Source organism: Halosolutus amylolyticus (assembly GCF_023566055.1).
Lineage (GTDB): Archaea > Halobacteriota > Halobacteria > Halobacteriales > Natrialbaceae > Halosolutus > Halosolutus amylolyticus.
Map to the genome: position 1 here is coordinate 1 of NZ_JALIQP010000003.1, position 225159 is coordinate 225159.

At 66.8% G+C, this 225159-nt stretch carries 213 protein-coding genes and 1 pseudogene (1 of these 214 only partly in view); 107 read left to right on the forward strand and 107 right to left on the reverse strand.

Annotated elements, in window-relative coordinates; genetic code table 11:
- Positions 1-144: 144 nt before the first annotated feature.
- Positions 145-558: a helix-turn-helix domain-containing protein gene (locus MUN73_RS12545; protein ID WP_250140832.1), complete on the reverse strand. Its 414-nt coding sequence runs from the start codon at positions 556-558 to the stop codon at positions 145-147.
- Positions 559-685: 127 nt separating this feature from the next.
- On the opposite strand from MUN73_RS12545, the gene MUN73_RS12550 reads away from it, so the two are divergent.
- Positions 686-1306 carry a hypothetical protein gene (locus MUN73_RS12550; protein ID WP_250140833.1) on the forward strand — a complete coding sequence of 207 codons (621 nt, stop codon included), beginning with the start codon at positions 686-688 and terminating at the stop codon, positions 1304-1306.
- 28 nt (positions 1307-1334) lie between these two features.
- Here MUN73_RS12550 and MUN73_RS12555 read toward each other — a convergent pair whose 3' ends face one another.
- Entirely contained in the window at positions 1335-1748 is a 414-nt protein-coding gene (locus MUN73_RS12555; protein WP_250140834.1) for an Lrp/AsnC family transcriptional regulator, read from the reverse strand.
- 102 nt (positions 1749-1850) lie between these two features.
- On the opposite strand from MUN73_RS12555, the gene carA reads away from it, so the two are divergent.
- Complete coding sequence (gene carA / locus MUN73_RS12560; protein ID WP_250140835.1) at positions 1851-2927, forward strand: glutamine-hydrolyzing carbamoyl-phosphate synthase small subunit; 1077 nt, start codon at positions 1851-1853, stop codon at positions 2925-2927.
- 636 nt (positions 2928-3563) lie between these two features.
- Here carA and MUN73_RS12565 read toward each other — a convergent pair.
- The gene (locus tag MUN73_RS12565) at positions 3564-4328 is read right to left on the reverse strand and encodes an IclR family transcriptional regulator (protein WP_250140836.1); all 765 of its coding nucleotides are present in this window, start codon (positions 4326-4328) and stop codon (positions 3564-3566) included.
- Positions 4329-4669: 341 nt separating this feature from the next.
- Between MUN73_RS12565 and MUN73_RS12570 the strand changes: the two genes are divergently transcribed.
- The 7 genes from MUN73_RS12570 to MUN73_RS12600 all read left to right on the forward strand — a co-directional run bounded on the left by MUN73_RS12570 (position 4670) and on the right by MUN73_RS12600 (position 12378).
- On the forward strand, positions 4670-6109 hold the full coding sequence (locus tag MUN73_RS12570) for an FAD-dependent oxidoreductase (RefSeq protein WP_250140837.1): 1440 nt from the start codon (positions 4670-4672) through the stop codon (positions 6107-6109).
- Positions 6110-6253: 144 nt separating this feature from the next.
- Entirely contained in the window at positions 6254-6925 is a 672-nt protein-coding gene (locus MUN73_RS12575) for an isochorismatase family protein (RefSeq protein ID WP_250140838.1), read from the forward strand.
- Complete coding sequence (locus tag MUN73_RS12580; RefSeq protein ID WP_250140839.1) at positions 6922-8313, forward strand: dihydroorotase; 1392 nt, start codon at positions 6922-6924, stop codon at positions 8311-8313. The genes MUN73_RS12575 and MUN73_RS12580 overlap by 4 nt, the downstream gene beginning before the upstream one ends.
- Positions 8314-8381: 68 nt before the next feature.
- Positions 8382-9587: a CaiB/BaiF CoA transferase family protein gene (locus MUN73_RS12585; protein ID WP_265339231.1), complete on the forward strand. Its 1206-nt coding sequence runs from the start codon at positions 8382-8384 to the stop codon at positions 9585-9587.
- A complete protein-coding gene (locus MUN73_RS12590; RefSeq protein ID WP_250140841.1) occupies positions 9587-10528 on the forward strand; it encodes a hydroxymethylglutaryl-CoA lyase in 942 nt (313 codons plus the stop codon). Before MUN73_RS12585 ends, MUN73_RS12590 begins: the two co-directional genes overlap by 1 nt.
- 30 nt (positions 10529-10558) lie before the next feature.
- Entirely contained in the window at positions 10559-11878 is a 1320-nt protein-coding gene (locus MUN73_RS12595) for a 3-isopropylmalate dehydratase large subunit (RefSeq protein WP_250140842.1), read from the forward strand.
- A complete protein-coding gene (locus tag MUN73_RS12600; protein ID WP_250140843.1) occupies positions 11875-12378 on the forward strand; it encodes a 3-isopropylmalate dehydratase small subunit in 504 nt (167 codons plus the stop codon). The genes MUN73_RS12595 and MUN73_RS12600 overlap by 4 nt, the downstream gene beginning before the upstream one ends.
- Positions 12379-12420: 42 nt before the next feature.
- Here MUN73_RS12600 and MUN73_RS12605 read toward each other — a convergent pair whose 3' ends face one another.
- Positions 12421-13287 carry an isocitrate lyase/PEP mutase family protein gene (locus MUN73_RS12605; RefSeq protein WP_250140844.1) on the reverse strand — a complete coding sequence of 289 codons (867 nt, stop codon included), beginning with the start codon at positions 13285-13287 and terminating at the stop codon, positions 12421-12423.
- A gap of 50 nt (positions 13288-13337) precedes the next feature.
- Positions 13338-14726 carry an MmgE/PrpD family protein gene (locus MUN73_RS12610; protein ID WP_250140845.1) on the reverse strand — a complete coding sequence of 463 codons (1389 nt, stop codon included), beginning with the start codon at positions 14724-14726 and terminating at the stop codon, positions 13338-13340.
- A 208-nt stretch (positions 14727-14934) separates the two neighbouring features.
- Between MUN73_RS12610 and ddfA the strand changes: the two genes are divergently transcribed.
- The 3 genes from ddfA to MUN73_RS12625 all read left to right on the forward strand — a co-directional run bounded on the left by ddfA (position 14935) and on the right by MUN73_RS12625 (position 16680).
- Positions 14935-15222 carry a DdfA family disk-determining factor gene (ddfA, locus tag MUN73_RS12615; protein ID WP_250140846.1) on the forward strand — a complete coding sequence of 96 codons (288 nt, stop codon included), beginning with the start codon at positions 14935-14937 and terminating at the stop codon, positions 15220-15222.
- A gap of 106 nt (positions 15223-15328) precedes the next feature.
- Positions 15329-15703 (forward strand): nuclear transport factor 2 family protein, encoded by a 375-nt coding sequence (locus tag MUN73_RS12620; RefSeq protein ID WP_250140847.1) that lies wholly within the window; start codon positions 15329-15331, stop codon positions 15701-15703.
- Positions 15700-16680, forward strand: a complete 981-nt coding sequence (locus MUN73_RS12625; protein ID WP_250140848.1) for an LLM class flavin-dependent oxidoreductase — start codon at positions 15700-15702, stop codon at positions 16678-16680. Before MUN73_RS12620 ends, MUN73_RS12625 begins: the two co-directional genes overlap by 4 nt.
- A gap of 16 nt (positions 16681-16696) precedes the next feature.
- On the opposite strand, the gene MUN73_RS12630 is transcribed toward MUN73_RS12625, so the two are convergent.
- The gene (locus tag MUN73_RS12630) at positions 16697-17437 is read right to left on the reverse strand and encodes an SDR family NAD(P)-dependent oxidoreductase (RefSeq protein WP_250140849.1); all 741 of its coding nucleotides are present in this window, start codon (positions 17435-17437) and stop codon (positions 16697-16699) included.
- Positions 17438-17634: 197 nt separating this feature from the next.
- On the opposite strand from MUN73_RS12630, the gene MUN73_RS12635 reads away from it, so the two are divergent.
- From MUN73_RS12635 to MUN73_RS12655, 5 genes are all read left to right on the forward strand, one after another.
- Positions 17635-19254: an ATP-binding cassette domain-containing protein gene (locus MUN73_RS12635; RefSeq protein WP_250140850.1), complete on the forward strand. Its 1620-nt coding sequence runs from the start codon at positions 17635-17637 to the stop codon at positions 19252-19254.
- 186 nt (positions 19255-19440) lie between these two features.
- The gene (locus tag MUN73_RS12640) at positions 19441-20682 is read left to right on the forward strand and encodes an ABC transporter substrate-binding protein (protein ID WP_250140851.1); all 1242 of its coding nucleotides are present in this window, start codon (positions 19441-19443) and stop codon (positions 20680-20682) included.
- A gap of 87 nt (positions 20683-20769) precedes the next feature.
- Entirely contained in the window at positions 20770-21645 is an 876-nt protein-coding gene (locus MUN73_RS12645; RefSeq protein ID WP_382182727.1) for a branched-chain amino acid ABC transporter permease, read from the forward strand.
- Positions 21638-22747, forward strand: a complete 1110-nt coding sequence (locus tag MUN73_RS12650; protein WP_250140853.1) for a branched-chain amino acid ABC transporter permease — start codon at positions 21638-21640, stop codon at positions 22745-22747. The genes MUN73_RS12645 and MUN73_RS12650 overlap by 8 nt, the downstream gene beginning before the upstream one ends.
- Positions 22744-24084 (forward strand): MmgE/PrpD family protein, encoded by a 1341-nt coding sequence (locus MUN73_RS12655; protein ID WP_250140854.1) that lies wholly within the window; start codon positions 22744-22746, stop codon positions 24082-24084. The genes MUN73_RS12650 and MUN73_RS12655 overlap by 4 nt, the downstream gene beginning before the upstream one ends.
- 504 nt (positions 24085-24588) lie before the next feature.
- On the opposite strand, the gene MUN73_RS12660 is transcribed toward MUN73_RS12655, so the two are convergent.
- Positions 24589-25335 carry an SIMPL domain-containing protein gene (locus MUN73_RS12660; RefSeq protein ID WP_250140855.1) on the reverse strand — a complete coding sequence of 249 codons (747 nt, stop codon included), beginning with the start codon at positions 25333-25335 and terminating at the stop codon, positions 24589-24591.
- A 217-nt stretch (positions 25336-25552) separates the two neighbouring features.
- Between MUN73_RS12660 and MUN73_RS12665 the strand changes: the two genes are divergently transcribed.
- Positions 25553-26416: a universal stress protein gene (locus MUN73_RS12665; protein ID WP_250140856.1), complete on the forward strand. Its 864-nt coding sequence runs from the start codon at positions 25553-25555 to the stop codon at positions 26414-26416.
- 51 nt (positions 26417-26467) lie between these two features.
- Here MUN73_RS12665 and MUN73_RS12670 read toward each other — a convergent pair whose 3' ends face one another.
- Entirely contained in the window at positions 26468-27280 is an 813-nt protein-coding gene (locus MUN73_RS12670) for a glycerophosphodiester phosphodiesterase (RefSeq protein ID WP_250140857.1), read from the reverse strand.
- Between the two features lie 178 nt (positions 27281-27458).
- Here MUN73_RS12670 and MUN73_RS12675 point away from each other — a divergent pair, with 178 nt between their 5' ends.
- A complete protein-coding gene (locus tag MUN73_RS12675) occupies positions 27459-27815 on the forward strand; it encodes a hypothetical protein (protein WP_250140858.1) in 357 nt (118 codons plus the stop codon).
- Between the two features lie 10 nt (positions 27816-27825).
- Here MUN73_RS12675 and MUN73_RS12680 read toward each other — a convergent pair whose 3' ends face one another.
- Both MUN73_RS12680 and purH read right to left on the reverse strand, forming a co-directional pair.
- Positions 27826-28254, reverse strand: a complete 429-nt coding sequence (locus tag MUN73_RS12680) for a DUF6069 family protein (protein ID WP_250140859.1) — start codon at positions 28252-28254, stop codon at positions 27826-27828.
- Between the two features lie 85 nt (positions 28255-28339).
- Positions 28340-29971, reverse strand: a complete 1632-nt coding sequence (gene purH, locus MUN73_RS12685; protein ID WP_250140860.1) for a bifunctional phosphoribosylaminoimidazolecarboxamide formyltransferase/IMP cyclohydrolase — start codon at positions 29969-29971, stop codon at positions 28340-28342.
- Positions 29972-30138: 167 nt separating this feature from the next.
- Here purH and purB point away from each other — a divergent pair, with 167 nt between their 5' ends.
- From purB to MUN73_RS12705, 4 genes are all read left to right on the forward strand, one after another.
- Complete coding sequence (gene purB / locus MUN73_RS12690; RefSeq protein WP_250140861.1) at positions 30139-31527, forward strand: adenylosuccinate lyase; 1389 nt, start codon at positions 30139-30141, stop codon at positions 31525-31527.
- 68 nt (positions 31528-31595) lie between these two features.
- The gene (locus MUN73_RS12695; protein ID WP_250140862.1) at positions 31596-32483 is read left to right on the forward strand and encodes a DMT family transporter; all 888 of its coding nucleotides are present in this window, start codon (positions 31596-31598) and stop codon (positions 32481-32483) included.
- A 147-nt stretch (positions 32484-32630) separates the two neighbouring features.
- Complete coding sequence (locus tag MUN73_RS12700; RefSeq protein WP_250140863.1) at positions 32631-34283, forward strand: class I adenylate-forming enzyme family protein; 1653 nt, start codon at positions 32631-32633, stop codon at positions 34281-34283.
- 224 nt (positions 34284-34507) lie between these two features.
- On the forward strand, positions 34508-35815 hold the full coding sequence (locus MUN73_RS12705) for an aryl-sulfate sulfotransferase (protein WP_250140864.1): 1308 nt from the start codon (positions 34508-34510) through the stop codon (positions 35813-35815).
- A 70-nt stretch (positions 35816-35885) separates the two neighbouring features.
- On the opposite strand, the gene MUN73_RS12710 is transcribed toward MUN73_RS12705, so the two are convergent.
- Genes MUN73_RS12710 through MUN73_RS12720 form a run of 3 tightly spaced genes read right to left on the reverse strand, consistent with a single transcriptional unit; the run spans position 35886 to position 38480 of the window.
- A complete protein-coding gene (locus tag MUN73_RS12710; protein WP_250140865.1) occupies positions 35886-36851 on the reverse strand; it encodes a lysylphosphatidylglycerol synthase transmembrane domain-containing protein in 966 nt (321 codons plus the stop codon).
- Positions 36848-37534, reverse strand: a complete 687-nt coding sequence (locus MUN73_RS12715; protein ID WP_250140866.1) for a PHP domain-containing protein — start codon at positions 37532-37534, stop codon at positions 36848-36850. Before MUN73_RS12715 ends, MUN73_RS12710 begins: the two co-directional genes overlap by 4 nt.
- Positions 37535-37565: 31 nt before the next feature.
- Positions 37566-38480 (reverse strand): decaprenyl-phosphate phosphoribosyltransferase, encoded by a 915-nt coding sequence (locus MUN73_RS12720; RefSeq protein ID WP_265339232.1) that lies wholly within the window; start codon positions 38478-38480, stop codon positions 37566-37568.
- Between the two features lie 483 nt (positions 38481-38963).
- Between MUN73_RS12720 and MUN73_RS12725 the strand changes: the two genes are divergently transcribed.
- Both MUN73_RS12725 and MUN73_RS12730 read left to right on the forward strand, forming a co-directional pair.
- Entirely contained in the window at positions 38964-40055 is a 1092-nt protein-coding gene (locus MUN73_RS12725; RefSeq protein WP_250140868.1) for an NAD-dependent epimerase/dehydratase family protein, read from the forward strand.
- A 1-nt stretch (position 40056) separates the two neighbouring features.
- Positions 40057-41424: a DolP-mannose mannosyltransferase gene (locus MUN73_RS12730; RefSeq protein WP_250140869.1), complete on the forward strand. Its 1368-nt coding sequence runs from the start codon at positions 40057-40059 to the stop codon at positions 41422-41424.
- A gap of 40 nt (positions 41425-41464) precedes the next feature.
- Here MUN73_RS12730 and MUN73_RS12735 read toward each other — a convergent pair whose 3' ends face one another.
- From MUN73_RS12735 to MUN73_RS12755, 4 genes are all read right to left on the reverse strand, one after another.
- Positions 41465-43084, reverse strand: coding sequence for a glycosyltransferase family 39 protein (locus MUN73_RS12735; RefSeq protein ID WP_250140870.1), 1620 nt, complete (start codon positions 43082-43084; stop codon positions 41465-41467).
- Positions 43085-43871: 787 nt separating this feature from the next.
- Positions 43872-44210, reverse strand: coding sequence for a DUF7130 family rubredoxin-like protein (locus tag MUN73_RS12740; RefSeq protein WP_250141349.1), 339 nt, complete (start codon positions 44208-44210; stop codon positions 43872-43874).
- A gap of 889 nt (positions 44211-45099) precedes the next feature.
- The gene (locus tag MUN73_RS12750) at positions 45100-45501 is read right to left on the reverse strand and encodes a PPOX class F420-dependent oxidoreductase (protein ID WP_250140872.1); all 402 of its coding nucleotides are present in this window, start codon (positions 45499-45501) and stop codon (positions 45100-45102) included.
- A gap of 216 nt (positions 45502-45717) precedes the next feature.
- A complete protein-coding gene (locus tag MUN73_RS12755) occupies positions 45718-46884 on the reverse strand; it encodes an acyl-CoA dehydrogenase family protein (RefSeq protein ID WP_250140873.1) in 1167 nt (388 codons plus the stop codon).
- A 185-nt stretch (positions 46885-47069) separates the two neighbouring features.
- Between MUN73_RS12755 and MUN73_RS12760 the strand changes: the two genes are divergently transcribed.
- Together MUN73_RS12760 and MUN73_RS12765 are read left to right on the forward strand one after the other, a co-directional pair.
- Positions 47070-48770: an acyl-CoA carboxylase subunit beta gene (locus tag MUN73_RS12760; RefSeq protein ID WP_250140874.1), complete on the forward strand. Its 1701-nt coding sequence runs from the start codon at positions 47070-47072 to the stop codon at positions 48768-48770.
- A gap of 75 nt (positions 48771-48845) precedes the next feature.
- Positions 48846-50123 (forward strand): 5'-nucleotidase C-terminal domain-containing protein, encoded by a 1278-nt coding sequence (locus tag MUN73_RS12765; RefSeq protein WP_250140875.1) that lies wholly within the window; start codon positions 48846-48848, stop codon positions 50121-50123.
- A gap of 32 nt (positions 50124-50155) precedes the next feature.
- Here the strand turns inward: MUN73_RS12765 and MUN73_RS12770 are convergent, their stop codons facing one another.
- The 4 genes from MUN73_RS12770 to MUN73_RS12785 are packed head-to-tail and all read right to left on the reverse strand — an operon-like array spanning position 50156 to position 52787.
- Positions 50156-50962: an SDR family oxidoreductase gene (locus MUN73_RS12770; RefSeq protein ID WP_250140876.1), complete on the reverse strand. Its 807-nt coding sequence runs from the start codon at positions 50960-50962 to the stop codon at positions 50156-50158.
- The gene (locus MUN73_RS12775) at positions 50959-51861 is read right to left on the reverse strand and encodes a beta-keto acid cleavage family enzyme (RefSeq protein WP_250140877.1); all 903 of its coding nucleotides are present in this window, start codon (positions 51859-51861) and stop codon (positions 50959-50961) included. The genes MUN73_RS12770 and MUN73_RS12775 overlap by 4 nt, the downstream gene beginning before the upstream one ends.
- Position 51862: 1 nt before the next feature.
- Positions 51863-52663 carry an enoyl-CoA hydratase/isomerase family protein gene (locus tag MUN73_RS12780; RefSeq protein WP_250140878.1) on the reverse strand — a complete coding sequence of 267 codons (801 nt, stop codon included), beginning with the start codon at positions 52661-52663 and terminating at the stop codon, positions 51863-51865.
- Positions 52650-52787 carry a hypothetical protein gene (locus MUN73_RS12785; RefSeq protein ID WP_250140879.1) on the reverse strand — a complete coding sequence of 46 codons (138 nt, stop codon included), beginning with the start codon at positions 52785-52787 and terminating at the stop codon, positions 52650-52652. The genes MUN73_RS12780 and MUN73_RS12785 overlap by 14 nt, the downstream gene beginning before the upstream one ends.
- 388 nt (positions 52788-53175) lie before the next feature.
- On the opposite strand from MUN73_RS12785, the gene MUN73_RS12790 reads away from it, so the two are divergent.
- Positions 53176-54888, forward strand: a complete 1713-nt coding sequence (locus MUN73_RS12790; RefSeq protein ID WP_250140880.1) for a histidine kinase N-terminal 7TM domain-containing protein — start codon at positions 53176-53178, stop codon at positions 54886-54888.
- Positions 54889-55036: 148 nt separating this feature from the next.
- On the opposite strand, the gene MUN73_RS12795 is transcribed toward MUN73_RS12790, so the two are convergent.
- Genes MUN73_RS12795 through dapA form a run of 6 tightly spaced genes read right to left on the reverse strand, consistent with a single transcriptional unit; the run spans position 55037 to position 60926 of the window.
- Positions 55037-56185: a M20 family metallopeptidase gene (locus MUN73_RS12795; RefSeq protein WP_250140881.1), complete on the reverse strand. Its 1149-nt coding sequence runs from the start codon at positions 56183-56185 to the stop codon at positions 55037-55039.
- Positions 56182-57015, reverse strand: a complete 834-nt coding sequence (dapF, locus tag MUN73_RS12800) for a diaminopimelate epimerase (protein WP_250140882.1) — start codon at positions 57013-57015, stop codon at positions 56182-56184. Before dapF ends, MUN73_RS12795 begins: the two co-directional genes overlap by 4 nt.
- A complete protein-coding gene (lysA, locus tag MUN73_RS12805) occupies positions 57012-58358 on the reverse strand; it encodes a diaminopimelate decarboxylase (protein ID WP_250140883.1) in 1347 nt (448 codons plus the stop codon). The genes dapF and lysA overlap by 4 nt, the downstream gene beginning before the upstream one ends.
- A gap of 44 nt (positions 58359-58402) precedes the next feature.
- On the reverse strand, positions 58403-59239 hold the full coding sequence (locus MUN73_RS12810; protein ID WP_250140884.1) for a 2,3,4,5-tetrahydropyridine-2,6-dicarboxylate N-succinyltransferase: 837 nt from the start codon (positions 59237-59239) through the stop codon (positions 58403-58405).
- Positions 59236-60003, reverse strand: coding sequence for a 4-hydroxy-tetrahydrodipicolinate reductase (gene dapB, locus MUN73_RS12815; protein WP_250140885.1), 768 nt, complete (start codon positions 60001-60003; stop codon positions 59236-59238). Before dapB ends, MUN73_RS12810 begins: the two co-directional genes overlap by 4 nt.
- On the reverse strand, positions 60000-60926 hold the full coding sequence (gene dapA, locus MUN73_RS12820) for a 4-hydroxy-tetrahydrodipicolinate synthase (RefSeq protein ID WP_250140886.1): 927 nt from the start codon (positions 60924-60926) through the stop codon (positions 60000-60002). The genes dapB and dapA overlap by 4 nt, the downstream gene beginning before the upstream one ends.
- Positions 60927-61320: 394 nt before the next feature.
- Here dapA and MUN73_RS12825 point away from each other — a divergent pair, with 394 nt between their 5' ends.
- Together MUN73_RS12825 and MUN73_RS12830 are read left to right on the forward strand one after the other, a co-directional pair.
- Positions 61321-62145, forward strand: coding sequence for a M48 family metallopeptidase (locus MUN73_RS12825; protein ID WP_250140887.1), 825 nt, complete (start codon positions 61321-61323; stop codon positions 62143-62145).
- A gap of 209 nt (positions 62146-62354) precedes the next feature.
- Positions 62355-62852 (forward strand): LabA-like NYN domain-containing protein, encoded by a 498-nt coding sequence (locus MUN73_RS12830; RefSeq protein ID WP_250140888.1) that lies wholly within the window; start codon positions 62355-62357, stop codon positions 62850-62852.
- An 89-nt stretch (positions 62853-62941) separates the two neighbouring features.
- Here the strand turns inward: MUN73_RS12830 and MUN73_RS12835 are convergent, their stop codons facing one another.
- A complete protein-coding gene (locus MUN73_RS12835; protein ID WP_250140889.1) occupies positions 62942-63124 on the reverse strand; it encodes a hypothetical protein in 183 nt (60 codons plus the stop codon).
- A 184-nt stretch (positions 63125-63308) separates the two neighbouring features.
- Between MUN73_RS12835 and MUN73_RS12840 the strand changes: the two genes are divergently transcribed.
- The 3 genes from MUN73_RS12840 (at position 63309) to MUN73_RS12850 (ending at position 65039) form a co-directional block, all read left to right on the forward strand.
- The gene (locus MUN73_RS12840; RefSeq protein WP_250140890.1) at positions 63309-63797 is read left to right on the forward strand and encodes a PUA domain-containing protein; all 489 of its coding nucleotides are present in this window, start codon (positions 63309-63311) and stop codon (positions 63795-63797) included.
- 122 nt (positions 63798-63919) lie between these two features.
- Positions 63920-64297 (forward strand): nascent polypeptide-associated complex protein, encoded by a 378-nt coding sequence (locus MUN73_RS12845; RefSeq protein ID WP_250140891.1) that lies wholly within the window; start codon positions 63920-63922, stop codon positions 64295-64297.
- A 7-nt stretch (positions 64298-64304) separates the two neighbouring features.
- Positions 64305-65039 (forward strand): methyltransferase domain-containing protein, encoded by a 735-nt coding sequence (locus MUN73_RS12850; protein WP_250140892.1) that lies wholly within the window; start codon positions 64305-64307, stop codon positions 65037-65039.
- 500 nt (positions 65040-65539) lie between these two features.
- Here MUN73_RS12850 and MUN73_RS12855 read toward each other — a convergent pair whose 3' ends face one another.
- The 3 genes from MUN73_RS12855 to MUN73_RS12865 all read right to left on the reverse strand — a co-directional run bounded on the left by MUN73_RS12855 (position 65540) and on the right by MUN73_RS12865 (position 67530).
- Complete coding sequence (locus tag MUN73_RS12855; RefSeq protein WP_250140893.1) at positions 65540-65848, reverse strand: transcription factor S; 309 nt, start codon at positions 65846-65848, stop codon at positions 65540-65542.
- Between the two features lie 78 nt (positions 65849-65926).
- Positions 65927-67141, reverse strand: coding sequence for an AI-2E family transporter (locus tag MUN73_RS12860; RefSeq protein ID WP_250140894.1), 1215 nt, complete (start codon positions 67139-67141; stop codon positions 65927-65929).
- 131 nt (positions 67142-67272) lie between these two features.
- Entirely contained in the window at positions 67273-67530 is a 258-nt protein-coding gene (locus MUN73_RS12865; protein WP_250140895.1) for a DUF5789 family protein, read from the reverse strand.
- A 116-nt stretch (positions 67531-67646) separates the two neighbouring features.
- On the opposite strand from MUN73_RS12865, the gene MUN73_RS12870 reads away from it, so the two are divergent.
- Both MUN73_RS12870 and MUN73_RS12875 read left to right on the forward strand, forming a co-directional pair.
- Complete coding sequence (locus MUN73_RS12870) at positions 67647-68933, forward strand: MFS transporter (RefSeq protein WP_250140896.1); 1287 nt, start codon at positions 67647-67649, stop codon at positions 68931-68933.
- Positions 68934-69017: 84 nt separating this feature from the next.
- The gene (locus MUN73_RS12875) at positions 69018-69521 is read left to right on the forward strand and encodes a DUF5797 family protein (RefSeq protein WP_250140897.1); all 504 of its coding nucleotides are present in this window, start codon (positions 69018-69020) and stop codon (positions 69519-69521) included.
- Between the two features lie 44 nt (positions 69522-69565).
- On the opposite strand, the gene MUN73_RS12880 is transcribed toward MUN73_RS12875, so the two are convergent.
- The 3 genes from MUN73_RS12880 to MUN73_RS12890 form a co-directional block, all read right to left on the reverse strand.
- Positions 69566-70624, reverse strand: a complete 1059-nt coding sequence (locus MUN73_RS12880) for a DUF5787 family protein (protein ID WP_250140898.1) — start codon at positions 70622-70624, stop codon at positions 69566-69568.
- A 105-nt stretch (positions 70625-70729) separates the two neighbouring features.
- Positions 70730-71419 (reverse strand): DUF4013 domain-containing protein, encoded by a 690-nt coding sequence (locus tag MUN73_RS12885; RefSeq protein WP_250140899.1) that lies wholly within the window; start codon positions 71417-71419, stop codon positions 70730-70732.
- Positions 71420-71647: 228 nt separating this feature from the next.
- Positions 71648-72085 (reverse strand): bis(5'-nucleosyl)-tetraphosphatase, encoded by a 438-nt coding sequence (locus MUN73_RS12890; RefSeq protein WP_250140900.1) that lies wholly within the window; start codon positions 72083-72085, stop codon positions 71648-71650.
- A 111-nt stretch (positions 72086-72196) separates the two neighbouring features.
- On the opposite strand from MUN73_RS12890, the gene MUN73_RS12895 reads away from it, so the two are divergent.
- Both MUN73_RS12895 and MUN73_RS12900 read left to right on the forward strand, forming a co-directional pair.
- Positions 72197-72532 carry an uS10/mL48 family ribosomal protein gene (locus MUN73_RS12895; RefSeq protein ID WP_250140901.1) on the forward strand — a complete coding sequence of 112 codons (336 nt, stop codon included), beginning with the start codon at positions 72197-72199 and terminating at the stop codon, positions 72530-72532.
- Between the two features lie 64 nt (positions 72533-72596).
- Positions 72597-73922, forward strand: a complete 1326-nt coding sequence (locus tag MUN73_RS12900) for an amidohydrolase (protein ID WP_250140902.1) — start codon at positions 72597-72599, stop codon at positions 73920-73922.
- 97 nt (positions 73923-74019) lie between these two features.
- Here MUN73_RS12900 and MUN73_RS12905 read toward each other — a convergent pair whose 3' ends face one another.
- Both MUN73_RS12905 and MUN73_RS12910 read right to left on the reverse strand, forming a co-directional pair.
- The gene (locus MUN73_RS12905) at positions 74020-74844 is read right to left on the reverse strand and encodes a DUF4397 domain-containing protein (protein WP_250140903.1); all 825 of its coding nucleotides are present in this window, start codon (positions 74842-74844) and stop codon (positions 74020-74022) included.
- 173 nt (positions 74845-75017) lie between these two features.
- Complete coding sequence (locus tag MUN73_RS12910; RefSeq protein ID WP_250140904.1) at positions 75018-76421, reverse strand: geranylgeranyl reductase family protein; 1404 nt, start codon at positions 76419-76421, stop codon at positions 75018-75020.
- Between the two features lie 247 nt (positions 76422-76668).
- Between MUN73_RS12910 and MUN73_RS12915 the strand changes: the two genes are divergently transcribed.
- Positions 76669-77004 (forward strand): 2Fe-2S iron-sulfur cluster-binding protein, encoded by a 336-nt coding sequence (locus MUN73_RS12915; protein WP_250140905.1) that lies wholly within the window; start codon positions 76669-76671, stop codon positions 77002-77004.
- Between the two features lie 100 nt (positions 77005-77104).
- Here the strand turns inward: MUN73_RS12915 and MUN73_RS12920 are convergent, their stop codons facing one another.
- Positions 77105-78280 (reverse strand): MBL fold metallo-hydrolase, encoded by a 1176-nt coding sequence (locus MUN73_RS12920; RefSeq protein ID WP_250140906.1) that lies wholly within the window; start codon positions 78278-78280, stop codon positions 77105-77107.
- A gap of 97 nt (positions 78281-78377) precedes the next feature.
- Between MUN73_RS12920 and MUN73_RS12925 the strand changes: the two genes are divergently transcribed.
- Positions 78378-79019: a rubrerythrin family protein gene (locus MUN73_RS12925; RefSeq protein WP_250140907.1), complete on the forward strand. Its 642-nt coding sequence runs from the start codon at positions 78378-78380 to the stop codon at positions 79017-79019.
- A gap of 112 nt (positions 79020-79131) precedes the next feature.
- On the opposite strand, the gene ftsZ is transcribed toward MUN73_RS12925, so the two are convergent.
- Together ftsZ and MUN73_RS12935 are read right to left on the reverse strand one after the other, a co-directional pair.
- Positions 79132-80295, reverse strand: coding sequence for a cell division protein FtsZ (gene ftsZ, locus MUN73_RS12930; protein WP_250140908.1), 1164 nt, complete (start codon positions 80293-80295; stop codon positions 79132-79134).
- Positions 80296-80453: 158 nt separating this feature from the next.
- Positions 80454-81776 (reverse strand): D-aminoacyl-tRNA deacylase, encoded by a 1323-nt coding sequence (locus MUN73_RS12935; RefSeq protein ID WP_250140909.1) that lies wholly within the window; start codon positions 81774-81776, stop codon positions 80454-80456.
- 152 nt (positions 81777-81928) lie between these two features.
- Between MUN73_RS12935 and MUN73_RS12940 the strand changes: the two genes are divergently transcribed.
- Positions 81929-84289, forward strand: a complete 2361-nt coding sequence (locus MUN73_RS12940) for a PAS domain S-box protein (RefSeq protein ID WP_250140910.1) — start codon at positions 81929-81931, stop codon at positions 84287-84289.
- Positions 84290-84411: 122 nt separating this feature from the next.
- Entirely contained in the window at positions 84412-85707 is a 1296-nt protein-coding gene (locus MUN73_RS12945) for a DUF7344 domain-containing protein (protein WP_250140911.1), read from the forward strand.
- 314 nt (positions 85708-86021) lie between these two features.
- Here MUN73_RS12945 and MUN73_RS12950 read toward each other — a convergent pair whose 3' ends face one another.
- Both MUN73_RS12950 and MUN73_RS12955 read right to left on the reverse strand, forming a co-directional pair.
- A complete protein-coding gene (locus MUN73_RS12950) occupies positions 86022-86966 on the reverse strand; it encodes a calcium/sodium antiporter (RefSeq protein ID WP_250140912.1) in 945 nt (314 codons plus the stop codon).
- Between the two features lie 102 nt (positions 86967-87068).
- Positions 87069-87947, reverse strand: coding sequence for a DUF726 domain-containing protein (locus tag MUN73_RS12955; RefSeq protein ID WP_250140913.1), 879 nt, complete (start codon positions 87945-87947; stop codon positions 87069-87071).
- Between the two features lie 181 nt (positions 87948-88128).
- On the opposite strand from MUN73_RS12955, the gene MUN73_RS12960 reads away from it, so the two are divergent.
- From MUN73_RS12960 to MUN73_RS12990, 7 genes are all read left to right on the forward strand, one after another.
- Complete coding sequence (locus tag MUN73_RS12960; RefSeq protein ID WP_250141350.1) at positions 88129-88932, forward strand: shikimate dehydrogenase; 804 nt, start codon at positions 88129-88131, stop codon at positions 88930-88932.
- Between the two features lie 79 nt (positions 88933-89011).
- Positions 89012-89719: a helix-hairpin-helix domain-containing protein gene (locus MUN73_RS12965; protein WP_250140914.1), complete on the forward strand. Its 708-nt coding sequence runs from the start codon at positions 89012-89014 to the stop codon at positions 89717-89719.
- A gap of 102 nt (positions 89720-89821) precedes the next feature.
- A complete protein-coding gene (locus MUN73_RS12970) occupies positions 89822-91492 on the forward strand; it encodes an anthranilate synthase component I family protein (RefSeq protein ID WP_250140915.1) in 1671 nt (556 codons plus the stop codon).
- On the forward strand, positions 91485-92192 hold the full coding sequence (locus tag MUN73_RS12975) for an anthranilate synthase component II (RefSeq protein WP_250140916.1): 708 nt from the start codon (positions 91485-91487) through the stop codon (positions 92190-92192). The genes MUN73_RS12970 and MUN73_RS12975 overlap by 8 nt, the downstream gene beginning before the upstream one ends.
- Positions 92189-93070, forward strand: coding sequence for an aminotransferase class IV (locus MUN73_RS12980; protein ID WP_250140917.1), 882 nt, complete (start codon positions 92189-92191; stop codon positions 93068-93070). The genes MUN73_RS12975 and MUN73_RS12980 overlap by 4 nt, the downstream gene beginning before the upstream one ends.
- Before the next feature lie 89 nt (positions 93071-93159).
- Positions 93160-93354: a hypothetical protein gene (locus MUN73_RS12985; RefSeq protein WP_250140918.1), complete on the forward strand. Its 195-nt coding sequence runs from the start codon at positions 93160-93162 to the stop codon at positions 93352-93354.
- Between the two features lie 175 nt (positions 93355-93529).
- Complete coding sequence (locus MUN73_RS12990; RefSeq protein ID WP_265339245.1) at positions 93530-94843, forward strand: MATE family efflux transporter; 1314 nt, start codon at positions 93530-93532, stop codon at positions 94841-94843.
- A gap of 38 nt (positions 94844-94881) precedes the next feature.
- On the opposite strand, the gene MUN73_RS12995 is transcribed toward MUN73_RS12990, so the two are convergent.
- The 4 genes from MUN73_RS12995 to MUN73_RS13010 form a co-directional block, all read right to left on the reverse strand.
- Positions 94882-95985 carry a saccharopine dehydrogenase family protein gene (locus MUN73_RS12995; RefSeq protein ID WP_250140920.1) on the reverse strand — a complete coding sequence of 368 codons (1104 nt, stop codon included), beginning with the start codon at positions 95983-95985 and terminating at the stop codon, positions 94882-94884.
- A 109-nt stretch (positions 95986-96094) separates the two neighbouring features.
- Complete coding sequence (locus MUN73_RS13000) at positions 96095-97081, reverse strand: hypothetical protein (RefSeq protein WP_250140921.1); 987 nt, start codon at positions 97079-97081, stop codon at positions 96095-96097.
- On the reverse strand, positions 97078-97860 hold the full coding sequence (locus MUN73_RS13005; protein WP_250140922.1) for a DUF8168 family protein: 783 nt from the start codon (positions 97858-97860) through the stop codon (positions 97078-97080). Before MUN73_RS13005 ends, MUN73_RS13000 begins: the two co-directional genes overlap by 4 nt.
- Positions 97861-98724, reverse strand: a complete 864-nt coding sequence (locus MUN73_RS13010; protein ID WP_250140923.1) for a hypothetical protein — start codon at positions 98722-98724, stop codon at positions 97861-97863.
- 1 nt (position 98725) lies between these two features.
- On the opposite strand from MUN73_RS13010, the gene MUN73_RS13015 reads away from it, so the two are divergent.
- Complete coding sequence (locus MUN73_RS13015) at positions 98726-99157, forward strand: transposase (protein WP_250140924.1); 432 nt, start codon at positions 98726-98728, stop codon at positions 99155-99157.
- Between the two features lie 147 nt (positions 99158-99304).
- Positions 99305-99724: a Rieske (2Fe-2S) protein gene (locus tag MUN73_RS13020; RefSeq protein WP_250140925.1), complete on the forward strand. Its 420-nt coding sequence runs from the start codon at positions 99305-99307 to the stop codon at positions 99722-99724.
- Between the two features lie 3 nt (positions 99725-99727).
- Here the strand turns inward: MUN73_RS13020 and MUN73_RS13025 are convergent, their stop codons facing one another.
- The gene (locus MUN73_RS13025) at positions 99728-100090 is read right to left on the reverse strand and encodes a DUF7344 domain-containing protein (protein ID WP_250140926.1); all 363 of its coding nucleotides are present in this window, start codon (positions 100088-100090) and stop codon (positions 99728-99730) included.
- Between the two features lie 212 nt (positions 100091-100302).
- Positions 100303-100593 (reverse strand): transcriptional regulator, encoded by a 291-nt coding sequence (locus MUN73_RS13030; RefSeq protein ID WP_250140927.1) that lies wholly within the window; start codon positions 100591-100593, stop codon positions 100303-100305.
- Between the two features lie 224 nt (positions 100594-100817).
- Here MUN73_RS13030 and MUN73_RS13035 point away from each other — a divergent pair, with 224 nt between their 5' ends.
- The gene (locus MUN73_RS13035) at positions 100818-101792 is read left to right on the forward strand and encodes a nucleotidyltransferase family protein (RefSeq protein WP_250140928.1); all 975 of its coding nucleotides are present in this window, start codon (positions 100818-100820) and stop codon (positions 101790-101792) included.
- Between the two features lie 106 nt (positions 101793-101898).
- On the forward strand, positions 101899-102621 hold the full coding sequence (locus MUN73_RS13040; RefSeq protein WP_250140929.1) for a hypothetical protein: 723 nt from the start codon (positions 101899-101901) through the stop codon (positions 102619-102621).
- 65 nt (positions 102622-102686) lie between these two features.
- Here MUN73_RS13040 and MUN73_RS13045 read toward each other — a convergent pair whose 3' ends face one another.
- The 9 genes and pseudogenes from MUN73_RS13045 to MUN73_RS13085 all read right to left on the reverse strand — a co-directional run bounded on the left by MUN73_RS13045 (position 102687) and on the right by MUN73_RS13085 (position 112375).
- The gene (locus tag MUN73_RS13045) at positions 102687-102917 is read right to left on the reverse strand and encodes a hypothetical protein (protein ID WP_250140930.1); all 231 of its coding nucleotides are present in this window, start codon (positions 102915-102917) and stop codon (positions 102687-102689) included.
- A pseudogene (locus MUN73_RS13050) lies at positions 102918-103040 on the reverse strand (diphthine--ammonia ligase); the annotation flags it as partial.
- A 125-nt stretch (positions 103041-103165) separates the two neighbouring features.
- Positions 103166-103891, reverse strand: a complete 726-nt coding sequence (locus MUN73_RS13055) for a diphthine--ammonia ligase (protein WP_250140931.1) — start codon at positions 103889-103891, stop codon at positions 103166-103168.
- A 51-nt stretch (positions 103892-103942) separates the two neighbouring features.
- The gene (locus MUN73_RS13060) at positions 103943-105241 is read right to left on the reverse strand and encodes a DUF373 family protein (protein ID WP_250140932.1); all 1299 of its coding nucleotides are present in this window, start codon (positions 105239-105241) and stop codon (positions 103943-103945) included.
- 108 nt (positions 105242-105349) lie between these two features.
- Entirely contained in the window at positions 105350-106357 is a 1008-nt protein-coding gene (sppA, locus tag MUN73_RS13065; RefSeq protein WP_250140933.1) for a signal peptide peptidase SppA, read from the reverse strand.
- 89 nt (positions 106358-106446) lie between these two features.
- Positions 106447-107745 (reverse strand): carboxylate--amine ligase, encoded by a 1299-nt coding sequence (locus tag MUN73_RS13070; protein WP_250140934.1) that lies wholly within the window; start codon positions 107743-107745, stop codon positions 106447-106449.
- Between the two features lie 351 nt (positions 107746-108096).
- Positions 108097-108978, reverse strand: coding sequence for a coiled-coil protein (locus MUN73_RS13075; protein WP_250140935.1), 882 nt, complete (start codon positions 108976-108978; stop codon positions 108097-108099).
- A 313-nt stretch (positions 108979-109291) separates the two neighbouring features.
- On the reverse strand, positions 109292-111154 hold the full coding sequence (locus MUN73_RS13080) for a glycoside hydrolase family 2 protein (protein ID WP_250140936.1): 1863 nt from the start codon (positions 111152-111154) through the stop codon (positions 109292-109294).
- A 138-nt stretch (positions 111155-111292) separates the two neighbouring features.
- The gene (locus tag MUN73_RS13085; RefSeq protein WP_250140937.1) at positions 111293-112375 is read right to left on the reverse strand and encodes a tubulin/FtsZ family protein; all 1083 of its coding nucleotides are present in this window, start codon (positions 112373-112375) and stop codon (positions 111293-111295) included.
- Between the two features lie 157 nt (positions 112376-112532).
- Between MUN73_RS13085 and MUN73_RS13090 the strand changes: the two genes are divergently transcribed.
- A complete protein-coding gene (locus MUN73_RS13090) occupies positions 112533-112958 on the forward strand; it encodes a DUF5791 family protein (protein ID WP_250140938.1) in 426 nt (141 codons plus the stop codon).
- Between the two features lie 37 nt (positions 112959-112995).
- On the opposite strand, the gene MUN73_RS13095 is transcribed toward MUN73_RS13090, so the two are convergent.
- The gene (locus MUN73_RS13095) at positions 112996-113217 is read right to left on the reverse strand and encodes a hypothetical protein (RefSeq protein ID WP_250140939.1); all 222 of its coding nucleotides are present in this window, start codon (positions 113215-113217) and stop codon (positions 112996-112998) included.
- A 134-nt stretch (positions 113218-113351) separates the two neighbouring features.
- Here MUN73_RS13095 and MUN73_RS13100 point away from each other — a divergent pair, with 134 nt between their 5' ends.
- Positions 113352-114290 (forward strand): SDR family oxidoreductase, encoded by a 939-nt coding sequence (locus MUN73_RS13100; protein WP_250140940.1) that lies wholly within the window; start codon positions 113352-113354, stop codon positions 114288-114290.
- Between the two features lie 118 nt (positions 114291-114408).
- On the forward strand, positions 114409-115596 hold the full coding sequence (locus MUN73_RS13105; RefSeq protein ID WP_250140941.1) for a DHH family phosphoesterase: 1188 nt from the start codon (positions 114409-114411) through the stop codon (positions 115594-115596).
- A 9-nt stretch (positions 115597-115605) separates the two neighbouring features.
- On the opposite strand, the gene MUN73_RS13110 is transcribed toward MUN73_RS13105, so the two are convergent.
- Positions 115606-116622 (reverse strand): carbohydrate kinase family protein, encoded by a 1017-nt coding sequence (locus MUN73_RS13110; RefSeq protein ID WP_250140942.1) that lies wholly within the window; start codon positions 116620-116622, stop codon positions 115606-115608.
- A gap of 117 nt (positions 116623-116739) precedes the next feature.
- Positions 116740-116910, reverse strand: coding sequence for an HVO_0758 family zinc finger protein (locus tag MUN73_RS13115; RefSeq protein WP_250140943.1), 171 nt, complete (start codon positions 116908-116910; stop codon positions 116740-116742).
- 158 nt (positions 116911-117068) lie between these two features.
- Here MUN73_RS13115 and MUN73_RS13120 point away from each other — a divergent pair, with 158 nt between their 5' ends.
- The 3 genes from MUN73_RS13120 to MUN73_RS13130 all read left to right on the forward strand — a co-directional run bounded on the left by MUN73_RS13120 (position 117069) and on the right by MUN73_RS13130 (position 119388).
- The gene (locus MUN73_RS13120) at positions 117069-118202 is read left to right on the forward strand and encodes a glycosyltransferase family protein (protein ID WP_250140944.1); all 1134 of its coding nucleotides are present in this window, start codon (positions 117069-117071) and stop codon (positions 118200-118202) included.
- Between the two features lie 75 nt (positions 118203-118277).
- Positions 118278-118790, forward strand: coding sequence for a DUF7109 family protein (locus tag MUN73_RS13125; protein ID WP_250140945.1), 513 nt, complete (start codon positions 118278-118280; stop codon positions 118788-118790).
- 4 nt (positions 118791-118794) lie between these two features.
- A complete protein-coding gene (locus MUN73_RS13130) occupies positions 118795-119388 on the forward strand; it encodes an NUDIX hydrolase (RefSeq protein WP_250140946.1) in 594 nt (197 codons plus the stop codon).
- Positions 119389-119453: 65 nt separating this feature from the next.
- Here the strand turns inward: MUN73_RS13130 and MUN73_RS13135 are convergent, their stop codons facing one another.
- Positions 119454-119906 carry a hypothetical protein gene (locus MUN73_RS13135; RefSeq protein WP_250140947.1) on the reverse strand — a complete coding sequence of 151 codons (453 nt, stop codon included), beginning with the start codon at positions 119904-119906 and terminating at the stop codon, positions 119454-119456.
- Positions 119907-120284: 378 nt separating this feature from the next.
- On the opposite strand from MUN73_RS13135, the gene MUN73_RS13140 reads away from it, so the two are divergent.
- From MUN73_RS13140 to MUN73_RS13150, 3 genes are all read left to right on the forward strand, one after another.
- Entirely contained in the window at positions 120285-121064 is a 780-nt protein-coding gene (locus tag MUN73_RS13140) for a DUF7388 family protein (RefSeq protein ID WP_382182730.1), read from the forward strand.
- 66 nt (positions 121065-121130) lie between these two features.
- A complete protein-coding gene (locus MUN73_RS13145; RefSeq protein WP_250140949.1) occupies positions 121131-121895 on the forward strand; it encodes a creatininase family protein in 765 nt (254 codons plus the stop codon).
- Positions 121892-123073: an NAD(P)/FAD-dependent oxidoreductase gene (locus tag MUN73_RS13150; RefSeq protein WP_250140950.1), complete on the forward strand. Its 1182-nt coding sequence runs from the start codon at positions 121892-121894 to the stop codon at positions 123071-123073. The genes MUN73_RS13145 and MUN73_RS13150 overlap by 4 nt, the downstream gene beginning before the upstream one ends.
- Positions 123074-123105: 32 nt before the next feature.
- On the opposite strand, the gene MUN73_RS13155 is transcribed toward MUN73_RS13150, so the two are convergent.
- Both MUN73_RS13155 and MUN73_RS13160 read right to left on the reverse strand, forming a co-directional pair.
- Complete coding sequence (locus tag MUN73_RS13155; RefSeq protein ID WP_250140951.1) at positions 123106-123567, reverse strand: Hsp20/alpha crystallin family protein; 462 nt, start codon at positions 123565-123567, stop codon at positions 123106-123108.
- 171 nt (positions 123568-123738) lie between these two features.
- Positions 123739-123897 carry a DUF7559 family protein gene (locus tag MUN73_RS13160; protein WP_250140952.1) on the reverse strand — a complete coding sequence of 53 codons (159 nt, stop codon included), beginning with the start codon at positions 123895-123897 and terminating at the stop codon, positions 123739-123741.
- A 177-nt stretch (positions 123898-124074) separates the two neighbouring features.
- On the opposite strand from MUN73_RS13160, the gene MUN73_RS13165 reads away from it, so the two are divergent.
- Both MUN73_RS13165 and MUN73_RS13170 read left to right on the forward strand, forming a co-directional pair.
- Positions 124075-125808 (forward strand): radical SAM protein, encoded by a 1734-nt coding sequence (locus tag MUN73_RS13165; protein WP_250140953.1) that lies wholly within the window; start codon positions 124075-124077, stop codon positions 125806-125808.
- A gap of 253 nt (positions 125809-126061) precedes the next feature.
- Positions 126062-126466: a TRAM domain-containing protein gene (locus MUN73_RS13170; protein WP_250140954.1), complete on the forward strand. Its 405-nt coding sequence runs from the start codon at positions 126062-126064 to the stop codon at positions 126464-126466.
- Positions 126467-126645: 179 nt separating this feature from the next.
- Here MUN73_RS13170 and MUN73_RS13175 read toward each other — a convergent pair whose 3' ends face one another.
- Positions 126646-127317 carry a YkgJ family cysteine cluster protein gene (locus MUN73_RS13175; protein WP_250140955.1) on the reverse strand — a complete coding sequence of 224 codons (672 nt, stop codon included), beginning with the start codon at positions 127315-127317 and terminating at the stop codon, positions 126646-126648.
- Positions 127318-127428: 111 nt separating this feature from the next.
- Between MUN73_RS13175 and MUN73_RS13180 the strand changes: the two genes are divergently transcribed.
- A complete protein-coding gene (locus tag MUN73_RS13180) occupies positions 127429-127701 on the forward strand; it encodes a hypothetical protein (protein WP_250140956.1) in 273 nt (90 codons plus the stop codon).
- A 25-nt stretch (positions 127702-127726) separates the two neighbouring features.
- Here the strand turns inward: MUN73_RS13180 and MUN73_RS13185 are convergent, their stop codons facing one another.
- Both MUN73_RS13185 and MUN73_RS13190 read right to left on the reverse strand, forming a co-directional pair.
- Complete coding sequence (locus MUN73_RS13185; RefSeq protein WP_250140957.1) at positions 127727-128515, reverse strand: MBL fold metallo-hydrolase; 789 nt, start codon at positions 128513-128515, stop codon at positions 127727-127729.
- A 152-nt stretch (positions 128516-128667) separates the two neighbouring features.
- Positions 128668-128949: a helix-turn-helix domain-containing protein gene (locus MUN73_RS13190; RefSeq protein ID WP_250140958.1), complete on the reverse strand. Its 282-nt coding sequence runs from the start codon at positions 128947-128949 to the stop codon at positions 128668-128670.
- Positions 128950-129328: 379 nt separating this feature from the next.
- Here MUN73_RS13190 and MUN73_RS13195 point away from each other — a divergent pair, with 379 nt between their 5' ends.
- Together MUN73_RS13195 and MUN73_RS13200 are read left to right on the forward strand one after the other, a co-directional pair.
- Complete coding sequence (locus MUN73_RS13195) at positions 129329-130051, forward strand: class I SAM-dependent methyltransferase (RefSeq protein ID WP_250140959.1); 723 nt, start codon at positions 129329-129331, stop codon at positions 130049-130051.
- A 109-nt stretch (positions 130052-130160) separates the two neighbouring features.
- Positions 130161-131057: a glycosyltransferase family 2 protein gene (locus MUN73_RS13200; RefSeq protein WP_250140960.1), complete on the forward strand. Its 897-nt coding sequence runs from the start codon at positions 130161-130163 to the stop codon at positions 131055-131057.
- A gap of 27 nt (positions 131058-131084) precedes the next feature.
- Here MUN73_RS13200 and MUN73_RS13205 read toward each other — a convergent pair whose 3' ends face one another.
- Positions 131085-131873, reverse strand: coding sequence for an enoyl-CoA hydratase/isomerase family protein (locus tag MUN73_RS13205; RefSeq protein WP_250140961.1), 789 nt, complete (start codon positions 131871-131873; stop codon positions 131085-131087).
- Positions 131874-131974: 101 nt separating this feature from the next.
- A complete protein-coding gene (locus MUN73_RS13210; protein WP_250141351.1) occupies positions 131975-132799 on the reverse strand; it encodes an amidohydrolase family protein in 825 nt (274 codons plus the stop codon).
- Between the two features lie 197 nt (positions 132800-132996).
- On the opposite strand from MUN73_RS13210, the gene thsA reads away from it, so the two are divergent.
- On the forward strand, positions 132997-134541 hold the full coding sequence (thsA, locus tag MUN73_RS13215) for a thermosome subunit alpha (protein ID WP_250141352.1): 1545 nt from the start codon (positions 132997-132999) through the stop codon (positions 134539-134541).
- Between the two features lie 88 nt (positions 134542-134629).
- On the opposite strand, the gene MUN73_RS13220 is transcribed toward thsA, so the two are convergent.
- Together MUN73_RS13220 and MUN73_RS13225 are read right to left on the reverse strand one after the other, a co-directional pair.
- Entirely contained in the window at positions 134630-135487 is an 858-nt protein-coding gene (locus MUN73_RS13220) for an SAM hydrolase/SAM-dependent halogenase family protein (protein WP_250140962.1), read from the reverse strand.
- A gap of 79 nt (positions 135488-135566) precedes the next feature.
- Entirely contained in the window at positions 135567-136085 is a 519-nt protein-coding gene (locus MUN73_RS13225) for a nicotinamide-nucleotide adenylyltransferase (protein ID WP_250140963.1), read from the reverse strand.
- Between the two features lie 308 nt (positions 136086-136393).
- Between MUN73_RS13225 and lonB the strand changes: the two genes are divergently transcribed.
- The 3 genes from lonB to MUN73_RS13240 are packed head-to-tail and all read left to right on the forward strand — an operon-like array spanning position 136394 to position 139969.
- Positions 136394-138565, forward strand: coding sequence for an ATP-dependent protease LonB (gene lonB, locus MUN73_RS13230; protein ID WP_250140964.1), 2172 nt, complete (start codon positions 136394-136396; stop codon positions 138563-138565).
- The gene (locus MUN73_RS13235) at positions 138565-139584 is read left to right on the forward strand and encodes a CPBP family glutamic-type intramembrane protease (RefSeq protein ID WP_250140965.1); all 1020 of its coding nucleotides are present in this window, start codon (positions 138565-138567) and stop codon (positions 139582-139584) included. Before lonB ends, MUN73_RS13235 begins: the two co-directional genes overlap by 1 nt.
- A 25-nt stretch (positions 139585-139609) precedes the next feature.
- Positions 139610-139969 carry a hypothetical protein gene (locus MUN73_RS13240; RefSeq protein ID WP_250140966.1) on the forward strand — a complete coding sequence of 120 codons (360 nt, stop codon included), beginning with the start codon at positions 139610-139612 and terminating at the stop codon, positions 139967-139969.
- A 45-nt stretch (positions 139970-140014) separates the two neighbouring features.
- Here the strand turns inward: MUN73_RS13240 and MUN73_RS13245 are convergent, their stop codons facing one another.
- A complete protein-coding gene (locus MUN73_RS13245) occupies positions 140015-140485 on the reverse strand; it encodes an MGMT family protein (RefSeq protein WP_250140967.1) in 471 nt (156 codons plus the stop codon).
- Positions 140486-140614: 129 nt separating this feature from the next.
- On the opposite strand from MUN73_RS13245, the gene trpC reads away from it, so the two are divergent.
- Genes trpC through MUN73_RS13265 form a run of 4 tightly spaced genes read left to right on the forward strand, consistent with a single transcriptional unit; the run spans position 140615 to position 144515 of the window.
- The gene (gene trpC / locus MUN73_RS13250; RefSeq protein ID WP_250140968.1) at positions 140615-141418 is read left to right on the forward strand and encodes an indole-3-glycerol phosphate synthase; all 804 of its coding nucleotides are present in this window, start codon (positions 140615-140617) and stop codon (positions 141416-141418) included.
- Positions 141415-142773 carry a tryptophan synthase subunit beta gene (gene trpB / locus MUN73_RS13255; protein ID WP_250140969.1) on the forward strand — a complete coding sequence of 453 codons (1359 nt, stop codon included), beginning with the start codon at positions 141415-141417 and terminating at the stop codon, positions 142771-142773. Before trpC ends, trpB begins: the two co-directional genes overlap by 4 nt.
- Positions 142770-143690 (forward strand): tryptophan synthase subunit alpha, encoded by a 921-nt coding sequence (trpA, locus tag MUN73_RS13260; RefSeq protein WP_250140970.1) that lies wholly within the window; start codon positions 142770-142772, stop codon positions 143688-143690. Before trpB ends, trpA begins: the two co-directional genes overlap by 4 nt.
- 24 nt (positions 143691-143714) lie before the next feature.
- A complete protein-coding gene (locus tag MUN73_RS13265) occupies positions 143715-144515 on the forward strand; it encodes a 2-amino-3,7-dideoxy-D-threo-hept-6-ulosonate synthase (protein ID WP_250140971.1) in 801 nt (266 codons plus the stop codon).
- A 145-nt stretch (positions 144516-144660) separates the two neighbouring features.
- Here the strand turns inward: MUN73_RS13265 and MUN73_RS13270 are convergent, their stop codons facing one another.
- Positions 144661-146118 (reverse strand): amidase, encoded by a 1458-nt coding sequence (locus MUN73_RS13270; RefSeq protein WP_250140972.1) that lies wholly within the window; start codon positions 146116-146118, stop codon positions 144661-144663.
- A gap of 102 nt (positions 146119-146220) precedes the next feature.
- Here MUN73_RS13270 and MUN73_RS13275 point away from each other — a divergent pair, with 102 nt between their 5' ends.
- The gene (locus tag MUN73_RS13275) at positions 146221-146829 is read left to right on the forward strand and encodes a poly-gamma-glutamate hydrolase family protein (protein ID WP_250140973.1); all 609 of its coding nucleotides are present in this window, start codon (positions 146221-146223) and stop codon (positions 146827-146829) included.
- A gap of 70 nt (positions 146830-146899) precedes the next feature.
- Here the strand turns inward: MUN73_RS13275 and MUN73_RS13280 are convergent, their stop codons facing one another.
- Entirely contained in the window at positions 146900-147871 is a 972-nt protein-coding gene (locus MUN73_RS13280) for a purine nucleoside permease (protein WP_250140974.1), read from the reverse strand.
- Positions 147872-147966: 95 nt separating this feature from the next.
- Between MUN73_RS13280 and MUN73_RS13285 the strand changes: the two genes are divergently transcribed.
- On the forward strand, positions 147967-148536 hold the full coding sequence (locus MUN73_RS13285; RefSeq protein WP_250140975.1) for a SprT family zinc-dependent metalloprotease: 570 nt from the start codon (positions 147967-147969) through the stop codon (positions 148534-148536).
- Positions 148537-148597: 61 nt separating this feature from the next.
- Positions 148598-149140, forward strand: a complete 543-nt coding sequence (locus MUN73_RS13290) for a hypothetical protein (RefSeq protein ID WP_250140976.1) — start codon at positions 148598-148600, stop codon at positions 149138-149140.
- Between the two features lie 59 nt (positions 149141-149199).
- On the opposite strand, the gene MUN73_RS13295 is transcribed toward MUN73_RS13290, so the two are convergent.
- Positions 149200-149871 (reverse strand): HAD family hydrolase, encoded by a 672-nt coding sequence (locus MUN73_RS13295; protein WP_250140977.1) that lies wholly within the window; start codon positions 149869-149871, stop codon positions 149200-149202.
- Between the two features lie 134 nt (positions 149872-150005).
- Between MUN73_RS13295 and MUN73_RS13300 the strand changes: the two genes are divergently transcribed.
- Positions 150006-150872 carry an HFX_2341 family transcriptional regulator domain-containing protein gene (locus MUN73_RS13300; RefSeq protein WP_250140978.1) on the forward strand — a complete coding sequence of 289 codons (867 nt, stop codon included), beginning with the start codon at positions 150006-150008 and terminating at the stop codon, positions 150870-150872.
- A 31-nt stretch (positions 150873-150903) separates the two neighbouring features.
- Here the strand turns inward: MUN73_RS13300 and MUN73_RS13305 are convergent, their stop codons facing one another.
- On the reverse strand, positions 150904-151488 hold the full coding sequence (locus tag MUN73_RS13305; protein ID WP_250140979.1) for a hypothetical protein: 585 nt from the start codon (positions 151486-151488) through the stop codon (positions 150904-150906).
- A 220-nt stretch (positions 151489-151708) separates the two neighbouring features.
- On the opposite strand from MUN73_RS13305, the gene MUN73_RS13310 reads away from it, so the two are divergent.
- Together MUN73_RS13310 and MUN73_RS13315 are read left to right on the forward strand one after the other, a co-directional pair.
- Complete coding sequence (locus tag MUN73_RS13310; RefSeq protein ID WP_250140980.1) at positions 151709-152899, forward strand: 3-dehydroquinate synthase II; 1191 nt, start codon at positions 151709-151711, stop codon at positions 152897-152899.
- A gap of 215 nt (positions 152900-153114) precedes the next feature.
- Positions 153115-154344 (forward strand): NADH dehydrogenase subunit, encoded by a 1230-nt coding sequence (locus MUN73_RS13315; protein WP_250140981.1) that lies wholly within the window; start codon positions 153115-153117, stop codon positions 154342-154344.
- A 102-nt stretch (positions 154345-154446) separates the two neighbouring features.
- On the opposite strand, the gene MUN73_RS13320 is transcribed toward MUN73_RS13315, so the two are convergent.
- The 4 genes from MUN73_RS13320 to MUN73_RS13335 all read right to left on the reverse strand — a co-directional run bounded on the left by MUN73_RS13320 (position 154447) and on the right by MUN73_RS13335 (position 157032).
- On the reverse strand, positions 154447-154608 hold the full coding sequence (locus tag MUN73_RS13320; protein ID WP_250140982.1) for a DUF7331 family protein: 162 nt from the start codon (positions 154606-154608) through the stop codon (positions 154447-154449).
- A 135-nt stretch (positions 154609-154743) separates the two neighbouring features.
- Entirely contained in the window at positions 154744-155172 is a 429-nt protein-coding gene (locus MUN73_RS13325; RefSeq protein ID WP_250141353.1) for a zinc ribbon domain-containing protein, read from the reverse strand.
- Between the two features lie 113 nt (positions 155173-155285).
- Positions 155286-155972, reverse strand: a complete 687-nt coding sequence (locus tag MUN73_RS13330; RefSeq protein WP_250140983.1) for a type I 3-dehydroquinate dehydratase — start codon at positions 155970-155972, stop codon at positions 155286-155288.
- A 79-nt stretch (positions 155973-156051) separates the two neighbouring features.
- The gene (locus MUN73_RS13335; RefSeq protein WP_250140984.1) at positions 156052-157032 is read right to left on the reverse strand and encodes a transcription initiation factor IIB; all 981 of its coding nucleotides are present in this window, start codon (positions 157030-157032) and stop codon (positions 156052-156054) included.
- A 219-nt stretch (positions 157033-157251) separates the two neighbouring features.
- Here MUN73_RS13335 and yjjX point away from each other — a divergent pair, with 219 nt between their 5' ends.
- From yjjX to MUN73_RS13350, 3 genes are all read left to right on the forward strand, one after another.
- Complete coding sequence (gene yjjX / locus MUN73_RS13340; RefSeq protein WP_250140985.1) at positions 157252-157770, forward strand: inosine/xanthosine triphosphatase; 519 nt, start codon at positions 157252-157254, stop codon at positions 157768-157770.
- A 204-nt stretch (positions 157771-157974) separates the two neighbouring features.
- Positions 157975-158196: a DUF7123 family protein gene (locus tag MUN73_RS13345; RefSeq protein ID WP_250141354.1), complete on the forward strand. Its 222-nt coding sequence runs from the start codon at positions 157975-157977 to the stop codon at positions 158194-158196.
- A gap of 160 nt (positions 158197-158356) precedes the next feature.
- Complete coding sequence (locus MUN73_RS13350; protein ID WP_250140986.1) at positions 158357-159022, forward strand: HAD family hydrolase; 666 nt, start codon at positions 158357-158359, stop codon at positions 159020-159022.
- A gap of 29 nt (positions 159023-159051) precedes the next feature.
- On the opposite strand, the gene MUN73_RS13355 is transcribed toward MUN73_RS13350, so the two are convergent.
- The 6 genes from MUN73_RS13355 to pyk form a co-directional block, all read right to left on the reverse strand.
- Complete coding sequence (locus tag MUN73_RS13355; RefSeq protein ID WP_250140987.1) at positions 159052-159669, reverse strand: winged helix-turn-helix transcriptional regulator; 618 nt, start codon at positions 159667-159669, stop codon at positions 159052-159054.
- A 7-nt stretch (positions 159670-159676) separates the two neighbouring features.
- Positions 159677-159925 (reverse strand): hypothetical protein, encoded by a 249-nt coding sequence (locus MUN73_RS13360; protein ID WP_250140988.1) that lies wholly within the window; start codon positions 159923-159925, stop codon positions 159677-159679.
- Between the two features lie 108 nt (positions 159926-160033).
- Positions 160034-161206: an SPFH domain-containing protein gene (locus MUN73_RS13365; protein ID WP_250140989.1), complete on the reverse strand. Its 1173-nt coding sequence runs from the start codon at positions 161204-161206 to the stop codon at positions 160034-160036.
- An 89-nt stretch (positions 161207-161295) separates the two neighbouring features.
- Positions 161296-161910 (reverse strand): NfeD family protein, encoded by a 615-nt coding sequence (locus tag MUN73_RS13370; protein ID WP_250140990.1) that lies wholly within the window; start codon positions 161908-161910, stop codon positions 161296-161298.
- Between the two features lie 56 nt (positions 161911-161966).
- Positions 161967-162386 carry a DUF7312 domain-containing protein gene (locus MUN73_RS13375; RefSeq protein ID WP_250140991.1) on the reverse strand — a complete coding sequence of 140 codons (420 nt, stop codon included), beginning with the start codon at positions 162384-162386 and terminating at the stop codon, positions 161967-161969.
- A gap of 106 nt (positions 162387-162492) precedes the next feature.
- On the reverse strand, positions 162493-164250 hold the full coding sequence (gene pyk / locus MUN73_RS13380) for a pyruvate kinase (protein ID WP_250140992.1): 1758 nt from the start codon (positions 164248-164250) through the stop codon (positions 162493-162495).
- Between the two features lie 133 nt (positions 164251-164383).
- On the opposite strand from pyk, the gene MUN73_RS13385 reads away from it, so the two are divergent.
- A complete protein-coding gene (locus MUN73_RS13385; RefSeq protein ID WP_250140993.1) occupies positions 164384-164671 on the forward strand; it encodes a GYD domain-containing protein in 288 nt (95 codons plus the stop codon).
- 24 nt (positions 164672-164695) lie between these two features.
- On the opposite strand, the gene MUN73_RS13390 is transcribed toward MUN73_RS13385, so the two are convergent.
- Positions 164696-165436, reverse strand: coding sequence for a potassium channel family protein (locus MUN73_RS13390; RefSeq protein WP_250141355.1), 741 nt, complete (start codon positions 165434-165436; stop codon positions 164696-164698).
- 175 nt (positions 165437-165611) lie between these two features.
- Here MUN73_RS13390 and MUN73_RS13395 point away from each other — a divergent pair, with 175 nt between their 5' ends.
- Entirely contained in the window at positions 165612-167330 is a 1719-nt protein-coding gene (locus MUN73_RS13395) for a formate--tetrahydrofolate ligase (RefSeq protein ID WP_250140994.1), read from the forward strand.
- 4 nt (positions 167331-167334) lie between these two features.
- Here the strand turns inward: MUN73_RS13395 and metG are convergent, their stop codons facing one another.
- On the reverse strand, positions 167335-169425 hold the full coding sequence (gene metG, locus MUN73_RS13400; RefSeq protein WP_250140995.1) for a methionine--tRNA ligase: 2091 nt from the start codon (positions 169423-169425) through the stop codon (positions 167335-167337).
- A 417-nt stretch (positions 169426-169842) separates the two neighbouring features.
- Here metG and MUN73_RS13405 point away from each other — a divergent pair, with 417 nt between their 5' ends.
- The gene (locus MUN73_RS13405; RefSeq protein ID WP_250140996.1) at positions 169843-171189 is read left to right on the forward strand and encodes a sodium-dependent transporter; all 1347 of its coding nucleotides are present in this window, start codon (positions 169843-169845) and stop codon (positions 171187-171189) included.
- A 4-nt stretch (positions 171190-171193) separates the two neighbouring features.
- Here MUN73_RS13405 and MUN73_RS13410 read toward each other — a convergent pair whose 3' ends face one another.
- The 5 genes from MUN73_RS13410 to thiC all read right to left on the reverse strand — a co-directional run bounded on the left by MUN73_RS13410 (position 171194) and on the right by thiC (position 178094).
- Complete coding sequence (locus MUN73_RS13410; protein WP_250140997.1) at positions 171194-171532, reverse strand: hypothetical protein; 339 nt, start codon at positions 171530-171532, stop codon at positions 171194-171196.
- 140 nt (positions 171533-171672) lie between these two features.
- On the reverse strand, positions 171673-172758 hold the full coding sequence (gene mfnA / locus MUN73_RS13415; protein ID WP_250140998.1) for a tyrosine decarboxylase MfnA: 1086 nt from the start codon (positions 172756-172758) through the stop codon (positions 171673-171675).
- A 157-nt stretch (positions 172759-172915) separates the two neighbouring features.
- Positions 172916-175249 carry a phosphoenolpyruvate synthase gene (gene ppsA, locus MUN73_RS13420; RefSeq protein ID WP_250140999.1) on the reverse strand — a complete coding sequence of 778 codons (2334 nt, stop codon included), beginning with the start codon at positions 175247-175249 and terminating at the stop codon, positions 172916-172918.
- Positions 175250-175649: 400 nt separating this feature from the next.
- Positions 175650-176549: a PhzF family phenazine biosynthesis protein gene (locus tag MUN73_RS13425; RefSeq protein ID WP_250141000.1), complete on the reverse strand. Its 900-nt coding sequence runs from the start codon at positions 176547-176549 to the stop codon at positions 175650-175652.
- A gap of 108 nt (positions 176550-176657) precedes the next feature.
- Entirely contained in the window at positions 176658-178094 is a 1437-nt protein-coding gene (gene thiC, locus MUN73_RS13430; protein ID WP_250141001.1) for a phosphomethylpyrimidine synthase ThiC, read from the reverse strand.
- 249 nt (positions 178095-178343) lie between these two features.
- Here thiC and MUN73_RS13435 point away from each other — a divergent pair, with 249 nt between their 5' ends.
- On the forward strand, positions 178344-179042 hold the full coding sequence (locus MUN73_RS13435; RefSeq protein WP_250141002.1) for a phosphoribosyltransferase: 699 nt from the start codon (positions 178344-178346) through the stop codon (positions 179040-179042).
- Positions 179043-179202: 160 nt separating this feature from the next.
- Here the strand turns inward: MUN73_RS13435 and MUN73_RS13440 are convergent, their stop codons facing one another.
- From MUN73_RS13440 to MUN73_RS13460, 5 genes are all read right to left on the reverse strand, one after another.
- Positions 179203-180639 carry an MATE family efflux transporter gene (locus MUN73_RS13440; RefSeq protein ID WP_250141003.1) on the reverse strand — a complete coding sequence of 479 codons (1437 nt, stop codon included), beginning with the start codon at positions 180637-180639 and terminating at the stop codon, positions 179203-179205.
- Positions 180640-180801: 162 nt separating this feature from the next.
- Positions 180802-181836 carry a segregation/condensation protein A gene (locus tag MUN73_RS13445; RefSeq protein ID WP_250141004.1) on the reverse strand — a complete coding sequence of 345 codons (1035 nt, stop codon included), beginning with the start codon at positions 181834-181836 and terminating at the stop codon, positions 180802-180804.
- Positions 181829-185401 carry a chromosome segregation protein SMC gene (gene smc, locus MUN73_RS13450; protein ID WP_250141005.1) on the reverse strand — a complete coding sequence of 1191 codons (3573 nt, stop codon included), beginning with the start codon at positions 185399-185401 and terminating at the stop codon, positions 181829-181831. Before smc ends, MUN73_RS13445 begins: the two co-directional genes overlap by 8 nt.
- Positions 185402-185485: 84 nt before the next feature.
- The gene (locus MUN73_RS13455) at positions 185486-185791 is read right to left on the reverse strand and encodes a DUF7518 family protein (RefSeq protein ID WP_250141006.1); all 306 of its coding nucleotides are present in this window, start codon (positions 185789-185791) and stop codon (positions 185486-185488) included.
- A gap of 142 nt (positions 185792-185933) precedes the next feature.
- Positions 185934-186650 (reverse strand): helix-turn-helix domain-containing protein, encoded by a 717-nt coding sequence (locus MUN73_RS13460; RefSeq protein ID WP_250141007.1) that lies wholly within the window; start codon positions 186648-186650, stop codon positions 185934-185936.
- A gap of 166 nt (positions 186651-186816) precedes the next feature.
- On the opposite strand from MUN73_RS13460, the gene MUN73_RS13465 reads away from it, so the two are divergent.
- Together MUN73_RS13465 and MUN73_RS13470 are read left to right on the forward strand one after the other, a co-directional pair.
- On the forward strand, positions 186817-187674 hold the full coding sequence (locus tag MUN73_RS13465; RefSeq protein WP_250141008.1) for an SDR family NAD(P)-dependent oxidoreductase: 858 nt from the start codon (positions 186817-186819) through the stop codon (positions 187672-187674).
- 5 nt (positions 187675-187679) lie between these two features.
- A complete protein-coding gene (locus tag MUN73_RS13470) occupies positions 187680-189698 on the forward strand; it encodes an AMP-binding protein (RefSeq protein ID WP_250141009.1) in 2019 nt (672 codons plus the stop codon).
- A gap of 76 nt (positions 189699-189774) precedes the next feature.
- Here MUN73_RS13470 and MUN73_RS13475 read toward each other — a convergent pair whose 3' ends face one another.
- Together MUN73_RS13475 and MUN73_RS13480 are read right to left on the reverse strand one after the other, a co-directional pair.
- Positions 189775-190518 (reverse strand): DUF4897 domain-containing protein, encoded by a 744-nt coding sequence (locus MUN73_RS13475; protein ID WP_250141010.1) that lies wholly within the window; start codon positions 190516-190518, stop codon positions 189775-189777.
- The gene (locus tag MUN73_RS13480) at positions 190515-192185 is read right to left on the reverse strand and encodes a DUF4198 domain-containing protein (RefSeq protein ID WP_250141011.1); all 1671 of its coding nucleotides are present in this window, start codon (positions 192183-192185) and stop codon (positions 190515-190517) included. Before MUN73_RS13480 ends, MUN73_RS13475 begins: the two co-directional genes overlap by 4 nt.
- A gap of 171 nt (positions 192186-192356) precedes the next feature.
- On the opposite strand from MUN73_RS13480, the gene MUN73_RS13485 reads away from it, so the two are divergent.
- Positions 192357-193505: a helix-turn-helix transcriptional regulator gene (locus tag MUN73_RS13485; protein ID WP_250141012.1), complete on the forward strand. Its 1149-nt coding sequence runs from the start codon at positions 192357-192359 to the stop codon at positions 193503-193505.
- 819 nt (positions 193506-194324) lie between these two features.
- Here the strand turns inward: MUN73_RS13485 and MUN73_RS13490 are convergent.
- Both MUN73_RS13490 and MUN73_RS13495 read right to left on the reverse strand, forming a co-directional pair.
- Entirely contained in the window at positions 194325-196550 is a 2226-nt protein-coding gene (locus MUN73_RS13490) for an LUD domain-containing protein (RefSeq protein ID WP_250141013.1), read from the reverse strand.
- Entirely contained in the window at positions 196543-197070 is a 528-nt protein-coding gene (locus MUN73_RS13495) for an LUD domain-containing protein (protein WP_250141014.1), read from the reverse strand. The genes MUN73_RS13490 and MUN73_RS13495 overlap by 8 nt, the downstream gene beginning before the upstream one ends.
- 680 nt (positions 197071-197750) lie before the next feature.
- Here MUN73_RS13495 and MUN73_RS13500 point away from each other — a divergent pair.
- Both MUN73_RS13500 and MUN73_RS13505 read left to right on the forward strand, forming a co-directional pair.
- On the forward strand, positions 197751-199487 hold the full coding sequence (locus MUN73_RS13500; RefSeq protein WP_250141015.1) for an L-lactate permease: 1737 nt from the start codon (positions 197751-197753) through the stop codon (positions 199485-199487).
- Positions 199488-199544: 57 nt separating this feature from the next.
- Positions 199545-199817 carry a HalOD1 output domain-containing protein gene (locus MUN73_RS13505; RefSeq protein WP_250141016.1) on the forward strand — a complete coding sequence of 91 codons (273 nt, stop codon included), beginning with the start codon at positions 199545-199547 and terminating at the stop codon, positions 199815-199817.
- 103 nt (positions 199818-199920) lie between these two features.
- On the opposite strand, the gene MUN73_RS13510 is transcribed toward MUN73_RS13505, so the two are convergent.
- Positions 199921-200520 (reverse strand): helix-turn-helix domain-containing protein, encoded by a 600-nt coding sequence (locus tag MUN73_RS13510; RefSeq protein WP_250141017.1) that lies wholly within the window; start codon positions 200518-200520, stop codon positions 199921-199923.
- 352 nt (positions 200521-200872) lie between these two features.
- Between MUN73_RS13510 and MUN73_RS13515 the strand changes: the two genes are divergently transcribed.
- Positions 200873-202654 (forward strand): L-lactate permease, encoded by a 1782-nt coding sequence (locus MUN73_RS13515; RefSeq protein WP_250141018.1) that lies wholly within the window; start codon positions 200873-200875, stop codon positions 202652-202654.
- 111 nt (positions 202655-202765) lie between these two features.
- Positions 202766-205912, forward strand: a complete 3147-nt coding sequence (locus tag MUN73_RS13520) for an FAD-binding and (Fe-S)-binding domain-containing protein (protein ID WP_250141019.1) — start codon at positions 202766-202768, stop codon at positions 205910-205912.
- Positions 205913-205999: 87 nt separating this feature from the next.
- On the opposite strand, the gene MUN73_RS13525 is transcribed toward MUN73_RS13520, so the two are convergent.
- Positions 206000-206395 carry a Zn-ribbon domain-containing OB-fold protein gene (locus tag MUN73_RS13525; protein ID WP_250141020.1) on the reverse strand — a complete coding sequence of 132 codons (396 nt, stop codon included), beginning with the start codon at positions 206393-206395 and terminating at the stop codon, positions 206000-206002.
- Positions 206392-207558, reverse strand: coding sequence for a thiolase C-terminal domain-containing protein (locus MUN73_RS13530; RefSeq protein ID WP_250141021.1), 1167 nt, complete (start codon positions 207556-207558; stop codon positions 206392-206394). Before MUN73_RS13530 ends, MUN73_RS13525 begins: the two co-directional genes overlap by 4 nt.
- Before the next feature lie 191 nt (positions 207559-207749).
- Here MUN73_RS13530 and MUN73_RS13535 point away from each other — a divergent pair, with 191 nt between their 5' ends.
- Positions 207750-208817, forward strand: coding sequence for a M42 family metallopeptidase (locus MUN73_RS13535; RefSeq protein ID WP_250141022.1), 1068 nt, complete (start codon positions 207750-207752; stop codon positions 208815-208817).
- Between the two features lie 30 nt (positions 208818-208847).
- Here MUN73_RS13535 and trkA read toward each other — a convergent pair whose 3' ends face one another.
- Both trkA and MUN73_RS13545 read right to left on the reverse strand, forming a co-directional pair.
- Entirely contained in the window at positions 208848-210185 is a 1338-nt protein-coding gene (trkA, locus tag MUN73_RS13540; protein ID WP_250141023.1) for a Trk system potassium transporter TrkA, read from the reverse strand.
- Positions 210186-210315: 130 nt separating this feature from the next.
- Entirely contained in the window at positions 210316-210837 is a 522-nt protein-coding gene (locus MUN73_RS13545; RefSeq protein WP_250141024.1) for an SRPBCC family protein, read from the reverse strand.
- Positions 210838-210962: 125 nt separating this feature from the next.
- On the opposite strand from MUN73_RS13545, the gene MUN73_RS13550 reads away from it, so the two are divergent.
- The 12 genes from MUN73_RS13550 (at position 210963) to MUN73_RS13605 (ending at position 223848) form a co-directional block, all read left to right on the forward strand.
- Positions 210963-211706, forward strand: coding sequence for an NAD(P)/FAD-dependent oxidoreductase (locus MUN73_RS13550; protein ID WP_250141025.1), 744 nt, complete (start codon positions 210963-210965; stop codon positions 211704-211706).
- Positions 211707-211794: 88 nt separating this feature from the next.
- Positions 211795-212358: a GNAT family N-acetyltransferase gene (locus MUN73_RS13555; protein ID WP_250141026.1), complete on the forward strand. Its 564-nt coding sequence runs from the start codon at positions 211795-211797 to the stop codon at positions 212356-212358.
- Between the two features lie 51 nt (positions 212359-212409).
- A complete protein-coding gene (gene coaBC, locus MUN73_RS13560; protein WP_250141027.1) occupies positions 212410-213624 on the forward strand; it encodes a bifunctional phosphopantothenoylcysteine decarboxylase/phosphopantothenate--cysteine ligase CoaBC in 1215 nt (404 codons plus the stop codon).
- Between the two features lie 111 nt (positions 213625-213735).
- Positions 213736-214314, forward strand: coding sequence for a DUF7344 domain-containing protein (locus MUN73_RS13565; RefSeq protein ID WP_250141028.1), 579 nt, complete (start codon positions 213736-213738; stop codon positions 214312-214314).
- Between the two features lie 78 nt (positions 214315-214392).
- Positions 214393-214962: a hypoxanthine/guanine phosphoribosyltransferase gene (gene hpt, locus MUN73_RS13570; RefSeq protein WP_250141029.1), complete on the forward strand. Its 570-nt coding sequence runs from the start codon at positions 214393-214395 to the stop codon at positions 214960-214962.
- Between the two features lie 431 nt (positions 214963-215393).
- Positions 215394-217175 carry an ABC transporter substrate-binding protein gene (locus MUN73_RS13575; protein ID WP_250141356.1) on the forward strand — a complete coding sequence of 594 codons (1782 nt, stop codon included), beginning with the start codon at positions 215394-215396 and terminating at the stop codon, positions 217173-217175.
- Positions 217176-217309: 134 nt separating this feature from the next.
- Entirely contained in the window at positions 217310-218386 is a 1077-nt protein-coding gene (locus MUN73_RS13580) for an ABC transporter permease (RefSeq protein WP_250141030.1), read from the forward strand.
- Entirely contained in the window at positions 218383-220113 is a 1731-nt protein-coding gene (locus tag MUN73_RS13585) for an ABC transporter permease (RefSeq protein ID WP_250141031.1), read from the forward strand. Before MUN73_RS13580 ends, MUN73_RS13585 begins: the two co-directional genes overlap by 4 nt.
- Positions 220113-221471 (forward strand): ABC transporter ATP-binding protein, encoded by a 1359-nt coding sequence (locus MUN73_RS13590; protein WP_250141032.1) that lies wholly within the window; start codon positions 220113-220115, stop codon positions 221469-221471. Before MUN73_RS13585 ends, MUN73_RS13590 begins: the two co-directional genes overlap by 1 nt.
- Positions 221468-222820, forward strand: coding sequence for an ABC transporter ATP-binding protein (locus tag MUN73_RS13595; RefSeq protein WP_250141033.1), 1353 nt, complete (start codon positions 221468-221470; stop codon positions 222818-222820). The genes MUN73_RS13590 and MUN73_RS13595 overlap by 4 nt, the downstream gene beginning before the upstream one ends.
- A gap of 20 nt (positions 222821-222840) precedes the next feature.
- Positions 222841-223266 carry a DUF7555 family protein gene (locus MUN73_RS13600; protein WP_250141034.1) on the forward strand — a complete coding sequence of 142 codons (426 nt, stop codon included), beginning with the start codon at positions 222841-222843 and terminating at the stop codon, positions 223264-223266.
- A gap of 60 nt (positions 223267-223326) precedes the next feature.
- Positions 223327-223848 (forward strand): DUF7529 family protein, encoded by a 522-nt coding sequence (locus tag MUN73_RS13605; protein WP_250141035.1) that lies wholly within the window; start codon positions 223327-223329, stop codon positions 223846-223848.
- A 75-nt stretch (positions 223849-223923) separates the two neighbouring features.
- Here the strand turns inward: MUN73_RS13605 and MUN73_RS13610 are convergent, their stop codons facing one another.
- The gene (locus tag MUN73_RS13610; RefSeq protein WP_250141036.1) at positions 223924-224184 is read right to left on the reverse strand and encodes a hypothetical protein; all 261 of its coding nucleotides are present in this window, start codon (positions 224182-224184) and stop codon (positions 223924-223926) included.
- Between the two features lie 72 nt (positions 224185-224256).
- Positions 224257-225159: the 3' portion of an ABC transporter ATP-binding protein gene (locus MUN73_RS13615; protein ID WP_250141037.1), read on the reverse strand. 435 nt of this gene lie beyond the right edge of the window; only the last 903 of its 1338 coding nucleotides appear in the window; the start codon falls outside the window, past its right edge; its stop codon occupies positions 224257-224259.

Here is a 225159-nt window from a genome sequence, read left to right on the forward strand (position 1 = left end):
CGCCGATGAGCGGCGCTCCTTCGCTCTCTCAACTGCACCTCCACTCACTGGATCAATTACTCCGTCACTTTCGGTGACGAAGCAATCTGTTTCAGCTTGTTCTACATCTTGGTTCGGCAACGACTGTTCAGGGCGGGGAGGATGTCAAGGGCGGGGCATCTCTTCGATCTCTCGAATTCGCGGCGTCTTTTCGACTGCCAGGTACTGGCGCTTCCACGCCTCTTCGGGGAACAGGCCGTTGCGATCGAACAGGTCGCGCGCGTCCTCGGTGAGTTCGTAGAACTTGTAGGGGTAGTCCCGGAGCCGTTCGCCCGTCTCGAACTCACGTTCGCGGACGACGCCGACGCTTTCCAGCGTTCGGAGGTGCCGGCGGATGGCGTCGTCGCTCAGGGGCGGGTTCATGTAGTCCAGTTCCTCGACGCTGGGCATCCCCTTCGGGTGACCGACGACGTCCGCGAGGATGTCGGCCCGTTTCTTGTCGGTCGCCTTCTGGAGGGCCCGCCACGCATCGAACCCCGTCGATCCCTCCTGACCCGGGTCGGCCGTCTCGGGTATCATACGTCTCCATAGGGGCGCCAGCATCATAAACACTCGCATCGAAATGAGGCTAGATGCACAAATGAATCTACAACTAATTCGACGGAAAACGAACAATTAATGTGACTACCGAAACCTCGATCGAACGATGAACACGGACGGCGGGCCCGACTTCGGGAGGCGAGACGAGTCCGAGGGGCGCGAGGGCGCCGAGATACCGACTGAGGAGGAGATTCTGTCCGAGATCGAGTCAGTCACGCTCACGCCGAGCGAGCACCAGCGGATCAAGGACGTCGTTACCGGCGAGGCGATGGACCGCATCAAGGGCCACGATCGGCGGTACCTGATCGCGGGAGCGGGCGGGGAGACTGGGGCCGCGACGCGACGGACGATGGTTCGCGACCTGCTCGACGCGCGGACCGATCCGCCGGCGGTCGCCCTTCGACTGGAGGATTTCGACCTCACGCCCGAAGACATCAGGCTCTGGCACCGCGTCTTCGACATCCTCTGCGGACGGGCGACGCACATCGTCACCGTGCTCGAAGACTTCGACGGCGGCTACGTCTGGGAACTGGGGCTGTTGTTCGCCCCCTCGTACCGCGACCACGTGTGGGTGTTGAAGCGCCGCTACCCGGACGAAGGGATCGAACGCGAGCGGTACGACAACGGGATGGCGGCCTCGCACGTCAAACTCCTCCTCACCGGTGATCGCTGTCACGAGTGGGTCGACGTCGACGAACTGCGGGACGTCGTCGACGAGATTCCCTGAGGAGATTCGCGCGATCGTCGTTCCCTCGTCACCCCAACTCCTCGTCCAGAATCAGCCGCGTCTTGGTGCTCACGACTTCCTCCTGGTCCCGCGCTTTCGTGATCAGATCGTTGACCCCGCGCGTGTCCGCGGCGTCGACCACGAGAACGATGTCCTGTTCGCCCGAAACCATCCAGACGAAGTCGACCTCGTCCCACTCGGCCATCCGCTCGGAGACGGCTTTGGTGTCGACGTCGACCGCGACGCTGATCTCGAGCATCGCCTGTACGTTCCCGGTCCGGGTCGAGATGGTAAAGCGTTCGATGACGTCGTCGTCCATCATCCGCTCGACGCGATTGCGGACGGTGCCTTCGCTCGTCCCGACCTCGTCTGCGATCTCCGTGTACGGCGTTCGGGCGTCACGCCGGAGAATATCGAGGATCTGTCGGTCCAGGTCGTCCATGGAGATGCGTGACTACGCGTGTCCCGCACTTACCGATTACGAATTTCGTAACTCAGCTTCGAAGACAACACTTATGCCGGTAGGATCAATACGTAGTTCGTAATGACACCAGCCTACGTTGCACTGGAGGGCGGCCACGTAATCGAGGGGCGTGGTCGTGCTCCGGGAACGGCTCGTGGCGAACTGGTTTTCACGACGGCCTACACCGGTTACGAGGAGAGCCTGACCGATCCGTCCTACGAGGAACAGGTCCTGACGTTCTCGTACCCGCTGATCGGCAACTACGGCGTCCGGGAAGAACGGTTCGAGTCCGACCGCGTCCACCCGCGTGCGGTCCTCGCCCGCGAACTCACCGAGGACGTCGCCGAGTGGCTCGAGAGCGAAGGCGTCCCCGCGATCGATCACCTCGACACGCGAGAGGTCGTCACCGACATCCGCGACGGCGGCGCCATGAAGTGCGGGATCGCCGTCGGCGAGGACGTCACCGAGGCGGACGCCCTCGCGGAACTCGAGGAGTGCAAGGCGATGAGCGACCACACCGAGATCGGCGCGCAGGTCAGCGTCGACGAGACGGTCGTCCACGGCGCGGACAACGACGGCGAGACCGTCGCGCTGGTCGACTGCGGCGCGAAGGGGTCGATCGTCGACTCGCTGCTCGAGCGCGACGCGACCGTCCACGTCTTCCCGCACGACGCGACGCCCGCGGACGTCGAGGCCGTCGACCCCGACGTCCTGTTCATCTCGAACGGACCCGGCGACCCCGCGAACTACGAGGAAGCGATCGCGCTCGTCGAGGCGTTCGTCGAGGACACGCCCGTCGCCGGCATCTGTCTCGGCCAGCAGATCGTCGCCGAGGCGCTCGGCGGCACCACCGAGAAGATGACCTTCGGCCACCGCGGCGTCAACCAGCCGGTCCTCGACCTCGAGTCGGGCCGGGTCGTCATGACGACCCAGAATCACGGCTACACCGTCGCCGACCCTGGTGAGCACCTCGAGGTCACGCAGATCAACGTCAACGACGACACCCCCGAAGGAATCGACGGCATCGAGTACGACGTCATCACCCGCCAGTACCACCCCGAGGCCAACCCCGGACCGGAGGACACCCTCGACTTCTTCGACGACGTCCTCGCGATGGCGGACGGGCAGAGCCAGCGAGCCGTTCCCGCCGACGACTGATTCTCTCGTCGCCAGTTGATTCCGCCGCTGGACGTTTCATCACGGTTCGATCGGCGAGTGGCCACGCTGTCGTTCGGCGCTCTGCCCGGAGTGTCTGGACAGATAGCTATTCCGAGAGATTCCGTTTAGTATCGGACTATATATGAAAATGGGGCCCTCGAATCTGCGTTCAGAGATTCGACGATAGAGCCATATTAGTTGCAATTAACTGCATATTTCCAGTTTCGTTCGTCCGCTCCACCATCTACTATCGATTCTCGCTTGTACTGCGTTTGTAGGTGTTCTGGTTCGTTATACTACCGACTGGCACCTCCATTCCAGAAGTGATTGATATACAATATATCTAGATCTATTTTGTAATACCAATCTGTCACATATGGTCGTCGATACGAGAGCTCGGTTGGAGAACTGAACTCCACTCCCGGTATTTTACAGAGGTACGGACGTAATTGGATGGTCGTTCGAACGGGACCGCTGTGGAGGTACTCCGTCGACCGATCGCGTTCCGCACAGCCGAACACCGGGTCACGAGCGGCGTCGTTCTTGCGACGAACTGGCGATTTCGGCTCTCGACCGATCGACAGTCGGGCGAGTTGCGCGTTGTCGTGGTCCGTGTTCTGTGATACCAGACACGGCTTAGCTGTACGTCGTTCTGATCGTGATGACGCGGGCGCTTCGCTGGACCTGCTCGGGGAGGTCGCTCTCGTGGACGGTGTCGTCGATGCGCGTCGTCGGAACCGAGACGCTGATCGAACCCAGCACGTCGCCGTCGTCGGTGAGAATCGGCGCTCCCACTGCGCGCATCCCCTCGATTCGCTCTTCGTGATTCAACGCGTACCCGCGCTCGCGGACCGCCTCGAGTTCGGCCAGGAACTCCGACCGGTCGGTGATCGTGTGTTCGGTTCGTTCCTGGAGACCGACGGTCTCGAGGTACGTCTCGAGGTCGTCGTCGGGAACGTGGGCGAGATAGGATTTCCCGACGGCGGTACAGTGGAGATCGACGGTGCTCCCGATGTGCGAGTCGGTCTGGACGGCCTGTTCACCCGCCGTCTGGTAGATGTAGACCCCACGAAGGTTCTCGGCGACCATCACCTGACACCGTTCGCCCGTCGACTGTGCGAGCTGGTCGGCTTCCGACTTGGCCGCCTCGTAGAGGTTGTACCTGGATCGGGCCTGGTGTCCGAGTTCGAGAAACTTGAGGCCAAGTCGATACGTCCCGCCCACTTTGACGACGTAGCCGAGCGATTCGAGGGTCGTCAGGTGGCCGTGCGCGGTGCTCTTCGAGACTGATAGGGCAGTCGCGATGTCGGTGATGCCGGCGCCGTCGTTGTCGCGAACGTACTCGAGAACGTCGAACGCGGTTTTCACCGATCGAATCCCGTCCGATGTGCCGTCTTCCATGGTTTCCGTTCGGGGCGGACGCCCAAAGTTCTTTCTAGCCGAACTGCCGTTCGCCACCCCGGAACGACGACGCCGTCGGCCGGCCGGTCGATCGCTCGAACCGGTCCCGTTCCAGAAACTCGAGCGGTCGTGTGCAGTGTTTTCACGCGCCTCGTGCGGCGATCGCAGCCGTCCGGTTACGCGCCGGAGACGCCCGACTCGACCGCTCACCGCCGGGCCGTTCCGCTCTGCCGAATCCGAGAGGGTTCGGTCGCCACCGATCGCGTCGAGAATCCGGTTGCGTCCGGCGGTTCGCTGGGTGAGATAAGTTTACATAGTGGTAGGACCACCATCGGGGTGTAATGCCTGCGGAGCTAGGGAACCGGACGATCGACGACTCGACACCGGAAGTACTCGACGTCGCGGACGTGACGTTCGACGTCGAAACCGACGTTCTCGTCGCCGGGGGTGGCGGAACGGGACTGGTCGCGGCGCTCGCGGCCGCGGAACGAACGGGCGGCACGGTGACCGTCCTCGAGAAGTCACACCGACTGGGGGGAAATACGTCGCTTTCGACCGGCATGATCCCGGCCGCTGGAACCCGGTTCCAGCGCGACGCGGGGATCGACGAGACGCCCGCGGACATGGCCCGGGACATCCTCGAGAAGAACGACTACGAGGCCGACGAGGAGATGGTTCGCCACCTCTGTACCGAGAGCACGAACCTGATCCACTGGCTGGTCGACGACTGGGACATCACGCTGCAGTTCGTCGACGACTTCACCTACCCGCAACACTCGACCTATCGGATGCACGCCCCGCCGGGCCGGAACGGCGAGAACCTGGTCGCGGAACTGGCCGATCGGATCGAGGCGACGGACAACGTCGAACTCCTCAAACACACGCCCGTCAGGAAACTCGTCGCCGACGGGGACGCAGTGGTCGGGGCCGTCGCCGGCGAGACCCACGAGGAGGTGATCGGCGCGCGGAAGGTGATCCTCGCGACCGACGGGTTCGCCGGGAACCGGCGGATGGTCGACCGAAACTGCGGGCAGATCGCCGACGCGCTCTACTTCGGGTCGGACGGGAACACCGGCGACGGCATCCGCTGGGGGGCCGCACTCGACGCCGAACTCGCCTGCATGGACTCCTACCAGGGCCACGCGACCGTCGTCCAGGGGACGGGTGCGCTCTCGACGTACGCCGTCATCATGAACGGCGGCTTTCTCGTCAACGAGGACGGCGATCGGTTCGGTAACGAGGCCAAGGGGTACTCCGCGCTGGCGATCGACGTCGTCGAACAGCCGGACAACGTCGCTTACGAGATCTTCGACGAGCGAATCTTCGAGAAACTCGAGGGCGAGTTCGACGACTTCGACGAGGCGGTCGAACTCGGCTCGTACGTCAGCGCGCCCGACGTCGAGTCGCTCGCAGAACGGCTCGGCTGCGACCCCGACTCGACCGCCGAGGCGCTCGAGACGTACAACGAGGCCGTCCGCAACGACGAACCCGACTCGGTCGGCCGGGTCGACGGTCGATCGGTTCTCGAACCGCCGTTCTACGGAGCGACCGTCACCGGATCGCTGTTTCACACACAGGGCGGACTCGTCGTCGACGAGCACGCCAGGGTACAGACGACGGACGGCGGCGTCGTGGGGAACCTCTACGCGGGCGGCGGGACGGCCGTCGGCATCAGCGGGCACGGGCCCGGCGGCTACCTGAGCGGCAACGGACTCACCACGGCGCTCGGCCTCGGACGGCTCGCCGGGATGCACGCGGGGGCGACGATCGATGCCGAGTAACCGGGACCGTGGATCGACGTCGGGGTCGCCTCGCCGATTGCAGCACGCGAGCGCCCGTGCCCGAGAGCGCGATCGATCGACGAACCGTCAGATTTTGGAGCGGAGTACGCAAGTTTATAACCATCGACTCACACGATTTCTACTATGACGGAACGTATCTGGGAGGACCTGCTCTCGGAGCAGGACCAGCGCGTCATCGAGAAGGCAGGGTACGACAAGGAAGGCGCCTCGTCGTGGGAATCCCGCGGCGCGGGGGAGAACCCGATGGTGCTGGTGATCGACGTCCAGCAGTTGATCGTCGGTGACGACGTGCCGATCCTCGAGGCCGTCGAGGAGCATCGGACCGCGATGGGCGAGATCGCCTGGGACGCCGTCGATCGGATCGAGGACTTCCTCGCGTTCGCCCGCGAGAACGACGTTCCGGTCGGCTACACGCGGGTGATCCCGAGTTCGTACGACGACCCGGACCACGAGGACCTCCGGATCGTCGATCCCGTCGCGCCGGAACCGGACGACACCGTCATCGACAAGAGTTACGCGAGCGCGTTCTACGGGACGGACCTGCTGGCGCGGCTGAATCGCAACGATATCGACACGCTCGTCATCGTCGGCAACTCCACCAGCGGCTGCGTGCGGGCGACGACGGTCGACGCCCAGCAACACGGCTTCGACGTCGTGCTCCCCCAGGAGTGTATCTTCGATCGGATCGAGGCTTCCCACAAGATCGGCCTCCTCGACATGTGGATGAAGTACGCGGAAGTGCTCGAGACCGACGAGGTCGAGACGTACCTGCGGAACATGGGTGAGACGGCGTGAGCTACGAACTGGTCGTCACTGGCGGCACGCTCGTCACCGAGAACGGGCTTCTCGAGGCCGACGTCGCCGCCGAGGACGGGCGGATCGCCGCGATCGGGAATCCCGGCTCGCTCGAGGGTGAGGAGGTCGTCGACGCCGACGGCAACCACGTCCTCCCCGGCGCGATCGATCCGCACACCCACCACGGGATCTACAACTCGCTGGCCGAGGACGCGAACACCGAGAGCCGATCGGACCTCGTCGGCGGCGTGACGACGACCGGGAACTTCTTCCGCCGGCCGGGCGCCTACGCGGAGATCATGGACGACTACGTCGCGGCCGCCGAGGAGAACTACCGCCACGATTACTTCTTCTCGCTCGGCCTGCTCTCCTTCGACCATATCGAGGAGATCCCGACGATCGTCGACGACCTCGGGATCACGACGTTCAAGTGGTACATGAACTACAAGTACGCCGCCAGCGAGAAGTTCGGCGTCGACTGCGAGATGCGCGACGACTTCGGGAGCCAGTTCATCGAGACCCTGGCCGAGCAGGACGTGGAGACGACGCTCGGCTACCACTCCGAGAACGTCGAGATCACGAACGCGCTAGCGGGCGGAAACCCCTACGTCGAGACCGAAGCGAACGGCGACCCCGAGGAGGGGGACTACGGGGTCTTCGTCGAGGAGTTCCCGGACTACGCGGAGGCCCAGAGCCTCGTCTCGGGGGCGAGTCTCGCCCGCCAGCACGATTACGACGACAGCTTCTACGCCGTCCACGTCAGCGCGGGCCGGACGGCCGACGAACTCGCGACGCTCCAGGAGGCGGGCTACGACGTGACGGGGGAAACGTGCACGCACTACCTGACGCTGACGACCGAGGAGTGCGACGATCGGATGAAGGTCAACCCGCCGGTCCGTAGCGCCGAGGACCAGGAGACGCTCTGGGAACGCCTCGCGGACGGAACCATCTCCTGTATCGGCACCGACCACTGCGCGAACACGACCGACGAGAAGATCGGCGACACGATCCGCGAGAGCAAACTCGGATTCCCCTCGAGCGCGACCATGCTCCCGCTGATCCTCTCGGAAGGGGTCGATGAGGGCCGGATCAGTCTCGAGCGCGCCGTCGAGGTGACCAGTACGAACACGGCGAAGGCGTGGAACCTCTACCCGAAGAAGGGGACCATTCGCGTCGGCAGCGACGCGGACCTCGTCGTCGTCGACCTGGACGAGACGAAGACGGTGACGCCCGACCTCCTCCAGAGCGTCGCGGACTACTCGATCTACGAGGGGCGGGACGTGACCGGCTGGCCGACGCACACGATCGTCGGCGGCGAGGTCGCCTACGAGGACGGCGAGGTGCTCGCCGAGCCCGGATCGGGAACCCACGTCGACCGGCCGATTTAACACCCCGAACGCACTACCCACCGACACTCGCCACGACCACAGGACTCAGCAGATATCCACTAGCTACTATGACAACAGATCAACCGGGTCCGCTGGACGGACTCACCGTAGTCGAAGCAGGATCGATGATCTCCGGACCGACCGTCGGTCGGTTCCTCGCCGATTTCGGCGCGGACGTGATCAAGATTGAACACCCCGAACACGGCGACCACATCCGTAACTTCGGGACCCAGAAGGACGGGATCGGGATGTGGCACAAATACCTCAGCCGGAACAAACGATCGGTCACGCTAGACGTCTCGTCCGAGCGGGGCGGGACGGTCTTCCGGGACCTCGTCTCCGAGGCGGACGTGCTGATCGAGAACTTCCGTCCCGGGACGCTCGAACGCTGGAACCTCGGCTGGGAGACGCTCTCCGAGGAGAATCCGGGGCTCGTCATGCTCCGGATGTCCGGCTACGGACAGACGGGCCCGTACGCGGAGAAACCCGGCTTCGGGACGCTCGCGGAGGCGATGAGCGGCTTCGCCTACGTCAACGGCTTCGAGGATCGCGAACCCCTGCTCCCGCCGACCGGCCTCGCGGACAACATCGCCGCGCTCTACGCGACCTTCTCGGTGATGTTCGCGCTCTATCACCGCGACGTCAACGGCGGCAGCGGCCAGGTCGTCGACGTCAGCCTCATCGAACCGATCTTCAACCTCATCGGGCCGTTCCCGCTTTCCTACGACCAGACGGGAGAGATCGCCCGTCGCTCGGGGAACCGATCGACCTCGTCCGCGCCGCGCAACGTCTACCGGACGAAAGACGATCGCTGGGTCGCGCTGGCCGCGAGTGCCCAGCCCCTGGCGATGCGAACCTTCGACGCGATCGGGCGGCCGGACCTGAAGGACGACCCGCGCTTCGAGGACAACGAGAGCCGCCTCGAGAACGTCGAGGAACTCGACGCGATCATCCAGGACTGGATGGCAGACCACACCCGCGAGGAGATCCTCGAGACCTTCGAGGAGCACGACGCGACGATCGCGCCGGTCTACAACGTCGCCGACATCATGGCGGACGAACACTACCGGGCCCGGGAGGCCGTCGTCACCGTCGAGGACGACGACCTCGGCGAGGCGGCCGTCCAGAACGCGATTCCGAAGTTCAGCGAGACGCCGGGCGACGTCGAGTACCTCGGGCCGGACCTCGGCGAGCACAACGAGGAGGTGCTGGGCGGGGACCTCGCGTACGACGACGAGGTGCTCGCGGAACTCGAGGCCGAGGGGGTGATCTGATGGACCTGCCCGAGTCGGCGACGATCGTCGAGATGCTCCCGCGGGACGGCTTCCAGCGCTATCCCGACTTCGTCCCGACCGACGAGAAGGTCGCCCTGATCGACGCGCTCTCGACGACGGGCGTCGACGAGATCGAGTTTACCTCCTTCACTCATCCGAAGGCGGTGCCGGGGCTGCGCGACGCCGACGAGGTCGCGGCCCGGATCGATCGCCACGACGACGTCTGCTACCGGGCGCTCGTGCCGAATACCGTCGGGATGGAACGCGCGATCGAGGCCGACGTGGACAAGGTCAACGCCCTGGTCGTCATCAGCGACGCCTACCGCCAGAAGAACCAGGGGATGACCCTGGAAGAGAACCTGGCGCAGATCGAGGCGATCGTCGACCTCGCGGACGGCACCGATATCGAGGTCGAGGCCGGCCTCGGGACGAGTTTCTTCTGCCCGTACGAGGGCGAGATCCCGAAGGAGCGGACCCTCTCGGTGGTCGATCGAGTCCTCGAGGCGGGCGTCGACGAGGTGACGCTCGCGACGACGATGGGGATGGCCGATCCGCGACAGGTGACGGCGATGCTCGAGGCCCTGTACGACGACCACCCCGACGCGGACGTCGGCCTGCACCTGCACGATACGAACGGGATGAGTCTCGCGAACACGCTCGCGGCGATGCAGTGTGGCGTCTCCCGGTTCGACGCCTCCGTCTGCGGGCTCGGCGGCGGGACCATCCTGCCCGGCGGCCTCGGGGACGTCGGCAACACGCCGACCGAAGACCTCGTCAACATGCTGCGGGACATGGCGATCGAGACCCGGACCGAGTTCGATCGACTGCTCGAGGTGGCCGACGACGTCGCGGATCGGCTCGATCTCGGAACGCCGAGCCACGCCCTGATGGGCGGCACGCGCGAGCAGGTGCTCGCGACGACGGACGACGAACCGAACTGACGACCACCCACACCAGCGACAGACACCACTATGACAGGACAAACGATAACGGAACAGATACTCTCGGAGAAGGCCGGACGGGACGTCACCGCGGGCGACTACGTCGAGGCTGCCGTCGACGAAATGATCGCCCACGACGTGACCGGCCCGCTGGCGATCGACGCGTTCGAGGACGTGACGGGCGAGGACGGCGACCTCGCCGCGCCCGACGACGTCGTCTTCACGCTCGACCACCACGCGCCGGCCGACGGCGTCGAAGCGGCGAACAACCACAACATCGTCAGGGAGTTCGCCCGAGCGTACGGCACGCACCAGTACGAGATCAACGACGGCATCTGCCACCAGGTGATGATCGAGGAGGGGTTCGTCGAACCCGGCGACCTCGTGATCGGCGCGGACTCGCACTCGACGACCTACGGCGGGCTTGGTGCGTTCGGCACCGGCGTCGGCTCGACGGACCTCGGCACCGCCTTCGCCACGGGCGAACTGTGGTTCCGCGTCCCCGAGACGCTCCGGTTCGAGGTCCACGGCGACCTGCCCGAGGGCGTCTACGCGAAGGACCTCATCCTGACGTTCATCGGCGACGTCGGCTTCGCCGGCGCGACGTACATGACCGCCGAGTACGCCGGGAGCGCGATCCAGGACCTGCCGATCCACCAGCGACTCGTCCTCGCGAACATGGCGATCGAGATGGGCGGCAAGGCCGGCATCGTCGAACCCGACGACCGCGTCGCGACCTACCTCGAGGAGCAGGCCGGACTCGACGTGTCGATCGATCCGGACCTCGCGTCGGACGACGACGCGACCTACGAGGCGGTCCACACCTACGAGGGGAGCGACCTCGCGCCGCAGGTGTCGAAGCCGTCGAACCCGGAGAACGCCGTCGACGTCGACGAGGTCGTGGGGACGCCGGTCGACCAGGTCTTCGTCGGGACCTGCACGAACGGCCGGTACGAGGACATCCGCACCGTCGCGGACGTGCTCGCCGGCGAGCGGGTCGCCCCCGGGACCCGGCTGATCGTCGTCCCGGCGTCGAAGGCCGTCTACGAGAAGTGCCTCGAGACGGGCGTCCTCGAGACGCTGGTCGACGCGGGCGCGACGTTCCAGAGCGCGGGCTGTGGCGCCTGTGCGGGCTACCACCAGGGCGTCCTCGGCGACGACGACGTCTGCCTGGCGACGGCGAACCGCAACTTCCCCGGGCGCGAGGGGTCGATGGAGAGTCGCGTCTACCTCGGGAGCCCCGCGACCGCGGGCGCGACGGCGCTGTACGGCGAGATCACCGATCCGCGGGAGGTCGAGACGCCGCGGTACGACGATCACGCGGTCGCCGACGCGGGGGTGGTCCGATGAGCGTCGAGGGCCCCGGCCGCGCGTGGGTGTTCGGCGACGACGTCGACACCGACCAGATCACGCCCTCGCGGTTCATCGTCTCGACCGACCCCGAGGAACTCGCCGACCACGCGTTCAACGACCTCCGGCCGGAGTTCTCGGCGAACGTCGCGGACGGCGAGTTCGTCGTCGCCGGCGAGAACTTCGGGAGCGGGTCCTCGCGTGAGCACGCGCCGCTGTCGCTGCTCGGCGCCGGCGTCGACGGCGTCGTCGCCCAGTCGTTCGCCCGGATCTTCTTCCGGAACGCGATCAACCTCGGACTGCCCGTCCTGATCTGTCCCGACGCCGATCGGATCGACGACGGCGACGAGATTTCGATCGATCTCGACGCGGGAACCGTGACGAATCACGAGACCGGCAAGGAGTACGACGCCGAACCGTTGCCGCCGTTCCTGCAGGACCTCGTCGACGGGGGCGGGCTGAAACCGTACACGAAACGAAAGCTCGGGACGGCCGAGTAACGCGGACACTCGGGACGGTCGAGTCGCGGTTTCGGCGACCGACTAACCGTACCGTTGCTCGAGGTCGCGCCAGCGATCGAGTCCGGTGACCTCGTCGCGGGTCTCCCACGTCGCGACCCTGTCGGTCAGGTCGCGCTCGTCGCCGGTCTCGACGAGGTGTTCGTAGACGTCCGCGAGCAGTTCGATCTTCGCCTTCTGGGCCGTCGTCGCGAACAGCATGCAGTCGTAGCCGAGTTCCGCGAGTCGGTCCGCCGGGAGCATCGGCGTCTTCCCACCGTAGGGAACGTTGACGACGAGGGGCACGTCCGCGAGTTCGTCGCCGATCCGTTCGAGGTGGGCTTCGGTTTCCGGCGCGTCGACGAACACCGCGTCGGCCCCGGCATCGACGTAGGCGCGGGAGCGATCGATCGCCGCGTCGATCCCTTCGACGGCGACGGCGTCGGTGCGGGCGACGACGACGAACGCGTCGTTCGCGCGGGCGTCACACGCCGCGCGGAGTTTCCCGCACATCTCCTCGATCGGGACGAGGGATTTGTCGTCGAAGTGGCCGCACTGCTTCGGCGCGTCCTGGTCCTCGACGTGAACGCCGGCGGCGCCCGCCCGTTCGAACTCCTGGACCGTCCGACGGACGGAGAGCGCGTTGCCGTAGCCGTCGTCGGCGTCCGCGAGCACCGGCCGGTCGACCGCGCCGGCGATCTGTCGAACCCGATCGACCGTCTCGGTCATCGTCGTGAGTCCGAGGTCCGGGCCGCCGTGGACCGACGAGGCGACGGCGTTGCCGCTGACGTAGAGGATCTCCGCACCCGCGCGTTCGGCGAGGACGCCCTCGAGCGCGTCCGAGACGCCCGGGGCGAGAACGATCTCGTCGTCGGTGAGACGTCGGCGCAGAACGGTAGCGTTCGAGTCCATATCGTCGGTCAGCGTCGGCGGTCGCAAATGTCTGTTGATCGTCTCGGTGACTACCGATCGCCTCGACGTTCCGGGCGAAGCGCGGCCCCGATCGCCCGCGCGTCGTACTCCCTGGGCGATCGGACGACCGCGGTCGCCCGCTCGCGATCGGCGGCCGGGAGCCCGTGCGCGAGGAGCGTCTCGAGCCGGGCCGCGAACTCGTCGCCGGGGATCGGATCACGGTAGTCGCCGCGCGGGTACGCGCGCTCGGCGCTGACCGCGTCGCCGTCGCGACGCTCGACGGTGACGCGGGCCCCCCAGTCGTCCGGGAACGCGGCCTCGAACTCGTCGTCGGCCCGGACCTCGACCCGGTCCGCGAGCCGCTGGACTGCGTCCTCGGCGATCGCGTCGGGGGTGAAGTGCTCGAGCGCGACGTCGCCGCTGTGGAGCTGTCGGGCGAGGACGTACGGGATCGAGAACTTCGCGCCCGTCAGCGTCTCCGGCGAGGTGTGGGCCATGTCCGCCGCGTTCGCGTACGTCTCGACGACGACCCGATCGATCTGGGCGGGTTCGATATCGCGATCGACGGCGCGCAACGCGTCGAGCGGGGCGTGCGTGTACCGGCAGGACGGATACGGCTTGAAGTAGTTCTCCGTGATCGCCCAGCGCTCGCCGAGGTCGGCGAACAGCGACGCGAACCCCTCGGGGAGCAGGTCCTCGAAGGGATCGTACACTGACTCCATCACCGTCGCCGACCCGGGCATCCCGGCTCGTGCGAGCTGGGCCATCGTGACGCCAGCGCTCGCGGACGCACCCGCGGTCACGTTCCGCGACGGCGGGCCCGCTTCGTAGGGGTCGTCCATCGAGACGACGGCGCGGTTCGCCGCGAGTCGGAACGTCTCGCGGACCGTCGACCGATCGGGATCGGTACAGAGCACGCCCGCGACGGCCGGGCCGACGGTCGTCCACGTCGAGTGTGGGTCCCTGACGAGCCACGGGACGGCGTCGTTGAGCCGATCTTTCATCGCGAAGATGGCGTACTCGAGCCTGGCACAGATCTCGTAGGCGCGCACGCAGCTCTCGACCAGCGTCTCGCCGTCGGCGTCCGCCCGTTCCGCCATCGCGAGCGCCCCGGTGACGATTCCGGCACCGACGTGTCCGCCCGTGTTGTGCCCCTCCTCGATCTCCTGGACGATCGCCGCGGTCCCGTTCAGCGTCGCCGCCTGGACCGGTGCCGTCGTCCGGTCCGTGCCGACGACCGTCGCGTCGCCCGGCGGCAGGTCGACGCGCTCCCAGACGTCGTCGTACGGCTCGGCCGCGCTACCGGCGACCGTCGCCGCCAGCACGTCCGCGACCGTCTTCGCACCGCGATCGAGCACCGGATCGGGAACCGGCGACTCGAGACCGTCGAAGATCGACGCCTCCCACTCGCTCGTCGGGTCCGGTTCGTCGTCGCTCATCGATTCCACCTCGTCGCGAACTCGCGGACTGGGGTCGTCGCGTCGGGTTCCCGCCCGTAGCCGTGGCACTCGCGTCTCCTCGGGTAGCTGTCACACGATCGCATACCGCCCCGTTTCGCCGGGAGCGACCTAAAGCTATCTCACCGGTACGGCGAGGCGACCGGTGGGAGAAATACTTTTGAGGTGGGGCGGTGCATCACGTGATAGCATGACCAGTGACGAGGGGGGACACCGTGATTACGCCGACGGCGACGAGCGGCTCTGGGACAGGGCGACGACCGGTCCCCCGTCGCACACCGTGATAACGGCAGTTGCACGGCTCGAAGGCTGCAATCCGATGGATCTACCGCCGCTGTACGACGCGATCGATCCGGAGGCGATCGACGCGCTGTTTCCGGACGAGCCGAACTGCGGGGCCGATCGCGTCTCGTTTCGGTACTGCGGCTACGAGATCGACGTTCGACCGTCGGTCGTTCGCATCCGGGATGGCGACTGAGTTGGACAGCGATCCGCAGGAGCGCGGCGTCGGGGGGATAGCCGGCGAACTGACAGGCGAACTGCGGGTAGAACTATGGGTCTCGCACGACAACCGCCGATCGCGCATGAGTCAGACACCACGCGCTGTCGTCGAGGAGTTCTTCGATCGGATGGCGGACGACGACGAGCGCGACACCGTCGACGAACTGTTCACCGCGGACGCGGTCGTCACGCTCCCCGGAACGCGCTTCGAGGGTGCGGACGCCGCGACGGAACTGCTCGAGTGGCTCGCGCCGCGATACGAGTGGGCCGAGAAAGAATTCGACCGCTGGATCGAGGCGGGATCGCACGTCGTGAGTCAGGGGACGCTCTACGGCGTCGACGCCGACGGGGAGCGGTTCGAGGACGTCCGGTACGTCGACGTCTACCGGGTCGAAGACGGCCGCATCGCCCGGCTGGACATCTACAACGACCTCGCTGCGGAGGGGGTCGTCTCGTGACGGGGCGGACGGGCGTGCTGTTCGCGACGCGAGACGACCCCGACCTCGTCTGCGAGGCTGAACGCCTCGGCTTCGAGAGCGTCTGGGCGGCGGAGGGACAGGGGAAAACGGCGTTCGGGAAACTCGAGCGCTGGGCGGTCGCGACCGAGGAGATCGGGCTGGCGACCGGGATCGTCAACGTCTTCTCGCGCACGCCGGCGGCGACGGCGCAGGCGATCGCGACCCTCGACGCCCACTCCGGCGGGCGCGCGATCCTCGGGCTCGGCGTCGCCCACCCCGGCGTCGTCGAAGCGTTCCACGGCACCGAGTTCGAGCGACCGATCGCCCGGCTGGCGGAGTACATCCGTCTCGTCAGGCGGTACCTCGCCGGCGACCCGTCCGGGTTCGACGGGGAGTTCTTCAGCCCCGATCGAACGGCGTTCTGGGAGGCGTTCGATCCGGTTCGTTCCGAGATTCCCATCTACAACGCGGCGCTCGGGCCGACGAACGTCCGATTGACCGGCGAGCTGGCCGACGGGTGGCTCCCCAACCTCTACCCGCGACCGGCGTTCGAGCGCGCCCAGGAGTGGCTCGACGCGGGTCTCGAGCGGGGCGATCGGGAGCGATCGGACGTCGACGTAGCGATGTACGTGCTCGTCTCGGTCGACGACGATCGATCGGTCGCTCGCGACGCCGCGGCCGCTCACGTGGCGCGGTACTTCAGGGACGTTCCGGGCTATTACGACCGCGTCGCCGCCGAGGCCGGCTTCGACGAGATGATCGACCGCGTCGAAACGGCACCGACCCCGGCCGCGGCCGCCGACGCGGTGGACGACGCGTTCCTCGATCGGGTCGCCGTCGTCGGCGACGAGTCGAGCGTCAGGGCACAGCTGTCGGACCTGCGCGAGGCGGGCGTCGACCTGCCGATCGTCCGCGCGCCGAGCGGGGTCGACAGGGCGGCCGTCGAGGCCGTGCTCCGCGCGACGCGGCCGCGATGACGGTCGACCGGCGGGCCTACCCGAGCGCCGCCTGCCCGCCGTCGACCAGGATCGTCTCGCCGCTGACGAACGCGGCGCGATCGCTCGCCAGAAACGCGACGACCGCGGCGACGTCCTCGGGGTCGCCGAGCCGATCGATCGCCGTCTTCTCCCGGAACGCGTCTTCCCGTCCCTCGTCGAGATGCGTTCGGGTCATCTCGGTCCGGATGAAGTCGGGGTTGACCGCGTTGACACGGACGCCGTCGGGCCCCAGTTCCGCGGCGAGTGCCCGCGTCATCGCGTCGAGTCCGCCTTTGGACGCGCTGTAGGCGGCCCGGTCACGGTACCCCACGTGGCTGAGGAGGGACGAGATCGTGACGATCGCACCGCTCGACGCGCGGAGCGCGGGCGTCGCTGCGCTGATCGCGTTGTAGGCCCCGGTGAGGTTCGTCTCGATCACCTCGTCCCACTGCTCCGGCGCGAGGTCGTCGATCGGTTCGCGGGCGATCACGCCCGCGTTGTTGACCAGTACGTCGAGGCTTCCGTCACCCCGTTCGGTCGCCTCGGCGACGAGTCGATCGAGATCGGCGGGTTCCCTGACGTCCGCGTCGATCGCGCGGATCGTTCCGGGCAGGTCGGTGGCGTCGGCGACTACTGCGTCACAGTCGGCCACGTCGCCGGCGACGACCGTCGCCCCGCGTTCGGCCAGCGATCGCGCACACGCGCGCCGATCCCGCGGGCTGCGCCGGTGACGATCGCCGTCCGTCCCTCGAACCACTGGTCCGTCATTCGTCCCTCCGCGAGACTGCCCTGGTTGTGAATGGTCTCCGGTGCATCGGATAGCACCTGAATTCGACCCGTGTTATACGTTGCGGGCTCCGCGATCGTTCGGCTCCGGAATCCGCGAATCGATCGCGGGGAGCGCCGCCGGACGGCCTGGGAAACCCTTATACTGGACTGGTCTGATATACGGCTGTGAGCGACTACATACTCGAGACTGCGGACCTAACCAAGACGTTCGGCGAGTTGATCGCCAACGACGGCATCTCGCTGGGCGTGGAACGGGGTGAGGTACACGGGATCATCGGGCCGAACGGGAGCGGCAAGTCGACGTTTTTCAATACGGTGACCGGCTTCTACGACGCCGACGGGGGGCAGGTGTTCTTCGACGGCGCGGAGATCACGGGGATGGGACCGGACGAAATCGCCCGGAACGGGCTCGGGCGCACGTTCCAGATCGCCTCGCCGTTTACCGACCTCACCGTCCGCGAGAACCTCCTCAGCGTCTACACGGAGGGGCTGGGGTCCGGGCTCCGAATCACCGACGAGAAGCGCGATCGCGCCCAGGAGATCCTCGAGCGCCTCGAGATCGAACACATCGCCGAGCACGAGGCGAGCGATATCAGCGGCGGCCAGCAGCAGCTCCTCGAACTCGGCCGGATCCTGATGCTCGATCCGCAGTGTATCATGCTCGACGAACCGACCGCCGGCGTCAATCCGGCCCTGCAGAACCGCATCCTGGAGCACCTTCGGGACCTGAACGAGGACGGCAAGACGTTCGTGATCATCGAACACGACATGAGCGTCATCTCGGGGCTGACCGATTGCGTCAGCGTGCTGAACCAGGGGCAGGTCGTGATGCAGGGCGACTTCGAGACCGTCACGAGCGACGATCGCGTCAGGGAGGCCTATCTCGGCGAGGAGACCGACCCCGACGCGGGACTCGGCGAGACGCTCGATCGCAATACACGGTCGAGCACGGAGATCACGGCGGACGACGCCGGCGAAGGGGGCACCGTGACTGCATCCGGCGGTGCGTCCGCCGCGAGCAACGGCGGGTCGACGGCGGGCCTCTCGGAGGTGTCGCCCGACGTGACGTCGACGGCCAAGCGCCTGGTCGCCGAGGACATCGTCACCGGCTACGGGAACCACACGGTCATCGACGGCGTGTCGGTCGAGAGCCACGACGGCGTGACGTGCATCTTCGGCCCGAACGGGAGCGGGAAGTCGACGCTACTCAAGTCGCTCGTCGGTGCCGTCCCGGTCTGGTCGGGGTCGATCAGCTACGGGGAGACCGACATCACCGAGACGAACGCGTACCAGAACCTCGATCACGGGATGGTGATGCTCCCCCAGGACGGCGGGATCTTCGGCAACCTGACCGTCCGCGAGAACCTGCTCCTGGGCGGCTACCGGGTCGACGACCGATCGGTCCGACGGGAGCGACTCGACACCGTGCTCGACGCGTTCCCCGCCCTCGAAGACAAACTCGACGCCGACGGGCGGTCCCTCTCGGGCGGCCAGCAGATGATGCTGAGTTTCGGCCGGGCGATGATGACCGGTTCCGACCTCTTCTTGCTCGACGAACCGAGCGCCGGCCTCTCGCCGTCGCTCGTCGACGACGTCTTCGACATGACCGAGACGCTCGTCGAGCAGGGCGTGCAGGTCGTTCTCGTCGAACAGAACGTCAGGGAGGCGCTCAAGATCGCGGACCACGTCTACATCCTCGCTCAGGGAGAGTTACAGTTCGGCGGGGAGGCACACGAACTGCGCGACGAAGACGACCTCGTCGAACTGTACCTCGGACTCGAGTAATCGGTCTCGACCGCTCAGTCGTCCGTCTCGCCGATCGCTCTCTCGCGGTGACGGTTGGCCCAGCGATCGCTCTCTCGCGGTGACGGTTGGCCCAGCGATCGCTCTCTCGCAGTGACTGGTTGCCGAGATGACTATCAGGAATGAAAAGTACAAACCTATATGTAGTTCGATTCCAGATGGCAGTACATGGGGACGCATAGCAATCGGAATCCCAGGCGCAAGTTTCTCAAGTACGTCGGTGCAGCGGGGGCTGCTGGACTCGCGGGGTGCGTCGGACAGGACCCGGGCGAGGACGACGGCGGTGATGGCGGCGACGATACGGTCGTGATCGGATCGAACCATCCGCTGAGCGGCAGTCTCGGCGGGACGGGCGAGCGGATGGACAACGCCGTCAAGCTCGCTGCGATGATGAAGAACGAGAACGGCGGGATCGAGTCGATGGACGGCGCCGAACTCGAGGTCGTAAGCGGCGACAACCAGGGGGAACAGGAACTCGGCGGTGAGATCACGGACGAACTCATCGGCGAGGGCGCGGACGTTCTCACGGGGTGTTTCTCGTCGCCGGTCACCAACGCCGCGACCCGCGCCGCGGAACGCGATGGGACTCCGTTCGTCATCTCGGTCTCGGTCGCCGACGACATCCTGCAAGAGTCCGAGATGAACTACGTCTACCGACCACAGCCGCGGGCGAGGCAGATGGCCGTAGACCACGCGGACCTGATGCCGGCCGCGATCCGGGACGCCGGCCACGAGGTCGAAACCGCGGGCATCTACTACATCGACATCGACTTCGGTCAGTCCGTCCGCGACGCCCTCGAGGAGGAGCTTCCGGAACAGGGGATCGAAGTCGTCGAAGACGTCGGGATCGGATTCGGCGAAACGGCGGACACGCAAGTGACGCAGCTGCAGTCGGCCGATCCGGACGTCGTGATCGCGATTTCCTACGAGGGTGAGACCGTCGAACTGCTCCGTGCGATGGACGATCAGGACTACCGTCCGCCGTTCCTGGCTGGCTGTGCGAACGAGGCGCTCAACGACCGCAGCGCACTGGAGGAGATGGGCGACACGGCAGAGGACGCGCTCGCGACGAACTTCGCGCTCAATCCAGTCGACGATCGCGCCGCGGATGTCCGCGACCGCTTCGAAGAGGAGTTCGATCAGTCCTTCGACGCGAACGTCGCGATGACGTACGTGGCGACGGAGGTCATCATCGCCGCGATCGAGGACGCCGGCTCCGGCGACCCGGAGGACATCAACGACGCGCTGGCGGAGATCGAGGTGTCCGAGCACGTGGCCGCCATGCCGCCGATCACGTTCGACGAGTACGGCGAGAACGAGAACGCACTGGCACCGCTGTTCCAGGTGCAGGATCTCGAAGACCGGGTCGTTGCACCCGAAGAGTTCGCCGAAATCGACGTTGACCTCTAGACTCACTAAATGTTATCTACGGTTCCCATCGGACAGCACGTTCTCGACCAGGGACTCGGCGGTACCGCTGCGGCGATCGGGACGCCGATGTTCGTCGATCCCTCGATCGCGCTGCAACTGGTCGCGTTCGCGATCCTGCTCGGCGGCATCTACGGGCTCGTCGCGCTCGGTCTGACGATGATCTTCGGGGTCATGGACGTCATCAACTTCGCACACGGCGCGTTGATGGTCGCCGGGATGTACACCGTCTGGTGGCTCACCAACGAAGGTGGCCTCAACCCGTTCCTGACGATCCCGATCGCTATCGTCGTGTTATTCGTGCTGGGACTCGCCATCCATCACGTGACGATCGCTCCGATCATCGAGGCACCCCAGGAGAATCAGTTGATCGTCACGTTCGGCGTCCTCTTGATCCTCGTCAGCGCGATCGAGATCGCGTTTTCGGCGGATCCACAGAGTCTCGACATCGATCTCGGGTCGATCGGTGTCGCCGGCATCTACCTTCCCGAGGGACAACTGTACGCGCTCGTGTTCGCCGTCGTGGCCGTCGTCGCCTCGTGGGGATTCCTCCAGTACACGCAACTCGGACGGGCGATCAGGGGGACGGCGGACAACAGGGACGCGGCCCAGTACGTCGGCATCAACGTGCCGCGGATCGATTACCTGACGTTCGGGCTCGGAGCGGCGCTTGCCGGTCTCGCCGGCGCGGTGATCCCGCTGTTCCAGCAGATCAACCCCCATCTCGGGGACGCCTACCTGATCAACGCGTTCGTGATCGTCGTGCTCGGCGGACTGGGATCGTTCCCCGGCGCGTTGCTCGGCGGGATGATCATCGGCTTCGTCCACGTGTTCGGGCAGTTCTTCCTGCCAGGGTCGGGCTACCAGATCGCGATCTTCCTGATCTTCATCCTGGTGCTCCTGCTGAAGCCCGAGGGACTGCTCGGAGGTGAGACTCATGAGTGAGACCCAGTACGGTCGTCTCGATCGCGCTCGATTGCGGTATCGCCGGTTCCGCCAGCAGTGGTATTCCACGCCGATCGTACTGACGGCGATCTTCGGCGCCCTGCTCGTCTTGCCGTTGACGCTGAACCTGTACGCGTTCGGCTTCAGTCTCGGGACCTGGATCAGCGTCCACATGCTGATCATCACGCTAGTCTGGGCGACGACCGGCCAGGCGTGGAACATGATGTCCGGCTACACCGGCCAGTTCTCGTTCGGGCACGCCGCGTTCTTCGGCCTCGGCGCCTACGGGACGATCCTGTTGCTGAACGTCGTCGGGCTGAACCCGTGGCTCGGGATGCTGGTCGGCGCAGTCGCCGCCGGGCTCTACGGACTGGTGATCGGCGTGCTCTGTTTCCGCTACGATCTCCGCGGGCACTACTTCGCGCTGGCCACGCTCGCGTTCGCGGAACTGATCCGGTATACGTTCAACACGGTTCCGCAGCTGGGCGGGGCGAGCGGCTTCTACAAGCCGCTCCCGCGAACGTACGCGGACGGGTTCGGGCTCGCCGCGTTCCAGTTCGAGGGCGTGCTCCCGTACTACTACGTCATCCTGGCGTTCCTGATCGTCGTGACCGTCGTCTCGCTCGTCATCAAACAGTCCCGACTCGGACTGTACCTGTTCGCCATCCGCGAGAACGAGAACGCCGCCGCTGCCGTCGGCATCCCGACGTACCGGTACAAGCTGCTGGGAACCACGGTGAGTGCCTTTTTCACCGCCTGGGCCGGCGCGTTCTGGGCCATGTACTTCGATACGATCCGGCCGGAGACCGTCTACGACATCCTCGTCAACGTCGAGGTCCTGTTGCCGGCGATCGTCGGCGGTATCGGCACCGTCATCGGGCCGATCGTCGGCGCGTTCATCGTCATCCCGCTGAGCGAGGTCGCCCGCATCCTCGTCGACCTCTCCGGGTTCGACCGCATCATCTACGGCGTATTGCTGATCGGGATCGTCCTCTACAGTCCGAAAGGTGCGGTCTCCTGGCCGGGACGGTTCTTCGAGGTGCTCGAACGAAACGGGCTGTACGAGAACGCAATCGACGACGGGGCCGAAACCGACGAATGACCCGGGCCGACGCGCTCTCGTCGTTCGTCGCCACGCTGTCGTTCGAGGACCTTCCAGCCCCCGTTCGCGACCGCGTCGGACTCGTCGTCGCCGACACCGTCGGCGCGATCGTCGGGGGCGCACCGACCGACCCGGTTCGGACGCTTCGGGAGCAGTACGTCGATCGCGATTCGGGACCCGCGTCCGTCCTCGGAACGACGGCGACGCTCCCGCGGTCCCAGGCCGCGATGCTCAACGGGATCGCCGGGACGGTCCTCGAACTCGACGAGGGGCACAAGCGGGCCGCCGGTCATCCGGCGATCCACGTCCTGCCGGCGGTCCTCGCCGTCGCCGAAGCCGACGATGGCTCCGTCGCGGACCTGACGACGGCGTTCGTCGCCGGCTACGAAACCGCCGTTCGCGTCGCGCGGGCGTGCCAGCCCCTGGCCGACGGCTACCACCCGCACGGAGTCTGGGGCGTCGTCGGTGCGACCGCGGCGATCGCGAACTACGAGGGTCTCGACGACGAGACGGTCGCGAACGCGCTCGCCATCGCGGCCAACCACGCCCAGCAGACGCGCTTCGAGGCCGCGCTCGAGGGTGCGACGGTCAGGGACACGTACGCCGGAATGGTCGCGCCCGACGCGATGCGGGCCGTCGACCAGGCGCGAGCCGGATTCACCGGAATCGAAAACGGGGTTCGGACGCACCTCGAGCACGTCGCGGCCGAGCCGATCGACGACGTTCCGACCGACGCACTCGGCGACCGGTGGGAAGTCCTCGACGGCTACTTCAAGGTTCACGCGGCGTGTCGGTACACGCACCCGGCACTGGACGCGATCGACGACCTCTCGATCGAGAGTTCGATCGACGCCGACGACGTGGACCGGGTGACCGTCGAAACCTATCCCGCCGCGGCCACGCTTTCGGATCCGGAACCGACGTCGCGACTCGCCGCGAAGTTCTCGATCCCGTTCGCGGTCGCGTCGCGAATCGTCCACGGTCACGCGAGGAAAGCGGCGTTCGAACCCGCGGCGTTCGAGGAGTCGGTGTACGATCTCGCGGGACGCGTCGCCGTCGAATCGACGCCGGAATTCGCCGACGCCGTCCCGGAGAGTCGGGGCGCGCGCGTGACGATCGATCTCGACGACGCGACGCGATCCGCGACGGTTCGTCACGCCCGCGGCGGCGCACAGCGCCCGTTCGACGAGGCGCGCCTCCGCGAGAAGTTCCACGCGCTCGTCGACCCCGTCCTTGGCCGATCGGACGCCGAGGAGGCGTGGACGACGCTCCGGACGCTGTCTCCGACCGACGTGCGATCGCTCTGTCTCTCGACGCGACCGGACGGGGCGGAGTGAGTCGCCCCGACGACGATCGTCCCGTTCGATCGAGAAGCGGTGTCACCGTCGGGACGTTCGGTCGATGCCGATCGGTCCGCGATCGGTCGCGACACCCCGTCGGTTCGCGGGACGTTCGTGCTCATTCGAGCGGCCCATCCGATTATAGTAAACATTCATATATAATATCCTAATTGGTATATACTGATACGGCCCGATCGTGCGAAACAGGTGGCTTCTGCTCCACAAGTACGGTACAGAAGCTCTATGTGTGAGATATTGGGGCGATACGAAAACCCAACTCCGTCTCGATTCAGATGATGGGGTTGCTACCAGGTCTACCGTGGTAATCGGCTTACTAGAGGCTCTGTAATCCTCGTCTGTATCGACCCCCATCGAGAAGTACAGATCATCGGCAAAATCCATTTGAATTCTTATGAATGCCTTATTATATCGTTTTTAACTCATTTTTCGGGTGGGCTGTGGCCAACCGGACCGAACCCTGGTCACCGCTCCACCGATCGATCAGGGCTCGAACTCGTACACTACCGTCACGCTCGCGCTCACGGTCACCGGATCGGCGTCGAACGACGTCTCGGGCGCGGCGCCGTCCGCGCTTTCCGCGACGTCGTCCGCCGCGTATCGGACCGAGCCGATCCGCACGTCGCTCGTCGTGACCGATTTCGTACCGGTAATCTCGACCTCGCGATTGGCAGCGACGTGTTCGGCCTCGCTATCGGCGTTGTCGAGCGCGTCGTCGAGTGCATCGTTGCGCAGGTCGTCGCGCGTCTCCTCCTGCAGAGTGAAATTCACGCGGCCGACGTCGTCCGCACCGGCCTCGATCGCCGCGTCGACGACCTCGCCGACGCGGTCCACGTCGTCGATCGTGAGGTGGAACGATCGCGACCCGCGGAAGCCGTCCCCGGTGCCCTCCCGGTCCCGATCGGGGTGGACGCGATACCGGCCTTCCTCGACGTTCTCGTCGGGAAGGCCGAGGTCGTCGAACGCCTCCCGGAGCGGTTCTGATCGCGTGGCCAGTTCGTCACGGACCGCCTCGGCCGTGTCGCCGCGTGCTTCGATGCCGACACTGACCGTCGCCCTGTCCGGATCGGTTTCGACCTGGCCGTCGGCGCTGACGGCAATCTCGTACTCGGTCTCGTCAGTGGTCGTCGTACCCTGGTTCTCGTCGCTACTGAGGGCGCTTCCGGCACAGCCTGCCATCGCCGTTGCGACACCGACGCTCGATGCCGCGAGGAACTGTCGTCGATCCATATCCGATCGCTCTCGTGCCAGTGAAAAAACACCTCGTCAAGCTCAAATGAATCTTTGAGTGATGCTATAGTAGCAACTGAAACGATTTACACACTGATCGCAAAGCCGTCCTGCGATCAGGTGTGCATTGACTTTCAGTTGCTACTATATTCCCGTCGGACGGGTCAGGTACTTGTCGCGACACGTTGTCACTGACGGTACGGCGACGCTTCACCCCATGCCACCCGATCGCCTCTTGCTCCCCGTCGCGAACCCGGACACCGCCGATCGACTGCTCGACACGGCGATCGACGTCGCTCGCGATCGCGCGCTGGAGATCCTCGTGCTGTCGGTCGTCACCGTCCCGGTCCAGCTCTCGCTCGAACAGGCGCGCCGCGAACTCGAGATCGACGATCGCGAGGCGCTCGTCGACGACGTGGTCGGGCAGGCCCGGGCGAACGGCGTCGACGCGACGGGACGGATCAGGTTCGCCCGCAACGCGGCGACCGCGATCTGTGGCGTCGCCGAGGACGACCCCGTGTCGACGATCCTGCTCGGCTGGCGCGGCCGGCCGCGCCGACAGGACGTCATTCTCGGGAGCACGATCGACGCGGTGCTGACCGACGCGCCGTGTGACGTGCTCGTCGAGCGACTCGACGAGGGGCCGGCCGGGGTCTCGTCGATCCTCGCCCCCGTCGCCGGCGGGCCGAACACCGATCTCGCCGCCGAGACCGCTGGGTCGCTCGCGCGGGAACGCGAGGCTCACGTCGAACTGGTCACGATCGTCACGGACCGCGACGACGACACCGTCGCCGACGCACGGGACCTGCTCGCCAGCACGGAGTCGGCGCTGGGTGCCGTCCCGTCCGTCGAACGGACCGTTCTCTCGGGGCCGGTCGTCGAGACGATCGTCGATCGGACGGCGCGCCACGACGTGACCGTCGTCGGTGCCGCCGAGGGCGGCTTCCTCCGGCGCGTGCTCGTGGGTAGCGTCCCGGAAGCCGTCGCGCGCGGGGCCGACAGTACGGTCATCATGGCCAGGCGCAACGAACCCGTTTCCCGGGCGCTCTGGCGGCGGGCACGCGATCGGATCCGGTGGTGACCGGCCGCTCGACGAGTACCGGGATCGCGATCGCACTGACAGTCCCGTCGATCAGGCGTCCTGGAGCACGTCGAAGGCGAAATCCGGCCGGTTCGTGACGAGGACGTCGAGATCGTGTTCGAGCACGTCGCGGATAGTCTCTTTCGTGTCGACGAGTTTCCAGACGCCGGCGGTGAGCCCCCGCTCCCGCGTCTCGTCGACGAAGGTCGGCACGCCGTGAGGGGCGTAGTGCGTGAACGCCGCGTCCGCACCGGCGGCCGCCGCGTCCTCTGCGAGCCACGGCGTCGGCACCGAGCCGACCAGTCCGGTCGAAACGCCGGCCCCCTGTGCCGGGTCGAGCACCGGCGCGTCGAACGCGATGATCGTGGTCCGATCGGTGAGGCCGTGCTCCGCGACGGTCTCGAGGACCGCATCGGTGTAGCCGCCGTCTTTCAGTTCCAGGTAGATCGACGCGTCCGAGGGCGCGATCGTTTCGAGCGCCCGATCGAGCGTGACGAGCGGTTCGCCGTCGACCTGGGCACCCTCGATCTCGTCCCAGGGCGTGTTCCGGATCCAGCCGTGTCCCGTCGAGTCCCAGTCGAGGACGGGGTCGTGGAACAACAGCAGTTCGCCGTCGCTGGTCCGTCGCACGTCGAGTTCGACGCCGTCGACGCCGACCTCGAGTGCGCGCCGGATCGCGGCCTCCGTGTTCGGCGGTGCGAGGCCCTCCGCCCCGCGGTGGCCGACGATCTGCGGTCGATCGGACGTCACCGATCCGGACCCGATCAGCGGCGACAGTCCCCAGACTGCGACGCCCGAGACTCCCGCACCCATCCCGGCGAGCAGGCGTCGCCGCGAGACGTCGGGCCGGGAGGAAAATGACATATTCGACGTCTCTCAGTGCATCCATATCAATGTTCTTCCGACGAAACGACGGTCCGTGTGATACACGTTGTCGGGTTTTCGGCCGATCCGGGCTCGCCGATCGGCCGTCGATCCCGGTTCGAACTGCGCCCGCTCCGAATCCGGAACAGCTTTGCTGTCAACTCTCCAAGGTAGCGGCGTGAGTCGTCTCGAGCGCGTCACCGCCTGGCTACGTGCCCGTCCAGTCCTCACGGTCTTCCTGTCGCTCGCAGCCGTACCGACCTGCCTCGCGGCCCTCTCCTTTCGCCAGCCAATCGGGCTCCCCAACACCGTCCTCTCCGGGCTCGAACTGCTCTTCTCGCTGCTGGTCTACGCACCGGTCGCCGGCATCCGGTCGTGGCTGCTCGAACCGATCGGGCTCGACGCCCTCTTTGCCGTCCCCGGTCTCCAGCAGACCCTCGTGTTCGTTCTCCTGCTCGGGTTCTACTACGTCCTCAGCCTCTCGATCGTTCGGATCGGCACGGCGATCCGGACCCACTACCGGACCCGGACGTGACGACCGACGGTCAGAGACGCACCGCGCCGATCAGGACGGCGACGAGAGGCACGGCGACGGCGGCGTGAACGATCACCAGCACCGCCTGTCCGACCGTCGAGACCCCCATCGAGGGGGCAACGACGAGCACCGGGGCCAGCATGGCAACGAAGACGACGGCGGCGAGTGCGACGAAGTTCCGGGTTGGGCGGGCAGTCACGCGAGCCAGTACCGCGTAGGCGACCGCGGCCCCGGCGCCAGCGAAGACGATACTGGCGATCGTCGGCCCGGCGGTGAACGGGCTGTCCGGCCCGGAAACGCCGAGGTCGATGCCGAGAAGGGTGACGATCCCGAGAACGAGCAGGCTCGCGGCGATGGCGACAACGACGCCGATCGTCGTCCGACGGACGAGGTTGCTCGCACTCGTTGCTACCGGGTATCTCGTGTCAGTAATTCTCATGAGAGTGGTAGGCAGGGGTCGGATATAAACTACGCACTCGCCGATCGGCCGGAACTCGGTTGTGGGAAATACTCTTGCGCGTTGCTCAGTCGTGTCGAAAGCTCCGCTGACCCGTAAACGCCATCGCCATGCCGTGTTCGTCCGCGGCTTCGATCACGTCGTCGTCGTTGACCGACCCGCCGGGCTGGACGACCGCCTCGATGCCCGCCTTCGCGGCTTCCTCGATGCCGTCCGGGAACGGGAAGAACGCGTCGGAGGCCATGACCGCCCCGTCGCCGTCCTTGCCCTCGGCGTGTTCGTCGGCCTTCATCGCCGCGAGCCGAACCGCGTCGACGCGGGAGACCTGCCCCATGCCGATCCCGACCGTCTCGGTGCCGTCCGCGAAGAGGATCCCGTTCGATTTGACGTGCTTGAGCGTCTGCCACGCGAACACCATCGACTCGAGTTCCTCGTCCGTCGGTTCGCGCTCGGTCACGACCTCGAGGTCGTCGACGGCGATCGACTGCAAGTCGCGTTCCTGGACGAGTCGGCCGCCGACGATCGGCTTCTCGGTGAAGCGTTCCGTCACCTCACCCAACTCATCCACGTCGAGGACGCGCAGGTTCTCCTTCTCGAAGAGCACGTCCAGCGCGTCCTCGGTGTAGCCCGGCGCGACGACGACCTCCTTGAAGGAGTCGACGATCTGCTCGGCGGTCTCTGCGTCACACTCCCGGTTGAGCGCGACGATGCCGCCGAAGGCGCTCATCGGGTCCGTCGAGAGCGCCTTCTCGTAGGCCTCGGCCAGCGAGTCGGCGGTCGCACAGCCCGCCGGGTTGGTGTGTTTGATGACCGCCGCCGCGGGCGCGTCGAACTCCTTGATGAGGTTCAGCGCGCCGTCGGCGTCGTTGTAGTTGTTGTACGACAGCGCCTTTGCGCCCTCGTTCAGTTGATCCGCGTGGACGACGCTCGCTTCGTCGCAGGTGTAGTCAGCGTAGACCGCGGCGTCCTGGTGGGGGTTCTCCCCGTAGCGGAGGGTGTCGGCGCGATCGCTCGAGACGAGTCGGCGAGCGGGTAGCCCCTCGGCATCGGGTGCGTTCGGGGTGTCGGCGTCCACCGTCACCTCGCTCGCCTCCGTATCCACGTCGACGGCACCCTCGGCGAACCACTTCACCGCACGCGGATAGGCGCGGAACTCACCCTCGTAGAGGACGCGCTCTTTCAGCGTCTCCTCGTCGTCGCCCTCGTAGACCGGGATCGGCTCCTGGGTGACGATCGGGCCGCCGTCGACCTCGCCCTCGACGATATTCCCCTCCTCGTCGGTCGCGTCGGTGACGACGTGGACCGTACAGCCGGTGACCGAGACGCCGGCGTCGAGCGCGTCGCCCCACGCGTCCATCCCGGGGAACGACGGCAGCAGCGCGGGGTGGACGTTCAGCGTCGTCGGCTGGGCGTCGAGGAACGTGTCCGAGAGGATCCGCATGTAGCCGTCCAGGCAGACGAGGTCGAACTCGTGGCCCGAAAGCGCCTCGTTGACCGCCTGCTCGTGCTCACGGCGGCTCATGTCGTCCTCGAGCGGGACGACCTCGGTCGGAATCCCACGCTCGGCGGCGGCCTCGAGCACCGGCGCTTCCTCGCTGTTCGTCAGCACGACGGCGAGTTCGGCCCCGCCCGGGGCTCGATCGGCGATGTTCAACAGGTTGCGCCCTCGGTTGCCGGCCATCCCGGCGATTCGCGTCATGGTCGGAACCCCACCCGCGAAGGCCAAAGTGGTTGCGGTCTCGATCGGCGAATTATACACGATCGTGGTTATATTTGCGCCAATACTCGATCGCATGCGTCGAAATATGCACACTCGTGGCTCCGACTTTCGATACCCTTTTGCGCGACGCTGGAAAGAATCGGACGATGACCGACACCGACGCCCTGTACGCCGTCTCGCCGCTGGACGGCCGCTACGGTAGCCGGACCGCACCGCTGTCACCGTACGCCAGCGAGGCCGCGCTCATGCGGGCCCGCGTCCGCGTCGAGGTCGAGTACCTGATCGCCCTCGCGGACCTGGACGTGACGCCGCTCGAACTCGACATCGACGACCGCGAACACCTCCGGGGACTGTACAGGCACTTCGCGGAGGAGGACGCCCAGTTGATCAAGAAACTCGAGACGGAGGGCCACGCCGGCTTCGAGGCGACGAACCACGACGTCAAGGCAGTCGAGTACTTCGTCCGCCACCGACTCCCGGAAGACAGCGATGCCTCGTCGTGGATCCATTTCGGGCTGACCAGCGAGGACGTGAACAACCTCGCCCACCGACTGCTCGTCCGCGACGCGGTCGACGAGGTCCTCCTGCCGGAACTGTACACGGTCCAGGACGCACTCGCGGAAATGGCCCGCGACTACCGCGACCTGCCGATGCTCGCGCGCACTCACGGCCAGCCCGCGACCCCGACGACCTTCGGCAAGGAGATGGCCGTCTACGCCGCCCGCCTCGGGCGCGCGACGGGCCGCATCCGCGAGGCGACCGACGCCCTCGCCGGCAAACTCGGCGGCGCCTCCGGGACCTACGCCGCGCACGTGGCGGCCTACCCCGACGTGGACTGGCAGGCCGTCGCCGAGGAGTTCGTCACCGGCCTCGGCCTCGAATTCGAACCGCTCACCACGCAGGTCAACCCCTGCGACGACCTCGCGGCACTGTTCGACGCGTTCCGCGGCGCGAACGACGTCCTGCTGGATCTCGACCTCGACATGTGGCTCTACGTCTCGGATCGCTACCTCGGCCAGGAGGCCGTCGCGGGCGAGACCGGGTCGTCGACGATGCCCCACAAGGTCAACCCGATCGACTTCGAGAACAGCGAGGGGAACCTCTCGAAGGCGAACTCCGACCTCGGATTCCTCGCCGACTACGTGACGACGTCGCGGCTCCAGCGCGACCTCTCGGACTCGACGGTCAAGCGCAACATCGGTGCCGCGTTCGCCCACTGCCTGATCGGCTACGGCAAGACCGCGGCCGGCCTCTCGAAGGTCGTCCCGAACGAGCAGGTCATGCGCGAGGCCCTCGAGTCGACCCCCGAGATCATCGGCGAAGCGGTCCAGACGATCCTGCGCCGCGAAGGCCAGGAAGACGCTTACGAGCGCGTCAAGGCCGTCACCCGGGGGAAGGACGTCACGATCGAGGACTTCCGCGAACTGTTCGACGACTTAGACGTCGACGAGGACATCCGCGAGGAACTGCACGCGCTTACGCCGGCGGGGTACACCGGCGTCGCGAGCGACCTGGTCGACGACGTCGAGCGGTAACCGGTCGCGACGGGCGCCGATCGGAGTCTTTGTAAGCCGATATGCGGAACCGAGGGTACGAACCCGAGATGAGTGACAGTCCCACGTCCCGGTCCCTCGACGCCGAATACGTCGGCATCGCGCTGGTCCTCGTCTCGGCGATCGGGTTCGGGACGCTCGGCATCTTCGGGACGTACGCCCAGCGGGCGAACCTCTCGATCCCGACGGTGCTCGTCTTTCGCTTCCTGCTCGCCGGCCTCCTCGTCTGGCTCTTCCTCGCGTGGCGGGGCGAGGCGACGATTCTCCGCGGTCGGCCGCTGTGGATCGCCCTCGCACTCGGGGCGATCGGCTACACGGCCCAGAGCGGGCTCTACTTCCTCGGACTGGAGTTCATGACCGCCGGCCTGGTCGCGATCGTCCTCTACACGTATCCCGCGTTCGTCGTCGTTCTCGCGGTCGCGACGATCGGCGAGCGGCCGAGTCGGCCCATGCTGGTCGCGCTCTGTCTGGCCTTCGCGGGCATCGTCCTCGTCACCGGTGCGAACCCGGCCGGTGCGTCGCTCGTCGGCGTGATCGTCGTGCTCGGCGGCGCGCTCGCGTACGCCTTCTACATCACCGGCTCGAGGGCGGTACTCGACGCGGTCGATCCGATGGTCCTGACCGCGTACGTACTGCCCGCCGCCGGGGCGTCGTACGTCGTCATCGGCACCGCGTCGGGGCAACTCGCGGTTCCGACGGCCCCGTCCGCGTGGGCGATTCTGCTCTCTATCGCCGTCTTCGCGACCGCGGTCCCGGTCGTGACGTTCTTCGCGGGTCTGCAGTACGTCGGCGCCAGCCGGGCGAGCATCGTCAGCACCGCGGAACCGCCCGTGACGGTCGCCCTCGGTGCGATACTGTTCGCCGAACCGGTCACGGCGACGACCGTCGTCGGCGGCGTCCTGATCCTGACCGGCGTGATCGTGCTCGAACGGGAGTGACGAGGCGCGGACGAGGTCGATCGGATCCCCGTTCGGTTTCGATAGTCTCTGGAAATGGTTGTGACCGATCGGTCCATCACTCGCGTCGAAACTGACGTATCGACGACTATCTTTTATTACCTGTCATGTGGTATGATGGTTCGTACCATGGAATACCACCACGGGGATCGGCTCACACACGCGGGTGCACTTCCGACGATGGCGGCCGATCGGTACGGGGAGAAGACGGCGTTCTCGTTCATGGGGAGCGAGCAGAGCTACGAGGAGTTCGAGTCACAGGCGAACAGCGTCGCGAACGTCCTGGTCGACCACGGCGTCGAACCGGGCGATCGGGTCGGCCTGTTCATCCCGAACACGACGCAGTTCCCGTCGGCCTACTTCGGGATCCTCAAGGCGGGCGCGGTGGCGACGCCGCTGAACCTGCGGATGGATCCCGAGACGCTCGGGTACGTCATCCAGGACGCGGGCATCGACACGATGATCGCCTCCGCGTTCCTCGCGGAGGAGGCCCAGGAACTCGCGGCGGCCGCGGGCGTCGAGACGCTGTTCCTGCCCGGCGTCGCCGACGAAGAGCGCGGGGTCGTCAACTACTCGCACGCGACGATGGAGGCCGACGAGACGTTCGACCCGATCGATCGCGAGATGGACGATATCGCCGTCCAGCCGTACACCAGCGGCACGACGGGCCGGCCGAAGGGCGTCCTGCTCAGCCACCGGAACGTCCTCTCGACGCTCGAGAGCTACAGCCGCGGCGGGCTGGCGATCGACGCCGACGACTCGATCCTGCTCGTATTGCCGATGTTCCACATCTACGCGCTGAACGCCCTGATGGGGTCGTTCGTCTATCGCGGCGCGACGATGGTCCTGCAGCCCGAACCCGATCCGGTCGACATGCTCACAGCGATCGACGAGCACGACCTGACGAAGTTCGCGGGCGTCCCGGCGATGTACACCATGATGTTCCGGGAGTATCGCGAGAACCCCGACGAGTACGACGTCTCGTCGCTGGACGACGTCACCTGCGCGGCCGCGCCGCTGGCCGAGGAGGTCCGCCGGAGCATCGAGGAGGCCTGGAACGTGCCCGTCGTCGAAGGGTGGGGTATGACCGAGACGTCGCCCGGCGGCACGCTCGAACCGGCCCGCGGCGTTCGCAAGGAGGCCGGCTGTATCGGTCCGCCGTTGCCGAACATCGAGTTGAAGATCGTCGATCCGGCGACCCGCGAGACGAAGATCGCGCCGGACGACCTCGAACCGTTCCCGGATCCCGAGATCGACTTCGACGACGAGGAGGCGGTGACGGGCGAACTCGCGATCCGCGGGCCGAACGTCTTCGAGGGGTATCACAACCGTCGCGAGAAGACCGACGAGGTGTTCGACGACGAGGGCTGGTTCTACACCGAGGACGTCGCCCGCGTCGACGAGGACGGCTACTTCTGGATGGTCGATCGGGCCGACGACATGATCCTCACCGGCGGGAACAACGTCTACCCGGCGGAGGTCGAGGACGCGCTGTACGAGCACCCCGACGTCGCGGAGGCCGCGGTCGTCGCCGCACCCCACGAGGTGAAAGGCGAGGCCCCGGTCGCGTTCGTCGTCCCCGAGGCGGGATCGGACGTCTCCGAGGCCGACCTGCGCGCGTTCGCGCTCGATCGAGTCGCGACCTACGCCCACCCGCGGCGGGTGTTCGTGGTCGAGGAACTCCCCCGTAGCGCGACCCAGAAGGTCCAGCGCTACGTCCTCGAGGAGGAAGTCGAGGAGCGACTCGACGAACCGCTCCAGTCGACGGACGAGGAACTGTAGAATCGGCCCTCACTCGGGGAATCCGGAACCGACGATCCGACGCAGACAGGACGGCCTCCGCCCGGTAGATTCGTCCGCGGCGCACCCTAGATTCATCCTGCTCCGTCGTGTGGGACCCCTGAGACGCGCCCCAGCGCACCGATCGAGTCGGCGCGCCGGCCTGCTCGGTTCTCGAACCGGCGGCCCCGGGCCGTGCCTCCGAACGCGACTCCCCCACGACACGTATGAACCAGCGAACCCGCGTCACCGTCGCCGTCGGCGTCATCGTCCTGTTGATCGCGTCACTCGGGATCCAGGCGATCGCGATCGATCGGTCCCCGAACGTCGTCGACGAGGGCGACAGGTATCCGGGGAACACGCTCGTCGGCGTCCACTCGTTCTCCAGCGAGGGGCGTATCGTCGAACTGTCGCCCGACGGCGAGGTCGTCTGGGAGTGGTCGGTGCCGGACTCGCGCGTCTTCGGCGTCGAACGACTCGACGAGCGGACGGTGCTCGCGGCCGTCGCGGTCAGGATCCCCGACGACGACTGCGACGCGGAGTACCTCGAGTACGAGGAGGAGGACGAACACTGCGTCCACAATCGCGTCGTCGAGATCGACACCGAGACGGACGCAGTCGTCTGGGAGTACGACTGGTACGACGAGTTCATCGCCGACCACGAGGTCCACGACGTCGAGCGCCTCGAGAACGGCGAGACGGCGATCGTCGACACGGGGGCCGATCGCGCGTTCACCGTCGATCGCGACGGCGAGATCACCTGGGAGTGGCAGGCCGAGGAGCACCTGACGCCCGGCACCCCGTTCTACGAGGCGTACGGCGGCCCCGAGAAGGAGGGAGAACACGACGACTGGACGCACGTGAACGACATCGATCGACTGGAGAACGGCAACTTCCAGTTGAGCATCCGCAACTTCGACGTGATCGTCGAGGTGGACCCGGAGACCGACGACGTCGTCGACGTCATCGGTACCCCTGGCGATCACGACGTCATGGCCAGACAGCACAATCCACACCGCATCGAAGCCGCGGAGACGATCGTCGTCGCGGACAGCGGGAACGATCGCATCGTCGAACTCGACACGGCGTCCGAAGAACGCGTCTGGCAGTACACCGGCCCGCCGGGCGATCGCCTCCAGTGGCCCAGGGACGCCGATCGATTGCCCAACGGAAACACGCTGATCACGGACACCCGGAACAACCGCGTGCTCGAGGTCAACCCTGACGGCGAGATCGTCTGGCAGTTCCACGATCCCCGCGGCGAGGTGATGCCGCAGCCGTACGAGGCCGACCGGGTCGGCGTCGGCGAACGATCGGACGTCCCGCCGGGGTCCGAACTGACCGACGTCGACGGCGAACCTGGCCCAGTCGAGTCGACGGTTCGGGAGTGGGAGGCCATGGCCCGATACGTCTTCCCGACGTGGATGCACCTCCCGCAGCTACTGCACGTCGTCGGCATCGCCCTCGGCGCGCTGTGGCTCTGTGCGGAGGGGGCCGTCTTCGCCTGGCGACGGCTCACCGCCGATCGGCGGTGAGCCGTGGTCGGTCGTCGGCGATCGGCGATCGGTGATCGGGACGCGATCGCTCATCGGGATGCCTCGTCCGTCACCGGGATGCCTTGTACGTGAGAAACACCGCCGTCCCGAGCGCCGCGGCGTACCACAGCGTCCCCACGCGGATCACGATCGTGGCGGCCGCCGCGACGGCTTCCGGGTAGCCGAACGTAACCAGCACGCCGACCATCGAGGCCTCCGCGGCCGCGAGTCCCCCGGGGAGCATCGACACGGCGCCGACGACCGATCCGAGACCGAAGACGAACAGGCCGATCACGACGCCCGCCTCGACGCCGAACCCGTCGAGTACCAGCCAGAGCGCGACTCCCTCGAGCCCCCAGGCCGCGAGGCTGAACAGGGTCGAGACGACCAGCGGACGGACCTGGAACAGGCGGTACGCGCTCTCGTAGAACTGTTCCAGTTCGGACGCGTGGCCCCCGACGACCGGGAGCGACTCGAGTCGATCGAGGATCGCCAGACAGGCCCGTCGCCACTGGAGCAGGCCGATCCCGGCCCCGATGGCGCCGAGGACGACGACGATCGGGAGCGACGATCGGCTGTAGACGACCAGTCCGAGCGCGGCCATCGCGCCGAGGGCGACGAGGTCCGTCACCCGCTCGGCGCCGACGACGGAGGTGGTCTTGCTCGCGGGCACGCCGCGGTTGTCTCTGAGGAACCACGCCTTCCAGACCTCGCCGGCCTTCCCGGGCGTGACGACCATCATCAGACCGCTGAAGAAGGTGATGGCGCTCGCGTCGAGCGGAACGTCGACCTCGAGGTACCGGAGGTAGTAGTGCCACTTGGCGAACCGGAAGCCGTAGCCGACGGTCGTCAGGCCGAGGACGGCCGCGAACGTCCGCCAGTCGACGGCCACGAGGGCGCTCGTCACGTCGCCGACGTCCGCGTAGACGGCGAGACCGAGGAAGACGACGACCGAGAACAGCGCCGTCACCCAGACGCCGTGGTCGCGGACGACCGCCCGGCCGCGATCGACGACGGTCTCGCTGTAGTCGCTCATCGCCGCAGCATTCCCCCCGACGTGAGGCTCGCGACGGCGCGACTGGAGACGGTCCGGAACTGGTGGAGTTTCGTCGCGACGTGTCCCGAGAGGTAGCGTCCGCGGCCGCCCGGTCGCACGCGCCCGTCGCGGACGGCGTCCGCGAGCGAGCCGCCGCCCTCGACGCTGGTGTACGCCCGGCCGACTTCCATCGGGAAGTGCGCGTCGCTCCCGCCGGTCGCCGGCAGGTCGCGGGCGGTCGCGAACGCCGCCGCGCGATCGTTGAACCGGCGGCGGACGCACCGGGAGTTCACCGCTTCGACGCCGTCGACGGCGGCCGCGAGGGCGTCGAGGTCCGTCTCGTAGTACTGTCGTAGCGCGTCGAACGGGTGCGAGAGAACGGCGACGCCGCCCTGCTCGTGGACGCGATCGACGACCGTCAGCGGGTCGGTCCGGGGCGGCGCCTCCGTGACGTCGATCGCGAGCAGGTGCCCCTCGGTCGTCGTCACCTCGACCCCGGGGACCACGTCGAGGTCGTCCGGCGCGGCGTCTCGAACGGCGTCGACGTTGGCGAGCGTGTCGTGATCGGTGACGACGATCCCGTCGAGTCCGGCGTCGGCCGCCGCCGCGGCCACGCGATCGGGCGACGCGCTCGAGCAGGGCGAGGCGTCCGTGTGCACCTGGAGATCGTACCGTTGCGTCATGCTGGTCTCGATGTGGAGCGGTGTGTTCGAGTCACGTGATCAGCCCGAGTAGTCGGACCGGAACCTCGTAAAGGACCGCGACGACGAGCAGTCCCCAGACGGCGAGATTGACGAGAAACGGGTGATCTCCGAAGAGGAACGTCGGGTCGCCGCCCAGATTTTGCGTGTGAGCGAGGAAGTGGTAGCGGAAGGCCGCGAAGAAGGCGAACGGGAGCGTGGACATCATCCACAGTCCGCCGCGGAAGAACGTGTACAGCGAGTAGGAGACGACCAGCGCGGCGAGGACGACGACGAGCAACTGGTCGAGGATCTCCTCGGTGTACTCGGCGAGAGTCCCGCGCGACGCGGCCGGATCGTCGCTGACGGCCATCTCGTGGCGGCGCTTTCCGATCGCGAGCATCAGGGCCCCGAGGAACGTACAGACGACGAGCCAGGGACTCAGGTAGACGTCGATGGCGACGACGCCCGCGATCGCCCGCAGGACGAACCCGATCGCGACGATCATCACGTCGACGATGACGATTTCTTTCAGAAACGAGGAGTAGAGGGCGTTCTGGCCGAGGTAGGTGAGCACGACGAGGAGGAACAGCGGGCCGACGTACCACGAGAGCGCGAGGCCGACGACGAAGAGCACGAGCGCGAACGACACCGCGACGGGGATCGGGACCTGTCCGCTGGCGATGGGACGGTGCTTCTTCCGCGGGTGGTTTCGGTCTTCCTCGATATCGAGAATGTCGTTGCCGATGTATGTCGTCCCCGCGACGGCACAGAATGCGACGATTCCGAGGGCGACGTTCGTGACCGCGATCGGATCGAACAGACTCCTGGAGAAGACGAGCCCCAGAAGCAGCACGCTCTGCTTGTACCACTGCCAGGGGCGCATCTCCTTTACCAGGCCGGAAAGGGTTACCACGACCCGACTCCGGGTGGCATGGGCGCGGGCCATCTGTCCCTATCGCCCCACGCAGGACGGCAAAAAGATCCGGCTTGCTTGTGACCGATTCACGGGTATACCCTGACGCTAATCGGCGGTAAGTACCGGACGAACGGTCGTCCAGAGCGGCAGGGGGGGGCACCGAGCGTTCGAATACTTCGCTTCGAGAAACGAAACCGAACGACCGGGTGTGATACCCGGTCCGTCGAACGTCCGTACCAGCCGTGTGGTGCGCTTACGTGCCACGTACTCGAGCGACCGGATACGAGCGGGACGGCCGGTACCGTAATGTACCATTGCGGTGTGAACAACCGCTGACCATCGTCCCGTTTCTACGACGCGAAACGATTGCTCGTCTCGAAGTCGGCGTCCGTTCAGTCGCACCGCCGTGGCCCCGGGATTCTGAGCTGTATAAGGAGTATTCCGCCAGTACAAGAGCCGCTACTCGGCGATACACTATTGGGGCACCGTATTGACGTCCCGCCTGAAATCACGATGAGCGATAGCGAGCACGCCACCGACGACTCGAACGGTTCGGTTCTCGTGACGGGGGGCACCGGTTTCCTCGGCCTCCACACGTGCCAGTACTTCCGCGATCGGGGCTGGGACGTCACTGCGCTCGATCTCAAGCCCTTCGAGGAGGAAGACGACACTGATGGCCTCGGGTTCGTCGAGGGGGACGTCCGGAGCGAGAGTGACGTGGCCGACGCGATCGAGGAGAGCGGTGCCACCGCCGTCGTGCACGCGGCGGCCGCGCTCCCGCTCTGGGACGCCGATCGCATCCGCGAGACGACCATCGACGGAACGCGGAACGTGCTCTGGGCGGCGAACGAACGCGACGTCGATCGGGTCTGTTACATCTCCTCGACCGCGGTCTACGGGACCCACGACGAACACCCCATCACCGAGGAGTCACCCCTGGATGGGGTCGGCGCCTACGGCGAGGCCAAGATCCAGGCCGAGAAGGTCTGCCAGGACTTCCGCCGCATGGGGATGTGCGTCCCGATCCTTCGTCCGAAGACGTTCATCGGGCCGCAGCGACTCGGCGTCTTCCAGGTCCTGTTCGACTGGATCGAGGACGGCGCGAACGTCCCCCTCGTCGGGTGGGGGAACAACCGCTACCAGCTGTTGCACGTCCACGACCTCGTCACCGCTATCGAGTTGCTGCTCACCGGCGACGAGGCCGACGTCAACGACACGTTCAACGTCGGCGCCGACGAGTTCGGCACGATGAAGGAGGACTTCCAGGCTCCGATCGACCACGCGGGGACGGGCAAGCGAACGATCGGGACGCCCGCCACCCTCACGGTCGCGGTCCTCCGCGCATTGGAGAAACTGAACCTCTCGCCACTGTACCCGTGGGTCTACGAGACGGCCCACGAGGACTCCTACGTCTCCGTCGAGAAACTGAAACGCCTCGGCTGGGAGCCCGAGTATTCCAACCGGGAGGCGCTCGTGGAGACCTACGAGTGGTACCTGGAGCAGTACGAGGCCGACGATGCGGGTGACGAGACCGGCCTCGACCACCGCGTCGCGTGGGATCAGGGAGCCCTCGCCGTCGCGAAGAAGGTTTCACAGCACATCTGAGATGGCTGTGCGTTCACGTCTCCAGACCCGCTCCGACTGGGTCGTCATCCTCGGACCGATCGTCGCCGTCCTGTTCGCCGCCGGACTCGCGGACTATCTGCTGACCGGGTGGCCGCGGATCGCGACCGATCCGGCGTTCTTCCAGCACACGGGCTGGTATGTCCTCCAGGGCGGAATTCCGTACGTCGACGTCTGGGACGTGAACCCGCCGGTTCCGTTCGCCATCACGGCCGCGCTCGCGTCCGTCTCGGGCGGGAACATGCTCGTCCTGCACGGCCTGAGCGTGACGCTCACGGTGCTCGTCGCCGGCGCGAGCGTCATGCTCGTCGGGTGGGTGGCATACCTCGTGACCGGGCGGAACGCGGCCGCGATCGCCGCCGGTCTCACGATGCTCGTCGTCCCGGAACTCTTCCTCCTCTCCCCGGAAGGGGTTCGGGCGCAGTTCTACGCGCTGTTCTTCGGGACCCTGGCGCTCGGGCTGGCCCTTCGCGATCGGCCGTTTCTCGCCGGGGCCGCGGCGGCGCTGAGCGCCGGGTCGTGGCAGTCGGGTGTAGTTTTCGCGCCGCTAGTCGTCGGGATTGCGTACCAGCGAGCCGGTGGGAAGAACGCGCTCCGGGCGATCGCGGGCGGCGGCGTCGTGACCGGACTCGTCGTTCTCGCGTTCGCGGCCGCGGGCGCGCTCGTTCCGATGGTCGTCCAGGCGATCGTCGCGCCGCTGGTCGCGGGATCGTCGTACACCCTGTCCGAGAACGTCTACTCGATCCTGCTGGTGTTCGGCTACGGATCTCTGCTCCTCCCGGTGGCGCTGTTCGGCTGGGCCTATGCCGCCGTCCGCAACCGTCGGCGGCTGTGGTGGGTGCCGACGGGCGGGCTGCTCCTCGGCTACCAGGTGCTGTTCGTCGATCTCGACGGTTCGACGGACGCGTTGCCGTGGCTCGCGTTCGTCGCGATCGGCGTCGCCCTCGCCGTCGACCGTGTGCTCGTGTACGCGAACCGATCGGGGGCGACCGATTCCCGCAGTGCCGACGCGATCGGACCGTCCCGCTATCAGTGGACAGCCGTTGCGGCCGTCGTCGCAGTCGTCGGACTGCTCGTCCTCTCGGGGGTCGTCTGGCACCAGGGTTCGCCGTACCCGCAGTCGACGTTGCAGACGATGCAACAGGACGCCGAGGTGGAGGGGGAGCCGCCACCGATAACGCCGGCCGACGGCGAGGCCCCCTCGATGCAGACCATCTACTGGGAGCAACTCGAACCCGAGACCTGTCACTACCGGTTGAGCTGGAACGAAGTGCGATGGGTCGCGATGACCGACGATCGACTGGATAGACAGCACTGCGGCGGGTGGCCGAGTCGAACCGATCGCGGCTAGCGGGTCGGCATCTCCGGCGCGCGTCAGTCTTCCGGCGCGATCACCGGATCAGTCGTCGATTCGAGCGGTCTCGATCGCCGACGGCGATGCTCGGCTCTGCGTCCGCGTCCGTCTCCCCCTCCGCTGCGGTGCGTTCGAACCGGACCACCGTGATTCCGTTGTACTGGCGCTCCTCCACCGGCCCGCGGTACTCGTCGTGGGACGCCACCGCCTGGCTGATCCGCCGGTCGGTCGACGAGTCGGTGTACGAGAGGACGATCCAGACGTCGTCGTGGCCGTCGACGGCGCCCCGTATTTCGTCGGTCGACGCGTCGGGCGGGATTCGCACCGTGGTCACGTCCGATCGATCGACGTAGTAACCGAACGGCCGTTCCGCGAACGGTCTGCTCACGAGGACGACGTCGTCACCGTCGGCGGTCGCCTCGACGTCGGCGGCGGCCTCCCGCCACTGTTCTTTCTGGTCCGCCTGGTAGTACGTCGGGAGCGGCGCGACGAGGGCGACGAGGAGGACCCCGATCACGACGAACCGAAGCGACGACCGAGAGATCGTCCGGACCCCGACCGCGATCAGGAGGAAGAAGGCCAGCGACGCCCCGATCGAGTACCGATCCACGAAGATCGGCGTGACGACGTGCGAGAGGGCGATCGGGACGAGTATCGGCACGACGAGCCAGAGGAGGGTCAGGTAGACGGCGTTTACCGGTGAATCCTGTCGATCGGCCGCCGCCGTTGCGGTCCCGCGATCGCCCGAGAGCGCGAGGACCAGACAGCCAACGACGACGAGCGAAACGAGAAACGGGAACGACTCGCCGAACAGGTAGCCACCGAGATAGGCCGCGAACGTCTCTCTGACGGTCTCGGCCGTCGGGAGCGGAATCCACGAGACGTTGCTCGCTTCTCCTCCGTGTGCTGCTATCGTCCGGCGGAGCAATCGCACCACCCACGGAAGGAGGAGAGCGGCGGTGATCCCCTGGAGTGCGATCCAGCGGCGGAGCGTCAGCCGCGATCGGGGGACGATCCGGACGACGGGCCGAGAGAAGACGTACGCGTTCTGTGCGAGGATCGCGAACAGGCCGAACACGTGCGTGTACCCGAGGAGAACCGTGGAGACGGCGTACCCGATCTCGTCGCGGATACCGCCTTCGTCCCGCGGTTTCGCCGTCTGTAAGCGGACGAACCAGTAGAACGAAAGCACGGTCAACAGCGCGAGCAGATTGTACATTCGCACCTCCTGGGAGTACCAGACGTGGAACGGCGAGACGGCGACGAGCAACGCTGCGATCGCCCCGACCTCTCGGTCGAAGAGTCGGCGGCCCACCCCGTAGCAGACGACGACGGTGGCGACGCCGACGAGGGCCGACAGCAGTCGCGTGGCCAGTTCCGACGTTCCGAAGATCGCCGTCCATCCGGACAGGAGGAGATAGTACAGCGGCGGGTGCGGATCGTTGCCCGGCACGCTGACCAGGAGTTCGATCGGCGCGTTCGACGTGACGATGGTCACCGAGACGACTTCGTCGAGCCAGTAACTCTCGGACTCAAGCCGGAACAACCGAAGCGAAGCGGCGACGAGCGCGATCGGGTACAGTTCGATCGGGACGCCCGCCAGGGACCGATCGCCGTTTTGCTCCCCGTCCATCCAGGCCGTCGGGGACAGCGACATAGTACCGACTGCAACGATCCGGCGTATGAATGTTGGTCGACTACCGGAGCCTCCCAGCGAGAACAACTGCGACGAGAACGTCGCTCAGGTGGCTCCGTCGAAGTCGAATGGCAGGTCTGATCATTCCCGGACTATCGGGTCGTGGCGAAAATCAATCGTCTTGCTCGGTATTCGATGGTTGGACGTCCTCCGGTTGCGGCTGTAGCTGCCGGACGAGGTTCAGGTGCATCAGGTGAAGATGCATGCCGATTCCGTACAGAATCAGTCCCAGCCCGGTGAACGTAAGCGGCATGAGTACCGACTCGATTGCCCGTGATGTACTTTCGAGATTCGCGGGACACGCCGACAACGGCCAACAGAAACGCACTTAGGATGACTGCAAATCCCGCGCGGACGACACGGGAGTATCTCCCGACCTGTTGAATCCGTTCTCTGATCTCCTCTCGGGAGGGTGCCGGTTCACGAGCCATAGCTTACAGTTGTTCGAGGCGAAAGCCCACGACTTCAGTCGTGGGATGAAGCCGACAACCGGCGAAACGTTGATTGTCTCGGCGTCCGTGGGTTGTGATACCGAGTCCGGGGTAAGGATACGCACTCCACGCGGAGGTAGATGAAGCCCGCTATCCCGGTCGGGGGCCGCACTGGCACGGCCCACAACCCCACCGTGCGGTGCGACGAGTGGGGAACCTCTCGAAGTCGGGGTACGGTCTGTGACCGTGGAACCCCACGACTTCAGTCGTGGGAGGATGTCAGGACTCTCCCATTCTCCCTCGCGGAGGAGTTCCGCTCAATCTTCGGTCCACCACATGAGGTCCTCCTTTTCGGTGCCGCAGTTGGGGCATCGCTCCGGGAGTCCGCCGGCAATCTCCCCCATCTCACCGCAGCTCATGCATCGCCACATGAGGTGGGCCTCACCGAAGTCGTGCCCCGACCTGGCGTGTTCGATACTGAGCTGTTCCATGCCGTCACGCGTGGATACGAAGAACCCCCCTTTCTCGTATCCCCGTACAGTCCCGAGTAACTCTCCGTCGGTATTGTAAACGTTCTCTCCAAGAGCGACCGACTCTGCCTCTTGTGTCGCCTGTTCGTCTCCCTCTTCTTCGGGTCGTTCACCACGTCCACTCATAGTATCGTACTGAAGTCGTCGAAAGCCCACGTCGCCTCCCGTCTTGTTGTTCGTGAAAACAGGCATTCGTGTAGACGACCGGGTTTGGTTGGGTGTCTGTGACGAGGCCATACCGCGGCAGGAGTCGGCACACCACTCTCACGCTTGAGCGGCTTCAGAGCAGTTGTCGATGCGTTCTGCCGTTCGATCGGTCGCCCTCACGTGGTCGATTTGAGCTCCTGCCACTGGAGTGTGCTTCACCAGTTAGGTGGGCAAAGCTGGGGCCGGAACGTGCAGTCTGCGAAGCGAATGTTCTTGTACCGACTGGTTTTCCGGCTCTCTCTGAGACTGGAGGGGACCGAGAATCCGGTCATTGCGGACTGACGGGTGACCGTGACGGCTGACCTCGCGGACAGTTACCCCGTAGTAAGTACGGATGAGTTCAGCACGTCGGCGTCGTTTCTATAAGATGTTCTATATGAGGTTCGCACCCCGGTTATATATCGTTGGTATGAGTATTCGTATACATGGCTCACGCCCCAGAACGGCCGGAAAAGTACGTTTGCACAAATTGTCAGACGATGCACGCCGGGACAGTCACCGAACGAACCGATACCGGTCCTCACTACGATGCACCTGCGGAGTGTGGCTGTTGCGGCGCAACAGAACTGGTCACTGAAGAAACCTGGCCGCATTTCAACCAATAGCTACTCTCTCGATACGAGTCGACGAACAGCAATCGTTTCTGATATAACTGCCGACGATCGGTTCGCACACGTATTTTCCGCGAGCGTCGTGTCCGCGAAGCCGTTCCCGGGGACACCTTGCCTGCAGGAAGTACAGCCAACACTCGTAACAGTCGGTCAGAAGTTCTCGCGTACACTTGCACTATCGACGTCGATCGGGCCGGCTACGCTTCGAAGGCGCTCACGCGCTCCGGCCGGATCGACATGATGACACGCTCCGTCTCGATCGGGTTCTGGTACTCCTCCGCGTCGGTGTATCGCCGTGCCAGTTCGTCGATGTGCTCGCGTGCGCCCTCGGTCGTGAGTTCGTCGACCTCGCCGGTCACCGAGAGCATTCGGTAGGGGTTGTCCGGGTCGGTCATGCTGACGGCGACCCGTGGGTCGTGACGGACGTTCTTTTCCTTTCGCCGATCGCGCTCGGTGTTGACGAGCAGTCGATCGGCGTCGGGGTCGTAACCGATCCACACCGGCGTCACGTGCGGGGAGCCGTCGGGCAACAGGGTCGAGACGTGGGCGAACGTCTCTTTCTCGAACAGGTCCTGGAAGTCGTCCGGAATCGAGGCCATACCCACAGTGCTGCGCCCTGGCATAAATTCACGATGCCTTTCTATGCAACCGGGACGAACGGGCCGATCGAGTCGAATATCGGCCCCAGAGCTCCGAATATCGGACGTTCGGCTCTACGAGGATCGATCGACTCACAGGCGGACCACTGAAAGTCAGTTTCGGTGTAACCGCGACCGTCCTGCGGTTGTCCCGGTAAACCGTTACAGCAGACCGTCTCAGTACGATCGGGGCAGGCCGAGCGTGTGTTCGGCGAGGAAGTTCCGGACCATCTCGTTGGTGATCGGGACGGTCTTGAGCAGTCGGGAGTTCTGCCAGATGTCGTAGACCTCGTAGTCCGCCGAAAACCCGTTGCCGCCGTGGGTCTGGACCGCCTGGTCGGCCGCCTTCGTCGCGGCCTCGCTCGATCGGAGTTTGGCGATGTTCGCTTCGGCGCCGGCGTCCTCGCCGTGGTCCCACTTGGAGGCCGCCTTGTAGGTCATCTCGCGGGCGCACATGAGTTCGGCGTAGGCGTCGGCGAGCGGGTGCTGGATCGCCTGGTGGCCGCCGATCTTCTGCCCGAAGACCGATCGTTCGTTCGCGTAGTCGACGGCGAGATCGATCGCCCGGAGGCCGCCGCCGATCGCGCTGGCCGCGCCGGCGATCCGCTCGGTGTTCAGGGTGTCCCACAGGAGGTAGAGGCCGCCGTCCTCCGCGCCGAGGATGCGGTCCTCGTGGACGCGCAGGCCGTCGATGTCGACCTGGTACTGGGTCTCGAACCACGGTACCTCGACGTCGAGCGGGGTGAGCGAGATGCCGTCCTGGTCGGCGGGTTCGGGGACGAGGAACATCGAGACGCCGTGGGTCGGGTTGTCCGGGTCGAGGTCGGAGGTGCGGGCGATCAGCAGCATTTCGTCGGCGTTCTCGACGCCGCTGATCCACATCTTCTGGCCGGAGATGACGAACTCGTCGCCGTCTCGCTCTGCGGTCGTATCGATGTTGATCGTGTTCGTCCCGGCTCCGGCCTCGGTCAGGCCCATACAGAAGCGCATCTCGCCGTCGGCGATCGCCGGCAGATACTCCTCCTTCTGTTCCTCGGTGCCGTGGCGCTGAATGCTGATCCCGCCGAAGACGGGCGTGAGAACGAAGATGATCCCGCCCTGTCCGCCGCCCCGGGAGAGTTCCTCGATCACCATCGACATCTCGAGCATCCCCAGGCCGGCCCCGCCGTGCTCCTCGGGGATGGTGACGCCGAGCCAGCCGTCTCGCGCGAGGTCGGCCCAGTACTCCTCGGGGAACTGCTTCTCCTCGATGCAGGTCTTCCAGTACTCCCAGTCGTAATCGCTGGCGATGTCCCGGACGCTCTCCCGGATCAGCCCTTGTTCCTCGGTCTCGGTATAGACCATGCGTATCGATACCAATCGATGCACACGCTTGTTACACTTTCCCACGATCGCAAACGGCAACGGCGTTCAACCGATAACGGGAGCCGAATACATTTGTCACTTGGTACCAATGGCCCGTCTATGAGCAATCGACTCCGTGACGACACCCCGGACGGGCGATCCCGTATTCACGGCGGGTGGTGGCGATGAAGATCACGGTCGACGCGGCGCCCGACGAAGAGACGGCCCGGGCGATCGCAAGCGCCCTCGCCGCCCACCTCGGCCGGGGGGTCGAACTGGTCGTCGACGGGACCGAAGAGCCCGTCGCGACCGCCGGCGACGGGGACTGGGACGACGCGGTGGTCACCGAGCGCGAACGCGAACTTCGAGCGGAAATCGAGGAGATCATCTCGGGCGGTCCCGAGCGGGGCCACGAGAAGATCGAAGAGTTAGGGAAACTGTTCGTCCGCGATCGACTGGACCTGATATTCGACGAGATCGAGTACGAGGACGGCACGTTCGCCCGCCACGACGCGGACGGGGACCTTCCCGCCGACGGGATGATCACGGGCGTCGGGACCATACACGGCCGGACGGTTTTCTTCGCGGCGAACGATTACACCGTCAAGGCGGGCTCGCTCGGGGGGATGGGCGTCGAGAAGGAGATCCGCCTCGCCGAGCGTGCAGCCGAGGCCGGCGCGCCGATCCTCCGGCTGATCGACTCGACCGGCGCGCGCCTGAACCTGGACGATCGGGAGCCCGGCGACACCCACATGGACCGGTACCGGGGCGGACGGATGTTCTTCAACCAGTGCATCCACTCCGGGCAGGTGCCCCAGATCGGCGTCCTCTACGGCCCCGACATCGCGGGCTCGGCCTACACCCCGGTGTTCTGTGACTACCTCGTCATGGTCGAGGAGATCAGCGGGATGGCGATCGCCAGCCCGCGCGTCGTCGAGGCCGTGACGGGCGAACAGACGACGATGCAAGGGCTCGGCGGGCCCCGCGTCCACGCGACCGAGTCCGGCAGTGCCGACCTCGTGGTCGAGGACGAACGCGCCGCGGCCAACGCCGTGCGCGACCTCCTGACCTACCTCCCACAGCGCCACGACGCGCCGCTCCCGACTCGCGAACCCGACTCCCCCGCGGCGAATCCGAAGGGGCTCGACGCCGTCATCCCCGACGAACCGAACGAGGGCTACGACGTTCAGGGGGTGATCGATCGACTCGTCGACGACGGATCGTGGTTCGAACTCAAGCCGCGGTTCGCGCCGGAACTCGTCACCGGGTTCGGCCGGATCGAGGGCCGGCCGGTCGGTATCGTCGCGAACCAGCCCGCAGTCAAGAGCGGGGCGATCTTCCCCGACTCCGCGGAGAAGGGGGCCGGCTTCGTCTGGACCTGCGACGCCTTCGGGATTCCGCTGATCTACCTCTGTGACACGCCGGGGTTCATGGTCGGCTCGCAGGTCGAACGCGAGGGCGTCCTCCAGAAGGGCCGGAAGTTCATCTACGCGACCTCGAACGCGCAGGTACCGAAGCTCTGTGTCGTCACCCGCAAGGCGTACGGTGCGGGCATCTACGCGATGGCCGGCCCCTCTTTCGACCCGGACGCCACCCTCGCGCTCCCGAGCGCCGAAATCGCCGTGATGGGGCCCGATGCCGCGGTGAACGCGCTCTTCGCGGAGCAACTCGAGGAGATGGATCCCGAGTCGCGGCAGGCCTTCACAGAGAGCATGCGCGAGGAGTACGACAAACACATCGACGTCCGGACGCAGGCGGCGAAGATGCAGGTCGACGAACTGCTCCCGGCCGGCAACCTGCGCGACCAGCTCGCGGCGCGACTGCGCGCGCTGCGGAACAAGCGCCGGACGGAGCGCGATCGGTACCACGGGACGGTGCTGTTCTGATCGGCGGATCGATCGAGCGGATTCGAGGCGGTCGAATCCCCGTACTTATCACGCGTTTGAACGAACTGTCGAGCGATGACGACGCCGCGACTCGTCCACGTTGCAGACCTCGAGACGATCTACGACGATCCCGAGCGAGTCGGCCGACTGGCCGGCGCGATCCGCGACCGACGTGACGATCGGACGCTCGTCGTCGGTTCCGGTGATACGACGGCGCTGGGGGCGCTCGCGTTCGTCAGCGATGAGGGGTTTGAACTCGCGCGGCCGCTGTACGAGACGATCGCACCCGACGCCGATACGCTCGGAAATCACGAGTTCGATTACGGCGTTGACCGTGCCTCCGCGTGGGCTCGGACGACGCCGGGACGCCACCTCCTCGGGAACGTCGAGGGGCTGCCGGATGACCCGACGTCGCCGAGCGCGGTCTTCGAAGTTGCGGGTACCCGCGTCGGCCTCGTCGGCGTGACAGACCCCCGAACCGACGACATTTCGGGGCTCGACCTCGACGCGACGTTCACCGATCCGGTCAGGACCGTCCGTGATGCGAGCGATCGGCTTCGCTCTCGCGGCTGCGAGTGGATCGTCGTCCTCTCACACTGCGGCTCGCTCGACGCGACGATTGCCGCGGAGACGGACGCGGACATCGTTCTCGGGGGCCACGACCACGAGCGCGTCTGCGAGCGGATCGAGGGGACGGTCGTCGCGCGCACCGAGGGTGGTCAGGCGGGAACGTTTCAGATCGTCCGCCTGGCCGACTCGCCCGCCGTCGAGGCCCGGACGATCGAGAGTGCGCCCAGTCACGACGGAATCGAGTCGAGCTACCGCGAGCGCTACGAGGCCACCGGACTCGCCGACTCCGTGACGACGCTGTCGGCGCCGATCGATCGCGGAACGACGGCCCGGACGGTCGCCCGCGCATATCGCGAGCGCGGAACCGCCGCCGTCGGCCTCGTCCCACGAGGGTCAGTCCGGGACGGACTCCCCGAGCGCGTCACCCGCGGCGACGTGATCGGAGTCGTCCCGTTCGGCTCGGTCCTGCACGTTCATCGCGTCGCGGGTCAAACGCTGGAAGCGATTGCCGACCGCTGCAGGGATCGCGACGACGGGACGCCGGGGACGATCGTTATGGATTGCCCGTCCTGGTCGACCGACGGTGACGCGCTCGTCGACGGGGACCCGATCGATCCGGGCGGATCCTACCGCGTCGCCTGTATGAGCTACCTGACGGAGGTGAACCTGCTCCCCGAACTCGATTCCGAGACCCTCGCCGAGGACTGGGGTCCGCAACACGAGCACGTCCTGGCGTATCTGGCGAACGGCGGGTCCGTCGCCGACCTCGCGGGCGTCCGGTAGCGGGCATCGGACGAACGAGAACCTCGTGGCGATCACATCGGCGTCGGCGCCAGCAGTTGCCCGCCGTCGACCGCGTAGTACGACCCGGTCACGTACGCCGCGGCCTGACTCGAGAGGAACAGCGCCACGGCGACGCAGTCGGCCGGCGTCCCGAGCCGATCGGCCGCAAGATCTTCCTCGACCACTTGCTCCGCGACCGCCTCGCCCATCACCTCCATGACGCCCTCGGTCCGGATCACGCCGGGCGCGACCGTGTTCGCCCGGATCCCGTACTGCGCCCACTCCGCGGCGACGGTCTGCATGAGGTTGTGGACGCCGGCCTTGCCCGCGCCCGAGTGGACGTGGTAGGGTGCGCCGCGGACGGAGTTCGTCGCACCCATCGAGACGATCGTGCCGCCGCCGCGATCGATCAGGTGGTCGCCGACGGCGAAGGTGCAGTTGGCGGTGCCGTCGAGGATGGTCCCGACGACGGAGCGCCAGCCGTTGGCCGACATGTCCTCGGCGGGACAGAGGAAGTTCGCGCCGGCGTTGTTGACGAGGATCGAGCAGTCGCCTAACTCGTCGAGGACGGTCTCGAGCATCGCATCGACGTCGTCGGGGTCGCGTACGTCGACCGTGGTCGCACAGGCGTCGGCCCCGCGCTCCTCGAGTTCGTCGGCGACGGGGGCGAGGTTGTCCATCGATCGGCTGGCGATCGCCACGTCCGCGCCGTGGTCGGCGTACGCGAGCGCGAGTTCCTTCCCGATCCCCGTCCCGCCACCTGTCACCAGCGCGGTTTCGCCCGCGAGCAGATCGTCGGCGAAGATTTCGGTCGTGGGTGGCGTCTCCTCGAAACTCATCCCTCGACCCCCAGGATCTCGCGCGCCTCGTCGGGGGTGGCAGGTTCGCGGCCCACCTGTGCGGCCATCTCCACGGCGTCGGCGACAAGGTCTGCGTTGCTCTCGGCCATCTCGCCGGACGGCCGGTAGAAGTTGTCCTCGAGGCCGACCCGGACGTTGCCGCCCATCGCGATCGCGGCCGAGACGAGCGGCCACTGGTCCCGGCCGATGCCGATCACCTGCCAGGTGCAGTCGTCGGGGAGTTGCCGCACCTGATGGGAGAGGTTCTCGACCGTCGCCGGAATCCCACCGAGGACGCCCATGATCAGGCTGGCGTGGAACGGCCGATCGAGGACGCCTTCCTGCAGGAGCGGCCGCGTGTTCCCGATGTGCCCGGTGTCGAAACACTCGAGTTCGGGCGTGACGCCCGCCTCGTTCATCCCCTCGAGGAGGTCCCGGATCTCGGAAAAGGGGTTCTCGAACACCATGTCGAAGACGTAGTCCTCGCGGGACTCCGAGTACTTCGCGTAGTTCATCGAGCCCATGTTCAGTGCCGCGATTTCGGGCCCGACGTCCTGCACGTAGTCGAGGCGTTGCTCGAGGGGCGTCTCGATCGCGCCCGTCGAGAAGTTGATCACGATGTCGGTGCGATCCCGCACTTCATCGTAGATCTCCCGGTAGGTCTCCGTACTGAACGTCGGCGCGCCGTCGTCGGTCCGGGCGTGGATGTGCGTCACGGCGGCGCCGGCCTCCCGCGCGGCGGCGGCCTCCGCGGCGATCTCGTCGGGCGTGTAGGGGATCGCCTCACACTGGTCGCGAGTCGTCAGCGCGCCGGTCAGTGCCGCGGAGATCACCACCTTCTCGGGATCGTTGCCCTTCGTCGATTGCTGTCGGTCGTAGAAGTCGGTCTGTCCGCTCATGTTATCGTCCCCGCCACTCGGGTTCGCGATCGGTCAGGAACGCGTCGATCCCCTCCTCGGTCTCCTCGCTCATGGCGATCATGGCGATGATCTCCCTGAGGTAGGCGAGCGCGGCCCCGAACTCCATGTCGCGTTGCTCGTAGTAGGCCGCCTTGCCCATCTCGATCAGGACGGGGCTGTTGGCCGCCAGCGTATCGACGAGGTCGTCGAGTTCGGTCTCGAACGCGTCCGGATCGACGACGTCGGTCACCAGCCCCATCTCGTGGGCGCGTTCGGCCCCCACGCGATCGCCGGTGAACAGCAGTTCGAGCGCCGCTTTCTCGCTCGCGGCGCGGGTGATCGGGGCCATCGCCTGCGCGGGGAAGAGGCCGACCTCGACCTCGGGCGTGCCGAACTCGGCGTCGGCGCTCGCGAGGACGAACTCGCAGGCCGTCGCGAGGCCGAGTCCGCCCGCCAGGCAGTGCCCCTCGACGGCGGCGACCGTGAGCGCGCTCGTCTCCTGTAACTGCTCGACGAGCCCCGAGAGCGCACCGAAACTCTCCCGATAGGCCTGGGTTCCCTGGCCGATCGGGAACTCTCGCAGGTCCCCGCCCGAGCAGAAGGTGCCCTCGGCGCCCCGGATCACGACCACCCGCGTCGGGCCCTCGTCGGCGGCCGCGAGGACGTCGATCAGACCCCGGATGACGCCGTCGTCGAGCGCGTTCCGTCGATCGGGCCGGTCGATCGTCGCCCTGACCACGAGTTCGTCCTCGCTGATAGTCACCGCGAGGTCGTCGCTCGAGAGGCGCTCAGCGTCGCTCATCGTCGCCTCCGGGTCGGTAGTCGGTCGTCCGGCCGGTCGTCCCACCGGGGCTTCGCCGGTATCCAGTCTTCTCGACGCGCTTTCTGCCGTCCGGACTGTCGGCACCGTGATCGTCCCTGTTCATATGAGTGGGATTGACAACCACGAACGTAAACCTTCAGCAAGACAACTCGTCGCGCGTCGCGTGGCGTTTCCGGCCTGCACCACGATCGCCGGGTCGCCGCGTTCTGCCACAACGTTAATTCGCTTCGAACGACGTGGTAGTAGAAGATGCGTGAAACGTTCGCGACGCCCTCGATCGGGTGGTGACGGATGCGCCGGACACGCTGGCCGTTCGATGCTGACGGTGGCGGTGACGGCAGTGCCGGCCGGTGCGCGCGGTCGTCCCCTGCTCGGGTCGGCCGTTCGAGTGACGACGCGGATCACGCGACCGTTCCACGCCGATCGATCGCCCGGCCCGGTTTCGGCGAGGGGTCGTCCGGACAGACCCGCAGAATCCGTCGAGGTCCCCCATGACGATCGAATTCACGCCGCTGGCAACCCCGTACGTCGTCGCGTTCATCACTAACGTCGCGCTCCTGGCGGTGCTGTGGCGACACCGCGATCGACGGGGAGCCAGGGGGTTCATCGTCGACGTCGTCGGCGTGATCCTCCTCTCGGGGACGGTCGCGCTCCAGATGGTCTCGGTCGATCTCGCGACCAAACAGTTCTGGTGGAACTGGCGGTTCCTGGCAGTGAGTCTCATGTCGATCGGCTATCTGACGATGGCAGTCGAGTACACGAACCGCGAGGACCGCATCACCGTCCGGACCGGCCTGTTGCTCCTCGTCGTCCCCGTCCTCACGCAGGTCGCCGTCTGGACCAACGACGTCCACGGCCTCGTCTACGCCCACTCGGTCGATCCCGCAACGGGGCTGGCGATCCCGGCGTTCGGACCGCTCTACTGGGTGTACGCGATCCCGATGGTCGCCTACGTTCTGCTCGGCGCCGCGCTCCTCTCGCGACTGTTCCTCTCGATGCCCGGCTTCAAGAAGCAGGCCGCGACCCTCGTCGCGACGATCGCGTTCGTCCTCGTCGGCGCCGTCGTCTGGTGGCTCGGCATCGTCACCGTCGATACCCTGGCGCTAACCTCGACCGTAAAGGTCGTCGCCTTCTACGTCGCCGTCACCAGACTGGAACTGCTGGACATCGTTCCTGTCGCCCGATCGAAGGTCATCGACAACATGCGCGACGCCGTCGTCGTGGTCAACGCGGCCGATCGGATCGTCGACGTCAACCCGGCGGCGGAGCGACTCCTCGACGGGGAACGGGTAGTCGGGAAACCGCTCGCGGACGCCTGTCCGGCCGATATATCCCAGTACGACGGCGTGACTGACGTCCAGGACGAGCTCGCGTTCGAGGTCGACGGCGAGCAGCGACACTTCGACCTTCGCATCTCGCCGCTGTACGAGCGCGAGGCGGCACGCACGGGTCGGCTGATCGTGTTGCGCGACATCACGCCGCTGAAGAGCCGCGAGGAGGAACTGACGGTCCTCAACCGGATCGTCCGTCACGACATCAGAAACGAGATGAACGTCATCACCGGGCGGGGCGACCTCCTGGCCCCCCACGTCGATCCTGCCGGGAAGGAACACTTCGAGCTGATGATGGAGAGCAGCACCCACGTGATCGAACTGACGGAGGTCGTCGGCGACCTGATGGAGACGATCGCCGGAAACGACGACCTCTCGGTCGAACCCATCCCTCTCGAGCGGACGATCCGGAACCAGCTGGAGAAGGCCCGGACCCGCTATCCGGACGCCACGTTCGAGTACGAGTCGTGCGCGCCGACCACACGGGTCTACGCGAACGAGATGCTCTCGTCGGTCTTTACGAACCTGTTCAACAACGCCGTCCTCCACAACGACGGCGACCAGCCCGAGGTCCGCATCACCGTCGAGGACCGCGGCGACGCGGTCCGGGTCCACGTCGCGGACGACGGTCCCGGCGTCCCGGCCGATCGACGCGAGGAGATCTTCGGCCGCGGCCGGAAGGGCCTCGAGAGCGAGGGTACCGGCGTCGGTCTCTACCTCGTCGACACGCTGGTCACGGGCTACGGCGGCGACGTCTGGGTCGACGACGCCGATATGGGCGGTGCCGTCTTCACGGTCGAACTCCCGACGGTCACCGACCAGCACGACGCGGCCGCCGACCGATCGGCAACTGTCTCGACGCCGCGCGAGTGAACCCGACGGCGGACGGCCGATACGATCTGCTGTACCGATGTACCGCCGATCGCAAGGGGCGGGTCGGCGACCGGCGGTAATTGACTACAGGAGTCCGTAGAAACGAGACACGGTGGAATCGATCGGCTCGAAACGCGTCGCGATCGACCTACTCGACCAGCGCGGCGAGCGTCTCCTCGAGTGCCCTCGCGGCGGCTTCGACCGCCGAGACGCGGACGTACTCCCGCGGCGAGTGGGCCACGGCACCCTCGTCGTCGGCCAGCACGCCCGGGCCGAAGACGACCGTCGGGGCGTCGGCCGCGAAGTACGAGGCCTCCGTCGCGGCGGTGAACGGGCGGACGTCGCCGCCGGCGGCGTCCGCGAGCAGGTCGACCACCCGTGCCTCGGGATCGGTGTCCCAGGCCTCGAGAAACGGCGTCGGCCGATCCGTGAACCGGAACTCGACGCCGACGTCCTCTGGCACGGCCGCTTCGAGGTGGTCGGTCAGCGCGTCGTGGAACGCGGCGGCCGTCTCGGGCGGGACGCTCCGCCGGTCGAGCGTCAGCGCGCAGTCGGCAGGCACCTGGTTGGTCGACTCGCCGCCCTCGACGACGGTCGGCGTGAGCGTCGCGGACCCGAGTTGCGGGTGCGCCGGCGGCGCGTCCTCGCGATCGTCGAACGTGCGAATCGCTCCGAGTGTCTCTTCGAGCGCCGCGATCGCGTTCGTCCCCGACTGGGGTTCGGCCGCGTGGGCGCTCGCCCCCGAGAGGTGAACCGTCCCCTGGAAGCGCCCCTTCGCGGCCGTACAGACGTCGAGGTCGGTCGGTTCGCCGACGATCACGGCGTCGGCCGCGGCCGTCAGCGACGGCTCGTCGGCGACGAGCGCGTGGGCACCCGTCGAGAGCACCTCCTCGTCGGGCGTGACGGCGAGGGTCACCCGCGCGTCGTCGGGATCGATCGCGAAGAAGGCCGACAGCAGGGCGGCGAGCGGCCCCTTGGCGTCACAGGAGCCGCGGCCGCGGACGATCTCGTCTCCGACCGATCCGTCGTCGCCCTCGTCGCGATCGAACGGCACGTGCGGCGAGACCGTGTCGATGTGCGTGTTCAGGACGACGTGGGTGTCGGCGTCGGCCGGCCCGCGACTCGCGAGGACGTTCCCGGCGTCGTCGACCCGCGGCGTGACGCCGCGGTCCTCGATCGTCTCGCACAGGAACGCCCGCATCGGCCCGACGTCCTCGTTCGAGGGGTGCTGGACGGCCGTCTCGAGGAACTCGATCGGGTCGAACCCGCTCGCGCGAGCGGAGTCGCCCCCGGTCACGGCTCGATCGGCGGTTCGACGGACACCTCGCCGTCGAACTCGTGTTCGACGGGGCCGGCGAGCATCGCCCGCCCGCGATCGTTGAAGCTCACCTGCAGGTCGCCGCCCGGCGGTCGGACCTCGACCGGGTCCGCGTCGGTGTACCCGAGTCGGCGCGCCACGACCGCGATGGCGACCGCGCCGGTGCCACAGGAGTCGGTTTCGCCCTCGACGCCCCGTTCGTAGGTGCGCTGGGAGAAGCCGCCGTCGCCGTCCGGACTGGCCACGGTGACGTTCGTCCCGCGGGGGAAGACGTCCGCGTGGCGGACCGGCGGTGCGACCGTCTCGAGGTCGACGTCGTCCACGTCGTCGACGAACGAGACGGCGTGCGGGACGCCGGTGTTGACCATCGTCACCTCGAGTCCCTCGATCTCCTCCTCGAAGACCCCCTCGTCGGCGTCGACGGGGATCCCGGCGGGGTCGAACGTGAGTTCGGTCATCTCGACGGCGACGCCGTCGTCGGTGCGATCGGCCCGCAGGGTCCCCGCCTGCGTGTCGATCATCACGCTGTCGGTTCCCGTCCGCTGCATGGCCCACTCGGCCGCACAGCGCGCGCCGTTGCCGCACATCGGGGCCGTCTCCCCGTCCGGCTGGACCAGCGTCATCACCACTCGCGGCGGCTGGAACGCCTCCTCGAGCGCGAGAAAGAGGATCCCGTCGGCGCCGACGCCGTCGGTCCGGTCGCACTCGCGTCTGGCGAGTTCGCCCCGATCGGGGACGGTGTGTTCGTCCGCGTCGATGATCAGAAAGTCGTTGCCGGTGCCGTGGTACTTTTCGAATGGAACGGTCATCGTCCTGTCTCCGGATTGCTGTCGCGATCGGATCGCCGTCGATCCGTCTCCAGCCGTGTCACGTCGTCGATCGTTTCCCGGCGGCGCGCGAGTCGGACCTCGTCGCCCTCGAGGACGACCGAGGCGGGCCGCGGCCGGGTGTTGTACTGATTCGCCATCTCGTAGCCGTACGCGCCCGCGTTGCCGATCGCGAGGACGTCGCCGCGTTCGCTCGCGGGCAGTTCGCGGTCCGTACAGAAAACGTCCCCGCTCTCACAGATCGGGCCGGCGATCGTCTGCGGGACCGTCTCGCGCGCGGCGCCGTCGTCGGCCGTCAGGTTCCGGATCGGGTGGTACGAGCCGTACATCGCCGGCCGGGCGAGCGTCGTCATCCCGGCGTCGACGCCGACGACGGTCGTTTCGCGGGCCTCTTTGACCGTGTTGACATCGGTCAGGAGCACGCCCGCGTCGGCGACGACGTAGCGGCCGGGTTCGATCGACAGCGTCGCGTCGATGTCGCCGATCGCATCGCGGGTGGCCTCGGCGACGGCGTCGAGATCGAGGGGGTCCTCGTCCTCGCGGTAGGGGACGCCGAAGCCGCCGCCGACGTCGACGAACTCGAGGTCGCCGACGGCGTCGGCCACGTCCCTCGCGAGGTCGCCCATCCGCGAGACGAACTCCCGGTGGGCGTCCAGCTGCTCGCTCTGTACGCCGGAGCCGACGTGAGCGTGGATCCCGACGACGTCGAATCCCCGATCGGCAGCGTCGGCGAGCACGTCGACCGCCCGCTCGGCCGGGACGCCGAACTTCGCGGCGGCGCCCGTCCGAACCTTCTCGTGGTGGCCGGCCCCGATGCCGGGGTTGACCCGGAGACAGAGCCGCCCGTCGTAGCCGCGGTCGGCGAGGCGATCGATCGTGTCCTCGGCCCCGGCGGTGATCGTCAGGTCGGGGTGGTCCTCCCACGCGTCGACGACGACGTCGAGGTCGCGGGCGGGCGGATTGACGGCCGTGTAGCGGACCGCAGATCCTGGCGCGCCCGCCGCGAGCGCCCGCGTGACTTCGCCCGCGGAGGCGCACTCGAGTCCCGCGCCGGCCTCGTGGATCGTCTCGAGGAGCGTCCCGAGCGCGTTCGCCTTCACCGCGTAGAGGATCTCCGCGTCGGGAAACGCCTGATCGAGTCGCCGATAGTTCTCCCGGACCCGATCGAGGTCGAGGACGTACAGCGGCGAGCCGTTGTCGTCGACGAGGGCCTGCAGTTCTTCGGCGTTCCAGTCGTCGAGACGCCGTACTGCGGGGTTCTCGTTGCTATCGGCGTCGCCGGAATTTGTGTCCGATACTACGCCGTCCGCGGACTGATTCACCATCGTCGGATCTCCGGTCCGACGTGCATCGTGATCCCCCGGATCACTCAATCCCTGAGCACCTCCTCGCGTTCGGTCGCCTCGAGCGTCTCCGTCTCGAGGTCGGTCGCGACGACGGCGGGCTTGTACGCGCCGCCCTCGAAGAGGTCGTGGTCGCTGATCGAGGACTCGACGAACCGGGTGAAGGCGCGCCGATCGGCCGGGAGTTCTCCGTACAGGACCTCCTCCTCGACGAGGTCGTAGACCGGAATCCGCGGTGTCAACAGGGTGTTTTCGCCGACGACGCTGTTCTCGCCCACGACGAAGCCGCTCGTGACGCGACAGCCGGCACCGAGCGAGACGTTGTCCTCGACGATCACGGGCGCGTTCTCGACGGGTTCGAGCACGCCCCCGATCAGCGTGTTCGCGCCGAGTTTGACGTTCGCACCGATCTGGGCGCAGGAACCGACGGTATCGCAGGAGTCCACGAGGGTGCCGTCTCCGACGCGTGCGCCGATGTTGACGAAGGCCGGACTCATCAGGATACAGTCCGACCCGACGTGGGCCCCGCGGCGAACGACGGTGCCGTCCGGGGTGTTTCGGCTCCCGCGATCGCTGTACGCGTCCGTCTCCGCCAGCGGCAGGACGTCGTTGTACGTGACGCCGCCGTGCTCGTACTGGCCGATCGATCGCAGGCCGAAGTTGAGCAGGATACCCTGCTTGACCCACTCGTTGGCCTCCCACGCGTTACCGTGCTTCTCGGCGGCGCGGATCTCGCCGGCCTCGAGGGCGTCGAGGAACGCGTCGAGCGTGGCGTACTCGTCCTCGCCGGCCGAGTCGGCGCCGACGTCGCCGTCGTCGTATCTCGTCCAGAGGTGTTCGATTTCGTCCTGTAGTGCACTCATTCGTCGATCACGTCCGCAAACTCGTAGCGGCCCGCCTTCCGTCCTGCGATCCAGACCGCCGCGTCGACGGCCCCGGCGGCGAAGACGCCCCGATCCTCGGCGCGATGGGTGAGCCGGACCTCCTCGTGGTTGCCCGCGATGACGACCTCGTGTTCGCCGGTCACGTCGCCGGCACGGAGCGCGTGGACGCCGATTTCGGCCCCCTCGCGCGGGTCCTCGCCCTCGCGGCCGTGCGTACGGCCATCGAAGTCGCCGCTGGCTTCGATCTCGGAGAGCAGCCGCTTCGCGGTGCCGCTCGGGGCGTCCCGCTTCGCGTTGTGGTGGGTCTCGACCAGTTCCACGTCGTAGCCCGGCAGGTTCCCCACTGCCTCGCCGACGACGTTCAGCAGGGCCTGTACCCCCCGGGCGAAGTTCGGCGCGTCGAGGACGGGGACGTCCTCGCTCGCCGCCTCGAGCGCCGCGTTCTGGTCGTCGTCGAAGCCGGTCGTCCCCGTGACGAAGGCGATGCCCGCCGCCACACAGGTTTCGGCGTAGTCGATCGCCGACGCCGGTCCCGTGAAGTCGATCACGACGGTCGGCTCTCGATCGGCGACCAGCGACTCGAACTCGGCGGCGGGTTCGACGTCGACGCCGTCTACCGTCTCGTCGTCCGGGTCCCGGTTGACCGCGAGGACGACCTCACAGTCCGCGTGGTCGTCGGCCGCGGCGATGACTTCCCGGCCCATGCGGCCCGTCGCGCCGGTGACGCCGATGCGGACCGTCATCGATCACCCTCTGGCGCGTCCGCGACTGCGGTCGAGTCGCGATCGAGGTCGGCGAGGACCGCCTCGAGGTCGGCGCGGTACTCGTCGGCCAGTCGCGTGAGCGGCGGCCGCAGTCGAGCGGGGCCGTAGCCGCGGATCTCCATCGCTTCCTTGACTGGGATCGGGTTGGTCTCGACGAACAGCGCTCTGAAGAGCGGCCCGAGTTCGTGGTGCAGCCGACGGGCGCGCTCGTAGTCACCGTCCAGCGCCGCACCGACCATCGCGCAGGTCCGCTCGGGTTCGATGTTCGCGGCGACGCTGATCGTCCCGGTTCCGCCGACGGAGACGGTCGGAAGCGTGAGCGCGTCGTCGCCCGACAGCACCGCGAACTCCTCGTCGGTCGTCCGCTCTGCGATCTCGCCGATCTGGCCGAGATCGCCGCTTGCGGCCTTGTATCCCGCGATGTTTTCGTGGCTCGCCAGTTCGACGGCCGTGTCGGGTTCGATGTTCTGGCCCGTTCGCGACGGGACGTTGTAGACGATCTGTGGCAGGTCGACGGCGTCGGCGATCGTCCGGTAGTGCTCGACGAGTCCGCGCTGTTCGGGCTTGTTGTAGTACGGCGAGATCAGCAAGAGCCCGTCGGCACCGGCCTCGGCGGCGCGTTCGGACAGTTCCAGCGCCTCGCGAGTGTTGTTCGAACCGGTGCCCGCGATGACCGGCACGTCGTCGACGGCCTCGATGACGGCCTCGACGACGCGGACGTGTTCGTCGTGGGTCAGCGTCGCGGATTCGCCCGTGGAGCCGACGGGGACGAGCCCGTCGACGCCGGCCGCCTCGAGACGCTGGGCGTCGGCCTGCAGTGTTTCGAAGTCGATCCGTTCGTCCTCGTCGAAGGGCGTGCACATCGCCGGAAAGACGCCCGAAAGGTCGATATCTGAGCTCATGTGTGTCGTAGTCGGTCTGGTGTGTGTCGGTCTGCGGTCGTGGAGTAGTTAGTGATCGATCGTGCGTGCTCGAACCGTGCCCGGGACGGGGGTGCCACTCCCGCCGCGAGCACACTCACACGCGTTTCCGTTTCGAAAAACGAGGGGCGGCGCCGCTCACGACGCGATCGACGGTCGAGTGAGCGGCGCGGCGCATGTGTGACACAACCGGGTTCGACTGACTTAGCCGTTGTGACTTGGCTCAACTCTTGCCACGATCGATGAATGTCGCGTCCCGGTCGCCCGTGGATGGCGCGCTCACGTCCACCCGGCGATCGGGTTCGCCGGCGCTCGTGTCACCAGATACCATGAAATTCCGCGCAATTTATACCCGACGCGAACCGTTCGTTCGTATATGACTGACTTCGGCTTGAAAGTGCGAATGGCGGTCGTCGGATCGATCCTGTTCGCGTTCTACATGCTGGTCGGCGCGTTCGGGCTGGCGATGTTCGGCATCGGCGCGTGGCCGCTGGTCCTGCTCGGTCTCCTCGTCCTCCCGTTCATCCAGTACAAGATCGGCGTCTGGTCCGCGACCAGGCGCGCCGAGGAGATGCCCGAGGAGGGCCAGTACCGGGATATCCATCAGATGACCGAGTCCCTCTCCCGGGACATGGGTATCGAGAAACCCACGCTGATGGTCATGGACATGGGCGTCCCGAACGCCTTCGCGACCGGCCGGAAGGGCAACGGCGTCGTCGTCGTCTCGACGGAACTCGTCCGGCTCCTCCAGCGCGACGAACTCGAGGGCGTGATCGCCCACGAACTCGCCCACATCAAGAACCGCGACGTCCTCGCGATGGTCGTCGGCAGTTCCATCGCGATGATGGTCGGCTGGGTCGCCTACATGGTCTACATCATGAGCAACGAGCGCGGAATCGGCAGCATCATCGTCGGGATGGTCATCTCCAACATCGCACAGATGCTCGTGATGGTCTTCGTGCTCGCCATCTCGCGGTACCGCGAGTACGTCGCCGACGACGACGCACGCCAGTACATCGGCAGCGGCGACCCGCTCGCACGCGCACTCGAGAAGATCTCGGAGGGTGCCGAGGGCCGGGAGTCGGCGGTCGACGACAGCGTGAGCGCGCTGTGTATCTTCAACACGAACCGGAGCCTCCTGGCGCAGCTGTTCGCCACCCACCCGCCGACCGAGAAGCGGATCGAAAAGCTCCGCAGCTGAGATCGGCCGCGGTCACGGATTCTCGCGGCTGACCCCGTTTCCCGGTTCCAGTCTCGCGTCCGTGAGCCACCGGACGGTCTGCCCATCCAGGGCGTGTGGACGGTCCCGATCGATCGAACTGTTCTGGGCGATCGAACCCCCCGATCTTCTCCGCGAACCGGGCCAACTCGAGGGAAGCGGTTTTTACGATCGCCCGTCACGGCTAGACTATGACCGAGATTCATCCAGGCCAGCGCGTCGCCGTCCTCGTCGACGCCCAGAACCTCTATCACACGGCCCAGAGCCTCCACAGCCGCAACATCGACTACTCCGCACTGCTCGACAAGGCGGTCCAGGACCGCCAGTTGACGCGTGCGATCGCCTACGTCATCCGGGCCGATTCCCCGGAAGAGGAGAGCTTCTTCGAGGCCCTGGTTGACATCGGCTTCGAGACGAAGATCAAGGACATCAAGACGTTCGCCGACGGTTCGAAGAAGGCCGACTGGGACGTCGGGATGAGCCTCGACGCGGTGACGCTCGCCAACCACGTCGACACGGTCGTGCTCTGTACCGGCGACGGGGACTTCTCGCGGCTCTGTTCGCACCTGCGCCACGAGGGCGTTCGCGTCGAGGTGATGGCCTTCGAGTCCTCGACCGCGGAGGAACTGATCGCGGAGGCAGAATCCTTCCTCGACCTCGGCGAACGCCACGAAACCTTCCTCCTCTGAGACGGTCTGCTGTACCCGGTGGGACCGCAGTTCGGTCGCGGTTGCACCGGAACTGACCGACAGAAGTCCGCACGAGCGCCGCTGGATCGCTACTTGTTCGCCGGCCGATCGCCGTTCGCCACGCCGACGAGCAACGCGCCCGCCGAGACGACGAGCGTCGCACCCGTCAGCGCATAGACGAGGACGGGCGACTCGACCACGGCTGGCCCGACGAACGTCAGGGAACTCACCACGAGGAGGGCCACCCCGAGGGAGATCTGCGTGAGATCCATCTCAGCACCCGAGTACCGGGCCGGCGTATATAACGTTCGTGATGACAGTCCGCCTGTGGGTACTGTCCTCACGATCGACAGCTGGTCCGGCTACAGTGTGATGGCAGTGCTACCAGTCGTTGACGCGACGATCCCGCCACACGCAGTCGAAGGGCTTTCGACGGCCCGCGCCGAACGGGAACCGATGACCGATCCAGCCGACGGGAGCGCGGGTCTGGCCCAGCTCCGGACGATCGCGGACTACCAGTTCGGTGCCGGCGCGGGACGAGCGCTGTTCCCGCCCGACGAGTCGTTGAGGATCAAGCGGACCTCCTCGGGCCGGCCCCAGCAGGTCCACGGCGTGGACGGTCGGATCGTCTCGTTCGGGATCGACGGCCGGTTCACGCTCGGCATCGACGGCGGTCGCCGACTGGATGCGGCCCTCGAGGAACCGGCCTACCGCGTCGTCGTCGACGACGAGAGCGAACCCTTCGTCCGCGACGAGAAGAACGTCTTCGCGAAGTTCGTCGTCGACGCCGGCCCGGAGATCCGGCCGGGCGACGAAGTGGTGGTCACCCACGAGCGCGGCGAGGTGCTCGCGGTCGGCCGCGCGGAACTCGACGCGGCGGCGATCGCGGACTTCGACACCGGGATGGCCGTGAACGTTCGCGAAGGTGCGCCCGCTGAGCACTGACGGCGGCGCCTCGGCTGTCCGATTCTATCGGCTCGAAGCGATCGTGAACCCGATGCTCGATCGACCGCGCGCCGCTCTCCCGAAAGACAAAGTAAAAGGCCGCGGGTGGCGACGTCACGAGTATGTTTGGAGGAGGCGGCGGACTCAATCCGCGCAAGATGGAACAGATGATGGAGCAGATGGGCATCGACGTCGAGGACATCGACGCCGAGGAGGTCATCATCCGGACCGACGAGTACGACCTCGTGTTTGGGGACGCCGAAGTCACGAAGATGGACGCTCGCGGACAGGAGACCTACCAGGTCATCGGCTCGCCGGAACAGGTCGAGTCGGGCACGGCCGGCGGCGACGCTGACGCCGGTGGCGACGCCGGGCCGTCGATCCCGGACGAGGACGTCGAACTCGTCGCCGGTCGCGCCGGCGTCAGCGAGGACGAGGCCCGCGAGGCGCTCGAGGCGAACGACGGCGACCTCGCCGCCGCAGTCGAGTCCCTCGAGTGACCCACGCGTGAGTCAGCCGGTCCTGCTGGTCCGCGGCGATCGCGAGTACCTCGTCGAACCCGGCACGGAGAAAGGCACCGACCTCGGGGTCCTCGAGATTCCCGCCGACGTCGACCCCGGCGACACGATCGAGACGCATCTCGGGAACGAGTTCCGGGTACGCCGACTCCGGGGACCGGACCTGTTCCACCACTTCGAGCGGACCGGCGCGCCGATGGTCCCGCGCGACGTCGGCCTGGTGATCGGCGAAACCGGCGTCTCGCGGGGCGATCGCATCCTCGACGCGGGGACCGGGACGGGCGTCCTCGCGGCGTCGATGGCCCGGGCCGGCGCGTCGGTCGTGACCTACGAACAGGATCCCGACTTCGCCGACGTCGCCCGCGAGAACATGGCGCTGGGCGGCGTCGCCGACGCCGTCGACGTCCGGACCGGCGACGTCACCGACGACGTGGACGACCTCGAGCCCTCGTCGTTCGACGTGGTCACGCTCGACACCGCGGACGCGCCCGCGATGGTCGCTCGCACGCCCGAGTTGCTCGTCGAGGGCGGGTTCGTCGCGGTCTACAGCCCGTTCGTCGAGTCGACCCGGGAGGTCGCCCGGACGGCACGCGAGGCGGGCCTGTCGAACGTCCGGACCCGCGAGACGATCCAGCGGGAGATGGACTTCGACGATCGCGGCTCGCGGCCGTCGACGGCTCCCGTCGGCCACACGGGCTACCTGACGATCGCCCGGAACGAGTAGAGTAGCAACTGAAACGAGTTACACATTGATCGCAAAGCCGTCCTGCGATCAGGTGTGCAGTGACGTTCAGTTGCTACTATAGCCGGCCCCGGCGATCGCACTGCGAACCCGGCTCCGGGCCGCTACGTACCAAACACTGTTGGCACTGTCTCTTTACTGTTCCCTGTCCAACAGACGAGTGCCGTTCGAGAACGGCACACTGCCATCCAGTCCAGTGACCCTGCCACCAACGGACCCCCATACGGTCTGCTGTAACGACGTACCGGCGCAACCGCGATCCCCCCTGCGGTTGCACCGGGACTGGCTCCCAGCAGCCCGTACAGTGGGTGCGCCGAGTCCCACCAGCCACCCCGTCGTGCCGCCGGGAGTCGACGCTGGCACCCCGTCACTTCCGGCGATCCACCGTTTTCAGCGTCCGGCGATCCGCGGTCTCGGGCCGATCGGTCGCCCGATCACCCCCGGGGCGGCCGCTTCGCACGCGATCGGCTTTTCGATCCGACTCAGTTGTCGTCTTCGCGCCACTTGTGCTCGCACTCAGAACAGATGAAAAAGCGCGTCTCGGACTCGTCGGCCGAGCGGATCTGTTGCATGTACCAGTAGGCCCGATCGTTCCCGCACTCGGGGCAGTGGGCGTCGGTTTCGGGCAGCGACGTCTCCTCCGAGGACTCGATGATCTCGCTCGCCTCCTGGTCTTCCGTGATCGTGTACTCGGCGGCGTCGCCTTTCGGCTTCGTGAAGCCGCAACTCCCACACTCCCAGATGCCGTCCTCCGCTTTCATCATCGAACCGCATTCGTCGCAGAATTCCATCGTTGTCCGGGCTACGTCGGTCGAGCGACTTAAGCGGCCCGTTTGGGTCGTGCGCGTGGGTCGATCGAAGTCGGGCAGTCACGTCGCCGGATCCCCAACCGAACCGACGTCGGTCCGGTCCGTTTCGGACCGGTCTTCCTCCCGCTGGTCGGCGACGCGATCGGCGAACTCGTCGAGCGTGTGCTCGGATCTGGCGTGGGGGCGCTCGCCCTCCGGGTCGGCCAGGATCGGGAGGATCATCCGGACGAACGTCACGATGAACAGCATCAGGAACGGCCCGAGGAAGATGCCCGACCAGCCGAACAGCGGGGGACCGAAGAGGTACGCGAACATGACCAGCCCGGTGTCGAGCAGTCGTCCGGAGAGGTACGGTCGGATGTACGTCCGGACGAGGTTGTCGAACGCGACGATCATGACCGCGAGGAACACCAGCGGGACCCAGAGGAGACGCGGATCGACGGCGATCGCCTGGACGGAGAGGACAGCGGCGATCGTGGCGTAGACGATCGACCGCCCGACGAGCGGGACGAGCGTAAAGAGGCCGGTGACGACGGCGAACAGCACCGCGGAGGGGATCGCGATCCCTGCCGGCGCGGCGAGGTTGAACACCGCGTAGATGAGCGCCGAGAGGATGATGACCGCGAAGATCGTCATCGTGTAGCCGAAGTAGACCGAACCCAGTCCGCGATCGACGGCCGAGAGGTACGCCGACGCGAGGCTGTCCTCGCCGAAGACGTTCGCTTCGAACCAGACGGCGATGTCGCGGTCGCTGATCAGCAGGAAGAACGCGATCAACAGCGAGATGAACGCGTTGAACAGCACCGCGCCGATCGCACCGACCACGCCGCCGACCGTTCCCAGCAGGTTCTGGACGGACGGTTCCTGGACCAGTACCAGCGTCGTGTCGTACACCTCCGAGGGCGTGTTCGGGAGATCCGAGACCGGGACCGGTAACTGCGTGGCGATCCTGTCGACCGGCACGTTCGAGACCGCCGTCACGAGTTGGCCGAGGGCGACGAGCAGGAGTACTCCGGCCACCAGGACGATCGGGACGATGATCAGGAGCAGCGTCAGGGCCGCGACGAGCGTCGGCGAGTCGATGCGCCGTTCGAGTCGCCGGGTGATGGGCCGGGCGACGTAGTAGATGAACAGTCCGAAGACGAGCCACGGGAGGTACTGGGAGACGGCGAGACCCAGCACGGCCAGCAACGCGGCCCCCAGAATCCACCAGCCGAGATTTTCGCGCGCCGCCCAGATGCGGACGTTTCGAACCGGCGTCTCGGTTTCATTCATGGGTAATGATACCACACGGAGGGTATTAACGAACGTGTCTGTTCGGGATGAATTACCGGAATTCGGGCGGTCAGGCGGTGAAAACGCCCGAATCGCGTTGCTCTCTGGCGGTCACGATACCGGATCCGGAGTTAGCCCTCACCCTCGGACTGGAACGGTTCGCCGACCGCCTCGCGGGGTAACACGTTGTTGAGTTCCGACCCGAGGTCGGCGGCCGACTCGAACCGATCGCTGGTGCTCTTCGCGACGAGGTTGCCCAGATTTCGCTCCCCATCGGCGAGCAACAGCGTGACGTCCGCCAGTTCGTTCGATGCGCCCTCGCGGCTGATGGGGTACTCGAGCGTCTCGAGCGTCGATTCGATTTCGCTGAGTTTGACTTCTCTCGCCATGCACGGCGGTACGCTTGCTGTTGGCTTGTACCCCGCTTCTGCCGGCCCTGACTGTAGGGTGGAGTGACATTTCGGTTCGAAACCATAATCGGGATGGATCACGGAGTGGTGACTCGATGCGGGACCTCGCAGGTCGGGTTATCGCCGGGTTCACCGTCGACCGACGAGTGCTCGCACTGTCGTTCGCCCGGATGGCCGACGGTGTCGGCAACTCGTTTCTGATCATCGTGATCCCGCTGTACGTCGCGAGCGACCTCGTCAGCGGCGCGACGTTCGGCCTGGGCGAGTCGATGATCATCGGTGTCATCCTCTCGATCTTCGGCTTTCTCAACAGTTCGTTCCAGCCCCTGACCGGCCGGTTCTCCGATCGCGTCGGGAAGCGCAAGGCGTTCATCCTCGTCGGGCTCGGGGGGCTCACGATCACCAATCTCGCCTACGTCGTCGCCGAGTCGTACGTCTCGTTGCTGGTCATTCGCGGGCTCCAGGGGATCAGCGTCGCGTTCATCATCCCCACGTCGGTCGCGCTGGTCAACGAACTCTCGACGACCGGCGCGCGCGGCGGGAGCATGGGTGTCTACAACACCTTTCGGCTGGTCGGCTTCGGCGCCGGTCCCGTGGTGGCCGGCGCGGTCGTCAACGCCGGTCCGTACGCGATCGGCGGCCTCTCGATCGACGGCTTCGACGCGGCTTTCTACGTCGCCGCGATCACGGCCGCGCTCAGTTCCCTGCTGGTGACGGCGCTCATCACCGATCCCGCCTCGACGCAGGCGAACGCCGGCGCGGACCTCTCGATCGACGTCTTCGACTCCTCGGGGACCCACCTGTTCGACCCCATCTTCACGCTCGGGGTCGCCTCGCTGTTCATGGCGACGGCGATCGCGCTGTTCGCGACGATCCAGCCGCAGGTCAACGCCCGCCTCGATCAGGGTTCGGGCTGGTTCGGCCTCCAGTTCGCGGCGTTCATCTTCGCCCAGGTCCTGCTCCAGACGCCGATCGGGCGTGCCTGTGACGTGTACGGGCGGCGACCGTTCGTCGTCGGCGGCATGGTCCTGTTGATCCCGACGACGCTCGTTCAGGGGCTCGTCTGGACCCCGGAGGCGATGTTCGCCGCGCGTCTCTTCCAGGGGATCGCGGGCGCGATGGTGTTCGCACCGGCCCTCGCGCTGGCCGGCGATCTCGCGGGCGAGGGTGAGTCCGGGTCGAAACTCTCGGTGCTGACGATGGCCTTCGGCTTCGGGATCGCGATCGGCCCGCTCTCCTCGGGCGCGCTGATCGGCTTCGGCTTCCCGGTCCCGTTCGCGTTCGGGACCCTCCTCGCCGTCCTCGGCGCGATCATGGTCTACACGCAGATCGAGGAGACCCTCGAGACGACCGCACCGGTGCCGGTGGTCGGGAACGACTGATCGCGTGCCCGACGGCGTCGTCCCGGTCGCCCCACCGACGCCGGGACGCAACGCAAAAGTACCGGATCCGCATACGCTTCGACGATGACGCTCTCGGAGGAGGCCAGAGATCGGCTGGCCGACGTGGTCGAACTCCAGCCGACGAAGAACTCGGAGCTACAGGAACGGTGGGGAATGGACAGCGGCAGCGAGGTCCACCACTACCTCGAGAACGAACTGGGCGACTACTACTTCCGGGACGACAACAGCCTGATCCGCGCGACGAGCGAGGCCGCGGACCTCGTCGACGTCGAACCGGGAATCGAGAGCGACCCCGAGGACGACGGGGTCCCCTCCCGGATCCGCGTCCCCGAACTCCACGCACGGATCGTCGCGGTACTGGCCGGCCCCGAGGAGGAGTCGGAAAGCGTCGTCTCGGTCCTGCACAAACTCCGGGACGAGTACGACGTCGATTCCGACGCCGAGGACGTCCGATCGGGCCTGCAGAGCCTCCGCCGCAAGGGCGTCGTCGAGGTCGAGTACCGGACCGTCCCCACGTTCCGGCTGGCGGTCGAGCGCGAGGCGCTCGAGGTCGACGTCTCCGAGTGAACGTCGCGGACTCTCGTTCTCCTGCCCTGGCGTCCGCGTGCCGGCTACTGGCCCGGCCGCCGTCGCCGCCGTCGATCCTCGAGCAACTGCCGACATCGCGACCCCGGTCCGCCCTCGATCGGCCACCCTCGCGTTCGCCACGCGGGCGGTTCCGGTTCGAACTCGGGACAGGAGCCGGCACACGCCGCGGCGGTCTGACAGCCCCCCTGCGCACCGCAGTAGGGCACTAGCTGGTTCCCGGGCCGGGAGCGCAACTCGAAGTGCCGGCAGTCGGGACGCATCGTCTCGACGAACGATCGCCATCCCCGCTCGTAGGCCCGTTCGGCGATCGCGAGGCGTTTCGCGGCCTTCGCGTCCCGATCGACGTACTCGAAGCGGGCGGCGGAGCCGTCCCGCCGGCCGCCCTCGGGCCGCTCTTCGATCCGCGTCCCCGGATCGTCGACGGCGAGCGATCGGGGATACCAGGCGACCTCGGCCGACAGCGTCTCCGGATCGAGCACGAGGACGCCGGCCTCGATCGGGAGGTCCTCGAACAGGATCGGCTCGACGCGCTCGTCCGTCCGCCGGGTCGCGACCCAGACCTCGTCGGCCAGCCCCATCGCGACGTCGTACTCGAGCTGGCTCCCGAGGACGCGGGCCGCGCTCCTGTCGAGGTCGGGCTTGTTCTCGATCGCGACGATCCGCTCGATCCAGTCGGGATAGGGCCACTTCCGGCGGATCTGGATGCGGTTCCCGTCCCGACGGGTCTCGACGATTCCGCGGTCGTCGGCGCGGTGGATCGCCTCGCGAACGTATCGCCACGGGTAGCCCGGATGCGGAAGCGCGTCGCGGTAGTAGGCCCACTCGTCGGGTGCGTTCCGGACGACGTGGAGGAGGTCGCTATCCAGCCGATCGGGGCCGAACCGGGCACGTTGCTCGAGTCCGACGGGATCACATTCGAGAACGATCGTGTCCCACCGCCGCCGTTTCGTCCCGAGTTGCCGGGCGACGACGATCGGCCCTGTGTCGCGTCCCTCCCCGATCGGCGGCCACGCTCGTTCGACCCACCGGCAGGTGCGCAGTTCGAACGCGAACTCGCTGTCGGGAGGGGTGGGATCGGTCACGGCGCGATCGACGGCGTCCGGTAGGTGATCGACGATAAAGGCCGCTGCGGTTCGATCGACGGTCGATTCGGCAAAACGAGTTCCGAGCGTACGCTCCGATCCGGGTCAGACGCCGACGGGCTGACCGGCACCGTGCGTGCTGGCACCGCCGTTGCTTTTCTCGAACGCGAGGCCGAACATCCGGAAGATCGAGATGTACGCGTAGAAGCTGACGAACGGCACCAGCAGGAGACCGATGACGGTGATGCCGAGGATGAACCCGACGATATTCAGCGCGACGCCGACGACGAACGGCATCAGGATTGCGACCACGTAGTCGCTGCTGAGCAGGACGGGCTTGAGCGCGTCGAAGTCGAACGCCGCGCCAAGGGTCCCCTCGCTGGCGAAGTTGGCCAGCGCGGCCGGCACGAGGTAGTAGATCACGAACATGAGCGGGACGATCAGCAGCATCGTCATGAGGCCGACGCCAGCGAGGAGTCCACCGCCGTCGCCCCCTATGGCGCCGCCGGCACCGATCAACCCGAAGACGACGAACAGGTACGCCACGGTCGGGACCACGGAGTACACGAAGGCGATAACCGTCGCTTTCAATCCGTCGACGAAGAGTTCGCCCCACTCGTCGAACTCCGGCGGGTCTTCGGAACCGCCGATCGTCCGTTCGAGGACCCGGACGTAGTACCCCATGATGAGGAACGCCGGTATCAGCAGAACCGATAGTGCTGTCAGCACGCCACCGATGAGGATTCGTCCGATCCAGTCGCCGCGCATTGGGTACGAGAGGCTATCTTCTAGCATAATCTTACAGTTCAGTAATCGTATATTCATCGTTTGCTGGTAAATGCTTCGGCCGCCTGGTCGATCGAGTCACGGAATTCGCGCCGAGGTGAGCGACAGCGGTGTGCCGATCGGGGCGAACCGTGTTCGATACCCGTCGGTAGCGAACGGGTTCTGCGGACGTGGTCGGGGGCCGGCGGCGTCACGGTCTGCGGGCCGAGACCGTCGAGACGACCGTGCTGGCCGGGCTCAGACCTCGTTTTCCTCCTCGAGTTCGTCGAGGAACTCGTGGGCGTCCTCCAGGATTTCCCGTGGTCCGTCCTGCGTGACGGTGTTTACTGCCTGTTCGTAGTCGCGCCACTGGAGGTCGCGATGTTCGTTGGACAGTTCCGCGCTGGCCTCGAAGGACTTCGCGACGAAGAGGTGAACGGTTTTGTGGATCGTTTTCCCGTTCGCCTCGAAGACGTAGTCGTAGTCCTTGCGAAAGCCGTCGAGTAGCCGGAACTGTTCGATACCTGCCTCTTCCTTTACTTCGCGGATCGCCGTCTGTTGTAGCTCTTCATCTCCTTCGACACCGCCCTTGGGAAACTCCCAGTCACCTGGGCGGCTCTTGAGTAGAAGATACTCGCGCCGGCCCCGCGTATCGCGGAAGAGGATTGCGCCTGCGCTCGTAGCTTCGACTGCCATTACCCAAAATAACGGGTGCGTCGTTAAGAGAATATCGGACTGTTCGTCCAGCGGAGACGTATCTCAGCAGGTTTTTACCCGCTGGCCGTAGACGTTCCCACAGCACCAGCCATGACCTTCGTCACCCGTCTCACGCTCCAGAGCGGCGATAGAGCCGCCCTCGATGCGATCGTCGACGACATCAAATCGACGGCCGAGCGCAAGGGGGCCGCGCTGAAAGGGCCCCACTCGCATCCGCCGGAAAAACTCTCGGTTCCCCAGCACGCTCGGCTCCACGGCGACGACGATCGGCGGTTCTCCTCGTGGGACTACACGGTCTTCACGCGGGAACTCGAGATCCACGGCCACGACAACCTCGCGCGAAACGTCGCCGAACAGAATTTCCCTGACTCGGTCCACATCGAGGCCGAGGTCGAACAGATCCACGGCGTCGGCCGCGGGAACTGAACGGGAGAGGCAGACCGGTCTCGGTGCCGATACTTATTGGTGGGCCGCCGATCTCTCTCCGGGTATGACCGACTCCGATCTCGTAACCCTTCGCCGTGACCTGCATCGCAAACCGGAACCCGCCTGGCGGGAGTTCTACACGACTGCCCGGATCGTCGAGGAGCTCCAGTCCCGCGTCGATCTGGACGCTCTCCACGTCGGCCCGGACGCGATCGTCGCCGACCAGCGGATGGGCGTCCCCGACGCCGCGGAACTGGCCGCCTGGCACGATCGGGCCCGGGAGGCGGGCGCCGATCCGGACCTGCTGGACGACCTGGAAGGCGGTCACACGGGTGCCGTCGCGGTCGTAGAGCGCGGCGAGGGACCGACCGTCGGCCTCCGGGTCGACATCGACGGCCTCCCGCGTCCCGAGAGCGACGACCCCGACCACGCGCCCGCCGCGGCGGGCTTTCGGTCCGAACACGAGGGAGCGATGCACGCCTGCGGGCACGACGCCCACGCGACGATCGGGATCGGCGTCCTCGAGCGGATCGCCGAGAGTGGTGAGGGACTCGACGGGTCGCGATCCTCGTCGGAACAGGGTTCCGACGGTGATTTTGCGGGGACGCTGAAGGTGTTCTTCCAGCCGGCCGAGGAGGTCATCGGCGGCGGCAAGTCGATGGCCAAAAGCGAGCACCTCGCGGACGTCGACTACCTGCTGGCGCTCCACATCGGCCTCGACCACCCCACCGGCGAGATCGTCGCGGGAATCGACGGCTTCCTCGCCGTGCGCCACCTCGACGCGACGATCACGGGCGAATCGGCCCACGCGGGCGGCCACCCCGAACAGGGACGCAACGCCGTTCAGGCGATGGCGACCGCGGTCGGGAACCTCTACGGTATCCCCCGGCACAACGACGGCGCGACGCGGGTCAACGCGGGCGTCGTCGAGGCCGGCAGTGCATCGAACGTCATCCCCGAAGAAGCGTACATGCAGGTCGAAGTCCGCGGCGAGACGACCGACCTGATGGAGTACATGACCGAAAACGCCGAGCGCGTCCTCCGATCCGCCGCCGAGATGCACGAGTGTGACGTCGAAACCGAGATCGGCGCGGAAGCGCCGAGCGCGACGAGCGACGAGGAACTGGTATCGATCGTCGCCGACGCGGCCGGACGCGTGGACGGGGTCGAGAACGTCCTCGAGCGCGATCGACTCGGCGGGAGCGAGGACGCGACCTACCTGATGCGGGAGGTCCAGCAAAACGGCGGCCTGGCCTGCTACGTCGGCGTCGGCACCGACCATCCCGGCGGCCACCACACCGCGACGTTCGACGTCGACGAGGACAGTATCGGTCACGGGATCGAGACGATCGCCGGCGCGATCGAACGGATCGCTCGCGATCAGCCGTAACGTCGAGGCCGCTGCGGTCGGTGCGGACTATAGTAGCGACTGAAACGATTTACACACTGATCGCAACGCTGTCCTGCGATCAGGTATGCATTGACTTTTAGTTGCTACTATGTTCGTCGCCGTGGGCGTCCGAAACGACTTCGAGATCGAACGCCTCGTCGACGGGTGCCGCTCCGGGTTCGAGGTAGCCGACGGCGAACGCGGAGTAGACGCCGCCGGCCTCCGTGGCGACGTCGAACGTCGCGACGACGTCGCCGTCGTTGCCGTCGGTCGCGGGACGCACTTCGAGGGTGTACTCGCCGGCTTCGACCTCGACCGTGGCGGCGTCGCCGAAGGCGGCGTCCTCGAACAGGACCGTCTCGCCGTCGCCGACGGTGACGTCGACCGCGGGCGCGTCGGGGGACGCGTGGACGAGTCGGACGCGAGCCATCTCGCCCGGGTCGCTCAGGTCGTCCTCGAACACGGCGACCTCGAACGGCTGGTTCCCCTCGGCGAGTTCGCCGATCGCGGCGACGGTGACCGCACCCGCCGTCACCTCGAGGTCCTCGTCGAAGACGACTGTATTGGGGTCGCCGGCAGCCGTGATCATCACGCCGTACGTGCCGGGATCGAGTTCGAGGTAGTCGCTGACGTCCCGGAAGGGAACGTCCTCGAGTACCGGTTCGTCGTCGACGTAGACGTCGACGTTCGGCGCGTCCGGCGAGAGGTGCGCGACGCGGACGTGGGCGGGGTCGTCCCCCATCGCTTCGTCGTCGCCCATCTCGTCGTCCGCACCGTCGTTCATGTCGTCATCCGTGCCGTCGTCCATATCGCCGCCCATTTCGTCGTTGCCGTCGTCGCCGCCGAGACAGCCAGCCACGAGCGCGATACCGGTTCCGCCCGCGATCGACAGGACACGACGCCTGGAATGCTTGTGAGACATCGTCAGCATTTTGAACAGTAACTCAAATGTGAGATGCCCCTAACAGAGAAGGGGTTCTTCGATCGAACCCGACAGGTTGCCCGGAAACCCGCGGCTGTGGCCGGCGTTCCGCGAGTCCGATCGGTCCCTCGAACGGCTGTGGACGTGCAGGAGCGCGGCGAAACCGGTCGCCGTCAGTACTTCGGATCGGCGCCGGTCGTCTCGTAGACCGATTCCATCAGATCGTCGCGGCGGCGCTGCCAGCTCTCGAGTGCGCCCGGGTGGGAGGGGTAGTTCTCGTAGTGTGCCAGCAGTTCGTCGGCGCGGCGTTTCGTCCGGTAGAGGTTCCAGATCGTCCCCCAGTGGCCGCGGCTCTTGAGCAGGGCCTCGAGTTTGAGCTTCAGGCCGATGTTCGTACTTCCCGAGTACAGCGCCTCGGCGAGTTTGTCGCCCGGCATCGCGGCGAGCAGTCCCATCAGGTCGTCGACGTCGACGGCCGTCGAGAGGATGTTGTAGACGTCGAGCGCGGCGTAGCGGCCCCCGAAGTGGTCCATCACGCGCTCGTTGTATTCCCAGAACGCCGCTTCGCTGTAATCGTCGGTTTCGAGGGCCTCGATCGCCGCCTCGGCGGCGTAGGTTGCGGCGTAGGCGGCGCCGGCGATGCCGCCGCCGGTGGTCGGGTTCACGTGACCAGCGGCGTCCCCGATGGCCATGTAGCCGGGGTGGACCGCGGAGTCGTACGGCCGGCGGGTGGGCAGTGCGGCCCCGAGTTTGTCCTCGACCTCCGCGCCGGCGAACTCCGGCCGGTTCTGGAGGTCGCGCTTGAGGTCGTCGACGAGTTCCATCGGCTCCTCGGTCATCTGGAAGCCGAGTCCGGCGTTGATCTCCGTCTCGGTGCGCGGGAAGTACCAGAGGTAGCCCGCGGCGCGCTCGGTCGGCTTGAACACCAGCGCGTCCGACCACTCGACCGGTTCGTCGACGTGGACGATCTCCCGGTAGGCCGAACAGAAGTGCGTGTAGTCGACGTTCGTGTCGAACGTCGAGTCCGAGAAGTCGACGTTGTCCTGGAGCACCGACAGCGACCCGGCCGCGTCGATCACGACGTCAGCCTCGTACGTGTGGGGGGTGCCCTTGCGAATCGCCTCGACGCCGGTCACCCGTCCGTCGTCGGCCTGAACGACGTTCTTGACGACGGTGTCGTAGTGGAACGTTGTTCCGGCGTCGCCCGCACCATCGATGATCCGCCGGCCGTACTCCCAGCGATCGATGACCGCCAGTTCGCCGGGGACCGGAATCTCGAGGACGGTGTCCTCCTGCGGAATCTCGAACCGCCCGTGATCGACGCCCGTGTTGGTGAACGCGGGTTCGAGCTGTGACTTCGGGATCGCCTCGGGGAACGCGTCGGCACCTTTCAACGCGTCCCCGCAGGCGATGTGGCCCGCTTCGGACTCGGATTTGCGTTCGAGGACGACGACGTCGTATCCCTCGCGTGCGATCGCGGCTGCAGCGTAACATCCTGCAGTCCCGGCCCCCACCACGACGACATCGGGCGAGTGCCGTTCGGGAGTGGCGGTGGCGGACTGCTCCTGCGTACTCATACCAGCAGTGTGCACACCGCGGTAAGAAAACGTTTTATGTGCGATTCGCCCCGAACCGATCGGAGAAAGCCCGCGGCAACGGCCCGAACCGGTTCGATCGGCACCTGAATCGTCCGAGGCCGTGCAGTTCCGGTCGAGGCGTCCGGTGGGACGCGCCGTGGTCGGAACCACAGCCGCAAGTACTGTTGGATCGAGTGCAACAAAATCCTAATAAAGAGTTTTAGTGGGGTCTTTCGTAGCGTCCGGTATGACAGAGTACACGATCGAGTTCGTCGGGACCGGCGAATCGATCACGTGCACGGACAAGGAGACCATTCTGAGCCGGTGTCTCGAGGAGGGGATCGCCCAGGAGTACTCCTGCCGGGTCGGCATGTGTCTGGCCTGTTCCGCCGAAATCGTCGAAGGGGAGGTCGTCCAGCCCGCCGCTCGCGGCCTCACGGAAGCGGAGGCCGAGAACTACGCGCTCACCTGTATGGCGCGCCCGCAGTCGGACCTGAAACTCGATCGCGGAAAGTACCCGCCGAGCATCGAGGGCGACCTCGAGACCGGCGGCTCGTCGGACGCGGCCGCGGCGGACGACTGATACGGACTGCTGTAAGTCATTTCCGGCGCAACCGCAAGATTGGTCGCGGTTGCGCCGGTAAATCGTTACAGCAATCCGTATGAACCCGTGAGCAGGGCGATCAGTCGCCGATCGCACAGTTGTTCGGACCCAGTTCGAGTTCGAACGCCGTCTCTTCGTCGACGTCCTCCAGTCTGAGGTTCACCGCCACGATGCGCTCGTGGTTGGCCGGCCGTGGCGGGAGGTCGCTCGTCGCGCGGGCGACGAACTCGTCTTCCACTGCCGAGAGCGCGGGGATCCGATCGCGCAGGTCCCCGAGTCGGTCGGCGAACGGTCCGTCCGCGCGTGCTTCGGCGGCGTCGCCGTAGTGGCCCGGCGCGATCGTCGTCCCGTCCGGCAGGGCCAGCAGTCTCTCCTGAAGGCTCTCGTACAACTGCCGGGCGGCATCGGCCGCACCGTCGTCGCCGCGCTCTAGGTCCGGCCGCCCGACCCCCTCGAGAAACAGCGTATCGCCGGTGAACAGGACGTCCGCCAGGCGAACGGAGCACGACTCGGTCGTGTGACCGGGCGTCGTCACGGCGGTCAGCGTGACGTCGCCGACGCGGAGTTCGTCGCCGTCCGCGACGGTCCTGGTGTCGAACGCGAGGCCACGATCGCGAGCGCCCGCAGGGACGACCGCCGCCGCGTCGGTCCGCGATTCGAGGGTGCGGACGCCGCTGACGTGATCCGCGTGCACGTGCGTGTCGATCGCGTAGCGCAGGTCCGCGCCCCGGTCCGCGAGGTCGTCGACGTACCGATCGGCGAACGCGCGGAGCGGGTCGATCACCGCCGCCTCGCCGTCGCTTTCGATCGCGTAGGCGAGACAACCGCTGGACGGGCGATCGTACTGCAGGATCGTCGCGGGCGCGTCGACGTCGAGTTCGCGGGCGACGTACAGGTCGGCCCAGGCGTCCATTCCGCCGGCGAGGTTGCGCGCGTCGACCTCGGCCGCCCGGAGGAGCGACACGGCGTGAGCGCTCGCCTCCCCGTGGCCACAGACCGCGACGATCGGTTCCCCGAGGTCGGACACGAGGTCGGTCGCGTTCCCCATCGCTTCGGCCTGGACGAACCGGACGTGCGGAATCTGGACGGCGTCGACCCCGTCGCCGTCGACGTGCCAGCGCTCGAACTCGTCGCGGTCGCGGACGTCGAGGACGGTCAGGTCGTCGCCCGCTCGCAACCGCTCGGCCAGCGTCTCGGGAGCGATCGGGGAGGGGTCGTCGATCGATCGTTCGTCGGCCGCGCTCCGATCGGTCATGTCTATCGGTACGCGTCCCCGCCAGTTAACGTCGCGGCCGTCACTCGGCGCGCGGACCGCCACCAACGTTCAACACTGGTGACGTGGTCGTGCCGGTATGGACGCCGCCGACTTCCAGCGTACGGTCGAGGAGGCGACGACGACCGAACTCGAACGGCTCGGATCGTCGAAACTGCTCGTCGCGCTCACCGATGCGGACCTGACGGAAGAAAGGGTGCTTCGAACTGCTGCCGACAGCGAACGCGCCGCGATAGAGACCTTCGAAGCCTGGGCCGCCGACGAGGCACACGCCGACGCGCGCGACGCGTTCGCCGCGTTTCGCGACGCGGAACGCGACCACTACGATCGGGTCGTGGCCCTGCTCGACGGTTCGCACGACGCCGCCGACGCGGACGCTGGCGGGATGCACGACCGCCTTCGATCGTTCGAGACGACCGCACCACGTCTCGGCGGCGTCGTCGGCCGATCGCTGGTCGGCGAGCGGACGCACCTGCAGGTCGTGAGCTTCTTCGTCAACGAAGGCGACGAGCGACGCGCCGACGAGTTCCGGGAGTTGCGAGCCGAGACGTCGGCCCAGGGCGATCGGGCGGCGTCGGTGCTTGAAACCGTCTGCGAGGAGCGCGAAGACGACGCGTGGGATCGCGCGAGCGAGGCCGCAGCGGACGTCGTCGACGACGCCTACGAGGCGTACGCGGACTCGCTCGACGACCTCGGCATCGATCCGAAGCCGATCTGTTGACTGCGGGGTGCGGCGAATCCGTCCCAGCGGTCGCTATGACGAAGCAAATTTCCGGTGAACGTGCCACAGAACTCCGACTCGAACCGCCGACGTGCGGCCGTCTCGAGGCCGATCAGTCGACGAAGTCGATGTCGTCGCCCTGCGGTTCCGGCTGGACGGCCTCGCCGTCCGGGCGGCCGTAGATCTGGGGCGATTCGACGCCCGTGACGACGATCATCGTCCGCATACTGCCCTCGAGCGTCTCGTCGATCGAGGTCCCCCAGATAATCCGCGCGTCGGGGTCGATCCGGTCGTAGATCTCTTCGACGACGCCCTCGGCCTCCTCGATGGCCATGTCGTTGCCGCCGGTGACGTTGACCAGCGCGGAACTCGCCCCGGAGATGTCGACGTCCAGGAGGGGCGATCGCAGGGCGGTCTTGACGGAGTCCTCGGCCTTGGCCTCGGAGTCTGCCTCGCCGAGACCGATCATCGCGACGCCGCCGCGCTCCATGACGGTCCGGACGTCGGCGAAGTCGAGGTTGACGAGGCCGGGTTTCGTGATCAGTTCCGTGATGCCCTTGACCGAGCGCATCAGCACCTCGTCGCTGACCTTGAACGCCTGCCGGACGGGGAGTTTGCCGACCGAGTCGAGCAGGCGATCGTTGGGGACGACGATCACGGTGTCGGAGACGTCGCGCAGGCGCTCGAGACCGGCTTCGGCGTTCGTCCGGCGGACCTCACCTTCGGCGGTGAACGGCGTCGTGACGATCGAGATCGTCAGCGCGCCGGCTTCGCGGGCCGCCTTGGCGACCACGGGCGCAGAGCCGGTCCCGGTGCCGCCGCCGAGGCCGGCGGTGACGAACACCATGTCCGAGCCGTCGATCGCGTCGTAGATGTCCTGCTGGCTCTCGAGGGCGGCCTCCTCGCCGACCTGGGGGAGCGACCCGGCGCCGCGGCCGCCGGTCTTGTCCTCGCCCATGAGGATCTTGGTGTCGGCCTCGATCTCCACGAGGTGCTGGACGTCGGTGTTGGCGGCGACGAGTTTCGCGCCGTGGATCCCCTCCTCGTGCATGCGGTTGATGGTGTTCCCGCCGGCACCGCCACAGCCGACGACGGTGATGTCGGTCTGGAGGTCCTGGAGAACGTCTTTCAGTTCGTCGTCGGTCATCGTCCCCGTGTCTCGGGTACCGTCTGACGCCCCCTCGGAGGATTCGTGGCCATCCTGTGGCACGCCGCCGGGAGTCTCCCCCGACTCCCCTTCGGCCTCGTCGATGGCGTCGTCGATGATGGAGTCCATTCTTGACACTGACTAAAAGATGGAGCATAATTACCTTTCCCCTACACGTCAGCCGCGCGTCTGACACGTAAACGGTATATTACATATCTACAATCGAATGTGAGGAACGCGAATTACGTCGGCGGGTAAGTCTGAATTAGTGTCTCATTTCCCTTCGATCAGATCGGGAACTCGTGAGTCTGCCGGCTGGAAACTCTCTCAGGAGTGACCTGTTCGCCGTCGATCGTAACCGACTCGCCCGAGGCGAGCGCGCCGAACTTCGGTCCCTCCGGGACGCCGACCTCGCGAGCGAGCGCCGGGTCGAACGCGGTCTCCTCGGCGACGACGGCATCGTCCTCGATCCGTACCGTCTCGTACTTCCGTTCGAGCACCGCCGCCAGCGCTTCGACGATCGCGTCCCGGTCCTCGATCGCCGGGACGGCCGCCGTCGAACCGACGCGACTGCCCCCGTTCTCGGTCGCGAACGCGACGGTGGTCTCCTCGACGATCGTTCGCACCCGATCGGGATCGATCGCCTCCGCGGCGTCGACCAGATCTCCGGGGAGGTCGACGACGACGAACGACGACTCGCGTCGCCCGCCGAACCGGACGCCGTCGTCGACGGGGCCGAGGTCCGTCTCGACCGCCTCGACGAAGGCGAGCGATCGGTCCGCGACCTCGCGGAGCCACGTCTCGCTCACGACGCGGTAGCCGAGGTCCTCGATCGTCGCCGCGAGGTCGGGGTGGTCGCCGTCGAGTACCGCGATGTCGGCCTCGCTGGCCGCGAAGGCTCGATCGAGCACGTCCCGGTGGCTGGCCGGTCGGCCCATCGCCTCGAGCGCCCAGTCGGCGGCGACGTGGCCGACGGCCCACGGCGTCTCGCGGACGATCCGGCCGAACCGGGGCGCGTAGTGGTTGCCGCCGAAGCCGACGACCTGGCGCCGGCGGTGTGGATCGACCCCGCGCAGGTCGAGGATGGCGCGCGCGACGGCCTCGGCACCCGCCGGATCGTCCCACTGTTCGTCGCCGCTGCCGAGTTCGGCGAACAGCGACGGACACCCCACCGCGGACGGGCCGTGGTGGGTACACTCCATCCCGACGTCGTAGCCGTCGGGAGCGTACTCGTCGAAGGCCGCGAGGAGGCGATCGAGCGCGTTCGGAGCCGCTTCCGCGAGGGCCTCGTCGTCGCCGCCGAACTCCGCCGGGCCGAAGTTCCCCGTGAAGTGGCCCGTCAGGAGCCGGCCGGTGTCCCCGGAGTGGCGCGAGGCGAACACCAGCAGGTCGGGTTCGCAGTCGAACGCGTCGGCGGGCGACTCGAGTTCGATGTGGAGGCCGTCGAACGAGCGGAGTTCGGCACCGTCAGTCCGGTAGTAGGTGCCGCCGCCGTCGGCCGGATCGCGGTCGTCGTCGGTCCGTTCCGTCCAGTCCGCGCGCTCGCGGAGGTGGTCACAGATGTGGACCGACGCGCGATCGGCGCGGCTTTCGACGATGGCGAGGGTCATACCGGAAGCGGGGGCGGGAGGCCGTTAACGGAATCGATTCGCCGTTCCCGGAGGTGCGTGAAGGCGCCGCATATTACCATAGGTGGCGCGCGGTAGCCGGTGACGAACTTTTGCATATGGCCGAACTAGTGATACGTCCTTCGATACCCAAGATGACCGATACCGATCGGACTGGTGGGCCGGACGAGTTTCCCGTCGAGGCGCGTCGGGTAGCCAATCTGGTACCCAACTGTGCGATCTACGTCCTCGATCGGGACGGCTACGTGGCGGTCTGGAGCGAGGCTGCCAGTCGACTCACCGGCTACCCCCAGTCCGACGCCGTCGGCATCCACTACGAGCAGTTCTTCCCGGACCCGGTACGCGAAGAAGACCGGGCCGAGCAACTGCTCTCCGAGGCGGCCGCGGACGAACAGGTCCGGACCGAGGGGTGGCGGCGGAAACGCGACGGTTCGTTGTACCGGGCCCGCGAGGTCCTCGCCGTGGTGCGAGACGGGGACTCGGCGGCGGCGAACGGATACGTGGTCGTCACGCACGACGTGACCGTCGAGCACGAGCAGGCGGACGCGCTTCGCACCGAGAAGGCGGTCGTCGAGAGCATTCTGGACGCGCAGCCGGACATCCTCTACGCGTTCGACCGCGACGACACCCTGCTTCACTGGAACGATCGGCTCGAGACGGTGACCGGCTACGATCCCGACGACCTCGCCGACATGGGGCCGCTCGCGTTCGTCGCCCCGGAGGACCGCGACCGGATCGGGGAGGCGATCGATCGGATCCTCGAGGCGGGCGATCGGGTCGCGCTCGAGGGGACCCTCCTGACTGCGGCGGGAGAGCGGCTCCCCTACGAGTTCAACAGCGCCCCGATCGTCGACGAGCACGGGACCGTGCTGGGCTTTACCGGCGTCGGCCGGGACGTCAGCGACCGACGGGCGCGCGAGCGGGAACTCCGCGAGGAGCGGGCGTTCACGGAGAGCGTCTTCGCCGCCCAGCCCGACATCGTCTACGCGTTCGACGCGGACGGAACCTTCCGCAAGTGGAACGAGCAGGTGCCGGCCGTCACGGGGTACTCGGACGCGGAACTGGCCGAGATGGAGCCGGACGAGTTCGTCCCCCCGGAGGACCGCGACCGGATCGGGGAGGCGATCGATCGGATCCTCGAGGCGGGCGAGCAGACCACCGCGGAGGCGGAGCTCCTGACGAAAGACGGCACGCGGATTCCCTACGAGTTCAGCGGGGCCCGAATGCGCGCCGAGGACGGCACCGTGCTGGGATTCACCGGCGTCGGCCGCGACGTGAGCGATCGAAAGGCACGCGAACGAGAACTCGAACGGATCGACCAACTCAACGGCGTCATTCGGGCGATCAACGACGAACTCGTCAGTGTCGAGACGCGACGGGAACTGGAGCGGGCGATCGTCGAGGCGTTCGTCACTGTCGACTCGATCGCCGGGGCGGTCGTCGGCACGTACGACGCCCCGGACGGGTTCGATCCGCGCGTCCAGGCCGGCGGCGACGTGCCGGCGGACGCCGGCCTCCTTCCCGAACCCGCCGAGGCGTCGGCGGTCGACCCCGCAGACATCGCCGGGGAACGGGAACGCGTCGCGACGCGTCGCCACCTCCAGGAGGACCCGATCGACGAGTGGCGGGCCGTCGCCGACGAGGACGGCTACCGCGCCGTCGTGGCGGTCCCGTTCGTCGCAGAACGGCGGCTGGTCGGTATGCTCGGGCTGTACGCGTCGGTTCCGGACGCGTTCGATGACCGCGAGCGAGAGATCCTCCAGGAGTTCGGCGGCACGATCGGCCACGCGATCAACGCGATGGCAGTTCGACGCCTCCTCTACGCGGACACCGTCGTCGAACTCGAGTTCGAGGCGACCGATCGCGGGGACGTGTGTATCGACCTCTCCCGGGAGGGCGACTGTCGGCTCTCGATCGATCACCTGCTCCCGTTGACCGACGAGGTGTTCGTCTACTACCTCACCGCGTCCGGGATCGACGCCGATCGGTTCCGTGATCTCGCGACGGCACGGCCGGAGATCGGGGAACTGCGCCGGATCGACGGCGACCCGACGGCCCACCGCTGGGAGGTCGAGATCCACGGCTCGACGATTGCGGCCTTTCTCACCGAGTACGGTGCGCGGGTTCGCTCCCAGGAGATCGACGGCGGAGTGGCGACCCTGGTCGTCGAGGCGAGCCCCGACACGGCGGTTCGCGAACTCACCGACGCCTTCCAGTCGACGTACCCCGAGACGACTCTCGTCGCCAAACGGACCGTCGAACGACCGCTCGACGCGGGCGGCGACTTCGGATCCGCGATCGACCCGGACCTGACGGAGAAACAGCGGACGGCGCTCGAGGCGGCCTACTACGGCGGCTACTTCGAGTGGCCCAGCCGGCAGAGCGACGCCGGAGACGTCGCCGATCGGCTCGGCATCGCTCGCCAGACGTTCCACCAGCACCTGCGCGTGGCCGAGGCGAAGCTTCTCGAGGCGTATCTCGAGGACGGGACCTGACGGCCGGACCCGAAACGGCCGCGACGCTCCGTTTTTCGGCGGAGACGACTCGATTTCACAACCAGGTAATACCAGAGCACGCAGGTACACTCCTTTCCCGCATTCGTCGTCTGGCTCGTGTAATGACAGCACGTTCGACCGAGACTGATCCGACGACCGCCGCGTTCGACGCCCTCTCGTCGTCTCGACGCCGCTATCTTCTCGCCCTTCTCTGCGATCGAGACGACGCGATGCCGGTCTCGCTGTCGACGCTCGCGACCGACGTCGCGACGCTGGAACACGATCACCCGATCGTGACCGACGAGCAGGCGCGACGCGCACACGTCCGGCTCGTCCACGTCGACGTGCCGAAACTCGTCGATCTGGGCGTCGTCACTCGCGACGCGGGACGGGCGGACGATGGGTCGAACGCGACCGAGGACGCGATCGCACTCGCGGACCACCCGATGCTCGAGATGCCGTGGGTCCGGACGCTCCTCGAGACCCCCTCGGGCGCGGTCTGTGACGAGGCGAGGCTCGATCGGACACTCGAGGCGCTCCGTTCGCCCCGTCGTCGGACCGTCCTCACCGTCATCGCGGGCCAGCGTGGCCCGGTTTCGATCGCCGACCTGGCAACGCTGGTCGTCGCGACCGAATCGGACGGGAAACGGCTGGTCGACGTCACCGAACCGGAATCGACGACCCTCGAGCAGACGCTCGTCCACGAGCACGTCCCGGCGCTCGAGGACGCCGGCCTGATTGCCAGGGACGACGATCGCGTCGCGATCGCCGCCGACGCACCGCCGTTCCAGGCCGACTGGATCGCCGAGAGTCCGATCGGCGACGTGGCCGACCTGGGATCGACGTCGCCGGTGCAGGGCGTGCCGAGTTCGGTTCCGGCTGGGTCCGAGGGGCCTGGAGCGACGCCCGCGAGCGGACGTTGCTGGACGGTCGAGGGATGTGAGGCGGTGATCGCGAGAGGGAACGAGATCGCCGATCGCGCCACCGACGAACTGTTCGTGACGGTGTCCGATCGGGGACGCCTCCAGGATCGGTGTCTCGAACGCTGGAGTGCCGCCGTCGATCGCGGCGTCGACGTCTACGTCGGCTCCAGTTCGGACCGCGTTCGGGAGATCGTTCGGAGCGCGTCGGACGACATTACCGTCTGTGAGCCGCAGTTCGACTGGCTCAACCTCCCGATCGAGCGGATCCACCCCGGCCGCCTCGTGTTCGCCGATCGCGAGGCCGCCATGCTGGTCACGATCGACGGCTCAGGAGCCGCCGAGCAAGCGCGGGCGACGGCGATCACCGGGACGGGGACGAACAACGCGCTGGTCCAGCTCCTCGGCGAACACCTCGGTCCCCGCCTCGATCGGCTCGCGGCCCGCTCCGACGACGTCGACGGGTGCGACGAGCGCGTGACCCCGATTCCGATGTGAGCGCGGCTGCTGCCCGTTCACCCGCCGGGTTCCGACCATCTGATCAGCACGGAGCGCGGCGAGGACCGGTCTCGAATGTCGCGGACGACGAACGTCGGACAAGGTTTATCTTTGTGTGCGTTGCTATCATCTATCGTGATTCTGGATGAGTAGACGGAACTACGAGTGCGAGGAGTGTGCCGAGACAGTGTATCCGCACACCTACCGCGCAACCTGTCCGGAGTGTGGAGGATCCCTGCGAACCGGGCAGATCCCGTAGTCGGCAGTGTGTCGCCACGATCGGCGTGACCGGTCTCGAACTGGTCAGTCGCGGATCAGGGAACCAGCAGGTAGATGAAGGCGATGTAGCCGACGACGAGCCCCGCCCCGTCGAGCCGCGTCAGCCGGCGGCCGTAGCCCATCATCCCGACCAGCAGGACGGTGAAGGCGACCATGATCGGGAGTTCGAACCGGAGCGTCGGCGCGGCGATCTCGATCGGTGTGATCAGCGCGACGATCCCGAGGACGGCGAGGACGTTGTAGATGTTCGAACCGACGACGTTCCCGATCGCGAACGCGGTTTCCCCGCGGAGGGCGCCGACGACGGAGGCCGCCAGTTCGGGCAGCGACGTCCCCAGTGCGAGGACGGTGAGCCCGATGAACAGGTCGGAGAAACCGAGCGCCGACAGGAGGGTCGTGCCGCCGGAGACGAGCCACCGGGAGCCGAGCACGAGCGCGACGAGGCCGCCGATCACGAGCGCCACGTCGCGAGCGCCGATTCCGCCGCCCGCATCCGGTTCGTCCATCATCGGTGCCGGATCGGCGTTCACGGAGTGGAGGAGGTAACCGGTGAACCCGGCGAGGACCAGCAGAAAGATCGTGCCTTCGAGGCGACCGATCGTGCCGTTCGCGCCGAGACCGACGAGCAAGAGTGCCGCGAAGATCATGAACGGAACGTGGCGACGCATGACGGTCTCGGAGACCGACAGGGGTTTGATGAGGGCGGAGACGCCCAGCACCAGCCCGATGTTCGCGATGTTCGAGCCGACGACGGCCCCGAGGCCGATATCCGTCGAGACGTCGAGCGCGCCGATGGTCGCGACGAAGAGTTCGGGCGCCGTGGTGGCGAAGGCGATGACCGTCACGCCGACGGTCGCCGCGCGGAGCCCGAACCCGAGTGCGAGCCGACCCGCGCCGGCGACGAGCAACTCGGCCCCGCCGTACAGTGCGACGATCCCGGCAAGGAGCAACACTATCGCGAGCGGGATCCCGGAGAGCATGTGGGCCGCTACTCGCGACCCGGGGATAAGGATCCCGAAACGGCCCGGCGGCTCAGGGTTCTGGACGTCGATCGGCGGATCGGTTCGTGCTCGGCCGGCCGCTCAGAACTGCCGCCGCCGGAGTTCGTCGAGACAGTTCTCGCCGTCGAACTCGATCGACGACGGCTTGAAATAGTTACAGTGGCCGTCGACCGAATCCACCGGCACGTCCGTGAAATTCTCGGGTGGGTCGTCGCTGGTGAACCAGCCACTGCAGTCCGATCCCGAACACCCGATTCCGGCGGTCCACTCCCGGATCGCGTAGATCGTACAGACGATGTCGTCGTTCGCCGAGTGGTAGTTGTACACGTGACCGGCGTTGTCCCGGATCCCGTCCTCGAACTCCCCACAGACCGCGTCGGGATCGATCGCGCCGCCCAGCAGGGCGACCGAATCGATCGTCACGCCGTCCAGGTGGGTCAGTGCGGCCAGGGTCACGCGGGCCCCGAGCGAGTGAGCGACGATCGTGATTGAGTCGTACGCGCTCCCGTTCTCGTTCAGCCAGGCGGCCAGCGTCGTCCCGGCGTCGTTCGCGCGCCACTTCGCGACGGTCCAGGTCACGTTCGAGTCCCACATCGCGGCTACCGCCGGCCGATCGACGCCCTCCTCCGCCAGCCCCTGGACGAGCGCGGTCGCCTGGTTCGCGCCGCTCCCGGCGATGTCCTCCAGCCCCTCGCCGCCGAAGAGGCCGTGGACGTAGAGCAACAGGTCGCCCGACCCGGGGATTGCCCCGGACTCGACCGGCGTGTCCCCGGCGACGTCGATCCGTTCGTCTATCGGCTCGGGCCAGTGGGTCAGGCACCCGCCCGTGACCGACCCCGCTGCGACCGACCCCGACGACGCTACGAGTCCGCCGATCCCGGTCGCCGACGCCGTCGCACCGCGCAGTATCGTCCGTCTATCGATCGTCTGTTCCCCCGTACTTTCGTCGTTCCCACTCATGGTAGTCACGTGCCACCGTGGCACACTGTAACAGTAATCAATAAACACTGGCATATAAATTTCTATGAAGAATATAGTTGAACCAAGTTTCCGTTTCTAGCTATTCGTCCCGATCGCCACGCCGGGACGTGACGAAGTCACATTCGTTATGTCCCTGCCGACGCGTGGGTTCCGTATGGCTATGGACGTGTACGGGTTGCTGGGCAACCCGGTCGGTCACTCGCTGTCGCCGCCGATGCACGAGGCGGCCTACGACGAACGTGGACTTGACGCGCGCTACGTCACCTTCGAACCCGATCGGGACGCGATCGAGGCCGCGATCGACGGTGCCGAGGCGCTCGGCGTCGCGGGGCTGAACGTGACGATTCCGTTCAAACAGGACGTCCTCGATCGCGTCGTGGCGGACGACCTGGCGCGGCGAATCGGGGCGGTCAACACGATCGACTTCTCGGGCGACGGGCCGCCGACGGGGCACAACACCGACGCGGAGGGGGCCATGCGCGCGCTCCGGGACCACGACGTCGCGGTCGACGGCGCGGACGCGGTCGTGGTCGGGGCCGGGGGTGCCGGGCGGGCGATCGCGTTCGGCCTCGCCGACGCGGGCGCGACCGTGGCGATCGCGAACCGGACCGAATCGACGGCACACGATCTCGCGGCCGAGGTATCCGGGGCGACGGGGCACGGTCTCGGCGCGCTCGCCGACCTGCTCGCGGACGCCGACGTGGCGATCAACGCCACCAGCGTCGGCATGGAGGAAGACGCGACGCCGATCCCGGCCGAAGCGCTGCACGGCGATCTGGCCGTGATGGACGCCGTCTACCGGCCGCTCGAGACGCGACTGCTTCGGGACGCCGCGGCGGTCGGGGCGACGACCGTCGACGGCGCCTGGATGTTGCTCTACCAGGGCGTGGAAGCGTTCGAACTGTGGACAGGTCTGGACGCGCCGGTCGACGCGATGAACGCGGCGTTGCGGTCACGGCTGTGACTCCCGACTCACCCGCCCGATCGGCCTGACCGTCCCGTATCAGCCGAATTTAAGTGCTGGTGCCGACTATATCGGGATAATGGCAATCCTCCAAAAGCTGAAGTCGCTGCTGGGGTTCGACGACTCGGGTCAGGAGCGAGGGTCTGCACGCGAGGTCGGCGTGACGGTCGAACGAGAGGGGAGCGAGCCGGACGACGATCGGTCGACCGGGACCGACGTCGCACCGGCACCCTCGTCCGCGACCGACACGGCCGCCGAGGCCGACGAACCCGACGAGACGGCGGACGAACCGGCGGCCGACGAACCCGACGAATCCGAGTCGCCTGCGGCCGAAACGACTGCCGCGGGCGCGACCGACTCGATCGTCGAGCCGACCGACGACCCCGACGAGGCGGCCGAACCGGCCGAAGCGGCCGGTCCGACCGAGACCGACGCGGCGCCGACCGCCGAGAAGACGCCCGACGAAGGGGTCGAGTCGACGGCCACGGGCGACGAACCGACCGTAGACGACGAGGAACCCGAGGCCGATGAAGAGGCCGTGGAAGCCGACGAGGGCGACGCCGAGGCCGGCGAACCGGAGCCGGCGGACGAGTCCGAACCCGACGACGAGGGCGAACCGGTCGACGTGATCAAGGGAATCGGCCCCGCCTACGCGGATCGGCTCGCGGACGCCGGCGTCGAAACCGTCGCCGACCTCGCGGCCGCCGACGCGGCCGACCTCGAGACCGAGACCGACATCTCCGAGACGCGGATCCAGGGCTGGATCGACAGGGCCGAAGTCAGATAGCGCTCGCCCGATCGTTCGACCCCCGACCGACCACCCGCTGATCGCCGGATTTTCGTCTCCGAAATCGCAAGAAGATTAGTCACCCGGCCCTTCTCCGGACACATGAGCGATCCGCGGGTCGTCACCACGCTCGACGCGTTTCGCGCCGTCGTTCGGGAGCGCAACGTCGCCGACGAGTCGACGACTCGCAGCGGACTCCGGGTCCCGATCGAGGTCCGGGTCACCGTCCCCGATCCGTTTCTCGCCTACCGCCGGGCCCGATCGGACGGCGGGGGTGCGTTCCTCGAGACGACCGGCGGCCAGCCCGGCTGGGGGTACTTCGGCGTCGACCCGGTCGATCGGCTCACCGTCGGCCCAGATGCAGTACCGCGAACCGCCGGCGACGAGTCGCCGACGCTGGCCGCCCTGGAGGGACTCCTCGACGGCGATCGGCTCGCCCGCGGCGACTGCGACGTGCCCTATCCCTGCGGGGCGGTGGGCTGGCTCTCGTACGACGTCGCCCGCGAACTGGAGTCGCTTCCCGAATCCGCCGTCGACGATCGAAGCCTCCCGCGGCTCGAGGTGGCCGTCTTCGATCGGCTGGCGGCCTGGGAGGGACCGACGGGCGGCGACGCGACGCTGCGGATAACGGCCTGTCCGCGTGTCGATGCGAGCCCCGACGACGGGGCCACGGCGGACGACGCCGGCGACGGAACTGCGGCCGACGAGGACGCCATCGCCGCTATCTACGATCGCGGCCGGGAGCGTGCGCTCGCTCTCGCGCGAGCCGTCGTCGACGGCGATCCGGCGATCGGCGAGCCACCGGTCGCAACCCGGGAAGCGACGTTCGAGAGCGACTGCGGGCGGACGGCGTTCGCCGACCGGGTCCGGCGGGCGAAGGCGTACGTCCGGGACGGTGACACCTTCCAGGCGAACGTCTCCCAGCGGTTGACCGCGCCCGCCGCGGTCCACCCGGTCGCCGCCTACGACGCCGTGCGGCGTGTGAACCCGGCACCCTACTCCTGTCTGCTCGAGTTCCGGGCGGTCGACCTGGTGAGCGCGAGTCCGGAACTACTGCTCGAGTGCGAGGAGCGACGCTTCGCGGCGTCCCCGGGCGGATGGCGAGAGCGCGACGGCGGCTTCGTCCGGACGGAGCCGATCGCGGGCACCCGTCCGCGCGGGGCGACCCCCGAGGCGGACGCCGAACTCGAGGCCGACCTCCGAACCGACGAGAAGGAGCGCGCGGAACACGCGATGCTGGTCGATCTCGAGCGAAACGATCTCGGGAAGGTCTGTGAGTACGGCTCCGTTGCGGTCGAGGAGTACCGCCGGATCGATCGCTACGCCGAAGTCATGCATCTCGTCTCGAACGTCACGGGGCGACTCCGGCCGGACGAAACGCTCGCCGATGCGATCGCGGCGGTGTTTCCCGGCGGGACGATCACCGGGGCCCCGAAGCCGCGGACGATGGAGATCATCGACGAACTCGAGGCGACCCGTCGCGGCCCGTACACGGGAAGCGTCGGGATCTTCGGCTTCGACGGTCGTGCGACGCTGAACATCGTCATTCGGACGCTCGTCCGCCAGGCCGACGAGTACCACCTCCGGGTCGGTGCGGGGATCGTCCACGACTCCGATCCCGATCGGGAGTACGACGAGACCCTCGACAAGGCCCGCGCGCTGATCACGGCCGTCGACGAGGCGCTGGGCGAGCGGGCCGAACTGGAACTCGAGGCCGTCGGCGAATCGGAACCGGAGCAGGCCGGCGAAGACGGGGGCGAGTCCGGTGACTGACGCCCCGACTCGAATCCTCGTGGTCGACAACTACGACTCGTTCGTCTACAACCTCGTCCAGTACGTCGGCGAGATCGCCGACGAGGTGATCGTCCGACGCAACGACGCGATCGACCTCGCGGATCTCGCGGCGATCGACCCGACGGGGATCGTCGTCTCGCCGGGACCGGGGACGCCCGCGGCGGCCGGGATCTCGATCCCGCTGTTCGCCGAGACCGAGTATCCGATTCTCGGGGTGTGTCTCGGCCACCAGGCCCTGTGTGCGGCACACGGCGCGCCGGTCGTCCACGCGCCCGAGGTGGTCCACGGGAAGCCCTCGGCGGTCAGCCACGACGGTGAGGGGATCTTCGCGGATCTGCCGGCGGAGTTCCAGGTCGGCCGCTACCACTCGCTCGCGATCGAGCGGGCCGACCTGCCGCCCTCGCTCGTCGAGACGGCGCAGACGACCGACGAGCGCGGGGTGCTGATGGCGGTTCGACACCGAGAGAAGCCCCACGTGGGGGTCCAGTTCCACCCCGAGAGCATCCTCACGCGGACCCACGACGAGGGATGCGACGCGGACGTGAGCGGAACCGCGGATGGGGACGGTGACCCGGCCGGGAACGGCATCTCGCTCGCGATCGGCAAACGACTGATCGGGAACTTCTGCGAACTGGCCGCCGACCACCAGCGGCGACGGCCGGAGGGAGAGCGACGATGACCGAGAGCGATCCCCTCCTGTACCACGTCGACGGCGATCTCGTGCCCGCGAGCGAGGCGACAGTCAGCGTCGACGATCGGGGCTTTCGCTACGGCGACGCCGCCTTCGAGACCTGCCGGGCCTACGGCGGGACGATCTTCGCGTGGGACGCCCACGCCGATCGGCTCGCCCGGACCTGCGAGGCGCTGTCGCTCGATCACGGACTCTCGGCCGACGACCTGCGCGCGCGGATCGACGAGACCCTCGCGGCGAACGGGCTGGAAGACGCGTACGTTCGACTCTCGATCACCCGGGGGATCCAGCCCGGCAAACTCGACCCACGGCCCGAGGTCGACCCGACGGTCGTGATCTACGTCACGCCGCTCCCCCGCGGCGGCACCGCGGGCGAGTCGGTCTGGGACGAACCGGCAACGGTCCGGACCGTCGAGACGCGCCGGATCCCCGACGCGGCGATCCCGGCGGCCGCAAAGACGCACAACTACCTGAACGGGATCCTCGCGCGGGCCGAACTCCGCGGGACCGACGCGGACGAGGCCCTCGTCCGTGATCTCGACGGGAACGTGGCGGAAGGGGCCACGAGCAACCTCTGGTTCGTTCGCGAGGGAACGCTCCACACACCGACGACGGACGGCCCCGTCCTGCCGGGGATCACCCGTGCGATCGTCCGGGAACTGGCCGCCGAGGCCGGGATTCCGGTTCAAGAAGGGGCCTACGCAGTCGCGGACGTGCGCGCGGCCGACGAGGCCTTCCTCACGAACCGTACCTGGGAGCTACGGCCGATCGCGTCCCTCGACGGGGGCGCGATCGGCGGCGGCCCCGTCACCGATCGGCTGTCGCGGCTGTACGACGAGCGCGTCGAGCGGACGTGTTACGAGTGATCGCGGCCTGCGGCCGTCGTACGCGCGATCGGCGGCCGGTCCGGCCGCCACTCCCGTACCGTTAAGGTCCCGTACGCCCCTCGTCCCGTATGCCCAGTCCGACGTTCTGGAGCGCGTTTCGGCTCCTCGGCGGCGTCTTGCTCGTCCTCAGCGGCCCGTACGTCTTCGTCGTTGCGGGAAGCCGGCTCTTCGGAGTGCTCTGCGTGATCCTGGGGCTCGTCTGGATCGTCAGGGAGGGGCCACGACTGTACCGGACGCTTCGATCGGAGCCCGGGTCCCCGTAGGTCGAAATCGTGCCGATCGCAACACCGGCTGGCCGCCGATCGATCGGTCCATTTCTGGGGTGCCGCCTCCAACAGGTTCAAGCGGCACACCGTCCGATTTCGGGCCGTGTTCTCCGGAGAACGACGACGGCTGTTCGACGTCTGGCGGCGGGTGTTCGACCTCTCGTGGCCGGTGATGGTCGAGCAGTTCCTCCGGACGCTGATGCGGACGACGGACGTCGTCGTCACGGGGCTGTTCTCGCCCGCAGCGGTCGCCGCCGTCGGCCTCGCCGACCTGTACGCCCGATTGCCGCTTCGCATCGGGCTCGGTCTCGGTAGCGGGGTGATCGCCCTCTCGAGCCAGGATACGGGCAGCGGCGCGACCGCGAACCGGGACGAGGCGATCACGCAGGCGATCCTGATCGGCGCGGTCGCCGGGCTCCCGTTCGTCCTGTTCGGCGTTCTCTTCGGCCGGTGGGCGATCGCGATCCTGGGGGCCGAGACGGACGTCGCCCGCATGGGCGGGCTCTACCTCGCGGTCATCTTCGCGACCAGCCCGGCCAGACACGTCACGCTCGTCGCCGCGCGATCGATCCAGGGGGCCGGCGACACGCGGACGCCGATGTACGTCAACGGCGTCTCGAACACGCTCAACATCGTCGGGACGCTGGTCCTCGGGTTGGGGCTCGGTCCGGCCCCGCGACTCCACATCCTCGGCGTCGGCATCGCGACCGCGTTCGGCAACGTCTTCTCCGCGGTCGTGCTCGCCGGTGCGATCTGGGGACCGTGGACGCCCGCCGGGTTCGTCCGGCCGCGCCAGTGGACGATCACCAGGCAGTTGCTCGCGATCAGCGCCCCGCGGATCGCCGAGGGGCTGGTGACGACGGCGATCGAGTTCCCGTTCAACTCGATCCTGCTGGTCTTCGGGACGGAGGTCAACGCCGGCTACCAGATCGGCAGGCGCGTCTACCAGCAACTTACCGGCCCGCTGTCGCGGGGGTATCGCACCGGGACGAGCATCGTCGTCGGCCAGACGCTCGGCGACGGCGACCCGGCGGGGGCGCGGTACGACGGCTGGGCCGCGGCCGCACTCGGGGTCCTAACAGTCGGTTCGCTCGGCGTCGTCCTCTTCGTCGGTGCCGAGCCGCTCGTCTCCCTCTTCACCGACGATCCGGAGACGCTGTCCGCCGCGGCCGGCTTCGCTCGCGCCTACGCGCTCGCGGCACCGGTCACCGCGCTGTACATCGTTCTCGCGGGCGCGCTCACGAGCGGGAGCGACACGCGGACGCCGTTCGTCGCCCGGGTCACGGGCATGTTCGTCGGGATGCTCGGCGTCTCGGCCGTGGGCGGCATCGCGCTCGGCTACGGCGTGCCGGCGGTGTACGCGTCGATCGTCGTCTACTACGTCTGGGCCACGTGCTACGTCGTCCTCGGCTACTACCGGGGTGGCTGGGTCGACCGTACGCAGGCGATGATGGACGAGCGCGGCAGTACGCCCGGCGAGGACTGACGGAGGGAAACGTCGGGACCGTCCGACTGGGCCCCGCGTCAGTCCCTGGACTCGGGTGCCGATCGGAGTCCCTCGCTCGAATCGGTGGGGACGTCGAGCAGTTCCAGGTCCGTCCCCGCGAGGTCGAGCGCGAAATCGGTGCCCAGTGCGGTCGCCGGGGTCTGGAATCCCTTCGGGACGCGGCCCTCGCCGTCGAGGACCCGCTCGGCCGCGCTCACCGCGGATTCGGCCGTCAGCGCGTAGGGGTTCGGCGTCCCCAGTCGGCCGCGGGCGGTCCGCCCGGTCTCCGTGTCCCGGACCTCGCCCCAGACCACTGCGGTGTCGGTCGCCAGGTCCCGTTCGCTCGGGCCGTCGACGGCGGCGTCGATCGCCCACTCGAGGGCTCGCTCGATCGGCCGCCGATCGACCAGCCAGCCGAGCGCGGTCGCCAGTCCCAGCGCCCGTCTCGCGGCGGGCGGGACGGCGACGTACACCGCGATCGACTCGACGCCGGTGCTGTGCGCTGCGGTGACGACGTCGCCCCATGGAGCCGTGACGGCGGGTTCGGGACCGTCTCCGAAGTCGATCTCGCGGGTCCGGAACGCCGCCGGAACCTCGACGAGGCGGCCGTTTCGACGGACGACGCCGTTCCCGAGCAGGTCGAGGATCGTCCGGGCCGTTCCGCGGGAAACGGAGACGGAGCCGCTGATCGCCAGCGTGAGTTCGTCGGCCGCCGGCACCTGGTCGTGGAGGACGGCGGCCAGACAGTCCGAGGGGACGACGTCGAAGCCGACGCCGGGCAGGACCGTGATCCCCGCCTCGCGGGCGTCCGCGTCGTGCTGGCGGAGCCGTTCGAACACGGGGAACTCGCCGGTGATGTCGAGGTAGTCCGTCCCGGTGGCGAGACAGGCCTCGAGCAGCGGATCGGCCGTCTCGGCGAACGGGCCCGCGCAGTTCAACACCGCGTCGAAGCTGTCGATCCTGGCGGCGACGTCGCCAGCGAGGTCGAAGGTCCGGGCCTCGACGCCGAGTTCGTCGGCCTGTCGGCGTACCTGCCGTCCGTCCCGACCGGCGACGACGGGCGACCCTCCTCGTGCGACGGCTTCGCGCGCTACCAGCCGACCGGTGTAGCCGTACGACCCGTAGACGAGGAGGGAGTCCATAGCTGGCGTTGGTCGCTGGGGATGTTAACAGTTGTTGGTAATGTGATTTACTTTATTCAGTCTGACCGACCTGGACACTGTGGAATCCTTGCCGGTCATTGTTCGTTTGTCAGTGCTCCGACTTCGGCTTTTCTATCTGTTTCTTGATATTAGTTCCATCTGGAATGACTGGCTTCACTCGAAGCTCTCCGAAGCCGTACTTCGAGTGGTTCCCGACGCGGGTGAGGCCGGACATTGCAGTCTCTACCGGGCGGTCGCCGTCGTAGCCGACGACCACGCCGTGATCGACGGTCTCCAACTCGTAGACATCTCCGCCCTCGATGACCTTCTCCAGCCGCTTCCGGAGTTGCGCTTCGTCGTCTACGCTCCACCACCAGGGGACGTCCACGTTGTTCGCCTTCGGGTACTCCGACCGGAGGACGAACGGTGTCACGAGTTCGAGGATGAACTCCTCGCCGTCTTCGAGACGCGAGTAGTCCAGCGACTCCAAGTCAACGACCTGCGTGTCTATCAGCGTGGTCGTCCCGTAGCCGTAGTTCCGTTTACCGCCGAACTGGTGGCCGTCAAGCGGGTGGTCGGCGTTCACCGACCACCTATTCCGTGGCGGCGAGGCCGCCACGCTGTCCTCACCGAGAGGCAGAACGTCCGGGTTATCGGCGTGCAAGTAGGCGTTCACGTACCAGCGCGTGGTCTGCTGTTGTTTCCGAGCGTCGTCGGGCCGGCCCATGATCGTCTCGTGAGCCAGCGCGGGCATTCCGCTCTGGAACCGGATGTCGTGGGCGTTCAGCCCGTCGCGGGGTCGGGTATCGAGTAGCCACGGATTGTCGGGGCACCGGAAGAGGAACAGGTCGTCGTAGCTCTCCACGTCGGGAAGCGACGACCCCATGTACGGGCGAATTCCGCTCTGTGAGTGCTCTTCGGGGAACGTTCCAAACTGACCGGGGACGAACATCCCGTGACTGGCGTTGATATGCCGGTGGACGTCATGCTCCAGCTGCATCCCGAGCGCGTGGTAGATCGCGTTCCCCGAGACGTAGTACGGGTGGCCGAGGTAGTCCATGTCGAGTTCCCAATGAATCTGCTGGATGCGGGTCACGCGTTCTCCCTTCGGGTTTCGAGATCCTCGATGTACTGGAGCGCGGTGCTCCAACTCCAGATTCGCCGGAGGTTCGCGTCGAGTACCATGTCGTGCTTGTCGTGGTTGACATCGAGCGGGTGTTCGGTGAGGCGCTTCCACGCCGACGCCCACGACCGCCACGGGCGGCTTCCAAGGCGCGCCCACGGGTTCCAGTCCCCGCTCTCGTCGATTCGAAGCGCGAAGCGGTCGCCCGCGTAGACCGTCCGGTGAGGCACGACCTCCTCGGTGTCGTCCACGACCAGGAGGAGATCGGCGAACTCGTGACCGACGCGGTAGTTGTCCAAGAGCGCCGCCACGAGCAGCGTGTGGTACTTCAGGCTGGTGTACGGGTAGTAGATGCTCTCGTTGAAGCCGCTCGCAACGTCCGACGTGAGCCACGCCCGATGCATCGCCTCGGGGTCGGAGCCCGTCAGCAGGTCGGTGATGGCCTCAGAGAGACGCGGGCGTGAGAGCTCCTCGGAGTCGTAGTGAGAGGTGCCCGTCAGCAGCGAGAGCCGGTAGTGCGTCTCGTGGTTATCCACTGTCTGTTCGGGCTTCCCGTTGGGCCGTGAGAGCGCCGACGCGTCGCCGTCCGCGCCGTGCGGGACGGTCCGGTTCACCGGGACGCCGTGAAAGGTGTCCGGGGCGTAGTCATGCGTCTCGCCATTGAGCTTGTGGGCGTCGTGGCGGTAGGCCGCGACCATCACGTCCTGGCCGCCGTCGCTCTGGAAGTCGCTGAGGGTGACGTTCTCGCCCATCTACGGCCCCTCCGCGATGCGCTCTTCCAGCGCCTCCACGAACACCGGACGGTACTCCTTGGCCCACTGTTCGTCTTTCTCGCCCATCTTGTTCGTGTTGCCCTTCCCGCGGTCGAAGACGCGCTTCAGTTCGCGCTCTTCGTACAGCGGATTGATGAAGTGGCAATCGACGATCCCCGCGCCGAAGTTGCGAGCACCACCGAGCTGGTGCATGAAGTCCGTCTGGTGCCCATCCAGGAAGTCGATCCCCTCCGCGAGCAGACCGATGAACTCGGGCTTCGTCTCCCGGAGTGAGAGATGCCAGCAGCCGTCCAGATTCGCCACGGCGTCGATTTCTGCGTTCCGAAGCGGTTCGCGGTTATCTTCACGATTCCGAGAAACGACGTTCCGGTTGAGCCGGCGGTAGTGGCCTTCGGCCTGTCCGCGCGTGTAGTCCACGCTGGAGCGGACGGGGTTAAATTTGATCGGGCGACGCATCACCTTTCCCGGCTGGTTGCCGAAGCCACCGAAGAGGTCGAAGACCACACATCCGTCATTCTCTTTTGGGTCATCGACGCACGCACCCTTCTCGTGGTAGCCGTCATCGAGATCACGCTCGTAGACGCCGTCTTTCATGAAGTTCGCGTTGGACTCGCCGGGGTGGCAGGCGGTGCCGTCGTACTCGTGGACAACGCGCTCCATCCCATGGCGAAGCCACCCAGAAAGAGGAAACGCCGGAATGATCCCGCCGATCTGGTTTTGTGGATCGGTGTCCTCGTAGTTACCGTTCGAGGCGTGGTGTCTGTCAGTCATGATGCTGTCACCGACTACCAGTAAGTCGGTCTGGATTCGCACGAATACGTCGCAATCGATGTCTTCAATCATGGTGGCCCAGTTTCGTGACCTGATCACGTTTAAAGGTCAGCGAGTATCGAGTGCGTTCTTCAGGGCGGAGCGAAACGGCGCGGAGGTGCTGGCAGAAAAGTTCCGTAGTAGATGGGGGGTAGAGACCTCATGTCGAGTAATCAAGAATCGGTTTCTGCCACAGTCGGGTTCGAGTCAGATTGAACACCGGCTGTTCCTGTTCGGCTACGCGGTGCTGCTGTACAACATGTGGACGGTGGCGAACGCGATTGGTGCCGACCGGGACGACGATCACGACCTCAGCGAGGACGGGAAATACTGGAAGACGGTCGTGTTCCTGAGTAACATGATTGATGACCCGGCGTCACTCGAAATTGGGGAAGTTCCCGAGGGAGAGTTATCAGAATTCATCGAGATGATTCAGAGCGATTTTTACTTGAAGTTCAGCGTCTGAAAGAGTTCGTTTCCACTCACCCCTCGAGCTGAATAACATCACCTACATTGCCAACTACTGTTAAAGGGTCGGCAGACGAGCGGCCCCGACACGGGACGGTCCGGCGTACCGAAATGTTCACCACGGGTGGCGCGTAATCGAGGGCCGATGGCGGCCACAGACCGGATCACATCGCTTTCGGACGTTCCCGACTCCTCCACGTTTTGCTTTCGCGTCCGGAACGGGAACGACGACGAACGGGAGGCGATCCTCGTCAGGGATGGCACCGACGACGTCGCGTGCTGGCTCAACTACTGCCAGCACTTCACACACATCAATCTGGACAAGGGATCGGGCGCACCGATGCGCGACGGCGAGATCGTCTGTGCCAACCACGGGGCGTACTTCGACGCCGACTCCGGACAGTGTACCTTCGGCCCGTGTGAAGGCGCGTATCTCACGGCGATCGACGTCGCCGTCGACGACGGCGTCGTCTACCTGACCGACGAGGCTTACGAGTTCGTCGGACCTGGCCCGATCGAAACCGACGACGCCGATCGCACCTCGACGTCGAACGTCGAATTTTGAGGCCTACCGAACGGCGGCCGGGGAGACGAGGTCGCGTTCCTGATCGTACTCGAGCAGGCCGGCGTCGACCAGTCGCGGGAGGTGGTCGTGATACAGCGAGATGTAGACGTCGGCGACCTCCTCGGCGGAGAGTTCCCGTACCTTCCGGCCGGTTTCCCGGACGGCGACCTCCTCGGCGGCGTCGGGGAGGGTGAGCTCCTCGCCGTAGGTGGCCATCACCTCGAGCAGCAGGCGACGACGACGGCTGGCGAGGAGCGAGAAGGCGTCGTCGACTGCGTCTGGCGACGTCTCCTGCGTATCGAGCCAGTCGAGGACCGAGAGCACGAGATCGACACAGTCGGACTCGGGATGGGACGAGGCAGTCATTCGTATTCTCCCCGGGAGTCGTGGGCGACCGTGGCTTGAGACGAGACGTGGCCGGTGGGACGAGATGCGGTCGCCGATCGCTCGCGGGTTCGTATCGGGTTCTCGACTCGCCGGTAAATATGCGTGTCGAATCGGGTTGAGATCCGCCCGGACCACCAGCGATACGAGTCGGTCGGGACCGGGACTGTCGGCGTTCGGACCGCGAGTGGCCGTCACTCGATCGTCAGCGTCGGTTCGTCGACGCTCTCGCTCTTGCAGTCGGGACACCGCGAGGGGCGGTTCAGCAGGTCGTCGAAGTCGTCGAAGCCACACTCGCGGCAGGCCGGCGGGGCGACGAGGAACTGCTCGTCGGTCCCCTCGATCGATCGGGCGACGTGTTCGACGTGGTCGAGCACCGCCTGTGGCGTCAGATCGAGCCGCGCGGCCAGTTCGTTCGGCGTCGCCGGCTCGGCACGGAGGGCGTCGGCGAGTCGCTGTCGGGTCGTTTCGTCGGCCTCGCGCATACACGAGTGTTTCGCTACTGGGTGTTATAGTAGCAACTGAAACGATGCACACACTGATCGCGACGCCGTCCTGCGAGCAGGTGTGCAGTGACTTTCAGTTGTTACTATCGCTCTTCGGCAGTCACCGGCGACGGAACGTGAGCCCGTCGGCACTCACGGCCACCCGGCGCGTGGCGACTCGAGAAAGGGTAAGTGACTTACATCCAGCGGGTGAATCGAGGCGCATGAAGGCCGTCGTTCTTGCTGGCGGATACGCGACGCGAATGTGGCCGATCACGAAACATCGGCCCAAGATGTTCCTCCCGATCGGCGACTCGACCGTCGTCGATCGCATCTTCGCCGAACTCGAGGCCGACGAGCGGATCGACGAGGTCTACGTGAGCACGAACGAGCGGTTCGCGCCCGATTTCGAGGCCCACCTCGCCGACAGCGAGTTCGCAAAACCGCAGCTCTCGATCGAAGAGACGACCGCGGAAGACGACAAGTTCGGCGTCGTCGGCGCGCTCGCCCAGTTGATCGATCGCGAGAACGTCGACGACGACCTGCTGGTGATCGCCGGCGACAACCTGATCAGTTTCGACGTCGCCGACTTCCTCGACGACTTCGAGGCGAACGCCGCACCGACGCTCGCCGCCTACGACGTCGGCTCCCGCGAGAAGGCAAAATCGTACGGCCTCGTCGAACTCGAGGACGATCGCGTCGTCGACTTCCAGGAGAAGCCCGACGACCCGAACAGCACGCTCGTCTCGATCGCCTGTTACGCGTTCCCCCGGGAGTCCCTCGACCTCCTCCCGACCTACCTCGAGGAGGGGAATAACCCCGACGAGCCAGGCTGGTTCGTCCAGTGGCTCCAGGACCGGGAGCCGACCTACGCCTACACCTTCGAGGGCGCGTGGTTCGACATCGGCACCCCCGAGAGCTACCTCGACGCCGTCGCGTGGCAACTGGACGGCGAGTCGCTCGTCGACGACTCCGCATCTCTCGAGGACGCCACGATCGGCGACAACGTCCACGTGATGGACGAGGTCACCCTGGAGAACACGAACCTCGACCACGCGGTGATCTTCCCCGGGGCGACGGTCCGCAACGCCGACATCCGCCGCTCGATCATCGACGAGGGGACCCACCTCGAGGACCTCGACCTCGCGGGGGCGCTGATCGGGGCCCACACGACGATCACGAACGGCTCGCCCCGGTGACGCCGCGCCTGCACACCGGGTCCGAGCCGCGGTATCGATCGCCGCGCCCGGTCCCGGGCGGCAGTACAGCTTTATATCTCCCGTGTGATGGCTGGAACAGTCGGCTATGACGACCCCACAGGCGGTCCTCGATCGATACGCGGACGGGACGCCCGTCCGGGCCCTCGCCGACGCGTACCGATCGCTCGATCGGTGGACCGGCTCCGACCCGCTATTACTGGTCGCGGAAGCCGCTGCCTCGACGACCGGCCAGCGCTTCGTCGGCGGGATCGTGCCGAGCGTCGAACGGTTTCGCGACGCGTTCGTCGAAACGGATCGCGTGACTCGCTTCGCCGACCTCGCCGCGATCGACCTCGCCGACGACGACCTCGTCGCGGCGTTCGGGGCACAGCGCAAGCGCCACGTCCTCCTCGAGACCGCGTCGGTCCTCGCCGATCGGCCCGAAGACGACGACCTCGCGGCGTTGCAGGCCTGGGCGGCGACCGCGGACCACTACCGCTACGAGGCGGACCCGATCGGCTCCATCTCCGGCGTCGGCCCCGCGACGTTCCAGTACCTCAGACAGCTCGCGGGCGTCGACACGGTCCGGCCGGATCCGGAACTTCGCCACCTCGTCGACGCCCTCGCCGACGACCTCCCGTCCGCACCGCTCTCGACCGCGACGGCGCTGCACACGATCGCCGCCGGCGAGTGGCTCGCGTACCGGACGCACTACAGCCCGCTCGAGATCGATCGGATCGCGTGGTGGACGTTCACCGAACCGGACGACCGCGAGGCGGTGCTCGAGGCCAGCGGTGTCGCCCTCCCGTCACCCTATAGTAGCAACTGAAAGTCAATGACACCTGATCGCAGGACAGCGTTGCGACCAGTGTGTAACTCGTTTCAGTTGCTACTCTAGATCGCGGTCAGTTCCTGCGCTCGATCGAGCCCAGTTTCCATCTCCGTCTTCGCCGTCTCCAGCTGTTCGACGACCTCGTTCGGTAGCTCCATCCGATCGGCGAGTTCGAGCAGCGTCTCGACTTTCGTGATCTCGAGGCGCTCGATCGCTCGCGCCAGTTCGGCCTCGACGAGGATCGTCGATCGGTCGGGAGAACGGGCTGGTCCGGTCGACCGGCCGGAATCCACTCACCCCAGCTTCGCGTCCGTGATCCGGATCGTCCCCCGGGTCCCCTCCCACTCGGGTTCGTACTCGAGATCGATCGCCCGATCCATGTGCGGGCCGTCGACGACCAGCGTCTCAGAACCACCTTTTTTGCGCTCGGGTCGGCGAAGCCGACCACTCCCGCAAAAAATCTGGACCAAAAAACGCCGCTCGATCGCGTCACTGCGGCGCTTTGCGCCGCATGCTCGCTCACTCGCGGTACGACAGCTGGTCACTCCAGCCGAGCGTCCGTCACCCGAATCGTCCCCCGCGTTCCCTCCCACTCGGGTTCGTACTCGAGATCGATCGCCCGATCCATGTGCGGGCCGTCGACGACCAGCGTCTCGAACTCGCCGCCTTCCCCCAGGATGTGGACGCCGTACTCCTCGTTGAGCCGTTCGAGGTCGGCGAGCGCCTCGCGATCGAGTCGCCGGCCGAGCCACGACTCGTCGAGCCCGTGGGCGGCGACCCGGATGATCCGGATGTCGAACCCCGCGTCGAGCATCGCGTCGGCGAGTTCTCGGGGATCCTCCTGCCAGAGGGGCGCGAAGAGGTCACAGCCGAGCCGATCGCACATGGCCTCGATCCGGTTCGTCTGGTACTCGCTCTCGACGGCCCCTGCGGTGACGCCGGCGATGCCGCCCGCGAGGTCGTCGTCGAGGGCCGCGAGCGCCGCCTCCAGGGGCTCGAGTTCGTCGTCGCCCTGGGCGCTCGCGTCGATCGTCGACTCGGCGTCGAAGTCGTCGGGTTCGACGTCGACCAGCGGAATGCCGATGCTCTCGGCCGCCAGCCCGGCCAGGTCGGTCGCCGGGACGTGGTACATGTAGGAGTCACCGGTCGGGTGGACGGTGACGAGTCGCCGAACGTCGAGCCCCCGTTCGAGCGCCCGGTACAGCGCCCACGCGGAGTCCTTGCCGCCCGAGAAGAGACTGACCCACGCGCCGTCTGTCTCGCTCATGGTGGTGACTGGGGGCTCAGTGATAAAGGAGTGCCGAGTCGGGCCGGCGCGTCACTCCTCTCGGCCATCCGGCCGATCGGCGTCGGTACCGGTGTTCGCGTCCTGCCGATCGGATTCGGGGTCGTCGTCGCGAGTCGCGGTGTTGGCCGGCGGGCGCGTCGGGTAGTCGGCCGTCGGACCGCCATCGGTGAGTTCGGAGCCGGCCTCGCCGCCGTCGGTCACCTCGCCGCTCTCGACGGTTCGGCTGAAGTGCGACGCGACCTGCGCGCCGACGAGACTCACCGCGATCGCGGTGACGACGAACAGCGCCAGCCGCTCGCCCGCAGTCACCGTGAAACTGTCGACCGAGAGCACGCCCTGCTCGATCGCCGGGACGACGAGCGGTTCGATCACGCCCTGGTCTTCGAGGAAGTACGCGGAGAAGCCCCGGACCACCAGTCCGACGGCGACGACGATGAACGGGAGGTTGAGGTACGAACTCCGGATCGGTTCGTCGTCGATGATCTCGTCGAGCAGGCGACCGGCGCTCGCGGTGAGGGCGGCCATCGCGAGCCACGGGACGCTGTCGAAGGCGAACTGCATCGCGGGGATCAGGACGCCCGGCCGGTTCTCGAGGCCCGAAACGGCGAGTCCGCCGGCGAACAGGCCCATGAGCGTCAGCCCGGCGGCGACGACGTAGGTGACGACCGACACCTGACCGGAGTACAGCGATTCGCGGACCTGGTGGGCGAGCCCGGTCAGGATCTCGTCGACGTTGAATCCCTTGTAGAGCAAGAAGAGCCCGATGACAGTGGTGATCGCGGCCGCGCCCTCGGCGGGACCGGCAAAGGCCGCGAGCATCGGGAACACCAGTAGCGTCAGCCCGATCGGCACGAGCACGGTCTGGCGCAGTTCCTCGTCCGCGAGGAACTGCTTGAGCAGGTAGTAGGTCGACTCGATGTCGCGCGCCTGCCGGACGACCACCCGATCGACCGAATCGACCTGGACGCGGCTCTCGACGATCGGCACCAGGCGCTCGTCGTCCGCGCTGTCGATGACGACGATGGCGGAGTCGGGGTCGTGGTCGTCGATGAGGTCGTCGAGCTGGCGTGCGACGGCCCGATCGGCCGAGACCATCGACTCCCGGTCACCGGAGACGACGGCGACGACGACCTCCTCGTCCTCGTCGCGGAGGCTCTGGGCGACCCGGAGCGTCTCGAGCAGGGTGTTGACCCCCGAATCTTCCGGATCCGCGAGGCCGACGTCGGTCACGAGCGCGCGGACTGCCTCCCAGCCGACGACGGGCGACCGGAGACCGGTCTTGCGCCCGACGTCGTCGGTCCGGTCGAGACAGACGACCAGCGTTGTCACGATAGGCGTTCCATTCTGTGCAACGATAAAACCACTTACTCGTTCACCCGTCCGCGCCCGATCGGCGTCTCCCCCGCCGGTCACGGTCGAGGGCCCGTTCGGAGTCGGTCAGGTGCGCAGACGGAACTCGCGATCGCGTTCGTCACCCAGCACGGCACCGGAGATTCCCGCACCGAGCGCGTACGCGACGCCGCGGGCACCGGCCCCGACGCGGGCCATCAGCGGCCGTTCGGGTTCGAACTCCTCGACGGTCACCTCGTCGGTGTCGAGCCGATCGGCCAGTTCGCTCTCGAGGTCTCGACGGGTGCCGAGATGGTCGACCAGCCCCATCTCGGCGGCGGTCTCGCCGAGGTAGATTCGGGCTTCCGTCTCGCGGATCTCTTCGGGATCGAGTTCGCGGCCGTCGCTGACTCGTTCGACGAACGTCTCGTAGTAGTCGTCGATCAACCCCTGCAGGTACGCGCGCTCGTCCTCGTCCATCTCCTTGAGCGCGGTCCCGGCGTCCTTGTACTCGCCCGCGGCGAACCGCTCGTAGGAGAGGCCCACCTTCTCGGCGAGGTCGCTCGCGTTGACCCGCGAGCCGATGACGCCGATCGAGCCCACGATGCTCGCGTCGCGGGCCCAGAGTTCGTCACAGCCGCTCGCGATCCAGTAGCCGCCGCTGGCACAGACGTCGGTCGTGTAGGCGATCGTCGGCCCGTCGAACCGCTCGGCGGCGAGTTTGATGTCGTCGCTGGGGACGACCTCGCCCCCCGGCGTGTTGAGCTTCAGCAACAGCGCCCGTGCGTTCTCGTCCTCGTCGGCTCGATCGATCTGCTCGACGATGTCGTCTGCCGGCGTCGCCCGCGGGCTCGACGGAAGCGGCCCACTGCCGCCGTCGCGGGTGATCGGCCCCTCGACGGCGACCTCGGCGACGTCGTACCCCGGGAACTCCGAGTCGGCGATCGACCCCGCGATCCGGAGGCCGATCCCGACGACGACGAGCGCGGCGATGACCCCGAAGAGGTCCGCGAGCGTCGCCGGGTAGGCCACGAAGAGGGCGAACCCGATCACGGCGAACGCGACGCCGCCGGCGAGTACGATCACCAGCCTGCCGATTCCCTCGCTACTGACCACTGGAGACACCTCGGTGCATACCGGTGGCTGGGGGTGCGGTCCCGTTAAGTCTTGCCGGTCCGAGAACGGCGTAGCGGTCGATCGACGACCTACAGCGACGCGTCGGTTTCGACAGCGTCCTGTTCGTCGCGGATCGGATCGTCCCCACCGGCCGCCTCGGCCGATCGGGAATCGCCGGTCAGCCGCGGCCGCGCGTACCCGTCCCACCAGTCCCGGGCGACGTTCAGCCCGTCCCTGAGGAACGGGCGCGGATCGTCGGCGACGGCGTAGTCGAACCGCGGTTCGCGAACGATGGAGGTCGCGACCTCGCGGAGTGCGGGTCCGAACGCGGGGCGCTCGACCGTCGGGTACTCCTCAGCGAGGATGCTGTGCAGGTAGCTCACCTCGCCCCGGAGCAGGTGGCCGCCGACCCCGACCGCGTAGGTCGGCCCCGGCTCGATCGGTTCGTCCATCGCCATCCGCCAGTAGTAGTACGGGAAATCGGCCCCGACGCGGACCGAGAAGGGAAGCGACGACCAGAACCGGGGATTGATCTCCATCAGCTTGAATTCGTCCGTCTCGGGATCGCGCAGGAACTCGACCATCGCGAGGCCGTGCCACTCGAGTTCGTCGAGCAAGGACCGGCCGGCGTCCTCGAGTTCGGGAATCGAGACCGACTCCCGGTACGCGCTCGGCCCGCCGCAGTACTCCCAGCCGCGGTGCTGGCAGTGCTGGAACGTCGCGACCGGCTCACCGTGGTCGTAGAGGGCGAAGAAGCCGTACTCCCGCGAGTCGGGGACCAGTTCCTGGACGAGCGGCTCGTGGCCGTGCCGTTCGATACTGGCGGCGACCTCCGGCGGACTCCCGGGCGTCCGGTAGACCGTCGACCCGATCTCGCAGTCGGCCTCCGGGCCGAGATACTCGGGTGCGGCGACCGTGTACCGCGGTTTGACGATCGTCTCGCGCTCCCAGTCGGTCCATTCCGACAGCAACGTGGTCTCGGGGGTCGCCACGCCCGCCGCCTCCGCGGCCGCGAAGAGGTCGACGCGGTCCTGGACCTGCCGGAGGGTGTCGAACGTCGGCCACGGCGTTGCGACGACATCGGCGAACGCCGCCCTGTTCGCCGCGAGGACGTAGATGTCCTCTTCGCGAACCGGGATGATCGTCCGGACGTCGGACCGCTCCGCGATCGAGAACAGCGCCTCGCCGTACGCGGACAGATCCGCCGCGGGATCGGGTAACTGGACGAACTCGTCGCAGTATCTCGAGGCGGCAGCCGGTGTCGTCGCGCGCTCCGATCCGACGATCGTCCCGACCCCGCGCGGACGCAGCGAGCGCAGGCAGGCGACCGTGCTCGGGGCGTCGATCCCCGGCACGAGGACGCTCGCGTCGTCCCTCTCTCCGTACATGGTCGATGAAAACGAGTCCGAGGATATTATTATAAGTAGACTAACTCGCGTCGGCCCGCTGGCGGCCGATTCCGGCGCGAACGCAGTGCGGTAGGAACGGACTACGGGCGGCGGAACGGAGCCCGTTCCCGCCGCGCGTCACAGCTCGTGACGACGATAGCAAACCGTCGCCAGCCGCCGTTTCGTTCGGCTCTGTCGCCGTGTAGGCTCGCGATACGATCGCGGACACGGGTCGAAACGGGTGGGGAAGCGTCGCGAAAGCGACGAGCCAGTTCGAAGGCGCCGACGATTCACGATGCGGTCGCTCACGAGGGAAGCGAAAACGGCAGAGACACAGGTGGACGAACCGAGCTAGAGCAGTCCCGTCTTCTGGAGTTTCATCAGGTCCTCGGTGTCGAGGGTTTCGCCTTCCTTGAACTTCTGATAGATCTCCTCGGCCTCTTCTTTGGCCTCCTCTTTCTTCTTGTCGCGCTCGGACTTGCGCTCCTCTTCTTCCTTCTTGTCCAGTTCGCGCAGGCGCTTCTGGACGCGCACGAAGTCCTCGTGGTGCTGGTCGGCGGCCTCCTGGGCCTCCACGAACTTCTCGTGCATCTCGTCGGCCTCGTCACGGATGTCGTCGGCCTCGCGGTAGGCCTCGATCATCTGGTTGTGATGTTCCTGGGCCTTGTCCGCGAGTTCCGTGACTTTCTGGTGGTGCTGGGAGGCTTCCGATCGGACTTCCTCGGCTTCCTCGACGAGTTCTTCCAGGTCCTCGTTCTGATCGAGCTTCTGCTTGCGCTCCTCGTACTCCTCGCGCTTGGACTCGATCTTCTCGATGAGCTCTTTCTCCTCTTCACTGGAGAGGACCTCGGTCTGCTGTTTGAACTCGAGCTGCTCGATTTCCTCCTCGAGTTCTTCCAGGTCCTTGCCCTCGTTGAGCTCCATGTCCGATTTGAGCTCTTCGACGCGGTCGAACAGCTCGTTGGCCTCGGCGTTGAGCTCGTTGCGCTTTTCCTTGTGTTCCTGGACGTCCTCGTTGAGCTCGTCGCGTTTCTCGCGGTGCTCCTGGGCTTCGTCGACCTTTTCGCGAGTCTTCGCGTTGAGCTCGTCGCGTTTGGACGCCCGCTCGGACGCCATCTGGTTCAGTTCGTTTCGCCGGTCTCGGAGTTGACCGGCCATCTTGATGAGCTGTCCTTTCGATTTGTTTTCGAGGTCGTCTTCTGTCAGTTCGATGTTTTTCGATTCGTCTACCATGTGTTAGTCAAACCTCTGTGCCATACCCGCACCGGGGCAGTGGCCGCCCGTCGCCGTCGAGAACCCGACCCGTCGGTCGAGCGGATTCCGTCGGGAGACGTGTGGCCGTGTAAAGCGACCGCTTACGATCTGCGAAACCTCGGTGAATAAGATTTCCTGTCATCGATCGTCGAGCGATACGCGCCCCGGTGGCGTTCTGGTACTGCCAACTACTGTCGCCTGTAATTTAAATGTACCGGTCACGAAACCCGTGAAAACCGTTAGCAGGGGTCCCGTTCTCCCGTGTTGGACTGTACCAAGGCAGAACGGGTGCTTATAAACTGTATCGGTTACGGACCGTTCGATCGGCCGTCGACACCTCGAGGTCGATCCGATCGGCGTCGGCCGGAATCCTCGCCGTTCCCGCACTCGCGGTTTCGAGCGGGCCGACGCTGACGGACGTCTCGCCGGTCTCGGTCCCGGCGCGCCAGCCGACGGTGGGTTCGAGGTCGTCGGTCGTGTCGTTACAGAGGGTGATGCCGACGCTGCCGGGTTCCGGCGGCCCGTCGAGGACGGCCTGGACGGGTTCGAACGACAGCGCGATCGCCTCGTAGGCCGCTTTCGGCTCGCCGTCCTGGGCCAGGACGCCCATCCCGCCACCCGGCGTCGGGTCGCGAAGCGTCGCCGCGGTGAGGACGCCACAGCCCCGGCGGCGCAGTGCCTCGGTCACGGTCTTCAGCGTCCGGGTCTGGTAGCGCTGGGAGTCCTCGACGTCGTTCGGCCGCCGGGCGGGAGCGGCCCGATCGAGCCCCGGCACCGTCTCGGGGTCGACGTCCGCGGTCAGCGAACCGGCCCCGAAACCGGTGACGATCGATCCGAACGACGGGTACCGATCGAGGAGCCAGTCCACGTCCGCGGGCGCGAGGTACTGCCAGCCCGGCGCGAGGTGGGCGGCGTCGGGATCGGTCCCCGGCGCGCCCGTGACGGGGACGACCGGCCGATCGTCCGGGAAGTCGTCGGCGATCGTTCTCGCCGCGTCGTGGTCGACCGCCGTCTGCCACACCCGGTACCGGAGTCGAAGCTTCGCGAGGAACCCCGTCCCGAGGGGGTCGGCGAACGGGTCCGTCGGCCGGTCCTGGACGCCGTACATCGCGAGACTCGGGTGGTGGCCGTACTCCCCCGCGAGCGTCGTCGCGAGCGTCGTCCCGCGGTCGACGTCGAGGTCGGGGCCGATCGCCGGGAGGTCCTGCCAGACGAGGAGTCCGGCCTCGTCGGCGGCCCGGTAGAACTCCCGCGGCGGAACGTGTGCGCGGGGGCGAACGATCGTCGCGTTCGCCTCGACCGCCCGCTCGACGTCGGTCTCCGGATCGCCGCCGGGGAGTCGCGTGAAGCCGCGGGCGGGGACCCGGGTCCCGTTGACGACCAGGCCGTCGTCGTCGCGCTCAACGTGACAGAACCCGACCGTCTCCTCGACGGCGTCCCCGCCGAGTTTCGCGCGCACGGTGTACCGTCGCTGGGGGCCGTGTCCGCGCGGCCACCACAGCGACGGGTCGCGAACCTCGATCGTCTTCGAGACGGTCACGCGCTCGCCGGCGGCCGCCGTGACCGGCGTGCGCTCCATCGAGGCGCCGCCGCGGAACCCCTCGGGGCGGACCGAGAACGTGACGGCGTCGTCGAGCGCCGCACCGGCGTCTATCTCGAGGTCGACCTCGATCGCGGCCCCGTCACCGTCCAGCCGCGGCGTCGCGTCGAGTCGTCGGCAGAACGTCCGGGGTCGGGATTCGACGGTCACGTCCCACCAGATCCCGGGCATCGCCGTCTCGGCCGGAACCTCGTCGGTGCCGTAGATCCCGTCGAACGACGACGGCGGTTCGCAGACGACGAGCAGTTCGTTCTCGGCGTCCGGCTCGAACTCGAACCGCGCCGGGACGAAGTGCGGTTCGTGTTCGCCCAGTTCGGTCCCGTTCATCCAGACCCGCGTCCGACCGTACGTCCCGCGAAGTTCCAGGAGCGCCCGTTCGATATCTCGCTCGCGCGGATCCGGGACGGTCGCCCGGTACGCGATCGTTCCGTCGTCTCGATCGGCGGCGAACGCGCCGGACCGGCCGGGAACGGTGACCGGCTGCCACTCGTCAACGGTGGGCGACCCGTCGGCTCCGATCGATTCGACGACCCCGCCCGTCCACCCGTCAGTCATTATCACGGTAGAGTGAACCGGGGGTAAAAATCACTTCCGACGTTTCATACGGATTGCTGTACCGATGTACCGGCACAACCCCCGCCCGGATCGCGGTTGCGCCGGAAATGACGTACAGTAAACCGTATCACCCCGGATCTAGAACAGGTTCTCGAGCCGATCGTCCGCGAACGCCTCGGCGTGATCGGTGTCGTCGCGCTCCTGGGCGCGTTTCGCCTCTTTGGCGCGCTCCATGAACCGTTCGATCCGATCGGAGCGTTCGGCCCCGCCCAGCAGGACGAGCGCTCCGAGTCGATCGCTCTCGAGCGGGAAGTCGCCGCCACGGACCTGCATGCTCTCGGTCTCGTCCTCGAGCCACTTGCGGGATTTTTCGACGCCCTTGCGGGGAATGCGGTCGGGATCGCCGGCGACGACCAGCAGCGCCGAGTCGGCCGTCGTCGCGTCCGGCAGGCTGGTCCCGGTCAGCAGGGCCTGTCGCGCGACGGTCATCACCGTGTTGATGTTCTCCGCGCTCTCCTCGGCGGCGACCGCGCTGGCGTAGCCGAGCGTCGCCACGCCGCCCGATCGGAGGGTGTTGATCACTTCGCTCGAGTCGACCACGCTTTCGCCGACGCCCTCGACCGCCTCGCCGGAGGCGAACAGCAGGCCGACCCGGCGGGCGATCTTCTCGTTGATCGTCTCGAAGGCTCCTTCGACGCTCTCGCCCTGCTCGTGCCAGGCGTCGTTGTCGATCAGGAGCGTCGCGTCGGCCTCGCGGAGGAGCGTCTTCAGCGATCGGCCGGCGTTGGCCTGGTAGAGCGAGCCCTCGTTGCGGCCGGGGAGGACGCCCAGCGCGTAGACGGGAACGTCGTAGACCCGCTGGAGGTGGTGGACGAGGACGGGCGCGCCGCCGCTACCGGTGCCGCCGCCGAGGCCGGCGACGACGAAGATCGCCTCGGCTTTCGAGGTGACGCGGCCGTCGAGCGCGCCGAGGACCTGCTCGATGTCGGACTGCATGATCTCGGTGCCGAGTTCGTTGTCGCCGCCGACGCCGTGGCCGTTGACGCGATCGGCACCGATCAGTTCCGTGTCCGCAAACTCGAGCGATTCGAGGTCCGGTTCCGCGGAGTTGATGGCCAGCGCTCCCTGGACGGCCCCGAAGCCCATTTCCGCGTCGAACCGGGTGAGCCGTTCGGTGACCTTCCCACCGGCCTGTCCAACCCCAATCAGGGCGACTTTCATATCGGCCAATACGTGGGAGCCCTGTTGAACGTTTGGGGTTCGTCCCTGTCCGGCCAGCCCCTGACCCCGAACTTCGGCAGGGAACAGGACAATGGCTCGGTGGATGGGACACGGAACAATGACAATTCACTTGGGCCCGCCCGCACTCACGTCGGGTATGTTCTACGAACAGCGGATGTCCGTCCCGGACTCGCCCGCGGCCCTCCGAAACGAGTACGATCGCGACCTCGCGGCAGTCGTCGAGGAGCGCGGCGTCGACGCCGTCGCCGACGAAACCGACGTCGATCGCGACCAGCTCGAAACGCTGGCCGAGGGCGACTCGCCGGCCCTCACACTCGAGGAGGCGGCCCGGATCCAGTCGCTCGCCGAGGGCGAACCCGACGCCGACACGATCGAGACGATGGCCACCGAGCACCTGCTACTGGGAATGTCGACCGCGGTGCTCGACGTGGACGCCGTCGAGAGCCGCCTCGCGATCGAGATGGACGCCAAGGAGATTCAACAGAAGATCGAACGGCGCGCGCCGATGTCCTTCGAGGAGTTCGTCCACGTTCAGTACGTGATCGCCGACGGCGCCCCCTGAGCCGATCGCCGGCCACTTTGCCGTCGCGGCGTCGATCCTACCGATACACGTTCTCTTCTCGCTTCCGGAACTCCCGGAGCGCGAGGCGTGCGCGACGGCGCGAGATGAAGCCGAAGCCGACGGCCGGACACGTCTCGTCCGGACACTCCCAGCGGTAGGTACCCGTCGACGGATCCCGCCGGACCCTGGTCGCTCGATCGCATCGTGGACAGTCCCAGCCCCACCGGACGTCGCCCGGTTCGCGGTTCGATCGCGACATGTACTCTGTTCCGGCGTTAGCCGCACCGATTGAGTATCTTCTGATCCCGCCTCCGCGTCGTCCCCGGGCGAGCCTCGTCCCGGTCACGATGCCGCGAGCGGTGTGATTATTGTCGTCCGCACGCGAGAACCGGTATGCAGGTCGCAATCCTTGGCTGTGGCTACGTCGGGCTCGAACTCGGCCGCCAGCTCGCCGACCGGGGCCACGAGGTCGTCGGCGTCCGCCGGTCGGCCGACGGGGTCGAGGAAATCGGGAACGCGGGCTTCGAGGGGGTTCGAGCGGACGTCACCGATCCGAACGACCTCGCGGCGGTTCCAGACGTCGACGCGATCGTCTTCGCCGCCAGCAGCGGCGGCCGCGGTGCCGAAGCGGCCCGCGAGGTGTACGTCGAGGGACTGGAGACGGCGATCGAGGCCTTCGGCGAGCGCGACGACCCGCCGGAACGGCTGGTCTACACCTCCTCGACGGGGGTCCACGGCGACCACGACGGGGACTGGGTGGACGAGGAGACGCCGATCGAGCCGACCACCGACAAGACCGCGGTACTCGCCGAGGCCGAGCGAATCGCGCTCGAACGGCCCCCGGAGTACGGGTTCGACGGCACCGTGGCGCGCTACGCCGGCCTCTACGGCCCCGATCGGTACCGCCTCGAGCGCTACCTCGAGGGGCCGGTCACGGAAGGGTACCTGAACATGGTTCACCGGGACGACGCCGCCGGCGCGGTTCGCTACCTGCTCGAAGAGAACCTCGCTCGCGGCGAGGTCGTCCAGGTCGTCGACGACGAACCCGTCGACAAGTGGGAGTTCGCCGACTGGCTGGCCGACGAATGCCACAATCGGACTGCGTCCGACAGGCAGCCGGAACGCTCGCGTTCCGGCGACGGGACCCATCGACCGCCGAAGCGAACCAAAGCCGAGCGACTCGAGGCCGACGACCTCTCGGAAGCCGCGCGGCGACGGATCCTGACGAGCAAGCGCTGTGCCAACGAGAAACTTCGCGACCTGGGCTACGAGTTCGCGTACCCGACGTTCCGCGAGGGCTACCGCGACGCGATCGAGAGCTACTGCGAGTGATCGTCCGCAGATCGGGCGAACGAGCCGCGGAGACGGCCGATAACCGCGATCCGCCGCAACCGACTGGAACCCCGTTCGTGAGGGGAAATTTCATGGGGGTTCAATTTGATTGTCCGATATGGGTTCCCGGAGCGTCCCCCCGAGCGCCGCATCCGGGGCGGACGTGTTAGTAATCGAGTCTGTCTCCGACTGGGCACAGTCGCTCGATCCGCTCGTTCTCTCGTTGCTCGTCCTCGCTGTGGTCGGACTCGGACTCGGCGGCTGGTGGGTCGTCCGCTGGTTCCGCCGTCCGCCGGGCGTGCGGCTCCAGCGAGTACTCGACTCCCACGACGACGTGGCGATCCTGATGCACCCCAATCCCGATCCGGACGCGATGTCGTGTGCGATGGGGGTCGCCGCGATCGCGGAGACGGTCGACACCGACACGACGCTGCAGTTCCCCGGCGAGATCCGCCACCAGGAGAACCGCGCGTTCCGGACCGTCCTCGGCCTCGACCTGGACCGGGTCGAGTCGGGGTCGGACCTGGCCGCCGACGCGGTCGTCCTGGTCGATCACAACACGCCGCGTGGGTTCACGGGCGCGCAGATGATCGAACCGATCGCCGTGGTCGACCACCATCCGGGAAACGGTGCCGGCACGAAGTTTACCGACGTCCGGACCGAGTACGGCGCGGCGTCGACGATCCTCGTCGAGTACGTCGAGGCGATCGGCGGGACGACGGACGACGAGGACGAGGACGGGCCGCCGATCTCGCCGGAACTCGCGACGGGCCTGCTCTACGGCATCCAGTCCGATACGAACCACCTGACGAACGGCTGTTCGCGCGCCGAGTTCGAGGCCGCCGCGTACCTCTACGACGCCATCGACGAGGACCTGCTCGAACGGATCGCCAACCCGCAGGTCAGCGACGACGTGTTGCAGATCAAGGCGACGGCAATCACCGAGAAACGCGTCGAGGGGCCGTTTGCGGTCTGTGACGTCGGGGAGATCGGCAACGTCGACGCGATCCCCCAGGCGGCGGACGAACTCATGCACCTGGAGGGCGTGACGGCCGTCGTCGTCTACGGCCAGCACGACGGAACCCTCCACCTCTCCGGCCGATCGCGGGACGATCGGGTCCACATGGGCGAGACGCTCCGCCACGCCGTCAGCGACATTCCGATGGCCAACGCGGGCGGGCACGCCCGCATGGGCGGCGGCCAGATCTCGATCGATCACATGGAAGGGATCGGCCCCTCCGACGGAATCAGCAAACCGGAGTTCGAGGAACGGCTCTTTTCGGCGCTGTCGGGCGAACGATCGTAGCGATCGTTCTCATCGGTGGTCTCGCAACCGCGCGTCCAGCGCTTCGCTATCGGCCGTCTCGGCGCTCTCGACGAACGCCGCGGCACAGGCGTTCCCGAGCGACAGCGCGGCCTCCCACGGCCAATCTCGCGCCAGCGCGCAGGCGAGCGCGCCGGAGAACCGGTCTCCCGCGCCGAGCGTGAGCGTCGGGTCGCCGGTCTCGAGCATCGCGACCGAAATCGTGTCCGACGGGGTGGCCGCGATCGCGTCGTCCGCGCCGTGGTAGACGACGGCGGAGATCCCGAGCGCGGATCGCACCGCTTCGGCGTGGTCGGTCGTCGGTTCGCCGGGGACACCGGCGACGGCCGCGACGGTCTCGTACTCGGTCCGGTTGACGCTCAGGGCGACGTCGATCGACGACTCGGCGCGAGCCAGCGCGTCGAGGAGGGTCTCGAGGTCGGCGTCCACGACCAGTTCGATCGCGCCGGGATCGACCACGACGGGCACGCCGTCGGCGCTCTCGGCCAGTCGATCGAGGACGCCGGTGAGGCCGCGATAGATGGCCCAGTTCGTACAGCAGAGGGCGTCCGCGGCCGCGATCCGGTCCCAGTCGACGACCGCGGTGAGGTCGTCGACGTTCCAGTCGGGCGGCTGGCTCGATCGCTCGGGAAAGAGAACCTCCTCGCCGTCGAACGCGAAGACGTGGATCGCCGCGGGCGGTCCCATCGAGTGGGTCTCGAAGGGCAGATCCGCGAGCACCTCGTGATCGAGGTGGCCGACGACCGTCGCGTCGTCGCCCAGCGCGTGGACCTGCGTCGCGGCGTTGACCGCTTGCCCGCCGGGACGGACGTCGACCAGTTCGATCGGGAACGTCTCGCCGTCGCCCGCACGGAGGTGGCGGCCGAGCGCGGCGGGTGATTCGACCCGATCGCCGCCGGCCCCCGTGACCCGGTAGCAGTAGTCGACGCTCCCGTCGGGAAGCGTGACGATCTGCTTCGACTCCTCGGCAATGGACGAGAGCCGATCGCGCAGACGTGCGTAGCTCACGCCCGACACTGCGACGCTGTGGGGTAAAAGAGTGCACCCGACTCTGCCGGAGCGTCGCGGGTGCGAGAGGCTTACGGGGCCGGTCGCACCGGAACGGGTCGACGAGGACGATCCGTCTCAGCGGATCTCCTTCCACTCCGCGGCGCAGTCGGGGCAGATCCGGACCGTCTTGATCTCGTCCGGGTCGTTCTCGGTCTTCAGGGGCTTCTCGCACTCGCCACAGACGAGTCGATCGTACGTGTCCTTCTCGAGTTCGCCGTCACGGAGTGCCTTCCGGACTGATTTCATGTTGCCGACGTACGCAGGTAGGGGAGAAAAAGACCGGGGCTTTCTCGAAGGCCGTGGCGTGGCCGTCCCGTCAGCCACACGTCGGACGATTCTGGCGCGAGCGATCACCGTTCGCCGGAGTCGTGGCCGTTTTACCGGTTCGGCCGAATACCCTACCGATGGAGTACGTCCAGGAGCGGATCGCGACGCTCCACGATTTCGGTACCGGAGGAAGCGTCGCGACCGGTGACGCGCTCGCGGGGGCCGTCAGGGACGCGGCGGTCGTCGTCCCGATGACCGATCGCGAACTCGAGAGTCCGGCCGCCGCGCGCGTGCTGGGCGAACTCGAACGCCTCGATCCCGCCGCCGTGATCGTCCCCGTCCGTTCCGCTCCCGATCGGATCGGTCCCTTCCGCGAGTGGCTCGCGTCCTTCGGACTCCCGATCGAGGTGCTGTGGTGCAACGCGCCCGCGGTCGATACCCTCCTGGACGAGGCCGGGTTGGCGGGCGAGTTGGGGAAAGGCCGGGACGTCTGGCTCGCGCTCGGCCCCGCCGCGGACGTCGGCGAGTACGTGGTCGTCCACGACGCCGACGCCCGCAGCTACGAGGCCGAGCACGTCCGCCGCCTGCTCGCTCCCCTGACGATGGACGTCGCCTTCTCGAAAGGATACTACGCGCGCGTCGAGGAGGGCAGGCTCTACGGCAGGCTCTTCCGCCTGTTCTACGAACCCCTGGTCCGGACGCTCTCCGGGGCCCACGACGCGGCGATCCTCGACTATCTCGGCTCGTTCCGCTACGCGCTCGCCGGCGAGTTCGCCGCCACCGCCGACCTCGCTCGCCGACTCCGATCGCCCCGAACGTGGGGGCTAGAGGTCGGCACGCTCGGCGACGCCTTCGCACACGCCGGCTTCGCGGGTACCGCGCAGGTCGACCTCGGCCGCCACGTCCACGACCACCGCGCGGTCGCCGGCGAGGCCGGTCTGGAGGGAATGAGCCGCGACGTCGCGACCACCCTCCTGCGGGTGATCGAGGAACACGGCGTCGCGCCCGACTACGACACCCTCCCCGGTCGGTACCGGAACGTCGGCGAGCGACTGATCGATCAGTACGCGGCCGACGCGGCGTTCAACGGCCTCTCGTACGATCGAGCCGGCGAACGCGACCAACTGGCCCGCTACGCCGAGTCGATCGTCCCGCCGGGACCCGATCGTCGGCTGCCGTCGTGGCGCGAGGCCCCCTTCGCACCGGGGGACGTTCGCGCGGCGGCACAACCGTGGGTCGGCGGCCGAATCGGCTCCAGCGCGGACGACTGATACGGACAGTAGTCCGTATTGGCGCCGGGCGACGCGCTCACAGTCTTTATCAAATCACCACCCGTTGTGCCTCCTATGGACGCCACCGCCGACGAACTCGCCGGCGTGGTCGACCTCTTCGGCGGGTTGACCCGCGCGGAACTCGAACGCGCACTCGCGGAGGCCGCCTTCCGGGCCGACGGCCAGTCCGTCGACGAGGCCGCCCTCGCGGACGCGATCGATCGGGGCGTCGAGACCTTCGCCCTCGTCCGGTACGAGCGGGACGGCGACGGCGGCGGCCCCTCGGCCGAGAGCGCTGGCGACGAGGACACAGGGCCGCTGCTGGTCGCGGGACCGACGGCGTTTCCGACGGTTCCGGAGCACGCCGAAGACGTCCCCCACATCCTCGACGTCGAGCCGCGACGGCTCGATCGCGAGGCCCTCGGGGACCGGACGCGATCGCGGTTCGCCGACGCGGTCGATCGAGCGATCGAGGCGGGCGACGACGACCGAATCGAGCACCTGATCGACGTCAGCTACGATATCGAAGCGTGGGCGCCGATCGACGTGGCCGACGACCGACGGCGGCTGGAAGCGGCTCTCGAGTGATCGCATGCCAGGACCGACACTGACCCTCGATCCCGTCGCGAACCACGAACCGCGAGAGATCGACGACCAGGAGTACGACGCGGCCGTCCTCGCGCCGATCATCGAACGCGACGGGGAACACCACCTGCTGTTCACCCGTCGGGCCGACCACCTCGGCGAGCACCCAGGGCAGATGAGTTTCCCCGGCGGCGGTGCCGAACCCGTCGACGAGACGATCCTCGAGACGGCGCTCCGGGAGGCCAACGAGGAGATCGGGCTCGAGGCCGCCGAGGCCGAGGTCGTCGGCCAGCTAGACGACATCCGGACGATCACGGAGTACACCGTCACGCCGTTCGTGGCCCACGTTCAGGACCGGGAGTACGTCCGCGACGATCGGGAAGTCGCCGAGATCGTCGTCCTGCCGCTCTCGGGCCTGCTCGATCCGGACAATTACGAGTATGAGCGCCGGGACCACCCCTACTACGGCGACATCGTCATCCACTACTTCCACGTCGACGGCTACACCGTCTGGGGGGCGACCGGCCGCATCCTCGTCCAGTTGCTCGAACTGGCGACCGACTTCGAAGCGCCGGAACGCGTCGATCGATCGACGTTGTAATCGACTGGCACTGTCGAAATCCATAGAGACCGACAGAAGGTTCGTGCTGAACACAGAGGATGTATCTATCGACTCTCCACACTATAAGAATCAGATTGAGTCCCCTGAAAATGGGTCAGTCCACGACCAAGAAGGTATCCAAGGATACCTATGGGTGCCCCATACAGGAAGCCCCCTTCCAGGACAAGTTGTGTGTATTCAAGGAGAGTTGGGTCCCTCGCGAAGGCGAGATTCCCGCTCAGGAAAAATCCCATTAGCGGAGCGGCAACAAGTACGACGCTGATAATCACCCCATTGTACAGATACGAACTTATTGCGGCGACAATCAGCAAAATCAGCATGAAGAAGACCAGATTGTAGCCTCTCCCGAGCCGTTTATTGAGTGCGTCACCAAGACCACCAGTGAATGTCAGAAGAACATACAAGCCAACCAGCAGGCCAAGAGAGACTGCCAGTAATTTGCCGGCTCTTGTTTCCGACGTTCCAATGAGGACGGTCCTGACACGGTGGTTCGTCATAGTATTCCTTTCTATTATGTTAACCTTAAACATGCCCTATACGCAAAAAGTTGTTTGACCGATTCGCGCTCTGTATTCAGCAAGGCTTCTAAAACCTGTAACCGCTTGAGAATTCCATCAGAGCCGATCGACCAGTTCCGAACCGAACGCAACGAGTCCGTCGACCGGTGGCGACAGGGGTAATCTCGATGACGATGTATCGCTCTCAGTCGAATCCAGAACCGGCCCCTCCTCGATTACCCCGTCGAGTTCTGCACGGAGCGTTACCCTTTTGCGCGCTGGCCTCTCAGCAGGCCTATGGTCGCACAGACGATGGATCGAGTTCCGCACCGACTGTGAACGCTTGCAGTTACTCGTTCTGAGTGGTGAGTATCGATGTTGACAGCCTCGAGTACCGTCGCCCGCGTCGGCCTGGACGCGATCGCGCTCAAGCCGACCGAGTGTAACGTCTCGGCGGCCGCGTCGCTCCCGATCGAGACGATCGCGATCGACTACGAGGGCCGCGAGCACCTGCCGGACCCGGACGCGCTCGAGACGCTCGCCGCCGAGGCCGAGGTCCGGGTCACGACGCCGGTCCGGGCCGACGGCTTCGACCCGCTCGGCGACGCGTCGCTGGTCGCGGACCTGCCCGACTCGATCGGGCGCGTGCTGGTAGCCGGCCACCCGGCCTACCTCACCGACGCGGAACGATCGCGGGCGGTCGCGCCGCGCCTCGGACGCGCCATCGAGGCCGACCCGGACGCGTGGGTCGGCACCGAGAGCGTCGAACGGATCGCCATGGCGACCGGCGGGACCCAGTACGACCTGCTCTCGCGGACGACCGATCGGGAACTCCGGGCGCTCCGGGCGGCCGGCTTCGACGGCGAGGTCGCGGTCTACGCGCCGACGGTGCTGACCGACGACGACGACGCCGTCCTCGACGCCGTCGGGGACTACGTCGCGCGACGGCAGTCGGTCGCGGCCGCGCTCCCCGACGGCGCGGCGACCGATGCGAACGCGAGCGGTCGCGCACGGGAGGTCCTGTCGAAGGCGGCCCGGGACTACGCGCTGGTCGGGACCGAAGCCGCGGTCCGCGAACAGACCGACGCGCTCCGTGAGGCCGGGGCGACGACGATCGTCGGCTATCCGGCCCGGGGACTCGACTCGCTTCGGTCCTGACCCCGAATTATCGAATTCGATCGCCAGTCCCGTGAACATAAGAGCCTCCGGCATCCACAGGAGGGCATGACACTGCTCGCCGAACGCACGACGGCGACGGCCGCCGACGAACTCGAGGGGGCCGACGTCGGCGTGCTCCCCGTCGGCAGTACCGAACAGCACGGGCCAGCGCTGGCGCTCGGGATGGATCACCTGGCCGCGGAGGCGTTCGCCCGATCGGCGATCGATCGCGAGGATAGCGTCGTTCTTCCCACGATCCCCGTGGGCGTCAGCGCCCACCACCGCCAGTTCGACGGGACGCTGTACGTCTCCCCGGAGACGTTCGAACGCTACGTCACGGAGACGATCGCGAGCCTCGCCGAGCACGGCGTCCGGAAGGTCGTGGTCGTCAACGGCCACGGCGGGAATACGGGCGCACTGCGACGGGCCGCGCGAACCCTGCGCGACGATCGAACGGCCTTCGCGCCGCCGTGGAACTGGTGGGACAGCGTCGAGGACGTCGCCGACGACCTGTTCGACGAGGCGGGCGGCCACGCGGACGCGATGGAATCGAGCCTGCTCTGGCACCTGCACGCGGACCTGGTCGATGCGGACGAACTGGCGGCCGCCGAGGACGGCGCGAGCGACGGCTGGGGCGAGTCCGTCCACGGGGCCGCGCTCGGCTTCGACACGATCGACTTCTCCGAGAGCGGCGCGGTCGGCCGTCCGACGCAGGCCGACCCCGAGAAGGGGGCGCAGGTGTTCGAGGCCGCTCGCGACCAGTTGCACGCGTTGCTCGACTGGCTCGCGGACCGACCGATCGACGACTGCTGGCCGCGTGATCACGAATGACCGACGAACAACCCGAACTCGCGGTCGGTGCGGACGCGTTCACGCAGGCGGGGGCCGGACTCGAGGTGGCCGTCGTCGGCGGCGGTGCCGTCGGCGCGACGGCGGCCTACGACCTCGCGCGCGAGGGGACGGACGTCACGCTGTACGATCGTGGCCCGATCGCGAGCGGCGCGAGCGGCCGGGCGGCGGGCGTCTGTTACGACGCCTTCGCCGACCCGCTCGACGCCGATATCGCGGGCGACGCGATCGAGCGCTTTCGGGCCCTCTCTGGCGACGACACCTTCCCGTTCGCCGAGTGTCCCTACGTCTGGCTGGCCCGCGAGGGCGACGCCGAGCGGGCCGACGCGATCCGCGAGCAGGTCCGTCAGATGCAAGCACAGGGTATCGTCGCGCTGGAGGCCGGGCCGGACGACCTCGCCGAGCGGTTTCCCGCAATCGAGACCGACGACGTCGAGGTCGCCGGAATCGCGGGTGCGGCGGGCTACACGGACCCCGCGGCGTACACGGCGTGTCTCGCCGCCGCGGCGAACGGGGCCGGTGCGGCGCTCGAGACGGAGACGCCGGTCACGGTTCGAACCGATCCGCCCCGCGTCGTCCGCGAGGACGAGTCCGTCCACGAGGTCGACGCGGTGCTCGTGACCGCCGGCGCGCGATCGAAGTCGCTGCTCGCCGACGCGGGCTACGCCATCGCGATGAAACCCTACCGCGTCCAGGCGCTGGTCGCCGAGGCGGATCTCGCGGAACCGATGGTGTTCGACGCGACCGAGGACTTTTACTTGCGGCCCCATCCCGACGGCCTGCTCGCGGGCGACGGGACGGAGCGGGTCGAGGCCGACCCCGACGCCTACGATCGCGACGCGAACCCGGGCTTTGCGGACGCACTCGTCGATCGCGTCGCGGGACGGCTTTCCGACGTCGCGATCGACGTCGATCGATCGTGGGCGGGACTCTGCACCGCGACGCCGGACCGCGACCCGCTGGTCGGCGAACTCGACGACGGACTGTACGTCGCGACCGGCTTCCAGGGCCACGGCTTCATGCGCGCGCCGGCGATCGGTGAGCGAATCGCGAGCGAGATTCTCGGTGAGGACGGGATCGATCGCTTCGACCCGACGCGGTTCGACGGCGACGAGTCGTTCGAGATCGAAGCGGGAATGACGATCGAGTCGGACGGGTAGCCCCGCTCGTTCCGCGACTCACGGGACCGCCGCTAGTCGTCGACGGTGACTTCCGTCGTCCCGGAGTCGGCGTCGTCGGTCGTCGCTGTGGCGTCGTCGGTATCGTCGGCGTCGATCGCCGATCGCTTCGGGATCTCGATACTGAGCGTACCGGTTTCGGAGAGCCTGGCGGTGCCGGCGTCGGGGTCGACGACCGCGTCGTCGGGTAGTTCGGCCTCGCCGTCGAGGGCCGTCCCGCGGCCGGGGAACCGCATCTCGTAGCCCTCGTGGAACTGGCGGAAGCGGTCGATCCGGGTCCGGACCGTGCCCGAGAGGTACCGGACCTGGACGTCGTCGGGTTCGGCACCGGGGGCGTCGAAGACGACGAGGTAGGTTGTCTCGTTCTCGAGGACGTCGACGGGGAGCGAGCGCTGGTTCTGGAGGTGGGCGTTCGCGCGGCCGATCTGCCGGTAGATCGCGTTCCCGACGGACGTGCTGAGGTCTTTGAGACTCACGGCACGTCACCCCACGGAAGCGGCGTGTCGCTGGCGGGGACCTGGCCAGGATGCTGGCGGAGCGTAACAGACATGTCCGGACGAATCGTTACGTTCGGCACGTTCTTATTGCTTTTGGCAATAGAAAAAGAAACATCTGACGACCGAGGCGCCGTCGACGCGCCAGTCCCATCATAGTTCGACGGGTTCCAGGCAGTCGGTCCCGCCACACACCGGACAGGAGAGGTCGGACACCTCGAGGTCGTCCGGGACGTCGTAGGTGTAGTGGTTCTCGAACAGGTCCAGAAAGCAATCATCGGCGGTACAGACGATTTCCTCGGTCGGTGGCATGTCCGTTGCTAGCGGTAGCAGGCTCATTAACGCGGTGGTAGCGGCACGCGCCGAGACGAGCGGTATCTGCGCTCGATCGGGCGCTCTCGCGGTTCTCCCGCTCGGCCCGGACGGCCCCGATCGATCTCCGTCCCGCGTGTAGTCACCGTTTTACCACTCGAGGCGCTACGCGGGGACATGACCGACCCCGAACGTCTCTCCGTGACGATCGTCGACGGCTACGTCGACGAACCCGCACACTTCGGGGTACCGCCGTACATCTCGACCTACCCGCGGTACGCGGCGGGTGCGCTCGTCGACGCGGGCGTCCCCCGCGAGCGGATCACGTACCACACGATCGACGGCCTACGCGACGAACCCGATCGGTGGCGCGACGTCGACGAGGCCGACCTCATGATCTACCTGGGCGGGATGACCGTGCCGGGCAAGTACGTCGGCGGTACGCCCGCAGAGCCGGACGAAGTGCGAAAGCTCGCCTGGACGGCGAACGGGACGAGCCTGATGGGTGGCCCCGTCAAGTTCGGCGTCGGCGACGAGAACGCCGGCGCGACCGAGACCGAACGCCAGGACCTGGACTTCGACTTCGTCGCCAAGGGCGACGTCGAGGCCGCCGTCTTCGATCTCGTCGAGAGCGGCCTCGAGGGGTTCAACAACCGGATGCGCGACGTCGACGAGGTGTCGCGATGGGCCCGGGACGGTGCCTTCATCGTCGAGCACCATCCAAACCATCCCGACCACCTCATCGCCGAACTCGAGACCTCCCGGGGCTGTGCGTATCGCTGTTCGTTCTGTACCGAACCCCTCTACGGCAACCCCTCGTTCCGGCCGCCGCCGACGGTCGTGGGCGAGGTCGACGCCCTCTCGGACCACGGCGTCAAACACTTCCGGATCGGCCGCCAGGCCAACATCCTGGCCTACGGCGGCGACGGCGAAGCGCCGAACCCGGACGCCCTCCGGCAACTCTACGGCGGCATCCGCGAGGTCGCACCGGACCTCGAGACGCTCCACCTGGACAACATGAACCCCATCACGATCGTCGAGTGGCCCGAGGCGAGCCGGGAGGGGATCCGGATCATCGCCGAGCACAACACGCCCGGCGACACGGCCGCGTTCGGGCTGGAGTCCGCGGATCCGGTGGTCCAGGAGGAGAACAACCTGAACGTCACCGCCGAGGAGTGTTTCGAGGCAGTCCGGATCGTCAACGAGGAAGCGGGCTGGCGACCCGGTGAGGATCCCGCCGACGCGCCCACGTTCGGTCCGGACGCCCCGCGACGGCTCCCGAAACTCCTGCCGGGGATCAACCTCCTGCACGGCCTCAAGGGGGAACGCGAGGAGACCTACGAGCGCAACCGCGAGTTCCTCCAGCGCGTCTACGACGAGGGCTACATGCTCCGCCGGATCAACATCCGGCAGGTGATGGCCTTCGACGGCACCGACATGAGCGACACGGGGGCCCAGATCGCCAACGAGCACAAACAGCTGTTCAAGCGCTACAAGACCCAGATCCGCGAGGAGATCGACCAGCCGATGCTCGAACGGGTCGCCCCACCTGGAACGGTCCTCCCCGACGTCCACCTCGAGTATCACCAGGACGGGCGGACCTTCGGCCGCCAGCTCGGCACCTATCCGTTGCTGGTCGGCATCCCCGGCGAGCGCGACCTCGGACGCATCGTCGACGTCGCGGTCGTCGATCACGGCTACCGATCGGTCACCGCCGTCCCCTACCCGCTCGACCTCAACGACGCCTCGATGGACGAACTCACCGCCATCCCTGGCGTCGGCGACAGCACCGCCGGCGACATCGTCGTCAACCGCCCCTACGAGTCCGTTCTCGAGGCCGACCTCGGCACGGAGTTCGATCTCACGCAGTTCGTGACGACCCGGCCGATCGAGCGAGAGCGCGCGGAGTGAGTGTGCCGACCGAGCGTGCGCCGGGAGCCGTTCGTACCGTGGGCTGACGGGCCCGCCCTGTGCCGATACTGGTTCCCGCTGGTCGGGCGCGCGGACCCGATCGATCACGCGGTGAATCTGTCGTTCCCGTGGCAAGAATTGCGCTCGATCGGCCTAATCGGACGCTACTTGCGGCTATTTGCCGTCGAATGTCGGCAATCGGTCGGTAGTTCTATTATGGAGGGGCCGCAGAGTGAACATCGAGGGTCTACCTGTGGAAATATCTGAAAAACTGCTGTGTCTGTTCAGTACGGACGTCTCGGCGGAGGACGATCGGTACGTCATCGAGGTACCGCGTCAGGAAGTCGAAACTGGCGACATCGATCCGGGGGAGGTCTACCGCGTGGCGCTCATCTCGCGGGACGAGTCGACCGACGACGGATCGGCGACGACCCAGCCCGAGAGTGCACCGTCTGAGCCACAGCCACCGGTCGACGTCGGCGAAACGCGGTACGTCGAGATCGAAGACATCGGCAAACAGGGCGACGGCATCGCGCGCGTCGAACGGGGATACGTCATCATCGTCCCCGGTGCAGACGTCGGCGAGCGCGTCAAGATCGAAGTCACCGAGGTCAAGTCGAACTTCGCCGTCGGCGAGATCATCGAGGAAACGTTCTAAAGACGAACTTTTTTACTGGGGTCCTCGCGCGGCCGCAGGCCGCGCTCGAACCCCGGCAAAAAACTTCGATGAAAAAAGGCCGAGCGCGCTTTCAGCGCGCTCGGTGAAACGGCGCGCCTTGCGCGCCGTACAGTTACGACTGACGGCTCCTTGCCTTCGACCGCAGTTCCAGAACGAATTCACTCATCGATCGGCGTTCCGTCGACTCGCTTTGCGCCCTCGGAGTCGTGGACGACGACCTCGCCCGGCCCCGGATCCGCGGGCGCGTAGTTGTCGCGGACCGCGATCGCTTCTTCGAGTTCCCTGATCGCACGTTCTTTCAGCGCAGTCGCGAGGTCCTCGGCGTCTCCACGGGAGATGTCCCGACCGAGCCCCTCGCACTCGTGGGCGCGGACGACGCCTGCCTCGTCAACAGCTTCGCCCATCGGCTGGCTCGTCCCCGCGAGCGCGACACTGAAGGGGTACGTGCGACAGATCAGCGGCCGATCGTCGTGGGCGCGGCAGGCCCCGGTCCCGTCGTCGTCCTCCGCGTAGAAGACGCAGTCGCCGCAAGCGTCGGTCTGGAGCGCCCACTCGAAGGTCTCGCCCTCGAGGTCGCCGTCCCGGTCCTCGAGGCCGTACGGCATCGGCCGCGCGACGTCGCGCCAGTCGTACTCGCCGTCGTACTCGTCGCTCGCCGCGAGAGCTCGCACCTCGTCCGGGAAGACGGTCGCCGTGTGGTCGTCCTCGTCGTCGCCTTTGCAACAGGCCCCACAGCGGGTACACTCGAAGCCGATCGACTCGATGGCGTCGGCGAGGTCGTCGACTGCGAGCGAACGGGCCGCCTCGAGTTCGGCTTCGAGCGATTGCACGCCTGATCCTACGCGTCGATGCGGAAAAACCAGTCGCTACCGAAGCGGTCGGTCCTGCCCGTACCGGGTCGGGGGAACACGCTTACGCCCGATCGTGTCCTATGGTATCTAATGACATCTCTCAACGACGAGATGGCCGACGCACAGTCACAGGTCGCCGAGGTCAGGGACCATCTCAGGCAGGAGATTCCGGAGCTTTTCGAGTTCGACGTCATCGTCGGCGGCATCGAGTACAACGCGAACAACAACACCGTCACGATCACGGTCGAGCCGAGTGCCGACGCGCGAGAACAACTCTCCGACCGGTTCGGCGGCGTCAAGGTAAAAATCGAGGACGAGTTGACGTTCCAGTTTCAGCTGACTTCGACGGAACGGATCGAGTAGCGGGCCGAACGAAGGGCGACGCGAGCTACCGGTTCGAGACGTGGGCGCGTTCACCGTCCCACGCGAGCCGACCCTCGACGGCGAGTTTCTCGAGATGTGCGCGCACGGTCGCTCGCGCGAGGTCCTCGACGCCGGTCAGGTCCTTCGCGTAGGCACCGTCGAGGATCTCGGAAATCGTTTCGGCGCCGTCGTCGACCGCGTCCAGCACGCGTCGTTCACGCCTGGCCCGGTGGGTGAGTAACCGCTCGAGGGTCGCTCTCGGGGCGTCGATCGCGGGCCCGTGACCGGGATAGAGCGTGGGCGGGTCGATCGCCCGGAGCCGTCGCAGGGTACTCAGGTACGCGCGCATGTCTCCCTCGGGAGCGCCGACGACGACGCTCCCCTCCCGGATCGCGCAGTCGCCACACAGGATCGGGCCGCCCTCGCCCGCTTCGAGGGCGACGTGATCGGGCGCGTGGCCGGGGGCGTCGAGGATCGTAACGCGGCCGCCGTCGATCGGAATCGTCGTCCCCGGCACGAAGACCCGATCGGGCTCGCGGCCGGTTGCCTCCCGGAACCGATCGCGTCGGCCGACCCGCGCCCAGACGGTCGCACCAGTCTCCGCGGCGTACGCGTCGACGCCGCCAACGTGGTCGGGATGTGCGTGGGTCACCAGGACGTGTTCGACGCGACGGTCGCGAACCAGGCGATCGAGATCGTCCGTTCGGGCCGCGGGATCGACGAGAACGGCCGGATCGGAGCCGAGCAGATAGGCGTTCGTCGTGCCGGTCGGCACGCGACTCGACGTCGAGACCGAACAGCGGGTGACGTCCATATCGTCCACTCAGACTGCGAGCAAAAGGGAGTGTCGACCGCGTCCGTGCCACCCTCATGTGGCCGATCGAGCTCATGACACGCCAGCGTGCGGTCGCGTTCGTCAGTTCGCGTCGGTGCGATCCGATCGCGTCATACGGACAGTTGTCCGTCTCAGTGCTTGAGGTAGTAGACCTGTTTGCGGGCGTCCCGGAAGCTGTACCGGGAGCCGACGATGTCGACGTCTTCGAGGCGATTGAGCGCGTAGCGGACGGTTCGATCGGGGAGCAGGGATTCCTCGGCGAGCTGGCCCTGCGAGAGCGGCGAGTCGGATTCGAGGACCTTGGCGACGAGTTTCGCACTCGGGGGCAGGTCACGCAGGCGGTCACGGTATTCGTCTTCCGAGAGGGTCTCCTCGGCGGCTGCGGCACGATCGTCAGCGGTACTCATGCTCATACCACACCACGCGGAATCGGTGGTGGTAAAGCTTCCCTATATGTGGATACGAATAGTCTATTTTGTATAAGGTGTATGAATGAGGTATTAACACAAAAGGGGCGACCCCTCTCCGGTCGGGCGATTGCCGTTATATACCCCCAGGCTCGAACGGGACCGGTCACGAGATCGAGTAGTTGACGAGTGGTCACTTCAGGCGTCTCGTCGCCACCGACCCGGGTGGTGGATCGACGCGATCGAGTCGCGACCTCGTCCGGAACGGGCCAGCCCCGCTCGACCGGGGCGGTCGAGTGGGCGTCCAGGAGGTCGCGGCCTCCCGAACACGCGCCGACGGACTCCAGTATCGTTTTATCCTCCGCCTCCTGTAGTTGCGCCCAGTGTGAAAGGACAGGAGTGGTACCAGGCCGACGACGTCGCCCAGGAGTACGACGACAAGCGGTTCTCCCGTGGCGGGCAGCTGATCGACCGCCGGGAGAAAGAAGCCGTCCTCGACGCGATCGTGCCTGTCGAGGGGAAAAACGTACTCGAGATCGCCTGTGGTACCGGGCGATTTACCGTCATGCTCGCGGAGCGTGGTGCTGACGTCGTGGGACTCGATATTTCGGCGGCGATGCTACAGCAGGGTCGCCAGAAGGTACAGGACGCCGATCTCGCGGGGACGCTCGAATTTCTCCGCGGTGACGCCGGACGACTCCCCTTCCCGGACGATCACTTCGACATCGTCATCGCGATGCGCTTTTTCCACCTCGCGGACGATCCGGAAGCGTTCCTGCGGGAGATGCGCCGGGTCTCGAGTGAACAGATCGTCTTCGACACGTTCAACCGGTTCAGCGCCCGTAGCGTCTACAACTGGGCACTGCCCATGGGGTCGCGACTCTACTCGAAGAGCGAGGTGGCCACGCTACTGGCCAAAACCGATCTGACGCTCGTCGACGTGGAAGACGACTTCCTCGCACCCTACGGGCTCTACCGATCGATTCCGAACGCGCTCGCCGAACCGATCAGGAACCTCGACACCGCGATCGGTGGCCACCCGATCACGGACCACTTCGCGTCCGTCTCCTACTGGAATACGCGCGTTCGATCGCCGGCCAGTAACTGACGCGCCGATCGGCCGTCGCGTCTCACGTCGGTCGCCGGTCGCCAGGGAAGGAATCGATCGCCGACGAGAACCCCCGTATTTTTACTCCTCGGGAATTCTACCCCCTAGTATGGAGCTCTCGGTAGTGGTGTCGACGCTCAACGACCGAGAGCAGTTACTGTCGGCTCTCGACGCACTTCACCGGCAGACGCCGTCCGAGACGGAGATCATCGTGGTCAACGGCCCCTCCTCGGACGGGACGACCGGCGTCGTCCGCGATCGGCCGGACGTCGACGTCCTCGTCGAGATTTCCGAACGGAACCCGAACGTCTCGCGCAACGCCGGCTTCGAGGCCGCCTCGGGGGACGTCGTCGCCTTCCTCGGCGGCGAGTTCGTCGTCGAACCGGGGTGGTACGACGCGCTCGCGGACGCGATCGAGACCGACGCGGACGTCGTCACCGGCCCGATCACGGCCGCCGACGGCTCCGTCGAGGACCCGGTCCGGACGGTCGCCGGTCGTCGCGTGGCGCACGTCGAGGGCGACAACGCCGCGTTCGATCGGACCGTACTCGAGGCTCTCGACGGGTTCGACGAGTACCTCGCGGCCGACGGCGCGCGGGACTGTGCCCACCGCGTGGCCGGACTGGGATTCGACGTCGCGTGGACCCCGGGGATGGCCGCCCGCAGCGACGTCGGCGCCGACGGCGGACGGGCGGATCCTGACTGGGGCGGCACCTATCGAGCGCTCGCGTACCGACTGGCGAAAAACTACGGCCCGCGGCCCCGCGTCCTCGTGCGGACGATCGGGAGCGCCGTTCGCGACGGGGCCGCCGGCGCTCGCGGAATCCTCGAAGGTGACGAGAAGCCGACTGAGTGGCTCGGCGACGGGATCGACGTCGCCAAGAGCTCTCTCTGCGGGTTCCGGGACGGACTCCGCGCCAGGTACGCCGATCGATCGACCCGGCGCAACCCGAACGGCCTCTCGACGCGCCACGATCGAGCGGTCCGGATCTACGACCGGCGGTGACGGCCCGGCCGTCGCTCGCCGACTGCGCTATTCGCGGCGGAACTCCGGCTCTCGATCCTCGAGTCGCGCCTCGAACCCTTCCCGGTAGTCCCGGGTGTCGTCAAGGTCGTGGCCGAGCGATCGCTCGAGCGCCAGCCCCTGCTCGAGGGGCGTCTCCAGGGCGGCGTTGAGCGATCGCTTGGCGTACTCGAGGCCGAGCGGCGCGTTCTCGGTGAGCCGATCGGCGAACGCTTTCGTCCGCTCGTCGACGTCTTCGTCGGGATGGATCTCGTGGACCAGCCCCATCTCGGCCGCGTCCTCCGGATCGACGAACTCGCCGGTGAGGACGATCTCCTTGGCGTTCGAGAGGCCGACGAGCCGCGGGAGCCGCTGGGTACCGCCGCCGTGGGGGAACGTGCCCAGCGCGACCTCCAGCAGGCCGTACTTCGCGTCCTCGCCGATGATCCGGAAATCACAGGGGAGCGTGAGTTCGAACGCCCCCGCGGGCGCGGCGCGCTTGATGCCGGCGACGACCGGTTGACGGAGGTCCTCGATCGTCTCGAGCAGATAGGGGAAGACGTCACGGTCGATTCCCGCGTCGGGATCGACCCGATCGCGCATCATCTCGAGGTCCATGCCCGCCGAGAAGACCGGCCCCTCACCGAGGAGCGTGACGGCCCACACGTCCTCGTTCGCGTCGACCCGCTCGAACGCCTCGGTGAGGTCGCGCATGAGGTCGACGGTCATCGCGTTTCGCTTCTCCGGCCGCGAGAGGGAGACGTCCGCTCGTCGATCGTTCCAGTCGATCGCCGCGAGTCCCGTGCCAACTGATTCCATGGGGGACGATCCCGGGCCACCCTCTTAATTTTCCGGACAGGACGAATGTGCTGCCGTTTCCATATCGCGTCAATCCGTCGGCGGTCGGCCTTTCCGCGGCGTTACTCCCGGAGTTCCGCGTCCGGCCCGAGCGCGTCGATCACGCGACAGGCGTTCTTCGAGAAGACCCGCCAGAGTTTGTCCTCCGAGACGTCCAGGGTGAGGATTTCCATGACGGCGACGTCGGGGTGACAGGCCGGGGTGCCGCTGCCGAACAGGACCCGATCGGGGTGTTCGAGCAGGGCGCGCTCGAGTTCCCGGCGGTACCTGACGAAACTCGTCTCGACGTAGCAGTCGTCGTACTTGTCGAGCAGGTCGATCATCCCGTTCATGAGGGATCGTTCGAGCGGGTGGCCGCCGAAGTGGGCGACGACGACCGGGAAGGAGCGATCGAGCAGCATCGTCGCGAGGGTGTCGGGTGGCGCGTCGACGCCGCCGCCCACGATCACCGGCAGGCCGACGTCGTCGAGGACGGCGAGGACGTCGTCGTCGGGGTAGCCGTCTACGCCTGGTTCGAGCACGAACCCGTGGAACCGATCGTCGTAGGCGTAGCGCTCGACGTCCTCGGGCGTCGTGTGGTGATCCTTCCGCCGGCTCACGGCGTTTCGGAGACGACCGGTCGCGCTTTCTTCGGACCGCTGGGTGCCGTTGATCCGGGCGAAGGCGACGAACGGCCGATCGACGCTCCGGCGGGCGACCCCGTTGTTCGGCGCGACGTAGCTCGTCTCTGCCGTCGCGGGCGGGAAGACGACGGCCTTCGTGATGCCGGCCTGGTGCATCTCCCGCTCCAGACGATCGGGGGTGATCGCGTCTTCGCCCGTCCCGTCGTCCGGGGGAAGCTGTGTATAGACGTCGACGATACGAAACCCGTGTTCCAGCTCCAGCATCCACGGGATGGTTGCGACCGGCCCCATATTGTGCTACCGGCTTCCGATCGGGGCACGATCGGTCAGGTGTGGCCACCCGTCACACGGGCAATCGCCAGAGGGAGCGGTGTCGGTAGGGAAACTTTTATATAGAAGTGCTGACGACATGGTTAGTGAGTACAACCATGGCACAACAGCGACGCATGGGCGGACAGCCCATGTTCATTATGAGCGAGGACAGCCAGCGAACGCAGGGTCGAGACGCCCAGTCGTCCAACATTATGGCCGGCAAGGCCGTCGCCGAAGCAGTACGGACGACACTCGGGCCCCGCGGGATGGACAAGATGCTCGTCGACTCCGGCGGCGAGGTCGTCATCACGAACGACGGCGCGACCATCCTCAACGAGATGGACATCGAGCACCCCGCGGCCCAGATGATCGTCGAGGTCGCCGACTCCCAGGAGGAGGAGGTCGGCGACGGGACGACGACCGCGGCCGTGATCGCTGGTAACCTCCTCGGTGAGGCCGAGGACCTCATCGAGCAGGACGTCCACGCGACGACGATCGTCGAGGGCTACCACGAGGCCGCCGAAATCGCGCTCGAAGCGATCGAGTCGCAGGTCGGCGAGGCCGAAGTCGATGACGAGATCCTCAAGCAGGTCGCCGAGTCGAGCATGACCGGCAAGGGAACCGGTGGCCTGACCGCCGAATCGCTCGCCGAGACGGTCGTCGAGGCCATCCGCCACGTCGAGATGGACGCGGGCGTCCAGCGCGACAACGTCTCCATCCACACCCAGATCGGCGCGTCCTCGAACGCGACCGAACTCGTCCCCGGGATCGTCGTCGACGAGGAGGCCGCCCACGACGCGATGCCCGCGAACGTCGAGGACGCCTCGATCGCGGTGCTGGACGTCGAACTCGGCGTCCGAACGGGCGAGATCGACGCCGAGTACGCCATCGACTCGATCGACCAGCTCAACCAGGCGATCGACGCCGAGGAGAGCGAGGTCCGGGGCTACGCCGAGACGATCGCCGAGAGCGGCGCTGACGTCGTCTTCACCACCGAAGACGTCGACGACCGCGTCAGCACGTTCCTCGCGAACGAGGGCGTGCTCGTCTTCGAGAGCGTCGGCGACTCCGACGCCCGCGACATCGCCTCCGCGACGGGTGCCCGCCGCGTCGGCGCGCTCGACGACCTGGAGGAAGACGACTTCGGTGCCGCCGATCACATCCGAACGAAGAACTACGGCGACGACGACCTCGCGTTCGTCGAGGGCGGCGCGGCCGCCGAAGCCGTCACCGTCTTCGTCCGCGGCGGGACCGAACACGTCGTGGACGAACTCGAACGTGCCATCGAGGACGCACTCGACGTCGTCGCGACGGCGCTCGCCTCCGGCGAGGTCGTCCCCGGTGCCGGTGCGACCGAGATCGCGATCGCCGACACGATCCGCTCGGAAGCCGCCGGTATCGAGGGCCGCAAACAGCTCGCCGTCAACGCCTTTGCGGACGCGATCGACGTCGTCCCGCGAACGCTCGCGGCCAACACGGGTCAGGACCCGATCGACTCCCTCGTGGACCTCCGTGCCGCCCACGAGTCCGAGGGTCGTGCGGGCCTCATCACCGCCGGCGAGGAGGTCACGATCGACGATCCCTTCGAGTACGGCGTCGTCGACCCGGCCGACGTCAAGCGCGAGGCGATCGAGAGCGCGACCGAGGCCGCGACGATGATCGTCCGCATCGACGACGTCATCGCCGCCGAGTAACGCGGATCGATCGCCGCCGAGTTCGACCGTTTTTTGGGACGGGGCGCGTTTCGCCGATCGAGACGCCGGTCCCGCGACCCGACCAGCGCTACCTGCCGGACGTGGGTTCGAGCACGACCTCGTCGCCGGCCGCGAGCCCGAACGCGTCGTCGCCCCGACCCTGGTTGACGTCCAGTTCCACGTAGCCGTGACTGCCGACCGTCGCGAGCCGATCGCCGACCGGGACCGCCGCGAACGTCTCGCCGACGGGGACGGTGTCGCCGTTCGCGCGGATCCGCTCGCGCCCGTCGAGATAGCCGCCGGGGACGTTCGTAATCACGTTGCCGAAGTCGTCGACGACCAGCACGTCCCCGTGTGCGCGATCGTCCGCCGCGTCCACGGTCGCCGTCGGTAACTCGAGTTCGACGACGGACTCAGCCGGGGCCAGGAACGCGAGGTCGTCGAGCGTCGAGAGCGGAGCGTCGTGAACCGCCGCAGCGGCCGGCGCGAAGACGTCCCGGCCGTGGAAGGTGTTGCTCGTGGGTCCCCCATCGCCGTCCCCGCTCGCGTCCGTTCCGAGGATATCGGCGTCGGCCGAGGGCCCGGACGTCGGTTCGACCGGGTCGAGGCGGGTCTCGTCGATCACGTACGTCTCGATCGGGCCGTCGCCGGCGAGCCGTCGCGCCGGCGGACGCAGGACGCCGTTGTTCGGGCCGACGAGCGCGTGCTCGCCCGTCCGGACGACGATCGCCGATCGATCGGTTCCGACGCCGGGATCGACCACGACGAGATGCGTCGCGGGCGGGAAGTACGGCAGCGTCTCGCGGAGCCAGAACGCGGCCGCACGGACGTCCTGCCGGGGGAAGTCGTGGGCGACGTCGACGAGTCGCGCGTCGGTTCGCTGGCAGAGGACGCCTCTCATCGCCGCCGGGTACGGCGAGCCGAAGTCCGATGCGAGCGTGAGCATGACCGGGGGTAGCCGCGCGATCGGTAAAAGTCGGTGCGTCTCGCGATCGGTACTGACCGCCTTCGCCCGGTTGCGGGGACTACTCGCCGTTCGAGTCGGACTGGCTGACCATCTGGATTCGCTCGATCCCGTCGATTTCGTCGACGACTTCGGCGACCGGTTCGGGGACGAGCGTCTCCCAGTCGTCGCCGTTGATCATCCGTTCGCGGACTTCCGAGCCCTCGAGCACCTCCCGGTTGAACATCGGCGACTGTCTGATCTCGATGTCGGCCTCGCGAAACAGCTGGATGACGAGGGGGTTGTTCGAGTACGCGACGTCGAAGTCCGGACTCATGCTCTGGACGTGACTCACCCACACCGAGTTCCGTTCGAGGTCCTCGATCGGGACGGCGTAGGTGACGAGGTCGGAGTCGACAAGCGACTTCGTGATCATCATGATCCGTTCGCCCGCCGTGAACGGGTTCCGTGTCGTGTGCGAGTCGTCGGCGCTCCCGATCCCCAGGACGAGTTCGTCGACGTCCTCGGCGATCTGTTCGACCATGCTGAGGTGGCCGTTGTGGAAGGGCTGGAATCGGCCGATGTAGAACCCCCGGGTCATGGGGAACACTGTTCGTGGCGTCCGCTTAAGCATGGCGTGTTTCGACCGGTTGCCGTTTCGCGTCCGGACGAGTCCCGACGCAGAACGGCCGGGAGTCGCCGGTCTCCAGCCCAGAACGTTCGTCCGTACGGACAGGTCGTCACCGAGATAATTCACGCCGATTGTGGCTGTACGAAATCCCCGATCGATAATCCCCAATCATGCCCGTCGACCGCTGTGGCTGGCGGTATCACCAACTGACACGATCCTCCGCATGGAGAAAGTATATCAGTGGCAATCCCTTCGAATCAGGTACTGAACAGAGTTCTATGAGCAACGATACGAACGTTGACGACCCTCCCGAAGACGCTACCGGGACGCCTGCACGTGAGGACGAGTCTCACGAGCAGACCCAGGACCAGGAGCGTCAGGGAGATCGGTCGCCACTCGAGGAGGAGGGCGACCGTCACGACGACGTCGACGACCCGATCGAGGAGTTCGATCCCGAATCGGTGTCCGACGACGGTGACGACGACATCGAGACCGTCGAAGACCTCGGTAGCGATGTCGAGGTCGATCCGGGCGTCGAGGTCGACGAGGAGAACGCCGAGGACGACCTCCTCGGCGGCCTCAAGATCGACACGACCGAGGACATCGAGGTCCCCGATCGACTCGTCGACCAGGTCATCGGACAGGACGAGGCACGGGACATCATCATCAAGGCGGCCAAGCAGCGCCGACACGTGATGATGATCGGTTCGCCGGGGACCGGGAAGTCGATGCTGGCGAAGGCGATGAGCCAGCTTCTGCCCCAGGAGGATCTGCAGGACGTCCTCGTCTATCACAACCCCGACGACGGGAACGCGCCGAAGGTGCGGACCGTTCCCGCAGGCAAGGGCGAACAGATCATCGACGCGCACAAGGAGGAAGCCCGCAAGCGCAACCAGATGCGATCGATCCTGATGTGGATCATCATCGCGATCATCGTCGGCTACGCGATTCTCACCGCCAGCATCCTCCTTGGCATTCTGGCAGCGGGTATCGTCTGGCTGATCTTCCGCTACACCTCCCGCGGCACGGATGCGATGGTGCCGAACATGATCGTCGACAACGGCGATCAGCGCACCGCGCCGTTCGAGGACGCGACCGGTGCCCACGCCGGCGCGCTGCTCGGCGACGTTCGCCACGACCCGTTCCAGTCCGGCGGCATGGAGACGCCGTCCCACGATCGGGTCGAACCCGGCTCCATCCACAAGTCGAACAAGGGCGTGCTGTTCGTCGACGAGATCAACACGCTCGACGTCCGGACCCAGCAGAAGCTGATGACGGCGATCCAGGAGGGCGAGTTCTCCATCACGGGCCAGTCCGAGCGCTCCTCGGGCGCGATGGTCCAGACCGAACCCGTCCCCTGTGACTTCGTCATGATCGCGGCGGGCAACCTCGACGCGATGGAGAACATGCACCCCGCGCTCCGGAACCGGATCAAGGGGTACGGGTACGAGGTCTACATGGAGGACACCATCGAGGACACCCCCGAGATGCGCCGGAAGTACGCCCGGTTCGTCGCCCAGGAGGTCGAACGCGACGGTCGGCTCCCCCACTTCACGCGCGACGCCGTCGAGGAACTCATCCTCGAGGCCAAGCGCCGCTCCGGCCGGAAGAACCACCTGACGCTTCACTTCCGGACCCTCGGCGGCCTCGTCCGCGTCGCCGGCGACATCGCCCGCTCCGAAGACCGGGAGTTCACCACCCGCGAGGACGTCCTGCAGGCCAAGGGTCGCTCGCGCTCGATCGAGCAACAGCTCGCGGACGACTACATCGAGCGCCGCAAGGACTACGAGCTGCAGGTCGCCGAAGGCGGCGTCGAGGGCCGGGTCAACGGCCTCGCCGTCATGGGCGAAGACAGCGGGATCATGCTCCCCGTGATGGCCGAAATCGCCCCGGCGCAGGGCCAGGGCCAGGTCATCGCCACCGGCCAGCTCAAGGAGATGGCCGAGGAGTCGGTCCAGAACGTCTCGGCGATCATCAAGAAGTTCTCCGACGTGAACCTCTCGGAGAAGGACATCCACATCCAGTTCGTCCAGGCCGGCCAGCAGGGCGTCGACGGCGACTCCGCCTCCATCACGGTGGCGACGGCCGTCATCAGCGCTCTCGAGGACATCCCGGTCGACCAGACCGTCGCCATGACCGGGTCGCTCTCCGTTCGCGGGGACGTGCTCCCGGTCGGCGGCGTCACGCACAAGATCGAGGCCGCGGCCAAGGCAGGCTGTGACACGGTCATCATCCCGAAGGCCAACGAACAGGACGTGATGATCGAGGACGAGTACGAGGAGATGGTCGACATCGTCCCGTGCTCGAACATCAGCGAAGTCCTGGACGTCGCCCTGATGGGCGAACCGAAGAAGGACTCGCTCGTCGATCGGCTCAAGTCGATCACCGGCTCGGCGCTCGATCACGGCGCCGTCGGCTCCACGAGCGGGTCGAACCCGAGTCCCCAGTAATGCCCCAGTGGGCGACGTTCGCCGGGATAACGGGCGTCGTCCTCGTACTCTTGCTCGTTCTTTCGTATCTCACACAGTCCTCGATTACCGACGGGACCGGCGCATCCGACCGCGACGCCGATCCGGATCCACGGGACGAGTTCGAGACCCGGCTCCCCCAGTCGGGACCCGACGGTCCGGCGACGGTCGATCGATCGTCACCGCCGACGGCCCGGGAGTCGTCCGGTGCGGACGGGCACCCACAAAACGGGCCCGAACCCCAGCGCGACGCACCCGAGGGCGTGTCGCCGCGGGAGGCGTCGTCCGCGTCGCCCGCCGATCGCACGTCGCAGGTCGATCGATCGCCTAACGGGCCCCTCGAGCACCCGCCCCGACCCCGCGGCGGGCGAGACCGCCAGGTCGACCGGGAGTCGCTGTCGACCGGGATGGTGCTGGCGAACGTGGCGGCCTCGCAGGGACTGTTCGCGCTCGTGCTGATCGGCGCGGCGATCTACGCCGGCATTCCGGCGGACGCGCTCGGGATCGAGATTTCGCGATCGTACCTGGAGACCGGACTGCTCTGGGGGACGGCGTTCGGGGGCGTCCTCTACGTCGCGAACGAGGTCGGTGCGGCGGCGGCGACCTGGTTCGGCTTCGACCACGACGAAGGGTTGCGCGAACTGCTGGCCCCGGACTCGATCCGGGGCTGGCTCGTGCTCCTGGTGGGCGTCCTGCCGATCATCGCGGTGTTCGAGGAACTGCTCTTTCGCGCGGCGCTGATCGGTGCCGTCTCGACCGGCTTCGGCGTCTCGGTCTGGGTGCTGGCGATCGGCTCCTCGATCGCGTTCGCGCTGGGCCACGGGATGCAGGGGACCGTCGGCATCGTCGTCACCGGCGCGCTCGGCTTCGTGCTCGCGGCGGGCTTTATCCTCACCGGAAGCTTCCTCGTGGTCGTCGTCGCCCACTACTGGATCAACGCACTGGAGTTCGTCGTCCATGAGGGGCTGGGCTTCGAGTGGGCCAGTGCCCTCGGAAGCTAAGAGGGCGGCGTTCGTTCGACGTGATATGACGAGACTCGAGGATGCCCCGCCGCTGGTGTATCGGACGATCGTGGTCGGCGTCGTCGGCTACTTTCTCCTGCTCGCCTACGCGACGATCGCCGGTGACCCCCTCGCGCTGTCCGTCGCCGACGCCCTGTTCGGACTCATCGCGATCGGCGTCGGAAGCGTCCTCTACTGGCAGTCCTCCCGCGAACTCGATCCCATCACCGCCGCCGCGACCTGTCTCGTCGTTGGCGGCGTGACGCAACTGGCGGGCCTCGCCGTCTCGGAACTGGATCTGATCGCTTCGATCACGGTGTTCCTCGGTATCCTCCTCTACGGGTACGCGATCTACACGCGGCACGGTGAGCCGTCGCCGCGGTAACAACGAGCGGCAGGCACTCTGCGGCCGTCGGGCGAACAGCCCCGATCAGAGGCCCTCGACCGATCGCAACTTCTGCTCGACCGCCGGCGGTGCGGCGCTCGGGCCGTCGCGGACGCGGTGGTCGGGAAGCAAGATCGGTGCTGGGTTGGCGTCGAGTGCGGTCCGCACCAGCGTGAGGTCGTCCTCGTCGTCCGGGTCGAGTTCGGGGGTCATCCGGGCGAGGCTCTTCACGCCGACCTGTTCGCCGTAGGGAATCTCCCGGAGCCGTTCCAGCACCGCACGCTGATCCGTCGGCATGGTCAGCGCCACCTGCACGTCGTCGAACTCGACCTCCTCGAGCCCCTCGAGGTACTCGAAAATTCGATCGAGGATGGGATGATCCTCCGCCGCGTCCGAGTCCGGTCTGTCGGGAAACGAGACGCGCAAGACGCGACCGCTGGCCACGCCTAGCTGTACGTACCGATCGAGGTAGGTCGACTCCCGCGCGTAGATCCCCGCGTCGGTGACCTCTTCCATACCTGCCCGAAGGGGGTCAATCCTTGAATATCCGCCGGTCTCGCCGATCTCGGGCCTCGCCGCCGTCACGACCCCAGACGCATCGATGGCGCAAGCCTTATGTACATATGAGTACGTCGATGTACAATAATGAACTCTGAAACGGAGGTCGCGCCTGCCGTGGCGTCGATCCTCGCGGCCGCGCGGGAGCGATCGGCCGACGGCCACGATCGGGTCTCGGTCGCGGCGCGGTCGATCCCGGACGCGATCGAACGGGCCGCGGCGGACGGGCGCGTGCCGGTGATCGCGGAAGTGAAACCGACGAGTCCGACGGCCGACGGGACGCGCGACGACGACCCCGTCGACCTGGCCGAGGCGATGGTCGACGGCGGCGCGGCGGCCATCTCGGTGCTGACCGAGCCCTCGCACTTCGGTGGCTCGCCCGAGGCGCTGACTCGCGTCCGCGAGGCGGTCGACGTTCCAGTGCTCCGGAAGGACTTCCTCCTGCGGGAAGACCAACTGGACGTCGTCGAGGCCGACCTGGTCCTGCTGATCGCGCGGTTCGTGGACGACCTCGGGGGACTGGTGACGGCGGCGCGCGATCGCGGGTTCCAGCCGCTGGTCGAGGTCCACGATCGGGCGGAACTCGAAACCGCGATCGAGGCGGGTGCCGACGTGATCGGTGTGAACAACCGCGATCTGGCGAAACTGGAGGTCGATCTCGGAACGTTCGAGTCGGTTTCGGCCCACGTTCCGGACGGCGTGACTCTAATCGCCGAAAGCGGTATTTCGACGCCCGCCGACGTCCGCCGGATGCGTGAGGCGGGTGCCGACGCCCTGCTCGTCGGGAGCGCGATCATGGACCACGACGCGGAGGGCGACGTGACGGAGAACACGCGCCGACTGACGCGAGTGGCGGCAACCGAGGAGACGGACACGGAGACCCAGACATGAGCACGAGCGAACGCAATCGAGAACGCGACAGCGAGAGGACGTTCGGCGACTACGGCGGCCAGTACGTCCCCGAGGCGCTGATGCCGGCGCTGCAGGAACTCGAGGACGCCTACGAGCGGTACGTCATAGAGAACGAGGACGGCTTCATGGACGAGTTCCGCGATCGAATGCGGGACTTCGGCGGCCGACCGACGCCGCTCCAGCGGGCCGATCGGTTGAGCGAGCGCTACGATCGGGAGATCTACCTCAAGCGCGAGGACCTCGTTCACGGCGGGGCGCACAAACTCAATAATGCGCTCGGCCAGGTCCTGCTCGCCAAGTACATGGGCAAAGAGCGGATCATCGCCGAGACCGGGGCCGGCCAGCACGGGACCGCGACGGCGATGGCGGCGGCCCACCTCGATATGCCCTGCGAGATCTACATGGGCCGGACGGACATCAACCGCCAGCGGCCAAACGTCTACCGGATGCGGATGAACGGGGCCGAGGTGAACCCCGTGACTGCGGGGTCGGGCACGCTGAAGGAGGCGATCAACGAGACGATGCGCGACTGGGCGACGACCGTCGAGCGGACCCACTACGTCATCGGGTCGGTCGTCGGCCCGCACCCCTTCCCGAAACTGGTCCGGGACTTCCAGTCGGTGATCGGCCGCGAGGCTCGCGCGCAGATACAGGATCGGGCGGGGCGACTCCCGGACAGCGTCGTCGCCTGTGCGGGCGGCGGTTCGAACACGATGGGCGCGTTTCACGAGTTCGTTCCGGACTGCGCGAACCCGCGGTTCGCGGATGACTCGAGTAGCGCGGAACGAAGTTCCGCGGACAGTCAAGCGGCGCAGCCGCGAGACGACGGCGATGAGCCGCGAGAGCACGTCGACCTCGTCGCCGTCGAAGCCGGCGGTTCGAGCCTCGAGATCGACGAGGCGGCGGGGCTCGCGCCCAACTCCGCGACGCTCTCGACGGGGACCGACGGCGTGCTCCACGGCGCAATGACGAAACTGCTCCAGCAGGGGGACGGCCAGATCGTCGAATCCCACAGCGTCAGCGCGGGGCTGGACTACGCCGGCGTCGGACCGGAACTCGCCCACCTCGTCGAGACGGGCCGGGTGACGCCGGTCACCGTCGACGACGAGGCGGCGCTGAACGGCTTCCACCGACTCTCGAATCTCGAGGGGATCATCCCGGCGCTCGAATCGAGTCACGCCCTGGGCTACCTCGAAGAATCGCACGACGAACTCGGGGACGTCGTCGTCGTCAACGTCTCCGGTCGCGGCGACAAGGACCTCGAGACGGTGCTCGAGGAGACCGAGAAGCGCGATCTGGAGGCCGCGCCGGACGTGGAGGTGTTCGACGGATGAGCGGCGAGGATCGACGACCGAAGGGAGAAGAGCCTCGGAACGGCGAGCGGGGAGCAAAGCGACCCGCGAGCGTCGAACCGGCGTACGACAGCGACGTCGAGGCCGCCATCCGCGAGAACTACCCCGCACTGATCGCCTACGTCACCGCGGGCGACCCCTCGCTCGCGGACACAAAGGCGTACGTCGAGGCGCTCGATCGCGGCGGCGCGGACCTGATCGAACTCGGCCTGCCGTTCTCGGAACCGATCGCGGAGGGGCCGACGATCCAGGCGGCGATCAACCGGGCGCTCGAGGCCGGCACGACCCCCCAGGGCTTTTTCGAACTGGTCGATGACCTCGAGACCGAGGCGCCGCTACTGGTGATGACGTACTACAACATGATCCTGCAGTATGGTCCCGAGGCCGACGTCAGGCCCTTCGTCGAGCGCGCGGCCGAGGCCGGCCTCTCGGGGATCATCGTTCCCGACCTCCCCGCCGAGGAGGCCGACCCGTTGCGCGATGCCTGCGACGAGCACGGGCTCGATCTGGTCTTCATCGTCGCGCCGACGACCGAGGGCGATCGGCTCGATCGGATCATGTCGCAGGTGTCGGGCTTCGCCTACGTCCAGGCCCGGCTCGGAACCACCGGCGCGCGGGCGAACGTCTCGACGGCGACCCACGACAGTCTCGCGCGACTCTCGGCGTACGACGTCCCCAAGGCGGTCGGGTTCGGCGTCAGCGAGGGCGATCACGCCGCCGAGATAATCGAGGCCGGCGCGGACGGCGTCATCGTCGGCAGCGCGCTCGTCGACATCATCGCTGAGCACGGGGCGGACGGCGACGCCGCGGCCGCACTCGAGGCCAAAGCGGCGGAACTCAAGCGCGGCGCGCGACGCGGTGCGACCGGCGAAGATGCACCGGAACCAGAACAGCCATAACTGCAAGCTTGCTACAGTCCCGCAATGACCACATCGACCGGAATCGACGCACGACTCGATCGTATCAGCACAGACGGATCGTACATGATCATCCCCATGGATCACGGGCTCACGATGGGCGCCGTAACGGGGCTCAAGGACATCGAATCGACGATCGACGGCGTCACCCGCGGCGGTGCCGACGCCGTCCTCACGCAGAAAGGAATCGCGCCCCGCGTCCACGACAACAAGAACGGGAAGGGCTACATCGTCCACCTCAACGGCTCGACGACGATCGGCCCCGACGAGCAGGACAAGCGCCTGACCGGGACCGTCGAGGAGGCGATCCGGGTCGGCGCAGACGCCGTCTCATTCCACATCAACGTCGGCTCGAACTACGAACCCGACCAGCTCACCCAGCTCGCCGAAGTCACGGAGACGGCCGACCGGTTCGGGATGCCGGTGCTGGCGATGGCCTACGCCCGCGGCCCGGGCGTCGACTCGACCGATCCCGAGGCGCTGGGCCACGCGGTCCGCCTCGCCGAGGAAGTCGGCGCGGACATCGTCAAGACGGGCTACAGCGGCGACGCCGAGAGCTTCCAGCACGTCGTCGAGTCGACCCGCCTGCCGGTCGTCATCGCCGGGGGGTCGAAAGGGACCGATCGCGAGACCGTCGAGATGGTCCGCGGCGTGATGGACGCCGGCGGCGCGGGCATCTCCATGGGCCGATCGATCTTCCAGCACGAGGACCCCGAAGCGATCGCGACCGCGGTCTCGGGCGTCATCCACGACGATCTCTCGACCGACGAGGCGCTGTCGACGGCGGGACTGGCGATCGAGGCCTGAACGCCGCGCCCGAATTTCTTCGACGGCTCTCGTTCTCGATGTTCTATAGTAGCAACTGAAAGTCACTGCACACCTGATCGCAGGGCGGGAGCGTGATTCGGAGCGAGCGAGAATCGCGGACAGTGCGATCAGTGTGTAACTCGTTTCAGTTGCTACTGTACCCGTCCGGATAGTGCCCGGCCCAGGGCCGTTCGCGCTCGATCGCCGCGGCGACGGCCAGAACGTCGGATTCGGCGTACCGGCGACCGACGACCTGGCAGCCGATCGGTACCCCGTCCGGGGTCAGCCCGGTGGGAACCGACGCGGCGGGGTGACCGGTCAGGTTGAACACCCACGTCAGCATCGCGTCGGTCGGGATCCCGTCGACGGACTGGCCGTCGATCTCCGTCGGGTAGCGATCGCTGAGGTGCTTGCCGTACGGCGGAACGGTAAGCGTGGGCGTCACGAGGACGTCGTGATCGCCCACCGCCGCCTCGATCGCGTCGTAGGCCGCGGTCCGGGGGACGTTCGCGAGGCGTTCCTCGATCGCGCTCGTGTCATCGGCCAGCCCGATCGTCGATCGGAGCGTGGGTTCGACGTCGGCGCGTTCGAGATCGATCCCGAAGCGCTCCTCGATCTGGGCGGCGACCGCGGCGAAGTAGCTCCCGACTTGCGTATAGTAGGCACTCCGGAGGTCTTCGTAGTCGGGAAGCGCAACGTCGACGCGCTCGACCGTTGCGCCCGCGGCCGCGAGGTCGTCGACGGCCGCTCCGACGGTCTCACGGACGATCGGGTCGACGGGCTGGAGGTCCAGGTCCGGGCTGTACGCGATCGAGAGGTCGTCCGTAGGCCGATCGATCGCCGCGAGGACGTCGTCGTCTCCGCCCGGGACGGCGAACGGGTCGCGGTGGTCCTGCCCCGAGAGCACGTCGAACGCGAGCGCGACGTCCGCGGCGGAGCGGCCGATCGGCCCGCCGATCATGAACGGCGTGTGGGTCCCGAACCGGTCGGTCCGGGCGTTGACCGGCACGCGCCCGAAGCTGGGTTTCAGCCCGATTACGTTACAGCAGGACGCTGGTACCCGGAGGGAGCCGCCGATGTCCGACCCGGTGGCGACCGTCGCGAGCCCGGCCGCGACTGCCGCCGCGGATCCGCCGGAGGAGCCGCCGGCCGATCGCTCGTCGTCGAACGGTGTCGGCGTCGCACCGACGAGGCGATTCTCCGTCTTGATCGTGTGGGCTAGCGCTGGCGTATTGGTCGTCCCGACGATCACCGCACCTGCGGCGTCGAGCCGTTCGACGGTGATCGAGTCCTCGGCGGCGACGTTCTCGGCGAGCGCGGCGAGTCCCATCGTGTTCCGGACGCCCGCCTTGCGATCGCGCAGGTCCTTGATCGCGACCGGGACGCCGTGCAGCGGACCGAGATCCTCGCCGGCCGCGGCGGCACGATCGGCCTCGCGGGCTCGTTCGCGGGCCTTCGCTTCGATCACCGTCACGTAGGCGTTCAGGTCGTCACGGGCCGCGATGCGATCGAGGACGCGATCGACGAGTTCGAGCGACGACCGATCGCCGCTCCGGATGGCCGACGCCAGTTCCCGTGCCGACGTCGTCTGAACGAGAGTCACGACCGGCTAGACCGAACAGTTGCTAATAAATTCCTGGGCCGGTTCCGGATCCCGGTCCCGGACGACCAAGAGCTATTTTGGCTCGTGCCGTACCCCTGCGACGTGCCGGGATCGACGTTCCGAACCCACACCATCGAGCGCACCGAGACCGGCGAACTCACGGAACTGCTGTACGACGACGGCGCGAACGACGAGGTGCTGGTCTGTGCGGCCCACGGCGGCCGCGTCGAGCCCGGGACGGCGGAACAGGCCGTCGACCTCGCCGCTCGGCTCCCGAACGCCAGTTGCTGGGCCTGTCTCGGCTACGACGAGATCCGCAGCGAGTTCGACCTGTGGCACCCGCCGTCGTCGGCCATCGCACCCGACGAGTACCCCCTGCTCGGGGAGATCGCCGATCGCGGCTTCGAGACGGTGATCAGTCTCCACGGGCTCGGCGACGATCGGGTGGTCGTCGGAGGCCGGATCGACGAGGGGAGCAAGGGACTGGTCGCCGATCGACTCGCCCGGGCCGTGTCGCACCCGGTCGAGGCCGTCGACGGCGGGCCATACGGCGGAGTCAGCCCTAACAACTTCGTCAACTGGCTCGCCACCGGCGATCGCGGGGGGCTCCAGCTCGAACAGAGCGTTCGGACGCGGTTCGAGGACGCCGACGCCGTCGTCGCCGAACTCGTCGCACTCGTCCGCGAGGGTGCCCTCTATAGTAGCCACTGAAAGTCAATGCACACCTGATCGCAGGACGGCGTTGCGATCAGTGTGTAACTCGTTTCAGTGGCTACTATAGCTACGCCGTCGCCCGGATACCGAGCGGATCGGTCGCGAGGAGTCGCTCCACGATCGCCGAGCCGACGCGTTCGGCGTTGTCGATCGCCAGCGCGAGGCTCGCGTCGCTCCCCTCGAAACTCTCCTCGACGGATCCGCCGGGCGGCGCTCGATCGTAGTTCGCGATCGCCCGCACGCTCAGGTAGCGATCGAGCAGGCCGAACCGCTCGAGCGCGGTGGCCGTCGCGGCGTCTTCCATCTGGGTGGTCGCGTAGGGCGCGGCGTCGTACTGCTCGCAGAGCCACTCGACCTGCCGGGCGTACCGGGGGCCGTGCCAGAACTCGTCGCCACAGACCGTCGTTCCGGTCGTGACCGTCGGGCCTGCGTCCGGTGCGGCCGGGTACTCGCGCTGGTCTTCCCGCGCGGACGGGTTCGCCCCGAGGTCGACCTCGCGGGCCGCGGTGATCCCCGTCTCCACGACCCGGTCGTCGAGGTGCCAGACGTTGTCCCGCGGTCGGTAGGCGAGGAGGTCGATCGGCCGATCGTCGCTCGCCCGGGGAGTCGCCTCGGCCTCGTCCGTTCCCGTGGCCGTTCGATCCCAGCGGTGTTTCCGGTCCCAGTCGACGACGGCGTCGGCGACGACGACCGACCCGAGGGCGGCAGTGTCCGGCGAGGCGCCCCCGATTCCCGCCGAGACGACGTACGCTGATTCTAGATCGAGGCCGGGAGCCGCGAGCAGCGCCGCCGTCGTCGTCGCGGCGTCGCTCTTGCCGAGGCCGGAGGTCGTGAGGGCCACCCCCTCGGCCGTCAGGTACACCGGCGTCTCCGCGCCGGGGACCGCCAGCGCGTCGACGATCTCGTGGCGATCGAGCCACGGTTCGCGTTCGTTCAGCGGCGGGTCGGCGACCGCGGGCAGGACCAGCGCGGCTGGGTCGACGGGGTCCGCGGGGTCCGGGGCGCGCGGTTCCGGGAGGGATCGATCGCTCTGGGTCATGTCCGATCGATCGTCGCGGGCGCGCAAAGGGCCACCGGAGTTCGCCGACCCGTCGGACCGGAAGAATTTCGGTTCCAGTTCCCCTTGCTCGGCCCGTGACGGACGAGGAGTACACGATCGCGGACGAGATCGTCGCGCGGGCGCGGATCCACGCCCGCGAGGTCTGCGACGCGCACGAACTGGCGATCGATCGCGACGCCCTCGAGTGGACCGTCTCCGAGCGGGCGCGGCGACGCGCCGGGGCGTGTCGCTGGCATCCCGATCGCGGGGCGGCCACGATCGTGCTCGCGCGGCGGGCCTACGAGGCGTACGACTGGTCGGAGTTCGCGGCGATCGTCAGGCACGAACTCGTCCACGCCTGGGAGTTCCAGCAGTTCGGCGAGTCCGGCCACGGGCCGCGGTTTCGCGATCGGGCGGCGGCCCTCGACGCACCGCGACACTGTCGATCGTTCTCGGAGCCGCGGTACGTGCTCCGCTGTCGAGACGGGAACTGCGAGTGGGAAGCGACGCGCCACCGGGCCTCGAAGCCGGTGAAGGCGCCCGATCGGTACCGCTGTGGTGTCTGCGGCGGGGCCTACGAGGTCGAACACGTCGCGAGCGGCCGGACGTGGTCGACGGCGAGCGGCTACGGGGGCGCGAAGGCCGCGCTGGGAGCGGAGTGGTGAGCGACCGGGAGCGACGAAAGAGCACGGAACACTTATTCCGCCGTCGCTTGCAGGTCCATTCATGGGGATACTCGAGTTGATGCTGGGACAGTCGTCGGCGGGTGACGGTGCGACCATGGCGAACTCGTACGTACTCGCCGAGGAGACCCACGACGAGGTGTATCCAGTCGCCGTGCGCCGGGCGGAGATCGACGCGCTTCGCGAGGCGAGCGACGCGCTCGAGGCCGCACCGTCGCTCGAGGAGAACAGGGACGAACTGGAACGGGTGTTCGAGGGCTTCGGGGACGACGCCGCGATCGACGTCGACGACCTCGTCGAGCAGACCCGGTCGCCACGGCAGGCGATCGAGCCGCTGCTCGGGACCTGGGACGAACAGGTCCCCGACGGGACGGACCTCGGCGTCGTCTACCTCCTGCCCGGATCCGTCGGCGACGTCCGGGCGTTCGTCAGCGTCTGCAAGCAACGCGCCGACCACGAGCACGACCCGTTCGAACTGCCGGACGGATTCGGCCACGTCGCGGCCCTGCTGAAGCGAATCGAGGACGTCGCGGCCGGCCAGTACCGGGCCGTGATTCACACCGACCTCGTCCCCGCGGCGGAGTAGGCGGTCTGCTGGCCGGGGTTCCGGTCGGCCCCAACCGCTCATACGGATTGCTGTCCGTCTCAGACGATCCGATCGAACGTCTCGAGCGACGCGAGTTCGTAGGTCGGTTCGTGGTCGGCCGACTGGCCGTGGCCGGTGTCGATCCAGGCCGAATCGATTCCCATCGCGTTCGCCCCCGCGACGTCGGCGTGCAGGGAGTCCCCGACGTGGACCGTCCGATCGGGACCCGCCTCGAGCGACGAGAGGGCGCGCTCGAACGGGGCCGTGTCGGGTTTCGGGTAGATCCCAGCACTCGGTTCGGTGAACACCCGGACGTCGAAGGCGTCCTCGATGTCTAGCGCCCGGAGTTTCTTCGTCTGGGTCTCCCGGCCGCCGTTGGTGATGAGTCCGACCCCCCCGCGGTCGCGGGCGTGTTCGAGGGCGGCCTCGGCGCCCGGCTTGAACTGGACGGCGGTCGGATCCCGCAGTTCGAGATATCGGTTCGCGAGCGACGACGAGACGCCGGGATCGACGTTCGCCCTGCTCGCGACTTCGGCGAAGAGGTGTTCGTAGAACTCGCGATCGGTCTCGACCGTCGGCAGCGACGGCACGGCTGCCCGGAGTTCCGCGGGCGTACAGAACTGGTCGATCCCGGCCCGGGCGAAGGTCCGCTCGAGGAGCGTCCCGGCGTCCCGGCTGGGCTCGCACAGCGTGCTGTCGAGGTCGAAACAGATCGCGTCGTACGCGGCCATTCGTCTGTCGTACGCGGGCGATCGTTCTCAAGCTTTCGCACGCGATCGGTCGCCGTTCGTGACGATCGACCCGTAGACGTCCACGAGCGCTGACGTTTCGATGGCTACTATACGCTCCCGTTCCCTGTCGGCGTATGGACGTCGTCAAGCGAGTCCACGTCGTGCCGCTGGGCTACGAGTACGATCGGATCGTCGAACCGATCCGGGACCAGCGAGCCGATCTGGTCTACCTGCTCGAGGGCGATCACGCCGGTCGTGGGGCCGACGACGCACGACGGGGCGAGACCGACGGAGGACACACCGAGCGAAACGCGACGGCGACTGCGGACTATCACGGCGAGTTGCGCGAGGAACTCGCGTCGATCGTGCCGGAGATTCGAACCCGGGAGTGTGATCTGACGGACGTCTACGCCGTCCTCGGTGACGTGACGACGATCGCCGACGAGCACGCCGACGATCAGGTGTACGTCAACGTTTCCGGCGCCGGGACGATTCCGGCGATCGGGGCGACGATCGCGTGTATGGACGTCTCGACGAACGCCCACGCTTACTACGTCGAGCCGTCGACGTACGCCCACGACGGGACGGGGGAACCGATCTCGTTCGGCGTCGACGAGATCGAATCGGTGCCGACCTATCCGATCGAGTCGCCGACGGCCGACCAGGTCGCGATCATGGAGTTCCTGGCGGATCCGGCCGCCTGGGACGGGTACCACGACGACCGGACGGCCCCACCGAAGAAGAAGGACCTCATCGAGTACGCACGGGACAACGACCTCTCCCTCATGGCCGATCGGCGCTCGCCCGACGAGCGCGCCGGCGAGGACAAGGGGGCGTTCCGCGTGCTGGACACGCACGTCCTCGACCCGCTCGCCGAGGACGGCTACGTCACGATCGAGTCGGTCGGCCGCCGACGCGTCGTCGAGTTGACCGAGCGGGGCGAAAACGCCTACCGGGCGTTCCGACACAAGGTCGTAGACGACGCCGGCGAGCCACGGTAGGTGGAGTGTAACGGGACGAGATCGAAGCCGTTCAGTTCTCGTCGTGGACCAGCGCGTACAGTTTCGTCCCCAGCCGAGCCAGCTCGAGGTCGGCCTCGAGCCGCTCGACGTGGTCACGAAGCGCCGCCGCGTCGAGTCCCCGGAACTCGCGATCGGTGCGGGAGTCGAGGTGACTGCTCGCTCGCGCGAGCAGGAAGGGCGCGGCGTCAGCGAGGTGCGAGCCGGGAAGCTCGGGGCCAGCGGTGCGGCCGCGCTCGACCGCGGCCAGGACCTCCCGGGCCACGATGAGCGTCCGTCGCAGCTCCCGGATCTCGTCGGCGCTCGCGGGCGAACTCAGGTGCCGCGCCTGCAGTTCGTCGGCCGCGACGACTCGATCCGGGTCGACGTCGAACGCGTCCGCGACCCGTTCGCGGTCGAGGTCGCCGACGTCGGTGCGGCGAGCGGCGAGCCGCACGGCTCCGAGCACGGCCGCCGTCCGACCGTACTCGATCGTCGCCAGGTCGCCCGCGTGGTCGAACACCGCGCGGGCGACGTCGGCCACGGAGTCCACCTCGAGTCGGTGGGCGGCGCAGTCGATCGGCAGTTCGGCGTCCGGTTCGAGGTGGCGCTGACCCATACTCTATCGATCGGCCGCACAGATATTATCAACTTCCAAGAAAGTATCTGTACTATCGTAACTATCGTGAGTATTGATACTATCTATTCTGACTCGTCAATACCGCCGATCGATCGGGGCACCGGGGGACCGTGACACCGATCGCGTTCCGGACCCCGCGACGTCTGACGGTCCTGCGCGATCCGCCACGTTCAAGCCGATTCCCTTCGAGGGTCGTGATATGACGAGAGCTGTCTGGGTCAAGGCCGACGACACCGTCGGCGACTGGGACGATCGCCGGGCGCGGATCACCGCCGCGCTCGAGGCGGGCGCCGACTGGGTACTGGTCGACGAGGACGACGTCGAGCGCGTTCGCGAACTCGGCGACATCAACGTCGCGGCGTTTCGTACCGACGGCGACGTGACACTGGTCGACGACATCGAGGACGCCGAGGCCGACGGCGAACCGGACGCACGGCCGGACGCGGTCATCGTCGGGAAAGAGGGCGAGGGCGACGCGACGATCGATCTCCCCGAGGACTTCTCGGGATCGGCCGACCTCTCGACGCTGCGTCGCGACGGCGACCTCGATCGGGGTGCCTACGTTCGCATCCTCGGGAAAGAGTACGAGGCGTTCGCCGAGACGGCCGCCGAGGAGGCCGATCACACAATCGTCGTCGGCGAGGACTGGACGATCATCCCGCTGGAGAACCTGATCGCCCGGATCGGCGAGGAGACCGACCTCGTCGCGGGCGTGACCAGCGCCGAGGAAGCCAAGACGGCCTTCGAGACCCTCGAGATCGGGGCCGACTCCGTCCTGCTCGACTCGGACGATCCCGACGAGATCCGGGGCGCGGTCGAGGTTCGCGACGAGGCCGAACGCGAGTCGCTCGACCTCGAGTACGCCGAGGTGCTGGACGTCGAACGCGTCGGCAGCGCCGATCGGGTCTGTGTCGATACGGGCAGCCTGCTCGAACACGACGAGGGGATGCTCGTCGGGTCGATGGCCCGCGGCCTCGTGTTCGTCCACGCCGAGACGGCCGAGTCGCCGTACGTGGCCTCGCGGCCGTTCCGGGTCAACGCGGGCGCGGTTCACGCCTACGTCCGTACCCCCGACGGCGGCACGAAGTACCTCTCGGAACTGCAAAGCGGCGACGAGGTCCAGGTCGTCGATACGAACGGCAACACCCGCGAAGCGATCGTCGGCCGGGTCAAGATCGAACAGCGGCCGATGTTCCGGATCGCCCTCGAGACCCAGGACGGCGATCGGGTCGAGACGCTCCTCCAGAACGCGGAGACGATCAAGGTGCCGACGAGCGAGGGGCGGACGGCCGTCACCGATCTCGAGGCCGGCGACGAACTCCTGCTGTACTACGAGGACACCGCGCGTCACTTCGGCGAGGCCGTCGAGGAGAGTATCATCGAGAAGTAGTGGGGTCGCGTGACGTCTCGCCCTGCCAACACTGGGTAATGCTGTCATACCACATACTTTCGAACTGACTGTCGATACTCGCCGGTTCGAGTGACTAATTCACGAATTGTTGCTCAGAACTACAGCTAAAATCGTTTTAACGCGTAGGGTTTCCAGTATTTTACGGCATCTGTTGCCAAATGCTATGCGAATTGGTGTCGTTGAACACAGTAGCCATGAGCGTCACTCGAGAGCGACTTCGACAGCTGGAACTGCCCGAGTTCGCGGTGACACTCCGCAACGCTGGCCTGGCGGGTGCCGGCGGTGCCGGGTTCCCCACGTACGCCAAGTGGGACCGACTGGACGAGGTCGACTCGTTGCTGGTCAACCACCAGGAGAGCGAACCGAACTACTACATCGACAAGTGGCTGGGACGCGATCGGACCGAGGAACTGGCGACGCTGTTCGAGGGCCTACTCGATCGGGCGTTCGACCGGATCGTGATCGCCGCCAAGGAGACGGACCGCGAGGCGTGGCTGGAACCGCTCGAGACCGCCACCGACGCCACGGTATACGAACCCAAGGAGTTACCGGTGGACGAGGACGAGACGGGGATCGTCGTGGCCTACACCGACGACAGGTACGAGTACGGGATGGAGAGCGTTCTCATGCGCCTCGTCGCGGGCGTCGTTCTCGGGGGCGACGACCTCCCCATGGACGAGGGCTGGATCGTCCAGAACACGGAGACGCTGCTGAACGTCTCCCGGGCGCTCGCCGACGGCGAGCCGATGACGCGGAAGTTCGTCCACGTCGACGGGCGGGTGCCGCGTCACCGCTTCCTCGAGGTGCCGATCGGGACGCCGGCGACGGACCTCCTCGAGGCCGCGGGCCGAACGGACGACCTCGACGAGAACGAGGTCCTGTTGGACGGCGGCCCGGGCTGGTCGTTCGAGATCGATCGCGCACCCGATCGGTTCGGCGTGCGCAAGCGGACGAACTGCCTGCTGGTGATGGAGGAATCCGTCGTCGAGGAGAACAAACTCGGCGGGGGCCGGGTCAACGTCCTCGCGCCGGCGGCCTGGAAGGAGAGCGTCCACGAGACGGAGCCGACCGAGACGCTGGATCCTGATCGGGTCACGGTTCCGCTGATCACCAACCCCGCGTTCGAGGGCGTCGTCACGCCGAGCGAACCGATCGTTCGGCCGGGTGACGAACTCGAGGCCGGCGAGATGATCGCTCGGCCGGGCGAAGGCATCAGCGTCGCCCAGCACGCGCCGATCGACGGGACGGTCACCAGCGTCGAAGACCGGTCGATCACGATCGACCGCCAGGACGACCCGGCGATGGAAGCGGGCGAGGCGTACCGGATCTACTGGACGTGGTGTGCCGAGTGCGGCCGCTACCTGCCTGAACCGCAACTCGAGGCGACGGACACGTCGACGTTCGTCTGCGATCGCTGTCTGTGACGAAGTCGTCGCCGTCCGTGCGGTGGTCTCCTCGTCGTGCGCGTTCGGACGTCGGTCGCCGGCACCGCGGGTCCGTCGACCGGGGGTTTCCCCCGGGCCGGACTACCGCCGACAGGGAACCAGTTCGGTCGCCCGGATCCAGGCGGCCGGGTTCGATCGATCGCAGACGACCGTGCCGTCGTCGTCCTCGTAGGTCACGTACTGGTCGAACCGGACCGATTCCGCCGCGGGCTGGCGGTCCGGCGTGGGGAGTTGGTCAGTCATCGAAATCGTGTCGCGATGGGTGTCGCTGGTTCCGGTATCCGCGGATCGCGGAAAAAGCCTCCGTGGAAGTACTACTAGTGTGATTATATCCCGCGACTCCCGTTTACAGTCCTCCGGCGGTTCACCGATTGCCGTCTAGGGCTGCGTGAGTTCGTCCTCCCGTTCGTCGACTTCGGGCCGTTCCAGCCGCGTCGTACACCAGTGACAGAACGTGAGGTCCTCGTCGAGTTCCTTGCCACACTCGGGACAGGTCGGGCCGTCGGCGGCGTCACCCGCGTTCGGTGGGAATCCCATCGCCCGGAAGGCCGCGTCGATCGTGGCGAACAGCACGATAAACGAGAGGACGAACCGACTCAGCGTACTGGTCTCATCGGTGACGACGTCCATTCCCTCCGTTACCGTGCCGGCAGCGGCGAGCTGTTCGGTGGGCAGGAGAATCACGAACGCCGAGAGGAACAGTCCCGAGAAGACCAGCGCGCGGAGCCAGTCCCGGATGAGAACGTGACCTGCGCCTGGCATGACTACGGAGAGACCGGCGGCGGCGAGCGCACGAAGCCACGTCATCCACGTCATTGTAGAGTGGTAGGGGACCCGCGCCCTTAACATTCCGATTTCGATTTCAGTTTCGGTATCTGTCCAGTGAGCGCCGGACACGGTCCCGAACCGTCGTCGCCCGATCACGAGAGCCGATCGACGAGTCGCGAGAGCGTCTCGAGATCGTACTGTCCGGGCGCGGTCGCGTCGGCCGGGTCGACGGGCGCGTAGCCGATCCGGGAGCCGTACACCGGTGCTACGGCTCGCGTGTGTCGTCCCGCCTCCCCCATCGCCATCGTCGCCACGGTGTCGCCGTGGGCCGTCAACTGTTCCGTCGCCGAGAGCAGGGCGAGCGTATCGGCCCTCGATTCCGCAGTCACGGCCAGTTTCGCGACGTCACCGTACTTGCCGGCCTCCGTCAGCGTCCGGACGAGTTCCTGGCGGGGCGGCGTTCCCTCGAAGTCGTGGGCCGAGACGACGATCGAGACGGTCCGGTCGCGCACGGTCTCGAGGAGGTCGTCGGCGTCGCCGTCGAGGACCGCCGCGAGTTCGACGTCGATCGCGTCGACCGCGTCGATCGCCGTCGCCCGGGCGAGCACGTCGAGTCGGGTCTCGTCGTCGCCCGTCCACTCGCCGCCCTCCCAGTCGGCGCGGTTCGTCGCGAGGATCGGCAGGTCGCCGTCGTACGCTTCGAGCGCGGCCAGCGGGTCGTCGGCGAGGTCCATCCGGTACTCGATCGCGTCGGCGTGTTCGCGGGCGATCGGATCGGCGGCGTCCGCGAGGTCGGCGGTCGAGGCGGCGCAGACGAAGGTGTCGAACGAGAGCGTCATCACTGGTCGATACTGTGGCCGACGGCGCGAAAAACGGTGTCGTTCCGGCGAGTTCCGCGGGGACTGGGCGAAACGGCCGTTACGCGAGCCCGAGCGTCTCTTCGGCCTCAAGCAGTTCGTGGTAACGGTTCCGGATCGTGACCTCGGAGATGTCCGCGACGTCGCTAACGGCCGCCTGCGTGGTCTTCTCGTTGGTCAGCAGGGCGGCGGCGTAGACCGCCGCGGCGGCCAGACCGACCGGCGACTTGCCGCTGTGGACGCCCTTCTCCTTCGCGTTCTGGAGCAGGCCGCGCGCGCGGTGTTCGGCCTCGTCCGAGAGGTCGAGTCCCGACGCGAACCGTGGCACGTAGCTCTCGGGGTCCGCGGGCTGGACCTCGAGGCCCAGTTCCCGCACGACGTAGCGGTAGGTGCGGGCGATCTCGTTCTTCTCGACGCGGGAGACGTCCGCGATCTCGTCGAGCGATCGGGGGACGCCGGCCTGGCGCGCGGCGGCGTAGACGCAGGACGTCGAGACGCCCTCGATCGATCGACCCGGGAGGAGGTCCTCGTCGAGCGCGCGGCGGTAGATGACGCTGGCGGTTTCGCGGACGTTCGTCGGGAGGCCGAGCGCGCTGGCCATCCGATCGATCTCGCCGAGGGCCTGTTTGAGGTTGCGCTCCTTCGAGTCGCGAGTGCGGAAGCGCTCGTTCCACTTGCGCAGGCGCTGCATCTTCTCGCGCTGGCGCGATCCCAGCGAGTTGCCGTAGGCGTCCTTGTTGCGCCAGTCGATGTTGGTCGAGAGCCCCTTGTCGTGCATCGTGTTCGTCGTGGGTGCGCCCACGCGGGACTTCTCGTTCTTCTCGGTGGCGTCGAACGCGCGCCACTCCGGCCCGCGGTCCACGGAGTCCTCCTCGACGACGAGGCCGCAGTCCTCACAGACGGTTTCGCCGTGCTCGTCGTCGACGACGAGATTGCCCGTACACTCCGGGCACGCGAGGTCGTTTTCCTCCTGCTCGGTCGTTTCGTCCGTCGTTTCCTGTTCGGTACGCCGTACTCTGGTGTTCGATGGTGCGTTTGTCATTGCGATGGCGAGTGCTGTCCGGCCGAACCACGCGCAAAAGCCGGACGGATTCGTTATCTACCTCGTTCAGACAGCCACGGTTTAACAGTTTCGAAATACCGGCCCACCAACGCTCGAAAACGGGTAATTCGTCGGAACTGGTATGAAAGATGCAAACATTCAAGCAGGGGTGCGAGCGCGAAACGTGGCAGTCAAACCGTCCCGGTGGGAACGGCGACCATGAACGTCGCCGTCGGGAGCACGAACCCGGTCAAGGTCGCGGCCGTCGAACGGAGACTCGATCGATTCGATCCGACCGTCACTGCCGTCGCGGTCGACTCCGGCGTCCCCGAACAGCCGTGGTCGATCGAGGAGACCGTCACGGGGGCGGAGAACCGCGCCCGACGCGCTCGTGCCGCGACGGACGCGACGTACGGCGTCGGCCTCGAAGGCGGTGTCGCCCGACTCGACGGGGTGGAGGGTCTTTCGCTGATCATGTGGGCTGTCGCGACCGACGGGAAACGCATCGAGCACGGCGGCGGGCCGACGCTTCGTCTCCCCGATCGTATCGCGTCGCGACTCGAGGCGGGCGAGGAACTCGGGCCGGTCATGGACGACGTCCTCGGGACCGAGAACGTCGCCGAAGCCGAGGGTGCCGCCGGCGTGCTCACCGACGACCTGACCGATCGGACGCAGGCGCTCGGCGAGGCCGTCGCCTGTGCGTTCGGGCCGCTCGTCCGATCGGGTATCGAGCCGTAGGTAGGCCGGCGTTACACACCGAAACAGTTCCGGAAGCCGGAGTGTCGTCGGTCCGAACGAATTAACCGGTCGTACCAACGCCACCTTTCGGATCGATTATTCCACGATTACTGGACGGGAAAACCGCAGGAAGGCGTCGGGTTAACTTCCCGTACCAAACCCCCTAAGGGTGACGCTGTCGTCCGTACGGGTATGAGCACTGCAATGGCCCCCGACCTCACGAGCAAACAGCGCCAGATTCTCCAGTACCTCCGGGAGAACGCGGCGACGAAGACGTACTTCAAGTCGCGGCTCATCGGGAAAGAGCTCGGGATGACGGCCAAGGAGGTCGGTGCGAACATCACCGCACTCCAGGAAGGTGACTACGAGGTCGAGATCGAAAAGTGGGGCTACTCCTCGAGTACGACCTGGAAGGTCGACGTGTAATTCGGCCAGCACGCGCGCTCTCTTTCGACGCCCTTTCTCCGCGACGTCATCGACGCCCTTCCTCCGAGACGTGACGGCCCCTGGACAGGGAGTCACTGCTCCGAACACCCCGACAGCGATACCGAACCGTCTTTTTCACAGGCGTCCACAGTGTGGCGACATGGAACCGGTCCTCTTCGATATGGACGGGGTCATCCTCGAGGGTCCCCGGACCGACCCGCAGGTCTACGACGACGCCGCGGACGCCGCCCTCGCTGACCTCGGTGCCGACCCGACGCCAGCCCAGCGGCGGTCGCTCCGGCAACACGATCTCGAGGGCGTCGAGGCGACGTGTACGGACCTCGGAATCGACTCCGATCGCTTCTGGCGACTGAAAGAGCACTACGCCTCCGTGGGCACCCACGAGCGGATCCGCTCGGGCGACCGGGGGCTCTACGACGTCGACGCGATTGCCGATCTCGGAGGTCGAACGACGATCGGACTGGTCACCAACAACCGCCACGAGACGGCGACGTTCGTCGCCGATTACCTCGAGAGCGAATTCGGCGTCGCGTTCGACGTCGTCCGCGGACGAGAACCGACGTTCGAGGGGTACCGGCGACGGAAACCGGACCCGTACTACCTCGAGCGCGCGCTCGGCGACCTCGGCGTCGAAGGGGGACTCTACATCGGCGACTTCCCGAAAGACGTGACGGCGGGCACTGCGGCCGGACTCGAGACTGCCCTCCTGCGTCGTCCACACAACCGCGGTCTCGAGCGCCCCGCGGACGCGACCTACGAACTCGAGTCGCTCGCGGCGCTTCTGGACACCGTCTCGATCGACTGACCGCGTGAGAAGAGCGCGTTCGAACCGATCTATCCGGTGTACTCGAGGTGGGCGTTCGCTTCGCGGGCGAGCGTCATCGCTCGCTCGCCGAAGGAGTCGGCGTGGCGGACGATCAGGAGCAACACCGTTTCGGGCCGCTCGACCGCGTAGCCGTCGTCGCGCGAGAGGAGGGACGCCTCCTCCAGTTCGCCCGCGTACTTGCTCACGGTCGGCGGTGACACTTCGAGCGCGTCCGCGAGGTCACCGGCGGTGGCGTCGGGATCCAGGAGGAGTTCGATCAGCATGCCCCGGGGCGTCGATCGACGGAGATAGCCCAGCGCGTCCTTTTCGAACTCGTCGAACCGGTCAGCCAGGACGAACCGCTTGTAGTCGCCGTCGCTGTATCGCTCGATCGCCCCGGCCTCCTCGAGCTGGCGGAGGTGGTGCTGGGTTTCACCCGTTCCGAGCCGGAGGTCGTCCCGGATCTTCGAGAAGTGAGCCCCGGGCGTCGTCGAGAGGTAGCCCGCGATCGCGTCACGGGCATCGCTCTCGCCCGTCTCGGCACTCGCGGTTTCGGAAAACCGGGCGAGCGGGGCAGTGGCCCCGAGGGCGGCGAATCGGCGCAGGGTTGCCCGTTTGTCGTCGTCGACCCCGTCGGGCGATACCATCGTGTCTCTACAGTCGGAAATGGGCCGAGTCGTAAAACCGGTTTCGCTCCGCCTCGCTCACCGAATCGTGACTCTCACGCGCGGCGAGGAGTCCGCTTCCGTCGGCCGCGACCGTGTCACTCCCCGCGCTGGTCCTCGCCGATTCCGCCGGCGTCGACGATGACGATCGAACTGCGCAACACGATGGGGCAAGCACCAGGACGAGGAGGCCGATCAGCAGGCCGGCAGCCGTCGTCGCGAAGAGCGGGGACTCCATACTGGTACGACGAAAGTGATGATAGAAAAACAGTTCTTTCCGATCGATCCCGTCGGACCGGTTCGATCGGTACGGACGAACCCGCTCGACCGCCGTTCAGGACGCGAGTTAGTCGTCCGTCCGTGAGCCGTCGGCGTCGCCCGCGGAGGCGTCGGTCCCGCCGTCGGTCCGGCCCTGGAAGTCCTGGTCCATCTCCTCGATGACCTCGTCCGGGTCGGCGATGTTCGACGGATCCTCGCCTTCCTTGATCGCCTGGGCCTCCTGTTCCATCGCCTCGACGTCCATCTCCGCTTCCTGGTCGATCTCGCCGATGATCTCGGCGATGTCGTCCAGGCCGATCAGTTCGCGGGTTTCCTCGTCGAACTCGAGACTCTCGAGCTGTTCGCCGTCCTCCTTGACGTCGCTTCCCGAGAGGTGCTTGCCGTAGCGGCCGACCATCGAGGTCAGTTCCTGGGGCATGACGAACGTCGTCGATTCGCTCTGGCCGATCTCGGTCAGGGCGTCCATCCCCTTGTCGATGACCGCGCGTTCGCCCATCGATTCGGCCGAACGGGCGCGCAGGACGGTCGAGATGGCGTCACCCTGCGCTTCGAGAATCTGGCTCTGCTTTTCACCCTGGGCGCGGATGATCTCGGACTGCTTGTCACCCTCGGCCTTCTCGACGGCGCTGCGGCGTTCACCCTGGGCCTCGAGAATCATGGCGCGACGTTTGCGCTCCGCGGAGGTCTGTTGCTCCATCGCGCGCTGGACGTCCTTCGAGGGGTTGACCTCGCGGACTTCCACGCTCTCGACGCGGATCCCCCACTCGTCGGTGGGTTCGTCGAGTTCGGTGCGGATCTTCGCGTTGATCTCCTGGCGCTTGTTCAGGGTGTCGTCGAGTTCCATGTCCCCCAGCACGGCACGCAGGGTCGTCTGGGCGAGGTTCGAGACGGCCTTCTTGTAGTCGTCGACCTCGAGGAAGGCCTTCTTCGCGTCCATCACTTTGATGTAGACGACCGCGTCGGCGGTCACGGGGGAGTTGTCCCGCGTGATCGCCTCCTGGCGGGGCACGTCCAGCGTCTGTGTCCGCATGTCGAATCGGTACGTGTTCGAGACGAACGGCGGCACCCAGTTGATCCCGGGCTCCAGCAGCTTCCGGTATTCGCCGAACACCGTCAGCGTGCGCTTCTCGTAGGCGTTGACGATCTCGATCGCGCTGAGAAGCGCGGCGATGACGACGACGAGGAGGAGGGCACCGATGAACAGCAGGGCACCACCGGTTTGCAGTGGGAGTAGCTCCATGTTTCAGTGTTACGGTGGGGGGATGAAAAGGGTTCCCTTGTTTCACTGACAAGATGCCCGATCCCGATCGGCCCGTCGGGCGGGAGCGATCAGTCGGACCGACTCGATTCCGTTTCGGTCGCCGACTCGTCGGACTCCTCGGACTCGTCGCGTGCGGTCGACGCGCCGGCATCCGCGTCGCGATCGGCGTTGGCGGCCGACTCCTCTGCGAGCGCGCGATCGATCTCGTCCTCGCCGATCGCGCCGAGCGATTCGACCGTGAGGACGTTCCCGCCGCCGGGATCGAGAACGATTATCTCTTCGCCCTCGTCGATCGTCCCGCTGGTCGTTCGGGCGCTGTAGTAGGGTGCAAAGCCGCCAGCGTCGAGTTTGACCTCGCCGCCGCGGGTCGTGACGGTCTCGGTGACGTAGCCCGTCGACCCGGCCAGGGACTTCGAGTCCGACGTCTGTGCCGTCCCCTTCCCGCCGTAGAAGTCGAACTCGCGGTAGACGTAGGTCGCCGCGATACCGATCACGAGCGTGAGCGCGGCCAGCGCGAGCGGGCCCACCGTGCCGGGAAAGACGATCCCGACGAGGCCCGCACCGACCAGTGCGATCCCGATGACGATGAGGTGAGCCCCCGGCGAGAGAGCCTCCAGCCCCATCAGGACGAGCCCCGCCGCCAGCAACGCGAGGGCCATATTTTCCACGAGGAGTTCGAGCATACGAACAGCTAGGGTCTCAGCCCGATTAAAGGTTTATTGGCCAGCGGGGGTGGATTTCAACCAAGTGGAAGCGCCAGCAGTCGGATAATGACAAGGATCATCGCGATCGCGCCCAGCAGGACGAAGATCGCGTGCTCGAGGGTCGGATCGCCGGCCTCGATCGGTGTCGAACTCGGTTCCGGTACGTATCCCTCCTCGTCCGTGTCCGCGGGCTCGTCGCCCCACTCCCGATCGTCGTCCGGCCCCGAGAGATCGATCGGAATCCGATCGCGCTCGGCCCGATCGCCGCCGGCACCGATGTGACCGGAGTCGTCGTCCCCGTCACGCCGACCCGGTGCGTCCGCGCCATCGTCGGGCGTCGGTGCGTCGTCGCGATCGGTCTGCCAGTCTTCCGCCGTGGCGTCCCGTGGTCCCTCCGACTGCCAGTCTCGTCCGTCGCGGTCGTCGCGATCGTCACCGGACGCGTCCTCTGCCATACGTGACTCCAGGACGGCCACGGCCAAAAATCCGCGGTCCGAGCGCGACGGGGCTCGAGGCGGCGTGCCACGAGGGTGTCGACGCCGCGACTCGCGATACGCGAGTTCAGGCCCGATCGCTCCCGTCGCGGGTGTCCCCGCCGTAGACGACGCCGCGCTCGGCGTCGAGGGTCACGGTCTGTCCGTCGCCGTCGTCCGTGAGGTCCGCGCCGCTGATCATCGGGATCCCTATCTCGCGGGCGACCAGCGAAGGGTAGCCGGTCATGCCGCGCTGGGCGTCGACGATCCCGCCGATCTTCGTGAGGTCGCCCTCGAACTCGTCGTCGAACTCGGCCGGCAGTGCGAGGATGGCGCCGTCCGGAACCTCGGAGAGATCCCCGTCCCGGACCGACACGAGCGGGCCGGAGGTCCGGCCCTCGACGACCACCCGGCCGGTTGTCAGCGCCTCCGCGGCGACGTGGACCTTGAGCATGTTCGTCGTGTTCGCACCCTCGAGTTCGGTCATCATCCCACAGAGGACGACTACCGTGTCGCCGCTTTCGGCCACGTCGGCGTTCAGCGCCGCCTGCACCGCTTTCTCGACGACGGCGCCGGCCCCCTGGTCCGAGACGTTGGCGTACAGCGGGGTCACGCCCCACGAGAGCGCGAGTTGTCGGCGGACGCGGTGGCTCGGCGTCGACGCGACGACCGGCACGCCGGGACGGTACTTCGCCGTCTTCAGCGCGGTGTAGCCGGACTCGGTCGCGGCCACGACGGCGTCCGCGCCGATGTCCCGCGCCAGGAAGCGGGCCGATCGAGCCAGCGCGTCCGTCCGCGCGTCTCCCGACGCGGGCACGCGCTGTTCGAGTAACTCGTCGTACTCCGCGGAGCCCTCGACCTCGCGGATGATGCTGTCCATGGCGCTCACGACCGCGGGCGGGTGGTCGCCGATCGCGGTTTCCGCGGACAGCATGACCGCGTCGGTGCCGTCGAGGACGGCGTTGGCGACGTCCGACGCCTCGGCCCGGGTGGGACGGCGCGCGTGGACCATCGAGTCGAGCATCTCCGTGGCCGTGATGACCGGCTTGCCCGCCTCGTGGCACTTGCGAATGATCCGCTTCTGGATCATCGGGACGTCCTCCATCGGACACTCGACGCCGAGGTCTCCGCGAGCGACCATGACCCCGTAGGAGGCGTCGACGATCTCGTTCAGGTTGTCCACCGCGCCGGCGCGTTCGATCTTCGCGACGATCGGAATCTCCGCGCCGAGGTCTTCCAGGACCTCGCTGACCTCGTAGACGTCCTCGGCGTCCCGGACGAAACTCGCCGCGACGAAGTCGACCTCCTTCTCGGCGGCGAGTTCGAGGTCCTTCCGATCGGACTCGGTGACGACGTCGAGATCGAGGTCGACGCCGGGGACGTTGACGCCCTTGCGACCACCGAGGTCGCCGCCGGTGTCGACCCGGGCGCGGATCCCGTCGTCGTCCTGCTCGATCACGGTCGTCTCGATCAACCCGTCGTCGAGCAGGATGCGATCACCCGCCTCGACGGCGTCGATCGGCAAGGAGAGGCCGATCCGATCGGGAGTCGCGTCCTCGCCCTCGGCGAAGACGATCTCGGAGCCGGTCTCGAGGTGAACCGTCTCGCCCTCGGGAAGCGGTGCAGTGCGGATCTCGGGGCCCTGCATGTCGAGCATCACCGCGACGGGTTCGTCGCGTTCGTCGTCGACGGCCCGGACGCGATCGATCAGTTCGGCCCGGTCCTCGCGGCTGCCGTGGCTCGCGTTCAGCCTGGCGACGGACATGCCCGCGTCGGCGAGGCTCCGGATCGCCGACCGGGTGTTCGAGGCCGGCCCCAGGGTACAGACGATCTTCGCGTTTCTCATGTCGACCTCTATCGCGGGCACTGGCAAAAAGATGGGTGACTTACTCGTTATAGAGTTTATTTTTGAACGATAGTTTCGGCGCCCGTCCTGTGCCACGTCAACCGTTTTCCGAGTGCCGTCCGTCCCGTCGGACGTGCCCACCTACGCCTCGCTCATCGAACTCGCCGATCGGGACGTCCAGAACGCCCAGGAGATGGCCTCGATCTGGGGTGAGGTCAGAACCGAGTTCGAACAGCACAACGCCGAACTGCTGGACTCGTACGCGATCCTCGGGGAACACGACTTCCTCGCCCTGTTCGAGGCAGGTGACAACGAGGCGGCGTTCAAATGCGCGCTCACGCTCCGTCGTCACGGCCTCGACGGCCAGACCATGGAGGTCGTCGACACGGACGACATCTCCAATCTGGTCGACGAGATCTGATCGGTCTCGCCGTCGACGCGAGTCTCACTCCGGCGACTCCTCGAGCAGCCGAGTTATCTGCTGACCGCTGACGACCTCGGGGATGACGACCTCGTCTGCGCCGGCCTCCCTCGCGACCGACTCGTACATCTCTTCGCCGACGCGGACGAGCAGTTCCGGCGTGTTCTCCGCCGTCCCACTGACGATCGTGATCTGGATCGTGATATTCGAATCGTCGATCGCGGCGACGAGTTTCGACGCGCGATTGATCCCCGCGTCTCGCAGTACCCCCTCGCGTCTGGCGTCGCCCTCGACGAGCAGGTGGCCGTCGTCTCGCGCTCGACGGGCGGTATCCTCGTCGAATTCGACGACGACGATGTCCCGCCCGGCGTCGGCGAGACGGTTCGCGATCGTTCGTCCGAACATTCCGTAGCCGCAGACGATGACGTGGTTTTCGAGTTCCGAGATCTGTCGACGCATGGTTGCTCGTGTCACCTCCGCTCGAATCTGTCCGCCGAACGCCGCAGTGAGCACCGTTTCACCGATCCACAGGCCCGAGAGGACCAGTCCGACCGTAACCAGGATCGAATACGCCTTGATGGCTCGGACCGGTCCATCGTGCTGTTCGAAGTGAAGTTCGATGCTCGTCGGATCGATCAGCCAGAACGCCGCCTCGACGAGTCCGACGCCGTCGAGAGTCGCGAACCCGAAGACGCCGGCGGAAACGATCGCCACGAAACTCGTGATCGGCGCCAGCGTCCGTCGCAGGATCGGTCGATCGGCCATCGGGGAGCCGAGTGCTGATCGCACAGGCGACAGTAGGAGGGAGCACGTATAGACGTGCGGATTGCTGCAAAGCGGTCCTCGACTCGTCGCGACGCGACCGACGTCGCTGACTGTCGTTCCCGCGGCGTGGTAATCGTGACCTGGGTTTGACCCTCGTGTCAGCGTAGCGGCTCCTATGAGCACACCTTCTCCCGACGACCCGATACCATCGGACGCGGAGATCGCGCGCGCGGCGACCGAACAACCGATCGAGGACGTGGTTTCCTCGCTCGGTCTCGAACCCGACGACCTCGATCCGTACGGAGATTCCGTCGCCAAACTCACGGCCGAGACCACCCGACAACTCGCGGAGCGATCGACAGCCGACGCCCGGTACGTCCTCGTCACCGGCATGACGCCGACGCCACGCGGTGAAGGGAAGACGGTGACCAACGTCGGCCTCGCACAGGCGTTCGATCGGCTCGGCAAGACCGCCGTCGCTGCGATCCGCGAGCCCTCGCTCGGGCCGGTGTTCGGGCTCAAAGGCGGCGCGGCCGGCGGCGGCTATTCCCAGGTCCTCCCGATGGAGGACATCAACCTGCACTTCACGGGCGACCTCCACGCTGTCACGGCCGCGCACAACGTGATTTCGGCGACGCTCGACAACCACGTCCACCAGGGGAACGAACTCGGCGTCGACCCAACGGAGATCGTCTGGCCGCGGGCGATCGACGTCAACGATCGCGCGCTGCGCGAACTCGTCGTCGGACTCGGCGGCTCGGCGAACGGGCCGCCACGCGAGGACGGGTTCGTCCTGACGGCGGCCTCGGAGCTCATGGCCGTGCTCTGTCTGGCCGACGGGATCGCCGACCTGAAAGACCGGATCGGGAGAATCATCGTCGCCTACGACGCCGACGACGACCCCGTCACCGTCGACGACCTCGGCGTAACCGGCGCGGTCGCCGTGTTGCTCAGGGACGCGTTCCGGCCCAACGTCGTCGGAACGATCGAGGGGACGCCGGCGTTCGTCCACGGGGGGCCGTTCGCGAACATCGCTCACGGAACGAACTCGATCGTCGCGGACCGGGTCGGCGGCGCACTCGCCGACTACGTCGTCACGGAGGCCGGTTTCGGTGCGGACCTCGGGGCCGAGAAGTTCTTCGACATCGTCGCTCCGGCCGCCGGCATCGAGCCCGCGGCCGCGGCGCTGGTCGTCTCCGTCCGCGCGCTCAAGTACCACGGCAAGGACATGTGGCCCGTCGAGTTCGACACCCTCGAGGAACCCGACGTCGACGCCGTCCGCGCCGGCTTCGAGAACCTCGATCGGCACGTCGCGATCCTCGAAGCGTTCGGCGTTCCCGTCGTCGTCGCCGTCAACCGGTTCCCCGGGGACGCTGACGACGAAGTCGACGCGATCCTCGACCACTGTCGGGAGGGTCTCGGCGTTCGAGCCGCCGAATCGACGGTCTACCGGGATGGCGGCGACGGTGGGATCGAACTCGCGACGGCGATCGACGACGCCGTCGACGAGCACGACGAGCCGTTCGAACCGATATACGACCGCGACGCGCCGGTCGCCGAGAAGATCGAAACGGTCGCGACCCGGGTCTACGGTGCGGACGGCGTCACCTTTACGGACGACGCCCGCGCCGATCTCGATCGACTCGAATCGATCGGGCTCGCGGACGCCCCGGTCTGTCTCTCGAAGACGCCGTACTCGTTCAGCGACGATCCGTCGAAAAACGGCGTGCCGGAGGGGTGGGAGCTGACGGTCCGGGAACTCCGACCCTCGGCAGGCGCAGGGTTCGTCGTCGCGCTCACCGGTGACGTCCTCACGATGCCCGGACTCCCGTCGGATCCGGCTGCACTCGAGATCGACCTCGAGGGGGATGGGACCGTGACGGGGCTGTTCTAGATCGCTACCGGATCTTCTCGCCGATCGCGGCGTCGCCGTGGGTCGTCAGCAGGTCGGCCTCGTCGCCGGCCGCGAGGATCATGCCGTTGGACTCGACGCCGAACAGTTCCGCGGGCTCCATGTTCGCCAGCAGGATGCACTTCTGGCCCGGCAGTTCGTCGAGGTCGTGGAGCTGCTTGATCCCCGCGACCACCTGGCGAGTCTCGAAGCCGATGTCGACCTCGAGGCGCGCGAGGTCGTCGGCGCCCTCGATGCCCTCGGCCGACTCGATGCGGCCGACACGAATGTCCAGTTCCTGGAAGTCCTCGAATCCGATGCGGTCCTCGAGTAGCGGCTCGAGATCGTCGGTTGCTGCCATGGACTCCGATTCGTCCGCGGCGGTGTCGTCGCTTTCGGTTTCCGCCTCGTCGTCATCGTCGGCTGCGTCCGCCACGCGTTCCTCGAGCTTCTCGTTCAGTTCCGCGACCCGATCGTCCTCGATCTTCGCGAACAGTTCGCCGGGTTCGTCGAAGGTCCGCGGCGGTGCCTCGAGCGCGTCCTCGAGGTGGGCGTCGGCGATGTCGCCGTCCTCGCCGAGTTGCTCCCAGAGCCCCTGGGCCTTGTCGGGAGCGATCGGTTCGAGCAGGACGGCGACGGCCTTGGCGATCTGGACGCAGTCGCGGATGACTTGCTCGGCGCGCTCGGGGTCGTCGTCGGTGAGCTTCCAGGGCTCGTTGCGCTGGATGTACTCGTTGCCGAACTGCGCGAGTTGCGTCGCGGCCTGCCCGATCCCGCGCAGGTCGTAGTCGTTGACGCTCTCGCGGGCGTCGCCGATCGCACCCTCGATGCGCTCGCGAACCTCTTCGGAGACGTCCGCCTCCGGCGTCCCCTCGTAGTTCCGGTAGGCGAAGAGCAGCGATCGGTACCAGAAGTTGCCCACGGTGCCGACGAGTTCGCCGTTGACCTTCTCCTGGAAGGCGTCCCAGGAGAAGTCGACGTCTTGCTGGAGGCCGCCGGTCGTCGTCAGGTAGTACCGGAGCAGGTCGGGGTGGAACCCCTCGTCGAGGTACTCTTTGGCCCAGATCGCCCGATTGCGACTCGTGGAGAGGCCCTTGCCGTTGATCGTGATGAAGCCGGTCGCGGCGACGCCCCGGGGTGCGTTGTAGCCCGCCCCTTCGAGCATCGCGGGCCAGAAGATGGTGTGGTGCTGGATGATGTCGCGGCCGATGACGTGGACGATCTCACCCTCCTCTCTCCAGACCTGTTCCCAGTCGTACTCGTCGCTCCCGACGCGCTCGGAGTACTGCTTCGTCGAGGAGATGTACTCGATCGGCGCGTCGACCCAGACGTAGAGGACGAGGTCCGATTCGCCGTCTGGATAGTCGATCCCCCAGTCCATGTCGCGCGTAATGCACCAGTCCTGCAGGCCGTCCTCGATCCACTGCCGGGGCTGGTTCCGGGCGTTCGAGGTCCCCTCGAGACCGTCGAGGAACTCGGTCAGGTAGTCCGCGAACTCGGAGACCTCGAAGAACTTGTGGGTCCGATCGCGGTACTCGGCCGGGTTCCCGGTGATCGTGCTGGTCGGGTCCTCGACCTCCCCGGGTTCGAGGTGGCGCTGACAGCCCTCGTCGCACTCGTCGCCACGGGCTTTCGCGCCGCAGTAGGGACAGGTCCCCTCGACGTACCGATCCGGGAGGTACTGGTCGGCGTCGGGGTCGTAGGCGACCTGGATCTCCTTCTCGTAGATGTACCCCTGCTCGTCCAGGGAGCGGACGATGTCCTGCGTGGTCTCGACGTTGGTCTCGTCGTGGGTGTGGCCGTAGTTGTCGAACTCGACGTTGAACTGCGGGAACGTCTCCTCGTACTGGCGGTGCCAGTCCAGGGCGAACGCTTCGGGGTCGACGCCCTCTTTCTCGGCGTTGACGGCGACCGGGGTGCCGTGCATGTCCGAGCCACAGACGTAGGCCGTCTCCTGGCCGAGCGTCTGGAGCGCGCGATTGAAGGCGTCTGCGCCGATATACCCCCGCAGGTGGCCGATGTGCAGGTCGCCGTTGGCGTACGGCAACCCGCAGGTCACGACCGCGGGTCGATCCGTCGGAAAGTCGTCGGTGCTCATATCTGTGTGCTGTCGGTGACGGGCGTAAAACCCGCCGGTTTTCGATCGTCGATCGGTTCTCGAGGGAGACTCGTCGCTGAGACGAACGCGTCGATTCGCGTCGGGTTTCGACGCCGCGTGGACACCGGATGAGCGATGCGATCGCGGCGATCCTCCCGGTCGAGAGTGCCGTCGCTACATCCGCATGAGAAGGGCGTCGCGGACGGCAGGCGTCGTCATCGACTCCGAGTTGTGGGTGATCTCACATAACGTTTCGCCTCGGCGATCGCGCGTCGCGTGTGTCCGCCTTCGGCCCCGCAGTCTCCAGTTTGAGTCCGATGACAGTCCGGGTATCGATCGTATACGAGTCACAAAGCCTGGCTTTCCGCTTTCGACGGTCACCTACTGTTTTGCGATCACATCTCACACGTCACGTCCATGAGTTCCATCGATATCCCGCGCGAGCAGTGGGCGACGCGAGCAGGATTCATCCTCGCTGCCGTCGGGAGCGCAGTGGGGCTCGGGAACATCTGGCGGTTCCCGTTCCTGACGGCGGAATCGGGCGGTGCGATCTTCGTGCTGGTCTACCTGCTTCTCGTCGCGCTCATCGGACTCCCCGTGATGCTCGTCGAGTTCGTCATCGGACGCCGATCCGAGCGGAACCCGATCGGTGCCTTCAGGCGCCTCGGTCATCCCTCCTGGCGCTTTGCCGGGGCGATCGGTGCGTTCGCGGGCTTTGTCATCCTGTCGTACTACAGCGTCGTCGGCGGCTGGGTGCTCCAGTACATCGTCGCCAGCTTTTCGGGCGGCTACGGCGGCGACGCCGAACTGTTCTTCGTCGAGACCGCGTCCGGAACGAACGCGATCGTCTCCCACGCCGCCTTCATGGGGCTCGTGGCCGGTATCGTCGCCCTCGGCGTCCGCGAGGGGCTCGAGCGGGCGGCCAAGGTGATGGTGCCGAGCGTCATCGTGCTCCTCGTGATCCTCGCCGGGTACGGCGCCACGCTCCCGAACGCGAGCACGGGCTACCAGTTTTACCTCAATCCGGACGTGAGCACGTTCGCGTCCGACGCCGTTTCGATCCTCCCCGCTGCGGCGGGGCAGGCGTTCTTCACGCTGTCGCTCGGGATGGGCGTGATGATCACGTACTCCTCGTATCTGGGCGAAGACCGCGATCTGCTGAACGATTCGATCATCATCGTCGTGATCGACACGTTCATCGCGATCCTGGCGGGCCTCGTCGTCTTCCCCTTCCTCGCCTCGCAGGGAGTCGATCTCGAAACCGGCGGCGGCGGTGCCGGCGCCGTCTTCATCAGTCTCGCGACCGCGTTCGAGTCCATGCCGGCCGGCCATCTCGTCGGTGGCCTCTTCTTCATCATGCTGGCGATCGCCGCGCTGTCGAGCGCGTTCAGCATCCTCGAAGTCGTCGTCTCGTTCGTGACCGACACGTTCGACGTCGATCGCGTCCCGGCGACGATCGGGCTCGCGGCCGTCATCTTCGTCGTGGGTATCCCGACCGCGACGGATTTGAACTACCTCGACGCATACGACCTGTTCGCGAACAATATCCTGCTCATCGTCGGCGGCCTGTTACTCTCGATCTTCATCGGCTGGGTTTACGCCCCCGACGCGCTCGAGGAACTCGGGCAGGGCCGGGGCGGAAACGGCCTGTTCGACACGTACTGGATCACTGTCGTCCGGGTCGTCGTCCCGCTGGTGCTCCTCTACACGGTGTACCTCGCGGTCGTGGAGTACATCGAGTTCCTCCAGGGGACGTTCTTCTAACTCACTACCGTTCGTCGACCGTCCCTCGATCGACGTCCCAGATCGCCGGAAGCAGGTCGAACCGGCTGCCAAAGAGCAGTCCCAGGCCGACGAGTAGCGGTCCGAGAAACAGCACCCCGTACGCTCGGTCTCCGGACGGGAGGACCGGCGCGACCGCGGCTCCGACCCACGCGAGCCAGGCCAGCGCCTCCCACGGCTTCCCGTCGTAGAGGCGCCAGACGGCGACCGAGAGGAGGAAGCCGGCGAGTGCAGCCGAAAGCGGTGCGGGATCGACGGCGCGCGAGAGCGCGACGATCGTCGCGAAGCCGACGACTGCGACCCCGTCGTGTCGATCGAAATCCATGCGGGTACCTGCTCGGGGAGGGCAAAAACGCGTATCGGTTTCGCGGCCCGACCGTCGTTCATCCGGACTGTTGCCCGTCGGTTCCGGCCCATCCGCGACCCGTCTGCGGGTGCGCCGGGACCTCGGGGCGGCGATCCGTATCAGTCGTCGCAGACGACCGGGACGCTCGCGCGCACCTCCAGTCGATCGAGGTCGGCGACGAACGAGGCGAGCATCTCCCGGGAGACGTGGGGCATACAGACGATCCGGAGTTCGCCGGTCCCGGTCCGGGAGATGCGCCAGCCCCGGTCCCGGAGCGCGTCGAAGGTCGATCGAGGGACGTCCGCCGCGACCAGCGGCAGGGTGGGCTCGACGACCTCGTACCCTCGCTTTTCCAGCGCGTCGGCGAGCCACTCGGCGTTGTTCTGCGAGCGGACGTACTGCGTCCGGTAGCCGGTGGGCCACAGTTCCGCCATGGCCGCGACGGCGCTCGCGACCCCCGCACCCGATCGGGTTCCGGTCAGCGTCGCCTGGGCTGTCGACTCGAGGTACGGCGTGTCGACGGCGAGTTCGTCCAGCAGGTCCGCGGAGCGGACGAGCAATCCGCCGGCCGGGACGGCGGCCTGGCCCATCTTGTGCGGGTCGATCGCCATCGTGTCGACTGGCGCGTGCGAGAAGTTCCACTCGTGGTCCGTAAAGGGAAGGACGAACCCACCCCACGCGGCGTCGACGTGGAGCATGGCGTCGACCTCACGGGCAACGCGGCCGAGTTCCGGGATCGGATCGACGCGACCGTACTCGGTCGTCCCCGCGACGCCGACCACCAGCGCCGTCTCCGCGTCGACGCAGGTGCGGACGGCCTCGAGATCGACCCGGTGGTCCGCGTCGGTCGGGACGATCCGGAGGTCGACCCCGAGCACGTCGGCCGCCTTCTGGAAACTGAAGTGGGCGGACTCTGGCATGACGACGTTCGGCGTCGTCGTGTCCGCACGCTCGCGAGCGATGCGGACGGCCTGGAGGTTCGCTTCCGTTCCGCCGCTCGCGACGTACCCCGTCGGATCGTCCAGCCCGGCGATCTCGCCGAGCATCGCGATCGCCTCGTCTTCGAGCGCTGTGACGGTGGGATACGTCCCGGGATCGCCGGGATTCGTCGCGAGAAATCGTTCGGCCGCGTCGCGCGCTACCGGGTGTGGCTCCGTACACATCGACGAGAGCACCCGATCGAACGCTTGCGGCTCGGCTTGCATATCACGTGAGATGATGGTCAACGGTTTATTACTTGCGTTTACCGGTCGATCGTACCGCCAGAACGACGGAGCGTGGCGGATCTCGTCGCCGGCGAACCGACGATCGGTTCCGCGTCGGCCGTCGGCACGGGAGCGCAGTCGCGGTCGGGACGACGCGCTACCGGACGGAATCGAGGAGCAACTTCTGCTCGACCCGCTTGACCTCGTGCTGGACGTCACGGACGGCGTCGATGTTCGCCGAGATCGAACTGATTCCCTCGTTGACGAGGAACTGGACCATCTCGGGTTTGGAACCGGCCTGTCCGCAGATGCTCGTGTCGACGTCGTGTTCGCGGCAGGTCTCGATGACGTCGCCGATGAGGCGCAACACGGACGGGTGGAGTTCGTCGAACCGATCGGCGACGTTCTCGTTGTTCCGATCGACCGCCAGCGTGTACTGGGTGAGGTCGTTCGTGCCGAACGAGGCGAAGTCGATTCCCGCGGCGGCCATCTCCTCGATCGCGAGGGCGGACGCGGGGGTCTCGACCATGATACCCCACTTGCGCTTCTCGGGGTCGATTCCGGACTCGGTCAGGAGTTGCCTGGCGCGGTAGACGTCATCGGCGTCGTTGACCAGCGGGAACATGATCTCGACGTTGTCGTACCCCATCTCGTAGAGTCGGCGGAACGCCTCGAGTTCGTGGGCGAAGACGTCCGGCCGATCGAGCGAGCGGCGGATGCCGCGGTAGCCGAGCATCGGGTTGTGCTCGGCGGGTTCGTCCTCGCCGCCCTCGAGCTGGCGGAACTCGTCGGTCGGGGCGTCGAGGGTCCGGACGCGAACTGGTCGCGGGTAGAACTCGTCGGCGACGCCGCGGATCCCGTCGATCAGTTCCTTGGTGTAGGCGTCGGCGCCGTTTTCCTCGATGAACTTCTCCGGCGTCTGGTTCAGCGAGAGGATCATGTGCTCCGTCCGCAGCAGTCCGACGCCGTCGGCACCGGTCGCAGCCGCGCGCTCTGCGGCCTCCGGAATCGAGACGTTGACCTTGACCTCGGTCGCGGTCATCGGCTTGACCGGCGATTTCGGCCGGACCTCTTCGACGGGTTCGGCCTCCTCTTCCGGTTCGACGACCTGCCCTTCGAGCACCGACCCCTTGTCGCCGTCGAGCGTGACGACCTGGCCGTCCTCGAGGACGGTCGTGGCGTTCGTGGTCCCGACGATCGCGGGGACGCCGAGTTCCCGGGAGACGATCGCGGCGTGGCTGGTCATGCCGCCCTCGTCGGTGATGATCCCCGCGGCGCGTTTCATCGCGGGCACCATGTCCGGCATCGTCATCTCGGTGACGATGATGTCGCCCTCGCCGACCTTGGCGAGGTCGTCGAGTTTCGTGACGATCCGGGCCTCGCCGCTTACCGTGCCGGGACTCGATCCGAGTCCGTCGACGATGACCTCGCCGGTCTGCTCCGGTTCTGCGGCGCTTCCGGCCTCGGCGGCCTGGACGCTGCCACTCCCGTCGGTGAGTCCCGCCGTCGCCTCGGCGTCGCTCTCGCCTGGATCGTATCCTTCCCCGGCGTCGTCGATCGTCGTGATCGGTCGGGACTGGAGCATGTAGACGTCGCCGTCGACGATCGCCCACTCGACGTCCTGTGGCTCGTCGTAGTGGTCCTCGACGCGTTCGCCGAGGTCGAGGAGGGCGTCGATCTCCGCGTCGTCGATGACCCGGGCGTTCCGTTTGTCCTGGGGGACCTCGCGTTCGACGGTTGTCCCGGTCTCCTCGTCTTTGACGTGCATGACCTTCTTCTCGGCGACGGTCACGTCGACCGATCGATCGTCGCGTTCGACGACGTAGTTGTCCGGCGAGACGGCGCCGGAGACGACGGCCTCGCCCAGTCCCCAGGCGGCCTCGATGATCATCGTCGGATCGCCCGTCGACGGGTGGCTGGTGAACATGACGCCCGACTTCTCGGCGTCGACCATCTGCTGGACGACGACCGCGATGTTGACGGCGGAGTGGTCGAACCCTTGCTCCTGGCGGTAGTAGATCGCCCGCTGGGTGAACAGCGACGCCCAGCACTCCCGGACTCGATCGAGCAGGTTCTCCTCGGTGACGTTGAGGAACGTCTCCTGCTGGCCGGCGAAGGATGCGTCGGGCAGGTCTTCGGCGGTCGCGGACGAGCGGACCGCGACGAACGCCTCGCCGTCGCCGACCTCGCGGTAGGACTCGACGATCTCCTCGCGGAGGTCGTCGGGGAAGGGCGTCTCGAGGATCAATTCCTGGGCGCGCTCGGCGGCGTCCGCGAGCGCGCTCGAATCGTCGACGTCGACGTCGACGGCGGCGAACAGTTCCTCGTCGATGTTCGCCTCTTCGATGAACGAGCGGTACGTTCCCGCGGTCACGACGAATCCGGGTGGGACGGGGAGCCCGGCACCCGTCAACTCGCCGAGGGACGCACCTTTGCCGCCGACCGTCTCGAGGTCGTCGGCGCTGATTTCCTCCAGCCAGAGTACAGCCATTGCTATCTGGTGGGTCACTCGACCGAATAAAGAAGGTTGCGAACGGCTCCCAGGAGTCGCAACTCACGTGTGAATGAGTTTCTCCAGTTTGGTGGCAAATACTGCGCGGCCCGCGAGAGAACGGCGCGCTTAATATTGCCTATAACGCGCTCGATAATGCCCCTATACGCCGAACTCGATAGCAATCGTCCCGTTCGGCACTCGTGTTCGATATCGAGTATGTTCTCGATCGAGTCTGTCTCACCGAGTGACGTGAACGGCTCCGGCGCGAGGACTGGCTTCTCGGAGGGCGACCGGTTCCGTTATCGCTCGCCCGGACCGGTCCCAGTTCCGGCGCCGACAGCAACGCCCACCGTGGTCCGGGCGGCGGTTGCGCCGGTAAATCGTACAGCAATCCGTATCAGGCCTCGAGTATCTCGTCTTCGTCGTCCTCCGGGACGACGATCGAGCCGTCGAGGACCGTCACGCCGCGGCCGCCGACCTGGACCGCGCTCCCGACGCGCACCCGGACGATCCCGGGCCGATCGACGTAGTGGCCCTGCTCCAGTCGCAGTTCCTCGGGAAAGTCGTCGTCGAACGCGCCGAACCGATCGAGGTAGGCACCGGCGGCCCCACTCGCGGTCCCCGTCACGGGGTCTTCCGGGACGCCTGCTCCGGGGGCGAACATCCGGCCGTGGAGCGTCGACTCGGCCTCGAGCGCGTCGAACGTGAAACAGTATATTCCGGTCGCGTCGAGGTCGTCGGTCAGGGTCTCGATCGCCCGCATATCCGGCTCCGCGCTCCCGAGATCGGACAGGTAGGTGATCGGGACGACCAGGAACGGGAGTCCGGTCGAGGAGACCGCCAGCGGAAGGTCCGCGCTCGCGCCCTCGAGCGCGGCCCGGTCGACGCCGAGCGCGTCCGCGACGCGATCGTAGCCGACGTCGACCTCGCGAATCGTCGGCGCGTCCTGGGTCATCCAGACCGTTCCGTCCGCTTCGACGTCGATCTCGAGAACGCCGACGTTCGTCTCGAGCGTCGTCGTTCCGGGTTCGAGCCCGGCGTCGTGGAGGTGGGCGAACGAGCCGATCGTGGCGTGGCCGCAGAGGTCGACCTCCTGGGTCGGCGTGAAGTAGCGGACGCGGCGGTCCGCGGCCGCGCTGGACCGGAGGAAGGCCGTCTCGCTGAGCGCGAGTTCGTTCGCGATCGACTGCATCTGGGTCTCGGAGAGGTCGTCGGCGTCCGGAACGACGCCCGCCGGGTTCCCCGTGAGCGGTTCGTCGGTGAACGCGTCGACCTGGAGCGCGCGAACCGTATCCATACCGTCGCGGTCGAACGGGAAGGGTATCAATCCATCGTCGGCTCGCGGTCTCCCTGCCCCGGTTCCGGAGGCGATCCATCGCGATTGCGGGCGGCGTTCCAGTCCGTCTCAGTCGTCCTCGGCGGGTTCGACCGGAGACACGTCAACGTCGTCGAGGGGTGAGCGGACGCCGGAGTCGTGCGTGCCGACTGGCGGCAGATTCACGTCAGCAGCCGGCGACTCCGCGAGATCGGTCGCCGGCTCCAGACGGTCCATCTCGCCCTCTTCCCGCGTATCTTGATCGATCCGCATCGAGCAGAACTCCGCGCCGCACATCGAGCAGAAGCGGGCCTCCTTGTAGTTGTCTCCGGGCAACGTCTGGTCGTGGAACGAGCGGGCGCGATCGGGATCGAGGGCCAGTCGGAACTGTTCGCGCCAGTCGAACGCGTAGCGGGCTTCAGAGAGGGCGTCGTCCCAGTCACGCGCGCCGGGGCGTTCGGTTCCCACGTCGGCGGCGTGGGCGGCGATCCGGTACGCGGCCAGGCCGTCGCGGACGTCCTCCGCCTCGGGGAGTCCCAGGTGTTCCTTCGGGGTGACGTAACAGAGCATCGCGGCCCCGGCCTGGGCCGCCATCGCGGCCCCGATCGCGCTCGTGATGTGGTCGTAGCCCGGCGCGATATCGGTCACGAGCGGGCCGAGGACGTAGAACGGTGCGCCATCGCAGACCTCCTGCTGGCGCTCGACGTTCTCGGCGATCTTGTGCATGGGAACGTGGCCGGGGCCTTCGACCATGACCTGGACGCCGTGGTCCCATCCCACTCGGGTCAGTTCGCCCAGCGTGTCGAGTTCGGCGTACTGGGCCTCGTCGCAGGCGTCGGCCAGACAGCCCGGTCGCAGGCTGTCCCCGAGGCTGACCGTGACGTCGTGGTCGGCGAAAATCTCGCAGATCTCCGGAAAGACCTGGTACAGCGGGTTCTGTTCGCCGTTCGCTTCCATCCACTTCGCCACGATCGACCCGCCGCGGGAGACGATCCCCGTCTTCCGGCCGTCCGTCAGCGGCAGGTGTTCGGCCAGAATTCCCGCGTGGATCGTCATGTAGTCGACGCCCTGCTCGGCCTGTTTCTCGACGATCTCGAGGAGCAACTCTTTCGTGATCGCGTCGGGACTGCCGGCCTGTGTGACCGCCTCGTACAGCGGTACCGTCCCGATCGGCACCGGCGAGTGCTCGACGTGCATCTCCCGGATCTCGTCCAGGGCGCTTCCGGTACCCAGGTCCATCACCGTGTCCGCGCCGTAGTGGATCGCCGCGTGGAGTTTCTCGAGTTCGGTCTCGCGATCGCTGGTCGTCTCGCTGTTGCCGATGTTGGCGTTGACCTTCGTCGCGAACTCGCGGCCGATGATCATCGGATCGAGCGCGTCGTGGTTCCGGTTCGACGGGATGACGGCCTGACCCTCCGCAACCTGTTCCCGGACGAACGCCGGATCGCGGTTCTCGCGATCGGCGACGCGGCGCATCGCTTCCGTTACGACGCCGTTACGAGCGGCCTGGAGCTGTGTTGGCGGCATTGATAACTAGGTTATACTACTAGATTATAACTCTGGGGACTGGCTCCACTCGATCGTCCCACTGCGCCGAGTCGAACCGATCGGGGCACTGAAAGGGACCGGGACCCCGACGGTAACCGAACCGCGACGGTGACCGGCCCGCTGGCGGAGAGGGGCCGTTGACGGCCGCACGCGATCGATCTCCCCGACGGACGGGATTCCGCCAACTTATGAGGATCGGGATGCAGTCTCTCGAGTAGGTGCCACCAGATGTCCGACTTACCGGACGATTTCGACTGTACGATCACGAACTGGGAGTACATTTACAGCCTCTGTCGCGACGTCAGCGACGAGGTTCGGCGCGACGCGTTCGAACCCGACGTCATCGTCGCGCTCGCCCGCGGTGGCTGGTTCGCCGGGCGGTGTCTCTGTGACTTTCTCGGTCTCGACGACCTGACGAGCCTGAAGATGGAACACTACGTCGGCACCGCCGAGAAGAGCGGCGAACCGACGGTCCGGTACCCCATGCCCGAGGGGAGCGTCGAGGACAAGGACGTGCTCATCATCGACGACATCGCCGACACCGGCGGCTCGATCGAGCGCGCCCACGAGTACGTCGACGATCGCGGTGCCGGCGAGGTCCGGACTGCGACCCTCCAGTTGCTCGGAACCAGCGAGTACCAACCCGACTACGTCGGGGAACACCTGGACGACTGGACCTGGATCGTCTACCCCTGGAACTTCATCGAGGACATGATCGATCTCGTCTCGGGCGTCATGGCACAGGCCGACCAGGAGACGTTCACGCAGGAGGAAATTCGCCACTACCTCGCCGAGTTCCACGGTATCGATCGCATCGAGATGGAGATCGCCCAGCCGAACCGGATCCCCGAGGTCGTTACCGAGATGGAACGGCGCGACGTCATCGCGTCGGAGGGGCCGGGCGAGTGGACGCTGGCCGACGACTGATACGGTTTACTGTAAGTCATTACCGGCGCAACCGCGATTCTGGCGGCGGTTGCGCCGGTACATCGTTACAGCAATCCGTATGAGACGGGCCGCTGTACCGGATTACCGGCACATCGCAACCGTCCGGCGAGTGTGCCGGACCTGAACTGGGCCGTACGGGCTACTCTGCGGCGGCCGTGTCCTCCGGCGTCTCGCAGGCGACGGTCTCGTCCTCGTCGACGATCGACCCCTTCCACGTGCCGCGGGTGAACCACGCGACCGCCGCGAGTGCGCCGACGACGTCGCCCACGAGAACGCCGGTCCAGATCCCCGTCGTTCCCCAGCCGGCGACGAAGATCAGGTAGTAGGTGACCGGGACGCGGACGACCCACAGCCCGAACACCGCGAACACGAGCGCGGTCTTGGTGTTCCCGGCCCCGCGGAACGCCCCCTGGATCACCTGCAGGACGCCCATGAAGACGAACGCGCCGGCCGCGAACTGCAGGTACGTGACGCCGTAGTCGATCGTCGCCGCGCGCCCCTCGGCCTCCGCCGTCAGGAACACCGAGACGAACGGCTCCGGGAACAGGAACGCGACGGCGGCCGCGGCGAGCATGATCGCGGCGATCACCCCCGCGGCGATCCACGTGGCTCTCGCCGCCCGATCGGCCCTGTCGGCCCCGAGGTTCTGGCCGACGATCGTGTCCGTCGCCTGTCCGAGACCGAGCGCCGGCAGGAACGCCAGCGAGATGAGCCGGTTCCCGAGGCCGTAGGCCGCGACGACCGCGGGCGGGAAGGTGACGACCATCGCCGTCATCGCGATCATCGCGAGCGCGGTCATCGACTGTTCGAGGGCCGTGGGGACGCCCAGACGGGTGATCTCGCCGACGTACTCGAGGCGCGGCACCAGGTGCTCGGCCCGGATGTCGGGCCCCACGTCGGTGTAGTAGAGCACGTAGAACCCGATCGCGGTCGCGAGCGCTCGCGAGAGGACGCTCGCGACTGCGGCACCCTGGACCTCGAGACGCGGGACGGGACCGACGCCGAAGATGAACACCGGGTCGATGACGAGGTTGAGCAACACGCTGATGGCCATCACGCGCATCGGCGCGCGGGTGTTGCCGTACCCCCGCATGAGCGAGACGAAGACGAAGAAGCCAAAGAGGAAGGGCAGGCCGAGGAAGAACACCCGCAGGTACTCGGCCGCGAGCGGGATGATCGCCGCCTGCGTGTCGCCCTGGGCCGGGAGGAGCGCGAGCATCGGATCGGTCGCGGCGTACCCGAGGAGACCGAGCCCGATCGCGACCAGCGAGACGAACGAGAGCGTCTGCCCGGCGATCAGCCCGTCCTCGCCGCTCTCGGCACCGGTGTGCTGGGCGACGAGGATGGCCCCCGCCGCCGTGAAGCCGCCGCCGACCGCGATCAGCAAGAAGAGGAGGGGAAAGGCGAGACTCACCGCGCCGACGGCGTCGGGTGAGAGCGCCCCGAGCCAGAACGTGTCGCCGACGTTGTACGCGACCTGCAACAGCTGGATGACCACGAGCGGCCACGCCAGCCTGAACATCGGCCGAACGAGGGTCCCCTCGGTGAGGCTCTCCTCGGCTACCTGGTCCGACATACCACCATCCAGTCGCTCCGCCCACTTGTGCGCTCGTGAGATGTGATAGCTGTTATCATTCCAGATCGGTGACCTGTTCGCCGGCGCTCTCGTCCGCGTCTCCACCCGCGTTCTCCACAGTCGAACGCGCGATCGAGTTCGAGCGATCCGCTCGACCTGGCCTCAGTCCGCGATCGCTTCCGTCGCGTCCGCCTCGACCGTGGCGTCCTGAATCCAGAGGTCGCCGAACAGTTCGTCCTGGTCGAGGCGGATCCGGCCGCGGTGTGCAAGGAAGAGCAGGGCGAGGTAGGTCATCACGCGGGAGCCGCCGACCTCGTCGATCTCGGCGTAGAGGACTTCCTCGCGACCCTTCTCGTACTGGTCGGCCAGCACCGTCTCGACCTCCTCGATCACCGTCTCGATGTCCTCCTCGTGAGTCGTGTGCGTGACGTCGTCGCTGGTCGGCTCGTCGTCGACCCGGAAGTCGTCGTCGGAGTGGTAGTGCAGTTCCTGGACCCCCCGATCGTACCCGCGAGGCGAGTCGCTGGTGTCGTAACTCCGGGAGTCTTTCCACCAGCTTCCCCGCTCGGCCTCCCGGAGGTCCCGGACGAGTTCGTCCAGCGTCTCGGGTTTGCCGCGGGCGTGTTTTCGTTCGAGTCGGCGTTCCATCTCCGCTTCCAGGCCCTCGACGGGGTCGAAGCCGGGTGCCGGCCCGTCGCCGTCCGCGCCGTCCATCGCCCCCTCGTCGGCGAAGGGAGCCTCCCACGGCGGGAGTTCCTCCTCCTCGGGTTCGTCCGGCGCGAACAGTTCGTCGCTTTTCATCCGCAGGAGGACGCTCGCGTAGAACAGCGCCCGGCCCGACGTGCGGAGGTCGACGTCGTCGAGTGCCTCGAGGAACTTGTCCGTCACCCGTACGACGTCGATATCCCACGGATCGATCTCGCCGTCCTTGGCCAACTGAACGAGCAGTTCGACCGGTTCGACTTCCTCCTCGTCCCCGTCTTCGACATCGCTTCCGTCCTCGTCGACGCCCGACTCGTCGTCGCCGTCCGCGAACTCGAGGACCGTGCCGTCCGCGCCCGGCCGATCGCGATCCTCGTGACCGGCGATGTTCAGGGGGATGTCGTCGTCGGACCCGCCGTCTCGCGGGTCGTCGCGACGCTCGTCCCCGCTCGACGCGTCCGGGTCTCGTGGGGGCTCGCTCCCCTCGCTAGTCATCGGCCGGTACCTCCTCGCTGCTCAGATCGATCCCGGTCACCGCGCTCACGTTGTCCTGTTGCATCGTCACGCCGATCGCCCGCTCGGAGCGATCGAGCATCGCCGAGCGGTGCGAGACGACGACGAACTGTGCCTTCTCGGAGAGTTCCTCGACCATCTGGCCGATCCGCTCGGCGTTGACGGCGTCGAGGAAGGCGTCGACCTCGTCCAGCGCGTAGAACGGGGCCGGGTTGTGCCGCTGGATCGCGAAAATGAAGGCCAGCGCGGTCAGCGACTTCTCGCCGCCCGACATCGCGTCGAGGCGCTGGATCGGCTTGTCGCCCGGCTGGGCCTTCATCGTCAGGCCGCCGTCGAAGGGATCGTCCTCGTTCTCGAGGTGCAAGGTCCCGGTCCCCTCCGAGAGCTGTTCGAAGATCTCGGTGAAGTGCGCCGAAATCGCCTCGTAGGCGTCCATGAACGTCTGCTTCTTCTGGGTCTCGTACTGTTCGATCCGATCGCGGATGCCGTCGGCCTCCTCGACCAGCGTGGCCTTCGCGTCCTCGAGTTCCTCGAGGTCGCTTCGCACCTCGTCGTACTCGTCGATCGCGAGCATATTGACCGGCTCCATCGCCTCCATGTCCGCCTCCAGGAGGTCGATCATCTCGAGGACGGTGTCGTGGTCGGGGACGTCCTCGGGATCGTAGTCGCCGACCTCCGACTCGAGCGAGTCGATCTCCCACTCGAGGCTGCTCGCCCGTTCGCGGCTGTCCTCGAGTTTGCTCTCGACGGCGTTGACCCTGTCCTGTTGCTGGTCGCGCTTCGTTCGCGCGTCGGCGAGTTCCTCCTTGAGGTCGCTCCGCTCGGCCTTCAGCTCCGTGAGTTCTTCCTCGAGTTCCTCGACGGCCTCGTGTTTCGCTTCGAGCGTCTCGCGCTTCTCGGCGATCGTCTCCTCGTACTCCGCGATTCGCTCCTCGTGTTCGGCCGTGCGGTTCTGTGCGGCCTCGATGTCGTCGTGGAGGTCCTCGATCGCGTCCTCTGCGTACTCCTTCTCGAGGCCCAGTTCGTTGAGTTTGCTGTCGATCTCGTCGATCCGGTCCTCCCGCTCGTCGATCTCTTCCTCCAGCTCCTCGATCTGGGCGGTCAACTCGGGGATCTTCGAGTCCGCGAGTTCGCTCTCTAGCTCCGCGATGTCGGCCTCGATCGACTCGACGTCGGCCGTCTTCGTCTCGATCTGCTCGCCGATCTCGGTCATCCGCTCGTCGACCGACTCGCGTTCCGCGTTCAGTTCCGCGAGTTCGTCCTCGAGCGTCTCGATCTCGTCCGCGATCGAGTCGCGCCTGTCGTCGAGTTTCTCGATCTCGGTCTCGATCGATCGCACCTCGTCGGCCGCGTCGGTCTTGCGGTCGCGGGCGTCGTCGAGCCGCTCCTCGACGTCCCGGAGGTCCTCGCGGAGCGACTCGCGTTCCTCCTGTAGCTCGGTGATCTGCTTGGCGACCCGTTCCAGCTGGCCCTCGCCGCCGCCGGTGAAGGAGTAGCGCGATCCCTTCCCGGAGCCGCCGGTCATCGCGCCGCTCTTCTCGACCAGGTCGCCGTCGAGCGTGACCATCCGGTAGTCGCCCATGTACGATCGGGCGGTCTCGATGTCCTCGACGACGAGCGTGTCGCCCAGCACGTACGAGAAGACGCCGGCGTACTCCGAATCGAAGTCGACGAGGTTGTACGCGAAGTCGACGACGCCCGGATCGCTGGGCGCGTTCGGGAGCCGGCGCTGGCTCATGTCCGTCAGCGGCAGGAAGGTCGCGCGACCGGCGTTGCGCGACTTGAGGTGTTCGATACACTGCTGACCGACGACGTCGTCGTCGACGACCACGTTCGCCAGCCGGCCCCCCGCAGCGGTCTCGCAGGCGACCGCGTACTCGCCGGGAACGTTCCCCAGCTGGGCGACCGCGCCGTGGACGCCGTCGATCCCGGAGTTGAGGATCGTCGTCACCGCGCGACCGAACGAGGAGTCGCCGCTCTCTCCCGCGTTGGCCTCGAGTTCGGCGTACTCCTGCTGTTTCGCCTGGATCTCGTCGTCGAGATCGTCGACGTCCGACTGGATGCGCCGCTTCTCGGCCTTCAGGTCGTCGACCACGTCGGCGATGTTCTCGCGGTTCTGCTCGGCCTTCTCCAGTTCGCGTTCGAGATCCGATCGCCGGCTCTCGATCTCGGGAATCTCCTCGCGGCGCTCCTCGATCGTCTCCTCTTTCTCGCTGATCGCGTTCGATCGGCGGCGAGCCTCGTCGAGCAGGCGGTCCTGCTCGCGCTGGAGGTCGTTCTTCTCGGTCTTTGCCTCTTCGAGGTCGTCCTTGCGCTCCGCGAGTTCGGCCTTGAGTTCGTCGAACTCGGTGTCGACGGCCTCGATCTCGGCCTCGAGTTCGTCGCGTTCGGCCTCGCGCTCCTGGATCTCCGTCTTGATCGAGGCTTTCTCGAGTTTGTGCTCGCGCATCTCGTCCTCGAGGTCCTCGATCGTCTCCTGTTTGCGATCGATCTGGACGAACGCCTCCCGGCGCTTCGATTCGGCGTCCTCGATCTGCTCCTCGCTGGCCTCGATCTTGTCCTCGAGCCGCGAGATGTCGCCTTTGATCTCCTCGATCTCGCTTTTGATCCGGAGCTGTTCGTCCTCGCCCTTGCGCTCGATTTCGGCGTGTAAGTCCTCGAGATCCTCTTGCAGGCGGACGACCTTGCCCTCGCGCTCGTCGAGTTCGCGCTGGAGGCCTTCGAGTTCGTCCGCGAGGTCGTCGACCCGGTCCTCGACGCCCGCGAGTTCCTCGCGTTTCTCCTCGAGTTCGCTCGCCTTCCGGTACCCCTCGTACTCCTCTTTCTCGCGGCGGAGTCGACGGTAGCGAAGCGCCTGCTGGCGTTCGTCCTCTAGCTGGGCGAGGCGATCGCGCTTCTCCTCGATCCGCAACTCGGCCTCGTCGATCCGCTCCTGGACGACCTCGAGTTCCTCGAAGGCGTCCTCCTTCTTGGCGTCGAACTCCGCGACGCCCGCGATCTCGTCGATGATCTCCCGGCGGGCGTGGGGCGTCATGTTGATGATCTCGGTGACGTCGCCCTGCATGACGACGTTGTACCCCTCCGGGGTGACGCCCGCCTGGGCCAGCAGGTCCTGGATGTCCGAGAGGTTGACCGAGCGATCGTTCAGGTAGTAGTAGGAGTAGTAGTTGTCCTCGGTCTCCTTGACGCGCCGGCGGATGCGGATCTCGTCGACGTCGCCGACGTCCTCGCTGCCGGCGGCGTTGACGACCTGCGATCGAGTCAGGGCCCCGTCGGCGTTGTCGAGGATCACCTCCACGGTGGCCTCTCGCGGTCCGCCCGAGGCGGATCCGTCCTCGTGACCGGGGTTGTAGATGAGATCGGTCAGTTTCTCGGCGCGGATGCCGCGGGTCCGGGCCAGTCCGAGGGCGAAGAGGACGGCGTCGATGATGTTCGACTTGCCGGAGCCGTTGGGCCCGGTGACGACGGTGAAGTCCTCGTAGAACGGGATCTTCGTCTTCCGGCCGAAGCTCTTGAAGTTGTCCAGAACGAGCGCCTTGATATACATACCCTTCTCGAAACCTCCGTCGGCCTGATCGAGACGGCCGCGGGCCGATGCCGCGGTGCAGTCGTGCGGTTCGCAGTCGTGCGGTTATGCGACTATAATGTCGTCGCTACCTGAGTCTTCCGCTTCGTCGCCGGCGGACTCGTCGGCGTCGGCTGCTGCCTCGGCGACGTCGTCCGGATTCGCTTCGGCCGTCTCCTCCTCCGCGAGGTCGTCGAGGTCCGCCTCGGTGCTACGGCGCTCCGGGACGCGCGTTGGCGTGTCGGCGTCGAGTTCGGCCTCGAGAACGCGGATGCGCTCTTTCGCTTCGATGAGTTCGTCCGTCAGTCCCTCAACAGTTGACTCGAGTTCCGCCACCGTCGATTCGAGCTGCTCGACGCGGTTTTTCGACATACGTCCTAGGGATCTGTCCGGACACATAAACGTACGTCAGACAAGACTAACCGTTCTGGTAACTCGCTGGCGATCGGATCGTCGATACGGCTACTCGTCACCCCGGTGACGCCGAGTTCGACGGGCCGGACCCGGTGGCCGATTAGAACGTCTCGGTGTCGTCCAGCTGATCGAGCGCGGTCAGTGCCGCTTTCAGGATCTTCCGTTCACCGCGGCGGAGGTTCATCGAGACGGCCGTTTTCGACACGTCGAAGTGGTCCGCCAGGTCGTCGAGCGTCGTGTCCCGTGGCGTCTCGTAGTACCCCCTGGCGGTCGCGACCTCGAAGGTTTCGCGTTCCGTCTCGGTCAGGGACCGGCAGCCTTCGAGGAGCGCGGTTGCGCTGTCGGAGTTCTCGAGCAGGTCGAACAGGGTCGTCGGGCCGAACTGGTCGCGTCCCTCGACGGAGTAGTCGTTGTGTCGTTCGAGCTCGGCGAGCGCGCGGTCCTCGTCCTGGTCGTCGTCGAACCCGACGTGCCAGCGCTCCCGGCCGTTCTCGATCCGGAACGGGCCGGTGATGTAGCCGCCGTTGTCCTGGATGGTCGCCATGGCGTTCGTCTGCTCGATCGTCGTCCCGATCTCGGCGACGTTGTCCCGCTTCGAGAGGATGTAACAGTCCGTCATGTTCGGGTGCTCCCGGAGCGCGCGGAGTCCGTCGTCGAGCGCACCCATCGAGTCCGCCTGCGCGATGAGTCGCGTCTCGAGTTTCTCGTCGTCCGTATCGAGTTGCCACTGGACGGCCGAGAACGCGATGTCGACGTCGTCGGTCGTATCGATGAACGGGCAATCGTACTGCCGCATGTCGATATCGAGGTCGATCATCGCTCGATAGCCAACAACAACCATGGAGGGAATTAACTGTTTTCATTTCTGGCACGTCCGACCGGCGACGGCCGACCCGTTCGCGACCGTGCGACCGCGATCGTCGTTGATATGTTAACGGCGCCGTTTTACCGTGCCCCTAGCGAACGTTTCTCGTGTTCGAGCCATGTCTCAGGACCAGGTTACACCGCCGACGGTGACGCGAGAGGACATTCACAGGATCGACGACGACTCGTTTACCGAACGGAACATCTGTCTCGTCACGGGCGCCGGATCGGGGATCGGACGTGCGACCGCGCTCGCGGCCGCGGGCAACGGGCTCACCGTCGCGGCGACCGACGTCGACGAGGACGGCCTCGAGGGTACCGTCGATCGGGGCGCGGAACTCGATCTCGCGGGGTCGATCGAACCGATCGCGGGGGATCTCACGGACGACGACGACATCGAGCGGATCGTCGCGGACGCCGCGGAACTGGGCGACGTCAAGTACCTCGCGAACGTCGCGGGGATGCAACACATCGATTCGATCGACGACTTCCCGATGGCGGCCTACGATCGAATGCACCAGGTGATGCTTCGAGCGCCGCTGTACCTCTCGAAGCTGTGCATTCCGCACTTCCGGGAGACCGAGGACGGACAGGGGTGCGTCGGTAACATGGCCTCGGTCCACGGCCACTACGTCACCAGCGACAAGGTCGGCTACAACGTCTCGAAGTTCGGCCTGCGCGGGCTGACACAGTCGATCGCCGCCGAGGGCGACGGCGAGATCCGCTCGTTCTCGGTCAGCACCGGCTACGTCCAGACGCCGCTCGTGACGGACCAGCTAGAGGACACCGCCGAACAGCGCGGCATCAGCGTCGACGAGGTGGTCGAGGACGTGATGCTCGGCCAGTCCCGCGTCAAAGAGATGATGGACCCGATCGACGTGGGGAACCTCTTCCTGCTCGGCTTCTCGGATCTGGGACGGCACCTCGACGGTGGAGACCTGTTGTTTGATGGTGGAATGACTCTTACGTACGAGTGAGTTCCATGTCCGCAGATACCAGCCTGGAAGACGTCGACGAGATCGTTCACGAACCCAGCGAGGAGTTCGTCGAGTCGACGAACGTCCACGAGTTCATGCAGGCGTACGACATCGACGACTACGACGAACTCGTCGAGCGAACCACGACGGACCTCGAGGGCGTCGAGGCGTCGGGCGTCGACTGGTTCTGGGACGAACTGGTCGACTACCTCGATATCGAGTTCTACGAGGAGTACGACGACGTACGGGACGACAGCGAGGGGCCGCAGTTCACCGACTGGTACCCCGGGGGCGAACTCAACGTCGCCCACAACGTCTGCGATCGCCACGCCGCCGTCGACGAGGAACGACGCAACACGGTCGCGACCATCTGGGAGGGCGAGGACGGCGATATTCGAGAGGTAACGTACCACGAACTCCACCGCCAGTCGAACAAGGTCGCCAACGCGCTCGAGGCGCGGGGCATCGAGACCGGGGACACCGTCGGCCTCTACATGCCGATGGTCCCCGAGGTCGTCTCGATCCTCTACGGCTGTTTCAAGGTCGGCGCGATCGCGGTGCCGATCTTCTCCGGGTTCGGTGTCGACGCCGCCGCCACCCGGATCGCGGACGCCGAGTGTTCAGTGCTCTTTACGGGTGACGGCTTCCTCCGACGCGGCGATCCGGTCTTCCTCAAGTCCGCCGCCGACGAGGCGATCGAGGAGGCCGGCTACGTCGAGCACACGATCGTCTTCGACAGATTAGACTCCAGCGATCCGAAGAGCGAGCACGAGATCCCCTGGACCGACGATCGCGACGAGTGGTGGGCCGACGCCGTCGAGTCGGCCGACGACGCGTACGAGACGAAGTCGCTCGACTCGAGCCAGGAGTCGATGCTCCTGTACTCCTCCGGAACCACGGGCAAGCCGAAGGGGATCGTTCACACGCACGCGGGCGTCCAGATCCAGTGTGCCAAGGAACTCCACTTCGGCTTCGACCTCAAGCCCGCCGATCGGTTCTTCTGGGTGAGCGACATCGGCTGGATGATGGGTCCCTGGACGCTGATCGGGACCCACACCTTCGGCGGCACCGTCTTCATGTACGAGGGTGCGCCCGACCACCCGGAACCCGATCGGTTCTGGGAGATGATCGATCGGCACAAGCTGACCCAGTTCGGCATCTCGCCGACCGCGATCCGTGCCCTACGCAAGCACGGGGACGACTGGCTGGAGGGCCACGATCTCTCCTCGCTCCGACTGCTCGGGTCGACGGGCGAACCCTGGGATCCCGAGTCCTGGCGGTGGTTCTACGAGAACGTCGGCGGCGGTGAGGCCCCGATCATCAACATCTCCGGCGGCACCGAAATCTGTGGCTGTTTCCTGATGCCGATGCCGACCGAACCGCTGAAACCCTGCACGCTCGGCGGGCCTGGCCTCGGGATGGACATCGACATCGTGAACTCCTCGGGCGAGTCCGTCAAAGCGGACAACGAGCGGGGCTTCCTCGTCGCGAAGGATTCCTGTCCGTCGATGACGAAGTCGCTCTGGTCGGGCGACGAGCGCTACCTGAACGAGTACTGGTCGATGTTCGAGGACATGTGGGATCACGGCGACTGGGCCCAGAAGGACGCGGACGGCTTCTGGTTCCTCCACGGCCGCGCCGACGACGCGCTTAACGTCGCCGGCCGCAAGGTCGGCCCGGCGGAGGTCGAGGGGGCGCTCATCGATCACGAGGCGGTCAACCAGGCCGCGGCGATCGGCGCGCCCGACGACACCACCGGAACCGCCGTCGTCGCTTACGTCGTCCTCGAGGACGGGATCGACGAAACGGACGATCTCCGCGAAGAACTTCGCGCACAGGTCGGCGAGGAACTCGGCAAGCCGTTCCGCCCGCGCGAAGTGCTGTTCGTCGACGAGTTCCCCAAGACACAGTCCGGCAAGATCATCCGCCGAGCCATCCAGGCGATCTACACCGGCGAGGATCTGGGCGACATGAGCAGCATCGAAAACCCGGGCGCGTTAGAGGACCTCGAGGAAGCGAGATAAACGGAAAATCGGAGTCGCGTACGTAGCCCCGATCGAACGGGGGCGATACGGTCGGTCTCTTTACCGGGCGACGCCGTTACCGGCGTCGCCGCGACCAGACGCCGCCAGCGATCGCGATCGCCGCCGCTCCGAGTCCGAACCCGGGCTGGGAGTCACCGTCGTCTGCCCCGTCCGACGGGACGATGACCGCCTCATATCCCTCGAGCGACGTGTTCGCATCCCAGCTGACGTGTCCGTCAGCACGCTCCGACGGCTCCGGCGTCGCCTCCGCGAGCGCGTATCCGTCGGGAAGCTGCAGGACGACCGCCTGATCAGCCGTGAATCCGCTGTTGAACGGTTCTGCGATGGTCAGCAGTCCGTCCTCGGTTGCTGCGAACCCGCGCCAGGTCGCCGAGACGGAAACGATACCGCGATCGGTCTGGTCGTCCGTCTCGAAGGAGACGCGCGTCTCCTCGATCGCCATCTCGCGGTCGGTCTCGTTAGCCACACCGGCCACGACCGACTGCAATCGCCGTTCGGTGCGCGCCTCGAGTTCGCTCCGTTTCGTTTCGTTCTCTTTGAGCGACTGGAACGCCGCACGGTCCGCTTCGTCGGTCAGATCGAACGTGACGACGACAGTGACCGTCGCGTCGCCGTCGTCCTCGAGGGCGACCACGAACGCCGAGTCCGTTCCCTGTGAGTGGGCGTCGATCGCACTTGCGCTATCGGCGGTTGCGGCGACGCTTCCGGTCAGGAGGAGCGCAACGAGTACGACGGCGAAGAGCCGCGACGCGTACACGCCCACCCGCCGGAGTCGCGGTTGGTTCGGTTCCCGATTCATCGGTCATCGTCTTCGGAATCGTCGTCACCGTCCAGCTCGTCGTCGTCCACGACGTCATCGTCGTCAGCTTCGGTATCGTCGTCTACGTCGTCATCGTCTTCGGAATCGTCGTCGTCAGCTTCGGTATCGTCGTCTACGTCGTCATCGTCTTCGGAATCGTCGTCGTCAGCTTCGGTATCGTCGTCTACGTCGTCATCGTCTTCGGAATCGTCGTCGTCAGCTTCGAACTCGAGTTCGATCTCGGTCTCGAGTTCGCCGCGATTCACGTCGATGTCGAGTTCGTCTGTATCCGCGGGGAGGGCGAAGGAAACCGTGCCGTCGTCCCCGGTCGTGCCGACTGCTTCGTCGTTTGCGACGACATTTGCACCCGACACTGGGGTCCCGTTGAACGTCACGGAGACGGTCACGGTTCCGTTGTCGATCGTCGCTTCGGCGTCCAACTGCGATTCAGCATCGTCGTCCATCTCGTCCGAATGGTCGCCGAACTCGAACTCGAGTTCGCCCTCGGCCTCGCCGCGTTCGGCGTCGATATCGACATCTTCGCGTGGCAGGGTAACGGTGAGTTCGCCGTTGCTATCCGTCTCGCCAACGGCCTGGTCGTTGACGGTAACCGTCACGTTGGCTGCCGGCTGTCCGTCCGCGAGCACTCGCAGCGTCACCTCTTCGCCGGGTCCTGGCGATCCGGACGCGACGAGAATTACTAACCGCTCGTCGTCTTCGTCTTCTCGCTCGTCACTGTCGTCGTCATCGTCTTCGTCCGCCGCTCGCGTCGCGATCTCTTCCTCGAGTTCGAAGACGGTTCCCGTTTCGCCGTCGACGCTGACCTCGGCCTCGCCGGTTTCGGTTCCCGTCAGAACGAACTCGAACTCGTAGACGCCGTCGTCGTCGGTTTTGGCCTCGACGAGGCTCCAGCTACTGTTGCCGTCGACGTCCGAAAGGGCATCGGTCGTTGCAGTGAGTGCGTCCGTCTGAGAGATCTCCAGCGATCCGTTCCCGTCGCGGGGCCGCTCGTACTCGCGGCTCCGTTCGCCGTCTTCGTTCTCGACTTCGATCGACAGGCCGCCGTCGATCTCGATCTCCGCGTTACCGCGCTCTTCACCGGTGAACTGTCGGAGCAGCGCGTCGGTCCCGGAACCTGTGAGCTCGGACAACGCCTCCCGTTCGTCTTCGATCTCGGACAGCGTCACGCCGGCGCTACGACGGTCGACCTCGTCGAGTGACTCGACGCGCTCCTCGAGGCGGTCGTAACTCGACACGACGCTCTGGGCCCGTGTGTTCAGCGACGCGAGCTGCTGTGCGTACGTCGACTTGTCAATCTCGCCGGACTCGTAGGCTGCAGTGGCCTCCTCGTACTCCGCCTGGAGCGTTTCCGACCGGTTCTCGAGGACCGCCGCTCGATCAGCGATCGCCGTTGCACGGTCGCTGTCGTTACTCCGCTCGATGCGTTCGTCGAACGCCGTGTTCTCGAACTCAGTTCGGACTTCGTCGCTCGTTGCCGTGACGACCGTCGACAGCTGTGCGCCGGTCGTCACGGTCACGTTGTCCTCGGTCGTTTCGTGGCCGTTCGTCTCGTCCTGCGCCACCGTCCCGGCGGCGACCGCCGGGCCGAGGACGCTCGTACAAAGCAAGATCGCCATCGAGACGATCAGTAGTCGTCGGGGTATCATCGATCACGTCTCGGAACCTATCAGGGATAAACCGGATCGATCGTGGCATCGATTCCTACCGAATTGCACGGCTCGGGGCCGGTTCGTGCGGTCGTTTGCAGCGATTTGCGATGGCTTGCAATCGTGAAGACAGTATGCTTATACGACCTCTCTCGAAAGTGAACGGTGACCGTGAGTACCCCATTCGATCGTATTGCCGTGGTCCTCGCAGTGATACTCACGCTGGTAGCGGTTCCCGTCGGGACGACAGCGTCGACCGGCCAATCTGGTCCGACCGGTACTGACGATGGGTCCGCGATCGTGGCAGCCGAGACGCCCGAGGCCGACACGACAGTAACGCGGATCGCGATGGACGAGAACGGCACCGCTCACTGGTCGGTGACGGTTCGGACGCGACTCGCCAACGACTCCGAGGTGGACGACTACGAGGCCTTCCAGGAGCAGTTTCGTGCTAACCGAGAGAGCTACGTCGAGCAGTTCGAACGCCGAATGACCGGCGTCGTCTCGAACGCCGCGGAATCGACTGGCCGGAACATGACGGCGTCGTCGTTTCGCGCGGAGACGTCGATCCAGGAGGTGCCGAGACAGTGGGGTATGGTTACGTACTCGTTCACGTGGACGAACTTCGGCGTGGTCGACGGCGACGAAATCGCCGTCGGTGACGTGTTCGGTGGCGGATTCTACCTCGACGACGACGATCGGCTACAGATCGCCCCGCCGACGGGGTACGCGCCGACGGCGACATCGCCGCCGCCGGACGAGCGCGATGGCACAACGGCCGTCTGGGCGGGGCCCGAAAGCTTCGCCGATCGCCATCCCACGGTCCGGTTCGAACCGGCCAACTCGGCCGTCGATAGCGACCACGAGGGAACGAACCCGTGGGACAGCACACCACTCGGGGTCGTCGGCGGTATTCTGCTCGTTGCGATCGTTGCGATCGGCGTTTTCGTCGGATCGCGACGCGGTCTCCCCCGGCAATTACGCTCGAGCGTGCACATACTGACCGCGTCGACCGACCCTGCTGCCGCGACCGAGACTGACGACAGCGCTGAAGCACGGAGCGACGGCGACGAGTCGGTGGAATCGCCAGCAAGCGGCCCCGCATCACCGGCGCCCGAACTCGCGACCGACGAGGATCGCGTTCGGACACTTCTCGAGCGAAACGACGGTCGGATGCGGCAGGCTGCGGTCGCCGAGGAACTCGACTGGTCGGCGTCGAAGACCTCGCGGGTCGTGTCGGGAATGGCCGAGGAAAACGCGGTCGAAAAACTGCGGATCGGGCGCGAAAACGTGATAGACCTGCTCGAGAACTCGGACTAGACGTCGGTACTGTCCCTGCGACTACGTAGTGGAGGGAAACGCGAAGCAAACAGCCACAGCGGTGTCCGCGGTGGTCCAGCGAGCTCAGTCGCTCCCCGCTGCGGTATCGGCGTCGACCGGTTCTGTGACGGACTGGTCGACTACCTCGGGATCGAGTTCGACGAGGAGTACGACGAAATCCGGGACGACTGCGACGGGTCGCAGTTTTCCGACCGGTATCCCGGCGAACTCGACATCGCTCACAACGTCGTGGATCGCCACGCCGCGGTCGACGAGTGCTCCAAGACCCAGTCAGTCGGGGAAGATCATCCGACGGGCTCAGGCGACCTACACGGGCGAAGATCTCGGCGACATGAGCAGCATCGAAACCCCCGGGGCGATCGAAGAACTCGAGGACGCGCGGTACGCATCGATCGAATCGGTACCCGAGGGCTGACCCGCTGGCCGAAAAGTCGCCGGCTCGGCCGTCTTTCGACGCGTCTCGCCTGTGTTCTCGCCCGTCAGTCGTCGATCTCCATCGACTCCTGACGCTCGGTGTTCCACTTCTCGACGTCCTTGATCGCGTGGAGGCGGATCGGTGGTCGCTGGGACGGCCTGCGTCAGATATCCACTCACACGACCCACGACGTCGAATTTATATTTTCACCAGTACCGCACCCTAGGTGGAACCGGGCGGTTTCGAACGGTTCCGGATGCGTTCGACCGGGTCGGAATCCGATCGGTAGAAAACGCCGGGCAGAGAGCCGTTCCTGCGGACCGTGGCTGCCTCACCCGACCGGGTGGCCGGCGTCGCGACTGAACGGATCGAAGGGGATCGGATCAGCGGAGCCGCGACCGCGGATCGAGCACCTCGATCGGGTGGACCGCGTCCCGATCGAGCAGGTCTCCTAACTGCTCCTCGCAGGAGGTGCCGCTGGCGACGACCAGCCGATCCTCGGCTCGGGGATCGGTGAACTGCTCGGCGAGTCGCTCGCCGACGTCCATGCTGAGTTCGTAGTACTCGCGCTTGTAGCCGAAGCTCCCGGCCATCCCACAGCACTCGACGTCGCTCTCGACGACGTCGTAGACGAGGTCGTCGAAGACGGCGGTCGTGTAGCGATCGAGCCCCAGCGTGCGCTGCTGGCAGTGGGCGTGGTAGGCGATCGGCGGGCCCTCCCCGCCGTCACGGAGTTCGGTGGGATCGCCCCCGTTCTCGAGCAGTCCGTAGACGTACTCGAGGATCTCGTAGCTACCGTCCCGGAGTCGCTCGAACGATCGCTCGGGCAAGAGGTTCTCGTACTCGCGGCGGAACATCGCGAGGTCGCTGGGTTCGATCACGACGACGTCCCGGCCAGCGTCGATGTGTTCGGCGAGCGCGGCGTAGACGCGACTCGCCTGCTCGTCGGCGGTGGCGATCAGGCCCTGCGAAAGCGGCGCACGCCCGCTCTCGCCGACGTCGGGGATGCGGACGTGAACGTCGAGCGCCTCGAGGACCCGGACGGCCGCCTTGCCCCGATCGACGTCGACGTAGTTCGTGTACGTGTCGGGGTAGAGGACGACCTCGCGATCCGCGTCGATCGGGTCGACCCGCGACCCCCGTTTCTCGTACCACTCGCGAAGCGTCTCGCGCTGGAACTCGGGAAGGTCCCGACGGCTATCGACGCCGACGACGCGCTCCAGCAGGCTCCTGACCGGGCCGAGACCGGCCATCCAGTTCGAGAGCGGCGCGGTCGCGCTCCCGAGTTTCGCCAGCGTCTCGTAGTTCCCGAACAGTCGCTTCTGGGGGTCGAGGCCGCCCGGTTCCTCGTCGGGGACCAGTTCCTCGTAGACGAACTCGAACTGCCCGTCGTCGCCCTCGCGGTTGATCCGATCGCGGACGACCGTGTTGAGCCACGGGATGTCGATCTTCACGGGGCAGGCGTTCACACAGCGGGTGCAGCCGGTACAGAGGTCGTTGAACTCGGCCGCCGACTCCTGCCCGTGGACGCCCGCTTCCCACCCGGTCGCGATGCCGCCGGTGTAGGTCTCGCCGCCGAAGGCGTGGCCGCCGACGCTCTGGAAGTTCGCACACGAGTTCGCACACGCCGAACAGCGGATGCAGTACAGCGTCTCGCGAAGCTGCTCGTCATCGCGCATCGCCATGCGCCCGTTGTCGATCAACACGAGGTGGAAGTCCCGATCGTCGTTCCGGTCCGCGAACGCGACGTCCGGTTCGTCGAAGTCGACGACCGGAGACTCGACCGGCGGCGTCAGCAACGAAATGTAGGAGGTGATGTCCTGGCCGGTTCCGGATCGGCCGATCAGTTCGATGAACGGCGCGAGATCCTCGACGGAGGGAACGATCTTCTCGACGCCGGCGACGGCGACGTGCGTGTCCGGGACGACGGCGGACTTCCGGGCGTTCCCCTCGCTCGTGACCAGCATGATCGAACCCGAATCGGCCGTGATGAAGTTCGCGCCGGTCATCCCGACGTCCGCGTCACGGATCAGTTCGCCCAGCCGCTCGCGGGCGAACATCGTCAGCTCCTCGGCGGTCTCGAGCGGTTCTTCGGGATCGAACTGCTCGTTGAACAGCTGGGCGATCTCGTCCTCGGACTTGTGGATCGCCGGCGCGACGATGTGCGACGGCGCCTCGTCGGCGACCTGCAGGACCCACTCGCCGAGGTCGGTCTCGACGACGTCGACGCCGTCTTCCGCGAGCGCGTCGTTGACCTCGAGTTCCTCGCTGGTCATCGACTTCGACTTGACGACCCGCCCGGCGTCCTTCTCGCTCGCGACGTCGCGGATGTAGCGATTCGCGTCGGCCGCGTCGTCGGCGAGGTAGACGGTCCCGCCGTTTTCCTCGACGGTCTCGGTGACCTCGTCGATCAGTTCCGGGAGGCGCTCGATCGCGTCCTCCTTGATCGCCCGCGCCTCGTCTTTCAGGGCCTCGTAATCCTCGAGGTCCGCGACCGACTCGTACCGTCCCTGGTTGAACCCGAGCGTGTTCGCCTCGACGGCCTCGCCCTCGGTCTCGAGGAGGTGACGGATCCGGTCGGCTTTCGCCCCGCGATCGGTCTCACTCATCGGACTCACCCCGCGTCTCGAGGACGACGACGTGGACGTCTTTCGGCCCGTGCGCTCCCTTCACGAGCGCGCCCATGTCGGCGGTCGCGCTCGGTCCCGTCGCGACGATGGCGCTCCCGCCGTCGCGCAGGTCCGGCCCTAGGCGAGCGATCGCCGTCGACATGTCCGCGACGACGTCCTCGGCCCGGACGATCGGGACGTGAAGGTCGGGAAAGAGACTCACCTGCTCCGATCCGGCCGCCGTTGCCGGGAGGACGACGCTCCCGTAGTCGGCGATCCCGATCGAGGCGGCCGTGATACCGGTTACCGCCGAATCGAGGCTCGCGGGCGTCGGGTCGTCGTCCACCCAGTCCGGAAGCGAGACCGACGGGAACGGGAGGGACGTTCCGATCGCTGGCTCGCGGGCGATAGTCTCAAGCGTACGATCGAACCCGGCTGGATCGGTGTACGTGACCGGCACGTCGAGGTCCGCGAGCGCGGCTTCGAACCGCTCCGGCGCGGACCCTGGGTCGACACTCATGGGACGATGCTACGACCGTGCCTATTTCACTGTTCTGTTCGTTCACGCAGTGCACACTTGCAATGGGTCGGTGGGTGCGCTCTTCGAGGTGGCGCTCCTCCCCCGATCCCGATACCGTCCGCCGGATTCGACGGTCTCGGTTCCGATCGGCACAGATCGGGTGTGTCCGCCTGCTCCAGACCGTCGAATCGTGGTATTCGTAACCGCGCGCCAGCCGACGCGTCCGTGGGACACGTCTGAAAAGGCCAATTCACACGACTGTATATCCTGTACACACGACTGAAAAAGAGTCGCTTCGTTTCCGGTCGCGCCTCAAGTCGAGAGTCGCCAGCAGTATCCCGTCGCCCCATTCGACGTAGCTACCGCGAAAAATCGCGGTAGGTGGCCACGACAGTTGTCTATACAGGACGATCGCTCCCGATCAAGGCGTCCGTCTTACGTGCCGGATTCGCCCCGATCGTGGTTCCGTCTAGCATATACTCAATCTTTCCTCAGAGTACTAAATGAAAATTACACCTGCAGGGCGAGAACAGCGGACTTGATCGGCCGACGACCTCAAACGGTCGAAGGTTATATATACTGGTTTAACTGTCCTGAACCCATGCCAGATCCGATTCCACACGGCATCGATACCGATCGTCCACTGCTAGCTCCGAAGACGGGCACAGGGGATGAGCTGAATGGTTAGTACGGTCGAACTACTGCTCGCGGCCACGCCGCTCGTGCTCGCCGGGGTTTTGCTCGTGGGACTGCTGTGGCCCGCGACGCGGGCGATGCCGGTCGCCTACGTCGTGGCGGTGCTGGTCGGCTGGGCCGTCTGGGATATGCCGGGAGCGTACCTCTTTGCAGCCTCCACGAAGGGGGTGTTGACGGCGATCCAGATCCTCTGGATCGTCTTCGGCGCGTTGCTTCTGCTGTACACGCTGATGCAGGCCGGCGCGTTCGACCGTATCAACCGCGGTTTCGCGACGATCAGCGACGATCGGCGGGTACAGATCATCCTCCTCGGCTTCTTCCTCGCGGCGTTCATCGAGGGCGCGGCCGGCTTCGGGACGCCCGCCGCCGTCGTCGCGCCGCTCCTGCTGGCGCTCGGATTCCCGGCGCTCGCCGCAGTGATTGCCGGACTGATCGGTCACGTCCTCGCCGTCACCTACGGCGCGGTCGGGACGCCGATCATCATCGGGATCGAGAACCCGCTCGGCTCGACCGAGACCACGAGCACAGCGATCACTGACGCCGGGTTCACGGTACAGGAGTATTCGCTCGAGGTCGCTATCTGGGCGGCGACCTACCACACGCTGGTCGGCTTCGTCATGCCGCTGTTCGCGGTCGGCATGGTCGTCTACTTCTTCGGCGACACGGACGAGCGCAGCCTCGAGCCCGCGTGGGAAGTCGCCCCGCTGTGCCTGTTTTCGGGCATCGCGTTCGTCGTCCCCTACTGGCTCTCGGCGCAGATCAGCGCCGAGTTCCCCAGCCTGATGGGCGCGATGGTCGGCGGTGCGATCGTCGTCGGTGCGCTGAAGGCCGGCTACTTCGTCCCGGACGAGGAGTGGGACTTCCCGGACCGCGAGGAGTGGCCGGCCCACTGGGTCGGGACGATCGAACCCGGCGAGGCCAGTGCACCCGGTACGGGCAGCAGTACGGGCGATGCGACCGTCGCCGACGGCGGCGTCGGCACGTCGGACATCTCGCTGCTCCGCGCCTGGACGCCGTACATTTTGCTGGTCGTCTTGCTCGTCGTCACTCGCGTCGTCGAGCCGCTCCCCACCGTCCTGCAACGGTTCGGCACGGAGTGGGGTGATATTCTCGGGACGGGTATCAGCGGCGGCGTCGACTGGCTGTACGTCCCCGGCTTCTGGCTGGTGCTCTGTGCACTGGTCGCGATTCCGCTGTACCGGATGACTGGGAATCAGGTCAAAGCCGCCTGGACGGAGACGCTCCAGAAGCTCATCTCGCCGCTGATCGCGCTCGTGTTCGTCATCGCGATGGTGCAGGTGATGCTCCAGTCCGGCGCACACGCCGCGGGGACCGACAGCATGATCTTCGTGCTCGCCGAGGCGACCGCTAACGTCGCCGGACCGGCGTATCCGTTCATCGCCGCCCTCATCGGCGCTCTCGGCGCGGCGATGGCCGGCTCGAACACGGTGTCGAACATTACGTTCGGCGGGTTCCAGTTCGAGGCCGCCTCACAGCTCGGCCTGCCGACCCAGCTCATCGTCGGCGCACAGGCCGTCGGCGGCGCGATCGGGAACCTCGTGGCGATCCACAACGTCGTCGCCGCGCTGGCGACCGTCGGCCTCGTCGGGGAGGAGGGGCGCGTGATGCGGCTGAACCTGATCCCGCTCATCTACTACGCCCTCGGCGTCGGTATCGTCGTGACGGTGTTCAGTTACGTCCTCTTCCCTGGCTTCTTCTAGAAGTCCGGGTCCGTTACGGCCACGACTACCATGATTCTCCTCACTGTTCCGTGAACGATGACACGAACGACGATCGAACGGCAGTACGACGACGATACACCGGCCAGCGTCGCCATCGTCGACGGGATCAGTACGCTCGAGGGAACCGACGGGGCCGCGACGACGGACGAACTCGGCTTTCGGCTCTACGACTACGTCGATCCCGAGGCGCTCGATACGATCGTGGCGGAGGGCTCCGGTGCCGGCGACGTCGTCGTCTCGTTCCGGGTCGAAGCGTATCACGTGACGGTAACGAACGCGGGGCGCATCCGCATCCGATTCCGCGAGTAGCGATCGAGACCGCCCGGAAGACCGGTCGCCGCGGTGCGGTCACGGCGGTCGTCGATCGGCCTTCGACGCGGTTCCCGTCCCACCGAGGCACCCGGCCGCGTCCTCAGCCGAGCGTCGGCGTGAACCGATCGCTTCCGAGGAAGTTCCAGATGTGGCCCCGTTCTTCCGGCGGATCGACGCCAGGCAACTCCTTCAGCGCGGGCTGGATCGCGTTCCACCAGCCCTCGGCGGTTTCGAACTCCGCGGGGTGATCGGGATACACGTTCTCGAGGAAGTCCGACTTCCGTGCGCTGGGATGGTCGATGAGGAACTCGTACGACGCGAGCAGCGCCTCGCGCCGGGCCTCGAGCGTCGCTCCCGTCCCGGGGAGATCGATCGTCTCCATCGCCTCCTGGACCGCCCGTGGTGGCGCCTCCGCCCCGGTTCGATCGGTCGCCGGCTGCGGTTCGGATGACGCCTCCATCGGAACCCACCAGACCCGTCCGCGAGCGCCGATCTTGCGGGTCCTGAGCGCTCCGTCTTCGACGAGTTCGGTGAGTTTGTTGTGTGCCGTTCGGCGCGAACAGTCGAGCGTCTCCATCACGTCGTCGGCAGTCAACGGGCGGCCGAGATCGTCGCGGTCGTCGAAGGCCTCGAGGGCGGTCTCCGCCGGGATCCGATCCGCATACTGTCCGTGACTGTTTCGTTCACGGTCGTTGCTCATGGATCGGCCCAGAGTACACAACTGCATATGCCTTTACATTCGAGTGAAACAGCACAGGAGACCGATCGAAACCGGATCTCGTGGCGGTTCCGATCGACGGCTCTTCCGGGCTGGTTCGCGTGACATCCAGCCGCCGGGATGTGTCGGTCACGCCACCGTCAGCTGGCGGGAACGTGGGTGTGATGGCCGAAAACAGCGGTTCCCGACCGTCGAACCGGAGCGAGCGAAAATCCGGGCCGACGATCGTGAACGGTCCGCTACCTATAAATCAGAGATCTACCCAGGGTATCGCGTGACATGATCGAGCCGCGGCACGACTCGTGGACCGGTCCGGGGGCCGGGGGTGACAGCGATGGTTGATGCGGTCGGCGTCGCCTTCGCAGCCGTCCCGCTGGTCGTCGTCAGCGTCCTGCTCGTCGGTCTCCTCTGGCCCGCGACGCGGGCGATGCCGATCGCGTGGCTCTCGGCGCTCGCCGTCGGCTTTTTCGTCTGGGAGATGCCGATCACGTGGCTGGCCGCGGCGACGATCGAGGGGGTCATCACCGCGATCCAGATCCTCTTCATCGTCTTCGGCGCGCTCGTGTTGCTGTACACGATGCTTCGAGCGGGGGCGTTCGACGTCCTCAACGGTGGATTCGCGACGATCAGCGAGGATCGTCGCGTGCAGGTCGTGTTGATCGCGTTTTTCCTCTCGACGTTCGTCGAGGGCGCAGCCGGATTCGGGTCCCCCGCCGCCGTCGTCGCGCCCCTGTTGCTCGGACTCGGTTTTCCCGCGCTGGCCGCCGTCGTCGCTGCGTTGATCGGCCACATCATCGCGGTCACGTACGGCGCGGTCGGGACGCCGATCATCGTCGGCATCCGGGAACCGGTGGCGAGCGTCTCCAGCATCCGATCGGCCATCGAAGCCGAGGGGCTGACCGCGACCGAGTTCGCGGTCAACGTGGCCGCGTGGGCGGCGACCTATCACCTGCTCGTCGGCTTCGTGATGCCCCTGTTCGTGGTTGGCATGGTCGTCTACTTCTTCGACGAACCCGGGAACCGATCGATCAGGCCGGCCCTCGAGGTGTGGCCCCTCTGCCTGTTCGCAGGGTTCGCGTTCGTGATTCCCTACTGGCTGTCGGCGTGGTTCATCAGCGCCGAATTCCCGGCGCTGGTCGGATCGATGGTCGGGGCGGCGATCACGATCGCCGCACTCCGCGAGGGGTACTTCCTGCCGGAGGAGGAGTGGACGTTCCCGGAGCAGGAGGAGTGGCCGGACCACTGGGTCGGCTCGATTCAGCCCTCCGAGGCCAGGAGCGTGCTGGCCGGGAGCCACGACATCTCGCTCCTGCGGGCGTGGTCGCCGTACCTGCTGTTGCTCGGGCTCCTGATCTGTACCCGCGTCTTCGATCCGCTCCCCGGATTGCTCCAGGGCGAACCGGTACAACTGTTCAGCGCCCGGATTTCGCTCACGCTCGGGACGATCACGACGGGAGTCGGGGAGTTCACGGTCGGCCTGTTCCGCTTCGAGTGGGCGAACATTCTCGGGACCGAACTCGGCAACGGCATCGACTTCACCTACGTCCCCGGGACCTGGTTGCTGGTCAGTGCGATCGCGGCGATCGGGCTCTTCGATATGGACCGGACGCAGGTGCGGGAGGCCTGGCTCGGCGCGACGGCGAAACTGGTTTCGCCCCTGATCGCGCTCGTGTTCGTGCTCGCGATGGCCCACGTGATGCTCCAGTCGGGATCCCACGCCGACGGCGTCGACAGCATGATCGTCGTCCTGGGAACCGCGACGGCGAACCTGTTCGGCCCGGCCTACCCGCTAGTCGCCGCACTCATCGGTGCGCTGGGGGCCGCACTGGTCGGCTCGAACACGGTCAGTAATCTCACCTTCGGACCGTTCCAGTTCGTCGCGGCCCAGCGACTCGGCCTGTCCCACGAACTCATCGTCGGCGCACAGGCCGTCGGCGGCGCGATCGGGAACCTCGTGGCGATCCACAACGTCGTCGCCGCGCTGGCGACCGTCGGCCTGATCGGAGAGGAAGGACGCGTGATCCGCCTCAATCTCGTTCCGCTCGTGTACTATACGGTCTTCGTCGGCGTCTGGGCACTGCTGTTTACGTACGTGTTCTTCCCGGAGGTGTTCTGATCCTGGCGGACCCCGACAGTCGGGTCGATCCACGCCGACACCGCTTCCCGGACGCCGACCGCGCCGCTGTCGATCGCCACCCGACGACCAACCCACATCGAGACCACACCAATGGCTAGCAATCCCACGGATTCACGAGACCGCCGATCGACTGTATCGGACCCTGCGGCCGATCCGCAGGCGAACTACGACTACCGGAACGACGACGTCGAGCGGCCGACGCTGGTCGCCGACCTCGAGGACCGCATCGCGGGCGACGTTCGTGCCGACTCGTACTCGAGACAGCTGTACGCGACCGACGCGAGTCTCTACGAGGTGACACCGATCGCCGTCGTCTTCCCGCAGTCGACCGCCGACGTCGCCGCAGTCGTCTCCTACTGCGCCGACAGGGAGATTCCGGTGTTGCCCCGCGGCGGCGGAACGAGCCTCGCGGGCCAGACGGTCAACGAAGCCGTGGTCCTCGACTTCACGACGCAGATGGACGACGTCGTATCGATCGATCCCGACGAGCGGCGTGCGACCGCCCAGTCGGGGATCTACCTCGAGACGCTCAACGAGGCACTCGCCCCCCACGACCTGAAATTCGCACCGGATCCCGCCTGGGGCGACAAGAGCGCGCTCGGCGGGGCGATCGGCAACAACTCGACGGGCGCACACTCGCTCCAGTACGGCAAGACCGACGCCTACGTCGAGGAGGTCGAGGCCGTCCTCGCGGACGGCACAGTGACGACGTTCGGCGAGGTCGACGTCGATGACCTCCCCGACCTCGCCGACGGCGAGGACCTCGAGTCGGCAATCTACGCCGAAGTGGCCCGTATCCTCGACGAACGGGGCGACCTGATCGAGGAGATCTATCCCGATCTCAAGCGCAACGTGTCGGGGTACAATCTCGACTGGCTGGTCAGCGAGGCGCGAAGCGCCTCGACGGACGCGAACGGCGATGCCGTGAGCGAAGACGCCCGCGGCACCGACCGCGGGATCGGCGAACCCGACGCCGACGGCGGGACGATCAACCTCGCGAAACTCCTCTGTGGCAGCGAGGGGACCCTCGCGATCGTCACCGAGGCGACGGTCTCGCTCGAACCCGTCCCCGAAACGAAGAGCATGGCCCTGCTCGCGTACGACACGGTGCTCGACGCGATGGCTGACGTCGAGGCGATCGTCGAGCACGACCCGGCCGCGGTGGAGGTGCTCGACGACGTGATGATCGACCTCGCGCGCGATACGCCCGAGTTCGGCCCGGTCACTGAGATGCTGCCCGCGGGAACGACCGCGGTCCTGATCGTCGAGTTCTACGCCGACGACGTCGCCGACGGCAAGCGAAACGTCGCGAACCTGCTGGCCGATCGCTGTCCATCGGTCGATCCAGACGGGGTCGCCGACGACGCGGCCGAGCGGACGGTCACCGACGCGGACGTCCTCGCGTTCGACGCGATCGAGGCCTACGACGAGGCGAGTCGCGCGAAGATCTGGAAACTCCGCAAGTCCGGCCTGCCGATCCTGCTCTCGCGGACGACCGACGAGAAACACGTCGCGTTCATCGAGGACACCGGGATTCCGCCCGAGAACCTCCGGGCGTTCGTCGCGGACTTCCAGTCGGTCCTGGAGGATCACGACACTTATGCGAGTTTCTACGCCCACGCCGGACCCGGCGTGCTCCACATCCGACCGCTCGTGAACACGAAGTCGGAGGCGGGCCTCGAGACCATGGCGTCGATCGCCGACGACGTGACCGATCTCGTGGTCGAGTACGACGGCTCCATCTCGGGCGAGCACGGCGACGGGCGGGCCCGAACCCAGTGGAATCGCAAACTCTACGGCGAGGACCTGTGGGAGACGTTCCAGGACCTGAAGAGCGCGTTCGATCCGGACTGGGTGCTCAACCCCGGCCAGGTCGTCTTCCGCGACGAGAACCCGACGGACATGACCGAGAATCACCGGTTCGGTCCCGACTACGAGTTCGACGCCGGGTTCGACCCGGTCCTCGAGTGGGAGACCGATCAGGGGTTTCAGGGAATGGCGGAACTCTGCCACGGCTGTGGCGGCTGTCGCGGCGAGCAGTCCACGACCGGCGGCGTGATGTGTCCCACGTTCCGCGCGAGCCACGAGGAGATCCTCTCGACGCGCGGGCGAGCGAACATGCTCCGGCAGGCGATGAGCGGGGACCTCGATCCCGAGGCGCAGTTCGACGACGAGTTCGTCGAAGAAGTGCTCGACCTCTGTATCGGCTGCAAGGGTTGCAAACACGATTGCCCGAGCGGCGTCGACATGGCGAAGCTGAAAGCCGAGATCGTCCACGAACACCACCAGCGAAACGGGATTTCGCTTCGCGATCGCGTCTTCGCGAACTTCGAGACGCTCGCGAAACTCGGGAGCGCGACCGCACCCGTCTCGAACTGGATGACGGCCCTCCCCGGGACCGGCCTCCTCGCGGAGACGGTGCTCGGCATCTCCCGGGAGCGGGACCTCCCGACGTTCGAGCGTCGCACCTTCGCGAAGCGGGTCGCCGATCGCGACCCCGCCGTGCCGGCGGCCGAGGCGACCCGCCGCGCCGTGCTGGTGCCGGACGTCTACACCAATCACGAGTATCCCGAGGCGGGTGAGGCGGCGCTGGCCGTGCTCGAAGCCGCCGGCGTTCACGTCGAGGTCGCGACGCCGCGGGACGTCGGCCGGCCGGCGTTCTCGAAGGGGATGCTCGACCTGGCGGCCGAGAAGGCGCGCGGCACCGTCGACGGTCTCGAACCGCTGGTCGAGGACGGCTGGGACGTGCTCCTGCTCGAACCCTCCGACGCGGTCATGCTCCAGTCGGACTACCGCGATCTCCTCGCGGGAAGCGACGTCGATCGGGTCGCCGAAAACACGTACGGCGTCTGCGAGTACCTCGATCGATTCGATCTCGACGCCGATCTCGCGTTCGACGCGCCGGACGACCACCTCGTCTACCACGGCCACTGCCACCAGAAGGCCCACGCGAAAGACCACCACGCCGTCGGCGTCCTTCGCCGCGCGGGCTACGCGGTCGATCCGCTCGACTCGAGTTGCTGTGGCATGGCGGGCAGTTTCGGCTACGAGGCCGAGCACTACTCCATGAGCAAGGCGATCGGTGAGGTCCTCTACGACCAGGTCGACGACAGCGAGGGCGATCGGGTCGTCGCTCCCGGCGCTTCCTGTCGGACCCAGCTCGGCGATCGACCCGGGGCGGACGACGAGCCGCCGACGCCGATCGAGGTCGTCGCCGAGGCGCTCGATCGATCCTGATTCGCGCACGGAGACTGCAGAAACAGGCGTCGACCGCCGGGGTGAGAAACAGATACCAATCGCGCTATACAACGGACGTCGATCGCGCTATGCCGGCGAGAACGAGAGTACCCGTTCGCCGGTCGTCTCCGAGACCGAAATCTCGATCTCGACGGTGAGGCCGGGTTCGATCGCTTCGAGGTCGACGTCGACGACCTGTCCGGTGATTCGGACGGGGCCGAAGTTCGCGATCGCGGTGGCGTAGGGGGCGTCGTCCTCGAACGCGGGGGTCGGGACGTGCGTGACGGTGAACGTCTCGATCTCGCCGGTCGCGGGGAGCGGGACCTCCTCGAGGTCCGTCGCCCCGCAGTCGGGACAGACCCGACGCGGCGGGAGCGAGCCGTGTTCGTTCGGACACTCGAGGTAGTAGGCGTCGCCGTCCTCGGCGGCGTCGAGCCACTCGTCGAATCCCGCGTCCTGCACGGCGTTTTCGGAGTCCGTCATGCGACCACCTCCAGCACGTGAACCGTCGCACTCGCGACCGTGCCACCCGCGTTGTGGGCGACGCCCGTCGTCGCGTCCGCGACGTGGTCGCTGTTCGGGTGCGTCCCCGCGAGGAGTTTGCTGACCTCGGCGATCTGGGAGGCCCCGGTCGCCCCGACCGGGTGGCCCTTCGCCTTCAGGCCGCCCGAGAGGTTGATCGGCGTCTCGCCGTCGGCGGTCGTTCGACCGTCCCGGGCCGCCGAGATCCCCTCGCCGATCGGTTCGAGGTCGAGCGCCTCGATCGCGAGCACCTCGGCGATCGTAAAGCAGTCGTGGACCTCCGCGACGTCGACATCGCTCGCGTCGATGCCGGCCTCGGCGTACGCTTCCTCACCGGCCTCGCGAGCGGCGGGCGAGCGCGCGAGGTGTTCCCGATCGTGCAGGGCCATCCGATCGCCGCCCTGTCCGGTGCCGGTGATCGCGACCGGGGCGTCGAGGTCGTGCTCCGCGGCGTAGTCCTCGCTCGTGAGGACGAGTGCCGCCGCGCCGTCCGAGATCGGACAGGAGTCGTAGAGGCCGAGCGGACTCGAGACCTGCGGGGCCTCGAGGACGTCGTCGACGTCGATCGCGCGCTGGTACTGGGCCTTCTCGTTGGTCAGCGCGTTCTCGTGGTTCTTGACCGCGATGTGAGCCAGGTCCTCGTGTTCGCCGCCGAACTCGGAGAAGTACGCCTGGGCCATCAGCGCGTACGCACCGGGGAAGGTCGTCCCCGCACGGACCTCCCAGAGGTCGTCGGCCGCGATCGCGAGCGCTTCGGTCGCCCCCGCGGTCCCGAGGTTGGTCATCCGTTCCGCCCCGCCGACGAGGAGAACGTCTTCTTCGCCGTTACGGATCCGCTTGACCGCGTCCCGGATCGCGACCCCGCTCGACGCGCACGCGGACTCGTAGCGGGTCGCGGGTGCCCGGATGCCAGCCGCTTCGGCCATCAGCGGCCCCTGGTGGCCCTGGTGTTCGGAGAGTTCACCCATGAAGTTGCCGTAGAGGAGGGCCTCGACGTCGTCCCGCGGGACACCGCTGTCCGCGAACGCCTCGATCGTCGCGTCCCCGAAGAGGTCGCGACTCGTCCGTTCGGGCGTGTTCCCGAACGATGTCAGGCCGACACCTGCCACACGTACGTCGCTCATGGGGGATCGTAGCAGACCGATCGGTTAATACTCCGCGGTTCACATCTTAACCATCACGATCGTTGATATGAGTTTCGAGCGCGGGAGCGAGCGGTCGGGTCGAGCGGTGGCCGACGGTCCCGAACCATCGAGAGCCGGTTGGCGGACCCGCTTTCCACGCGTTTATAGCCGGGTACGACCGACGTGAGAGCATGTCATCGGCTTCGTTCGATCTCGACCTGCTCACCGAACTGACCGAGACGAGTGGCGTTCCCGGCTACGAGGATCGGATTCGAGACCTCGTCCGGCGAGAATTCGACGAGAGCGTCGATTGGGTCCGGTCCGACGCGATGGGAAACGTCGTGGGAACGATCGAGGGCGACGGCGACTACTCGGTGGCCGTCGCGGCTCACATGGACGAAATCGGCTTCATGGTCCGTCACGTCCGCGGCGAGGAGGGCGAGTTCGGCTTCGTCGAACTCGACGCGCTCGGCGGGTGGGACGCCCGCGTCCTCAAGGCCCAGCGCGTGACGATCCACACCGAGGACGGCGATCTGCCCGGCGTAATCGGCTCGCCGCCGCCACACACCCTCGACGAGGACGAACGCGAAAAGACCCCCGAGGTCGACGACGTCGCCGTCGACGTCGGCCTCCCGTACGAGGAGGCCGCCGACCGAATCTCGCCCGGCGACCTCGTGACGATGGACCAGACCACCGAGCGCGTCGGCGAGACGATCACCGGCAAGGCGCTGGACGATCGGGTCTGCCTGTTCGCGATGCTCGAGGCCGCACGCCGGATCGAGGACCCCGACGCCACGATCCACTTCTGTGCGACGGTCCAGGAGGAAGTCGGCCTACGCGGCGCTCGCGCGCTTGGCGTCGATGTCGACCCGGACCTCGCGATCGCGCTCGACGTCACGGTCGCCAACGACGTCCCCGGCTTCGAGGACGGCGATCACGTCACCGACCTCGGCGAGGGGACCGCGATCAAACTCAAGGACTCGAGCGTCATCACGAACCCCAAGGTCCACCGCCGTCTGCAGGCCGTCGCCGAGGACGAGGGAATCGAGTACCAGCACGAGATCCTGCCGGCAGGGGGCACTGACACCGCCGGCTTCCAGTTCTCGGCGGGCGCGAAACCCGTGGGTGCGATCTCGATCCCGACGCGGTACCTCCACACCGTCACCGAGGCGGCCCACGTCGACGACGTCGCGGCGACGATCGACCTCCTCGCGGCGTTCCTCGAGAGCGAGGACGGCGAGCACGAGTACACGCTCTGACGGCGGTCGGTCGATTCGGCCACCGTCCTCTCAGAGGTACGCGACGACCGCGTCGACGACCTCGGTATCGACGAACAGGACCACGTGATCGCCGGCTTCGAGCACCGTTTCGCCGCGGGGCGTGACCAGTTCCTCGCCGCGCGCGATCGCCCCGATGACGACGCGATCGGGCAGATCCGCCATTACGTCCTCGATCCGGGCCCCGGCCAGTGGGCTCTCCTCCTCGACCTCGAACTCGAGCACCTCGGCCCGATCGTGTTCGAGCATCGCGATCCGTTCGGTGCGTCGCTCGCGGGTGAACCGGGTGATCTCTTCGGCCGTCACGAGGCGCGGATTGACCGCGACGTCGATGCCGACGGTCTCGAAGATGTCGACGAACTCGCCGGCCTCGACGACGCCGATCGTGCGATCGACGCCGAGTCGCTTCGCGAGCAGGGAGACGAGCAGGTTCCGCTCGTCGCTGTCGAGGGCGGCGACGACGATGTCGGACTCGTTGACGTGTTCCCGGACGAGGAAGTCGACGTCGGTCGCGTCGCTCTGGAGAACCACCGTTTTCGGGAGGCGTTCGGCGAGTTCCCGCGCCTGCTCGGGATCCTGTTCGATCAGTCGCGGCTCGAGCCCCCGGGATTCGAAGAAGCCGGCCGCCTGCGCACCGATCTCCGTCCCGCCGACGATGACGACCTCGTTCGCCCCGGTCGTCGTAGACTCGGGCGACACCGTGCCGGCGAACTCGCGGACGCTCTCTCCGGAGCCGATGACGACGACGTCGTCGCCGGTCTGGATCGCCGTCTCGCCGCGGGCGACGAGGACGTCGTCGCCCCGAATGATCGCCGCGAAGGTCAACGACTCGTAGCGATCGGCCTCGGCGACGGTCTCGCCCGCGATCGGGCTGTCGGGGTGGACCTCGAACTCGGCCATCGTGACCAGGTCGTTCGCGAAGCGTTCGACGTCGCGAGCGCCCGGCAGTTCGGCGATCCGGACGATCGTCCGGGCGGTCTGGAGGTCGGTACAGACCATGAAGTCGACGCCGAACGCCCTCTCGGAGCGCTCCCACGTGTGCAACAGGCCCGGTTCCCGCACGCGGGCGATCGTGAACGGATCTGCCACCGCCTTCGCCGCCCCGCAGACGACGATGTTCGTCTCGTCGACGTCGGTGCTCGCGATGACCATGTCGGCGTCCTCGATCCCCGCCTCCTCGAGCGTCTCGATCGCCGTCCCGTCGCCTTCGATCGCGAGGACGTCGTGGGAGTAGGTGATCGAGTCGACGCGATCCTCGTCGGTATCGACGACCGCGACGCGGTGGTCGTCGTCGAGGCTGGCGGCGATGTTGGTCCCGACCTCGCCGGCACCGACGATGATTACGCGCACGCGAAAAACACCGTCCGGTCGATCGAATAGCGTCGAGAGGGACCGATCGTGATCATGTGACTGGCCTACACCGTGAAGGGGCAAGTGGGTTGGCGTGGGACCCGCAGGGGACGAGCGGATGCGACCGGCCCTACGGCATCTCGTGGATCGTCAGTTCGACGTCACGGCGCCGGCCTTCGATGTCGGCGACCAGTCGCTGGACGACGGTCTCTGCCTCGTCGAGGAGCCGCGGCTCGACCCTGTCGACGACCCAGTCCAGCGAGACGAACCGCGGGAGCGAGATTGAACTCCTGTCCGCGGAGTAGGGATCGTAGACGGCGTCGAAGTAGATCCGACTCGCGGTCGGTTCGTCCGCGGGGGCCGATTCGGGTTCCGGTTCGACGCGCCACTCCCCCCGGGCGTCGATGTCCTTGGTCAGTCGCCACTGCAACGAGTTGGGGGCGGTGATCTCCGTCACTTTCGATCGGGCGGTGTAGGTAAGTTTCCACCACGAGAGCACCAGGTCGTACACCGAGCCGACGTTGCCGTCGCCGTGCACCCGGACCTCCTCGAGGTGGTCCGTGTACCGGGTGTAGTCCGCGAACGATCGAACGTGCGGGAAGACCTCCTCGGGGGACCGGTAGGCGAGCGTGCTGAGGAGAATTCTGTCCACGGGCGTCCCGTAGGAGCGGTTCGATAGTAAGGATTACTCTCGATCGCGGCGGGTGGACCGCCGGAGCCGATCGGCGGCCGTTCCAGTCAACAACCTTCTATACTCGTGGCAGGCAACGAGAACCCATGCGAGACGTCTGCATCGTCGGCGGTGGGGTCGCCGGACTCGCCGCCTCGATCTTCACCGGCCGGGCCGGACTGGACACCCTCGTGGTCGACGGAGGAGAATCGATCCTCGCGCGTAACGCGAGCCTCGAGAACTATCCTGGCTTCCCGGGCGGGATCGACGCCCGCCGCTACCTGCAACTGACCCGCGAGCAGGCCAGCGAGGCGGGGGCGTCGTTCGAACTGGGGCGGGTCACGCGCGCCGAACCCCGCACAGAAACGGCCCTCGAGGAGGGATTCGTCCTCGAGACCGAGGGTGGCGACCCGATCGAGGCCCGGCGCGTGATCGCCGCCTCGTGGCCGGACAGCGACTATCTCGTCCCCCTCGACGTCGGTCGCACCCAGCGCGGGAGCAAGCACGTCGTCGCGGTCGACGAGGGCGGCCGGACGGCCGTCGACGGGGTCTACGCGGCGGGTCGGATCGCGGACAGACCCCACCAGGCGATCGTCGCGGCCGGCCACGGGGCGACGGTCGGCCTCGCGGTCATCCACGACTCCGAGGCGAACTTCTACCACGACTGGGTCGCCCCGGAGGGGTACTTCACCGGTCGCGGGCGCGAGGTGCCACCGGCCTGCGAGGAGATCGACGACGCGGAACGCCGGGCGCGGGACGAGCGGGCGCGGAAGCGCCTTCTCGAGGCCTTCTCGGAACCGCTCGGCGAGAAGCCGACGATGCACCCGAGCGTCGATCGGGAGGACGACTGATCGGCGGTCCTCGAGCGCGGAGTCGCCGAAACGGGTGCGGAGAGCGCAATTCTTATCAGCCAGTTGGCCGTTCGCGGCGAACGGCAAGATGAAGATCCGACGACTTCCCAGCACGGACAGCGCCGTCCGTCGCTTCGCCGAGGACCTGTGGCTGCCCTACCACCGCGAACTCGAGGCGACCGTCGACGCGCACGCGCTGGCCGACGACGTCGACCTCGTCGCCGAGGAGGTTCCGTTTCGACTCGAGCGACTCGAATCGGAGGGGTATCGCGCGTGGGTCGCCGTCGACGCGACGGGAGACGAAGGCGACGAGGCGGAGCGAAACGCGGGCGACAGCGACCTCGCCGACGGCGACGCTGTCCTCGCTGGATTCGTCACGACCGAGATCGACGAGACGCCGACGGTCTTCGATCGCCCGGACCAACTCGTCGTGGGCGACATCTACGTCCGCGACCCCTACCGCGGAACGGGCCTCGCCCGCGACCTGATCGACCGCGCGGCGGAGCGAGCGCGGGCGGCGGACTGTCCGGAACTGGTGCTCGACGTCGACGTCGACAACGAGCGTGCCGTCAGGTTCTACGAGGCCCTCGGATTCGAAACAGCCCGTCGCCGACTGCGAGCCGGGGTCGACGAGGTGTCGTCCGACCCGTAACCGCCGGGTCGCTCGCTATCCTTAACACGTCCCCATGAGAATATCGGGCAAATGCTCGAGGGAGTCAACGTCGCGCTCGGGATAACCGGCTCGATCGCGGCCGTCAAGACCGTCGAACTGGCCCACGAGTTGCGACGGCAGGGGGCCGAAGTGCGCGGGGTTATGACCGACAGCGCGCGGGGAATCGTCCATCCCTGGGCCGTCGAGTTCGCGACCGACGACGACGTCGTGACCGAGATCACGGGCGGCGTCGAACACGTCGATCTCTGCGGGTACGACGGCTGGGCGGACGTCCTGCTGATCGCGCCCGCGACGGCCAACACGGTCGGCAAGATCGCGGGCGCCGTCGACGACACGCCGGTGACGACCTGTGCAACCACCGCGCTCGGGGCCGACACGCCGGTCGTGATCGCGCCCGCGATGCACGAACCGATGTACGACCACCCCGGCGTGCTCGAGGCGATCGAGACCGTCGAGTCGTGGGGTGTCGACTTCGTCGACCCGCGCATCGAGGAGGGGAAGGCCAAGATCGCGAGCGAGGAGGCGATCGTCTGTGCCGTCGCGCGCGCCGCGGGCGATCGGCCGCTCGCGGGCGAGCACGTCGTGGTCACGAGCGGCGCGACGGCCGAGGAGGTCGACCCCGTCCGGGTACTGACGAACCGATCGTCCGGTCGGATGGGCCGTGCCGTCGCGAAGGCCTGCTACGCCCGCGGAGCCGACGTGACGCTCGTCCACGGGGTCGTTGGTCCGCGACCGGTCTCCCGCGAGCCGGCGCTCTCGGGCGGCGACCTTCCCTACGCCGACGTCCGCGAGGTCGAGACGGCCGACGACCTGCTCGCGGCGACGCTCGAGGCCTGCGAGGACGCCGACACGCTCGTCTCGGCCGCCGCGATCGGGGACTACACGGTCGAGACCAGCCCGGAGAAACTCCGGTCGGGTCAGGACCGCACGCTCGACCTCGAGCCGACGCCGAAGGTCATCGACGAGGTCCGCGATCGGTTCCCGGACCTGCCGATCGTCGGCTTCAAGACCGAGACGGCGGACGACGACGGGGCCATGATCGAGGCCGCGCGGAAGACGCTCGATCGGGTGAGCCTCGCGTTCGTCGTCGCCAACGACGCGAGCGTGATGGGGGCCGACCGGACCCGCGCGCTGCTGGTCCACGAGGGCGACGCCGCCCGCTACGAGGGGACGAAGACCGGGCTCGGGAGCGAGATCGCGGCCTCGGTCGCGGCGATGCTCGGCGACCAAGCGTCAGACGGGTAACAGGCCTCTATCACGGCAGCTGACGGGTCAGGAGAATTATATAGGTGGCGTTCCTGCCACGAATTAATGGGTGTGCGACCGGATTTGACCGGCGCGCCGAGGTGATCCGTGGTGGCCCAGCAACAGCAAAGCGAACCCGACGACCCCCTCTCGAAAGGCGAAATCTTCGAAGTTCTCAGGAACCAGCGGCGGCGCTACGTGCTCCAGTTTCTGAAACAGGACGGGCGACCCGTCGAACTGGGCGATCTCGCCCAGCAGATCGCCGCCTGGGAGTACGAGACCACGCTCGACGGCGTCACCCCCGAGCAGCGAAAGCGCGTGTACACGACGCTCCAGCAGACGCACCTGCCGAAGATGGACACGGCCGGCATCCTCGAGTTCGATTCCGACCGGGGAGTCATCGAACCGACCGATCGAACGCGGGACATCAGCGTCTACCTCGAGATCGTCCCGGGAAGCGAGTTCGCGTGGCGGGAACTGTATCTCTCGCTGGGCGCGATCAGTTGCGCGCTCGTCGCCGCGCTGTGGCTCAGGATCTATCCACTGATCCTGCTGTCGGATCTGGCGTGGGCAGGGGTCATCGCCGTCACGTTCACCGTGACGGCGATCGCCCACATCTACCACGAACGGAATATGCGCGTCGGACAGGGTGAACAGCCGCCGGAACTGAGCTACGGAACCGACGACTGACCGCGAAGGGTGTGTGGACGCCTCACGTTTGCTCGTCGGTATCGTCAACTTTTACTCCGCTACCGACCGATCCACGACATGGATCAGTTGAAACGGTCGCTTCTCGAGGCGCCGATCATCGAGAAAAACGGGTACCACTACTTCGTTCATCCGATCAGCGACGGCGTTCCCAAACTCGATCCGGGCCTGCTTCGCGAGATCGTCATTCGAATCATCCGCAAAGCCGAACTCGAGAACGTCGATCGCATCGTCACCCCGGCCGCGATGGGCATCCACATCTCGACCGCGGTGTCGCTGATGACCGACATTCCGCTGACGGTGATCCGCAAACGGCAGTACGGGCTCGAAGACGAGGTCGCGATCTCCCAGAAAACGGGCTACTCGGAGAACGAGATGTACATCAACGACGTCCGTGAAGGCGAGCGCGTGCTCGTCTTGGACGACGTGCTCTCGACCGGTGGCACGCTCGCGTCGGTGCTCGCGGCACTCGACGAGATCGGCGCGGAGGTCATCGACACCGTCGCGGTCATCAAGAAGGTCGGCGGCGAGAACAAGGTCGACGACGCCGGCTACCACGTCAAGACCCTGATCAACGTCGACGTCGTCGACGGGGAGGTCGTCATCGTCGACGAAGACGGCGACGACTGACCCTCTCCCGGCACCCGATAGCAACGTAACGACGGATTACGAGGGGCGTGTCCGTGTCGTGGCGTCGGCGATCTCGCCGATCGGACGCCAACAGTCGAGGGTGCGAACCCGATGCTGTCTCCCGAAAACGCGATCAGTTCCAACAGTGCTCGTTCGGACGGGGCGAACATGTTAGGAGTTCACACGGCCGCGTCCCGGAACAATAATCTGTACGTACAACTGAAAATTGCCGCATCATATGGAGGGTTTATCTGCTTGTTAATGCAAATATGCTTTATTTCTTTATTTCCGTAGATTCTACGCCCATCATGGTAATGAGTCACTACTCTTGATGGAAACGCACGCCGGAACGTTTATGAATCATGTATGATTAATCCACGCTTATGTCCGATACTCCGAATCGGAAGGACGTGGATCACTCACGAAGACGGATGCTAGCAGCTCTCGGTGGGACCGCAACGGTCGGTCTCGCTGGCTGTTCCGCCCTGCTCAGCGACGACGAAGAGGACGACGATGACTCGACCGGCGACTACGAGACGTCCGAACACGCGGACAAGGCTCAGGCAGCCTGGGAGCGGATCATCGAGAACCCGGGTCCCGACGCGGAAGACACCCGGACCCAGGCGTACGTCGAAATCGAGGAAGCCGTCCGCGACGACATGGTCCTGCTGCCCACGCACCACGGCAAGGGCGAGTTCTTCTGGTACGACTACGTCGACATGCCGAAGGTGGGCGCGCTCGGCCGCCACCACGTGCAGCACAACCGGACGGAGGTGGATGGCGATACTGAACTGAACCTGATCAACGCCACCTTCGACGAACTGGACCCGATCATGTCGACGGACACCGCGTCCGGCGAGGTCATCGCTCAGATCTACGAGACCCTGACGACCTATCCGGCCGGAGTCGCGGAGATCGAGAACAACCTGCTCGACTCCTTCGAGACGTCCGAAGACGGTCTGACGTGGACGCTCACGCTCAAGGACGGCGTCCAGTTCCACGACGGACGGGACCTGACGGCGGACGACGTCGTGTACTCCTTCCGTCGACTCGCCGAGTCCGAATACAGCGAACGAGTCAACTTCATCACCGAATCGACGGGCGGTCTCGGTATCGAGCACGAAACGGACGACGAGGGCGGCATCGTCCCCGACTCGCTGGGAATCGAAGTCATCGACGACCTCACGCTCGAGGTCACCCTTCGGGAACCGAACCCGGCCGCACTGGACGTTCTCTCGTACGACGGCTTCGCCATCGTTCCGGAAGGACTCGTCGGGGACATCGAGGGGTACGACGGCGAAGTTACCCACGACGAGTTCCGGACCGAAATGGCCAACGGGACCGGTCCCTTCGAGTACGACCAGTTCAGCCCCGGTGAGAGCATGCGCGTGGTCCGCAACGACAACTACCACGGGACCGTCGCGAGCGTCGAGTCCCTCCACTGGGAAATCATCGAGGAACCCGAAGCGAAGTTCACCTACTCGATGGAACAGAACGCGGACTTCTTCGAGATCCCAACCAACCAGTACGATCCCGAACTCATCGACGCCGAAACCGACGACAGAGGCCGTGAATCCGGCACCTACGGACCGGTCGAGAACGACGAAACCCTGAACTACCTCGGGGTTCCCGAACTGTCGACGTTCTACTTCGGGTTCAACGTCTCCCACGTCCCGAAACCCGTCCGCGAGGCCGTCGCCTACGTCACGAATCACGAGGAGTTCATCGAGGACGTCCTCCTGAACCGTGGCTTCCCGGCGTTCAGCTTCACGCCGCCGGCGATGTGGCCGACCGGACAGGACGGGTACGAGGGCTGGGTCGACGAGTGGCCGTACAGCCCCAACGAGACCGATCGGGAGGGTGCCCGATCCGTGCTCGAGGACGCGGGCTTCACCGAGGACGATCCCTTCGAGATGGAGATCACCGTCTACGAGACGAGTCCGGCGTTCCAGGACATGGCCGAACAGGTCCGAGAGAAGCTCTCGGGGCTCGGCGTCAACGTGACGTCCCAGTCGACGCAGTTCTCCACGCTCATCGACCGCGGTGAAGACGGCGACCTCGAGATGTTCTCACTGGGCTGGATCTGGAGCTGGCCGGACGTCGCGTACGGCCACTTCGGCTTCGAGCCGAAGAACACCGACACCTCGAAGATGCCCGGCGAGGCGAACGGGTACTACCTCGACTGGCAAGAGAACCTCGACGAAGAGGCCTGACCACGAACCGCCGTACCGGTTCCCGTTCTCGAAACAGCGAAACGAAATATTTAGATACATGTGCGAAAGTCACACGATCGTGTAAATATGCAAGGTTATCCGCAAAACACCCACCGAAGTGTACGTGACCTCCCATGAGTCGGTGGAGATACTTCTTCAAACGGCTCCTGCTCTCGGTCCCGGTCCTCTTCATGGTAATGACGTTTATCTTTATCCTGCTCCGGATGGGGCCGGTCGATCCCGTCGCCGCGAGGCTCGGCCCCGAGGCCTCGGGAGCGGAAGCCGAGCGGATGCGCGAACGGCTCGGACTCAACGATCCGCTCTGGGAGCAGTACCTCGACTTCGTTACGAACTTCCTGACCTTCGACCTGGGCCAGTCCTGGGTGATCTACGGGGACATGGAAGTCACCAGAATTATCACCTTTGCGGGCCCGCCGACGCTCTGGCTCGGATTCTGGGCGGTCCTGCTTCCGCTGTTTATCGGTATCCCGCTCGGATTCTACGCGGGGCTGAATCCCAACAGCGGCGGTGACTACCTCGCGTCCGTAGGCGGCATCCTCTGGCAGGCGATGCCGAACTTCTGGCTGAGCATCATCCTCCTCGCCGTCCTCCGACAGACGAAAGGCGGCGGATGGTTCGGCTTCGACTGGTACACGTTCGGTCCGGACATAACCGGGTTGAGCATCACGGGAACTCCGGATCTGGCGTTCCTCTCGATCAGTTCGATCGACGTAGCGGGAGCAATCTCGATTCCGCTCCTGACCGGCGTCGACTGGGGCGCACTCGCGGTCGACATCAAACTCATCCTCCCGCCCGCGATCGTCCTCGGATCGGCGTCGATGGCGGCCGAACTCCGCATTGGACGAACGGCCATCCTGGAGACGATTAACTCGAATTACGTCGAGACGGCCAAGGCAAAGGGCCTGAAAGACCGCGCGATCGTCTGGAAGCACGTCTTCAGAAACGCGCTGATCCCGCTCGTCCCGGTCATCACCAACGAGGCGTTCCTGTTGATGGGGGGATCGGTCATCGTCGAGTCGATCTTCAACATCAACGGCCTCGGCCGGATTTTCTTCCTGGCGACGGTACAGGGTGACCTGCCGCTCGCGGGAGCGTTGCTGTTCGTCTTCACACTGCTCATCATCTTCCTGAACATCTTCCAGGATCTGCTGTACACGATAATCGATCCACGAGTGGGGTACGAACGATGACCGCGAGAGAACACGCTGAGACGATCGAATCGACAGATGATGACTCGACGCTTCGTGAGCGTGTCGCGGCCAACCCCGGCCCAGCACTGTTCTGGCTGGCCGGCGCCGCAGTCCTGTTCGCGCTCGAGTTCGGCCGCTACGTGGGCTGGCTCTCCAGACTCGGGACGGCCGTCAAGTACGCGTTCGAGCTGTTCGCGCTGATTCCCGGCTGGATCGGGGGCAACGTCGGCGACGCGACCGCTCCCCTGGTCGGTTACCTCGTGATGGACGCCGTTTCGTTGCTCATGATGTTCGGCATCGCCGTGCTCCTCATGCGAGGCACATCCTGGTCGCTCACCGACCGGTTCGACGTCGGTGTAGGCGATCGGGTCCTGTACGTCCTCGATCGAGCCGTCGTGACCGTCGTCCTCGCTGTCGTCACGATTCTGCTGACCGCCACGCCGGTCGGAACGATCCTCGGATCCGCGGTCGGTGGCGTGTTCGACGCGCTGTCGTCGCTTCCGACGCTGACCAGTCGCGAAGTCATTCCGAACCAGGGCTACAGGACGCCGGACGGCGGCTGGGAGGGAACGTTCCTCGGACTCTCGCCGGCCGTGGCGTGGGGCATTCGAACCCTCCTCGTCTACGGCTACGCCCTCGTGGCGGTCGTCTGGGCCTGGAAGGGCTACAACGTCTTCCGGGACCACTACCGGCAGGCCGACTGGACGCCGCGCGACGACACGATTCGTCGGTTCCGGAACCACTACTGGGGGCTGTTCGGGCTGTTCGTCGTGATGCTGTTCATCGTCACGGCGCTCTGGGCACCGGCCGTCAGTCCGACCACGGCCGAACAAAACATTCACTCCCCGTACTCGTACGAGATCGAGCACCTCGACGACGACGGCGAACTCACCACTACGACGCCCGGTCGGGCGAACCTCAACAGCCAGTCGAACGGGCAGAACACGGTCGGGCCGATGAGCTACGACGACTACGATCGCTGGGCCCCGCTCGGGACGACCGCGAAGGGGCAGGATCTGATGACTCACGCTGCCTACGGCGCCCGGACGTCGCTGGTGATCGGTCTCCTCGCTATCGGCCTCGGCGGGCTGATCGCAGTCACCATGTCGCTTCTGACCGCCTACTACAAGGGGCTGGTCGACGTCCTGACGGTGATCGCGAGCGATACGATCATCTCGATTCCGGCGTTCCTGCTCGTCATGATGTTGTCGGTCATCTTCAAGAGCGGCAATCATCCGATCGCGGATCCGCTCAACGGCGGGCTCCTCCTCGGGTTGATCTTCGCGTTCGTCTACTGGCCGGGGATGTGGCGGACGATTCGTGGGCCATCCCTCCAGGTCGCAGAGCAGGAGTGGGTCGACGCCGCCCGCAGTTACGGCCAGTCGCCGACGAACACAATGCGTAAACACATGGCACCGTACATTGCCGGGTATATCATGATCTACGGCTCGCTGTTGCTCGGCGGCATTATCATCTCTACCGCCGCCCTGTCGTTCCTCGGGCTGGGTATCAACCCGCCGACCCCCGAGTGGGGACGGCTCGTCGACGACGGGCGATCGTTCGTCGCCACGTCGTCGTGGCACGTCGCGACGATTCCCGGCCTGCTGATCGTCCTCGTCGTCACCGCGTTCAACGCACTGGGTGACGGGATCCGTGACGCGATCGATCCGGAGGCCGACACCGGGACGGACGATGCCGGTACCGCGGCCGTCGGAGGTGGTGGATAATGTCCCTCCAGCAAACCCCCACGGAGTCGGCCGCGCAAACCGACTCGATCGTCGAGGTGCGGAACCTCCAGACGGCGTTCTTCACCGAGAAGGAGACCGTTCGAGCGGTCGACGGGGTCTCGTTCGACATCAGCCCGGGCGAGACCGTCGGGATCGTCGGCGAGAGTGGTTCGGGGAAGAGCGTCACCGCCAGGTCGATCATGCGGCTCATCGACTCCCCCGGACGGATCCTCGACGGCAGTAGTATCCGGTTCAATCACCTCGAAACGGTCCGGGAGTACGCCTCGTCGTTCCCCGGTCGAACCGTCGAACTCGACTCGATCGCGGCCGAGTACGATCCGGTCACGCTGTTCGAGCGTGGAACGATCGACGCCACGCCGGCGGCGTTCGGGTACGACAGCGCGGCCGAGGTGCCGCTCGCGGACGTCGTCGCCGCCGGATACGGCGACGAACTCGGCCTCGTCGACGAGGACGACTGCGTGTTCGTCACGGAGGGCAGTGCCGACGACCCCGAGAACATCACGGACGGGTTCGTCGAGATCACCCGTCTCAGTGGCGAGCCACAGCGGCTCATGCGCGGCGGCCGGATCGCGATGGTGTTCCAGGACCCGCTGACGAGTCTCAATCCCGTCTACACGGTCGGGAACCAGATCAAGGAGGCGCTCCGTCTCCACCAGGGTCTGAAAGGCGAGGAAGCGACCCAGGAAGCGGCGAGCCTGCTCGAGGACGTCGGGATTCCCGACGCGCGCCGGCGCGTGAACGAGTATCCCCACCAGTTCTCCGGCGGGATGCGCCAGCGTGCCGTGATCGCGATGGCGCTGGCCTGCGATCCGGAGGTGTTGATCTGTGACGAGCCGACGACGGCGCTGGACGTGACGATCCAGGCCCAGATCCTCGACCTGCTGGCCGACCTGCAGGAAGAGCGCGACCTCGGGATGATGTTCATCACCCACGACATGGGCGTCATCGCGGAGATCGCCGATCGGGTAAACGTCATGTACGCCGGCGAGGTCGTCGAGACGGCCGACGTCGAGACGCTGTTCGCGAACCCGGCACACCCCTACACGCAGGGCCTCCTCCAGTCGATTCCGGGACGGCAGACCGGCGATCGGCTCCAGACGATCGAAGGCAACGTGCCGACCCCGAACGAACCGGCGACCTACTGCCGGTTCGCGCCCCGGTGTCCGAAGGCGTTCGACGAGTGTGAGGCGGTTCACCCCGCCTCGGTTCCGGTCGACGAGGACGCGGACGGCCACACCGCGGCCTGTCTGCTCTGTCCGGAACACCTGTCGACTGCAGACGCGGTGGCCGAGCATCGACGACGAAATTCGAGGCAGAACGGAGGCGAGAACGAATGAGCAAGGAACTGAGTCAGGAGGCGAGCGCGCTCGAGACCGAGACGTCGACCGACGCCGACGGAGAGGCGATGATCGAGGTCAATGGCCTGAAAACCTACTACGACGACGGCGGGCTGTTCGGCGGCACGCCGGTCAAGGCGGTCGACGGCGTCACGTTCGACATCCGCCGCGGCGAGACGCTCGGACTGGTCGGCGAGTCCGGCTGTGGGAAGACGACCCTTGGCCGGACGCTCATCCAGCTCGAGGACGCGACCGACGGCGAGGTCCTGTTCGACGGGACCGACATCACACAACTCAGCGGTGACGACCTCCACGAGTGGCGACGGAACGCACAGATGGTGTTCCAGGACCCCGAGTCGAGTCTCAACGACCGGATGACGATCGGCGAGATCGTCCGCGAACCGCTCGACGTCCACGAGTGGGGGACGCCACGCACGCGGCGCGAGCGGGTCAAGGAGTTGCTCGACACCGTCGGACTCCAGCGCGAGCACTACTACCGCTATCCCCACCAGTTCTCCGGCGGCCAGCGCCAGCGGATCGGGATCGCCCGGACCCTGGCGCTCGAACCGGACTTCGTCGTGCTCGACGAACCGGTGTCGGCGCTGGACGTCTCCGTCCAGGCCGAAATCATCAACCTGCTCGAGGACCTGCAGGAGGAGTTCGGGCTGACGTACCTGTTCATCGCACACGACCTCTCGGTCGTGCGCCACATCTGCGATCGGGTCGCAGTGATGTACCTCGGGAACATCATGGAACTCGGCCCGACCGAGGAACTGTTCACCGACCCGTCGAACCCGTACACGCAGGCGCTCCTGTCGGCGATTCCCGAACCGGACCCGACGAGCACGCGCGAACGCATCACGCTCCACGGGACGCCGCCGAACCCGCGGTACCCACCCTCCGGCTGTCCGTTCAGCACGCGCTGTCCGGCGCGGATCCGACCGGAAGAGTACCGCGACCTCGACGACGAACTCTGGGTGCGGATCAACACCCTCCGGGAAGTGCTCAGCGAGCGCAAGCGCGCGGAACGATCGATCCGCGAGCGAATCCGTGAGAAAGTCGGGAAAGACACGCGCTTTGCGACGATCGAAGAGACGTACGACGAACTGTTCGGCGACCAGGACGTGCCGTCGCGCGTCGAGTCCGTGCTGACCGAAATCGCTGAGCACGCGCGCGCGAACGACGAGAGTGCTGCGATCGCCCTCCTCGACGAGGAGTTCGGCAGTATCTGCGAGAGCGAATCGCCGGCGTATCACACCGTGTCCCGTAACGGGAAGCAGAGCTACTGTCATCGCCACGAGGACGGGTACCGGACGTCCGAGGCCGTCCTCGATCACCGGCATCGGTGACGATGCCGGCGCGCGACTCGATGGGGGAGCGATTTCGATCACTCGCTCGAATCTGGGCGGACGCGCTCACGTACGCCCTCGCGGTGACTGCCGTGGCTGCCGTCGCCGCCCTGGTGCTCAGCGTCGCGACCGGGGGCGGACTCGTCCGCACGAAGGCGTTCCTTTTCGTCGGCGGCTGGGTGCTTCTCGCCTACGCGACGGTTCGGCTGTGGCCGACCTCGCCGGAGGACGTCGGGGACCCCCAGCGGAATCGCGTCGGCGAATCGTTGCCCGAAACGGAGACGTCGACGCGGTTCCAGACGTTCGTCCGGCGCCTGCCGCCGATGCGATGGATCCAGTCGCCGCCGCCCGAGGATCGAATGACGACACAGGGGAAGCTCCTGCTCGGCAGTCTCCTGGTGTTGTTGCTGTCGTTCCTGCTGGAGACCGTCTTCGGTGTCGGCTGAGCCGCCGTTCCCTGGATCGGTCCGAAAAGAGTTATCCGGTTCCCACCACCACAGTCGAGTATGATCGACGACCCCGACGTTTCTGATCCCCGGATCGCCCGCCAACAGGATCCCCAGGGAGTGCAGACGGAAGCCTGGAAACGAACGCTCGAAGACATGGAGGCGATCGCCGAGAGTCGCCGCGACGACGGGTGGGAGGTCGTCACCATCATGGCCGCCCACACCGACACCGTGAGTCGTGACATGGGCGAAGAGGACACGTTCGGGCTCATGCACGTCGTGCCGAACAATTACGTCGACAGATTCACCGACGTCTACGACAGCGACGAGTTCACCGAGTACCTGGCGTACGGGACCGACGTCAACGGATTCATGTTCGTCGTGACCGAGCTGATCGATCCGCCGGCCGAGCGATCGATCCTGATCGCCAGCCGGTACGACATGACTCGCGCCGAGGGCATGATCAACGCCGCGGAAGACGCGGGCGTCCTGTACACGCACCTCAAGACGATCGACGGGACGATCATCGGCTCGTTCGAGCACGAGGAGTACGAACCGCTGATTTCCCGGCCGAACGCGTAGCGCGCGTCGCCCGGCACCGGTCGGCGGCAGTCGTTCCGTGTCCCAATTCGGCGGTTGCGAGGCGATCGCCGCCCCTCACGACGGCAGGTCACCGACCGACGCCCGGAAGATCGCACCCAACACTATCGCGATCGAGACCAGCCCGAACGCGAGGACCAGTGCGACGTTCGCGAGCACGTAACTCCCCAGCAGCGCGGCCACCAGACCGACGGCGGTAAGCGCGACTGCGGCGACGGCGAGGGCGACGCCGACCTGTCCGAGTGCTCCGAGCGAGCGCGGTGGCTCCCCGGCGTCCGTCGGGGCCGGGGAACCCTCGTCGACACCGTCTCGGTCCATACGCTCCCGTCTCGGGAGCGGACCAAAAAATCCACTGCGACGAGACGATTCGAACGGGGGAACGCCGCCGGCTCACTCCGTCAGTCGGAGTTCGTCGGGTTCCGCCGGGGCGTCGTCGAGGAGATGGCAGGCGGCCTCCTGGCCGCCGCTACAGCCCTCGAGTTCCGGTTTCTCGCGTTCGCAGACGGTCGTGAATTCCTCCGCGAGACGCGCTTTCGCGCGCTCGGCCTCGCCCTCGAGGATCGCGTCGAGCGCGTCGTCGACCGCCGCCTCGGCACGCGGATCGTCCAGGCGATCGGGAACGTCGTACTCGGTCCGGATCCACCGTTTGCAGTCCGCGTCGTCGATCGCGTCCGGTGACGGGTCCTCGAGACCCTCGTATTCGCCGTCCGATTCCAGCACGCCCACCTCGACGATGCTCTCTACGTCGATCGACTCGCGCTCGACCTGTTTGCGGAAGTTGAGGACGGCTCGCCAGATCTCCTGTGGGAGATCGATCCCCGACGGCGGGATCACCTCCGGACAGCGCGTGTGGAACCGACAGCCGCTCGGCGGGTCCGACGGGTCCGGGACGTCGCCGGTGAGTTCGACGCCGAGACCCCGATCCGTCGGGTCGGGCGTCGGGATAGCGGACAGCAGCGCCCGCGTGTAGGGGTGCTGTGGATTCGAGAACAGCTCCTCGGTCGGCCCGACCTCCACGAACTCGCCCAGGTACATCACCGCGACGCGGTCACACACCTGGCGGACGACGCCCAGATCGTGACTGATGATGAGTACCGTCAGCCCCAGTTCTCGCTGGAACTCGTCGATGAGTCGGAGGATCTCCGACTGGACGGAGACGTCGAGCGCGGAGACGGGTTCGTCGGCCACGATGAGTTTCGGGTTCACCGCGAGCGCCCGGGCCAGCCCGATCCGCTGTTTTTGGCCCCCCGAGAACTCGTGTGGATACCGTTTCATGTCCGACGCCGAGAGGCC

Bases quoted from the DNA above. Each gene is read 5' to 3' on its own strand.
- MUN73_RS12545 (WP_250140832.1), bottom strand. From the start codon at position 558: ATGATACCCGAGACGGCCGACCCGGGTCAGGAGGGATCGACGGGGTTC.
- MUN73_RS12550 (WP_250140833.1), top strand. From the start codon at position 686: ATGAACACGGACGGCGGGCCCGACTTCGGGAGGCGAGACGAGTCCGAG.
- MUN73_RS12555 (WP_250140834.1), bottom strand. From the start codon at position 1,748: ATGGACGACCTGGACCGACAGATCCTCGATATTCTCCGGCGTGACGCC.
- carA (WP_250140835.1), top strand. From the start codon at position 1,851: ATGACACCAGCCTACGTTGCACTGGAGGGCGGCCACGTAATCGAGGGG.
- MUN73_RS12565 (WP_250140836.1), bottom strand. From the start codon at position 4,328: ATGGAAGACGGCACATCGGACGGGATTCGATCGGTGAAAACCGCGTTC.
- MUN73_RS12570 (WP_250140837.1), top strand. From the start codon at position 4,670: ATGCCTGCGGAGCTAGGGAACCGGACGATCGACGACTCGACACCGGAA.
- MUN73_RS12575 (WP_250140838.1), top strand. From the start codon at position 6,254: ATGACGGAACGTATCTGGGAGGACCTGCTCTCGGAGCAGGACCAGCGC.
- MUN73_RS12585 (WP_265339231.1), top strand. From the start codon at position 8,382: ATGACAACAGATCAACCGGGTCCGCTGGACGGACTCACCGTAGTCGAA.
- MUN73_RS12590 (WP_250140841.1), top strand. From the start codon at position 9,587: ATGGACCTGCCCGAGTCGGCGACGATCGTCGAGATGCTCCCGCGGGAC.
- MUN73_RS12595 (WP_250140842.1), top strand. From the start codon at position 10,559: ATGACAGGACAAACGATAACGGAACAGATACTCTCGGAGAAGGCCGGA.
- MUN73_RS12600 (WP_250140843.1), top strand. From the start codon at position 11,875: ATGAGCGTCGAGGGCCCCGGCCGCGCGTGGGTGTTCGGCGACGACGTC.
- MUN73_RS12605 (WP_250140844.1), bottom strand. From the start codon at position 13,287: ATGGACTCGAACGCTACCGTTCTGCGCCGACGTCTCACCGACGACGAG.
- MUN73_RS12610 (WP_250140845.1), bottom strand. From the start codon at position 14,726: ATGAGCGACGACGAACCGGACCCGACGAGCGAGTGGGAGGCGTCGATC.
- ddfA (WP_250140846.1), top strand. From the start codon at position 14,935: ATGACCAGTGACGAGGGGGGACACCGTGATTACGCCGACGGCGACGAG.
- MUN73_RS12620 (WP_250140847.1), top strand. From the start codon at position 15,329: ATGAGTCAGACACCACGCGCTGTCGTCGAGGAGTTCTTCGATCGGATG.
- MUN73_RS12640 (WP_250140851.1), top strand. From the start codon at position 19,441: ATGGGGACGCATAGCAATCGGAATCCCAGGCGCAAGTTTCTCAAGTAC.
- MUN73_RS12645 (WP_382182727.1), top strand. From the start codon at position 20,770: ATGTTCGTCGATCCCTCGATCGCGCTGCAACTGGTCGCGTTCGCGATC.
- MUN73_RS12650 (WP_250140853.1), top strand. From the start codon at position 21,638: ATGAGTGAGACCCAGTACGGTCGTCTCGATCGCGCTCGATTGCGGTAT.
- MUN73_RS12655 (WP_250140854.1), top strand. From the start codon at position 22,744: ATGACCCGGGCCGACGCGCTCTCGTCGTTCGTCGCCACGCTGTCGTTC.
- MUN73_RS12660 (WP_250140855.1), bottom strand. From the start codon at position 25,335: ATGGATCGACGACAGTTCCTCGCGGCATCGAGCGTCGGTGTCGCAACG.
- MUN73_RS12665 (WP_250140856.1), top strand. From the start codon at position 25,553: ATGCCACCCGATCGCCTCTTGCTCCCCGTCGCGAACCCGGACACCGCC.
- MUN73_RS12670 (WP_250140857.1), bottom strand. From the start codon at position 27,280: ATGTCATTTTCCTCCCGGCCCGACGTCTCGCGGCGACGCCTGCTCGCC.
- MUN73_RS12680 (WP_250140859.1), bottom strand. From the start codon at position 28,254: ATGAGAATTACTGACACGAGATACCCGGTAGCAACGAGTGCGAGCAAC.
- purH (WP_250140860.1), bottom strand. From the start codon at position 29,971: ATGACGCGAATCGCCGGGATGGCCGGCAACCGAGGGCGCAACCTGTTG.
- purB (WP_250140861.1), top strand. From the start codon at position 30,139: ATGACCGACACCGACGCCCTGTACGCCGTCTCGCCGCTGGACGGCCGC.
- MUN73_RS12695 (WP_250140862.1), top strand. From the start codon at position 31,596: ATGAGTGACAGTCCCACGTCCCGGTCCCTCGACGCCGAATACGTCGGC.
- MUN73_RS12700 (WP_250140863.1), top strand. From the start codon at position 32,631: ATGGAATACCACCACGGGGATCGGCTCACACACGCGGGTGCACTTCCG.
- MUN73_RS12705 (WP_250140864.1), top strand. From the start codon at position 34,508: ATGAACCAGCGAACCCGCGTCACCGTCGCCGTCGGCGTCATCGTCCTG.
- MUN73_RS12710 (WP_250140865.1), bottom strand. From the start codon at position 36,851: ATGAGCGACTACAGCGAGACCGTCGTCGATCGCGGCCGGGCGGTCGTC.
- MUN73_RS12715 (WP_250140866.1), bottom strand. From the start codon at position 37,534: ATGACGCAACGGTACGATCTCCAGGTGCACACGGACGCCTCGCCCTGC.
- MUN73_RS12720 (WP_265339232.1), bottom strand. From the start codon at position 38,480: ATGGCCCGCGCCCATGCCACCCGGAGTCGGGTCGTGGTAACCCTTTCC.
- MUN73_RS12725 (WP_250140868.1), top strand. From the start codon at position 38,964: ATGAGCGATAGCGAGCACGCCACCGACGACTCGAACGGTTCGGTTCTC.
- MUN73_RS12730 (WP_250140869.1), top strand. From the start codon at position 40,057: ATGGCTGTGCGTTCACGTCTCCAGACCCGCTCCGACTGGGTCGTCATC.
- MUN73_RS12735 (WP_250140870.1), bottom strand. From the start codon at position 43,084: ATGTCGCTGTCCCCGACGGCCTGGATGGACGGGGAGCAAAACGGCGAT.
- MUN73_RS12740 (WP_250141349.1), bottom strand. From the start codon at position 44,210: ATGAGTGGACGTGGTGAACGACCCGAAGAAGAGGGAGACGAACAGGCG.
- MUN73_RS12750 (WP_250140872.1), bottom strand. From the start codon at position 45,501: ATGGCCTCGATTCCGGACGACTTCCAGGACCTGTTCGAGAAAGAGACG.
- MUN73_RS12755 (WP_250140873.1), bottom strand. From the start codon at position 46,884: ATGGTCTATACCGAGACCGAGGAACAAGGGCTGATCCGGGAGAGCGTC.
- MUN73_RS12760 (WP_250140874.1), top strand. From the start codon at position 47,070: ATGAAGATCACGGTCGACGCGGCGCCCGACGAAGAGACGGCCCGGGCG.
- MUN73_RS12765 (WP_250140875.1), top strand. From the start codon at position 48,846: ATGACGACGCCGCGACTCGTCCACGTTGCAGACCTCGAGACGATCTAC.
- MUN73_RS12770 (WP_250140876.1), bottom strand. From the start codon at position 50,962: ATGAGTTTCGAGGAGACGCCACCCACGACCGAAATCTTCGCCGACGAT.
- MUN73_RS12775 (WP_250140877.1), bottom strand. From the start codon at position 51,861: ATGAGCGGACAGACCGACTTCTACGACCGACAGCAATCGACGAAGGGC.
- MUN73_RS12780 (WP_250140878.1), bottom strand. From the start codon at position 52,663: ATGAGCGACGCTGAGCGCCTCTCGAGCGACGACCTCGCGGTGACTATC.
- MUN73_RS12785 (WP_250140879.1), bottom strand. From the start codon at position 52,787: ATGAACAGGGACGATCACGGTGCCGACAGTCCGGACGGCAGAAAGCGC.
- MUN73_RS12790 (WP_250140880.1), top strand. From the start codon at position 53,176: ATGACGATCGAATTCACGCCGCTGGCAACCCCGTACGTCGTCGCGTTC.
- dapF (WP_250140882.1), bottom strand. From the start codon at position 57,015: ATGACCGTTCCATTCGAAAAGTACCACGGCACCGGCAACGACTTTCTG.
- lysA (WP_250140883.1), bottom strand. From the start codon at position 58,358: ATGGTGAATCAGTCCGCGGACGGCGTAGTATCGGACACAAATTCCGGC.
- MUN73_RS12810 (WP_250140884.1), bottom strand. From the start codon at position 59,239: ATGAGTGCACTACAGGACGAAATCGAACACCTCTGGACGAGATACGAC.
- dapB (WP_250140885.1), bottom strand. From the start codon at position 60,003: ATGACGGTCCGCATCGGCGTCACCGGCGCGACGGGCCGCATGGGCCGG.
- dapA (WP_250140886.1), bottom strand. From the start codon at position 60,926: ATGAGCTCAGATATCGACCTTTCGGGCGTCTTTCCGGCGATGTGCACG.
- MUN73_RS12825 (WP_250140887.1), top strand. From the start codon at position 61,321: ATGACTGACTTCGGCTTGAAAGTGCGAATGGCGGTCGTCGGATCGATC.
- MUN73_RS12830 (WP_250140888.1), top strand. From the start codon at position 62,355: ATGACCGAGATTCATCCAGGCCAGCGCGTCGCCGTCCTCGTCGACGCC.
- MUN73_RS12835 (WP_250140889.1), bottom strand. From the start codon at position 63,124: ATGGATCTCACGCAGATCTCCCTCGGGGTGGCCCTCCTCGTGGTGAGT.
- MUN73_RS12840 (WP_250140890.1), top strand. From the start codon at position 63,309: ATGACCGATCCAGCCGACGGGAGCGCGGGTCTGGCCCAGCTCCGGACG.
- MUN73_RS12845 (WP_250140891.1), top strand. From the start codon at position 63,920: ATGTTTGGAGGAGGCGGCGGACTCAATCCGCGCAAGATGGAACAGATG.
- MUN73_RS12855 (WP_250140893.1), bottom strand. From the start codon at position 65,848: ATGGAATTCTGCGACGAATGCGGTTCGATGATGAAAGCGGAGGACGGC.
- MUN73_RS12860 (WP_250140894.1), bottom strand. From the start codon at position 67,141: ATGAATGAAACCGAGACGCCGGTTCGAAACGTCCGCATCTGGGCGGCG.
- MUN73_RS12865 (WP_250140895.1), bottom strand. From the start codon at position 67,530: ATGGCGAGAGAAGTCAAACTCAGCGAAATCGAATCGACGCTCGAGACG.
- MUN73_RS12870 (WP_250140896.1), top strand. From the start codon at position 67,647: ATGCGGGACCTCGCAGGTCGGGTTATCGCCGGGTTCACCGTCGACCGA.
- MUN73_RS12875 (WP_250140897.1), top strand. From the start codon at position 69,018: ATGACGCTCTCGGAGGAGGCCAGAGATCGGCTGGCCGACGTGGTCGAA.
- MUN73_RS12885 (WP_250140899.1), bottom strand. From the start codon at position 71,419: ATGCTAGAAGATAGCCTCTCGTACCCAATGCGCGGCGACTGGATCGGA.
- MUN73_RS12890 (WP_250140900.1), bottom strand. From the start codon at position 72,085: ATGGCAGTCGAAGCTACGAGCGCAGGCGCAATCCTCTTCCGCGATACG.
- MUN73_RS12895 (WP_250140901.1), top strand. From the start codon at position 72,197: ATGACCTTCGTCACCCGTCTCACGCTCCAGAGCGGCGATAGAGCCGCC.
- MUN73_RS12900 (WP_250140902.1), top strand. From the start codon at position 72,597: ATGACCGACTCCGATCTCGTAACCCTTCGCCGTGACCTGCATCGCAAA.
- MUN73_RS12905 (WP_250140903.1), bottom strand. From the start codon at position 74,844: ATGTCTCACAAGCATTCCAGGCGTCGTGTCCTGTCGATCGCGGGCGGA.
- MUN73_RS12910 (WP_250140904.1), bottom strand. From the start codon at position 76,421: ATGAGTACGCAGGAGCAGTCCGCCACCGCCACTCCCGAACGGCACTCG.
- MUN73_RS12915 (WP_250140905.1), top strand. From the start codon at position 76,669: ATGACAGAGTACACGATCGAGTTCGTCGGGACCGGCGAATCGATCACG.
- MUN73_RS12920 (WP_250140906.1), bottom strand. From the start codon at position 78,280: ATGACCGATCGGAGCGCGGCCGACGAACGATCGATCGACGACCCCTCC.
- MUN73_RS12925 (WP_250140907.1), top strand. From the start codon at position 78,378: ATGGACGCCGCCGACTTCCAGCGTACGGTCGAGGAGGCGACGACGACC.
- ftsZ (WP_250140908.1), bottom strand. From the start codon at position 80,295: ATGGACTCCATCATCGACGACGCCATCGACGAGGCCGAAGGGGAGTCG.
- MUN73_RS12935 (WP_250140909.1), bottom strand. From the start codon at position 81,776: ATGACCCTCGCCATCGTCGAAAGCCGCGCCGATCGCGCGTCGGTCCAC.
- MUN73_RS12940 (WP_250140910.1), top strand. From the start codon at position 81,929: ATGACCGATACCGATCGGACTGGTGGGCCGGACGAGTTTCCCGTCGAG.
- MUN73_RS12945 (WP_250140911.1), top strand. From the start codon at position 84,412: ATGACAGCACGTTCGACCGAGACTGATCCGACGACCGCCGCGTTCGAC.
- MUN73_RS12950 (WP_250140912.1), bottom strand. From the start codon at position 86,966: ATGCTCTCCGGGATCCCGCTCGCGATAGTGTTGCTCCTTGCCGGGATC.
- MUN73_RS12955 (WP_250140913.1), bottom strand. From the start codon at position 87,947: ATGAGTGGGAACGACGAAAGTACGGGGGAACAGACGATCGATAGACGG.
- MUN73_RS12960 (WP_250141350.1), top strand. From the start codon at position 88,129: ATGGACGTGTACGGGTTGCTGGGCAACCCGGTCGGTCACTCGCTGTCG.
- MUN73_RS12965 (WP_250140914.1), top strand. From the start codon at position 89,012: ATGGCAATCCTCCAAAAGCTGAAGTCGCTGCTGGGGTTCGACGACTCG.
- MUN73_RS12970 (WP_250140915.1), top strand. From the start codon at position 89,822: ATGAGCGATCCGCGGGTCGTCACCACGCTCGACGCGTTTCGCGCCGTC.
- MUN73_RS12980 (WP_250140917.1), top strand. From the start codon at position 92,189: ATGACCGAGAGCGATCCCCTCCTGTACCACGTCGACGGCGATCTCGTG.
- MUN73_RS12985 (WP_250140918.1), top strand. From the start codon at position 93,160: ATGCCCAGTCCGACGTTCTGGAGCGCGTTTCGGCTCCTCGGCGGCGTC.
- MUN73_RS12990 (WP_265339245.1), top strand. From the start codon at position 93,530: ATGGTCGAGCAGTTCCTCCGGACGCTGATGCGGACGACGGACGTCGTC.
- MUN73_RS12995 (WP_250140920.1), bottom strand. From the start codon at position 95,985: ATGGACTCCCTCCTCGTCTACGGGTCGTACGGCTACACCGGTCGGCTG.
- MUN73_RS13005 (WP_250140922.1), bottom strand. From the start codon at position 97,860: ATGGGCGAGAACGTCACCCTCAGCGACTTCCAGAGCGACGGCGGCCAG.
- MUN73_RS13010 (WP_250140923.1), bottom strand. From the start codon at position 98,724: ATGATTGAAGACATCGATTGCGACGTATTCGTGCGAATCCAGACCGAC.
- MUN73_RS13020 (WP_250140925.1), top strand. From the start codon at position 99,305: ATGGCGGCCACAGACCGGATCACATCGCTTTCGGACGTTCCCGACTCC.
- MUN73_RS13025 (WP_250140926.1), bottom strand. From the start codon at position 100,090: ATGACTGCCTCGTCCCATCCCGAGTCCGACTGTGTCGATCTCGTGCTC.
- MUN73_RS13030 (WP_250140927.1), bottom strand. From the start codon at position 100,593: ATGCGCGAGGCCGACGAAACGACCCGACAGCGACTCGCCGACGCCCTC.
- MUN73_RS13035 (WP_250140928.1), top strand. From the start codon at position 100,818: ATGAAGGCCGTCGTTCTTGCTGGCGGATACGCGACGCGAATGTGGCCG.
- MUN73_RS13040 (WP_250140929.1), top strand. From the start codon at position 101,899: ATGACGACCCCACAGGCGGTCCTCGATCGATACGCGGACGGGACGCCC.
- MUN73_RS13055 (WP_250140931.1), bottom strand. From the start codon at position 103,891: ATGAGCGAGACAGACGGCGCGTGGGTCAGTCTCTTCTCGGGCGGCAAG.
- MUN73_RS13070 (WP_250140934.1), bottom strand. From the start codon at position 107,745: ATGTACGGAGAGAGGGACGACGCGAGCGTCCTCGTGCCGGGGATCGAC.
- MUN73_RS13075 (WP_250140935.1), bottom strand. From the start codon at position 108,978: ATGGTAGACGAATCGAAAAACATCGAACTGACAGAAGACGACCTCGAA.
- MUN73_RS13080 (WP_250140936.1), bottom strand. From the start codon at position 111,154: ATGACTGACGGGTGGACGGGCGGGGTCGTCGAATCGATCGGAGCCGAC.
- MUN73_RS13085 (WP_250140937.1), bottom strand. From the start codon at position 112,375: ATGAAAGTCGCCCTGATTGGGGTTGGACAGGCCGGTGGGAAGGTCACC.
- MUN73_RS13090 (WP_250140938.1), top strand. From the start codon at position 112,533: ATGTTCTACGAACAGCGGATGTCCGTCCCGGACTCGCCCGCGGCCCTC.
- MUN73_RS13095 (WP_250140939.1), bottom strand. From the start codon at position 113,217: ATGTCGCGATCGAACCGCGAACCGGGCGACGTCCGGTGGGGCTGGGAC.
- MUN73_RS13100 (WP_250140940.1), top strand. From the start codon at position 113,352: ATGCAGGTCGCAATCCTTGGCTGTGGCTACGTCGGGCTCGAACTCGGC.
- MUN73_RS13105 (WP_250140941.1), top strand. From the start codon at position 114,409: ATGGGTTCCCGGAGCGTCCCCCCGAGCGCCGCATCCGGGGCGGACGTG.
- MUN73_RS13115 (WP_250140943.1), bottom strand. From the start codon at position 116,910: ATGAAATCAGTCCGGAAGGCACTCCGTGACGGCGAACTCGAGAAGGAC.
- MUN73_RS13120 (WP_250140944.1), top strand. From the start codon at position 117,069: ATGGAGTACGTCCAGGAGCGGATCGCGACGCTCCACGATTTCGGTACC.
- MUN73_RS13125 (WP_250140945.1), top strand. From the start codon at position 118,278: ATGGACGCCACCGCCGACGAACTCGCCGGCGTGGTCGACCTCTTCGGC.
- MUN73_RS13130 (WP_250140946.1), top strand. From the start codon at position 118,795: ATGCCAGGACCGACACTGACCCTCGATCCCGTCGCGAACCACGAACCG.
- MUN73_RS13135 (WP_250140947.1), bottom strand. From the start codon at position 119,906: ATGACGAACCACCGTGTCAGGACCGTCCTCATTGGAACGTCGGAAACA.
- MUN73_RS13145 (WP_250140949.1), top strand. From the start codon at position 121,131: ATGACACTGCTCGCCGAACGCACGACGGCGACGGCCGCCGACGAACTC.
- MUN73_RS13150 (WP_250140950.1), top strand. From the start codon at position 121,892: ATGACCGACGAACAACCCGAACTCGCGGTCGGTGCGGACGCGTTCACG.
- MUN73_RS13160 (WP_250140952.1), bottom strand. From the start codon at position 123,897: ATGCCACCGACCGAGGAAATCGTCTGTACCGCCGATGATTGCTTTCTG.
- MUN73_RS13165 (WP_250140953.1), top strand. From the start codon at position 124,075: ATGACCGACCCCGAACGTCTCTCCGTGACGATCGTCGACGGCTACGTC.
- MUN73_RS13180 (WP_250140956.1), top strand. From the start codon at position 127,429: ATGACATCTCTCAACGACGAGATGGCCGACGCACAGTCACAGGTCGCC.
- MUN73_RS13185 (WP_250140957.1), bottom strand. From the start codon at position 128,515: ATGGACGTCACCCGCTGTTCGGTCTCGACGTCGAGTCGCGTGCCGACC.
- MUN73_RS13190 (WP_250140958.1), bottom strand. From the start codon at position 128,949: ATGAGCATGAGTACCGCTGACGATCGTGCCGCAGCCGCCGAGGAGACC.
- MUN73_RS13200 (WP_250140960.1), top strand. From the start codon at position 130,161: ATGGAGCTCTCGGTAGTGGTGTCGACGCTCAACGACCGAGAGCAGTTA.
- MUN73_RS13205 (WP_250140961.1), bottom strand. From the start codon at position 131,873: ATGGAATCAGTTGGCACGGGACTCGCGGCGATCGACTGGAACGATCGA.
- MUN73_RS13210 (WP_250141351.1), bottom strand. From the start codon at position 132,799: ATGCTGGAGCTGGAACACGGGTTTCGTATCGTCGACGTCTATACACAG.
- thsA (WP_250141352.1), top strand. From the start codon at position 132,997: ATGTTCATTATGAGCGAGGACAGCCAGCGAACGCAGGGTCGAGACGCC.
- MUN73_RS13220 (WP_250140962.1), bottom strand. From the start codon at position 135,487: ATGCTCACGCTCGCATCGGACTTCGGCTCGCCGTACCCGGCGGCGATG.
- MUN73_RS13225 (WP_250140963.1), bottom strand. From the start codon at position 136,085: ATGACCCGGGGGTTCTACATCGGCCGATTCCAGCCCTTCCACAACGGC.
- lonB (WP_250140964.1), top strand. From the start codon at position 136,394: ATGAGCAACGATACGAACGTTGACGACCCTCCCGAAGACGCTACCGGG.
- MUN73_RS13235 (WP_250140965.1), top strand. From the start codon at position 138,565: ATGCCCCAGTGGGCGACGTTCGCCGGGATAACGGGCGTCGTCCTCGTA.
- MUN73_RS13240 (WP_250140966.1), top strand. From the start codon at position 139,610: ATGACGAGACTCGAGGATGCCCCGCCGCTGGTGTATCGGACGATCGTG.
- MUN73_RS13245 (WP_250140967.1), bottom strand. From the start codon at position 140,485: ATGGAAGAGGTCACCGACGCGGGGATCTACGCGCGGGAGTCGACCTAC.
- trpC (WP_250140968.1), top strand. From the start codon at position 140,615: ATGAACTCTGAAACGGAGGTCGCGCCTGCCGTGGCGTCGATCCTCGCG.
- trpB (WP_250140969.1), top strand. From the start codon at position 141,415: ATGAGCACGAGCGAACGCAATCGAGAACGCGACAGCGAGAGGACGTTC.
- trpA (WP_250140970.1), top strand. From the start codon at position 142,770: ATGAGCGGCGAGGATCGACGACCGAAGGGAGAAGAGCCTCGGAACGGC.
- MUN73_RS13265 (WP_250140971.1), top strand. From the start codon at position 143,715: ATGACCACATCGACCGGAATCGACGCACGACTCGATCGTATCAGCACA.
- MUN73_RS13280 (WP_250140974.1), bottom strand. From the start codon at position 147,871: ATGACCCAGAGCGATCGATCCCTCCCGGAACCGCGCGCCCCGGACCCC.
- MUN73_RS13290 (WP_250140976.1), top strand. From the start codon at position 148,598: ATGGGGATACTCGAGTTGATGCTGGGACAGTCGTCGGCGGGTGACGGT.
- MUN73_RS13295 (WP_250140977.1), bottom strand. From the start codon at position 149,871: ATGGCCGCGTACGACGCGATCTGTTTCGACCTCGACAGCACGCTGTGC.
- MUN73_RS13300 (WP_250140978.1), top strand. From the start codon at position 150,006: ATGGACGTCGTCAAGCGAGTCCACGTCGTGCCGCTGGGCTACGAGTAC.
- MUN73_RS13305 (WP_250140979.1), bottom strand. From the start codon at position 151,488: ATGGGTCAGCGCCACCTCGAACCGGACGCCGAACTGCCGATCGACTGC.
- MUN73_RS13310 (WP_250140980.1), top strand. From the start codon at position 151,709: ATGACGAGAGCTGTCTGGGTCAAGGCCGACGACACCGTCGGCGACTGG.
- MUN73_RS13315 (WP_250140981.1), top strand. From the start codon at position 153,115: ATGAGCGTCACTCGAGAGCGACTTCGACAGCTGGAACTGCCCGAGTTC.
- MUN73_RS13320 (WP_250140982.1), bottom strand. From the start codon at position 154,608: ATGACTGACCAACTCCCCACGCCGGACCGCCAGCCCGCGGCGGAATCG.
- MUN73_RS13325 (WP_250141353.1), bottom strand. From the start codon at position 155,172: ATGACGTGGCTTCGTGCGCTCGCCGCCGCCGGTCTCTCCGTAGTCATG.
- MUN73_RS13330 (WP_250140983.1), bottom strand. From the start codon at position 155,972: ATGACGCTCTCGTTCGACACCTTCGTCTGCGCCGCCTCGACCGCCGAC.
- MUN73_RS13335 (WP_250140984.1), bottom strand. From the start codon at position 157,032: ATGACAAACGCACCATCGAACACCAGAGTACGGCGTACCGAACAGGAA.
- yjjX (WP_250140985.1), top strand. From the start codon at position 157,252: ATGAACGTCGCCGTCGGGAGCACGAACCCGGTCAAGGTCGCGGCCGTC.
- MUN73_RS13345 (WP_250141354.1), top strand. From the start codon at position 157,975: ATGGCCCCCGACCTCACGAGCAAACAGCGCCAGATTCTCCAGTACCTC.
- MUN73_RS13350 (WP_250140986.1), top strand. From the start codon at position 158,357: ATGGAACCGGTCCTCTTCGATATGGACGGGGTCATCCTCGAGGGTCCC.
- MUN73_RS13355 (WP_250140987.1), bottom strand. From the start codon at position 159,669: ATGGTATCGCCCGACGGGGTCGACGACGACAAACGGGCAACCCTGCGC.
- MUN73_RS13360 (WP_250140988.1), bottom strand. From the start codon at position 159,925: ATGGAGTCCCCGCTCTTCGCGACGACGGCTGCCGGCCTGCTGATCGGC.
- MUN73_RS13365 (WP_250140989.1), bottom strand. From the start codon at position 161,206: ATGGAGCTACTCCCACTGCAAACCGGTGGTGCCCTGCTGTTCATCGGT.
- MUN73_RS13370 (WP_250140990.1), bottom strand. From the start codon at position 161,910: ATGCTCGAACTCCTCGTGGAAAATATGGCCCTCGCGTTGCTGGCGGCG.
- MUN73_RS13375 (WP_250140991.1), bottom strand. From the start codon at position 162,386: ATGGCAGAGGACGCGTCCGGTGACGATCGCGACGACCGCGACGGACGA.
- pyk (WP_250140992.1), bottom strand. From the start codon at position 164,250: ATGAGAAACGCGAAGATCGTCTGTACCCTGGGGCCGGCCTCGAACACC.
- MUN73_RS13390 (WP_250141355.1), bottom strand. From the start codon at position 165,436: ATGGCCGATCGACCGATCCTGCGACGGACGCTGGCGCCGATCACGAGT.
- MUN73_RS13395 (WP_250140994.1), top strand. From the start codon at position 165,612: ATGAGCACACCTTCTCCCGACGACCCGATACCATCGGACGCGGAGATC.
- metG (WP_250140995.1), bottom strand. From the start codon at position 169,425: ATGAGCACCGACGACTTTCCGACGGATCGACCCGCGGTCGTGACCTGC.
- MUN73_RS13405 (WP_250140996.1), top strand. From the start codon at position 169,843: ATGAGTTCCATCGATATCCCGCGCGAGCAGTGGGCGACGCGAGCAGGA.
- MUN73_RS13410 (WP_250140997.1), bottom strand. From the start codon at position 171,532: ATGGATTTCGATCGACACGACGGGGTCGCAGTCGTCGGCTTCGCGACG.
- mfnA (WP_250140998.1), bottom strand. From the start codon at position 172,758: ATGCAAGCCGAGCCGCAAGCGTTCGATCGGGTGCTCTCGTCGATGTGT.
- ppsA (WP_250140999.1), bottom strand. From the start codon at position 175,249: ATGGCTGTACTCTGGCTGGAGGAAATCAGCGCCGACGACCTCGAGACG.
- MUN73_RS13425 (WP_250141000.1), bottom strand. From the start codon at position 176,549: ATGGATACGGTTCGCGCGCTCCAGGTCGACGCGTTCACCGACGAACCG.
- thiC (WP_250141001.1), bottom strand. From the start codon at position 178,094: ATGCCGCCAACACAGCTCCAGGCCGCTCGTAACGGCGTCGTAACGGAA.
- MUN73_RS13435 (WP_250141002.1), top strand. From the start codon at position 178,344: ATGTCCGACTTACCGGACGATTTCGACTGTACGATCACGAACTGGGAG.
- MUN73_RS13440 (WP_250141003.1), bottom strand. From the start codon at position 180,639: ATGTCGGACCAGGTAGCCGAGGAGAGCCTCACCGAGGGGACCCTCGTT.
- MUN73_RS13445 (WP_250141004.1), bottom strand. From the start codon at position 181,836: ATGACTAGCGAGGGGAGCGAGCCCCCACGAGACCCGGACGCGTCGAGC.
- smc (WP_250141005.1), bottom strand. From the start codon at position 185,401: ATGTATATCAAGGCGCTCGTTCTGGACAACTTCAAGAGCTTCGGCCGG.
- MUN73_RS13455 (WP_250141006.1), bottom strand. From the start codon at position 185,791: ATGTCGAAAAACCGCGTCGAGCAGCTCGAATCGACGGTGGCGGAACTC.
- MUN73_RS13460 (WP_250141007.1), bottom strand. From the start codon at position 186,650: ATGATCGACCTCGATATCGACATGCGGCAGTACGATTGCCCGTTCATC.
- MUN73_RS13465 (WP_250141008.1), top strand. From the start codon at position 186,817: ATGTCTCAGGACCAGGTTACACCGCCGACGGTGACGCGAGAGGACATT.
- MUN73_RS13470 (WP_250141009.1), top strand. From the start codon at position 187,680: ATGTCCGCAGATACCAGCCTGGAAGACGTCGACGAGATCGTTCACGAA.
- MUN73_RS13475 (WP_250141010.1), bottom strand. From the start codon at position 190,518: ATGAATCGGGAACCGAACCAACCGCGACTCCGGCGGGTGGGCGTGTAC.
- MUN73_RS13480 (WP_250141011.1), bottom strand. From the start codon at position 192,185: ATGATACCCCGACGACTACTGATCGTCTCGATGGCGATCTTGCTTTGT.
- MUN73_RS13490 (WP_250141013.1), bottom strand. From the start codon at position 196,550: ATGAGTGAGACCGATCGCGGGGCGAAAGCCGACCGGATCCGTCACCTC.
- MUN73_RS13495 (WP_250141014.1), bottom strand. From the start codon at position 197,070: ATGAGTGTCGACCCAGGGTCCGCGCCGGAGCGGTTCGAAGCCGCGCTC.
- MUN73_RS13500 (WP_250141015.1), top strand. From the start codon at position 197,751: ATGGTTAGTACGGTCGAACTACTGCTCGCGGCCACGCCGCTCGTGCTC.
- MUN73_RS13505 (WP_250141016.1), top strand. From the start codon at position 199,545: ATGACACGAACGACGATCGAACGGCAGTACGACGACGATACACCGGCC.
- MUN73_RS13510 (WP_250141017.1), bottom strand. From the start codon at position 200,520: ATGAGCAACGACCGTGAACGAAACAGTCACGGACAGTATGCGGATCGG.
- MUN73_RS13515 (WP_250141018.1), top strand. From the start codon at position 200,873: ATGGTTGATGCGGTCGGCGTCGCCTTCGCAGCCGTCCCGCTGGTCGTC.
- MUN73_RS13520 (WP_250141019.1), top strand. From the start codon at position 202,766: ATGGCTAGCAATCCCACGGATTCACGAGACCGCCGATCGACTGTATCG.
- MUN73_RS13525 (WP_250141020.1), bottom strand. From the start codon at position 206,395: ATGACGGACTCCGAAAACGCCGTGCAGGACGCGGGATTCGACGAGTGG.
- MUN73_RS13530 (WP_250141021.1), bottom strand. From the start codon at position 207,558: ATGAGCGACGTACGTGTGGCAGGTGTCGGCCTGACATCGTTCGGGAAC.
- MUN73_RS13535 (WP_250141022.1), top strand. From the start codon at position 207,750: ATGTCATCGGCTTCGTTCGATCTCGACCTGCTCACCGAACTGACCGAG.
- MUN73_RS13550 (WP_250141025.1), top strand. From the start codon at position 210,963: ATGCGAGACGTCTGCATCGTCGGCGGTGGGGTCGCCGGACTCGCCGCC.
- MUN73_RS13555 (WP_250141026.1), top strand. From the start codon at position 211,795: ATGAAGATCCGACGACTTCCCAGCACGGACAGCGCCGTCCGTCGCTTC.
- coaBC (WP_250141027.1), top strand. From the start codon at position 212,410: ATGCTCGAGGGAGTCAACGTCGCGCTCGGGATAACCGGCTCGATCGCG.
- hpt (WP_250141029.1), top strand. From the start codon at position 214,393: ATGGATCAGTTGAAACGGTCGCTTCTCGAGGCGCCGATCATCGAGAAA.
- MUN73_RS13575 (WP_250141356.1), top strand. From the start codon at position 215,394: ATGCTAGCAGCTCTCGGTGGGACCGCAACGGTCGGTCTCGCTGGCTGT.
- MUN73_RS13580 (WP_250141030.1), top strand. From the start codon at position 217,310: ATGAGTCGGTGGAGATACTTCTTCAAACGGCTCCTGCTCTCGGTCCCG.
- MUN73_RS13585 (WP_250141031.1), top strand. From the start codon at position 218,383: ATGACCGCGAGAGAACACGCTGAGACGATCGAATCGACAGATGATGAC.
- MUN73_RS13590 (WP_250141032.1), top strand. From the start codon at position 220,113: ATGTCCCTCCAGCAAACCCCCACGGAGTCGGCCGCGCAAACCGACTCG.
- MUN73_RS13595 (WP_250141033.1), top strand. From the start codon at position 221,468: ATGAGCAAGGAACTGAGTCAGGAGGCGAGCGCGCTCGAGACCGAGACG.
- MUN73_RS13600 (WP_250141034.1), top strand. From the start codon at position 222,841: ATGGGGGAGCGATTTCGATCACTCGCTCGAATCTGGGCGGACGCGCTC.
- MUN73_RS13605 (WP_250141035.1), top strand. From the start codon at position 223,327: ATGATCGACGACCCCGACGTTTCTGATCCCCGGATCGCCCGCCAACAG.
- MUN73_RS13610 (WP_250141036.1), bottom strand. From the start codon at position 224,184: ATGGACCGAGACGGTGTCGACGAGGGTTCCCCGGCCCCGACGGACGCC.